The organism is Coriobacteriaceae bacterium (assembly GCA_025992855.1).
Taxonomy (GTDB): domain Bacteria; phylum Actinomycetota; class Coriobacteriia; order Coriobacteriales; family Coriobacteriaceae; genus Collinsella.
Genome location: DAJPGB010000001.1, coordinates 519,042 through 749,727 on the forward strand (window position 1 = coordinate 519,042; position 230,686 = coordinate 749,727).

The window sequence follows — 230,686 nt, forward strand, 5'->3', positions numbered from 1 at the left end:
TCGCAAGCCCACCGAGGACAAGCGCACAAAAAAGGACGGCACGCCGCGCAGCCCTAAAAAGCTCGGAAAGATTCACTTTCCGGTCTTTACTCCGGGCGGTACGCGCGTGGTGGGCTTTATGGTTCGCCAGTCCGACATTGCGGGCATGATCGAGCGCCCCGACCGATTTGTGGCGCTCGATGCCATCGGCGTCTATGAGGGCGCCATCGCGGTGGATGACGCCAAGGACACCTACGATGCCGCTGCGGCCAAGCGCCTCGACATTAACCTTGACGATTGCATCATCTGGGTTGGTATGGACGTGCGCACGGAATCGGGCGATGTCGTGGGCTATTGTTCGGACGTGGAGTTCAAGCCGCGCTCGGGCATCGTTCAGATGTTCTATGTGACCGCCGGTGCCGCTTCGAGCGTGCTTGTCGGTGACACGCAGGTGCCGCCGACGATGCTGCGCGGCTACGAGAACGGCGCGATGATCGTTTCGGACGAGGTCAAGACACTCGGGTATTCGGGCGGCGCGGCCGCCAAGGCTGCCGAGGCCAGTGTCGTGGTGGGCGATAAGGTCAAAAAGGGCGCCAAGGTGCTCGATGACAAGGGATCGGTCGCCGTGGACAAGGGCAGTCGCGCGCTGGGCAAGCAGCTCGGCAAGACGCGCGGCATGTTCAAGGCCTTTAAGGACGAATACCAAAAGGCGAGCGGTGGCTCGTCAAAAGCTAGCAAATAGCGACGTACCAAATGATGGGAGGCGAGCCGGAGACATGTTGCTCCGGCTCGCTGTGTTTATGGGGGAGGGCACATGCGCCAAAACGGATCCAACTTAAACGGGCGTTCGGGTGCGCGTCCGACGGCGCGCCGCGACTTGGGGCAGCTGCCCAGCGGTCAGCGCCGCCGTCGCCGTAAGCCCGGCGCGATGTACCTCAACCATAGCCGCGGGTTTAGCGATCGCAGTGCGCGCATCGGCAACAGCCGCGCACCACGCCGTCCGTCTCGCCTACCATACGCGCTCATTGCCGTGGGCTGTGCGCTCGTGCTGTTTATCGCTGCCGTCGTGGGCTACGTCAACCGCAGCGTGGACGTGGAGCTTAACGGCCAGAAGACCGCGGTGCGCGTCGGCTCTACGCTGCAGAATCTCATCGACGACCAGGAGTTAACTGACACCTACGACGCAGGCGACCTGCTGGCCGTCGATGACAGCGTGCTCAAGCGCCATGGCGGCGAAAAGCTGTCGGTTAAGGTGGACGGCAAGCGCATAAAACAGGGCAAATGGGATAGCCGCGAACTTGAGGGTGGCGAGAAGGTGACGGTCAAGGATGGCCGTAACACCTACGAGAAGCATGAGGTTCAGGCTACGGTTATCGAGCCCAAGCTCAAGGTCGAGGGCACGGGCGCTATCGAGTATGTGCAGACGTGGGGCGTTCAGGGCCGCTCCGAGGTGTGGGTTGGTGAGCAGTCGGGCAAGACGCAGGACCGCGGCGAGGTTGTGCCCGCCACCGATTGCGTCGTTGCGTGCGCCAGCGTGGCGCCCAAGGGCAACAAAAAGTACGTGGCGCTGACGTTTGACGAGGGTCCGAGCGGCGCCACCAAACAGATCTTGCAGGTGCTCAAGGAAAAGGGCGTTACCGCGACGTTCTTCCTTTCGGGCGATGCGGCCGAGGCCTCGCCTGCCACGGCCAAGGCGATTGTCGATGCCGGGTGCGAGATCGGATCCAACAGCTACAGCGACGATTCGCTCAAGGGTCAGGACCGTGAGACGGTACGCGAACAGATCACGAAAGGCACCGATGCGATTAAGTCGGCGACCGGCGTGAAGACGATGCTGCTGCGTGCTCCCTACGCTGCCTTTGACGAGCAAAACTGGATTGATGCGATGGACCTGGTCTCCGCCGTGGTCTCGTGGAATATTGACTCGGGCGACTGGCTGCTCAACGGTGCCGACGAGCAGGTCTCAACGGTGCTCGATTCGGTGACGCCGGGCAATATCGTGCTGCTCACCGATAGAGACGAATGCGCCGAGCAGACGCTCGAGGCGCTGCCGCAGATTATCGACGGGCTTATTGCCGACGGCTACAAAATCGTGACGTTGAGCGACCTGGTCAAGACGGACACATCGCTCAGCAAAAAGCTCACCTCGCTGACGAAGGTCACCATGCCCAAGGACGCCGTGTTCCCCCAACTTGCCGAGGACGATGACACCACAGAGTAGTCATTGGGTAGTCGTTTAAGAACGTCCCCAAGGGCTATGTCACGGATACGTCAGCGTTTGGTATGCCTGCAATGTGCAGCGCATAAATTCGATGCCGCAGGGCGATGCTGATGCTATAGTTACTGCGGTTAATGAGGGTCAAGAGAAAGGTTACAGGTGAAATCCAAACCTCGACCATACAGTCGATGACCCCATGCAGGTGCTTTTTGCGCATGCACGGGGTGTAAGCGTCGAGCGGCGTGCCGCCCGCGCATGCGTATACATATCCAGAAGCCCCCGGACGCCGCACGCGCGGCCGCGTCCGGAGGAATAATGATGGGGAGCACCATTGAATTATCTGAGTGAGATGCTCAAGTTGCCGGTCTTGGACGTCGATGGCGAAAAGCTCGGCGTAGTGAACGATTTTGGCATTGCCACCGGCGAAGTTTTTCCGCACGTGACGTCGCTCGCGTTCCGCGGTCCCGGCAAGACACCGTTTATGATCAGCTGGCGCAAATGGGTCGACCGCATCGACGAGACGGGCGTGTACCTCAATACATCTGCGACCAATATTCGCTTTTCGTATCTGCAGCCGACCGAGCTGCTGCTTGCGCGCGACGTGCTCAACAAGCAGATCGTCGACACGCAGGGCATGAAGGTCGTGCGCGTAAACGACATCAAGTTTTCCATGTCGGGCGAAAATCAGCTGCGCCTGCTGGGTGCCGAGGTGGGCGCTCGCGGCCTGCTGCGCGCGATTAGCCCCGCGCTCGAGCATGTCGTCGAGGGCTTTATGAAGCACCTGGGCAAGCCGCTCAGCGAGGACATCATCGCCTGGTCCTACATGGACCTGCTCGACCGCTCGACCAAGAACATCCAGCTCTCGGTGTCGCACAAGACGCTTGGCGAGCTGCACCCCGCCGACATCGCCGATATTATCGAGCAACTCGACCCGCGCCTGCGCGCGCAGGTTTTTGCACAGCTCGATACCGCCCAGGCAGCCGAGGCAATCTCGGAGTTCGATGACGACGAGCTCATGACCGAGATGCTTGAGGGCCTGTCCGATACCGATGCGTCGTCGATGCTGGCCATGATGGACCCGGACGATGCCGCCGACCTGATTGACGAGCTCAGCTACGAGAAGGCCGAGAAGCTTCTGCGCCTGATGGGCGTCAAAGAGGAGAAGGCGATCCGTAACCTGCTGGGCTACGAGGACAACACCGCCGGCCGCATCATGACCTCGGAGTTTGTCGCCCTGCCTGCTACGGCGACGGTCGGTGACGCCATCGAGGCAATCCGTAAACTCGACGAGGACTTCGAGAGCGTTTACTACGTCTATACCGAGGACCCGAGCGGCATGCTGACGGGCGTGCTTTCGCTGCGCACGCTGATCGTGGCCGACCGCGACGCCACGCTGGGCCAGCTTGCCTATCGCGACCTGGTCTATGTGTCGCCCGACGAGGACCAGGAGGACGTGACGGACGAGATGACCAAGTACGACCTGGTCGCCATTCCCGTCTGCGACGAGAACCGTCACATCCTGGGCATCGTGACCTTCGACGACGCTATGGACGTTATCGCCGAGGAGCACCAGGAGGACCTGCAGATCGCCGGCATCGGCTCGGGCGACAGCGCATCGGACGACTCGACGAACGTGCTCAGCTGGTTTGTGCATCGTCAGTACTGGGTTGTCGTGTGGGGCATTGCCTCGTGCATCATGGCAACGCTACTGGGGACGGCGCTTGGCTCCGCGCACCTGGTGGTGTTTCCCATGTGCGCCATGCCGCTCGTGCTGTTGGCAGCCTCGCGCATGGTGTCGTTCGTCAAGAACTACTTCCTCGAGTACGACGGCCACGACGACGAGCCCAAGCCGTACCTGGGATTCTTCTTCCAGAGCACGGGCATGGGCCTGATCCTTTCGCTCGTGACTTACCTGTGCGCGCAACTGGTACGCACCGCCGCGTTCCCCGATGCCTCCATGTTCGAGGAGCAGCTCTTTACCGGATGCTTTAACATTGCGGCTATCATCTGCCTGGTTAGCAACATGAGTGCCGTGATTTACCTGATGGTGCTGTTCTGGCGCGACGAGCACGACCTCAATACGTCGGGTACCGCCATGAACGTCATTGCCGTCATGATTTCGTGCGTGGCGTACTGCGCCGCTGCGGTGCTGCTCACCGTGTCGGTCATGGGATAGGTGGTCGCGTGCAAAACACGAAGCAAAAGCCGAGCACCAGGCAAAAGCTAACCATTGCGGCCATCTTTGGCGCCATGGGGCCCGGTCTGCTGGCGGCGCTTTCGGGCAATGACGCCGGCGGCATCGCCACGTATTCCAGCGCGGGCGCCAGCTATGGCTACAAGATGCTCTGGATGCTTCCCGTCATGACCGTGCTGCTTATCGTGACGCAGGAGACCGCGGCACGCTGCGGTTGCGTCACGGGTAAGGGCTTGGCGTCGCTCATCCGCGAACGCTTTGGCGTGCGTAAGAGCGTGCTGGCCATGGCGGCGCTGTTGATCGCCAACACCGCTGTGACCATCTCGGAGTTCGCGGGTATCGCGAGCGGCCTTGCCCTGTTTGGCGTTCCGGCGAGCATCTCGGTGCCGCTCGTGGCGCTGCTGGTGTGGATGCTCACCATGTCGGGCAGTTTCCAGCGCATCGAGAAGATTTTGCTGCTGGTAAGCTGTGTGTTCGTGACCTATATCGTCGCCGCGTTTATGGCTGGTCCCAACTGGGGCGAGGTCGCGGTCGACTTGGTCGTGCCCAACATTCAAAACGACCCCAACTACGTGTCGCTCGTGGTCGCAACAATCGGTACCACCATCGCACCGTGGATGATCTTCCTGGCGCAGAACAACGTGGTCGATAAGAACGCGGGCGAGGACGATATCGTGCTGCAGCGCATCGATACCGTAAGCGGCTCGATTGCCGCCGACATCATCGCCGGCTTCATCATTATCACGACCGGTACGGTGCTGTTCCCGGCGGGTATTCAGATCAGCGATGCCGCTGATGCTGCCCGTGCGCTGGAGCCCATCGCTGGTCAGTGGTCTACGGTGCTGTTTGCCTCTGGTTTGGTTGCGGCGAGCTTTTTGGCTGCGTGCGTGCTGCCGGGTGTTACGTCCAGCGCCATCTGCGAGGCATTTGGCTGGGAGCGCGGTGCCGACCGCAGCTGGGACGAGGCCCCGGTCTATCGCGGCATCATTACGGCCATCATCGGTATCTCTGCCGTGCTGGTGCTTATGCCCGGCGTCGATCTGTTCCAGATTATGATGACCTCGCAGGTCATCAATGGCGTGCTGCTGCCCGTGGTTCTGGTGTTCCAGGTGGTTATTGCCGCCGACCGTCACATTATGGGCACTAACCGCAACGGCCGCGTGTGGAATGTGCTCACTTGGGCGACTATCGGTGTGATTACGGTGCTGACGGTCGTCATGTTTGTTCTGCAGGCGATGGGTTACAGCGCTTAGCGCCTCTTTTGGACTCCAAACAGGCCGCAGCGATGGACTGCGGCCTGTTTTTTGCCCGCTATAGGGCGTTAGTTATATGGCAGTGGACAAAAAATGCCAAATATGAGTACTGTTGCCTTGCCGATAGCATTTACGACCAAGAAAATAATGAACATAGTTAAGAATCTGTTTATTAAAAGCGGGTCTCCAAGTCCTAAGCCGGCCATTCTGGTCAACTGGAAGGGTCGTGCGCTACCGCATGAGCGCCATTTTGGGTGGTTTTGCCTGCTACTAAAATGGTAACAGTACTCATATTTGCCACTTTTTGTCCACGACCTCTTGGAGTCGGCTCGAAAAGAGTGATTTTGGGTTGTTTGCTGCGGGTGTGGGCTTGGAAACAACGTTCGGGGTGGCGAGGCGCCCAGAATTCGGTCGCAAGGAGGGCGTTCCTCGGCTGTGTCAGGAGTGTCCCTGGGTGCCGGCATATAAGGAACGTCCCTAACTGCCGGAGGGGGTGCCTGCCGTGGCAGGCACCCCCTCCGGATGTGGGAAGTTTGCGCTGCAGGTTACTTGTCGGTGCCCAGCTTGTGCGGCTTGAGAGCGAGCGCATTGACGAGTGCGTCGGTGGCAGACTTGACGGCCGCCGGCTGCGGATCGTTGACGTGATCCTCGGGATGCACGGGCAGGTCCTTCTTGACTGCATCGTGGATCAAGCTGAGGTACTCAGTCACGCCAGTGGTCGACAGGTGCGTGCCATCGCCATCGAACAGGTCGTTGCGATTGGCACTGTATCCGTACCAGTCGATAACGCGCACGTTCTTGTAGCGCGTGGCGGCGTTGGCGATGGCCTGGTTGGTAGAGCCAACCCACGGCTGCGGGCTGCGCGTGTTCACAAACACCACAATACGCTTATCTCCTGCATCGGTCATGATGGCGTCGATCTGGTCGTCGGTTACCAAGCCGTTGGTGCCCAGTGCAAAGACCACGATCTTGCCGGCAAGGTTCTGTTGGAGATAGCCCTCAAATGTCGCGCGGCCCGCATCAAACTGGCGGCCCTTTTCGGCATCGATATGGCTGTGCGGGAACACGCCGTCAAAGGAATCAACGGCGCGCAGCGACACGGAGTCACCGATCATCAACAGGTCGTAGGAGCCATCGGGGAAGCCGTCGTTGTCCTTGTCGGTGTCGTCGGCTGCCTGTTGGTCCGTTGGCGCGGTGTTCTTGGCTTCCTTGTTGAGGACTTCGGCGCCCTCACCGCTCAGTGCAGACGTCTCGGGCACAAAGACCAGGCCGCCCAGTGCAACGACCAACACGACAGCGCAGGCTGCGCAGACAGGGACGTGCGCGCGTACCCAGTTGGCGGGCGTGGTGGCGCCGTCGCGAAACTCGGATACGGTGCGCCCAAAGGCGCCCTTTCTAAACGGCGTCTCGATAAAGCGATATGAACATTCGGCTACGGCGACCACCAACAACACCTGCAAAATGTACTGCCACCACGGCGTATCGTTGATGTTGGCGACCGGGTTCATGAGCAACAGTAGCGGATAGTGCCACAGGTAGATGCTGTACGAGCGCTTGCCAACCCACACGAGCGGCTCGGCGGACAGTGCGCGGGCAACCATTCCCTGGGGCTGCACGCAGGCCGCGATGACCATGAGCGTGAGGATGGAGCATAGCAGCGTGCCGCCGCGATACTGGAACGCGGTGTAGCCGTTGGTGAGCGCGACCATGGCGGCAAGGCCAACCAGACCCACGACGCCCAGCACATCGATGGATGCGGGCGAGGACCAAAAGCGCACGAGGGCGCTCGGCTGTGCCGGGACGGTCTCGGCTGCGTTGTCGGCCTTCTCGCCAGGCTTGCCCTCGGCGTTCTTGCCGTGCTTAGCGGCGCCAGCCAGGCGATTGAGCCCCAAACGATGAGCGAGACACACCGGCGCCAGATCGCGATCGGGGATAAAGGCCATCCAGGCGCCCAGCAGCAGCGAGAAGACGCGGGTGTCGGTGCCGTAGTACACGCGGCTGGGGTCGGCGGCAGGGTTGTAGAGCGCCATCATGGCAATGGCGGAAACCGCAGCCAAGCCCAGAACCACGCGGCGCGTGTTGGGCTTGCTCACGTGCATGGACACCATGGCAAACAGTAGCGGCGGCCAGATGAGGTAGAACTGCTCCTCGATGGCGAGCGACCAAAAGTGCGTGAGCGGCGAGGGGTCGCCCAGGGCGTTGAAGTACGAGACGTCCTGCGCAATTTGCCACCAGTTGTTAAAGAACAGCAGCGACGGCAGGATGTCGGGACGCATCTTGGTGAGCATCACGTGGTTAAAGATCGTGCACAGCGCGCATGTCACTACCACGACGGTCACTACGGCGGGGAACAGGCGGCGGATGCGGCGAATCCAGAAGCTCTTGAGGTCGATGCGCCCGGTCTTGGCGACTTCGTTGAGCAGCAGGCGCGTGATTAGATAGCCCGAAAGCACAAAGAAGATCGTGACGCCGAGCAGGCCGCCCTGAGCCCACGTAAGATTGAGGTGATAGAGCACCACCGCGACAACGGCGAGCGTGCGCAGGCCGTCGAGGGCGGGAATGTAACGAGATTTGGGACGAGTGGGCGTCTGGTCCGCGGCGGCGGCGCTGGCGTGGTCCGCTTTGTTGGCGGGTGCTCGATGGGGGCTCGGGGTGCGTCGCGGGTCGCCTGCGCGGCGTTCAGTGCGCGGGCGTTCGTGCGGCGCCTGGTTATCGGGCGCGCGGCGCGGGCCGCGTGAGCTCGATTGCGGGAATTGTTCCATAAAACATCATCCAATGACGAGAAAAATCAGCACGTATTCATTGTAGCTGCCCGCTCCTGTGAATGCTTGCTGCTGGCGCAACCTCAAGCGCGCGTTCACATCAAAGTGAACTAAAGTTATAGAGTGCGAAAGCATACGATTGACGGCCGACGGTGGGTATAAAGCCCGCGGATGAGGAGGTTTCCATGGCAGATCGCGGCATCGTTGCGGTGTTCGGCAGCATGAACATGGACCTTTCGGTGGCGTGTGAGCGCATGCCGCGTGCGGGCGAGACTGTCGGCGGTAGCGGTTTTATCACCAACGCCGGCGGCAAGGGTGCCAATCAGGCTGTGGCCGCCGCGCGCATGGGCGCGCGCACGTGCATGATCGGCGCCGTCGGGCGCGATGCATTTGGCGACGCACTGGTGGCGGGGCTCCAAGATGCCGGCGTGGACGTTGAGTTCGTGGCGCGTCGCGACGACGTGGAGACTGGCACCGCGACTATCATTCGCTGCGAGAACGACAACCGCATCGTGTTGTCGCCGGGCGCCAACCATGCGCTTACGGGCGAGGACGTTGCCTGCGCGCTGCGCTATCTGGTGGCCGATGAACTCGATGCCGAGATCTGCGACCTCGCCCCGGCAGCCGGCGGCGTCTTTATCGCCCAGGGCGAATGCGACCTGATGGCCACAGCCGCGGCGCTCTCTTGCGCCCACAGGCTGGGGTTCTATACGGTCTTTAATCCGGCGCCCGCCTGCGACTTACCGGCGGGAGCGTGGCCTGCGGTCGACTTGGTTTGTCCCAACGAGACCGAGTGCCAGGTGCTGACGGGCATCTTGCCCACGGATGACGCGAGCTGCGTGGCCGCGCTTAAGGCCTTGCTCGCTAAGGGTGCCGGTGCCGCGGTTATCACACTGGGCGGATCCGGATCGGTTACGCTCGGCGATGATGGAGGGCTGCTACGCATGCCGGCGCTCTCTAGCGAGGTGGTCGACACGACGGCCGCCGGCGATACGTTTATCGGCGCACTTGCAGCGGCTCGGCTGCAGGGCTTGCCCCTTTTTGAGTGCATGGTCGCAGGCGCTCGCGCCTCGGCAGTGACGGTATCGCGCCTGGGTGCTCAGCAATCGATTCCCACGCGCGCCGAAGTTGAACGTAAGTTTGGTTTAGACGGTTTAGACGGAGAAGCGGAGTAGAACAATGGCAACCAAGAAGCTGATCCTTGATCTGGATATGGGTGTGGATGATGCGATGGCGCTTGCCTATGCCATCGCGAGCCCCGAGGTGGAGCTCGTCGGCATCACCACGTGCTTTGGCAACGTGCGCGTCGAGCAGTCGGCGCACAACTGCTTGGCGGTGCTCGACCTGTTGGGTCGTCCCGAGGTGCCGGTGTACCTGGGCGCCGATCGTCCCGTGAAGGCGACCGAACCCTACACGCCGCCGGCGTCCACCACGCTTATCCACGGCAAGAACGGCATCGGCGGCGCAAGCGTGCCCGCCTCGCCGTACGAGCCGGTGGGCGCGATGTCGGCCGATGGCAATGCGGCGGTCGATTACCTGATTGATGCCGCGCGTACCTATGGTCCCGACTTGGTCTATGTGGCGACCGGTCCGCTCTCCAACCTGGCGCTCGCCCTTGAGCGCGACGCGGCGGCGATGATGTCTATCGGCCGCGTGGTGGTGATGGGTGGCGCCCTGACCGTGCCCGGCAACGTGAGCGCCGGTGCCGAGGCCAACATGGCGAGCGACCCCGAGGCCGCTGACGCCGTGCTGCGCTCGGGCCGCAAACTCACCATGGTTGGTCTTGACGTGACGCATCGCGTGGTGCTGACGCGCCGCGACATTGCCGGTTGGACGGGCTCGGGCACCATGGCGGGCTGCGCATTTGCGAGTATGGTCGAGCACTACATTGGCTCGTACGAGATGAACGCCCCTTACCTGGGCGGCTGCGCGCTGCACGATCCGCTTGCCGTTGCCGTGGCGATTGATCCCACGCTCGTGGGCGCACTTGGTTGCAACTTGCGCGTCGACCTGCTCGGCGAGTATCGCGGCCGCACTATCTGCGACGAGCATCGCCTGTCCGACCCCGACAAGAGCGCGCTTGTGGCACTCACCGTGGACGCCCCGCGCTTCCTGTCCGAGTTCAAGACACGTATGGCCCGCGTCCTGGGCTAAACGGTTTCTGTGCCCCGTTCCAGATTAGCTACCGAGTAAATACGCCCGTTGGGGGAATAGTCGCGTCGCTTCGCTTGACAACAGGCTAAACTAGCTATTAAACATTTACTATTCTGTTTAGATTTAATTTGCGGTCGTTTAGTTGTCGAGTCACGGGGCGGTCAGGCCACGATGCTCGACCGCGACCGCTACTAGGGGGAACAATGGCCAAAGCAAGTGTCCGCGAAATCAGCCGCATCACCGGTTTTTCGCCTGCGACCGTGTCCAACGCGCTCAACCGCAAGCGCAGCGTGAGCGAGGAGACCGCCAAGGTCATCCTGGAGTGCGCACAGTCGCTCGGCTACCAGCAGTCGACGCAGCTCGAGAGCATCCAGTTTGTGCTTGCGCGCAAGACGGGCGCCATCCTGGACGAGAGCACATTTCACCCCGCGGTTATTGAGGGCGTGGAGCGCCAGGCGCGTCGCCACGGCATGAGCACGAGCTTTGTCTCGCTCGACTTTAGCGACCTGGACGCCGTGCGTCCGCAGGTCGAGGGTCTGATCGCCGACCCGTCTGCCGCCATCGTGCTGATGGGCACCGAGCTGGGTGAGGAGGACTACGCCCTGTTCGCCAACGCTGCCGCCCACCTGATTGTGCTCGATGGCTGGAGCGATCGTCAGTACTTCGATGCCGTAGTTATTGCCAACACCGATTCGGTACTGCGCGCCGTGGACTACCTTATCGAGAAAGGTCACAAGCAAATCGGCTATCTGGCGGGCGACCTTCGCATCCGCAACTTTAAGGACCGCGAGCGCGGCTATCGCCAGGCGCTTGAGGATGCGGACCTCGAGGCCAATCCGGCATGGCGCGTCACGCTGGGCACCACGCTCGAGGGCGCATATCGCGACATGGGCGCGTGGCTCGACAATTCCTCGCGCGAGGATCTGCCAACGGCTTTCTTTGCCGAAAACGACGTGCTCGCCGTGGGTGCCATGCGCGCGCTCAACGAGCACGGTATTCGCGTGCCCGAGGATGTCTCGATCATCGGCTTTGACGATCTGTCTTTGGGCGCCTTTTCCAACCCGCCGCTCACCACGGTGCACGTTCCCAAGCACGAGGTGGGCGAGATCGCGGTGCGCCGCCTGGTGGGCAACATCCGCAATCCCAAGAGCTATACCTGCAAGACGGCCGTATCGACCTATTTTGTCGAGCGCCAAAGCGTGCGCGAGATCTAGGCAGAACGGCGTTTGATAAGCGATGCCCCCAGCTCGATTTTGAGCGGGTGGTGCTCGGCCTCGTCGATGATCTCGACGAGGCGTCGTGCGGCGATGGCGCCCATATACTGCGAAGGAACGTTGAGCGTGGTCAGCTGCGGCTGCACGTAGGTGCCGCCGATGTTGTTGTCGAAGCCGACAATGCGTACGTCATCGGGCACGCGATAGCCGCGCTCGATGAAGGCTTTCATGGCTCCAATAGCCACATCGTCAAAGACGGCGACGTAGCTTTGGGCAAGGGACTCGCCCGAATCAATAATGTCGAGCATGCCCGAGTAGGCCTCGTCTAGATCGACGGCGAGCTCGTGGATGATGCCGCATTTTTCCGACCCGGCTAGCTGACCGATGGCGTGCTCGTAGGCGAAGCGTCGTTCGGTGAAGTTGCCCAAGGTAATGGGCGTCGTTAACAGGCCGGGGACCGATCCATACTTCGAATACAGGTACTGTACGGCAAGTGTCATACTGGCAGCGTTGTCGATCTTGACCGTGTCGACCCCAACGCTCATGCATGAGTCCAGCAGCAGCAGAGGGCAGTCCAGCGATGCAAACGGCAAAAAATCCGACTCGTACATCTCGGTTGCGAGGATGATGACGCCGTCATATCGTGCCTCGGCGATGTCGGCGATCTGTTGGTGAATGTTTTCGAATGGCGAGTAGTTCACCAGCGAAAACGAGAATCCCGCATGCCTAAGGGCGCCCTCGACTCCGGCGAGCATGTCGGCGAAAAAGGGGCTCGCAAAGATGCGGCGCCGGTTAAAGGCAACCAAGGCAACGGTTCCGCTTCTTTGTCGCTCGAACTTAATCTTGCTAAAGTCGTAACCTAGGGCTTCAGCGGTGCTGAGCACCAACTGCCGTGTTTTTTCGCTTACGCCGCGTCGATTGTTAAGTGCAAGGGAGACGGCCGCTGCCGAGATTCCCAGCTGATCAGCAATTTGTTTTGCAGTAACGGCCATGGTGGTTCCTAACGGTTGTTAACTTAAAACGAGCTTAACATCCGCCTGTTCATTAAGCTAAACATTTAGTAATTCAACTTAAGAATCGATAGAAGTTAAGTTGCGCCCCCAGTAGAGTTGGTCTCACCAAACGCAACAACCAAGGGGGAAGCGATGATCGGCAGTATTTCCGAAATGCCTATTACGGATGAGAGCTATCCGTTTTCGAGTGCGGAGCGCTACTGTCATCTAAGCGCGGAGGGCTACGCCGAGCGCGAGTATCGCATCGACGGTACCGCCAACGTGTACCGCACGGTCGATGAAGATGGCGGCGTCGAAGTCATGACGGCCGATGCCCCGTACTCCAACCGCATCGTCGTGCGCGCTCCCAAGGACCTGTCCCAAGCGAGCGGCAATGTGGTCGTCGAGATCATCAACCCCACGTCGTTTATGGAAATCGAGCACATGTGGATTCTGGGTCACGGTGAGTTTGTGCGCTCCGGCGATATCTATGTGGGCATTACCAGCAAGCCCAACACCATCGCCAAGCTCAAGGAGTTCAACCCCGACCGCTATGCCTTTATGAGTTGGGCGAACCCGACTCCCGAGCGACCCTTCGACTATGATCCGGCCGAGCTCGAGCGCGGCGGCGCACTTCCCGACATGGACATCTCCTACGAGACGGGTCTGTTTTGGGATATGCTGACCGATCTTGCGTGGCTCCTGCGCGAGGACTCCGACCCCAACCCGATCCGCGATTATCCGCACCAGGCGATCTGCCTTACGGGATGGTCCCAGTCAGGCGCCTATCTGTTCCGCTACCTCAACAGCTTTGCCTATCGCGAGGAGGTGCGCCGCGACGGCCGCGTGTTTGACGGCTATCTGTCCGGCGGCGGCATCCATTCGCTGTGCACTCCCGTCAACCAGTATGAGTGCTGCCGGGACTATGCGCATCACCTGATGCGCGTGGAGCACGTCGAGGAGCCGTTCATCGCCCTTCAGACCGAAAGCGAGAACGGTCGCTTTGAGAGTTGGCGCACGCTTATGCCCGATAGCGATGCCCCCGATTTTAAGTACCGGCTGTACGAGGTGACGGGCGCCTCCCACGATACGCAGTGGAGCTATGTCGACTATTACCAGGACGACGAGGATCTTAAGCGTATCGACCACCTGCCGGTGTATGTCGGCAAGCATGCCGAGGCAAACGCCTATCCGTCGCAGTATCTCTTCCACGCTGCCTTCCGCAACCTGTTCCGTTGGGTCCGCACCGGCGCCGCGCCGGCAACGTGCCCGCACATTGAGCTGGATGCAAACGGCGAGAACGTAAAGGATGCCCTGGGCAACACCAAGGGCGGTCTTCGCACCTGCCTGCTCGAGCATCCGTTTGCCCGTTACTCCAACACGAGCCTGGTCGAGCCGGGTCAGGGCACGGTCGATAAGACGAGCGACAAGGATGGGCTGTTTGGCCACATGGAGTCGTTCTCGGCATCGATGCTCAAGGAGCTGTACGGATCGCTCGAAAACTACCGCGCCCTGTGCGAGCGCGATACGGCGATTGAGGTGTCGCAAGGCTTTGTCTGTGCCGAAGACGCCCGGGCGATCGTTGACTTTGCCGTGAGGTCCGCGAGCGAGCGGGGACTGAACTAGTAGGTATTAAGACCGGAGAGGGGTCTGTAATGGATACGACGTTGAACCAAGACGCTGTCGCCGAGATCTGGCGTCCGGTCGTTCTGACGTTTGAGAGCGCCTGTTCGTTCGACAACCCGTTTTTGGATGTTGAGATTTGGGCGGAGTTTGTCGGTCCGAGCGGCAGGGTGATCCGCCGCGAGGCCTACTGGGACGGCGACCGCACCTACCGCGTCTCGTTTGCCCCGACCGAGCTCGGCGCTTGGAACTATGGTATCGAGGCTCCCGAGCAGACCGGTCTTAATGGCTGTGCGGGCAGCGTCGAGGCTGTACCGTACACGGGCGACCTCGACCTGTATCGCCACGGCTTTATCCGCGTCGCGGACAACCCGCACCTATTTGCCTATTCGGATGGCACGCCGTTTTTTTGGCTCGGCGACACCCACTGGGAATTTGCCTACCGCGAGAGCTGGGACAAGTCGAACCACCCTGGCATGACGAGTCAGTTCCGCGGCATGGTCGACCTGCGTGCCAAGCAGGGATTTACCGTCTACCAGACCAACTTGCGCTCCGACATGGGCGCAGATGGTCGCTACTGGATTGACGGCGGTATGCCCAAGGGCGTAGAGGATCTGCCCAATGTCGCTTTCTACCGGCAGGAGCTTGATCGCCGCATGGCCTATGTCGCCGATGCCGGTTTGGTCAACGCGCTTGGCCAGGCATGGGCGTTTTCTATTCGCGGCGATCGTGGCGTGGAGCATCAAAAGCACCTTGCCCGCTATCTGGTGGCGCGCTATGGCGCATATCCGATGGTTTGGACGCTTGCCGGCGAGGTTGCCGGGTATGGCAAAGAAGATCGAGCCGCTTTGATCGACGGATGGCGTGAGGTCGCCTTGGAAATCGAGGCCCGCGACGGCTATGGCCACCTGGCTACGGCGCACTATACCAACGAGCGCCCCTTTGCCGATTACTACCAGGACGAGGCTTGGATGGACTTTACGCTCAACCAGGCCGGTCATGGCGATTACCTGATCAAGGCGAGCGACTACTTTGACTATCTGGCAGCTCATGACGACAAGCCCTTCGTCGAGGGCGAGGCGCTCTACGAGTTTTGCTCGACGCTCGAGGAAATGGGTACGCGCCTGTGCACCGCAGACATGTTGCGTCGCGTGGCGTATATCTGCATGCAGGCGGGCGGCGCCGGCTATACCTACGGAGCCCAGGGCATCTGGGACAACGTGTGGGAAAGTCCCGAGGAGCTCGATCCCTTTATGGCGATCTTCAACCGCTTTGGCATTACGTGGGCCCAGGCGGTAGACGGAGAGGGTGCAGTCCAGATGGGCTATATGCGCTCCTTCTACGAAGAAAATCACTTCTGGGAGCTCGCTCCCTACGAAACGACCGATGCGGGCAACCTGTTTGCCAACAAGGCTCCGCTGGCAACCGCCAACCGAGACCTTTCGCGCATCGTCGCGTACTTTGGCGATACCGTGCGCCGAAAGCTTGCTATCGAGGGCGTGCCGACGGGCGCTGCCTATGCAAGCCGATGGTTTAACCCCCGCACGGGCGCATACCGTGACGGCGAGAACGTCTCTGTCGTCACGGACAGCATCACACTGCCTGACAAACCCGAGGTTGGGGATTGGCTCCTCGTCCTCGAGCTCAAGGCATAACCATATTTCCCTTGGTCATAGGCGGGAAAGAGTCGGCCGCAATTTCCCGCTTGACAGCTAGATGAATCGTTTAGAGAGGATCAGTGAACACGAAATGAGCGTTCTCGATTCGATGCAGGGCTTCCTCGAGAAGCACGTGGGCCCCATTGCCCACAAAGTGAGCAGCTTTAAGGGCGTAAAGGGCCTTATGTCCGGCATGATGGCGACCATGCCCGTTACGCTGGGCGTGGCGCTGCTCTCCATCATCAACGGACTGCCGATCCCGCCGCTGCAGGCGTTCCTTACCGGCACTGGCATGTCGGCGACGATTGCCGATGTGTTGGTCGTCACCATGAACCTCGGTGCCATCTACATGTGCGCTTCGGTTTCGTACTCCTACGGCAAGGTGCTTGAGAACAAGGGCCTTACGACGACGGTTGCGTCCATTGGCGTTCTGCTCCTGCTGATCCCGCTGGGCCATGCCGAGGACGGCTCGACCTTCATCACCACCCGTTACCTGGGCAGCTCGGGTCTGTTCGTGGCCCTACTCGTGGCGCTGATCGTGCCGAAGGCGCTCAACTTCCTTATGAAGCATATCGCCATTCCCATGCCCGATTCCGTTCCGCAGTTCGTCAACGACTCGCTGTCCCCGATGTTCTGCGCCATCGTCATCTTTACCTCGGCCGCGCTGCTTAAGTGGGGCATGGGCCTGACGAGCTACGGCGATGTCTTTAACCTCATCAACTCCACCATTGCGGTGCCCGTTATGTTCCTGGGCTCCAGCCCGTGGGCCGTCGTCGTCTACTTTATCCTGTGCAACCTGCTGTTCTTCTTTGGTGTACATCCCAGCGTCCTGATGAGCGTGTACATGCCGGTCGTCTCGACGTGCGCTCTGGCCAACGTCGAGGCATACCTTGCCGGCCAGCCGCTTCCGTATTTGCCGTTCATCGTTATGTTCTCCGTGGGTTCTGTTGACGCCCTGGGCATGGAGCTTGCACTGCTCACGGCCAAGTCCGAGCGCTACAAGACGCTTTCCAAGGTCGCTCTGGTGCCTGCCATCTTCAACATCTCCGAGCCCATCATCTTTGGTACGCCCGTCGCCATGAACCCCTATATGTTCATCCCCTACATCCTGCTCAAGCCGGTTGCATGCGCCGTTGCCGCCATTGGCCTGCTGCTGGGTCTTGGCAACGCGTATAACCCGACGGTCAATATGCCGTTCGTCGTGCCGCTGCCCATCACCGACTTCTTCATCGGCGGTCCTGGTCTGGTTGTCATTGTCTGCGCTGCGATTCTCGCCGTTGCCCTGCTGTTCATCCCGTTTGTCAAGATGGCCGACAAGGAGGCCCTCGAGGAGGAGGCCGCCGCAAAGGCTTCTGCCGAGTAGGTCATTGTCCGTAAGTTCGTAGGTTCGGCCGATCGCGTTGATTGCCGAAACATATAAGTCCCTGTGAGGGGTTACAGGAAAGGAACTGCAATGAAAAACATCGTTCTTATGTGCGCCGGTGGCATGTCCACGAGCATCATCATGAAGAACATCAAGAAGGCTGCCGACGCCGAGGGCTTGGAGTGCGAGGTCTCCGCCCACGCCGTCAGCGAGGCTGCCACCATCGGACGCAATGCCGACTGCATCCTGCTTGGGCCGCAGGTTGGCTATGCCAAGGACGAGGTTTCTGCCGCATGCCCCGAGGTACCGGTCGGCGTGATCCCCATGGCCATCTACGGCATGATGGACGGCGCCAAGGCTCTGGCCCAGGCCAAGGAACTGATGGGACTGTAGGTATGACGGCAGAAGAGATTCAGCTTCAGAGCTTTCAGATCATTGCAGGCGTCGGTTGCGCGCGCAGCTGCTACATCGATGCGATTCACCTAGCTCGTGATGGCAAGTTCGAAGAGGCCGAGGCGAAGATCGCCGAGGGCCAGCAGCACTATGCCGAGGGTCACGCGGCTCACGGTGGCCTTGTCCAGCAGACTGCAGCTGGCGAGAACCTGAGCATCGATCTTTTGGTTGTCCATGCCGAGGATCAGCTTATGAGTGCCGAGGGCTTTGGCATCCTTGCCAAGGAGTTCGTGGACGTCTATCGCAAGATGGGCGCGTAACCACGGGCCTTGCAGCCAGATTACCCCCGCGGGCGGTGTGCTCGCGGGAATAGGGCGGTATTGATTTCGCGTACATACATATGCGGATAGAGAGGGTCCTTCGGGGCCCTCTTTTTGTTCCCCTTGTATGTTCAGTTTGTTTACATACCGTTTAGGCTGATTTATCTACCGTCTACGGGTATTTCGCGCTAAACTTCTAAACAGAAGAGTAAAACATTTAGTAAACAGAACAAAACGAAACACGCGTCTGTTTACTGAACACGTATTAGGGGAGGACGTACATGGATAAGATCAAGCTCGGCTTTGTGCCCACGCGCCGCAGCATCTTTAGCGCGCCGGACGCGATCAAGTATCGCGGCCTTACGGCTGATCGCCTGCGCGAGATCGGCGTCGACATCGTGGATATCGACGACATCAACGACGAGGGCCTGCTGTTCGACGACAGCCATATCGCGCCTATCGTCGAGAAGTTCCGCGCCGAGGGCGTCGATGGCATCATGCTCTGCCACGCCAACTTTGGTACCGAGTATGTTTGCGCCCGCCTTGCCCGCGAGCTCGGCCTGCCCGTGCTGCTGTGGGGTCCGCGCGACGAGCGCCCCGAGCCCGACGGCACCCGTCTGCGCGATAGCCAGTGCGGCCTGTTCGCCACCGGCAAGGTCCTGCGTCGCTTCCAGGTTCCCTTCACCTACATGACCAACTGCCGTCTGACCGATCCCGAGTTCGAGCGCGGTGTCTGGGACTTTTTGGCCGTGTGCAACGTGGTCAAGACTTTCAAGCACACCCGCATCCTGCAGATGGCCACCCGTCCGTTCGATTTCTGGTCCACCATGTGCAACGAGGGCGAGCTGCTCGAGAAGTTCAACATTCAGCTTTCGCCCATCCCCATGACCGAGCTTGTCCAGGCCGTGCGCGACGCCCAGGCCGACGAGCAAGCCATGGCAGCTATGCTCGCCCACATTGCCGACAGCTTTGAGATCTGCATCCCCGAGGATAAGGTCCCCGCTGTGGCCGGTCTTGCCATCGCCATGAAGCGCTTGGTCGAGAAGTACGGCTGCAACGCCGGTGCCATCCAGTGCTGGAACGCCCTGCAGGACGAGCTGGGCATTATGCCCTGCGCCGCCAACGCCATCCTCAACGAGATGGGTATCCCCGTCGTCTGCGAGACCGACATCCATGGCGCCATCACAGCGCTGATGGTCGAGGCCGCCGACCTGGGCCGTCACCGCGGCATGTTCGCCGACTGGACCGTGCGTCATCCCGACAACGAGAACGGCGAGCTGCTGCAGCACTGCGGCCCCTGGCCCTGCAGCTGCGCGGCCGTCAAGCCCAAGCTCACTTACCCGCTGGCTTTCGATCACCCCGGCGCGCTGACGGCCGAGGCCAAGCACGGCGGCCTCACCCTTGCCCGCTTTGACGGCGACAACGGCGAGTACTCGCTGCTGCTGGGCAACGCCCGCGGCATCGACGGCCCGGCCGGCATGGGCACCTACCTGTGGGTCGAGGTCGAAAACCTCAAGCGCCTCGAGGCCAAGATCGTCGAGGGTCCCTACATCCACCACTGTGTCGCCATCCACGCCAACGTGGTGCCGGTGCTCTACGAGGCGTGCAAGTACATCGGCATTGCCCCCGACTTATACGACCCGATTGAAGAAGACGTCAAAGCTTACCTGCGAGGAGAGTAGAAATGGCAACTATCGAAGAGCTTGAATCCCTGCGTTGGGACCTTCGCCGCGATTGCGTCGATATCATCATGGCTGGCGCCGGCGGGCACATCGGCGGCGACATGTCGGTCATCGATGCCCTCATGACCCTCTACGCCAACCACCTCAACATTTCTCCCGAGACCGTCGACGATCCCAACCGCGATCGCTTCGTGCTCTCCAAGGGCCACGCCATGGAGGCCTACTACGCGGTGCTCTGCCACGAGGGCTATCTTGACCTCGATGACGTCAAGGCCCGCTTCTCCAAGTTCGGCAGCCCCTACATCGGCCACCCCAACAACAAGCTCAAGGGCATCGAGATGAACTCGGGCTCGCTGGGTCACGGCCTGCCCGTGGCCGTCGGGATGGCGCTTGCCGGCAAGATGGATGGCCGCGACTACCGCGTCTACACCATCATGGGCGACGGCGAGCTTGCCGAGGGCTCGGTCTGGGAGGGCGCCATGAGCGGCGGCAACTACCAGCTCGATAACCTGTGCGCGCTCGTGGACCGCAACCGCCTGCAGATCAGCGGCAGCACCGAGGACGTCATGAAGCAGGATTCGCAGGAGGAGCGCTGGGCCGCCTTCGGTTGGAACGTGCTGTCCATTCCGGGCAACGACGTCCAGGCCATCGACGCCGCGCTGACGCTGGCCGCCGAGACCAAGGGTAAGCCCACGGTCATCATCCTCAACACGGTGAAGGGCTACGGCTCGCCGGTTATGGAGGACAAGGCCGCCTGGCATCATCACCTGCCCAACGATGAGGAATATGCCCAGATCATCGCCGATTTCGCTGCCCATAAGGAGGCTATCAATGGCTAACAAGATCGCCAACCGCAAGGTTATCTGCGACACGCTGCTCGAGGCCGCCGCAACCGATAAAGACATCGTCGTCCTGTGCTCCGACTCCCGCGGCTCCGCGTCGCTCACGCCGTTCTTCGATCAGTATCCCCAGCAGTCCATTGAGGTCGGCATTGCCGAGCAGGACCTGGTGAGCATCGCCGCCGGCATGGCCTCGTGCGGCAAGAAGACCTGGGCCGCCTCGCCGGCGTCCTTTGTGACCACGCGTTCGTATGAGCAGTGCAAGGTCGACGTTTCGTACTCCAACACCAACGTCAAGCTCATCGGCATCTCGGGCGGCGTGTCCTATGGCGCCCTGGGTATGAGCCACCATTCTGCGCAGGATATCGCCGCTATGAGCGCGATTCCCAACATGCGCGTGTATCTGCCGAGCGACCGCTTCCAGACCGGCGAGCTTGTGCGCGCCCTGGTAGCCGACAACAAGCCGGCCTACATCCGCGTGGGGCGCAACCCGGTCGAGGACGTGTACACCGAGGACGAGTGTCCGTTCCAGATGGATCGCGCCACCTGGGTGCGTCGCGGCACCGATGTGACGATCGTCGCCACCGGCGAGATGGTCCGCCACGCCGTGGACGCCGCCGATCTGCTGGCCGAGCAGGGAATCTCGGCAACGGTGCTCGACATGTACTGCGTCAAGCCGCTCGACGCCGAGGCCGTGATCGAGGCCGCCGGCGCCACGCGCGCCGTCGTGACCGTCGAGGAGCACAGCCCCTTCGGTGGCCTGGGTTCCATGGTTGCGCAGGTCGTGGGCGAGCATTGCCCGCGTCCGGTCAAGTGCCTGAGCCTGCCCGACGCGCCGGTCATCACCGGTACCTCGCCCGAGGTCTTCGCGCACTACGGCCTCACGGGCGCCGGAATTGCCAAGACGGTTGCCGAGTTCCTCGGCAACCAGTAGAAACAGGCGCTGCGCGGCCGCCAAGCACCGCACCTTGCCGTTCAAACCGTCGCTTGCGTACACAAAGTACGCGGCGCTCCTCTTTCACGGCAATCTGCGGCACTTGGTGGCCGCTCGCTCCTTGTCCGTCGGGTTTTAGTTTTTGAATCGGTGGGGGAGACAGGAGAGTACATGAGCAAATACATCATCGGAATCGATCAGTCTACGCAGGGCACCAAGGCGCTGCTGGTGGACGAGGGCGGCCATCTGATTCATCGTGCCGACCGTGCGCACCGCCAGATCGTCAACGAGGCTGGCTGGGTGAGCCATGATCCGGCCGAGATCGCCGCCAACGTGCTTGCCGTGGCGCGTGCCGTGGTGGAGGAGACCGGGGTCGACCCGGCCGACGTCGCCGGCATCGGCATTTCCAGCCAGCGCGAGACCACCGTTGCCTGGAACCGCACGACGGGCGAGCCGCTGTGCGACGCCGTGGTGTGGCAGTGCGCCCGCGCCCGCGAGCTGTGCGACGAGCTGGCCGCGCGCGAGGGCGTGGCCGAGCTGGTGCGCGACACGACGGGTCTAGTGCTCTCGCCCTACTACCCGGCGGGCAAGATGGCCTGGATCCTCGCGAACGTTCCCGCGGCTGCCGAGGCCGCTGCAGCGGGCGAGCTGTGCCTGGGCACCATCGATGCCTGGGTGGTCTGGACGCTCACGGGCGGCGCGGAGTTCCGCTGCGACTGGTCCAACGCCAGCCGCACGCAACTCTTTGACCTGCGCCGTGGCTGCTGGAGCGAGCCGGTGTGCGAGGCCTTTGGCGTTGACGTGGCCTGCCTGCCACAGGTGACCGATTCCGATGGCCTGTTTGGCATGACGGACCTGGGCGGCTTTTTGCCGGCACCCGTGCCCATTCACGGCGTGCTCGGCGACAGCCATGCCGCCTTGTTTGCGCAGGGCTGCCATAGCCGCGGCATGGCCAAGGCGACCTATGGCACCGGCAGCTCGGTCATGATGAACGTCGGCGACGAGTTCGTCGCCAGCTCGCACGGGCTTTCGAGCTCGCTCGCATGGCGCATGGACGGCGTGACCGAGTACGTGCTCGAGGGCAACGTGAGCTACGCCGGCGCCGTCAAGACGTGGCTGCGCGACGATCTGGAGCTCATCAATAACCCCGAGGAAGTTACCGACCTGTGCTACGCCGCCAATCCGGCGAGCCGCGTCTACTTTGTGCCGGCGTTTACCGGTCTGGGCGCGCCGCACTGGGCGAGTGACGCCGAGGGCTGCGTCTTTGGCATGACGCGCACCACGGGTCGCGCGGAGTTCGTGAAGGCCGCCGACGAGTCGATCGCCTATCAGATCTTTGACGTGATTGATGCGATGGTCGAGGATTCGGGCGTGGCGCTGGCCGAACTTCGTGTTGACGGCGGTCCCACGCGCGATGCGTACCTGATGCAGTTTGAGAGCGACCTGGTTGGCTCGCCCATCCGCATCGCGAGCAACGACGAGATGAGCGGCCTGGGTGCGGCCTGGGCCTGCGGCATTGCGCTGGACATGTACACGCGCGATGTCGTCGACGTCTACGGCGCCCGCGGCATCGTGGAGCCGTCGATGCCCGCCGACGAGCGAGCCAAAAAGATCGCCGGCTGGCGCCATGCTGTCGACGCGACTATCGCCTACACTGCCTAGGCGGCTGCGCGGCGCCCAAGGATTTTTCTGGGACGGGGATTAAAAACTCATTGATCCCCGTCCTTGGCAGCTCATTTGAGACGGGGCTTTTTTGACTGGTATGATTGGTGCGACCATTCCAACCAGCTAAAAGAGCCCCGTCCTAAATTGACTATCGAGAGGATCTGCCATGGAGCGTATCGCGAGTTTTTCCGTTGACCATCTGCTGCTTGAGCCCGGCGTGTATGTGAGTCGTATCGACCGCGATCCGGCGACCGGCGCCGCCGTCACCACGTTTGACCTGCGCCTGACCACGCCCAACAAGGAGCCGGTCATGAACACGGCCGAGTGCCACACCATCGAGCACCTGGGCGCGACGTTCCTGCGCAATCATGCCGAGTGGTCGAGCCGCATTGTCTACTTTGGCCCTATGGGCTGCCGCACGGGCTTTTATCTCGTCGTGTTTGGTGAGCTGACGAGCGAGGAGATTCTGCCGCTCGTGCGTGAGCTGTTCGAGTTTGTCGCCGACTTTGAGGGTGATGTCCCCGGAGCCGCTCCCGAGGAGTGCGGTAACTACCTGGACCAGAACCTCCCCATGGCAAACTGGCTCGCGCGCCGCTATCTCGACCGCGACCTGGCCGATATCGACGAGAAGCACCTGCACTATCAGCGGGCGTAAGGCTGCTGACAGGAATAGCGTTTGCGCCAGAAGTGCTCTCGCTCTTTGTGGGGCGCTTTTTCATGCTGGGCGCTCAAAACGGAACGAGATAGTTCTAGAATGTTCATACTGTCACATAAACGAACAGGAGCGAGCATGCATATCTACTCTGTATCAGATCCCGAGTTCAAGTCCTATGGCAACGTTTGGGATGACGTTCCGTCCGAGCTCACGTTGCCCGTGCTCGAGGCGCTCTCTGCCACGCCCATTCCCGCGGGCAGCAAGTACGTAGCAAGTGCGCCGGAGCTCGAGGGCGTCAAGGATGCCGACAAGCTTGGCTTTCTCATGTTTGGTGGCCGTCCCTTCCAGCTCGGCTGGTGCAACGGCCACAATACACGACTCAACTGCCTGGAATATCACCGCGCCAGCGAGTTTAACCTGGGCGCCCGCGACTTTATCCTGCTCGTGGCACATCGCTGGGAGATCGAGGACGGCAAGCTCGATACTGCGTGCGTCAAGGCGTTCCGCGTGCCGGCGGGTACGGTTGTCGAGGTCTTCAACACCACGCTTCACTACACGCCGTGCATGGTCGATGACGGTGGCTTCCAGGTGATGGTGGCGCTGCCCGCTGGCACCAATGGTCCGCGCCCCGAGGCTGCGGCCGATATGCCCGCGGCTGGCGACAGCTACTGCTACTGGAAGGCCGACAAGTGGGTTCTCTGCCACGCCGATAGCCCCAAGGCTGCCGAGGGCGGCTACGTAGGCCTCATCGGCAAGAACCTCGACATCGCCGTGGACTAGAATCTCCCGTCTCAATCTGTAACATCTGGCGGGCTAAATCGTCTCTACCTGTTACAGATTTAGACAAACTGCAGGGGAAAGACCGAACAATCTCAATCTGTAACACCACGCCCGATTTTGGCGGCCCAACTGTTACAGATCGAGACAAACCGGGCCCAATCCACCACAAAGGTGCCTGTTCCCATTGTGGTGGCTGCCTAGAGTTGGCTGCGCAGGTAGTCAGCCATATATGGTACGGCGAAACGCACGTAACCGCGGCGCGCCTGTTCGATTACGCCGGCGTCGATGAGGCGCCGGCGATACTTTTGTGCGTAGTCCGGTGTGACTGACATGCGCTTCGCAACATCAGAAATGCGAGACACGGCGGCTTCGTCATCAGTCATTGCAGCGAGAAACGCAACATCTTGGTCCGATAGCGCGGCGAGTGTCGTTTCGCACACATCGTTTTCGAAATCGGCCTTTGACGCTTCGATTGCTCCGTCGACTTGCTCTGGCGTTACGTGTTCTCCTGCCTGGCAACGATTGGCGATGTTGTAGCCGATGAGCTGCAGCATGTAGGGCGAGCCCTGAGTTGCGCGAGCAGCGTCCAGCCGAAGATTGCCTGGAATATCAAGGTCGAGCTCTTCGAAAGCTCGCTGATAGTAGGCATCCACATCTCCAACTGAAAGCGGTTCGAGCGTGACCTTGCGTGCGCGGTTGAGAAATGTTAGTACGCGGTCGTTGAGTGTCGCGGAGACTGCTCCCGGGAGGCCCGCCATGACGAGCGCGACGTTGAGCCCCTCGCCGACCAGCTCTTGATAGGCGGTGACGAGCTGTCTGATCTCGGGCGAATTGGCCTGGAGCTCATCGATGAGGATGAGGATGCCGTGTCCCTGCTCGGTCAGCTTGCGCGCCAGCTGCGTGAGCTTGAACTGGAAGCTTTTGGTTTCCTGCACATCGCGCGTGAACTCAAGGCCGGCTGAGAAGCCGAAGACGCTCAGGCTGCCGCCCGCAAGTTTGGGGAGACGATGCTTGTTGGCGTAGGGCTCGCCCGCTTCCTGGATTTTCTCAACAATGCGCTCGAGCATATCCTCGGAGGCTACGGTGGGCGTGGCGACAACAAAGCCGAGCTTGCGTGCGCGATCGGCAAGTTCCCACAGCAGAACCGTTTTGCCGCTGCCTCGCTGGCCGAGCATGAGCATAGCCCGGTCTCGATTGCCCGGCTCCTGCTCAAGGCCGGAGATGAATGTCGAAATCACGCTCCCGCGCCCCACCAGATAGGACGGGCGATTTCCAAATGAGGGGGAGAAGATGGTTTCAGTCATGAGTCTCCTTTCCTTTTTTTCCTATTTTTTCCTTTTTTCCCTATTCAGTCAAATATCCCGCCGGCGAAGGCGGCTACGTAGGCCTCATCGGCAAGAACCTCGACATCGCCTGCGACTAGAATCTTCTGTCTCGATCTGTAACATCTAGCGGGCCAAATCGTTTCTACCTGTTACAGATCGAGACAAACCGCCCCAAACCACCACAAAGGTGCCTGTCCCCTTTGTGGTGGTTGGGGCAGGCAGGTATCAAAAAGTGTCAGGTGGGGTGGCTGCCGGGCGCCTGCACGCGAAAAGAAGTGTCGACCCGCGCTGTTGTCGTTGAGTGGTACCCCGTTTGCAGAGATACTGAGCCTATGACAACAGCGTGCGAAAGGATTGATGCATGGCTTTCCGTAATGACTTCCTGTGGGGCGGCGCGACGGCTGCCAACCAGTGCGAGGGCGCCTACAACGTGGACGGCCGCGGCCTTGCCAACGTGGACGTGGCTCCGCACGGCCCCGAGCGCTATGCGGTGGTCTCCGGCCAGCGCAAGATGCTCGACTTCGAGGACGGCTATTACTATCCCGCGCAGACCGGCATCGATTTCTATCACCATTACAAGGAGGACATCGCCCTCTTTGCCGAGATGGGCTTTAAGACCTTCCGCATGAGCCTGGCGTGGACCCGCATTTTCTCCAACGGCGACGAGACCGAGCCCAACGAGGCTGGCCTGGCCTTCTATGAGGACGTATTCCGCGAGTGCCAGGTGCACGGCATCGAGCCGCTCGTGACCATCACGCACTTCGACTGCCCGATTCACCTCATCAAGGAGTACGGCGGCTGGCGCAACCGCAAGCTTATCGACTTCTACAAGAATCTCGCGACCACGATCTTCACCCGCTACAAGGGCTTGGTGAAGTACTGGCTTACCTTCAACGAGATCAATATGATTCTGCACCTGCCGTTCATGGGTGCCGGTCTGGTCTTTGAGGAGGGCGAGAACAAGGAGACCGTCGAGTACCTGGCCGCCCACAACGAGCTCGTCGCCAGCGCTTGGGCAACCAAGATCGCTCACGAGATCGATCCTGAGGTCAAGATCGGCTGTATGCTCGCCGCAGGTAGCTACTACCCCTACAGCTGCCGTCCGGGCGACGTGCGCCAGGCGCAGCTCGACAACCAGGACAATTACTTCTTCGTCGACGTCCAGAGCCGCGGCTACTACCCGGCCTATGCCGTCAAGAAGCTCGAGCGTCTGGGCATCGATGTGGGCATGACGGACGAGGACCGCGAGGTCCTGGCCGCCAACACCGTCGACTTCATCAGCTTTAGCTACTACAGCACCCGCTGCTCTGCCGGTGCCGATAACCCCGATGTCGAGCGCACCCAGGGCAACGCCTTCGCCGGCGCCAAGAACCCCTACCTGCAGGAGAGCCAGTGGGGCTGGGCCATCGATCCGCTGGGCTTCCGCATCACCCTTAACGACCTGTACGACCGTTATCAGAAGCCGCTGTTTGTGGTCGAGAACGGTCTGGGCGCCAAGGATGTTGTCGAGGAGGATGGCTCCATCAACGACGATTACCGTATCGACTTCCTGCGCCAGCATATTGCCGCGATACGCGATGCGGTGACCGAGGACGGCGTTGACCTGCTGGGCTACACCACCTGGGGCCCGATCGACCTGGTGTCTGCCGGCACGGGCGAGATGTCCAAGCGCTACGGCTTTATCTATGTGGACCGCGATGATGCGGGCAACGGCACCCTCAAGCGCTCCAAAAAGAAGAGCTTCGACTGGTACAAGCACGTCATCGAGACGAATGGTGAGGACCTGTCCTAAGGAAGCTGAGACACTCGACTTCAGAGTCTCCTAACCAAGGCGCCCGGCGAGCAGTTTGTGCTCGTCGGGCGTTCTGCCGTCTGTGGATTTTGGGACATGCGGCCCGTTTTTTGAGCCTGCCTGTCGGTACGCTAAAAGCACTATGGGTACCCGTGAGCGACATATCGGCCATGCGGTCGCCCGATCCGCGCCGGTGGCGGATCCCAGGGGCGGCAGGCTCTTCGCCATGCCGCGATTCCTCGTTGGCATAACGCACCTGGTGTACCGTCGCCGCGCCTTCGTCATTGCCGGCGTCATAACCGCACTGTTTCTTCTGCTATTGGCGGTCTTGCCGGCGTTATTCGCTTCCGATCCCAAGCTCTCCAACACCGTGCCCATCTATAACGAGGTGTCCAAAGAAGTCGTGGACGGGCTTATCCATTCGAGCTCGATTTCGCTGCTCCTCGCTGCCGTCGCGTTCTCAATCTGGGGTGTGCTGGTCTATCTGCGCTGTCTGGATTACGTCTTGCGCCGGCGCCTCGTTGCCGTTGCCACCATCAGCGCCTTGTGGATGATCGAGGTCATCCTCAAGTACAAGTCGTTCACGCCGTTCTATGCCACCGTGCTGTGGTACCTGTACTACGTGCCCATGACGCTCATTCCGCTCCTCTACCAGCTGTGCGGCCTGCGCCTTGCAGGGTTGGAGCAACATCGTGCGGGTCGCCGCTACCGCACAGCCCTGTGGATCGCGGCCATCCTGCTCATTGGGTTTGTGCTTACCAACGATTTTCACCAACAGGTCTTTCATTTCGATCGCTCGAGTGAAACCTGGAGTAACGATTACACGTACGGCTGGGGCTATTTTGCCGTTCTGATATGGACGGCCTTTAACTTTGTCGCCTTTTTCATTTTGGTGGGTCGGTCATCGTCCTTCCGTATCCAACGTTTTTCGGGCACGGCGGCACTCGTGCTGCTGGGCGGCGCGTTCTTTGCCATTTCGTACGCCCTGCGCGTGCCTTGGGCATGGAAGCTCAACTTTTCGCTCGTCTATTGCGTGCTGTGCGTGGTGACGCTCGAGATTTGCCTCGATTGCGGCGTCATTCCGTCGTACCACGGCATTGCCAACATTTTCGACACCCTGCCGCTCGATCTTAAAGTTATAACGCGCGACCTGCAGGAAGTCTATGCCACGCCGGTATCAAAGCCGATTCCGGCGGGTGTGCGCGAAGAGCTGCGCGCTCAGGAGCACGGGCATGCCCACGCCTTTACCGTGGCGTCCGATCCCGATGTGATGTACCGCGCCTTCCCACTGCTAGGCGGATCGGCATTGCTCGCCCAAGACGTATCGGAGCTCAACGAGCTCAATCGCGAGCTGGCGTACCGGCGCATGGAATTGCAGCGCCAAAACGAGCTACTTACGGCCGACTACGATCTTAAGACGCATCTTGCCGACCAGGAGGCCGAGGCCTTGCTGGTCAAAGATGTCGACCAGGCGCTTGCCCGCGCGCTCGATGAGATGTATGGGCTGCTGGGCTCGCTGCCGCCGTTAACCGATGAGGCATCCTCGCATGAGCGCTATCGCATGCTGCAATGTGCCAAGATGCTCGTCGCCTATTGCAAACGCAAGGGCTCGCTCACGTTGGCGCAGCATGGGGAAAGCGGATTTGACCGCGATCGCATCCAACTCATTGCCAACGAGCTGGCAAGTGACTTGCGCACCATCGATGTCGACTGCGCTTCGATCATCGCCATACAGCGTCCGATGCATGCCAGTGCGGTAGGCGCGCTGTACGACTGCGTGTATGACTTTGCGTTTTTCGCCTACACCACCGATCATCCGGCACTCATGCACCATCTGAGCGAACACGATTCGTGCAGCGTGGAGCTGCGTGCCACACTCTTTTCCAACGACGAGGAAGACTTGTCGCAGACGCCCGCCGCGCACGAGCTCGAGGTTGCACTGCAGGGGCGTAACGTGGCGTATCGTCTTGAGGGCGAGGCCGGTCAGCTGCGTATGATCGTGCTGATGCCGCGGGCGGGTGAGTGATGATGCAGATGCCGCTTATCCTTCCCCAGATCGTTGCACTCGATGTGCTCTTTGCCTTGGTGGCATGCCTGCAGACCATCCATGTTCCGCTCATCGCATCGCGTCGTTCGTCTTACAACCGCAAAGTGTTTTGCGTCTATGAGTCGAGCCTTGTGCTGCACTTGATTATCTCGGCCGTCATCTTGTTCGCGTCGAGCGGGTCGTATCTGGTGGCGCCGCTCTATGTCGTCGCCGAGGCGGCGGGCGCGCTGCTATGGTTCAACGCCGCGATTGCCGCCTATGGCGTAGTCCTTATGGTGCATTATCGTCGTCCCGTCATGATGGTTGAGCTGCTGCTTGTTGCCGCCGCGACGCCGCCGGTTGTTTACGTCATGGGTTCGGCGTGGCCCGCAGTCCTTATCGCGGAGGGCGCGTTCTTCCTGTTCCGCTCCGTCGCGGCGCTTTTGATGGACGTGCGCAACCGCCAGGAGGACATCACGGCGTTTTCGACGATCGAGACTATTAACGTGATCCCCGTCGGCATTCTGTATCTGGATTCGAAGGGCCGCCCGCTGCTCATGAACCGCTGCATGCGCAGGAACCTTGTGGAGCTTCACATGCCCACCGACCTGCACGACATGAGCGATACGTGGGGCGGTCTTCGAAAACTCAGTGCGCAGATGCCCGAGAGCAGCAAAAACCGCGTTCGAATCGACCTGGACCGCTTTGGGGAGGCACGTGCGGTGGTCGAGGTTTCCCCCTCCGAGATTCGTCTGTTCGCGTGCGATGAGGTTATGGTTTCGGGCCGCCCCTTTGAGCGCATTATCGGCTTGGACGTGACGGAGTACGCACATGCCCACGACCGTCTGGCGCAGGCCAACCACCTGCTCGAGCTTGCGGGCCAAGAGCTCCAGGCCCAGATCGAAGAAGTCAAAAAGGTTGCCGACAATGCGGCCTACCTGCGTATGCGCGCCCGCGTACACGACGTGATCGGGCAGCGCCTGTCCATTCTCCATCGATACTTGGAGGAGGGGCGTCTGGATGACGAGTCGCTCGAGCAGATTGACCCGCTGCTGCGCTCGATTGCCGCCGACCTGCGTAGCGGTGGCGACAGCGAGCCGGCGGAGCAGCTCGGCGATATCGTTCATGCCTTTGGCCTGGTGAGCGTGCAGATCGATGTGGATGGATCGCTTCCGGACGATGCACACGTCGCTGCCGCTTTTTTGCAGATTATCCGCGAGGCGTCGACCAATGCCACCAAGCATGCGCAGGCTCACCAAGTCCAAGTGCGCCTGTGGCAGGAGGGGTCGGATGGCGGTGCCATTGCCCACATGACGGTATCAAACGACGGCGCGCCTGCTCCCGTATCGTATCGCGAGGGAACGGGTATTCCTGGTATGAGGCATGTCGCGCAAAATCTGGGCGGCAGCCTGGAGGTCCATGCCGCCCCGCCCTTTACGCTTGCGGTGTCCATTCCGCTGAACTCCAACGCAACGGTCCAAAGGAGAAGCTCATGATTCGTATCCTTATCGTCGAAGACCAGGCCATCCTGCGCGAGAGCCTCGCGCGCTCCGTTGGGGACCAGCCCGACATGACCGTTGTTGCCGCCATCGCCGATGCCTCAGATGCCTTGGACGTCGCGCTCAAGGAGCATCCGGACATGATTTTGATGGACGTGTGCACCGAGCACGATTCCAACGGCATCGTGGCGGCGGCGCGCATCAAAGAGCAGCTGCCCGAGTGCCGCGTCATTATCATGACGGGCATGCCCGAGATTACGTTTGTGGATCAGGCGCGCGAGGCAGGCGTCGACAGCTTTGTGTACAAGAACGTCGGCATCGATGAGCTCTTTGCCGTGATGCGCTCCACGCTGGCGGGCTATTGCACGTTTCCCAAGCCGCCCGAAAGCATCTTTTCGGGCACGGCGGCGCTCGACGACGTTGAGTTGTCGATTTTGCGCCTTGCCTGCGAAGGCAAGAGCCGTCGCGAGATCGCGGCCGAGTTGTTTATGAGCGAGGGCACCATCAAGCGCCGCATCTCGGAGATTCTCAACAAGACCGGCTACGACAACATCATGCGCCTGGCCGTGCATGCGGTGACCGAGGGCAGCATCGTCCCCAATATGGAGCGCTAACGCTCGTTACCTATCGGCGCAAAGTGACGGGGTCGCAGGATCAACTCCTGCGACCCCGTCTGGCATGTGCGCGGATGTGTCCGCCAATCCGCGGCTGTCGTGGTCTGCCGTTACGCGATGGTTGCGCTGTAGGAGGCGACGTCCTCGTAGGAATCGGTCAGGTAGGCGTCGATGCCGATGGTCGTGTTGACCAGGTCGTCGAGGCTATCGAGCGCGCCGTTCGAGAACGTGAATTCCTCGGTGGCGTTGGTGCCGGGCATCAGGTGAGCCGAGAACCACGGTTCCTTCATGGTGCCGTTGACGTTGGTCTTACCGCTGGGAGCGTAGAAGGTCAGGTCCTTGTCGCTCTTGTTGGTGATGTTGACGACAAAGCCGATGTCGCCCCAGTCGTCCTTGAACTTCTCGGTGATGGTGATGGTGCACAGATCGTCATCGGCGACGGTGACGGCGGGGGAGATTTCGACGCTCTGGACGTCGTCGTCTTCGACGGCCTCATCGATCTCATCTTCCTTTTCGGCCGCCTCGCGATCCTTCTTCACCGTGCCGGACAGATCCTTGTCGGACTTGGTGAAGACAAGATTGCCATCATCCTCTTCGAGGATGAGTTTGCCGTCCTTGAGCTTCATGTCGTGCGACTCGTCTTCGGCGGTGATCGTTACGGTGGTGGCGTCCTTTGCCTCCCATTTAAGGTCGACAACCTCAAGGAACAGGTCGAGGGCGCCTGTGCCGTCCTCATCGAGAATCAGAACACAGTGGACACCCCAATCCTCGAGCATCTTCATGTACTCATCGGTCAGCTCTTCGCCATCCACGGTTCCACCCGAGAGTTCCCAGCTGCCAACGAAGTTGGCCTTGGGGTCTTTGCCGCCGCTGCTGCAGCCCGTCAGGGCAAAGGCGAGCGCCAGGACGCATGTCAGAAATGCGAGTACGGACTTTTTGAACGTTGTCTTCATGGTGTCCTCCTTTATCGAACGAAACCCACAGAAGCAAATGCGGGGGTGGCGGATCCCCCGCCAATTACCAGATAGAGGGGCTAGGGCCTGGGCGTTCCGCAGTTGCTGCAGAACTTGCCGCCGTTTTCGTTGCCGCAGTTGGGACAGAACCACTTGGTCGGTGCCGGGACGGGCGCGGGGCTGCCGCACTCGGAGCAGAACTTGCCGGTATTGGTGGCGCCGCAGCTGCAGGTCCATGTGCCGGCCGCAGGTGCGGCGGGAGCCGGTGCGGGAGCGGGTGCCGGAGCCGGCTGCGGGGCGGCCTGCTGCTGCGCCTGGCCGGCGGCGAACAGCTGGCTGGCGTTCATGCCGCCCATGCCACCTGCCATGCCCATGCCCATAAAGCCTGCCATCGCGCCGTTGGGGTTGGCGGCTGCCGCGCGCATTGCGTCGCTCTGGGCGCTGGCGATGTTGGCTGCCGCCATGGTGGGATCGCGCATGACCGCGGCTTTCTGCAGGTCCTTGATCATCTGCTCGTCCTCTTGCGAGGCGGCGATGGAGTTGACGCCAAAGCTCACGATCTCGACGCCGCGCAGGTCACGCCAGTCGGCAGAGAGGACCTCGTTGAGCGCGCGGGCGAGCTCGGTGGTGTGGCCGGGGATGGCGCTGTAGCGGATGCCCATCTCCGAGATCTTGGCAAAGGCGGGCTGCAGGGCGGTGAGCAGCTCGGACTTAAGCTGGCCGTCGATCTTGTCGCGCGTGTAGCTATCGGTCACGTTGCCGCATACGTTGGTGTAGAACAGCAGCGGGTTGGTGATGCGGTACGAATACTCGCCGTTGCAGCGCACGGAGATGTCGACGTCCAGGCCAATGTTGTTATCGACCACGCGGAAGGGCACGGGCGAGGCGGTGCCGTACTTGTTGCCGATGATCTCCTTGGTGTTGATGAAGTAGACGCGCTGGTCCTTGCCTGCATCGCCGCCAAAGGTAAAACGGCTGCCGATATTGGCGAAGGTCTCCTTGATGGAATCGCCCAGGTTGCCGCTAAAGACGCTCGGCTCGCTGCCGGTGTCGAAGACGAACTCACCGGGCTCCAGCGCGACTTCGATGATCTTGCCGTTTTGCACCACGAGCATGCCTTGTCCGTCGTTGACGGCGATGACCGAGCCGTTGGAGATGACGTTGTCCTCGCCGCGCGTGTTGGAGCTGCGGCCACCGGTACGTTTGCTGCCCTTGCAGGCCAAGACGTCAGCAGGCATCGATTCGCAGTAGATAAATTCCTTCCACTGGTCGGCCATGACGCCGCCGGCAGCTCCCAATCCAGCTTTCAAGAGTCCCATGGTGATCTTCCTTTCTCGTCAAAGGCCGGGTGGTATTGGTTGGATTGCTTAGTCGTCCTTGTCGTCTTTCATGACAACGGTGGTCTCGGTGTGGCTGAAGGTGTCGTGTTTCTCGGTCAGGTCGAGCTCACCACAATACTCATCGGCACAGGTTGCTTCGTTGGCCGTCTTGAGCTGGCCTACCAGTAGCACGTCTCCGATAATCACGATGATCAGCGGCGCGATGATATTGATGAGGATGCCCTCGATATCAAAGGTGAGGTAATCCGGATCGAAGGCGTATTCCCCCATAAAGAGAATCTGGGAGAGGATAAATCCGATCATAAAGAACAGCACCGAGGCGATGACGAGCTTGGGCTTGGAGCAGGGGAGCTCGCCGACCAAGCGGCCGGTCTGGCCGTTCATGGCAAACAGGTAGCTCTTGCCGTTCCACGAGGTCGAGAGCATCAAGACGGGGAACAAGGCGTAGTCGCTGTCTTCCCAGGTGTAGTCGAGCTGCTTGCTCTCGACCGAGGCATCGTCGTACTCATCGATAACGGTCTCGCGCAGGGCCGAGATCGTGCTTTCTTCCATACGGCGCTCGGCACGGGCCTTGCAAGTCTCGCAGTCCTCATCGTAACGGTTGGCGATGTAGCCGGGCATGTAGGCGACCGAGAACGGGCGCAGCGCGTCGTAGTCAAACGGTTCGATGGCGTCCATGTGGCCGTCGGGCATCTTGGACGATCCGTCGACGGGCACGCGCTCAAACGAGATATTGCCCTTACGGTAGGCATCGTAGTGGTCGGTGGTCGTGACGGTGCGGTCGGATTCCTCGGTCACGGTCTCGTTGGTTGCGTCAAAGTGCACTTCGCCGTCCACGCGGGCGCCGTAGAGCCAAAACGGCACGTAGACGCCTTGGACTTCGTCGATGTGGTTGCCGGTGACAAAGCTCTTGGGCAGCAGGATCTTGCCCTTGTAGTGCTCCTTGAGCGCGGCCAAGACATCGTCGCGCCCGAGCTTAAACGGAATCACCAGGTCGGGGGAGAAGTCGCCCGAGAGCTGGCCGGGCGCCACGGCGGGATTGCCGCAGTATGGGCAGGTGGAGACGGCGACGGTGCCGTCCGAGATCAGCTCGGCGCCACACGACGAGCAGATATAGCCGGCGTTTTGGGCCAGTTCCTGCACCGCATCGTCGGATGCGGGCTTGGATGTTGCGGCCGCCGCATCGGCTTTGGCATCTGCCTTGTCCTGGCGCTCGCGATAGAGAGCCTCGACCTCTTCGACTTCAAAGCGCGAGTCGCAGTAGTCACAGACGAGCTTTTGCTCGGCGCTGGCAAAATGCAACGGGCCACCACACGCGGGGCACTGATAGTTAACGCTTTCGAAGGCCATGATCGGTCCTTTCCGTGCCGAGGGCTATGCGCCGATGGCGCCGCCGCAGTATTCGCAGCGCCCACTGGCATCGGGAATGGTGGTGGCGCCGCAGAAGGGGCAGGTCACAGCGGTCTTGGGGGCCTTGGCGGCAACGACGCTATCGCGCGTCTCCTGACGCAGCTGCACCAGCGCGTCGCGGACTTCGGTTGCCTGACGCTTGGCCTCGCGGTACTCGATGGATCCGCGCTGCTCGATGGTGGAGTCGTTCACGCGCAGGTCGATCTCGGTAAAGTACGGCGTGTTGACGTGGATGGTCAGATTGAAGTCGTAATCCAGGTCGTAGCGCGGCGGGTCATAACTCTCACGCTCGCCGTCCTTGGTCTCGCGATAGATCTCGGTGCGGTGCTCGTCGATATCCATATCGCAACCGAGCACCTGCGAGAACTCGATGATGTCGGGGTTGGCGTCGCGCCAGCGCGTCTGCGAGGTAATGATCAGCAGGCCCGCGTCCTCGTCGAGCATAATATTGGTGCGCCCGGCCGAGAGCGTGCGCGTGGGGTTGAACGATGCCAGGCGCTCGGCGTTAGCCTCGCGACAGGCGAGCTGCTCGCGAATGTCGTCCGCGGTGCTAGAGCGATAACCGCCAAAGAAGGGAGAGAGCTTGCCGACGCATTCTTTGCACAGGTAGCCTTCGTTGATCTTGGTCTTACCTAGAAGTCCCAGCTCGGTACCGCAAATCGCGCACTCTTTCTTCTCGAACATCTTGTCAAAGAAGCCCATGGTTGCCTCCCATCAACAGGTAGCGTGTGTCACTTTTGATGATGGGGGAGTGCGCGATCCTTCGCGATACCCAGACGGCTCAAGGAGTCTCCACAACTGGGACACATGGCCCATTTTTGATTAGTCGTTGGGGACGTTCTTAAACGACTAGTCGCCGGGGACACCCTTCGGCCACTCATTGGGGACGTACTTAAATGAGTGGTAGTTGGAGACACTCCTGGCCAAGCTAGAGATCGCGCGTGTCCCTTCTGGTCCATGCGGCTCAAAATCGCGGCGTGATGTGGACGGCTGGGGTCGAATTGGCAGCATTTCGAGCCTGGCTTCGATATTGAGACTGGTTCTTTATTAAAATAGATTTCCAGACAATTGAGCGGCTGGGGGTTAACCATGAGGGGCATGGGAGATACAACCGCATATTTGCGTCGGGGCATTCGGGAGATTATATGCCTGGCGCTGTTCTTCTTCACGTTTTTGGCGTGCGAGTATCTTTTTGATGTGCGCATGGCCGAGTTCGTGTCTCCGAACGAGGTCGTTATTTATGAGAGCCTTGTCATCGGCGCGAGCGTGATTGGCTTTTTTGTGCGTCCCATTCTGTACTATCGCCGTCCCCATGCTATCGACGCAACGAGTGACGTCACGGGCGTTTTGCTGGTGGCGGCATTGCTGCTGTTGATTATGGCGGTTCAGGTTGAGGTGGTAATTGCCGGCGGTTTGGTGGCGTGCTGCGCGCTGGGCTACTGCGGATCGACTGCTCATGCAAATTTTGCGAGGCGCTTTGCGCGAACGCCCTGCTTGGCGCGCGCCGCCGCACTTTCTTACGCCATGGGCGTCCTGGTGCAGGTGCTCAACCACATGGTGATGCCTGTCGGCATTCCTCAGCAGGCTGTTCTGGTCGTCTGTGCGATCGCGCAGGTGGCGTTGCTCCACGGTGCCCGACGCGCCAAGCTGCGCGACGAGTCCGATCCCAACTTTGAACCCAGTGTTGCCGGGCTTTCGGTAGATGCTCTGGAATATGGTGCCAAGTGGCATGACGATCCCGAGGCAAAGGCGGCATTCCGTCGCGCCGTAGTTCGCCTGACCGTGGCGACGGCGTATCTTTCCAGCGTATTCGCCGCTCTCAACGCGGGCTTCACGACCCTGCATGCTGTCGGAGCCGTCGATTTGGGCGATTGGCCGCGCCTGCTGCTTGTCGTGAGCTCGTTGGTCGCTGGCGCACTATTTGACCTGCACGGCCGCTCGTATATGAATATCGGCATGACATGTGCCGCCATACTGTCCACGCTTTCGTTCTTTGTGCTCATCGTCGATGGCAATGGCGGCAACGAGCTTGCTGCCACGACCATCTTTTATCTGGGCTCGGGCTTTTTCGTGGTGTTGTTTACCACAAAATATGCCGCCGTCTCGCTCTATGCGCGCTGGTCATATTTTTGGCCGTGCATGGGTCGCGTCGTCAACAACGTGTGCTCGATGTTCGTGACGGCGCCGGCAGTGGCGATTATCTCGAGTCAAAATGTGCTGGCTGCGGTCGGTGCGGCGCTCGTGATGTTTGTGGGCATTGCGATTACGCTGCTGGGGCAGTTGGGGCAACGAGCCGATGATGCCGCGATGCGGGACGGACTGCCGCTTGCCACCGACGATCTTGGTGGGGATCTTGCGCCCACATGCTCCGACCCCGAGCCCGTGGAGGCAGCGGAGCTCACGTCCGATGAACGCCTCGATGCCTTCGTCGCCACCTTTGGGCTTACAGAGCGCGAGCGCGATATTCTTGAGGTCTTGGTCGTTTCGGACCAGAGCGTTCAGGACATCGCCACAACGCTCTTTCTTTCGCGCTCCACGCTCTATCGCCACATTTCCTCGATCAACAAAAAGGCCGGTACCGCCTCGCGCGTGGCCCTCATCAACTTTTTCTGGTCCTGGACACCCAAGGACTAGCTAATCTCCCAATAAGTTGCGGTGGAATAGTCCCTAAATTAAAGTCACGGGGCTTTAAACAGGAACTATTCCACCGCAACTGCTGGGGGGATAGACTGCGGCGGCAGAGGCAACGGCAGCGGCGTTGGCAGCTGTGGTAGTGGCAACGGCAGCTGGCAGGGTGTTTTCCGTCTGCTTGCTACAGCAGCTCGCCGTGGCGTGCAATGTAGCGGCGCTTTGCCAGCTGAGTGAGCGCGATGTAGGCGGTGACGATGCCGACGAGCAGCGCGAAAAAGCTCGCGGGCAGTGCCATGAGGCCGAGCGCATCGGCGATGGGGCTTGCCGGCAGCCATGTGACGAGCGCCAGGCCCAGCACGGTAAGAACGCACAGTGCGGGCGCGGCGTGGTCGCGCGGGCTCGGCAGGCGCGGGGAGCGCAGCATGTGGACCACGAGCGTCTGCGACCACATGGACTCGACAAACCAACCGCTCTGGAAGAGCGCCGTAAAGGCCGCCATGCCTGCGACGTCGCCTATAGCGGCAAGCTCTGCCCAGCTTGCGCCCACGGCGGCGGGGCACACCACAAAGAAGAGCGCGGCGAAAGTCACGATATCAAACAGTGAGCTCACGGGACCCAACTCGAGCATAAAGCCCTTAATGGACGCGGCATCCCAGGCGCGCGGACGGGCGGTCCAGGCGTCATTGACGGTGTCCCACGGCAGCGCGATGCACACGATCTCGTAGACCAGCGACAGCAGCACCAACTGCAGAGCGCTCATGGGCAAGAATGGCAAGAACAGGCTCGCGACGGTCACGGATAGCACGTTGCCAAAGTTGGAGCTCACCGTGGTCTTGAGGTACTTGAGCAGGTTGCCGTAGGTGCGGCGGCCTTCGATGATGCCGCGCTCGAGCACGCCCAGGTCTTTCTGGAGCAAGATGATGTCGGCGGATTCCTTGGCGATGTCGACGGCCGAATCGACCGAGATGCCGCAGTCGCTCGCACGCATGGCGGCGGCGTCGTTGATGCCGTCGCCCATAAAGCCCACAGTGTGGTCGAGCAGCTCGCGCATGACGCGCACCAGGCGCGCCTTCTGCAGTGGCGAGAGCTTGGCGAAGAGGTGGGTGTGCTCGGCGCGCTCGGCAAGCTCGGCATCGTCGAGCGCATCGATCTCGGAGCCCAGCAAGACGTTGCTCGCGTCGATACCGATCTGCTCGCAGATGGTGGCGGCGACACGGTCGTTATCGCCGGTCAGGACCTTAACGGCGACGCCCTTGGCCTCGAGGGTGGCGACGGCGCCCGTGGCACTTGCTTTGGGCGGATCGAGGAAGGCCAAAAAGCCCATCAGCACCATGTCGCACTCGTCGGCGATGCCAAATTCGCCCACGCAGCGCGGATTGGTCTTCTGCGCCACGGCAATCACGCGCAGGCCCTCGGCGTTGAGCCCGGCGACCTGCTTGCGAATCTGGGCGAGCTTATCTTCGGTGAACGGCTGGGCGGCGCCGTCGACCTCGACAAAGGAGCAGATCTCGAGGATTTCCTCGGCAGCCCCCTTGGTGACCATCTGGGTTTTGCCCTGGGCGTCGGCGACAACTACGCTCAGGCGACGGCGCGAGAAATCGAAGGGCACCTCGTCGACCTTGGTATAGCGGTCGCGCAGGCTCTGGCCCAGCATAGAATCGGGCACGACGGTCGAGGGCGTCACATCGGCACGGTCGATGACGGCCAGGTCGATAAGGTTTTTGAGGCCGGTCTGGAAGAAGCTGTTCAAAAACGCATGGCGCAGCACGCGCGCATCCTCGTTGCCGTCGGTGTTGAGGTAGCGCTCGAGCACGATGCGGTCTTCGGTGAGGGTGCCGGTCTTGTCGCAGCACAGGACGTCCATCGCGCCGAGGTTTTGGATCGCCGGCAGCTCCTTGACGATAACCTGGCGGCGGGCGAGGTCCTTGGCGCCCTGCGACAGGCTCGTGGTCACGATGACGGGAAGCATCTGCGGCGTGATGCCCACGGCCACGCTCGTGGCGAACAACAGCGCATCGATGACGTTGCCCTTGGTGGCGGCGTTGATGGCAAAGACCGCCGGCGCCATAACGAGCATGAGGCGCACGAGCAGCATGGAGACGCTCGAGACGCCGCGGTCAAACGCGCTCTTCTCGCCGCGCCCGTTGAGCATCTTGGCGATGCCGCCCAGGTAGGTGTCCGAGCCGGTGGCAACGACAAGCGCCATGGCGGTGCCGTTTTGCACGGAGGTGCCGGTAAAGACGATGTTCTTGCAGGCAGAGAGTGGTAGCGCGGAGCCGTCGGCACCCTCGACGACGGTGATGGCAGCGGTCTTCTCGACGGCCTCGCTCTCGCCGGTGAGTGCGGACTCGATCACAAACAGGTCGCGCGCGGTGATGATGCGGGCATCTGCCGGCACCATGTCGCCGGCAGAGAGGCGGATTACATCGCCGGGGACGAGCTCGTCGAAGGGGATCTCGACGCGCTCGCCGTCGCGCAGGGCACAGCAGGTGTTGGAGACCAGGTCCTTGAGGGCCTCTGCCGCATTGCCGCTGCGGGCTTCCTGGATAAACTTCATGCCGCCCGATACCAGCAGCATGATGCCGATGACGATGACCGTGGAGGGGTCACGCTGCAGCTCGGGCACGGCGAGCACGTCGATGTAGAGCGAGGCCAGTGCGAGGGCGGCGAGGATGCCAGCGAAGGGATCGACGAACGCGTCGGCGATGCGGCGGGCGAGCGTCTTGGTCGGCGCTTCGATGGTGTTGGGGCCGACGGCGCTCAGGCGCTCGGTTGCCTGCTCGGCGGTGAGGCCGTTTGTCGTGGCTTCGAGCAGTACGAGGGCGTCATCGGCGCTATGGGTGGCGGCGAATATGGTGTTCTTGGACAGGCCGGAGTGAGCGGCAGGGCGCGCCGTGCGGCGGCGCTTGGAGATAGCTTCGAGTACCGTGGCGGTTTTGAGCATCAGCATAGGGTCCTCCTTGTTGAAGGGAGTTAGCGTACGTGTCGTATTGAGTTGCAAAAAACCTAGATGTCGCTCACGTCAAGCTCACGAACCACCACAAAGGGGACAGGCACCTTTGTGGGGGGGGTGACGATCTGCCGGTGGCGTTTATGCGTGTGCGGAGTCCTCGCGGCGTGCCGAGGGCGACATGCAGGTTTTTCGACTAGGACTGCCTTCCATGGCACACCTCCTTAAGGCCGGGCGCAGCGCGCTTTGGGCATCTCGTACCCGTTTCAATCCGCCCGTATTCTTGATGAGGGAGTTTGATATGTCAACCCCCATTGTTCGGAAAACCATTCCCTTTGACAAAGCCTTTACAGAATGCCGCGGCCTCAAAGCGCGCCCGCAACGACGTCCTGCCTGCGCTAAACTGGAAGGCACGTACGCGATTACGAGAGGAGCCCGCATGGAGGCTTACAAGCAAGAGTTCATCAAGTTTATGGTCGAGTCCGACGTCCTTAAGTTCGGCAGCTTTACGCTCAAGAGTGGCCGTCAGTCCCCGTTCTTTATGAATGCCGGCGCTTACGTGACGGGCTATCAGCTCAAGAAGCTGGGCGAGTATTACGCCCAGGCCATCCACGATAACTTTGGCGACGACTTTGACGTGCTGTTTGGGCCGGCCTACAAGGGCATTCCCCTGGCCGTCGTGACCGCGATTGCCTACCACGAGCTGTACGGCAAGGAGGTCAAGTACTGCTGTGACCGCAAGGAGGCCAAGGACCACGGCGCCGACAAGGGCAACCTGCTGGGCTATGAGCCTCAGGACGGCGACCGCGTGGTCATGGTCGAGGACGTCACCACCAGCGGCAAGTCCATCGACGAGACCTATCCCAAGGTCAAGGCTGCTGCTGACGTTGAAATCAAGGGCTTGATCGTGTCCCTCAACCGCATGGAGGTCGGCAAGGGCGGCGTGACCACCGCGCAGAAGGAGATCGAGGCAAAGTACGGTTTCCCCGTCGCGAGCATCGTTTCCATGGCCGAGGTCGTCGAGACCCTCTACAACCACGAGATCGACGGCAAGGTTGTCATCGACGACGAGCTCAAGACCGCCATTGACGCCTACTACGAGCAGTACGGAGTCCGTTAGTTACGCGGTTTTACCAAACGCCGTAACTGCTCGACGCTGCAAGCCCGCCAGGGCGGCAATCTGCCTTTCAACTTCGGCGGCATGACCAGAAGGTCAATGCCGCCTCGTTTCAAGGCACCTTGCTCGCTCTGGCGGGTTTTCGCTCATATGACCCAATCCGCTGTCAAGAGCCACAATGGCCCCGCCGACCGCTTGCAATCGGTCGGCGGGGCCTGCCGTTAACCCGTCCCGGTCCGCCCCCGGCATGTCATCGACGCCTTCGGCTCAGTCTCATATCCGCGGATACCGTTCTGTCGGCCCGCACTCCATTCCTTCGGCGGGGTTCCCCAAGTCTGTCGAGGCGCATGCGGAGGGCTCCGCGCGCACAGCGAAATAGGGGGTATCCCCGAAGGCCGCCCGGCTCGCCGGGACGGGGGCCATGTCTATTCCGCGCCCTCCCGGCACATCATGCCGAGGGCCCAGAGCCACCTCACGAGCTCGGCCGCGGTGGCCGCGTTGGCCTTCGCCGCGGGCATGCCGCGGGCGAGCATCTCCTCGCGCCGCCGCAGGAGCCGCTCGGACCCCTTCCTCCCGTGCATCCTTATCTCGAGGGGCACGCCCGTGTCCCTCGGCATGAGCTTCGGCTGGTGCCGTGCCGCGGCGTAGCACCATGAGCCCCCAACGGCCAGCTTCCTCACGAGCGCGTTGCCCGCACCGCTGATGCCTCCGAGCCGCACGGAGTCGCCACTCGACCTCTGACTCGGCGCGAGGCCGAAATAGGCCGTGACCTGCCTTCCGGAACGGAACCTCGCGAAGTCGCCGACCTCGGCCGAGAAGGCCGCGGCCAGCGCGAAGGCGCAGCCCTTGATCGACTGGAGGGCGGCCACCTCCGCGGCGATCGGGCTGGCATCCACGGCGGCCCTGTACTCGGAGAGCAGGTCCGCCCGGGCCTCCGCCGCGGCCTCGACCTCGTTCCTCAGGGCGGCGAGCGTCCGAGCCCCGCCATCGTCCTCCGGCCTGACCTTGTCGAGCCACCTCAGGAAGTCGTAGGTCCAGTACTTCCTCGGGTTGCCGGCGGGCGTGGTGCCGCCGTAGACGAACCCCCGCTTTGCGAGGAAGGCGAGCAGCCGCTGCTTGGCGGTCGCCAGGCGCGCGGTCGCCCCGTCGTAGGCGCCGGCGAGGTCCCTGATGCCTTCGACCTCGGGGGAGGGGACCCATACGGGGGAGATGTCGTGGGCGAGTATCGCCTTTGCCATCCTGGCGGCGTCGTTCCTGTCGTTCTTGGAGGCCGAGTCGGCGGCCGACCTGGGGATCTTCGAGACCGCGGCGACGACGCACTCGACGCCGAGCCCGGCGAGCTCCCTTTGCGGGGCGAAGCCGAGGTAGCCGCTCTCGTAGGCCGCGAGCGACGGCCCGGGGAACCCATCCATCCACCCGGCGATCTCGCCCCAGGGGTTGCCGGGGAACCTCCTCGTCACGGCCTCGCCGGTGTCCGCGTCGAGGGCGCAGACGGTGGTCGACCTCAGGTGGACGTCCATCCCGAACGCGGTAGAATACTTTGGCATGGGAGCCTCCCAACCTCGTTGCGGCGCGGCTGCGCCTATGGCACTTCAACATCATTGTCGCAGCCCCGACCCGCGGTCACGAGCGGGGGCTCCTATCTTTTCAGTGCCCTCGGATTGGGTCATAGTGTCTGTCGCTACCAAAACATCGGCGTTGTCCTGGTCCAGATGCGGCACTTGGGGACGTTCCTTTTCTGCCGACACCTGGGGACACTCCTGATGTAGTCGTTGGGGACGTTCTTAAACGACTAATCATTCAAGAACGTCCCCAATGACTACCCGCAAAATGAGCGTGGACAATCTCCCACTTTGAGCCTGCATCCAGGTCAAAAACGGGAGATTATCCACGCTCGTTATTTGAGTGTCCAATAATCCTCGCTCGTTGTTACTTGAGGCCCGGCAGGCGGGTGTAGGGGAATGAGCGCTCTAGGAACTCGGCGCAGCGGGCGTAGTCTTTGGCAAAGTAGCTGCTGTAGAGCGAATCGAGCACGTATTGCACGGCGATGTGGCTGGCGAACTGCGTGATGCGGTGCGTCATGCTCTCGTGGTCGCTCACCGTGAGGTAGGCGGCAAAGCCGGGGTGCAGGCGCGCACAATAAGGTGTGCCGATGACAATGACGGGAACATGTCGGCTGCTGAGGATCGGCAAGATTTCCTTGAGGTTGGGTGCAAGGCCGCTGTAGGAGATGACGATCGCCACATTGCCGGAATCCGAGGCGAGCGCCGTGCGCACCTGGGCCTCGGTGCTGCTGTAGCATGTGGCGCTCTTGCCGGACGAAAGTAGGCGGTCGCGGAACATCCCCGCTGGATAGAGGTTGTGCGAGCCGGTGTAGATATCGACCTGCCGTGCCTTCGCGATCAGTTTGGCGGCGTGGTCGAGCTGCGCGGGGTCGAGCAGCTCCTGCGTCTCGGCCAGCGTGGTCTGGTAGAGCCCTTCCATGCGCTCCATAACCTGCGCGGGCGTGGACGTGGCATCGAAGGGAAAGTTGATGTCCACGTCGCGGCGGTTGCCTGCTTCGGTCGCCAGGCGGATAAGCTCGACCTTGAGGTCCTTAAAGCCCTCGAGGTCAAGCTTTTTGCAAAAACGGTGCACGCTCGCGACCGAAACATTGGCGTGGGCGGCAAACTCCTTAATGGAGAGTCCACGGATCTCCTCGCCCATGGCAAGGGCCGAGATGCCGAGCTGCTGCTCGGTAGGGGTTAGGCCCTGCGCCTCGGTAATCTTGCGTTTGATATCCATTCGAACTCCCGCGCTCGCTAAGCCGACCAAAAGGGGACAGGTTTATTTTGGCAGGTTTTGTCCGAGAAGGGTAACGGGGCCGAGGACACCGCTGGGCGCGACGGGCTCGGTGAGGGCGAAGATGTCGGAGGTCGCATGGTCGAGCGTGTTGATGACATCGATGGTGAGCTCGTGCGTGCCGGCGGCAAGCGCGCCTGTCGCAAAGCGATAGGGCGGGCAGATGCGCGTGCCGAGCGTTTGTCCGTCGAGCGTGAGTGTTGCGACTTCGTAGACATCCCCCAGGTCAATGGCGGTGTGGGCGAGGTCGTCGGTCAGCTCGAACGACGTGCGATAGCGGAACGTGCCGCAGGTGCCGGCGAACAGTTCAGCCGTGAGATCGCACAGGTGCTCGAGCTTTTGCGGCTCGCCAAAGGTTTCATCGCCGCCGGCAGGGGAGAGGGCGACGGTCCAGGGGTGGCTGATGTCGAGGGCGAGCGTTGCACGTGTGCTCGTGTCGGTGCAGTCCGCGGGCTCGATTGCGCCGCTTGCCTCCAGAACAACAACGCAGCTCTCGAAGGGCGCCAGCTCCAACGCGCCATCAAACGCAACGGGTTCGGTGCCGTTCAGCAGGTCGAGGCGCGTGCCGCAAAGGCGCTCGCCTCGAGCAAGTGCAACCGTACAGCAAATACTTTCACGCGGATGCTCGTTGACCAGCATCACATAGGTCTCGTCTGCACGCTCGTAGCGAAGGGCGCGCAGCCAGGGCTGAGGCGTATCGGTCACAACGGCCTGCAGCCCCGCGGCTGCCAGCACGTCCGCCACGCCGGCAAGCGGCGTCGCCGTAAGCCCGTCCAGATCGGCTGCGCCATCCGCGTTATAAAGAGCGCCGGGCACTTCGTTAGCAGCGAGCACCGTGACACCCGCGGCCATCATGCGTCTCACCGCTTCCGCCGCGGCGGTGCCGACAAACGAAGCCCCGGGCATAACAAACGCCTGGTAGCGACAGCCATTAACGGCAAACGTCCCATCGGCAATCGAAACCTCGTAACGCTCCTCATTCTCAAAAGCCTCTGCCGGCACAAAATCAAAGTCGATCTGCGCGCGCGTGAGTTCGGCCGCCACGCGCTCGACGGGCATGGCGTTGCCGGCCCATTCGGCGTCGGCATGGTACAGAATGGCGACGGGGCGAGCGGCAGCGCCTTCCGAAAGGAGCGTCGCCGTGCGATTCATATAGCGCATGAGCTGGCCAAAGTGCGGCCATTGCGGGTTGTTGCCGTGCGCGTAAAAGTGCGGCGGGCAGTCCCAATCGGGGAAGGGCGCCATGCTAAACGCGTGCGGCGTAAACCAGTTAATACCGCGGACGAGCATATGGTCGGCGATCCACTTCATCTCGCGCAGGCCCTCGTGCCAGCCAAAGGCGCCAAAGACCTCGGCCATGCAGCGCCCCTGCTTTTTGGGGTCGAGGCGCGCTGCCGAAGATCCCAACTTGGCGAGCGCGTACGTAAAGAACTCCATGTTCCATGCGCCGTGGAAGTAGCTGTAGCGCCCGCGGTCAATTCCGGGGGCAAGCTGGTTGATGACCACATCCACGCCAGCCATGTCCTGCCCCGCGACCGCGCGGAAGTAATGTCCGGCGCCCTGGCCCAGGCGCGTGTGGCAACTCTTGTCCTCGATCACGTGGCCAATGTGCATAATGCCGTGCGCGCGGCACCAATCGCCAATCTGCTCGTCAAAGCAGCTGCGGTAGAGCTGCGTAGCAAGGTCCATATAGGCGTGGCGAACCTGGGCGCCGTCTGCCTCGCGCGTCCAAAGGCCGTGCAACTTGGTAAGCCAATTCTCGCCAAGCGCATCGTGTAGGCGGCGGGCAAGCTCGTCCGACCACGGCAGCGCCAAGTCGCTTCGCCCGATAAAGCTGCTGGTAGAAGCATCGTCGGGCGCGGTGCCCTTCTCGTTCATAAAGCCGGGCTCGTCGGTAAAGAAGCCCAAGATCGTTTTGCCGAACTCATCGCCCAGGTGTTCAAACGTGGGCTCGTAGACGGCATCGATCAGCACGCGGCATGAGGCGGCGTCGACCATGTTGATGTACTCATCGCGAAAGCCGGTCTTTTGGCTGGTGACGTACAGCTCAATCGTGGTGATGCCGGTGGGGGCGTCAAAACGCAATCGGGCGGGTGTGCCATCGTCTCCTTGCTCAACAGTGAGCGCAAGGTCGAGCGGCGCACCAGCGGCATCAAAAGCCGCCGCGCCCACAAAGCGCTCGGTGGGGTCCATGAGATTACCGAGCTTGATGGTCGTGGACGGCTGGGGACCAACGACCGTAATCGTGCGATGCTTGAGTACGGTCTTCTTGAGCGCGGGGTCGACGTCATCGCCTTCGAGTGCGCCGTTGGCATAGCCTGTGGGGAAGTGGGCGTCGTCGAGCAGCCAGATCTTTAACCCCAGGCGCTTGCACTCGCCGATGATAAAGCGCAGGTCAGACCACCAGCCGTCGCGACAGAAATCGGGATGCGTGCGCGATTCCAGGCAGACCTCGCGGATGTCCGCCCCAGCGATCTGCTCCAGATACTCGGTGATCGTCTCGCGCGCCTCGCCCTTAAGCCACAAGAACGGAAGCACATGGTTGTCGTAGGTGCCGCCAAGCACCTGCTCAAAATACGCCGCCATATACGCTCCTCCAAAACCAGCCTTTCAAATCCATTGAAGTTAGGGTACGCCGAGTGCGCCGCCCTGCTAATATCAAAACCACGGCAGAATATGACCGAATCAACGATGGTGATGTAATGGATATCGCACGGCTGGACAACCTTCTGCTCGAGCTGACCAACAGTGAGCGAGCCTATCGCGCGGGCGCCCATTACGACTGGAGCGATGCGCTCGGTCAAGGTAATCAAGCAGATGTCGATGGTCGGCATATCCGTAAAATCGGCAACCCAGCGCTCGCCCTACGACAAGAAGGCATGCCCGATGGTCTATCGATTGTTCGCAACTCGCGCTTCAATCCCGTGCCGGAACATGTCCACGATTATGTCGAAATCAGCTATATCTATCGAGGACGAGCGCCGCAGATCGTCAACGGCGCGCCGCTCATGCTCGCTCAAAACGAGGTCCTCCTGCTCGATGTCGCCTGCCCGCATGCCGTAGGCGAGCTCGGCGAGCACGACATTATGCTGAGTGTCATCATCTCGCGGCCAATGCTCAGCCGCAGCCTGGAGCAAAGTCTTTCGCCCACAAGCGCTGTCTCGCGGTTCCTGCTCAACGCCCTCACGGACGAAACGGACCACCGCGGACACGTGCATTTCCATACGGGCGGCAGCCGTCGCGTGCGCCGCTACATGCAGGAGATGCTGTGCGAGCGTCTGGACCCCACGCCAGCGAGCCCCCAGATTGTCTCGAGGCTGTTTGAGCTGCTGTTGGTCGAGCTCATGCAAAGCTACGAGGCCGGTCTTCTGCGGTCGGACGCGCCCGCGCTGCCATCGGCGCAGGTCGCGGCTGCTATGGGCTATATCGAGCGTCACGCCTGCGATTGCGCGCTCGACGACCTCGCCCGCCATCTGCACCTGAGCCCCAACTACGCAAGCGCCCTACTCAAGCGTCAGACAGGCCGCACATTCATGCAGCTCGTGCAGGAGGGCCGCCTGGCGCGCGCAGCGGCACTGCTCGACGCCGGTGCCACGGCAGAGGCGGCTGCGCGCGAGGCGGGCTATGCCAACATGAGCTTCTTCTACAAAAAGTTTGCCGAGCGCTATGGCTGCACGCCGGCTGCCTATCGTCAGCGTTTTCCCAGATAAAACCGACCAAAATAAACCTGTCCCTTTTTGGCAGGTGTCAGGAAGTGTCAGGGGCGGGCAGGCGGCGGGGTGCCGCTGCGAAAAGAAGTATCGGGTTTGGCGCCCCCGCCTCCGCATGTTTCCCGCGTGGGCGATACTCGGATTATCGACCCACGATGCAAAGGAGATGCTCATGGCAAACATCAAGTTCCCCGAGGGTTTCTATTGGGGTGGCGCCACCGCCGCTAACCAGTTTGAGGGCGCTTGGAACGTGGACGGCCGCGGCGCTTCCGTCGACGACCACTTCCTGGGCGGCAGCTACAAGGAGCCGCGTCAGATCACGATCGATATCGACCCCAACCGCTTCTATCCCAACCATGACGGCATCGATTTCTACCATCACTACGAGGAGGACATCGCGCTGTTCGCCGAGATGGGCTTCAACATGTTCCGCATGTCCATCTCCTGGAGCCGCATCTTCCCCAACGGCGACGATGCCGAGCCCAACGAGGCCGGCCTCGCCTTCTACGACCGCGTCTTCGACTGCCTGCGCGCCCACAACATCGAGCCGCTCGTGACGCTTTCGCACTACGAGATGCCCTATCACCTGGTCGAGAAGTACAACGGCTGGGCAAGCCGCGAGCTCATCGGCTTCTTTGAGAAGTATTGCCAGACCGTCTTCGACCGCTACCAGGACAAGGTCAAGTTCTGGCTGACCTTTAACGAGATCAACTGCGGCACCATGGACATGGGCGCCATGATGGAGACCGGCCTGATCCAGGGCTTCGAGGGCCCGGCAAGCGCCATCAAGACCACCGCTCAGCAGCGCTTCCAGGCCCTGCATCACCAGTTTGTCGCCAGCGGCCGCGTCGTGCGCTACGCCCACGAGCACTACCCGCAGTTCAAGATGGGCAACATGGACTGCTTTATCCTCTCCTACGCCGCCACGTGCGATCCGGTCGACGTGTTCGCCACGCAGCAGCAGATGAACTCCATGAACTGGTACTGCTCCGACGTGCAGGTGCGCGGCAAGTATCCGTTCTATGCCAAGCGCTTCTGGGCCGAGAACGACGTCGAGCTCGCAATGGAGGACGGCGACCTGCAGGATATCGCCGACGGCAAGGTCGATTTCTACACCTTTAGCTACTACATGTCCGGCACCGTGGGCACCCACAAGGATCACGAGATGACCGAGGGCAACATGACCTTTGGCGGCAAGAACCCCTATCTGGAGTCCACCGATTGGGGCTGGCAGATCGATCCGCTGGGCCTGCGCATCGCCCTCAACGAGATTTACGCCCGCTACGAGATTCCGCTGATGGTGGTCGAGAACGGCATGGGCGCCTACGACGAGGTCGAGGAGGACGGCTCCATCCACGACCCGTATCGTATCGCCTACTTGCAGAGCCACGTCAAGGCCATGGGCGAGGCCATTGCCGACGGCGTCGACCTGATTGCCTACACCTGGTGGGGCCCCATCGACCTGGTTTCCGCCGGCACCGGCGAGATGCGCAAGCGCTACGGCTTCATTCACGTCGATAAGTACGACGACGGCACCGGCACCTACGAGCGCCGCCGCAAGGACAGCTTCTACGCCTACCAGAAGATCATCAAGTCCAACGGTGCCGAGGGCCTGGATTAATCGACAATATGAGTGCCACCGGGGAAAAGCGTTGGGATGGGCTCGCGATTCGAGTCCCCACCTTAGCATTTGAACCATTTGGCACTATAATCACCATAGGTATGCGCATAACGTTGCGCTTAATCAAGAGGAGAAAACGTATGGGTCTGTTTGACATGTTCAAGAAGAAGGCTGAGCCCGCGGCTGCTGCTGCTCCGGCCTCCATCTCTGCTTCTGCCGGCGCCGACGTGCTGTGCTCGCCTGTCAAGGGCAAGGTCATCAAGATGGCCGACGTGCCCGATCCCGTCTTTGGCGGCGAGGTCCTGGGCAAGGGCTGCGCCGTGTGGCCCGAGGACGACCTGGTCTACGCTCCCTGCGACGGCAAGGTGACCGTCACCATGGGTCACGCCGTGGGCCTGCAGTCCGATAGCGGCATCGAGGTTCTGGTGCACGTCGGTGTCGATACCGTCAACATGAACGGCGACGGCTTCGAGGGCTTCGTCAAGGCCGACGACGTCGTGAAGGCTGGCCAGCCCATACTCAAGATCGACCGCGCCAAGATCGCCGCTGCCGGTTACAAGGACTGCGTCGTCGTGGCTGTGTCCAACACCGCCGAGTTTGCCGATGTCGAGCTCGCCGTTGAGGCTGAGTCCGCCGTCGCCGCCGGCGATGCCATCGTCAAGGTCGTCCGCAAGTAAGCTGTAACGTCCAGAGGATGTTTTAGGGTGGTTGGATTGTCCGGCCACCCTTTTTATTAGACCGGGTGCACGCGTTTATTGTACGTTGGGCAAGTCTACAGACCGTTCGGATACTAAAACGAACCGACCGCGCCTTCGTACTGCCGAGGGTGTTCATAAGTGGATACTATGGGCTTACCTTATTACAACGTGCGCCGTGTCTGGGAAGCGCGGTGCCGCTCATTGGGAGGAACAACATGAAAAAGAAGCTGCTGCTTGCGCCCCTCATGGCCGTTTTGGTTGCATGCGTGGTCGTGCTTTCCGGTTGTGGAGGCCCTTCGATCGAGGAACTCATCACCGAGGATCTTACGACTCAGTTTGACGAGGTCAAGAACGGTGGCGACGAGTTCCTTTCTGGTCTGGAGGAGGCTTCGGGCGACGAGTTCGAGCAGCTGGGTATCGATCCCAAGGAGTATGCCAAGACCTATCTCGAAGGCTTTGACTACGAGATCGGCGACGTGACGGTCGACGAGGACAAGGGTGTCGCGACCGCCGAGGTCTCCATCACCTGCAAGTCCATGAACAAGATTGTCGAGGACTTCTCCACCCAGTATCAGGAGAAGGTTGCCGCGCTTGATACGGTTCCTTCCGATGACGAGCTGTACAAGATGGCAGGTCAGGTTATGGTCGATGTGACCAAGGCCACCGAGCCCAGGAAGACCACGGTTATCTTCAAGTACACCTGCAACGACGACGGCGAGTGGTCTGCCGACGACTCCGTCAACTCCGAGATGATGGATGCAATGCTGAGCTAGGGGAGTTACGCGGTAGTTTGTTACGGCGTTTTACCAAACGCCGTAACTGCTCGACGCTGCAAGCCCGCCAGGGCGGCAATCTGCCTTTCAACTTCGGCGGCATGACCAGAAGGTCAATGCCGCCTCGTTTCAAGGCACCTTGCTCGCTCTGGCGGGTTTTCGCTCATATGACCCAATCCGCTGTCAAGAGCCACAATGGCCCCGCCGACCGCTTGCAATCGGTCGGCGGGGCCTGCCGTTAACCCGTCCCGGTCCGCCCCCGGCATGTCATCGACGCCTTCGGCTCAGTCTCATATCCGCGGATACCGTTCTGTCGGCCCGCACTCCATTCCTTCGGCGGGGTTCCCCAAGTCTGTCGAGGCGCATGCGGAGGGCTCCGCGCGCACAGCGAAATAGGGGGTATCCCCGAAGGCCGCCCGGCTCGCCGGGACGGGGGCCATGTCTATTCCGCGCCCTCCCGGCACATCATGCCGAGGGCCCAGAGCCACCTCACGAGCTCGGCCGCGGTGGCCGCGTTGGCCTTCGCCGCGGGCATGCCGCGGGCGAGCATCTCCTCGCGCCGCCGCAGGAGCCGCTCGGACCCCTTCCTCCCGTGCATCCTTATCTCGAGGGGCACGCCCGTGTCCCTCGGCATGAGCTTCGGCTGGTGCCGTGCCGCGGCGTAGCACCATGAGCCCCCAACGGCCAGCTTCCTCACGAGCGCGTTGCCCGCACCGCTGATGCCTCCGAGCCGCACGGAGTCGCCACTCGACCTCTGACTCGGCGCGAGGCCGAAATAGGCCGTGACCTGCCTTCCGGAACGGAACCTCGCGAAGTCGCCGACCTCGGCCGAGAAGGCCGCGGCCAGCGCGAAGGCGCAGCCCTTGATCGACTGGAGGGCGGCCACCTCCGCGGCGATCGGGCTGGCATCCACGGCGGCCCTGTACTCGGAGAGCAGGTCCGCCCGGGCCTCCGCCGCGGCCTCGACCTCGTTCCTCAGGGCGGCGAGCGTCCGAGCCCCGCCATCGTCCTCCGGCCTGACCTTGTCGAGCCACCTCAGGAAGTCGTAGGTCCAGTACTTCCTCGGGTTGCCGGCGGGCGTGGTGCCGCCGTAGACGAACCCCCGCTTTGCGAGGAAGGCGAGCAGCCGCTGCTTGGCGGTCGCCAGGCGCGCGGTCGCCCCGTCGTAGGCGCCGGCGAGGTCCCTGATGCCTTCGACCTCGGGGGAGGGGACCCATACGGGGGAGATGTCGTGGGCGAGTATCGCCTTTGCCATCCTGGCGGCGTCGTTCCTGTCGTTCTTGGAGGCCGAGTCGGCGGCCGACCTGGGGATCTTCGAGACCGCGGCGACGACGCACTCGACGCCGAGCCCGGCGAGCTCCCTTTGCGGGGCGAAGCCGAGGTAGCCGCTCTCGTAGGCCGCGAGCGACGGCCCGGGGAACCCATCCGTCCACCCGGCGATCTCGCCCCAGGGGTTGCCGGGGAACCTCCTCGTCACGGCCTCGCCGGTGTCCGCGTCGAGGGCGCAGACGGTGGTCGACCTCAGGTGGACGTCCATCCCGAACGCGGTAGAATACTTTGGCATGGGAGCCTCCCAACCTCGTTGCGGCGCGGCTGCGCCTATGGCACTTCAACATCATTGTCGCAGCCCCGACCCGCGGTCACGAGCGGGGGCTCCTATCTTTTCAGTGCCCTCGGATTGGGTCATAGTGTCTGTCGGTGCCAAAACAACGGCGTTTCCTTGGCTGGCTTAGGTGGCACTTGTACCTGTGGCGTTGCCATCGCTGCCGAAGATGGCAGTTGGGGACGTTCCTTTTCTGCCGGCAGTCGGGGACATTCCTTTGGTGCAGGGGGGGGCAGCTAAAAGAGCCCCGTCCCACATTAGCTACCCGTGGGAGGGATGAGCGTTTACTCGCCCAGGATCAGCGCTGCGAGCTCGTCCTGGGTGTCCACCACGTAGTCGGCGCCAGCGGCTTCCAGCTCTGCGCGGCCGCGGAAGCCCCAGCTGACGCCCGCACTCTTAAGGCCAGCGTTGTGACCGGTCAAAACATCGACATTGGAATCGCCTACATAGAGTGTGGTTGCCGGGTCGGCGCCTAGCTCTTTCATCACATGCAGCGTAACAGGTGCCTCGGGCTTGGGAGGAAACGCATCGACGCGGCCCTGCACCAGCGCAAAGCGCTCGGAACCAAAGTACTTCTCGATAAGCGGAGCCGCCGAGACGTGGTCCTTGTTGGTGAGCACGGCAAGCTGCACGCCCGCGGCACGCAGGCGGTCGAGCATCTCGATCGTGCCGGCGTACGGTGCGGTGTGGTCTTCCTTGTGCTCGCCGTAATAAGCCCTAAACTCGGCAAGCGTCTGCTCAAACATACGGCCGTCGCCCGCATACTCGGCGGGCATAAAGCGCTCGACCAGCTTGAGCATGCCGTTTCCCACCTTATAGCGGTATTCGTCAACGGCAAACGTGGGCCAACCGTGCATCTCGCAGGTATGGTTACCGGTGGCTGCCAGGTCCTCGAGCGTGTTGAGGATGGTGCCGTCAAGGTCAAAAATCACATGGGAAAACGCTGCCGCCATGGGTGCTCCTGCCGTTTGGGTAATAAAACGCACTCCATGATACTGGGCCTGCGTATCGGGCGCGTTTGGAATCTGAATATCTTTGCCGGTCTTGAACCGCGCTGCGCCAGCTGCGAGCCTTTGCCGCTAGCAAATCCTTGGCAGCTGTTCTCCCACGAGCATGTCGAGGATACGGGTCGAGCCCCAGCCGGTGCGTACGCGCACGGCGGGTCGAGCGTCCGACCCAAGCGGCAGCACGCGGCCGATAATCGCGGCGTTCTCGCCGTAGCGGGCGGAACGCATGGCGGCTAGAGCCGCATCGGCCTGCTCGGCCGGCACCACGGCGACCATCTTGCCCTCGTTTGCCACCTGCAGCACGTCATAGCCGAGCATCTCGCAAGCCGCCTGCACATCGGGACGCACGGGCACGGCGTCCTCATCGACCTCCATCGCAACGCCGCTGGCCTGCGCAAACTCATTGAGTGTGGATGCAAGGCCGCCGCGCGTGGGGTCGCGGAAACAGCGCGTGCCGGGGGCTGCGGCCAGAACGTCGGCTATCAGGTGGTTGAGCGGCGCGGCATCGCTTTCGATGGTGCTCGAAAACGCCAGGCCCTCGCGTTGGCTCATGATGGCGATGCCGTGGTCGCCGAGTGTACCCGACACCAGGATGATATCGCCAGGCTGGCAGTTGGCGCCGCTGAGCGCCACGCCCTCGGGCACCTCGCCCACGCCGGCGGTATTGATGTAGACGCCGTCGGCCCCGCCGCGCTCGACCACCTTGGTGTCGCCGGTGATGATCGCCACGCCCGCCTCGCGCGCCGTCTCGGCCATGGTCTGCACGATCTGACGCAGCTTGTCCATGGGGTAGCCCTCTTCGAGGATAAAACCGCACGATAGATAGCGCACATTGGCGCCCGAGGTCGCGACGTCGTTGACGGTTCCGCACACGGCGAGGCGGCCGATGTTGCCACCGGGGAAGAACTGCGGCGAGACCACAAAGCTGTCGGTCGACATGGCGATGCGCCCGCTCGCGGGCAGCGCGGCGACGCCGGCGTCGTTGCCCTCGAGCAGCTCGGGCGAGCCAAAGGCATCCAAAAAGACTTCGTCGATGATGCGCTTCATCATCTGCCCGCCGGAGCCGTGGCCCAACAGGACGGTGCTATCGGTGGCAGTACGGGACATATCGAAAACTCCAATCGAGGACGGAATTATATGGGTGAGGTGTAGCGTCGACCGGCCCGCCGTTCGTTAGAGCGGCGGAACCCATTAGCCTCGGTAGCGGAAATATGCTGCACAGCTGCCCTCGGAACTCACCATGCAGGGGCCGACGGGATGCTCGGGTGTACAAGCGTGGCCGAACAGAGGGCAGTCGCTCGGCGTAATGGCCCCGCGCAGCACGTCGCCGCAGCGGCACCCACGCGGCTCGACCGTCGTCTCAACGGGCACGTCAAAGCGAGTGCGGGCATCAAAGCGCGAGAACTCGGGGCGGATGGAAAGGCCCGAGTTGGTAATCGGCCCCAGCCCGCGCCACGTGGTGTCGCATGGCTCAAACACCTGCTTGACCAGCTGGCGCGCCACGGGGTTGCCGTCTGCGTTGACGCCACGGCGGTAGGCGTTGTCGATCGCCGGCCTTTTCTCGACAACCATCTGGACCAGCATGCAGATACCTTGCAGGATATCGACCGGCTCAAACCCGGTGACCACACCCGGGGTATTGAACTCGTCGACCAAAAAGCTAAAGGGCGCCAGGCCCGTGATGGTGGCGACGTGGCCCGGCAGGATAAAGCCGTCGATAGTGGTCTCGGGATCGTTGGCGATGGCGCGCAGCACCGGCGGCGTGGTCTTATGGGCACAGTAGACCGAGAAGTTCTGCAGCCCGCGCGCGTCTGCCTCCAGGATGGCGGCGGCGATGGCAGGCGTCGTGGTCTCAAAGCCGACGCCCATAAAGATGACCGGGCGATCGGGGTTGTGTTCGGCGATATCGAGTGCATCGAGCGGGGAGTACACAATGCGAATATCGCGCCCCGCCGCCTTTTGCGCGGCGAGCGAGGTAGACGACCCGGGCACGCGCATCATGTCGCCAAAGGTGGTGATGATGGCGCCGTACATCTTGGCGAGCGCGATTGCATGGTCGATATCGCGGTTGGCGGTAACACAGACGGGGCAACCCGGACCGCTCAGCAGTTTGAGCCCGGCAGGCATAATGGAGCGAAAGCCATAGCGACCGATGCTCACGGTGTGCGTGCCGCAGACTTCCATAAGGTTGATGGCGCGATCGCCGACGAGTTCACGGATGCGCTCGATGAGCTCGCGAGCCAGCTTGGGATCGCGGAATGCCGAAAAGTCGATACCGGAGCGAGCCGGCTGTCCGGCCGCCACTAGTATGCCTCCGCCGGGTTGGTGGCGAGCTGGTCCTCTTCGGCCAGCTCGGTCATGGTATTGACGAGTTCGAGTGTCTCTTGGGCTTCCTGCTCGTCGACAATCTGAATGCCAAAGCCGGCGTGCACGAGAATATAGTCGCCTACCTGTGCCGTCGGCACGAGGCGCAGCGAAACGGGGCGCTCGATGCCCATCATGTCGACGGTCGCCTTAAGGTCGTCGTCGCGTTTGACCACTTTACCGGGAACGGCAAGGCACATAATGTTCCCCTTTTATACGTTTTGCGCTGGATAGGCGCCTAATTACCCATCAGTTGATGGTAGCGCTCGCGGGAGTCACGAGCAAACGCGTTACACCTGTGAGACGGCGGCGCGCAGGCTGGCAAAACAGCCTATCGCGATGCTGTCTGCGCGAGGCGAGCGCGAGCGATGGTGGCCTGACCGTAGGCGATGCAGCCGTCGTTGACGGGCACGGCGTGGGGGACCAAGACGGCAAGACCGGCGTCTTTGAGTTCGTGGGTAAGGAGCTGAAGCAAAAGCCGGTTCATGAACACACCGCCCGAGAGCGCGACGGTATCGAGGCCTTCGCGCGCGCAGATTTCGCGTGCGATTCGTGCCGAAGAGCGTGCGATGGCGATGTGAAACTCGAGGGCGAGCCTATCGGCCGGCGCGCCTGCCTCGATTCCATTCATAAGAGCTTCGATGAGTGGTTGGGGGTCCAAGATGGGGGAGTCATCGGCAGACGTGAATACGCCTGTATGATTGCCGCCGAGACGAACGGTCTTACCGCCGAGCGCGCGCCAGGCGGCGGCTTCAAGCTCGATGGCGGGTTCGCCCTCGTAGGTTGCCTGGCCGCAAATGCCCAGGATCGCGGCTGAGGCATCAAACAAGCGACCCATGCTGCTGGTACGCGGGCTGTTGATGCCGCGCTCGATCATGGTGGCCGTCACGCTGCGCGTTTGCTCGTCGAGGCTGTCCAAAAGCCGAGCGGCGCCTGGGTGCTCGAGCAGGCCGAGCTCACTGAGCAGGGCAAAGGCGTTGCGGCGGGCGTCGCGCACGGAGGCCGCCCCGCCGGGGAGCGCCCAGGTGCGCAAATGCGCGGCGCGCTCAAAGCCGCCAAGGCCGGCAACAAGAAACTCGCCGCCCCAAATGGTCCCATCGGTACCGGCGCCGGTGCCGTCAAAGGCGATGCCAAGGACGCGCTCGTCGGTTGTAAGCTGGCCCGCGGCGATAGCCTCGGCCATTACGCTCGCGATATGCGCATGATGGTGCTGCACCTCGACGAGCGGCAGATTGCATTTTCGCGCCTGCTCGCGCGCCCACTGGCTCGATAGATAGCTGGGATGTACATCGCAGGCTAAGGCGGCGGGCGCCAAGTCAAAGAGATCTTCCAAGCGCGTGCGCGCGGCGTTCCAGGCATCGAAGGTCCCGCCGTTTTCAACATCGCCGATATGCTGCGACACAAAACAGGTTGCCTCGCCGTTCGCCCCCTCACGTGTGAGCGCAATCGTGGCCTTTTGTTGTGGCCCACAGGCGAGCACGCAGGACGGAGTGCCGTCGAGCGCCGGCAACGGCAGCGGCTGGGGTGCATATCCGCGAGCGCGCCGCACGGGCATAACGGCGCCGTCGACCACGCGTACCACAGAGTCGTCGTAGCGCGACAGAATTGCGCGGTCGTTGCCGAGCAACGCGTCGGCGATGCCGGCGGCAACGAGGTGTTCCCAGGCAAGGTCGTCGTCGGTCTCGATGGGTTCTTCGCTCAGGTTTCCGCTGGTCATGACGAGCGCGTGCATACCGCAGGCTTCTGCCGCGGCAAGCAACAGATGCTGAAGCGGGGTGTAGGGGAGCATAACACCGAGCTCGGGAAGGTCGTGCGCGACGGACGGCGCGAGCGCGAGGGCGTCGGGGGAATCGCCGCTCTCGCAAACAGCACGTCGGCGCAGCAGCACAATGGGGCGAATGCTGCCGGCCAGCAAGCCGCGCTCAACGTCGCTGATATGGCACAGGCGTTCAACGTCGGCAAGGCTGCGCACCATAACGGCAAGTGGCTTGTTGCTGCGGCGTTTACGGCGGCGAAGCTCGGCTACCGCCTGCTCGTTGGAGGCGTCACAGGATAGATGGAATCCGCCCAGGCCCTTGATGGCGACGATGCCACCAACGGCCAGCAGCTCAACGCAGCGGTCGATAATGGCGTCGCTGGTCTCGCGCGTGGTGCCGACGGCCAGCGGCGCGGCGGCTTCGCCCGGCTCATCGCCCACGCTCGCTTCGCGCCACATGATATGCGGCCCGCAATCAAAGCAGGCATCGGGCTGCGCGTGAAAGCGACGGTCGAGCGGATTGGCATACTCCGCGGCACACTCAGGGCACATGGGAAAACGGTCCATCGAGGTAGCCGCTCGGTCATAAGGCAGCGATCGGATGATGGTAAAGCGTGGGCCGCAGTTAGTGCAGTTGATAAAGGGGTAGTGATAGCGTCGGTCGGCGGGATCGAACAGCTCGCGCAGGCAATCGTCGCAGGTGGCGATATCGGGCGAGACGAGCGTCGTGTGCGCGGTCTGGTCCTGCGATGCTACGATGCGAAAACCCTCTTCATTGGCGGCATCCCAACCGTTGGCTGCCAGGTCCACAACCTCGACATGCTCTACGCGGGCTGCCGCAGGCGCATGCTCAGAAAGCGCGGCAACAAAAGCATCGAGCGCACCGGCCAGAGCATGCGCTTCGATATGCACGCCGTCGCCCGCGTTGAGCACCCATCCGCAAATGCCATGCGCCATGGCCTCGCGATACACAAACGGCCGCATGCCAACGCCCTGCACAATGCCCGTTACATGAATATGCACATGCCGCATGCGACACCCCTCATCAAAACCGACCAAATAGGGACAGGTGCGCTACAGCCCCAGGCTCTGCTTGGTGGCGGCGCACGTGAGCTCGCCGTGCTTAACGCCGCGCAGGCCCAGCAGACGGTCGGCTAGTTCGTAGACGCGCTCGCCGCGACCCTTGAGCGCCAGAATCTCCAAGCAGTTGTGGTGATCCAGATGCACGTGCATGGTCGATACGATCTCGTCGGTGTAGTCGTGCTGCACTTCGTCCAGACGGCGCGTCAGGTCGCCGGTATGGTGGTCGTAGATCATGGTGAGCGACCCGATAACATGCTCGTCGGGCGTGCGCATCTGCTCCTTGGCGATCGAGGCGCGAATCAGGTCGCGCACGGCCTCGGAGCGGTTGGCCACGTCGCCGCGGCGCGCGATCTGTTCGTCAAAACGACGCAGCAGGTCGTCCGGTGCGGTAACCGAAAAACGGACCAGCTCGGAGCCGGAGCCACTACAGTGGCAGCCCGCGTCACCGTCCGCCCCGTGCGGATGCTCGTGCTCGTATCCGCAGCCGTGCTCGTGTTCGGCCACGTTACACCAGCTTCACGGAGCCGACGGAGTTGTGGTCGGCCTCGATGGCTTCCTCGTAGCCCTCGAGTGCGTCGTGGGCCTCGTGCAGCGCGGCCATGGCTGCCTCGAGCTTGGCGCCGATGCGCTCCATGTCAAAATTCTCGGTCGCATGCAGCAGCTGATGGCTCCACTCGTGAGCGAGCTCGATGGTGTCGTCGACCTGCTTGACGCTCATGGCAAGCTGGCTCATGTTCATTCCAACGTCATGCATGGGAAATCTCCTTTTGTATGGGGCAGTTCAGTGGTTCAGATTTTACTACGCCCACTCTGTGCGCAGCTGCATAAGAAAACGGGTGCGAGTCTGTGCGACTCGCACCCGTTCACTGGGGGCTGTTTGTAACTACCATACTATCCGTGGTCGCACGCGCCGCACCCGGCAGTCCGGCGAGCGGTGCAAAACCGCTCATGGACGGCGGGTAAGTAACAAGCGTATTACAGATGCTTCTCCAGCAGCGCCTGCAGCCTCGCCTTGGGCAGAGCGCCAACCGAGCGGTCAATCTCTTCGCCGTTCTTAAACACAATCAGCGTGGGGATGCTCATGACGCCATACTTCATGGCCAGGTCCTGGTTGTCATCGACGTTGCATTTGGCAACGGCAAGCTTGCCCGCCAGCTCATCGGCAACCTCGTCAACGATGGGCGAGAGCGATCGGCAGGGCCCGCACCACGGTGCCCAAAAATCGACCAGCACGGGCAGGCTGCCGTTAACGATGGAATCGAAGTTCTCGGGGGTAATCCGCTTAATGTCAGCCATGGTGACCTCCATAATGTGACGCGGCTCAGCCGCGTAAAACTCAGTACGACCGTGCTTATACCCAGCCGCCCGCAAAGCAACCACTCGCAGGCGGCTCTTTTATATAATGGTGGGCACGCAAACGATTGGAGAGCGCATGTCCACGTCACAAAGCCAGAAAAAAGAAGCCATCGCCCAGGCGGCCGAGCAGGAGCTCACATCGCTTGCGGTCCGTGGCGTGCGCATCGTGGGCAACGCGTGCTCGCCGATCGTGCTGGTCAAAGGCGATTTGGACGAGGCCGAGCGTTCGGGTGGCGAGCTTGCCGCCGGCCCGGATGGCGCGGCGTTGCGCAAGGCGCTTGGGGCCATCGGCTACGCGCCCGAGGATTTTTGCGTGCTGGCAAGCGTCGCCGGCGTGGGTGACGGAGCGGTCGCGGTGGGCGAGACTCTGCCGTGCGAGCTGTTCCGCGAGGCGCTCGAGGCCTTGGACCCCGAGGCGGTGCTACTGCTCGACAACAACGCGGCCGATGCCATGCGCGAGACCTACGCCGATATGCTCGTGGCGATCGATGACTTCGACACCGCCATGCTCAAGCCCGGCCTGGTCGCCCATGTGCAGGGCCGCCGCGTGCTCGCGCTCGACGGCTTTGAGGCGGCACTCACCGACAAGGCCGCTAAGCAGCGCATGTGGGCCTATATCAAGCAGCTGACTCCGGCGACCGCTCCGCTGTAGCGGATTGGCGCCGGCGAGCGATTGCCTGGCGGGCAAGGCACGCCTCGAGATCGGCGCCGCACTTCTACATCACAGCGCGCAGCTCAAACCGATCGCCGTTAATGCGGAACTGGCAGTTACCATTCATGCGTTCGACGGCAAGCTTAATGCTCTTGGTTCCAAAGCCGTGTCCGGTGTGCCCGGCTACGGGCATGCCGTCGACCATGCGCGGCGCGCGGTCAAACGTGTTGGAAACTAACAGCAGCAGCTGGCCGTCCTCTAATCGCAGGTCAAAGTCGACGAATCGCTTTCCTTGGGGTGCGGCGCTTGCAGCGGTGATAGCGTTTTCCAAGGCATTTGAGAGCACGCTAAACAGGTCGGCGTCACCTACGTGGATGGTTTCGGGTACGGCGGCGCGCAGGTTGGCGGTAATGCCGTTTCTATTGATATCCGAGTTAAATGACGAAAGCGCGATGTTTACGGTCTCGTTGGCGCAGAAGCGGCGTACGGCGGTGCGATCGCCGGCTTCGCAGAGTTCATCGATGCGTTTGAGCGCCTCGTCGGTGTGGTCCTCCTCAATTAAAGCGGCCAGGCCGCGTAGGAAGTGGCGCATATCGTGGCGAAGAATCGACAGCTCGCGCCCAGATTGACGCCAAGCCTCGAGCTCTTTGATGGCGGCGCTGTCGCGGGTTTCGAGCATCCAGCGCTCTCGCTCGGCGGTTTCCTTTTCTTCGTATTCGCGCAGGTAAACGGCAAGAAACATAAGATAGAAGGCACAGAGCGCAAATGCCAAAAACTCAACCGTTACCACCGAGCCCGAGTGGAACAGCGTGGTGTAGACGTTGGTGGCATAGTCAAAGACGTAATAGACGAGCGGCAGGATTAAAAGGATGCCCAGCTCGGTGGTGCTTTTAATCGCCAAGCGTGGACCGATGTCGCCGGCCCAATGCAACAGGACGGCAAAGACGGCGAGTGTGGTCGCGATGCGCGCCAGATAGTACGCGATCTGAGAATCGGTTGCGGCAAATGCGGCGATGCCCATCCAATTGCTGAACTGGCAGCTCAGATAGGCACTCGTAATGCCGAGCACGGCAAGCAGCGGGCTCAGGCGGTAGCGCGCGCACAAATAGATGACGAGCGGCAGATGCACGACGAGTGGATATACCTGGCGGGCAAAAAGCTCGCCGCCGACGGCATTGGCGATCGAGAAGGCGGCACCGGTCACGACGCCGACCCCCAGCAGCTCAAGCGCATGACGCCGGTTGATCTCGACACCGCACAGCGCCGCCGAGGCAAAGACGCCAAAGAGCAGCGTCGTGGCGTGGTGGATTGCCCAAAGGACCATTTCGACCGAGGAGACCATCAGTGTCTCCCGCCCCCAAAGCGCACCGCAAAGTAGGCGTCTTGGAATCCCTGCTTGCAGCTGCGCGAAAGCGGGATGCACGCGCCCGAGCGCATGACGATGTCCGTGCGGTCAAAGTGATCGATATTGCGCAGGTTGACCTGGTAGCTGCGGTGGCATTTAAAGAAGACCGCGTTTTGCTCCAAGCGGTCCTCGACGCTGCGGAACGACTCGAGTGCCTCGATATCGCGTCCGTCGCGCAGGTGGAAGACCACGTGCTTGTTGCGCGCCTCGGCATATTCGATGTCGGACAGGCGCAGGGCGTGGTAGCCAAAGGAAGTTTTGATCACGAGCTCGTCGGTTGCCGCCGGGCGCATGCTCGAAAGCTCGTCGAGTAATCGCGCCAGGCGTTCGTAAGTCACGGGCTTGAGCAGATAGTCGAAGGCGCGGACCTCGTAGGATTCCAGCGCGAACTCGGGCGACGAGGTGAGGAACACCAGGCGCACGGCGGTGTCGGCCTGGCGCAGTTCGCGTGCGGTGTCCATGCCGTTGACGAGCGGCATGATCATATCGAGCAAGATGATGTCGGCGCGCGATGCGGCATGGCGGGCCAGCAGGTCCTCGCCGCGCGTGACGAGCGCAACATCGACCGCCGTGCCCGTCTCGGTCGACCAACGGTCGATCATCCGGTGCAGTCTATCTAGAAAAGCGACATCATCGTCGCAGGCAATAATCTTGAGCATTCGGCCCCCTTAAGTAGTTCGATTTTGCCACATCGGGCACGCGCCGCTTGCGGGGGTGCGGACCGTTTGCGCCTCACGGCGTGCAGCTCGCGCCAAGCGGTGTTGCGGTGGCGAAAGATGCCTCCTGCGCTATCGAAAGCCCGGCTATCCTCAGCTTGCCAGTTCGAAAATGGACCTGCCACATGATTGAATCTTTATTTCAACTTTACACCTAGGTTTACAGCTGTCTTGTCAGCTGTAAACCTAGGTGTCATACTAAAGCCCCAAGATTCGCCAAAAGAGAGGGGCCTTGATGGCACAGAGCGCGAACATGGATGCATCGGAGCTCGCACGCGATATTGCGGCCGGCCTGGCATCGGCAACGACGGCAACGGAGCGCGCGGCACTGGTGCCCGCAGAGCTCGTCGAGGCCATTCAGCAACTAAAAACCCAACGTGACGCGGTGATCCTGGCGCACTATTACGTGGCGCCCGAGGTGCAGGCCGTGGCCGACTACGTCGGTGACAGCTTCTACCTGGCAAAGCTCGCCAAGAGCCTGCCGCAGCAGACCATCGTGCTATGCGGCGTGGAGTTTATGGGCGAGAGCGCCAAGCTGCTCAATCCCACCAAGACCGTGCTACTGCCCGAGCCGGGCGCGGATTGCCCCATGGCGCACATGGTCAAGCGCGAGACGGTCGACGCCGCGCGCGCCGAGTATGGCGATGACTTGGCCGTGGTGTGCTACGTCAACTCGACGGTCGAGATCAAGAGCTGGAGTGACGTATGCGTTACCAGCTCTAACGCCGTCAAGATCGTCTCCGAGCTGCCGCAGCAGCACATCTTGTTCATTCCCGACCAAAACCTGGGCCGCTTTGTGGCCGAGCAGGTGCCCCAAAAGCACGTCATCCTCAACAACGGCTACTGCCCGCGTCATCACATCATCACCGTCGAGCAGATCGTCGACGCGCAGGAGGCGCACCCCGACGCGCTCGTGCTGGCGCACCCCGAGTGCAAGGCCGACGTCCTGGCCGAGGCCGACTACATCGGCTCCACCGCCGGCATCATCAAGTACGCCGAGGAGTCGGACGCGAGCGAGTTCATCATCGTGACGGTCCGCGGCGTGCTCTACGAACTCGAGCGCCGCTGCCAGGGCACCGGCAAGAAGTTCTACTTCCCTGCGGTTCAGCCCACCTGCGTCAACATGGATCTCATCACGCTCGAAAAGCTCGTGCACTGCCTGGAGACGGGCGAGGGCGAGGTGCAGATTGGCGTGTCGGACGAGGCCGCCGATCAGGCCAAGCTCACGCTCGACCGCATGCTCGAGTACGCGGCACGCTAAGCCAATGTGACATGAGGGACCATCCCTTATGCCACAGTACAAGGGAGAGGATTCCTGTGGAAACCAAACAATACCCCGATATGGAGTGTGACGTCGTCATTGCCGGTTGCGGCGTGGCGGGCCTGTATGCGGCTCTTAATCTGCCGACGAGCACACGCGTAATCATGCTCTCCAAGGGCGCCGTCGATGAGTGCGATTCGATGCTCGCGCAGGGCGGCATCTGCGTGCTGCCCGAAGGTTCTGACTACGATGCCTTCTTTGAGGACACCATGCACGCCGGCCATTACGAGAACCGCCGCGAGAGTGTAGACATCATGATTCGCTCGAGCCGTTCGGTCATCAACGACCTGCTGGCCATGGGCGTGGACTTTGAGCGCAAGGCCGACGGCAGCCTCGACTTTACCCGCGAGGGCGCGCACAGCCGCCCGCGCATCGCCTTCCATGCCGATATTACGGGCAAGGAGATTACGACCAAGCTGCTCCAGGCTGTCCGCAAGCTGGACAACGTGCAGATTCTCGAACACGTTGCCATGACCGACATCCTGACTGCCGAGCGCGATGGCGCCACGGTGTGCACCGGCGTCGTCGCCGTCGCCGTGGACGAGGACGAATCAGCTCGCCCCGCCGACGAGCTGGCAAATGCCGCCGAGGGCGTGCGTGCCGGTAAGCCGTTTAAGATCCATGCCCGCCATACGCTGTGGGCAACGGGCGGTATCGGTGGCGTGTACGACCACTCGACCAACTACCCGCAGCTCACCGGTGACGCCTGCTACATCGCGCAGGAGCACGGCATCACGATGGAGCACCTGGACTACGTGCAGATCCACCCCACGGGTCTGTTCTCGCCGCAGCCGGGCCGCACGTTCCTAATCAGCGAAAGCTGCCGCGGCGAGGGCGCGATTCTGCTCAATGCCGCTGGCGAGCGTTTTACCGACGAGTTGCAGCCGCGCGACGTGGTCGCCGCCGCCATCCGCGAGCAGATGAAGCAGGACGGCACCGAGCACGAGTGGCTGAGCTTTGCCCCCGTCGAGCGCGACGTGGTGACCGGGCACTTTGCCAATATCCGCGCGCGCTGCCTGGAGGACGGCCGCGACATCCTGGACGAGCCCATTCCCGTCACGCCTACGCAGCACTACTTTATGGGCGGCGTATGGGTCGACAAGGACGGCCGCACCTCGATGCCCGAGCTCTACGCCGCGGGCGAGACGGCCTGCAACGGTGTTCACGGCAAGAACCGCCTGGCTTCTAACAGCCTGCTCGAGTCCCTGGTTTGGGGTCGCCGCGCCGCGTGGTACATGCGCACCGGCGAGTCGCTGGCCGTGGAGCAGGCCGGCGAGCCCGCACTTGACGGGCGCCACCGCGCCCTGAGCGCTGATACCCTTGCAATCGATGATTTGGCCCGTGCCGCCGGCACGCAGGCCGTGGAGGAGTAGACCATGAATCCCATTACCATGAAGCTCGTCGTCGATGATCTGATTCTGCAGGCCCTGCGCGAGGACATCACCTTTGAGGACGTGAGCACGGCGAGCGTGTGCCCCACGGCGCGCCCCGCTACCGTTGAGCTCATCGCCAAGGCCGACGGCATCATCGCCGGCCTGGACGTATTCGCCCGCACCTTTGAGCTGCTGGATCCGCAGAGCTCCGTGCTGTTCGATGTCGCGGATGGCGACGAAGTGCATGCCGGCGACCATGTGGGCCAAGTGCGCGGCGACGCGCGCGTGCTGCTTTCGGGCGAGCGCGTTGCGCTCAACTACCTGCAGCGCATGAGCGGCATCGCCACCTATACGCACCAGATGGCCGCGGCGCTCGAGGGCACCAAGACCGTGCTCGTCGACACGCGCAAGACCACGCCGGGCATGCGTGTCTTCGAGAAGGCCGCAGTCGAGATCGGCGGTGGCAGCAACCACCGTTACAACCTGTCGACGGCTGTCATGCTCAAGGACAACCACATCGACGCCGCCGGTGGCGTGGCGCGCGCGATCGAGATGGCGCGTGCCCATGCGTCCTTTACCACGACGGTCGAGATCGAGTGCGAGAACCTGGATATGGTGCGCGAGGCCGTTGAGGCCGGTGCCGACATCATCATGCTCGACAACATGACGCACGACGATATGGCTGCCGCGATTGAGCTTATCGCCGGTCGCGCCAAGACCGAGTGCTCGGGCAACGTGGACGCCAACAATATCCGCGCGCTCGCCGACCTGGGCGTTGACTTTATCAGCTCGGGGGCGTTGACGCACTCTGCGCCGATTCTCGACCTCTCGCTCAAGCACCTGCGTCTGCTGGACGGTAAATAATGGATGCCCGCGAGCGTCGCCGTTCCATCATGGCCGTGCTCGAGGGAGCCAAAGATCCCGTCTCGGGCAGTGCGCTTGCCCGCGAGGTGGGTGTGAGCCGTCAGGTCGTGGTGCAGGACATCGCCCTGCTGCGCGCCGACGGGCACGATATCGTCGCCACCAATCGCGGCTATGTACTACAGGAGGCCCCCAGCAGCCCCGCCGTGCCCACGCGTCTGGTCAAGGTTCGCCACGGCGTGGAGCAGGCGGGCGATGAGCTCACGAGCATCGTCGACGCGGGCGGCGCCGTGCTCAACGTAATCGTCAATCACCGCGTATACGGCAAGATCACGGCCGACCTGGACATCCGCAATCGTCGCGATGTTGAGCGCTACCTGCACGATATCGAGAGCGGCAAGAGCTTTCCGCTGCTAACGGTAACCAGCGGCTATCACTTCCACCGTATTGCGGCAGAAGACGAGCAGACTCTCGACGAGATCGAGACCATGCTCAAGGAGAAAGGCTACTTGGCGGACCTAATGCCCTACGAAGACGACCTGTCCTAGTAACGACGAATGCAAAAGGAGGCCTCCGCGGCGATGCGGAGGCCTCCTTTTTGTGCACGGTGTACTTGTGAGTGTGCAAGTGGGGGAGTTGTTACTCCTCGACGATCTCGGTGATCGCGCCGGCGGGGCAAGCGTCCTGGCAAGCGCCACAGGCGACGCAGGAATCCTCGTCAGCAACGGTAGCGACGTCCTGGAGCTCCAGAACGCCGGCGGGGCAGGAGTCGACGCAAACGCCACAAGCGATGCACTCGTCGGCATCAATTACGGGATGAGCCATGGTAGTTTCCTCTCTGTTGACCGACGCTACAGGCGATGCGCGTCGGTTTGATTCGGGCAAAAACATACCACGGGAGCGACCGTTTGCAATACCCTCTGACCGGCATCTTCATACCGTTCGCCGAGTATGCCGCGGCTTACTAAAAAACACGCAGGTGGGGCCGTTGAGCTGCGCAAATGTTAGCTAAAGGTGACTTGAAATATTGGGCGATTGAGCGCGCTTGCGGAAAACACGACCCGGAATCGGCGCTCAAAGCGGGTCGCGCTTTCCCCGGCGCAGCTTCAAGCCCAAACCTCAGTCAACTCTACATAGATCTCAATAGATTTGCTGAGAACTGCAACAGTCCATCTACCTGCGCTTTCGCGAACCTAAACTCTTGGAGATAAAAAATCTTATATGAATTGACTTAGATTTTGTATATTCCGGCCCATAAGGGGATACACTACATCCTGAAAGACAAGCCGAAGCGTCGCGCGGCAGTCCGCCGACGCGGCGCGAACGCAAAAGAGAGAGGGAATTTCTAATGAGTAAGATTCTTGGTATCGACCTTGGTACTACTAACTCCGCTATGGCCGTCCTCGAGGGCGGTTCTCCGACCATTATCGTGAACGCCGAGGGCGACCGCACCACCCCGTCCGTTGTTGGCTTCCGTGCTGACGGCGACCGCGTCGTGGGTAAGGCCGCTAAGAACCAGGCTGTCACCAACCCCAAGAACACCGTGTTCTCCATCAAGCGCTTCATGGGCCGCAAGTACTCCGAGTGCACCTCCGAGATCAAGACCGTGCCGTATGAGGTCAAGGAGGGCCAGGGTGGCCGTGCCGTCGTCGATATCGAGGGCAAGGATTACACCGCCGAGCAGGTGAGCGCCATGACGCTCGCAAAGATGAAGGCCGACGCCGAGAAGTATCTGGGCGAGACCGTCACCGACGCCGTCATCACCGTCCCGGCCTACTTCAACGACGCCCAGCGTCAGGCCACCAAGGATGCCGGTAAGATCGCCGGCCTCAACGTCAAGCGTATCGTCAACGAGCCGACCGCTGCCGCTCTTGCCTATGGTCTGGACAAGCAGGGCACCGACCAGCGCATCCTGGTCTTCGACCTGGGCGGCGGCACCTTCGATGTCTCCATCCTCGATCTCGCCGACGGCGTGTTTGAGGTTCTGTCCACCTCGGGCGACAACCACCTGGGCGGCGACGACTGGGATCAGCGCGTCATCGACTGGATGGCCGATAAGTTCCAGCAGGAGAACGGTGTCGACCTGCGTCAGGACCCCATGGCCCTGCAGCGTCTGAAGGAGGCCGCCGAGAACGCCAAGAAGGAGCTCTCTGCCGCCCAGCAGACCACCATCAACCTGCCGTTCATCACCATGAACCAGTCCGGCCCGCTGCACCTCAACTACACGCTGACCCGCGCCGAGTTCGAGAAGATCACCCGCGACCTGCTCGAGCGCTGCAAGCAGCCTGTCACCAACGCCCTGCGCGACGCCAAGCTTAAGCTCTCCGATCTGACCGAGGTCATCCTCGTCGGCGGCTCCACCCGTATGCCCGCCGTCCAGGAGCTCGTTAAGACCATGACCGGCAAGCAGCCCAACATGTCCGTGAACCCCGACGAGGTCGTTGCCGACGGCGCTGCCGTCCAGGGCGGCGTGCTCACCGGCGACGTCGAGGGCATCCTGCTGCTCGACGTTACCCCGCTGTCGCTGGGCGTCGAGACCATGGGCGGCATCATGACCAAGATGATCGACCGCAACACCACGATCCCGACCTCGAAGACCGAGGTCTACTCCACCGCTGCCGACAACCAGACCAGCGTCGAGATCAACGTGCTCCAGGGCGAGCGCGAGCTTGCCCGCGACAACAAGTCGCTCGGTAAGTTCCAGCTGACCGGTATCCCGGCTGCCCGCCGCGGCGTGCCGCAGATCGAGGTCACCTTCGACATCGACGCCAACGGCATCGTCAAGGTCTCCGCTAAGGACAAGGGTACCGGCAAGGAGCAGCAGATCACCATCTCCGGCTCCACCGCTCTGTCCGACGACGAAGTCGATCGTATGGTCAAGGACGCCGAGGCTCATGCCGAGGAGGACAAGAAGCAGAAGGAAGAGGTCGAGGTCCGCAACCAGACCGATAGCCTGTGCTACTCCACCGAGCAGACCCTCAACGAGCTGGGCGACAAGGTTTCCGCCGACGTGAAGTCCAAGGCCGAGGCCGCTATCGCCGACGCCAAGAAGGCGCTCGAGGGCTCTGACGTCGAGGCCATCAAGGCCGCTGGCGAGTCCCTGCAGTCCGTGGCCTACGAGCTTGCCCAGGTTGTCTACGCCGACGCTCAGCAGCAGACCGACGGTGCCGCCGGTGCCCAGCCTGCCGACGATGACGTTGTCGACGCCGACTACGAGGTTGTGGACGACGAGGACAAGTAATCATGTCCGCCCGTAAAGCTCGCACGGAGGCGGCCGCCGCTGGCACCGCCCCCGTTGACTCTGAGGAGAAGGACGTGAAGATTCCCGTAGAGGCCGTCGACGATACCGAGGCCAACGAGGCCGAGGCCGCCGAGGCTGCCGAGAACCAGGTAGAGGATTCCAACAAGGAGGCGACGATGACCGAGGACGAGATGGTGGAAGCTGCTATCCGCGCCGGTGAGGAAGCCGCCGATAACGACTTTAAGCTCAAGTTCGAGCAGGCCCAAAAGGAGCTCGCCGACGTGCGCAGCGAGCTCGATGCTGCGGCAGAGGCCCAGAAGGCCGCCGAGGACAAGGCAAAGGACGCCACCGAGCGTACCGCCCGTCTTCAGGCCGACTGGGAGAACTTCCGTCGCCGCACTGCCAACGAGCGCATCGCCGAGCGCGAGCGCGCGACCGAGAAGCTCGTCACTGCGCTGCTGCCGGTGGTTGACGATATCGAGCGTGCAATCGACCATGCCCGTAGCCAGGAGCTTTCCGACGATTTTAAGCAGTTCGTCGATGGCGTTGATGCGGTGCATGCCAAGCTGCTCGATGTGTTTGCGCACGAGGGCGTTGAGCCCATCGACCCCAAGGGCGAGGCGTTCGATCCGCTCGAGCACCAGGCCGTGGGGCGTGTCGAGGACGCATCGCAGTACGACGAGACCGTCAACGACGTGTACCAGAAGGGCTACCGCATGGCGGATCGCATCCTGCGTTCCGCGATGGTGACGGTGACCTACGGTGGCGAGAAACGCCCCGCACCGGAGCCCGAGGCGGCGCCCGAGGATGCCGCGGCCGATACGGCCGAGAGCACCGAGGAGTAATTGAGAAGGGCCCCGGGGCAACACCCGGGGCCCTTTCTGGCCTAGTGCCATATGACAGCATGAGCCGCCGTCCGCAGGGACGGCGGATATAACAGGAGAGGAGCTACGATGGCTGCAGGCAAAACCTTCTATGACATCCTGGGCGTATCCAAGAGCGCCTCCGACAAAGAGATCAAGAGCGCGTTTCGCAAGCTCGCGCAAAAATATCACCCCGATGCCGGCGGCGACGAGGCCAAGTTTAAGGAGATTAGCGAGGCCTACGAGACGCTTTCGGACGAGAAGAAGCGCAAAGAGTACGACCAGATGCTCATGTTCGGCGGCATGCCGGGCGCGGGCGGCGCGTATAGCGGTGGCTACGGCGCCGGTGCCGGCGCGAGCGGTTGGGGCGATATCTTCGACAGCATCTTTAGCGGCAACGGCGCTTGGGGCAGCGATTGGGGCTCGGGCTTTGCCGGGGCCGCGGGCGCTGCCGGTGCGGGCGCGGGCCGCAACCGTGCGCGCAAGGGCGGCGACCTGTCGCTGACCGTCGACGTAACGGCCGAGGACGCGTTCCGCGGTGTGACGCACAAGGTTACCTACCGCATTCCCTCGACGGGCGAGCAGCAGACCATTACGGTCTCGGTGCCTGCGGGCGCGGTCGACGGAGGCAAGCTGCGTTACAAGCGTCGCGGCGAGTACGGCGTTGCCGGAGGCGAGCGCGGCGACCTGGTCGTGACCACGCATGTGGAGGAGCATCCGCTGTTTAAGCGCAAGGGTGCCGACGTGACCATGGAGGTGCCGATCTCGGTCTACGAGGCGGCGCTCGGCTGCACGGTGGATGTGCCCACGCCCGGCGGCGCGACGGTTCGTCTGAAGGTGCCCGCTGGCACCCAGACGGGCAAGAAGTTCCGCTTTAAGGAGATGGGTGCGCCCGACGTTAAGCATCGCGGCCGCACGGGTGCGCTGCTCGTCGAGATCAAGGTGCAGGTTCCCTCGAACCTGTCCGACGATGAGCGCGATGCCATGACCAGGCTGCGCGAGGCCGACACGCGCGATTATCGCGAGAAGGTCAACCGTTACAAGGCGACGTTCTAGGGCGGTCGTGGCGCACGGCCGTGCCCGCGGGCTTATGATGGACGATAACGAGACGGAAAGGGGTCAGGTAGCATGGCCGAGGACAATAGGAACAAACCGCTGTACATGATCAGCGTGGCGGCCGAGCTGACCGGCATGCATCCGCAGACTCTGCGCGTCTACGAGTCCAAGGGCCTGGTGAACCCCCAGCGCTCGGGCGGCAATACGCGTCTGTATTCGCGTGCCGATATCGAGCGCCTGGAGCTCATCAACCAGCTGACCGACGAGGGCATCAACCTTGCCGGCGTGGTGCGCATCCTCGATATGAAGGAGCGTGCCGAGGAGCGCGAGCGCGAGAACGAGAAGCTCCGCGCCCGCGTACGCCAACTCGAGGAAGAGCTGCACGAGTACAAGATGCAGAAGAAGATCACCGCCCTGGCCCCGCGCGACGGCTCAGTCAACCCCGAGCAAGTCATGCGCAAGCTACTGGGCGCCGGCGGAGATCTCTAGGTTCCGCCGTTCTGACGAACGGCGGACCAGTTGACGCTGCGCGCCGTCCAGAGCGACAATTTGTCATTCAAAGGGCAAGGCATGACCAGAAGGTCTATGCCTTGCCTTTTTCATGCCAACTTGTTCGCTCTGGACGGCGTTCGCTGTCCGTCCTCTGCCTGCGGCGTTGCCTTGCTCCGGATGCGGTAGGGTAGTCATTGGGGACGTTCTTAAATGACTAGTCGAAAGGGACGCTCTTGCACAAAATCTTCCGGCCCTCGACCGGCACGTCCTTTACTTTACCTAGATAAAGTGAACGTGCAGATTCGTAACCCACTCGCAACCGTTCTATGGCACGATATTGAACGAATGTATGCTATGCGCCCGAGCCTTTCGGGCAGAGTGGGAGACAGTATGGTTAAGCTGTACGAGGACGGCATCTACCTGCGCGGCGGCAGCGAGGTCGTGCCTGCGGCCGAGGCTGCCGAGCGCGGCATTACGCAGACGCCCGAGGACGCCAAGCGTGGCACCATCGCGTATTCGATCTTTCAGGCACACAACACGTCCGGAGACCCCGAGGCGCTCAAGATTCGTTTCGATGCCATGGCGAGCCACGACATCACCTTTGTCGGCATCATCCAGACGGCGCGCGCCTCGGGCATGGAACAGTTCCCGCTGCCCTACGTGCTCACCAACTGCCATAACTCGCTGTGCGCCGTGGGCGGCACCATCAACGAGGACGACCACGTCTTTGGCCTCTCAGCTGCCAAGAAGTACGGCGGCATCTTCGTCCCGCCGCACATCGCCGTCATCCACTCCTTTATGCGTGAGAACTTCGCCGGTTGCGGCAAGATGATCTTGGGCTCCGACTCGCACACCCGCTATGGCGCCCTGGGCACCATGGCCGTGGGCGAGGGCGGCGGCGAGCTGGCAAAGCAGCTGCTGCGCGACACCTACGATGTCGCCTATCCCGGCGTCGTCGCCATCTACCTCACGGGCGCCCCGCGTCCTGGCGTCGGCCCGCACGACGTGGCGCTCGCCATCATCAAGGCGGTCTTTGCCAAGGGCTACGTTAAGAACAAGGTCATGGAGTTTGTGGGCCCCGGCATCGCGAGCATGACGACCGACTACCGCAACGGCGTCGATGTCATGACCACCGAGACCACCTGCCTGTCGAGCATCTGGGCCACCGACGAGGACACGCGCGCGTTTTTGACCATGCACGGCCGCGGCGACGACTACCGCGAGCTCAAGCCCGCCGATGTCGCCTACTACGACGGCTGCGTCGAGGTCGACCTGTCGAGCATCAAGCCCATGATCGCGCTGCCGTTCCATCCTTCCAACGGCTTTGAGATCGACGAGCTCAACGAGAACCTCGAGGACATCCTGCACGAGGTGGAACTCGAGGCTGCCAAGATCGGCGAGGGCAAGACGCACTTTAGCCTGCTCGATAAGATTGTCGACGGCAAGCTGCACGTGCAGCAGGGCGTTATCGCCGGTTGCTCGGGCGGCAACTACGATTCCGTGGTCCAGGCTGCCCGCGTACTCAAGGGCGCCAACACCGGCTGCGGCGAGTTCTCGCTGTCGGTCTATCCCACGAGCCAGCCCGTGGCACTCGAGCTTACGCGCCGTGGCTATATCTACGACCTTATGGAGGCCGGCGCAATCGTGCGCACAGCGTTCTGCGGCCCGTGCTTTGGCGCCGGCGACACGCCCGCCAACAACGGCCTTTCGATCCGCCACACTACGCGCAACTTCCCCAACCGCGAGGGTTCCAAGCCGGGCAATGGCCAGCTGAGCGCCGTGGCCTTGATGGACGCCCGCTCCATTGCGGCAACGGCTGCCAACGGTGGCGTTCTGACGCCGGCGACCGAGTTGCCCGAGGAGACTTGGGACGAGGCCTGCGAGTACACCTTTGACGACGCGCCGTATAAAAAGCGCGTGTACTGGGGCTTTGGCAAGGCGGAGCCTGCTGACGAGTTGGTCGAAGGCCCCAACATCAAGCCGTGGCCCGCGATGGAGCCCCTCGGCGACGACATCCTGCTCAAGGTGTGCTCCAAGATCATGGACCCGGTCACTACGACCGACGAGCTCATTCCCTCGGGCGAGACGAGCTCCTTCCGCTCCAACCCGCTGGGCCTGGCCGAGTTTACGCTGAGCCGCCGCGATCCGGCCTACGTCGGTCGTTCCAAGGAGGTCGACGCCGTGGAGAAGCGCCGCGTGGCCGGCGAGGCCGCGGGGGACCTGGCGGCGCTCGATGCCGAGCTTGCCGGCGTGTTTGAGGCACTGGCCAGCGCGGGTGTCGCGGCCGATGCCAAGGCGACCGAGTATGGCTCCATGCTCTATGCCAAGAAGCCCGGTGACGGTTCCGCCCGCGAGCAGGCTGCGAGCTGCCAGCGCGTAATTGGCGGCCTGGCCAACATCGTCCACGAGTACGCCACCAAGCGCTATCGCTCCAACGTGATGAACTGGGGCATGGTGCCCTTCCAGATGGAGGCTGAGCCCAACTTTGAGGTGGACGACTACGTCTTTGTGCCGGGTATCCGCGCCGCGCTCGACGGCGATCTGAGGGGCATCGCCGCCTACGTGGTGCGCGCCGATGGTGCGGTCGAGCAGATTGAGCTCTACATTGCCGATATGACGGCAGAGGAGCGCGCCATCGTCAAGGCCGGCTGCCTGATCAACTACAACAAGTTCAAGGCCGCTGCCGAGTAACGCGCTTAATTGTCCGCCCGGGGCTCACCCTTTCCCGCTCGCTCACGCGCTTCGCGAGGGTCGCGTTCGGGAAAGGATAAGCCCCGGGCTACATTTCTGCGTTCTCGTTGGGTCTTGAGGGACGCTAATAAATAGACTTGCTTGATGCCGCCTCTGTTGTCGGGGCGGCTTCTTTTTGTCGAAAACCGCCACAAAGGGGGCAGACATCTTTGTGGTGGTCCGCGGTTTGTCTTGTTCTGTAACAGGTAGACCCTTATTTGCCGAGTAGTTGTTACAGATTTAGATAAACGGAAACTGCTGAACATTTCGTCTCGATCTGTAACATCTGAGGTCCAAAACGGCAGCTAGGTGTTACAGATCGAGACAGTTGAGCGCCAGAGTCGAAAACCACCACAAAGGGGCCTGTCCCTTTCATGGTGGTGGGGGGCGAGCTCGATGCTGCCGTGCTCGCTGAACGACATTCTAATGAGCGTCTCTACAGGATTTCATCTGGGCTGGCGGGCTTGGTTGTTTTGGGGATGCCGAGTTTGGATGACGCGAAATCGTCAACATTGTCCTTAATTCCGTCTTTGGTGTAGACAGTGACCGTATAGGTGCTGTGCCCGAATTCGCTCTTGTCGCGTGTCGCCCAGGCCTGCCAGTAGGCAGCCCCGCTTCGCCCTTGGATTTTTCCGATACGGCGGAGTTCTGTTCGCTTTAATTTCCGGTCGCTATAGATGGTTCGACCGGCCTCCTCGGTGAGTCCGCACTGCCCAAGCAGCTTGTCGAGGACTTGGTTCATATGGCGCTCGTCGGTGTTTGGAGCATAGTCGTAAGCGAGGGTGATGGAGTCAAGAGGCCGGTCGTCGATCAGATAATTCATCGCCTGAGGGTCAAGGCAGAAATAAGGAGAGCATCCGTCGACCTGGCCGAGCAACGGTAACTTGGACTGCCAAAGTCCGGTGGGAATTCTATCTTCGTAGAAAACACCGCGGCAGATAAAGGAGAGCGAGGTGGCACGCGAGCCAGCGTCGACCATTCCGCATAAATCGAAGGGCGAGGCGATACCAAGGGAAAAGGGCGTGACGACGATAAAGAAGAACATCGCGATGGGTATGGCGAGAATGGCTATGACGTTGCGACCGGTGGAATGAGACGGCTTCATATGCGCTCCTCGAGACAAAGATCTGTTGAGGATAGGCAGAAATGGATATGTTCAGAGAACAATTCAAGTTTAATCTCATGGCGCGAGATGGTCGACCGTTAGCGTCGAAAACCGCCACAAAGGTGCCTGTCCTCTTTGTGGTGGTGAGGAGCGCGCGGCTTCTTTTGGTAATAGTGTTAGCTGGCGGTATCATTGGTGCAGGTGGCGAAGGTTTGCATTGTGGGGTGTTTTGCCGTGAGCCGTTTTGCCCGTATTGGATTGATTGTCTTGGCGCTTGCGATCGCTGTGGTTGGCGCGGGCGCTGTCGGTATGGCATTTCTACCTGCTGCGGTGACGGAGCCGGTGGTCAAGCCTGTGACTCAATCTGTCGAACTTCTGACCGGCGACGTCAAACCTGAGACCATTACTGTTGATTTTGATGAGCAGCCTGCCGCGCTGGGCATTAGCAATTATCCGCGCATTCAGCTTGGGGCCATGCGCTACACCATGGACGCGAGCCTAATCAGCAAAGCAACCGAGCTACTCAAGGGCAAAACATTTAAGCGTTGGTACGGATATGCGTCCTATCGGGCAAAAGCGAACGATATGGTTGGCGGATGTCACTCTTCCATCGAGCTGGACACCGCGAATGGCACTAAGTTATGTGATGTTTCGTACGATCCTGGCTACGAGGGCAATGAGGGGCCGGGTATCTACATCTTGGACGGCGATGTCGCCTATGTCATGGAGGGCAACCAGACCGAGCTCAACGATTTTATGGGTCAGTGCATTCAGGATGCCTATGAACAGACCTGCTTGCCCGACCCGCAGGCTGCACGCGATAGTGGGTCTGCCCGTACATGGTTGTTCGAGGATGAGATGTCCTGGAACGCCGAATCGGGAAGCACGGGTTCGGCGAAGGAGTAGAGACCGCGACCACCACAAAGGTACCCGTCCCCTTTGTAGTAGTTCTCGGTTTGTCTCGATCTGTAACATCTTGGCCGCTAAAAGTGGGCCTGGTGTTACAGATTTAGATTTTCGATTCAGGTGTCTTCGTTCGTCTCGATTTGTAACAGATAGAGCTCTATTTGCCGAGTAGATGTTACAGATTGAGACAAACGGGTGCCGCTGGTCATTTCATCTCGATCTGTAACATCTAGAGCCATAAACAGCCGCTAGATGTTACAGATTGAGATAGTAAGGGGACGAGGCCGCAGCGGGCGAGCGTGCCTGCTCCCTATCTCTCAATCACTCAGAAAATCTTATATATAGAGACTTAGATTTGTGTATAAGATCGAGCAAAGCTGGCAACAATACTTCTCGAACAACGTGAAGCCGCCCCGTAGGGCGGCCACCCCAAGAGAGGTGATTCCATGAGAATCGATAAGCTAGCAATGACGTCGCGCGAGGCGCTGCAGACCGCCATGAGCACGGCTGCCGACGCGCAGGCCGGCGCGGTGGAGCCGATTCACCTGCTGTCTGCCCTGCTCGGTGCCGGCGAGCGCAATATCTCCGTGATCATCGAGCGCATCGGTGCCGACCCGGCTCAGCTTGCACGCTCCACACAAGATGCCATCGACCACGCGCCCAAGGTTTCGGGCGAGGGCCAGCAGATGGGCCTGTCCAACGAGCTCGTCCGCGTCATCGAAAAGGCCGAGAAGAAGGCCACCAAGATGGGCGACAGCTTTGTGGTGACCGAGCATCTGCTGATGGCGCTTGCCGAGGACAAGGGCGAGGCCGGCCGCGTTCTGCGCGACGCAGGCGTTACCAAGGAGCGCATCGAGCAAGTCTACGAGGAGCTGCGCGGCGATGACCGCGTGACGTCTGCCGAGGACAAGACGCAGTTTGAGGCGCTGGAGCAGTACGGTCGCAACATCTGCGACCTCGCCCGCGCCGGCAAGCTCGACCCGGTCATCGGCCGTACTGACGAGATCCGCCGCACCATTCAGGTCCTGTCCCGCCGCACCAAGAACAACCCCGTGCTCATCGGTGAGCCGGGCGTCGGTAAGACGGCCATCGTCGAGGGCATCGCCCAGCGTATCGTGGCCGGCGACGTGCCGAGCACGCTGCGCGACCGTGATCTCATCGAGCTCGACATGAGCGCGCTGGTCGCCGGCGCCAAGTACCGCGGCGAGTTCGAGGACCGCTTGAAGGCCGTGCTCAAGGAGGTACAGAAGTCCGAGGGCAAGGTCATCCTGTTCATCGATGAGCTCCATACCATCGTGGGCGCGGGTGCCACCGAGGGCTCCATGGACGCCGGCAACATCCTGAAGCCGGCGCTTGCCCGTGGCGACTTGCATGCGATCGGCGCGACTACGCTTGACGAATACCGCAAGTACATCGAGAAGGACGCGGCGCTCGCCCGTCGTTTCCAGACCGTGATGGTCAGCGAGCCTACCGTCGAGGACACCATCTCGATTCTGCGTGGCATCAAGGAGAAGTACGAGATCTTCCACGGCGTGCACATCACCGATAGCGCGCTCGTGGCGGCTGCCGACCTCTCCGATCGCTACATCGCCGACCGCTTCCTGCCCGACAAGGCCATCGACCTGGTCGATGAGGCGGCAAGCCGCCTGCGCATGGAACTCGACAGCATGCCGGTCGAAATCGACGCCACCACGCGTCAGCTCACCCAGCTGCAGATCGAGGAGCAGGCGCTTATGAAGGAGACCGACGACGCCTCCAAGGAGCGTCTGGAGGCCCTACGTCAGGAGATCGCCGAGGTCCAGGAAAAGCTCAACGTGCAAAAGGCCGGCTGGCTCAACCAAAAGAACGCCATCGACCACGTGCAGGAGCTCAAGGGGCAGCTCGACGAGGCCAAGAGCGAAGAGGAGCGCGCGACGCGCAACGGCGATCTGGGCCGCGCGTCCGAGCTGCGCTATTCCGTGATCCCGGGTCTGCAGCAGCAGATTCAGGAGTCCGAGGCTGCACTCGAGGCGCAAAAGCAGCAGGATGGCGAGGGCCTCAACGAGCAGGTGACCTCCGATGAGATCGCCGAGGTCGTGAGCGCCTGGACCGGCGTGCCCGTGTCCAAGATGATGCAGGGCGAGCTCGACAAGCTGAAGGGCTTGGAGGGCGAGCTGCATAAGCGCGTCATCGGCCAGGACGAGGCCGTCTCCGCTGTCGCCGCAGCTGTGCGCCGCAGCCGTGCGGGCCTCTCCGATCCGGACAAGCCCATCGGCAGCTTCTTCTTCCTGGGCCCCACCGGCGTAGGCAAGACCGAGCTCGCCAAGGCGCTTGCCGAGTGCCTGTTCGATGACGAGCGCGCGCTCGTGCGTATTGACATGTCCGAGTACATGGAGAAGTTCAGCGTCCAGCGTCTGATTGGTGCGCCTCCGGGATACGTGGGCTATGACGAGGGCGGCCAGCTCACCGAGGCCGTGCGCCGTCGTCCGTACTCAGTGATTTTGCTCGACGAGATGGAGAAGGCCCATCCGGATGTCTTCAACGTGCTGTTGCAGGTGCTCGACGACGGCCGTCTGACCGATGGCCAGGGTCGCCAGGTGTCCTTCAAGAACACGATTATCATCATGACGTCCAACGTGGGCTCCAAGGCCATCGCCGATCTGTCCGGTAAGGACGAGGAGGAGATGCGCCATCAGGTCGACGCCGCCATGGCTCAGACCTTCCGCCCCGAGTTCCTCAACCGTATCGACGATATCGTGGTGTTCCATCCGCTCGGCATGGCGCAGATCGAGAAGATCGTCGATATCCAGCTTGCCGACGTCCGCGCGCGTCTGGCCAAGGAGCGCATGACGCTTGCCATCACCCCGGCGGCCAAGCAGATGCTCGCCGTGGGCGGCCTGGACCCGGTCTTTGGTGCCCGTCCGCTCAAGCGCCTGGTCCAGCGCGAGGTCGTGGACGCCATCGCCGCCGCCATCATCGATGGCACGGTTCGCGAGGGCGATCAGGTGACGGTCGATGTCGACAAGGACGGCGGCTTTACCGTCGTGTGCGACAACACGCCGGCGGCCACCTACGAGATTCCCGACGCCGAGTAGATTTTGGGCCATGCCTTAAAATCTGCCAGCCGTCTCTAAACGCCAAGGGCGGCGGATCCAATTGGGTCCGCCGCCCTTTTTCGTGCGACAATCGATGATGTTGAACACGATTGCATGGCAAGGAGATATGCAGATGATAGACAAGAACAAGACGAACACGCCGGCGACCGATGCCGCATCCGCCGCACCCAAGCCCACGTCCAAACCGGCACCCAAGCCGCGCGACCCCTACATCCGTGCCGAGAACGAGGACGACGACGGCTACGATCCCTACAGCGACCGCCGCCCCGAGCGCGAGCCGATGTTCGAAGCCGATCCGTGGCGCTGAGTGCCACCCAAAAGGCCACCAATAAGTTGCGGTGAAATAGGGACTGTTTTGCGGTTTGACCAGCAAAAACAATCCCTATTTCACCGCAACTGCATTAGGGATTTTTCTGCAGGGGGAGGGTAGTCAAAAAGCCCCGTCCCAAATTGACTGTCAAATTGGCTGCTCGGGGAGTCGCATTCGAGCTCGGTTGTCCTCTTAGCCACTCGATATCCTTCGGAGCAATAATAGTGAAAAACTTGCTTAAGTGTTAATCAAGCTACACGCAATCTTGCTCTCTAATTAATCAAGAATCAGTATAATTTTGATTAGCTAGAGAGCAAGATTGGAGAATCATGGCATTCAACGACTTGATCGCCCAGAAAATAAAGGACTTTGAACAGCAGGGGGTTCCGCAGGTCTTTGAGCGAGACCTTGATCTGGGAAACCCACAGGAGCCAAAGCGCGACAACATCGTAAATGTGGTTGTGGGGGCCCGCCGTTGTGGAAAGACGTATCGCCTGTATCAGGAGATGCAGCGGCTTCAGGGCCGGGGCGTCGAGCTTGACCGGATGCTTTACTTTAATTTTGAGGACGAGCGCTTGCGCCCGTATGAGCCATCGCTGCTGGCGGACGTGCTTGACACGTTCTATGCGCTGCATCCTGCTGCTCGAACCGAGGGCGCTTACATTTTCTTTGACGAGATCCAGGAAATTCCCGAATGGGGTGCGTTTCTGCGACGTGTAGTCGATACGGAGAAAGCGACCGTCTACGTGACGGGATCTTCTTCTAAGATGCTGTCCTCAGAACTTAAGAGCGAGTTTAGGGGTCGTTCTCTTATACGAGAGCTTTTTCCGTTGAGTTTTTCGGAATACGTCCGATATAAGACGGGGAGCGTTTTCGAGCCAGATGCGACCTTTTCCCCAAGCGATGCAGCGCTGCTTCGACATCATCTGATCGGATATCTTGAACGAGGGGGATTCATCGCGACACTTGAGCAGACGCCCGCAGACGCGATTCAGCTGCTACAGGAATATGCTTCGCGAACGGTCGCCATGGACGTCGTTGAACGTTACGACGTCAAGAACCCTCGCCTGGCATCTCTGTTCCTGACGCGGTGTATGGCATCTTCGGGACGAGAGCTGTCGGTGAACAAAGTGTACAACGAGTTCAAGAGCAGGCAGATACCCGTCAGTCGTAATTCGCTCAGCGACTTACTTGAGTATTATGAGGATGCCTACCTGCTGTTCTCCGTGCCGGAGTTCACGCGTTCACTGGCAAATAACATGCGGTCTGCGTCTAAGGTCTACGCTGTCGATCCTGCGATGTTTGGAGCATTCTCTCCCGCATCGGCATTGGACCAGGGCCAGAGGCTCGAGACCGCAGTGTTCAACGCGCTAAGAAGAAGGACTCCCGCGGTGAGGGTCGGATCGGTCTGCCGCTTGCTGATCAAAGAGAAGAGCAAAAACCATGAGGTGGACTTTGTGGCTGGGGACGCACTTCTCATGCGGGCTTATAGCCTGATTCAGGTGAGTGTGGATATGGCAAGTGAGAAAACGCGCGAGCGCGAAATTGCCGCGCTTGATGCCTCGATGGCCCAGTTCGATCTTGGCGAGTCGGCAATCGTTACCATGGATGAGCAGGCCGATATTCCATGCAAGCACGGTGTGGTACACGTTGTTCCCGCATGGAAGTGGCTCCTTGCCTAACCATCTACGGATCTGTGGGGCCAGGACCTCCTGGCCCCTTCATCACGGTTGGGGAGCACCATGATGCGCCCGGCTAGTCCTGGGCCTTGATGCTTGGCATCAGAATCTGGGCGAGGTAGTCGGTCTCGAGTTTGGTCGCGGCGTCGGCTTTGCCGTCTTTGCCGACCAGTACGTTCTTGATCTGGCTATAGGTGTAGCGGTTGCCGGTCGTAAGCTCGACAAGCTCAATGGCCGTGTCCATGGGGTAGGTTGACACGGGGTTCTGCGTGCGTCCGTTGATGGTCTGGGGCACCACGTACGGATAGACAGGACCGCTAGCATAGACGGTGTAACCGTTGCCTAGATTGGCCGCACCCAAAACCGTATCGCCTTCATCGGGCGTAAAGCTCTCGCCCTCGCGCACCGCGACGATCGTCACAATCGGCGTATCGCTGTCGCCGGCAAGATAGATGCATAGCGTGCTGCCATTTTGCCAAGTCTCGACCTTGCCGTACCACTCGACGGGGATATCGAGCTGGTAGAGGTCGGTTGCCTTGTGACGGGCGTCGGCATCATGGGCCGCCTGTGCCTTTTGCGCGCTCACGGCATTGACGGCGGCGTCGCGCCGCGCGGTTGCCGCCTGCTGGAGCACCTTGGCGGTGGCGGCGGAGCTCGCGCCGCCTTCCTCGGCATACTTGGCGGCGGCATCGATTTGGTCGTCAGTCACCGTGTCGGCCGAAGGCACCTTAAGCTTAAAGGTGGTCTGGGCACTCAAATCCTGCCCATCGCTCTTAATGGTGACCTGCGCCTTGGTGGTCGGCACGGTATAGACGGTGCCGTCGGACGCGATGGGGGAGGCGGCAATGGAGAGCGTGTAGTCACCGGGTAGCAGTTTGATGCCACGGCCGTGCTCGTCAACATAGAGTGTTTCGCTCACGGAAGAACCGTCGGAATCCTGCCCGCTCACCTGCACGGGAATCTTGGAGCCGGCGGAACACTCGAGCCCCGCGGCGTGTACGCCAATCTGCACCGACATCATCGTGTGGGCATTGGCGGCGGTGATGGCAGCCTGCTCTTGCCGGTATCCGTTCCAGGCTGCGTAGCCTGCGCCGCCGGCGACGAGCGCGACGGCCACAACGCCGGCAACCATCAGGTTGCGGCGCTTGGGCGACATCTTGCGATGACGAACCTCGGCTTCGCGTGCCGAAGGAACGGACGGTAGGGGAATATCGCCCATGGCGATGGTCTCGTCCACGGCAGGCGCGGAGCCCAGGCCGGGAAGCTCGCGGGTCAGCGAATCCTCGGCCGGTAAGCTGTCGAGCAGGACGGTTTCCTCGCCTGTGTCGGATTCGGGCTGGTTGCCGGCCTCGCTTTCGGTGTCTTCGTGATCTGCCTCATCCTCGGCAGGCTCAACGTCGTCTGCATCCTGATCATCGGATTGCGCCTCGGTTTCCGGCTCATCCTGCACATCAACACCCGAATCGTCAAACGCAATCTCATCGAGTGAAATCCGGTCTAAGCTCTCCAAGGCCTCAGCGCAAGCTTCTGCATCTTGGGCCGCATCCTCTTGGCCCATCGTCTCATCTTTCATATATCCCCCAAGCTCAATATCGGGACAACAATGTACCCAAAAACAGAGTCATATAGAGCTGTCAGGCAATCGGAAATCTGATTTTATCTGTGCGAGAGGTTTTGAATATGTGCGTGGATGCGCGCAACAACAAAAAGCCCCCGGAAAGCGGACAAATCGCTTTCCGGGGGCATGCAATACGTTGCATTGCGCGGAGTCGGCCAGGCGGCTTCACATTCAAGCGATGTTTGCGTCGGGCGCGTTACTCGGCGTGCGCGTAATCAACCTTGGCGCGGCGGGCGGTAGCCTTCTCCCAATCGCTGGTGCCCTCAAAGACATCCTGCTTGTAGGGGTTGCGGCCGAGCTTCTTGGCGCGGTAGGCGATGTAGATGATCGCGGCGACGTTGGCGATCAGCGCAGCGACCGAGACCGCGGTGGCGGCGCCGGGGTCGAGCGTGGAGTGGGTCACAAAGATGGACTCCTCCTGGAAGAACGGGAACACTTGGGCAAACATGCATCAAATGGCCAGCGTAAAGGCGCGGTTCTGGATCCAGCCGCCCTTGTTCCAGATAAAGGCGGCGACGGTGGGCGCCAGCAGCAGCGCAAAGCCGCAGAACCAGGAGTGGGTGGGCAGGCAGTTGTAGGTGTAGCAGAAGTTCCAGATATCGTAGGCGATGATGTAGACCCAGGTCATGTCGGGCCACAGCATGTCGGTCTTGTCCTCGGAGGCGTAGACGCTCCACCAACCGGTCATGCAGAAGATGTTGATGATACCGGCGATGCCGTTGAACACGTTGTTCCAGCCGGCCAGCTGCGTGGCACCCTCGGAGGTGACCCAGGTGGACTCGCCCAGGACAAAGAAGTGATAGGCGCTCTCGAAGTCGGACACGACGGCGATCATGATGTTGATGGCGACGATCACAAACGGCCACGCGCGGAACCAATGCGCCTTGCCGATCTTGCCCCACTGGTACTTAATGGCAATGAAGCCCCAGCAACCGGCCAGCGCCGCGTATACCTTGGCGTAGTGGAACCAGCTGTTCTGGTACACATGGGTGGGGTTGGTGAGCGCCCACTCGGCACCCTGTGAGACGCCGATGGCGATGGCGACGCAGTAGATGGTCATGGCCAGCGGAGCCACGCCAAAGATGATTGCCGCGCCGAGCTTGGTGCGGCGGCCGACCTCGTTGAGCACGATCAGGCCGATAAAGACCATGGCCCAGCCGACCCAGTGGATAAGGGTATTGCTACCCCAAACATCGAACAGCATGCTGCTCTCCTTTCACAAGCCCGCGGCCCCTCTTCCGATCGCGGGCAGTTTGGCCAAATGTCGTCAGTTCTGGGGCTTGCGCTCCGGATACTTGGCGGTATAGCCCTCGATGTGGAGTGTCGAGGCGATGATTTCCTTGACCGTCTCGTCGGGCACATCGGGATGCGTGCGGATATACATCAAAAGACCCATGATGAGGGTGTAGAACGTCTCGTAGACATGGTCGATGCGCAGCTCGTGATGGGCGACAAAATCAACCACGGTGGTGTCGCAGATGTACTGAGCCACGCGCTGAACCACGTTGTGCAGAAAGCCGCCGTAGAGTGCGCCGCTGTTGGAGGTCAGAGTGTGCGGCAGTTCATGGCCGCTGGCGACCAGCCGCTTAAAGAGCGGGGCGACGGTGTCGAGCGCGCCCTCGATATCGCCGACGGTGCGGCCGGCGTTCCACTGCTCGAGTTCGGAGATAAAGCCGTCGATCGCCTCGTCCATAACAGCGGTGACGGCGGCGTCCATATCGGCAAAGTAGTGGTAGAACAGCGAGCGCGTGCAGCCGGCTCGTTTGGTCACGGCCGATACCGATAGGTGGGACACGCCCAACTCGGAGCTTACGGTGCGCACGGCATCGAGGATCTCGCGACGGCGTTCGTCGCCCGTCAGGCGCTTTGCCGCGCTATCGGATGCAGGGACGGCATCGACCACAGAGGTATCTGCTGCGTTGTTGCCCATGTTTTGCCGCCTTTCATCCTCTTTTGCCTGACCGTTCGCCTATCAGTCTTGAATATTGTTGACGGTTCGTCAATACTATTTTTGACACAATGTCAACAATGGTGGGTGAACGGCATGGGGGCATGCCCGGCCTGCAAAAAAAGAGGGGCGCTGCGGCCTTGTCGTGCTGCGGCAAGAGAAGGGACAACCATGATTCTCAACGGACCGGGAATTAGCTACACCGAGCCCGATATCGGTTCGGAGTTCGTGCCGCCGCTGCCGGAGCATCCGCGCGAGGCAATCGTCAAGCTGTGCGAGCACTGCACCAACCGTCTGCTGCATCGCGACGAGCTGCTGGGCTACGAGTACTGGTCGTTTGCCGAGGCCGCAACCGACGAGCAGGCCGAAGTGCTCTGCAAGATGAAGATGCGCCGTCCCTATACGCTGCCCGAGATGGTCAAGCTCACCGGCATGCCCGAGGCCGATATCGAGAAGATGCTCGACGACATGAGCTACACGGGTCTGCTCGAGTACAACTGGGAAAACCCCGAGCGCGCCAAGCAGTGGGTGCTGCCCATGCTGGTGCCGGGTTCTGCCGAGTTCCTCAACATGCGCGTGGGCCAGCTCGAGGAGCATCCGGTCTACGCCAAGTTTTTTGAACAGGCGTCCAAGGGACCGCTGTCCAAGGCCACGCCTATGGTGCCGCCCGGAGGCGCCGGTATCGGCATGCACGTCATTCCGGTCGAGAAGGCCATTGACGCCGCGAGCACCTCGGTGCCTATTGAGCATATCGAGCATTGGCTCGACAAATACGAGGGTAAGTATGCCGCCAGCACCTGCAGCTGCCGCGCGAGCCGTCGCGTGATGGGCGAGGGCTGCGCCGACGACCCGGCCGATTGGTGCATCGCCGTAGGCGATATGGCCGACTACGTGGTCGAGACCGATCGTGGCCACTATGTGACGCGCGAGGAAGTCTACGACATTCTGCGCCAGGCCGAGGACAACGGCTTTGTGCACCAGATCACCAACATCGACGGCGAGAACAAGATCTTCGCTATCTGCAACTGCAACGTCAACGTGTGTTATGCCCTGCGCACCTCGCAGCTGTTCAACACGCCCAACCTGTCGCGCTCGGCCTATGTCGCCAAGGTCGAGAAGGACAAGTGCGTGGCCTGCGGTCGCTGCGTAGAGGTGTGCCCGGCCGGCGCCGCCAAGCTGGGCCAGAAGCTCTGCAGCAAAAAGGCCGGCGGACAGGTGCCCGAGTATCCGCGCCAGGAACTGCCCGACGCCACCAAGTGGGACCACACCAAGTGGTCGCCCAACTACCGCAACGACAACTGCATCGAGACGCATGAGTCCGGCACCGCCCCCTGCAAGACGGCCTGCCCTGCACACGTCGCCGTTCAGGGTTATTTGAAGCTCGCGGCCCAGGGGCGCTATGACGAGGCCCTTGCGCTCATCAAGCGCGAGAACCCGCTGCCCGCTATCTGCGGCCGCGTGTGCAACCGCCGCTGCGAGGACGCCTGCACTCGCGGTCGCGTGGACGCCGCCGTGGCTATCGACGAGGTCAAGAAGTTTATCGCCCAGCGCGATCTTGATGCCGCGACCCGCTATGTCCCGCCCGTGGTGACGCCGACGCGCGCTGGCGGCTTCGATCAGAAGATCGCCATCATCGGTGCCGGTCCGGCCGGCCTGTCCTGCGCTTTCTACCTGGCCGAGAAGGGCTACAAGCCTGTCGTGTTCGAGAAGAACGAGCGCCCGGGCGGTATGCTCACCTACGGTATTCCCAGCTTTAAGCTGCAGAAGGATGTTATCGAGGCCGAGGTCGAGATCATTCGCCTGATGGGTGCCGAGTTCCGCCATGGCGTGGAGGTCGGCCGCGATGTGACGCTCGACGAGCTGCGCGAGCAGGGCTTTAAGGCCTTCTACGTGGCTATTGGCTGCCAGGGCGGCCGCCTCGCCGGTATTCCGGGCGAGGATGCCGAGGACGTGACTGTGGCCGTCGACTTTTTGCGCGAGGTCAACAGCGGCAAGATCGACGCGCTGCCTGGCCGCACCATCGTGGTGGGCGGCGGCAACGTGGCCATCGACGTGGCCCGCAACGCCTGCCGTCTGGGATCGGCGCACGTTGAGATGTTCTGCTTGGAGAGCGAGGCTCAGATGCCCGCCAGCGAGGAGGAGCGTCGCGAGGCCATTGAGGACGGCGCGCACATCAGCTGCGGCTGGGGCCCCAAGGAGGTCCATCTGGACGATGCCGGCCGTGTATGCGGCATTACCTTCAAGCGCTGCACGCGTGTCTTTGACGACGAGGGCCGTTTTGCGCCCGAGTACGACGAGAACGACCTGCGTCGCGTGGACGCCGATCGCGTGGTCATGTCCATCGGTCAGTCCATCGTGTGGGGCGACCTGTTGGCCGGCTCCAAGGTCGAGCTCGGCCGTGGCCAGGGCGCCCTTGCCGATCCCCAGACCTATCAGACCGCCGAACCCGACATCTTTGTGGGCGGTGACGTCTACACCGGCCCCAGCTTTGCCATCGATGCCATCGCCGCCGGTCACGAGGCCGCGGTATCCATACATCGCTTTGTGCAGCCGGGCTCTACGCTCACCATCGGCCGCAACCAGCGCCGCTACACCGCGCTCGACCGCGACGATGTCGTGATCGAGAGCTACGACAACGCGAGCCGCGAGGTTGCCCATGTGGACCGCGAGCGCGAGAAAGCCGCGCCGTTTAGCGAGTACGTCGAGACCTTTACCGAAGAGCAGGTGCGCGCCGAGACCGCCCGTTGCCTGGGCTGCGGTGCCTCGATCGTCGACCCCAACAAGTGCATCGGCTGCGGCCTGTGCACCACCAAGTGCGCGTTCGACGCCATCCATCTGGATCGCGACCGCCCCGAGTGCTCAACGATGGTCAAATACGAGCAAAAGCTCCCAAGCCTCGGCAAGTACGCGCTCAAGCGCGCAATCAAGATTAAATTCGGTCGCAAGTAATGAGGTTCCGCCGTTCTAACGAACGGCGGCACTGCCGACGCTGCGCGGCGCCCAAGCACCCCATCTTGCCCCTCAACTTCGGCGCCGCGGGCAAAAGCCCAGCGGACGCCTTGTTTCGGGGCAACCTGGGGCACCTGGATCGCCGCTCGCTGACGTTTGGCTGACATCGCATCAACCGTTGTTGAAAGGTTTCTACCTTGCATGAATTGGGAATCGTTTACCACATCATTCGCGATGTCGAGAATGTGGCGCGCGCTCATGGCGTGCGTCGCGTTTCGAGCGTGACGTTGCTACTGGGCGAGGTCTCGGGCGTCGTTCCCGACTTGCTGCTCGACGCTTGGCGCTGGGCAGCAGATAAAAAGCCTATCACCGAGGGCGCGGAGCTTATCGTGGAGCCCGTCGAGGCCGTGACACATTGCGAGGCGTGCGGCTGCGACTACGCGACGGTCGAGCACGGCAAGACCTGTCCCCAGTGCGGTAGCGGCGAGACCTATTTGCTGCAGGGTCAAGAGGTAATGATCAAACAGATCGAGACCCCCGACGAGGACCCGGCAGACGCTGCTCCTGACGGCCTCTCCGACGCCCCCGATGCCGTCGACGCCGCCAACCCTCTCCATATCGCCTAACATCCAATGACTACATGGGCTAGAGTTCTAAACATATTTGCTTCGGTTAGTCAAGTCATGTCTGTTTAAACAAAATGGCGGCACGCAAACGCATTGGGATCCACCTAAAAGAGGTCTTAACGAACAGTGCACCTTTATATGTCTTTGAAAGCAATCAGCAAATCACGTTTTAGCAGGCAATAAGCTGTAAACCGGCAACGTAATCAATTTGTAACAAACTTAGACGTTTAAACAAATAATCCAACCTTTTGCGAATTTAGCTATAATTCCACAATCCAAACAGGTATACTTCCTTCATGTCATGTAGGAATTACGTAGACAAAAAGGAGGTTATGTGATGGTAAGTATTGTTCTTGCTAGCCACGGGGACTTGGCAGCTGGAATCAAGCAGACGGGCTCGATGGTCTTTGGCGATCAGCCGTCTGTAGCCGTGGTCTCGCTCGAGCCGAGCATGGGCCCCGACGACTTCCGTGCCAAGGTCGAGGAAGCAATCGCTTCCTTCGAGGACCAGGAGCAGGTGCTCTTCCTCGTTGATCTGTGGGGCGGCACGCCGTTCAACCAGATCAGCGGGCTCATCGAGGGCCACGATTCCTGGGCTATCGTCACCGGTGTCAACCTGCCTATGCTCATCGAGGCATATTCGCAGCGCTTTGACGCAAAGAACACTGCACATGCGATCGCAAAACATCTCGTGACTGAGGCTAAGGCTGGCGTACGCGTCAAGCCCGAGTCTCTGGAGCCCGAGGAGAAGAAGCCGGCTGCGGCCGCCGCTGCTCCTGCAGGCGCCATCCCTCCGGGAACGGTCATCGGCGACGGGCACATCAAGATTGCCCACGTCCGTATCGACACCCGTCTGCTTCATGGTCAGGTGGCCACCACGTGGACCAAGCAGATCAACCCCAACCGCATCATCGTGGTTTCCGACGGCGTTGCTCACGACGAGCTCCGCAAGACCATGATCGAGCAGGCGGCCCCTCCGGGAGTCCATGCCAACGTCGTGCCCATCAAGAAGATGGCCGAGGTCGTCAAGGACACGCGCTTTGGTGACACCAAGGCCATGCTGCTCTTTGAGAACCCGCAGGATCTGCTCAAGGCCATCGAGGCCGGCGTCGACATCAAGGAAGTCAACATCGGCTCCATGGCTCACTCCAAGGGCAAGGTCGTCGTCACCAACGCCGTCGCTATGGGCGATGATGACGTCAAGACTCTCGAGGCCCTCAAGGCCAAGGGCGTCAAGTTCGAGGTCCGCAAGGTTCCTTCGGATTCCTCCGAGGATCTCGACGCCATGTTGAAGAAAGCTAAGGCCGAACTGGCCGCTCAAGCATAGTAAAGGAGGGTCCGATACATGTCTGCAATCACTATTCTGCTTGTTGCGATTGTCGCGTTGCTTGCCGGTATGGAAGGCATTCTGGATGAGTTCCAGTTCCATCAGCCGCTCGTGGCATGCACGCTTATCGGTCTCGTAACCGGTCACCTTCAGGAGGGCATCCTCCTGGGCGGTTCGCTCCAGATGATGGCCCTTGGCTGGGCTAACGTTGGCGCCGCTGTCGCGCCTGACGCCGCTCTGGCCTCGGTCGCTTCTTCGATCATCATGGTGCTCGCCCTCAACGGTGGCGCCACCGATTCGGCAAAGGCCGTTACCGCCGCCATCGCCGTCGCCGTCCCGCTGTCGGTCGCTGGTCTGTTCCTGACCATGATCTGCCGTACCCTGGCTACCGCTATCGCTCACGCCATGGACGGTTGCGCCGAGAAGGGCGACTTCTCCGGCATCGAGCGCTGGCAGTACGCTGCTATCCTCATGCAGGGCCTTCGTATCGCCATCCCGGCAGTACTTCTGTGCATCATCCCGGCCGAGGCTGTTACCAACGCGCTTAACGCTATGCCCGACTGGCTGTCCGGCGGTATGGCTGTCGGCGGCGGCATGGTCGCTTCCGTCGGTTACGCCATGGTCATCAACATGATGGCCACCAAGGAGACCTGGCCGTTCTTCATCCTCGGCTTTGTCCTTGCTGCCATCCCTCAGCTCACGCTGATCGCCCTTGGCCTCATCGGCATCTCCCTTGCCCTCATCTACCTTGGCCTTAAGGATCTGGCCAAGCAGGGTGGCGGCATGGGCGGCGGCTCCGGTGACCCGCTCGGCGACATTCTGAACGATTACGAGTAGGAGGGGAGTGATACATATGGCAGAGAACAAGATTCAGCTCACCAAGGCTGACCGCAAGAAGGTTTGCTTCCGTCATCAGTTCCTTCAGGGCTCGTGGAACTACGAGCGTATGCAGAACGGCGGCTGGTGCTTCGCAATGATCCCTGCGATCAAGAAGCTCTACACCAGCAAGGATGACCAGATTGCCGCTCTTAAGCGCCACCTGGAGTTCTATAACACCCACCCTTATGTTTCCGCCCCCGTCATTGGCGTTACCCTCGCTCTCGAGGAGGAGCGCGCCAACGGTGCTCCGATTGACGACGTCGCCATTCAGGGCGTCAAGGTCGGTATGATGGGCCCGCTCGCCGGCGTCGGCGACCCCGCCTTCTGGTTCACCCTTCGCCCGATTCTGGGCGCTCTGGGCGCTTCCCTGGCCCTGTCCGGCAGCATCGCCGGTCCGCTGCTGTTCTTCTTCGCGTGGAACATCATCCGTTACGCCTTCCTGTGGTACACGCAGGAGTTTGGCTACAAGGTCGGCTCCTCCATCGCCAAGGACCTCTCCGGCGGTCTGATGGGCAAGGTCACCGAGGGTGCTTCCATCCTGGGTATGTTCATCATCGGCGCCCTGGTCGAGCGCTGGGTGTCCATCTCCTTCACCCCGGTCGTCTCCAAGGTCACGCAGTCTGCTGGCGCCTTTATCGACTGGGCTAACCTGCCCTCCGGTTCTGAGGGTGTCAAGGAAGCACTGACGATGTATAACTCCATCGGTGCTAACGCCCTTGATCAGGTGAAGGTCACCACGCTTCAGGCCAACCTCGATCAGCTCATCCCCGGCCTTGCCGCCGTGTGCCTGACCCTGCTGGTCTGCAAGCTCCTCAAGAAGAAGGTCAGCCCGATCGTCATCATCCTGGCTCTCTTCGCCATCGGCATCATCGGTCGCGTCTGCGGCTTCATGTAAGCACGTTTCGGCTTAAGACCGAGAATTGCTAGGCAAGGGCTTTTGAGCCATTGAAACGGACCGCACCCGGTGGGTACACTGGATGCGGTCCGATTGTTTTATTTGGAGGGCGAGGCGCGCATGGCGCAATCTCAGAACAGCACGGTCGATCTGGCAACGCCGGCAACCTGCCTGATGGGGCTTACCAGTCACGGTAATGTAATGGTGGGCAATAAGGCGTTTGAGTACTATAACGAGCGCAATCCCGAGGATTATATTCAAATCCCGTGGGATGAGGTCGACTATATTGCCGCTGAGGTTTTGCGCGGCACCAAGAAGATTACGCGTTTTGCTATCTTCACCAAGGACAATGGTCACTTTACGTTTTCGACGCGCGACGACAAAGAGACGCTTCGTGCGGTCCGCAAGTACGTTGACGAGGATAAGCTCGTGCGTTCGCCTGACTTTATCGATGTGACGGCCAAGGGCGCCAAGAGCATCCCCTCCGTCATCAAAAACCTTTTCCACAAAGGCAACTAGCTCCTCATAAGTTGCGGTGAAATAGTTCCTAAATACGGCTTTAGATGCTTCAGACAGGAACTATTCCACCGCAACTTCGAAGTCTAGTCATGCGACGTATTGCGATGCAGTAAATCTGCTACACTAGTACAACATGCCTCCGTAGCTCAGGGGATAGAGCACCGCTCTCCTAAAGCGGGTGTCGACGGTTCGAATCCGCCCGGGGGCACCAGAAGATTATGACGGCGTCGCGAGAGCGGCGCCGTTTCTGGTTTGTGGGAGCTGCCGGCGGATTCGAACCGTCGACACCCGCGTCACTCATTTCCCCGCGGGGGAGTTTTCGAATCCGCCCGGGGGCACCAGAGGAATATCGAGCCCGGTACCGTTACGGTGCCGGGCTCTTTTGGTTTAAGGCATGCCGTAGTATTCGCTGCTTCAGATAAAGAAAGCGCCCGCTTGCTGGGGGAGCAAGCGGGCGCCTGTGAGCGAATATGTTTGCGGCGAAAGCCGCGATGAGCGGTGGGGTGGCGACTAGTTGGTCGTACCGGAATCGTCGCCCGTGCTCGTGCCCGAGCCCGAGCCCGAACCAGAAAGTGCGACCGTCAGCGTGATCGTGCTGTCGGTGGACTGCTTGCCGGTGGGGGAGACGCCCGTAACGGTGGCATCCTCGTTACCGCTCACGGGATTGCCGTTCTGGTCGCAGAAGCCGATGTTATAGAAACCGGCGTTGTTGAGTGCGGTGACGGCGGCGGAAATGCTCTTACCGTACAGGTTGCCCGGGACGGCGGCCTTGCCGGACTTCTTGGCAATGACGACGGTAATCGTGGCGCCGGGCTTCTGCTTGCCGCTGGGGTTCCAGCTGATCACGGTGCCCTCGGTAACCGAGTCGTTCTCCTGGTAGCTAACGTCGACGCCAAAGCCTGCCATATCGAGGGCGTTGCGCGCCTGGGCCTCGGTCATGTCGGTCAGATCGGGGACGGACGTGGTATCCGGGCCGCCCGAGACCTTGTACGAGATGGTCGTGCCCTTCGCGACTTCCTTACCGGCTTCGGTGCCCTGCTCAAAGACCTGGCCCTCATCGGCCTCGTTGGCCTCCTCGGAGGCGTTGCCCTTCAGGCCAACGCTTGCCAGCGCGGCTTCTGCCTGGTCCTTGGTCAGGCCGAGAAGCTGGGGAACCTCAACCTTCTCGGAGGGCTTGGGGCCCTTGGAGATTACCAGGTTCACCTTGGTGCCCTTGGCCTTCTTGGTGTTGCCGTTGGGGGTCTGCTCGGCGACCTTGCCCTCATCGACATCGTCGTTGTAGCTCTGGTCGACGGTGCCAACCTCGAGGCCGGCCTCCTTGATCAGCTCCACGGCAGTCTGCTGGTCCTTGCCCAGTACGTCGGGCACCGTGACCTGCTCGCCGCCAAAGAGTCCCGTGGCAAAGGCCACCACGATGCCGATGACGGCAACGGCGGCAACCACGGCGGCGATGATCTTGTTCTTGTTGGACTTGGGCTTCTCGACCTCATAGGAACCCGTGGAGCCCGAAACGGCGCTACGGGCGTTGTTCTGGCCGCTCACGCCCGAGACGGGGCGAACCATGGCGCGCGTCTGGTCGGAAAGCTCGCGGGTCTTGGTGGCGCCCAGCTCACCGGGGGCGCCGATGACGCGTGTGGGCTCGGAGATGTTGACGGCGCGTCCGGACAGATAGCTGTTGAGCACCTGACGCAGCTCGTCGGCGGTCTGGAAGCGATTCGCCGGGTCCTTTTCCATGCACTTGAGGATGATGCGCTCAAGATCGGCGTCGACGCCGGAGTTAATCTGGCTCGGCGGGATGGGCAGCTCGTTGACCTGCTTGAGTGCGACCGAGATGGCGTCGTCGCCGTCAAAGGGCACGCGGCCGGTGGCGCACTCGTACATCACGACGCCCAGCGAGTAGATATCCGAGGTGGGGCCGAGGTCCTGACCACGGGTCTGCTCGGGGCTGACGTAGTGGGCGGTTCCCAGCACGTTGTTGTCTTGCGTGAGGTGGCTGTTCTTGGCGCGCGCGATGCCAAAGTCCATCACCTTGATGTTGCCGTCGGGCAGCACCATGATGTTCTGCGGCTTAATGTCGCGGTGGATGATCTCATGCTTGTGAGCGACCGAAAGCGCGGAGCTGATCTGCGAGCCGATCTGGGCGACTTTCTTGGGGTCGAGGGCGCCGTGGCTCTTGATGCCGCTCTTAAGGTCGGTACCGCGCAGGTACTCCATGACGATGTAATAGGTGTCGCCGTCCTTGCCCCAATCGTAGACGCCCACGATATAGGGGGAGGAGAGACCGGCTGCTGCCTGGGCCTCCTGCTTAAAGCGTGCGGCGAAGGTTGCGTCGCCAGCATACTGCGGCAGCATGATCTTGACGGCTACCGTGCGGTCGAGGACCTGGTCCTGCGCACGGAAGACGGTCGCCATGCCGCCTGTCCCCACCTTATCCTTGAGGAGGTATCTTCCCCCGAGGACCCTCTGTTCCATTCCTGCTCCTAACATAACTATTCGCTCAACGATGTGTGTAGTACCTACGATGTGGCCGCTGGGGCCGTGTGGCGCGTTGCCGCTAACTCTTCGGCCGCGGCGCGCCTCGGGTGTCCGATTCGATCATGGACATCACGCTCCCTGTGCGGCAAGCGCCGCGGTCAGGACGATACCGGCGATCTTGGCGGCCTTGACGTCATGCTTGTCGTAATCCTCCAAGGCCACCGAGATGGCGACCGTGGGTGAATCGTAAGGCGCAAAGCCAACGAACATCGAGTTGACGTTGGTGCCGCCGGTCTCGGCCGAGCCGGTCTTGCCGGCGACCTTGACGCCGGGGACCTGGGCATCGGTGCCGGTACCGGACTGGACGACGGCGAGCATGGCCTGCTTGACCTGGTCGGCCGTGGCGGAGCTGACGGCCTGACCCAGCGAGCGGGACTGCGTGGTCTTGACCACAGTTCCGTCCGGGGCGAGTACCTGGGCTACAAAGTACGGGTCCATGACCACGCCACTGTTAGCGATGGCGGCGGCAATCACGGCGTTTTGCATGACGGTGGTCTGCGGCCCGGGCGTGTGGTCCATGCCGACAGGCTGGCCGGCGCCGGCCCAGGCGGTCTCCCACTCGGTCATGAGCGACGGGTCGGCCATGATGGAGGCAGCGGAGGTCAGGTCCTGGCCTAGCTTTTGGCCGTAGCCAAAGGCGTTGGCAAACTGCACGAGCGTGTTTGCGCCAACTTCGTTTGCCACCTGGCCAAAGACGACGTTGGAAGACACGGCAAAGGCCTGCTGCAGGCTGATGGTGCCGTAGCTCTCGTTGGCATAGTTGGTGACCGGCGCGTTGCCGATGTCCATGGAGCCGGGCGCCTGGTAGGTGCTGGTAAGGCTGGCGGTGCCGGTCTCGAGTGCCGCGGAAAGCGTAACGACCTTAAACGTGGAGCCCGGCGTGTACAGCGCGTCCATGGCGCGATTGTACATAGAGCCGTCCTCGCCGCCGCCCGCCTGCAGCAGGGCGTCGATGTTGGTGTTGTCGTAGGTGGGCGAGCTGGCACATGCGAGCACCGCGCCGGTACGCGGGTCGATGACCACTACAGCGCCCTTAAAGCCCTTGAGCGCCTGCTCGGCCGCCGTCTGGATACGCGAGTCAATGGTGAGCTTGGCGGTGTTGCCCGGCTGGGTCTGGCCCGCGAGCGACGCGATGGCGTTGTTCCAGCTGGAGTAATCCTTGGAGCCGGTGAGCGTGTCGTTCATGACGCTCTCGATGGCGGTGGTGCCATACTGCTGGCTCACGTAGCCAACCACGTGCGCTGCCAGGTTGCCGTTGGGGTAGGAGCGTACGTAGGTGCCGTCCTCCTGCTGCAGCGACTCGGCCAGCGTCACGCCGTCGGACGTGATGATGGAACCGCGCTGGATGTACCTGGAGCGGGCGATGGTGTGGTTGTTGGTCGGCATGTCCTGATAGTCCTTGGCCTTAATGACCTGGACATAGGTGAGGTTGCCGATAAGGATGGCGAACAGCGCCGTAAAGGCGAGCACCGCACGGGTTAGACGGTTGGCGAGCGCAACGCGGCCGAGCACGCCGGATTCAGGCGTGTCGAGCAGGCGACGGCGCATGCGCGAGCCGACGGAATGGCTGCCGCTGCCGTAGGAAGACGAGGTGGCAAAGCGCGTGCCCGTCGGGGCGGCGGCAGATGCGACCTGATCATCGGTGATGGCGGCCATAGTGCCGGTGCCGGTAAGCTCTGCCTCGCGTCCGGTCGCCTCGTCACCGGCGCGCAGCAGGAGCGCGACGATGATGAAGCTTGCCAGCAGCGAGGAGCCGCCCTGGCTCATAAAGGGCAGGGTGACGCCGGTCAGCGGGATCAGGCGGGTTACGCCGCCCACGATCAAGAAGGCCTGGAAGCTGATGGCGGCCGTAAGGCCCGTGGCGCTAAAGGCGGCGAGGTCGGATTTAGCGCGGGCAGCTGTGGTCAGGCCGCGAACGGCAAAGAGCATAAACAGGATGAGCACGGCGCCGCCGCCCAAGAGGCCCATCTCCTCGCCGATAGCCGAGAAGATAAAGTCGGACTCGACGACAGGGATGTTGTTGGCCATGCCGTTGCCGATGCCAACGCCGACCAGACCGCCATCGGCAAGCGAGAAGAGCGACTGGACGATCTGGTAGCCCTGGCCCTGGGCGTCCTTAAACGGATCGACCCAAACTTGGAAACGCACCTGAACGTGAGACAGGAACTTGTAGGCGCCCACGGCTCCAACGGCTAAGAGCGCAAGGCCGATAACGACATACGAGAATCGTCCCGTGGCAACGTAGAGCATCAGCAAGAAGATGGTGTAGAACAGCACGGCCGAACCCAGGTCGCGTTCGAAGACGACGACGAGCAGGCACACACCCCACACGGCAAACAGCGGCAGCAGCAGTCGCAGGCGGGGGATCTTAAAGCCCAGGATCTTGCGGTTGGAGATGGAGAGCAGCTCGCGGTTCTCGGCCAGGTACCCGGCCAGGAACAGCACGATAAAGACTTTGGCGAACTCGCCGGGCTGGATGGTAAAGCCCGCGATGCGAATCCACAGCTTGGAGCCCGAGATCGTGGTGCCGATAAAGATAGGCAGCATCAGCAGAATGATGCCGATAATGCCAAAGGTGTACTTGTAGCGCATGACTACGTCGAGGTTCTTAACCAACGCGAGCGTTCCCACCATGAGCGCCACCGAGACAAACAGGATGATGAGCTGTGAGATGGCGAGAGCGGGGGCGAGGCGTGTCACGAACGTGATGCCGATGCCCGAAAGTATAAATACGATGGGTAGGATGGCGGGGTCGGCGCCGGGCGCCAAGATGCGCACGGCGATATGTGCCGCGGCGAAGGCGGCAAAGAGGCCGATCGGCACCGCGAGCGTCTCAAAGGAGATGGCGGCGCCCGCGGTGAGCACGTACATCGCATACAGCAGGATGACGGGGAACGCCGAGGCGATGAGCAAGAGCAGCTCGGTGTTGCGGCGACTCATAAGCGGCACTCCCTTTCTAGTTCTTTTCGGAGGCTTCGGCCTCGGCGGACTGTTCGGCGGTTTTCTCGGAATCTGATTCGGAGGTCGATCCCTGATTGGTGTTGTCGCGAATCGTTTGCGCGTCGATCACCTGGCGGGTCTGCTCTTCATCGATCTGGTGGCGGTACTTGGATATCGTGTCCTGCGCATCGTCGACACTTGTTTGCGGAATGCCCGCCTTGAGGCGGTTTTGCGTGTCTTCGGGCAGGTCGGACAGCTTGATGCTGGTTTCGCTTTCGAGCCAGTGGAGCTTGAGTCCGAGCGGCTTGCCGGGAAGGCCGCGCCAGACGGCGACATTGCCCTGGTAGGTACCCAGGTAGTACGAGCCGGTGACACCCGTGTAGGCCCAGATGCCAGCTGCCAGCACAAAGACGAGGGCCAGGATGGCGGCGATAGTAATGTTGCGGCGACGCACGCGTTGCGCCTCGCGCATAACGCCATCGTCAACCAGGTCAACGACTACTACGGTCACGTTGTCGTGGCCGCCGGCGGCAAGCGCCGCGTCCACTAGGTTGTCGACGCAGATTTGCGCGGTTGAGGACTGCGTGGCGATGTTCTCGATATCGCTATCGGGAATCATGCTCGAAAGGCCATCGGAGCACAGAATCAGGCGGTCGCCTTCCTCGATGTGCAGGGTAAAGTGGTCGGCATACATGGCGGGATCCGAGCCCAGCGCGCGGGTGATGACCGAGCGGTTGGGGTGGACGCGGGCCTCGTCGGCCGTAATCTCGCCGGCATCCACGAGCTCCTCCACGTAGGAGTGGTCGCGGGTCACGCGGATGAGCGTGCCCTCGTGGAGCAGGTAGGCGCGCGAGTCGCCCACATGGGCGATGGCGAGCGTGTCGTTTTCGATGTAGGCGCAGGTGGCCGTGCATCCCATGCCGGGTTTGCCCAGGCCGTTGAGGGCGGCTTCGATCACGGCGGCGTTGGCGGCCTCGACGGCTGCGGCCAGGCGCGCGGCGTCGGCGGACTGCGGTGCCGTCTTGGCGATGGTCTCGACGGCGATGGAGGATGCCACCTCGCCGGCGGCGTGTCCTCCCATGCCGTCGCACACGCAAAAGAGCGGCGACTGCACCAGATAGGAGTCCTCATTGTGCGGGCGTACGCATCCGACGTCGGAGCGGGCGCCCCACATAAGTTGCGTGGTGGTACCGGCGTCGTAGGTCGAGTCGGTCTCGATGCGCTCGTCGGTCAGCGGCTCAAAGCTCATGGTCGAGCCGGGATCTTTGAGCTTTGCCTCCACGGCGGCGACATCGATCTCGGCGGTGTCGCCGGGGGAGACGGTGTCGGCATCGTTGCCCGACTCGGCGTCGGAGACGTCCGGAAGGCCGAGATCTTCGGTTACACGGTCGGCGGGATCGCCGTCCTGCTGCGGCGCGACAGCCGTCGGCTCGGGGGTCGCAAAGTGCGACGGCGCGGGCGTGCTCTGGGGTTGAGCGGAGGGCTCGGGAGCTGTGGCGGGCGCGGCAACGGGCCGCTCGACTTCGGCAGGCGTTGCGGGTGCGGGTGCCGCCTCGCTTGCCGGGGCGACGGGGAATACCGGCGCGGCAGGCTCGGGGGCTGCAAACACGGCAACGCTCTCGTTCATCGCCTCGGCGACGGGCTCGGCAAAGTGAGCCGGTGCGGGCGTTGCCTTCGGTTCCGCGGGCTGCTCGGCGGTGTGCGCGCCGATGGGGGCGTCGAGCAGCCCGGTGTCGGCGTCCTCGTCATCGTCATCGACGAGTGCCGGATATTCTTGAGTTACATGCGAAAGAGGCAGGGAGAACACGGTGTCCTCGGGCTCTACGGTCGCAGGGCGCGCCGGAGCGGCATGAGCCGGCGCAGCTGCGGGGGCAGTCGGCGTCTCGGGCATGGTTGCGGACTTGTTCTCCTCGTCGATCATCGACGGTTCACCTTCATGACCACGTCGCCAATCTGGACCTCGTCACCCTCGCGCAGCGTTGCGGGCTCCACCAGCTGACGGCCGTTAACGAGCGTGCCGTTCAACGAGTTGAGGTCCTCGATGATGAGTGCCGGGCCCTGCAGCGAAAAGCGTGCGTGCGAGGCCGAGACAAACGGTTCGTTGATGCAGATGTCCGAGGACGGCGAGCGGCCCACGATGACGGGGCCGAGCATGTCTACATGGATGCCACGGATGCCGCGCGGACCCTTGTCCACATCGATCGTCCAGATAGCGGAGTCGCGGCGCTGGCCGCGTACGAGTCCCACGCCGGTTTTCATGACGGCGAACAGGAAGATGTAGAGCAGGGCGACCAGGACGATGCGGCCTGCAAAAAGGACGATATCGATGTTCATAAGCGACTATCCCCTAAATTCAAAGGTGCTTAGGCCAAACGTCAGCAGGTCGCCGTTGCGCAGCGGGCAGCGCGTGATGCGGCGGTTGTTGACGAGCGTGCCGTTGGTGGAGTTGAGGTCCTCGATCGACCAGTCCGAGCCGGTAAAGGTGAGCTGGGCGTGACGGCGCGAAACGTTGGGGTCGCGCAGGGCGATGTCCGAAACCGAACGCTCGCGACCGATGGTCACCTGCGCGGAAGTGATGCTATGGCTCTCGCCGCTCACGACGTCGACGAGCTGGGCAAGCGGGCGCTGCGGGGCGCGAGAGCTTGCCATGTTGGAGGCGATGCTGGCTGCGGCGCCCAGGCCCACGGCGGCGCCGGTCGCGGCGGCTCCGCCCATGCCGGCAAGCGCGTCGCGCGAGACGGTTTGTGGCACGGGAATGGGTGCGGCGGCGGGGTCGGGGACGTTGGGCGCAAAGGGATCGGCCGCGGCGAGCGGGTCGGGAGCGGCGGCACGGGGCGCCGGCTGCTGGGGCATGGCGGCGGGGTGCTGTTGCTGTGGAGCGGCGAATTGCTGCTTGCCGGCGCGGGGAGCGCTGACGGCGCGGCTTGCGGCCGAGTTGTTCTGGCCCAGGCCATTCTGGTAGGCGCGCTCTTCCTCGTACAGGCGACCGAGCGTGGGGGCGTCGACGTTCTCGGCAAAGACCGAGAACTTACCGGCACGCAGCTGCGGGTCGATCATAAAGCGAACGAGGGGCTCGCCGACAAACACATAGTGGCGCTTTTCGGCCTGTGCCTTCACAAACTCGCGGACTTCGCGCGAAAGCTCAGGGTAGAACGGGGCGAGCATGGGATCGTCGTCGACGGCGATCAGGATGGTATAGAGTGCCGGCGCGGTGTTGACGCCGTTGATCACCAGAGTCTGATCCTCCATGTCGCGAGCGGCCTGCTTGGCAAGCTTCTTAAAGGAGAACGGGGCACGGGTGGCACCGAAGATGCCGGCCACGTGGTCCTCGAAGATGTTCAGGAAGTTCACGAAAGATCACTCTCCGTATAGGTTCTTTGGTATCCGAGCAAATATAGGCATATCCCAACGATTATAGAGGATAGGGTTCCCGCAACCGCCGCCTTGACGACGACCGCGGCCGCAAGGCTGGCAATTTCCATATGGTGTGCAAGACAGAGCGACGCCGCGGAGCCTATTCCGCAGCCGGCGATGGCAGCGATTGCAGTCAGGTTCGAGCCCTGCTCGGCATGCTTGGCATGGGCGTTGAGCAGCAGAGATGTCAGTGCAGCTGTCGCCGCGACGAGCACAATGGCGGCCCAGGAGAGCATGTCTCCCAGCGCCGCGGCAACATTGCCGAGCCCCAGCACGCCTCCGGCGGAAAGCGCAACCGTAGCCAGGCGGCCAAAAAGCGCGCCCATCCCCGTGGCGGCCGCGGCGCTTGCCGGGCCGAGCCAAAAGGCCGCGATGCCGGCGGCGACCCCGGCGGCAAGGAGGGCGTCGCCCGTTAGACAGCCAAGTGCCACCGCGCAGGTGAGCGCGGCGCTCGCGGCGGCCTCGGTGCGGCCCCAGGCGATCCACCAACCGGACATGGTGGCGGCAAAGAGCACCGCGACGGGCAGCATCGACAGGATGCCCTGCGCCTGCATAGTGGCGTTGGCTATAAGTACCAAAAAGCCCACGGCCGAGATAGCCGAGCCAATCTGCGGGGCCAGGCCGGCGGCCGCCCCAATCGCGATGGCCGCGGCAATGAGCCCGGGAAGCGCCGCGACGCCAGCCGTTTGCATGATCAAAAAGCTAAAGGCACCACACGTTAGCGCCGAGATGGCGCGCATGGTGTAGCTGCGCGCGTGGCTCCAGCGCGTGCCGGCCCAGCCGAGTGCGGGGTCGACCTCGATGGTGTCATCCTCATAGGGCAATGATTCGATATCGTCTGCCGCGCGCTCGTCATCCGAAAGCTCGCCCACCATTTGCTCCAGGCTGCGACGGCCCTCGCGCACGCTGCCCAGACCGGCAAGGAGCTGGTCGCAAAATGCCTCGATGCTGTTGGGGCGGTCTTGCGGCATGGGGGAGAGCGCGCTCATGAGCGCAGCCTCGGCTCCCGGGGGAAAGTGCGGGATGAGCTCGCTGGGGTAGGTGGCACCGCCGATGATGCGGCCGAGCGAGTCGCCGGGCGTGGCGGCCATAAAGGGAGCGCTGCCGCACAGGCCCTCGTAGATCACACAGGCGAGGGCAAAGACGTCAGCGCGCTCGTCAACCGTGCCAGTCTCGATGTCGAGCTGCTCAGGCGGCATGTAGCCGATGGTGCCGCCGCGCGAGCCGCCAAAGCCACCGGCAGACGATAGCCGCGCCATGCCAAAGTCGGTGAGCTTTACATTGCCCGAGTGGTCGATGAGCACGTTGGCGGGCTTAATATCCAGGTGGAGCACACCGTTGCTATGGGCGAAGGTGAGCGCCTGGCCCAGCGCGTCGGCAATGGCCGCGGTCTCGTCAAAGGTGAGCGAATGGCCGTCCACGCGATGCAAAAACTCGGCTAGGGACATGCCGTCGACATATTCCATGACTAGGTAGGCATAGGCGGTGTCGTGCGTAAAGTCGATAACCTGCACGATATTGGGATGTTGAAGCATGGCGGCGGTGTGTGCCTCGCGCAGGACATCCATGATGTCGCTGGCGGGCATGCCGGCGCCGTTGATAAGGGGGATGCGCTTAATGGCGACGCGGCGGCGCAGGTGCGTGTCGCGGCAGATCTCGATGGAGCCAAAACCGCCGGTCGCAAGTGTCTCGAGCGGTTGGTACCGCTTGAGCAGCTCGCGAGAGCTGGTGCCCTCCAAGGGAACGTCCGGCGAGAACCGGGCGGTATGTTGCGAGAAAAGCGGCATGGCCAACCCTCGTGCGTTTAAAGTTCGTTTGCGAGCGGCGGGCGCGGGGCCGAGCCATTCGCGGCGGCATAGATGCTGCTAGTGTAGCACGCTCGGGTGCATGGTGAAGGTAGCGGGGCGAGGTGGCCTATCTGGCTTGGCCTTCGTCTCGACCCATCCGGAAAGTGCGCCCCAGTTTTCAGCAAAATAATGGGATGCGCTTTCCCAACGGGGCAGGCTGCGGAAACTGCATCCCAGAATATTGGCCCAGAATGGGATGCAGTTTCCGAATCGATACTCAAAAGGAAAGCGCATCCCGCTTTGATGCGGGGACTGCGGACAAAAGCTGGACCGTGATCTGGGCCGGATTGGAGTTCGCCTGAATCGTTGATGCTGGCTGGTGTGGGCGCGGAGATAAACGAGCGGATCGAGCGATATAATGACACGCTATGGAGGCCATATGCTCTTTTCCCGCCGTTCTGCTACATCTGCCTGTGCCATTGCGCTTATCGTAATGGCGGTTACTCCTTATCACCGGTTTTCATCTTCAATCGGCCTGGCATCAGGTGCGATGACTTGGCTCGTTATCCTTGGTGCATGCCTTGCGGCGTTTGTTCATGGTGCTGCGCTCCGCAAGGGGAGAGAAATAAGGCGGCCGGGGTGCCTTGGCGTCATCGGTGTTTTCCTCGGTGTTATTGCAACGGTTCCCGAATGGGCCGACCTGGTTTTCTATGCTCGCGGAGATTCTATTCCATTCGTGTTTGCACCGATCTGGCTGCTGCATGGCGTTTCGTGCGCCTCGTGCTTTGTTGGGTCGCTGCTCCTCTCATATGTTATGTGGGATACGGTGGGCTCTCCTTTGACGCAGGGGGCGACGTGGGCTGACGAAAGAGAAGCTCGTCACCCGCAGGACGCGATTTTTACAGAAACAATAGCCGCCCTGTCTTGCCTGCTGTTTTGTTGTCGAGTTTCATGGAGAGTCGTTCCCGAGCCATGGGGGATGTCCCCTGTAACGGCCGTATCAATTGGCTTAGTGCTTTTAATTCCTCTGGTCTATCTCGTGTTGGCTGTGGCCCCGCCGCTTTGCTGTCTCCGCGCCTTTGGTCGGGGACAGAGCGACGTGTTTGCCCGTTCTGTGCTCGTGGCAGTCCCTATTGGTCTTGTTCCGGCTGTCGAGGCGGCATACTTCGCAAGCGATGCCGCGATCATTGTATTGCTTGCGATGGGGTCCGCTATTGCTGTTGCCTTCGTGTGCACGTTGCTAAGGGGGGAACGGGACAACAATCCGGATATTGCCTGCGCGTCCGACCCATTCGATGCGGGAGTGTTTTCCCCTGCCCTGTCGCCTCGAGAAGAGCAGTTTGTTCGACTGCTGCTCAAAGGGAAAACGCCGGCGGAAATTGCCAGGGAGACGGGTACGAAGCCATCGACGGTGCGAACAACGCTTCACCGAGCATACGGGAAGGCGTCGGTTGCGGGCTCACGCGAGCTCGTGGCGTTGTTTGCAGGTGAGGGTGATGCTGTAGGGCCTGAGCCGCTGCAGCGGCATGCTGACGATATGCTGGTATCAGCTCGGACGCGCCGGCTGTTTCGATACCTGCTCACATCATTTTTCATCCTCCTTGCGGCGGGTCCCTTGGTAATGGCGGATAGCGATTGGGGGTCCGGTGTTTCGTGGGCTGTCGCCTTTTCTCTTGCAAGCTATGCATTGGGTCTCGGACTGTTTCTGTCGCTACGCTACACGGGTGGAAAACCGAATCGTGAAGCTGATCTGGATAGAGCGGATGGGGCGATTGGGCTTGGAAGCCCGTGCGTGTGGGCGATACTGTCTGCCGTGGAATGGGCTTTTGTTTATATCGCGGCATGGAGGTGCATACGCGATCCGTTGATGGCTGCACCGGTCCTGTTTTGCGGCATAGCGTCTATGGCTTCGCTCGCTGTTAAGCTGCGCCCGTTTAAGGTTCATGCCCATACTCGGGCTATCGTGCCGTTGGTCTCAATGGGCATGGTTGCCTTAATCTATGCGGTCGCTAGGGGGCGAATCCACGGGTTTGCGGTGCTGACGGGGATGCTGCTCACGTATATAGTGCTGCGAAGCTGTCCGCAGCGCAAAATGCTTGGGGTATGGATGCTCTGCTTTGGGGTGACGGCTCCTGTTTGGGTTGTCTTGCTCAACATGGTGCAGGATCTGACGGTTTTCGAGCCGTTGTTCCTCGCGTCGTTGTTGGGGCATAGTTCGGCTGTCAATGTCGTCGTGGCAACGGTGATCGTCTGCTGGTCTGTGCCCATATTCGTCACGCACATCGCGCTCGCCCGCTCGGTTGAGGACGAGAAAGCCGTCTTGGAGTACCGCGCGAACGGGTCCACCGAAACAGCCCGCGTGCGCCAGCTGGCCCTGCTTATGTCTCGCTCCCTTTCTAATGTTCAGTCGCAAATCTTGCTGATGACGGCAGAGGGCGCAACGACAAAGGCTATTGCGGAGGATGTCGGTTACGCTGCATCTACGGTGCAAGCACTGCGGTCTGCATCTTACCGCCAGTTGAGGATCAAGAATAAAGCGGAACTTGTTTCATTGTTATCGCAGGTAGATAACGTGTAAACGCCTGAGCAATCAACTCAATAGCGGGTGTTTACAGACATCTTTCTCTATTCATGCAAAGGTTGCCGTGCGTCGACGCATTGTTAACCGCTTTTGATTGGAGAAGGCCATGATTAAGCCAAGGAGCGCTATTGCTCGAATCGGAGTCGGGTTGGCGATTGTTGCGGGTTTGTCGATGGGCGCACCTGCCGCATCATTTGCTCAAGAGGAGTTTGACACTTCCCAGGTTTCTAGCATTTCGCAGAGCGCGGATGCCGGAATTGCCACATGCAAGAACAACATAGATACAGATTTCGCTTTTCAATGTTCTGGCACGAGCGCAACCGGCTATCGCCAGAAAGAAGATCCATCTTCAGTCTACATTCTTGGCGCGATCGGGATGGGGCCGGGCACTGTCGCTCGGCTCCATCCCATCGATGGGAGGATGATGACATTTGAATAGAAATCTAATGCGGCACGAGTTGTCCAAGATATTTGGCAATCCTATATTTGCGTTGGCTCTTATTTTGGCGACTGCCATTTCGATGGCAGCTGCCATCGAGGCGTGGTGGACGCTCGAAATTGAGCGCAAGCAGCTGTTATCTTTTGGCTACGGCATTGGTCTGCAGTCTCAGACATACCTCGGCCAAACGCGTGAAAGTAGCTTTGGCAACTGGATTGTTGTGAGCGCGAACGCGCCGTTGTTGGCGTCGGTGTTTTTCTATTCGCTGCCGTTGCTTGCCATGTTGGCCGGGTCGTGGTCATGCCTGTCCGAGCGTTTGAGCGGTTACGAGGCACAGATCTGCACGCGTGTTTCTAGAAATGCATACGTGAACGTGAAGATGCTGTCTGCTTTCCTCTCTGCGTTTGCGGTCACGGCTATTCCGCTACTCGTGAACTTTCTGATTGTCTCCATACTGTTTCCCGCGTATCTCCCCCGAGTCGACGAATCGACTTACGTCGGGCTCTATCTGCATAGCTATTTTTCCGGCCTGTTTTATTCCCGGCCTCTGTTATACGTGCTGGTTTATACGCTGTTCGATGCGGTGGCGCTGGGGGTTCTATCCATGGCCGTGACCGGTCTGTCGGTTGTGTTCCGCAGCAGAATCAAGGCGATGGTCGTTCCATATCTGATTATGGTTGCATGGCACTTTGTTAACGACTGGATTTTTAGCGTCCTTTCATGCGTCGGCTTTAACTGCAACATTCTTAACAGCATCAGGTCGGAATCACTAAATAACTGGCCCGACATCCGAGCGGGGGTTGCGGAAATCATCTTGCTGTTCGTCTTTTCTTTGGTTTCCGCGAGATTCTTAAAAAGACGCGAGGTGGTCTGATGCTGTTTAGGCTGGTCGCCGCGGACCTGAGGACCGTTTTGAAGAAGAACATCATCACTTTTATTGCGGTTGCGGCAGTGACCGTTGCAAACTTGGTGTACGCCTACGGATTGTCTTCTGTGTATGGGGTCAGGACGGATACCTTGGGGTTTGCGGATAATCTTGCGCTCGTGTTTGCCGGATCTGCTCCGTTTGAGCCTAGGCCCGGGGTCATGTTTGTGCCTCCGTTAGGGTGGCTATTCCTCATTCTGCTTATTCTCTATACAACACTCGATTATCCGACCGAATCGTTGCACGGGCTTGGTTTACAAGCACTTGTTCGATGCCGGGCAAGAACCCTTTGGTGGGCCTCGCGTTTTATCTTGGTGGCGGCGGTAACGGCATTTTCACTGCTCGTGGTGGTTTGCTCTGTTGTGATTTGGAGCTTGGTGGTGAGCTCCTCGTTCAGCGAGGTCATTCATGGCGAGTCGCTTCAGCTGGCTAATTTGGCGCCGTGGTTTCTCAAAGCTGCCGAGGCAGATGCGCTGCCGTTTTTCATAGGTCTCTTTCTTGCTTTCGAGGCGCTTGCGTTTGCGCAGGCAGCGGTCGGGTTTGTGCTTGGGCCGTCAGTCTCGTTTGTGGTTTTAATGAGCTACCTGATCTGCTCGGCATATGCACGACATTGGGCGCTATTGGGTAACGCCTTGATGCTGTTGCGCTGGGGCGGAATTGTCAAAGAGGGAATCGCGGCGGGCTCGAGCGTCTTGTCATCAATTGCGATTATGTCGTTATGCCTATCGCTGGGCGGACTGTGGTTTCGAAGGGCAGACCTTATAGAAAAGGGGGACAAGATATGAGCGTAATCGTTAGGGACATATCGAAGCGTATGGGTAAAAACGTTGTCCTGCGCAATGTGTCTATCGAGGTTGCCCCTGGGACTGTGGTTGGGCTTCAGGGGATAAACGGTTCGGGCAAGACCATGCTCATGCGAGCGGTCTGCGGATTGATTAAACCCACCGAAGGCGAGATCTCAATCGATGGTCAAAGGCTCGGAGTTGATATCTCGTTCCCGCCGAGTCTGGGGATGTTGATCGAGGCGCCTTCCTTTTTGGGATATCTGTCTGGCTACGACAATCTGGAGCTCATCGCTCAGATCAAGGGCGTTGCTACCCCCGAGGACATTCGCTCTGCCCTGCGGCTCGTGGGGCTCGATGCAGACGAAAAAAAGAAGTTCCGAGCATACTCGCTTGGGATGAAGCAACGTCTGGGGATAGCTGCGGCAATTATGGAGAAGCCGAAACTGCTTGTTCTCGATGAGCCAACAAATGCCCTCGACGAAGCGGGCGTGGAAATGCTCAAGCGCGTTGTGGCGATGGCGGCATCAGCGGGTCGCGAGGTTATTCTGTCCAGCCATGACGGAGAGGTGCTCGAGGAGCTGGCCGATCGGGTTTACTGCATGCGCGACGGTGCCGTTGTGAACGTTCGGGAAAGGTCGTGAGCGCGATGAAGAAGACCCTGTGGACAAGAAGGGCGGTGCTTGCTCTTTTCGGCTGTGCTGTTACTGGCCTTGCGGGCATGAGGATGAGCGTCGTTAACGGAAATCGGGCAGTCATTCCTGAGAAATACTATGCAGAGGGCGAATGGCTCTCGATGGATGGGGCGTTTCTGGGGTCGAAGGATGTGGCGACTGATGGGTATTCGTTTTGTATAGACGGGGCGGAGCTGCTCACGCCGCGCGAGTATCTCAAGCGTGCGCATGATGATTATTCAAAATATGGCGTCGTGGATACGAAAACAAAATTGAAGGACGCCGACACCACATGTGTTATCGCCGTAAAGATGCGTGTCAGGAATAAGGACAATGTCGAAGGCGGCATCAAGACGTATGTTTGGCATTTGGTACCGGAGCACGCGCCAAACTATGACTTTATGGTCAATACCGATCTGATGGCGCAGGCAATGCCGGCTTTAGACGGATTTGCAGCATTTGCCGTGCAGGTTGGAGCGGAAAACGAGTTGCTTGTCCCATTTATGATGCAAAACACCAACGATTACTTTGAAGATTACGAGACCGTCCGTTTTGAGAAGGCGTTTCCCGGAACCTATACGATGAAGATGACCGATCTGCCGGAGCGGAGGCTCTTAAGGTTTGAAGTGAAATAGCTCGAGAGTTAGGCAAAATGGGCCCATCGGCGGTACTCGCGCTCGATCCCAGGTGCCCCGGCCCGGAATGACGCGGAGCGAGGTGCCTTCGGCGTCGGCCGGTTTATCGCTTCTTCTTGTTCTTCTTCTGCTTGCGCTACTTGCCCTTGTTGTCCTGGGGCTTGTTGTCCTTGTCGCCCTGCTCGGCCTCGGCGGCAGCCTTCTCGGCCTTCATTTTCTTCTTCTTGGTCTCGATGCGGAGTTTTTTGTTGATGCGCGCCTTGAGGAAGGAACCAAACTGCTCGGCATCGCCACGGACGAAGGTGTCCTTGGGGATCGTCACGCCCTGGTCGGCGAACATGGCCACAAAGATGCGCTCGCCGTCGAGCACGTGGTCGAGCTTCTCAAACGGGAAGAACTGCGACTTGCCGCTCTTGCCCCAAACCATCAGACCGTTCTCGTTGGCGGCGACGCGGCGGTAGCGGCCGCCCATGGACTCGTCGGCCTCGACGGCATCGATAAAGTCGCGCGCGAGCGTGTGGTGCAGATTTTTGCTCCACCAGGCCAAAAAGGCGCCGAATACGATCAGGACGACGCCGAACTTGATCCAGTTGCCGCCGGCCGCCAGCATGCCAACCCCCAGCAGCGCGGCAATTGCCGCGGCGACATACAGCGAGCCACGGCGCCTGGGCGAGGCGACCAGGCGCGCAAAGTCGGTGACGAGGTCGTTTTCGTACTGATACTCGTTGAGGTACAGGATGCCGTCATCGGCCGCGGCCTGCGTCTCGAGCGCGACCTCGACCTGGTCGGCTGCTTCGGAGGGGACGAGGCTGGGCTCTGCGTGTGCCATGCTCTTTGGACTCCTATCGCGGCGGGCTCGCCGTACGGGTTATTATAAATGCAGTATGCCGTGCGACCGCATGGCCGCCGCGGCAACAAGACTCAGTATACCCGGGGGAGCACCCATGGAATCGTTGTACCGAAAGTATCGCCCGCTCACCTTCGACTCCGTGGTGGGCCAGCAGCATATCGTCTCGACGCTCGAGCACGCCATCACCGAGGGGCGCCTGTCCCACGCCTACCTGTTCTGCGGACCGCGCGGCACGGGCAAGACCACCATGGCGCGCATTCTGGCCAAGGCGCTGCTGTGCCGTAATGCCGAGGCGGCGCGCGCCGAGGGTGCAAGCGGCTGCATGCCCGACGGCACCTGTGAGGAATGCGAGCTCATCGCCGAGGGCAACCACCCGGATGTCTACGAGCTCGATGCCGCAAGCCGTACCGGCGTGGACAACGTGCGCGAGGAGATCATCAACTCCGTTAACTTTGCCCCGGTGCGTGGCAAGTACAAGATCTATATAATCGACGAGGTCCACATGCTCACGACGGCAGCGTTTAACGCGCTGCTCAAGACGCTCGAGGAGCCGCCGGCGCACGTGATCTTTGTGCTGTGCACCACCGACCCGCAAAAGATTCTGGAGACCATTCTCTCGCGCTGCCAGCGCTTCGATTTCCACCGCATCGGTAACGAGGATATCGAGCATCGCCTGGCATACGTGTGCGAGCAGGAGGGCTTCGATTACGATGACGAGGCGCTTGCCATCGTGGCACGCCATGCCAAGGGCGGCATGCGCGACGCGCTCTCCACACTGGAGCAGCTGAGCGTCTTCGGCAACGGCACCGTGCATGCGGACGACGCCCGCTCGCTTTTGGGTGAGGTTTCGGACCAGATCCTGGGCGAGTTTTCCCGCGCCATTGCCGATCGCGATGTTGCCGAGCTCTATGGACTGATCCGTGCGCAGGTCGAGGAAGGAAACGACCTGCTGGAGCTGACGCGCGACCTGGTGGCGCATGTGCGTGACGTGTACGTTGCCTGCGTTGCCGGTGCCCGTGCCGAGCTGTTTGAGGGCGGCTCCGAGCAGGCCGAGACGCTTGCTGCCGAGGCCGCTGCCTTTGGCGAGCATCCTGCCGATCGTTTGGCTCGCGTTCTGACGGTGCTCGACGATGCCGCCTTGGAGATGAGGGGTGCGAGCGGCGTGCGCCTGGTGCTCGAGATCGCCTGCACCCGCCTGACGCGTCCCGAGGCCGATTTAACGATTGAAGCTTTGGCTGAGCGCGTGGCACGCCTGGAGGCCATGGTTGCCAACGGCGCCGTGCCGGCGAGCGTGGCTGCTGCTCAGGCTGCCGCGCCTGCAGCATCCGTACCAGTTGCTGCCCAGCAGCCGACGCTCATTTCGGGCGCCCGCGCTGCCGCTCCGGCGGCATCCACTGCCCCCGCTGCTACGTCCGCGCATCAGGGCGGCATGCCTTGGGACCGTGGTGCTGCCGCTCCGGCGGCTCAGCCGGCGTCTCGTGCTGCGTCCGCACCGGCGTCCAAGCCTGCGGCGTCCGCGCCCCAGCCCGCCGCTGCCCCGGCTCCCGCACCTGCCGCCGTGCCGGCACCTAAGCCCCAGCCCAACACTGCCGCTCAGGTTGCTGCCGCCGGTGCTGCCGAGACGCCCGCGGTCGAGGATGCCGGCGAGCTCCAGCGCAAATGGGCCGAGGTTGTCGAGCGCGTCAAGGCGCGTCAGGCTTCCTACGCAGGGCTTTTGCTCAACGCTCGCGCCACGGCCGACGACGGCTCCAAGCTCACGGTCTCGTTCCCCGCGGGTTCGACTTTTGCCATTAAGATGCTCGGTCGCGCCGATACGCAGTCGGTGGTCCTGCCGACGGTTTGCGCGGTCTTCGGTCGTCGTACCGTCGACTATGTCCTGGATGGGGGTGGCACGCCGGCTCCTCAACATGAGGAGCATTCTCTATCTGCACGGGCTGCGGTATCTGCGGACCCGCAACCCGTGTCCTCGGCGGCCCCTGTATCCTCGAGCGCCAGCGCGCCGCAGCAGCAAGCGGCGCCGGTAGCGGCATCGACCCCGTCGGCGCCTAAGCCCGCGGCGCCCAAACCGGCTGCTCCGACACCCGCGCCCAAGCCCGTCTCGCCTGCACCCAAGTCATCCGACCTGGGCAAGGCCCCCTGGCTGCGCTCGGATAACCCTGCCGGCGCTCCCGCCACGGGCAAGCTCCCGACTGAGCCTGCGCTCCGTGCGCCCGAGCGTGCGTCCGCTCCCAAGGCTCAGCCGTCCGCGCAGTCTGCACCGTGGGAATCCGAGCGGGTGCCCTACGACGATGCCATGGTCGCCGGTTTTGCCGCCGATGCGGGCGGGGACGATCTGCCTCCGTTCGACGTGCCGGGTGCGACGCCCGCGCCCAAGCCCGCTGCAGCTGCCCCCAAAGAGGAGAGCGCTCCTGCAGCTCCCTGGGAGTCCAACCCCGGTGCGGGCAGCCCCTTCGGCCATCAGGGCGCAGCCCCGAGCATCCCGCAGACCGAGGACGAGGCCAAAGACCTCATCCGCAGCGTCTTCGGTCAGGCCACCATCTTCAAACCGGTGGAGTAGCTGCGCAGGCGGGTATACTGCTCAAGAAGAGAACCCTTTGAACGGAGCGAGCTTATGATGTGGGAATATGTCCGCCTTGAGGACGATACGCAGGTTTCGTATTCCGAAGTCCGGGAGGACAACACGGTGAAGGTTGTTGTGGAGCGCCCGCGCGATTGGGGTTTTGACACGGCGGAGTGTATCTTGCCGGCATTCAATTGGGTGTCACACGAGGGCTTTAGCGAAGCGGACCTCAAAGAACTCGATGATTTCGTGCGTAACAATGCCCCGCTCATCCTGCGTTTTGCCTACGAAGGCGGACGAGTCTATGCCTAGCCTGTTTCGACTCGGGCCGTACATCATCTTCTTCTGGACGGGGGAGAACGGCGAACCTGTCCATGTTCACGTTGCGGTCAAGCGCCCCACTGCCGAGGCAACCAAGATATGGCTTACCCGCTCCGGCGGATGCAAGCTGGCCCATAACAAGGGCGATATTCCTGCTCGGGATTTACGCGATATCATGCAGTTTGTTTCATCTAACCATGCGCTGATTTGCAAACGTTGGAAAGAAACAACTGGCGGGCTATCGTTCTACTGTTGAGAGTCGCTCGCCGGGCTTAGGATCCCCAGCTCTTCAGGGGTTTTGTCCGGGCGCATCTGTATTTCGGACATATGCAACGTGGTGCCGCGTATATCGCATTCGAGCAGACAGGTGCGTGACGGTCGGCCTAGGATGCTGAGGTCGATACGATACGCCGCATGGCTGTCCGTGTATTCGACTTGCTCGGCGTTGACGGTTGCTCCGATTGTCAATAAAGAGCCCGGTTCGGCATCGACAATCTTGAAGTCCTTTATCTTGACCTTGAACTCTTGGTAGAGGGACGGGCTGTTGTAGTAAACGGTTCGGGTTCCGTCGGTGCACTTATCGGTCGTCTCCCATTTGACGATGGGCTGGTCCGAGCTGGCTATCAGCAGTTCTGCTCCAAAGGCTATAGCATGGGTGATGACAACCAGCAATGCCCAGCCGACAAAGAGATAGAGAACCAAATATGCAACGGGGTGTTTTGAGCGGATGTTTTGGAGCGCGTCGGGGGCGTTCATGGGGCACCTCCAAATTGCTATCTATGGCAATCAAATTATACCCCGCCGTCATGCGTGCCGCCTCGAGTAGTGGCTCGGCATTTAGCCATTTAGTGGTACGCATTAAATGTCGGATTCCGGCTCTACGAGATTTAGCTTTCAATATTATGCAGATGCGAATTATTCAACTTTGCATAATCTTGGGGGCACATCACGCTCCAGGACATGTATATCGACTGAGGTAACACGTCCGCCCCGTTCTCTCGCCGCGCGCCGTGGTACGATTTTTGAGTTTGAAAGTCCCGCCGTGCTCCGGCTGCCCTTGCAGCTCGGCGCGCGGCCGCACGTAAAGGAGCCATCATGGCCGGTATGAACATGCAGCAGATGATGAAGCAGGCCCGCAAGATGCAGGAGCAGCTTGCCGCCGCGCAGGAGAACCTCAAGTCCCAGACCGTCGACGCCTCTGCCGGCGGCGGCATGGTCAAGGTGACCGTCAACGGCGAGATGGAGCTCGTCAACCTCACCATCGATCCCGATGCGCTCGATCCCGAGGACGTCGATATGCTGCAGGACATGATTATGGCTGCCGTCAACGAGGCCGTTCGCGGCGTCAACGAGCTCGCCAACAAGCAGATGGGCGCCATCACCGGCGGTCTCAACATCCCGGGCATGCCGTTCTAAGACGCGCATATATATGAGTGCGAACCATAGCCTGCAAAAATTGCTCGATGAGCTGGGCCGTCTGCCGGGCATTGGTCCCAAGTCGGCTCAGCGCATCGCCTATTACCTGTTGGAGGCTGACGCCGAGGAGGCGCGCCGCCTGGCCGAGGCCATCCTGGAGGTTAAGCAGGAGGTCCACTTTTGCAGCCGTTGCTTTAACTACGCCACGGCCGACGAGTGCTCCATCTGCCAGGATTCGATGCGCGATACCACTCGCATTTGCGTGGTGGGCGAGCCGCGCGATGTCCAGGCGATTGAGCGCACGGGCAGCTATCACGGTCTCTACCACGTATTGGGCGGCGTGATCAGTCCCATGGACAAGATTGGCCCCGAGCAGCTGCACATTCGCGAGCTGCTGGCACGCTTGGGCCACGAGGATATCCATGAGGTCATCATCGCCACCAACCCCAATATTGAGGGCGAGACCACGGCGAGCTACCTGGCCCGCACTATCAAGCCGCTGGGCGTTGAGGTATCGCGTCTGGCGAGCGGCCTGCCCGTGGGCGGCGACCTGGAGTATGCCGACGAGCTTACGCTTGGGCGCGCTATCGAGGCCCGTCGCACGATTTAGGTGGCGAGCCTGCTCCTGCCGTATGTTTTCCTCGCGACGCACGGGGTAGTCATAATTTCCCCGTGCGACTGTAGGTTTGTTGTGCAACAAAGATGCTTTGTATCCGCTTATCGCATGGATGCTTCCGCTCACATCCTTAATTTGCCCATTCGTTGCGCAACCTTTTGGGTTCGCTGATACACTCAAATATGGATTCGAATGAATGCGCCGCTCCCGAGCGGCGTGTTTTTGTTGGAGGAGAACGCATGCGGCCCGGTGGCACTCAGACAAAGCGCGGCACCGCGGTGCGCATGCGACGCCGACTGGGCTTGGCGCCGCGGGCGTACGCACTGCTGTCTTGCTCGCTGGTGCTGGTCATAGCTGGCGTTTCTGCCTATGGCATGACCGTGCCGTCCATGATGCAGGCACATGCCGCACGCGAACCGCGCGTGGGGCATGAGGTCAAAAGTGATCTGGGCACCACGACTGGATATGCTTGGGCAAGTGTGGTCGCGCATATTGTGTTTGGCGCCGACGACGCGGACGGCGCCGAGGCCCCGGACAACGAAGTCACGCTTGCCAATGGCAAAACCATCGTGCTCACCAACACCAAGATCATCGATCGATTGTCCAACAATAGCGTGGCGGCAACGGTGAATAAGGTCGAGCAGCAGAAGGAGCAGGACGCCCAGCAGTCCGGAAAGCCCGGCAGCTCGGATACTTCTGGCTCCGGCTCGGATTCGTCGAGTTCGGGCGGCGGCTCTGGGTCGGGTTCCTCTGCCGGAGGGTCTGGAAACGGCGGCTCGACGGGCGGCAACACTGACAACGATACAAACTCCGGCGGCCTTTCCGCTGCTGAGGAAGAGAGCATTCACAGTTGGCTTGTGACCAAGTACAACATGCTCGACGGCTATGTTTCTCGTGCCAATGACGTGGTTTCGACCTATAACTCTACGGGAGATCCCAGGCCGTGCGACAGCTTGGTCGGGGAGATGTTTGTCATTCGAGCCGAGTTCGGTCGTCAGACATTCTCGCCCCGGTCAAAGTGGTATCAGCAGTATGCCAATCTGTGGGGCTGTTACACCAACCTATGTCAATGGGTCGGCCATTACGGCGATGATGACGTCGCGCTCGGTAACTTCAACAATAACGTGGCGGCGCTTGCCCTATGATGACCGATCTTGCATCCACCACACCACAATCGCTCGGTCGCGATCCCATGGTCGGCCTGCGCCTGGCGCGTGTCGACGGGTTTGAGCCGGCCATTGCGCTCGGTCAGGACGAACTGCCTGCCTATCTGCGTCGTTTTACGATACTGTTTGCCGACGATGCCACCATGCGCCGTGGCGGTATCGGCCGCGTGACGCGTGCCGTCAACGCCCAAGGCGAGGCCGTAGCACTCAAACAGCTCATCTTGCCGACGCGCGATGAGTTTGACGACGATGCCGCCCATGAGGCGCTGGTCGCCAAGTTCAAAGCGGCATTTCGCGAGGAATATGAATGCCATCGCGCCCTTTCGGGCCTTAAGGGCTTTCCCCGCCTCTATGGCTGGGGCGAGGTTGACGGTGTGCCTGCAATTGTCATGGAATGGGTCGAGGGCGAGACGCTCGCCCGCTTGCGCTCGCGCTTTGCCGTGGACGATGCCGGCCGCCTATCGCCGCTTGTGGCGGCGCGCTTGGGGCGCGACCTGTTCGACCTGCTCTGCCGCATGAGCCTGGTGGGGGAGGGCTTTGTCCATCGCGATATCTCGCCCGCTAATATTATGGTGCGCACGGCGCGTTTACCGCTTGACCGGCAGCTTGCCGAGGGCACCTTTGACCTGTGCCTGATCGACTTTGGCTCGTCGCTGGCGCTCGATCCTGCGTCGGCCGTGGCCGGTACCGGCGGCAAGGCGTCGTTTACGGAGCGCTATGCCACGCTGCGTCGCGCGACGGTGGCCTACGCTCCGCCCGAGATGCTCACCGACGATATTCCCGACCTGCGCGCTTTGCGTATGTCGCCGGCGATCGACGTCTATGCCGCAGCAAGCACGGTTTACGAGCTCATTGCCGGCGCCGCGCCATACGAAGCCGCGCCGGGCACTTCGGGCACCTCGGGTTCGCGCAAAAAGACGCGCGACATCGCGAGCCCCTACCGTCTCAAGATGGACACGCGGCCCGACTATCCCATTGGTGCCCATGCGCCCGGTTGCGATTTGACTCAGCTGCTTCGTCGTGAGCCCGATGTGGCGCTCGCTGCGGCCGAGCAGGCCCAGCAGCTGGGGCTTGAGCCGGATTCCGAGGAGCTACGCGATGCGCTGGCGTTTGTCGATGCCCAGCTGTTCGACGTGGTGATGGCCTGTCTGTCCAGCCATCAAAAAGATCGTCCCGAGCCGGCGGCGGTCGAGGCGGCGCTCTCGGCGTTTTGTGACCACTATGCGCAAAATGTCGGTCGTTCGCTCCGCGGCGAGCCGCTCACGCCGTGCCCCATGGATGCGTCTGGCCGCGCGGTTCGTCGCGCGCTGATGGTCGGCGCGACGGTCGTCTGTGGCGTGGTTTGGGCTGTGGTCGTGGTTTCGGCCGCGCTGCTGGCGTCGGGCGCTCGCGTGACGGCGACTTTGGGATCGCTCGTGTGGTCTGGGTCGCTACCGGGTATTATTGCCGCACTGGCGTTGGCGCTGCCAGGCATGGCCGGCGTTGCCGCGGGGACACTTGCGCGCAATCGGCGTTCGGGCTTCCTGCAGGGTGTGCTTGCGCTTTCTGCCTGCGAGGTTCCGGTGCTGGTTGTGGCTGCATGTAGCGTATTTTCCCAACGCGCCGTGATGGGCGGCCTTGTTGCCGCTCTGGTTGCAACCTATACGCTTACGTGGTTTTTGCTTGCGATGGGCTTTGCCTTTGAACTTCCCGTTTCGGCACCGCGACGCACAAAAGCCCAGATGGCGACTCCGCTTGCCGGTGGAGCCGCAGCTGCCCGTACTTTTGGCGGACCTGTCGAAGTATCGTCCGATTCTATTTCTACGACCAAGGAGGCCTAGGTCATGGCATCTCAAGTTGAGCTCACCCCATGCGGGGCCATGTTTGACATCTTTAAGCGCGCGGCGCATCTGAGCCATATCGAGCTGTGCGGCTTGGTGCTTTCGTCCCGTCCGCTCGCCGACGGCCGCAGCCCGCAGAGCCGGGCCGCCGATCGCTCTTGGGTTTCCCGCTTTATCGTTCGCGCGCCGGTCGGCACGCTTCAGCAGCGCTACTTTGCCGAATACGGTACCTCGGCTGCGCGTATTATGTCGCAACTGGCCCTGCGCCAGCGAAATCCCATGGACTCCACGGCTGTGATCAATATGGTGTGCGGTCCCGCAGGTGAACCGATGGTACGCGCGCTCGAAGAGTGTCACCAGGACACGAATCTCTATCGCAACGCGCTCGATCGCCTGTCCCAGGCGGCAGAACTCATGCCCGCCGAGCGCGCCGAGGCCGTGCTGGTGCTGTTTGTCGCCGTCGGTTGTTCGGCGGATGTGCGGTCCTCGGTGAACTATGCCATCGACTACGCGCACGCGACCTGTGGCGGAGGCACATCCACGCCTCGTTCGCTTGGCATGTCGATGACCGCGGGCGAACGCGAACCCGCCCCGGCGCACCCCTTGGGCTTGCTGCGCGTACAAAACAGTTTTGTCGTGAGCGCCCCGCGCTGGATTCAGCCGAGCGAGCAGGGTGTTGAGATTGGCGCGCTGGCCACTGGTGAGGGCGATATTACCGACGTCGGCGACGATGTCTCGGCCCGCCATGCTCATATCTGGTGCGATGCTCAAAATATCTGGCACGTCGAGGACTTGTCGTCCACCAACGGAACCGTGGTGGTAAACGGGGCCACGCGCGTCTGCATTCAGGTCGAGCCCGGCCGTTCCGCCCAACTCAATCCCGGCGACGAGCTCAAGCTCGGCGAATCCACTACCTACGCCATCCTCTTCGGTGCTCTCTAGCCGGCAGATAGGGACGTTTCTTTTCTGCCGGCACTTGGGGACACTCCTCGGCGCGCCAGAGCCAGTCGCCCGGGGATGGAGGGGCCATTTTGGCCCTTGGCGGTCAGTCGGGGCGAAACTAGAAGATCTTTCCGATTCGCGGCTGTTCATGCTTGTAGAGCATCTAAAACAATAGGATGTTATTCTGGAATATGCCGGGTGCGTGAACTTGCCTGTCTTAGCCTTAATAAGGTATAGGGGAGTTTGGCTCAGGGGTTCCGTCTTGTTCTTCAGCGCAGTATTGTGGGACAGATTTGCTGAGATTGGCGCCTTACACCGCAGAGCGCACGGAAGGCTCTCGATTTGTGTTCTGGCCCCAGAATACAGGGCCTGATACTTACCAACTGTGGCATGGATGTAACATCTGTAGAAATCAACCCTTTTGTTGTCGACCTTTGTAAGAAAAACACTGCCATCAACTCTTTGGATGACGAAACTAGGGTGCTTGAGGGGAGCCTTTACTCCCCTCTGAGAGATGACTCATGTTTTTCGCTTGTCGTTGTGAATCCTCCGTTACTGCCGATTCCGGATGAGATTCCTTATCCCTTCGTTTGAGATGGAGGACAATCGGGTCTGGATAAAACACTTCGTATTCTTAAGGGTGGCGATACGCATTTAGAGAAAAACGGTAAATACTGCTAATAGGGGTGACGACGATGGTGCAGGGGCGACCCGCGATGCTCTCATCAATACGTCGGATACTTGGGAAATCAGGTCTAGATGCATGTATGATGATGCTGTGTGGCTATTCAATTAATCCGCGTTCCGAATGGGTGCAGGGTATAGCTGCGACATCGTATGCTTTTGACCCGGCGCGATACTCAGATATTTCTGAGGCGGTTGACGAAGTTTATACGCACTATGCCGCGCAAGGCGTTTCGGAAGTTTGCACATCTACGTTACGGGCTTAGGTTTCTTCAAGCGAGCAGGCCGGTTGCGTTATTTCGAGCGATTTTTCTAGTCTAGACGACAAAAGGCAAAGGATTTGATGGGTATAAAACGCGGACGTTTGTGGGCGGATGCTCAAATCTATTGTGGCAATCGGGCGGTTGAAAAAGATATTTCAACCGCCCGATTGCCAGGTTCGTCGGAGGAGATGTCCGATTCCGACTCTCTTGTAGGAAGAGCTTGAGATCGTATTGGCCCAAGGCAATCTTAAAGCAGTCTCATTGGCAAATCTTCGCTCCTGTTGTGTTGAGGTGTAAGGTATCAGTGATTGATGTTTTGTGGCGGGTAGATTGGGGCCTTCCTTGATTCGATGCGTTCTCTCGAGGTTCATCAGAGCAAAAGGGGCTTTCGTCTTCATTGCTATCACGGTGATTGGAACCGCTCTCTCCTATGCCATGCCATACGTGAACGGGAAATTCTTAGATTTTCTTCTCGGTAACCGCAGCGAAAGAGACGCCGTACTCTTCGCGCTCCTGGTTGCGTCAATAGGAGTTTTCTCCACCCTCTTTACTTATTTTGCAGGAACACTTTCCATTCGCATAACCACGAGACTTTCCTTTGATCTTCTCAGGGAGGCCGTCTTGCGTTTTGAAAGAGACGATTACTTGGTGAGTCGGACCATCGATCCAGCCTATACAACGCAACGGATTATTTCCGACTCCAGCGTGGTCTCATCCTTCGTTTTGGCGAATTTTATCAGTGCGCCGCTGTCCATTGTAGCCATTCCCATCGTATTGCTTATCATATGGTCAATTGATTCAACTCTCGCGGTGTTTTCCATCATTCTCCTCATCGTGTATTTCTGTGTAATTACTGGGTTGAGGAAACTTTTGTATAGGGTCACGTATGAGAAGAAAGAGGCGGACAGCGCCTTTTACGCCGCAATTGCATCGCAGCTTAATCAGATTCTCAACATTCAACTGACATCTTCGTACGGCAAGAGCGAACAAGCGCTCGACGCTGGGTTTAAGAGCTATTTTCCCAAAGTTTTGCGCTCCGGAAAGCTATCATATTCTCTGACATCGCTCGATGGTCTTTTCGCAGCGTTGTTTCAAGCGGTGATACTTGTTGTTTCCGGAGTACGAATCATTAACGGAACTATGTCAATAGGCGAGTACACTATCATCGCTACATACTTCGCGGTTCTCTTTAAGACTTTGAAAAGTATGATGTCATTGTTCAAATCCTATCAAGATGCCAAAGCATCATGGGATAGGACGGCTATCGCGACGAGAGAAAAGGAGAGATCGGGGTGGAATCGGACCGATTTAGCTAAACTCGATGAAATAAATGACATTTCGGTATCTGATTTGGAATTCTCGGTTGCCCTTCCAGACGGATCTGTCCGAGAGGTCCTCGGCGGGTTTTCTTTCAAGTTTTCCGGTCCTGGTACATATTGCATAGTTGGGGAAAACGGAAGAGGCAAGACGTCACTTCTTTACTTGATGCTCGGGCTATACTCATCGAAAGGCAAAGTAAAATACAACGGCGTGCCAATCGAAGAATGCGACTTGGATTACATACGTGCGAGAGAGATATCGTGCTGCCCACAGTCGTGCTTCGCGCCGGACGAAACGGTGAAAGAGCTGTTAGAGTATTTCGACACGCCCTTTTCTTCCTATCACCGGGGTGTAGATGGCCTACTTTCGCTGGAAAACAGCGTGAAGGAGTTGCTCGGGAAACGTTGCTCCGCGCTTTCGGGCGGTGAGCTGCGCCGAGTGTACTTATGGTCGGCGATTTCACGCAAGTCGTCAGTTTTGGTACTCGACGAGCCCACGACTGGGTTAGACGCTGTAAGCCGCGCCGAGCTTGCGGCCTATGTTAAGCGCAACAAGCAAAGCCAGCTGATCATCGTTGTCTCTCACGATGACGAGATGGTCGGCGCGGTAGAAGGGGTAGTGGATTTAGGCAGCATGTACCAGGGTAAATGATGACAAGTGTAGTGCTACCCAACTGGCAGAGATAACAAAAAGGCGATGCAGATGCACGTAGCATTCAGGCGGTTCGGACTCGGTGCCTTCACGCCATCGCAACGCTTTCAGATATAGTTCTCGTTCTCTTACTAAAGGAAACTTTAGTCTACGTCATCTTGTCGAGACAGAGGTGAAGCGAAGTGTTGTCGCGACGTATCTTATTCCAGGTGGCTCAGTATCAGCGTGAGAATCGCACCAAAGTGTACTTACGATTCTCGTGTCCCACGGACAACATGAGCTGAGCATTGAGGTTCCACCCTTTGCTGCAACTACACGGGGTTGGACGGCAATGAATATGCCGGGCCGCATACCACGCGCAGCGGGGGTCCATGTCCCAGTATGTTGCCTACAGCAGCCTCGATGTCCACGCACACATCATCTCTGCCTTCGCGTTCAATCCATTTGCCGGAGAGTGCGAGGGTTGCCAGGCCGTAGAATTCGAGCCGAACAAATGAAATGCGGTATCAGCGCATAGGATTAAACTGACGATTGCTTTGCACTGAGAATACGCTTGGAAAGCCGCTATGGGTGGCGGCCCGGGTTAAATAGAGAAGCCCGTCCGATCACTTTCATGTGGCGAACGGTCGGGCTTCTTATTCCACTTGCCAATGCTCGGCTCATATTGGAAGAAAGCTACGCTAATGTTTGCGTGACACTCCTATTTTCTCCGAAGAAAGAGTCGGATAATGAAGAATAGAATTAAAAAAGGTGCCAGATATAACGCAAGTATAAAGGCTAATCCAACGAGACCTTGCAATAATGGCATAACTCCTCCCAGACACGAGATTTTGGTATTTGTTCCCATCTTATTCTGAATTGGACCAAATAGTTCCTAGCCACAAAACTACTCGTCAACTGGATCGCACCAATCTGCTGGCAAAACACAGCTTGATTCTTTATCGACATAGCACCAATTCGCAACAGGGCACTCGGCGATGTCGTAAAAATTGCATATATCAACTCCAAGACAACAAGGCTCAACGGGAGGATGTTCATTTGAACCAACAGGATGGATATGCTTCATAACAGCTCCTCACCTTAATCCAATTAGAGACTACGTTTGATCAATGCCACAGTGATCTACAACGCAGATGCTGCCGCCATCCATGTCATAGTCGCAGTAATCGTATGCACCACAGCCATCTGCTTTATCATAAACAGTACAGATGTCAGTAATGCCCAAGAGGCAGTCAAAAGACATCGGCTTCACGCCTGCCTCGTCGCCACTTCCTGGATTAATCGGATGAATATGCTTCACGACTACCTCCCTTTGAGTGCAGAAAAACCTCAATATTGTGTATAACAAACCAAGATGTCTAGTTCACCATATTTCTAGAATGGTTTCGGCGAACGTAGCAATAAGCTTCGCAGACGGTAATCAGAAGAACGAACACCTCCACAATGGTGACAGCAATGCGCTGAACCGCTTATTCCGATACAGTAGCTTCTCGTTGATTTTTCTCCTGCGAAGATGAGTGGCGGGAAATAAGGTCAAAAGCCATCTCGTAGCACATTTTTCTATATTCACATGATGCAGGGTGTAGACTCTTGGGCAAGTAGCCGTGCTCGTCTGCAGCCTCCCAGCTACAGCCCCCACCACAGAAAGACCGAGCCCAACAGTCCGTACAGTCAATTCTTTTTTCGACACCCTGACTCCAGTTTTCAATATACCTAGTTTCGTCAATTCCGGTGACGATGTTGCCCATTTTGAATCGCATCATCCCGACAAACCTGTGACAGGGGTATACGTCCCCTTCGGGAGTCACGGAAATAAAACGCCTGCCAGCCCCGCATCCGACAAAGGCGATCCTGTTGCTCATAATCAAATCAACTGCAGTTTTCAATGTTCTAAACAAGGGCTTTTCCCCTTGATCAATCTGTTTGAGATATTGATCCGCCAAATCTATTAGGCCCGCCCTGATTTTGTTTAATGAGTGTTCGTCGAGTTTGATATTCTCATCGAATGAGCTCACGGGCGAGAAGTAAATCCTTCTGAAGCCCATCTCTTTAAACTGAAGATAGTCTTCAACAAGGTTACAGTTATTATTTGTTAAGGTCGCTCTTGCGCCGAAGGGGAACGACTCGGAAAAACGACGAACGTTTTTGTCGATATCGGAGAAAGAGCCGCCTCCCGTCTTGTACGGGCGCGATGCATCGTGCTTGCATCCTGTACCATCGAGACTAATCAGAACAGAAAACCCGTGCTCCTTGAAAGAATTCACAGCAGTGTCATTCAAAAGCGTTCCGTTGGTCGTAATAGAATAGGTAAAGTTTCTATTGGGGTATATTCTTTTTGAATAGTCGACCGTTTTCCATATCAGCGGCTCGTTAATCATGGGTTCCCCACCAAAAAAGACGATCGCAAGCGTTTCGTTTTCCGATGAACTTGCGACGAGGTAGTCGACCGCCTTGAAGGCTATCTCGTCTGTCATCAGCAGAGGAGACGTTCCATAATCTCCTTTACCGGCAAAACAGTAACTACAACCAAGGTTGCATGCATGTGAAACGTGGAGTTCGATGGATCTAAGTTTTCGAGGCGTGTCTTTTGTTAAGAAAGTCCGCTCAGACAATCGTTGATACTCATCAATGTCGTCTTCAAGTTCTGCTATGGTCGTTTGGTCGTAGCCTTTCGCAGCAAGTGACTTTGTTAGCAACTTCGAGTTGACCGTTCTTCCCGATGCTTCAAATATGCGAAGCGCATCTTCTGATGCTTGGTCAACCTGAAAGCAATTGCGAGTGACCTCATCGAAGCAGTAACGACGATCACTTACTGAGAAAAAATGCATACGTTCCTCAATTTCATGCTGGACTGGCACTAACCTTGTTTATTGTTGCGCAGCTATAAAAAACCACCAGCGGGGATTCGGTGTGCGGCCCAATCGGACTCCCAAAAGGTTCTATTTGAGACTGGCAAGCTTTGTGTTGTTGGCACTTCGACAGCGCTCTTTATTCCAACATGGAGCCTCGCAGTTTGAGTCGACTTGCCTCTGGAAGGTCCGATCTTAACTTGATTTAGGATGAAAACAGATTACAGGCGCGCTCCTCTAGAAAGAAAGGAAACCAATCGCCGCCTTTCACCAGGAAAGTTTTTATAGCCCACCTCGAGCAAAATGAAAGATGCGAGAGCGATTGGGGAACAACGCGAATCTCCCCTTTTGGGTGGGAGCGAGCCTTCAGCCACCGGCGAACGACTCGCCCTGGTCAGAATCTGGAAGTGGTGCCGGGCCGCTTGGGCCTCCCCGGTGACTTCGTTGGGCTTACCTGCCTGACGTCGAGGAGTACATCCGCAAGATTCGTTCCCTATGCCGTTTGCTCTCACGCCCGCCTTAGTTCCAAGTCGGGCGAGCCGCCGCGCTCATGCGACCCGTGGCGGCGACACGTCGACGCCGCGCTCGCTGAGCACATCTTCGGTCGCGGGCGAGCACGAGGTCGCGCCGGCGCATCCGCTGGGACTGCTGTGCGTGCAAAACGGCTACGTGGTGAGCGTCCCGCGCTGGATTCAGCCGAGTGAGGAAGGCGTTGAGATCGGCGCGCTGGCAACGGGGGAGGGCGGCATCACCGACGACGTCTCGGCCCGCCATGCCCATATCTGGTGCGACGAGTCTGGCGCATGGTTTGTCGAGGACCTGTCGTCCACTAACGGCACCGTGGTGGTAAACGGGGCCACGAGTGTGTGTATTCAAGTAGAGCCCGGCCGCTCCGCCCAGCTCAACCCCGGCGACGAGCTCAAACTCGGCGAATCCACCACCTACGCCATCCTGCTCGGCGCCCTCTAGCCGGCAGTTAGGGACGTTCCTTTCCTGCCGGTACTTGGGGACACTCCTTGGCGCGTCAGAGCCAGTCGTCCGGGGATGGAGGGACCATTCTGGCCTTTGGCGGTCACCCGAGGTAAACCTTTACCGCCCGCCTATATTTGTCGAAATTACACTTAACGGCGGGGTACAATAAACCCGCATGCGGATTTCCGTTGCGGGCGCTTCCCATCGCCGGGGCGTGCCCGGGAGCATCCGGCATGCGGCCTTTGCGGCGCTCGGTCATGTGCAAGACGGGCGGTCGGGTCTGTGGGGCGCATCAGCTGCCCCTCGCCTCGGCATGTCTTCTCTCCACGCCATGTACCTGCTGCTCAGTCTGCCTGCCAGATGATTGGAAGCAACAGCGAAAATCCCATCACGCCAACATCCCGGCGATCGCCGGGGCCTGTATACCTATATGAGAGGAGAGGGGTATATGGCGCGTAAGTTTAAGTCTATGGACGGCAACGAGGCGGCCGCATATGTTTCGTATGCGTACACCGAGGTAGCGGGAATCTATCCCATTACGCCGTCCAGCCCGATGGCCGACCATGTCGACCAGTGGGCGGCCCAGGGTCGCAAGAACATCTTCGGCACCCCGGTCAAGGTCGTCGAGATGGAGTCCGAGGCAGGTGCAGCCGGTACCGTTCACGGTTCGCTGGGCGCCGGTGCTCTGACCACCACCTACACGGCTTCTCAGGGCCTGCTCCTGATGATCCCGAACATGTACAAGATCGCGGGCGAGCAGCTCCCGGGCGTCTTCCACGTCTCCGCGCGTTGCGTCGCTTCCCACGCCCTGAACATTTTTGGCGATCACTCCGACGTCATGGCCTGCCGTCAGACCGGCTTCGCCATGCTCGCCGAGGGCAACGTCCAGGAGGTCATGGACCTCTCGCCGGTGGCCCACCTTGCCGCCATCGAGGGCAAGACTCCGTTCCTTAACTTCTTCGACGGCTTCCGCACCAGCCACGAGATCCAGAAGGTCGCCATGTGGGACTACAAGGATCTGGCCGAGATGTGCGACATGGACGCTGTCCAGGCTTTCCGCGACCACGCGCTCAACCCTGAGCACCCGCACACCCGCGGTAGCCACGAGAACGGCGACATCTTCTTCCAGAACCGCGAGGCCTGCAACAAGGTCTACGACGAGCTTCCCGCCGTCGTCGAGGGCTACATGAAGAAGATCAACGAGAAGCTCGGCACCGATTACGGCCTGTTCAACTACTACGGCGCTCCCGATGCTGATCGCGTCGTCGTGTGCATGGGCTCCTTCTGCGACGTGCTCGAGGAAGTCATCGACTACCTCAACGCTCACGGCGAGAAGGTCGGCCTGGTCAAGGTTCGTCTGTTCCGTCCGTTCTCTATCAAGCACTTCGTCGACGTTCTCCCCGAGACCGTCCAGAAGATCGCCGTCATGGACCGTACCAAGGAGCCGGGTTCCATCGGCGAGCCGCTCTACCAGGACGTCGTCTCCGCTCTCTACGAGGCCGGCAAGACGGGCATCAAGGTCGTCGGCGGCCGTTATGGCCTGGGCAGCAAGGACACGCCTCCCGCGTCCGCGTTCGCTGTCTTCGAGGAGCTCAAGAAGGACGAGCCCAAGCGCGAGTTCACCATTGGCATTGTCGATGACGTGACCAACCTGAGCCTGCCCGAGGCCGAGGATGCGCCCAATACCGCAGCCCCCGGCACCATCGAGTGCAAGTTCTGGGGTCTGGGTGGCGACGGTACCGTCGGCGCCAACAAGAACTCGATCAAGATCATCGGCGACCACACCGACAAGTACGTCCAGGCCTACTTCCAGTACGACTCCAAGAAGACCGGCGGCGTCACCGTCTCGCACCTGCGCTTTGGTGATTCCCCGATCCGTTCGCCGTACTACGTGACCAAGGCCGACTTTGTCGCTTGCCACAACCCCAGCTACATCGTTAAGGGCTTCAAGATGGTCCGCGACGTCAAGCCGGGCGGCACCTTCCTGGTCAACTGCCAGTGGAGCGACGAGGAGTTCGCCGAGCACATGCCCGCCGTGGCCAAGCGCTACATCGCGAACAACAACGTCAACGTCTACCTGATCGACGCTATCGACCTGGCCGCTAAGGTCGGCATGGGCAAGCGCACCAACACGGTGCTCCAGTCCGCCTTCTTTGCGCTGGCCAAGGTCCTGCCCGCCGAGGACGCCCTGCAGTACATGAAGGACGCGGCTACCAAGTCCTACATGAAGAAGGGCCAGGCTATCGTCGACGCCAACCACAAGGCCATCGATGCCGGCGCTACCGCTTTCCGTAAGTTCGAGGTTCCGGCCGACTGGGCTACCGCCGAGGACGCCGCTCCCGTCGAGCTCTCCGAGGAGACCAAGTCCGCTATCGCCCAGCAGGTCAAGAACCTGCTCGAGCCCATCGATCGCATGGACGGCGACAGCCTGCCTGTTTCCGCCTTCGTCGATTGCGCCGACGGCCAGTTTGAGCTGGGTGCCTCCGCATACGAGAAGCGCGGCGTCGCCGTCGTCGTTCCCCACTGGGACGAGACCAAGTGCATCCAGTGCAACCAGTGCGCCTATGTGTGCCCGCATGCCACCATCCGTCCGTTCGCGATGACCGAGGACGAAGCTGCCGCCGCGCCCGAGGCTACCCGCACGCTCGACGCCATGGGCCCCAAGGCCAAGGGCATGAAGTTCACCATGGCTGTGTCCCCGCTCGACTGCATGGGTTGCACCAACTGCGTCAAGGTCTGCCCCAAGGGCGCCCTCGAGATGGTTCCCACCGAGCAGGAGATGGACCAGCAGCCCGTTTGGGACTACATGGTCGAGAATGTCTCCGAGAAGAAGGAGCTCATCGCGGCCAACGTCAAGGGCAGCCAGTTTAAGCAGCCCTACCTGGAGTTCTCCGGCTCCTGCGCCGGCTGCGCCGAGACCGCCTATGCACGTCTGGTGACCCAGGTCGCCGGCGACCGCATGTTCATCTCCAACGCCACCGGCTGCTCCTCCATTTGGGGCAACCCCGCTGCCACCGCTCCTTACTGCAAGGACAAGGACGGTCACGGCCCGGCGTGGAACAACTCCCTGTTCGAGGACAATGCCGAGCACGGTCTGGGCATGGCCGTTGGCTATGAGGCCGTTCAGCACAAGCTGATCGCCGCTACCCAGGACATCATCGCTGCCGATGGTCCGTCCGATGAGCTCAAGGCTGCCGGCCAGGCTTGGATCGACTCCGTCAACGACGCCGAGGCCTCCAAGACCGCTGCCGCTGCCTACGTTGCCGAGCTCGAGAAGTGCGGCTGCGACGCTTCCAAGGCGATCCTCGCCGACAAGGCTTACCTCACCAAGAAGTCCTTCTGGATCTTCGGCGGCGACGGTTGGGCCTACGACATCGGCTTCGGTGGCCTGGACCACGTCCTGGCTTCCGGCCACAACGTCAACGTCTTCGTCTTCGACACCGAGGTTTACTCCAACACCGGTGGTCAGGCCTCCAAGGCCTCGAACCTGGGCCAGGTCGCTCAGTTCGCCGCTGCCGGTAAGGTGACCAAGAAGAAGTCTCTGGCCGAGATCGCCATGAGCTACGGCTACGTCTACGTGGCGCAGGTCGCCATGGGCGCCAACCCGGCTCAGACCCTCAAGGCCATCCACGAGGCCGAGGCCTACGACGGTCCGTCCCTCATCATCGGCTACAGCCCCTGCGAGATGCACTCCATCAAGAAGGGCGGCATGCAGAACTGCCAGGCCGAGATGAAGAAGGCTGTCGAGTGCGGTTACTGGAACCTCTTCCGCTTCAACCCCGAGGCTGCTGCCGGCAAGAAGTTCTCGCTCGATTCCAAGGAGCCCGCGGGCGGTTATCAGGAGTTCCTGATGAACGAGGCCCGTTACGCTTCGCTGACGCGTTCCTTCCCCGAGCGCGCCGAGGAGCTCTTCAAGGAGAACGAGCAGGCCGCCATGGACCGCTACGCTCACCTGCTGAAGCTCAAGACGGTGTACAACGAGGCCTAGGTCTCCCACCGCAGGATCTGAGGGCTGACCTTCGCGGACGTCCTCGGACATGAAAGAACCCCCGCTGCGCACTACGTGCGGCGGGGGTTCTTTCGTCCTGCGGAGTGTCCGCGAAGGTCAGCCCTCAGATCCTGCTACGACTACGTCCTCGGATTGTGTGGGCTGATGAAGGACGTGGCTGGTCGGGTATTCCGTCCCCTTCGCTGTTTCGCGGCTTTGCCGCGAAAGGCGCGTCACTTTGGGGATGGATGGGGGGCGTGGCTGTTGCAACGCCTTATCCCTTTGCTTTTTCGCGCCTTTGGCGCGAAACGCGCAGCACCTTGGGAAATGCATTGATGCGTGGACGAGGCTGGATTGTGGATTCTAATGGCTAGAGAGATATGGGTGCGAACGAGAAATCGTTATTGGGGTCATCCTTTTCCATAAACTCATCGAGACAAAACGTCATGTAGATTGGAACGTACAGAACCTTGCCCTCTTTGCTGAGATTCTCGTGGCTTAGTACAACGGCCTCGGGAATTTTGTACTCGCCCACACTCATCAGACGATCGAGAGCCGCATGCGCTCGAACCTTCTTGCCCGATTTGACCTCGATTGGGACAACATGCCCGTGGGCGCCTTCGATCACAAAGTCAACTTCACCGACCTCGCGCGCTTGGTAGTACCATGCATCCGCCCCGAGGGCAACAAGTTCCTGCGCGACCACGTTCTCATAGAGACCACCAAGGTTGGGAGTTTTCATGTCAAGATAGACAGCGCGTGCAGTGCTGCCGGGGTACCGCGATGCTAACATGCCTGTATCAGACTCGTATAGTTTGAAGGCTGTCGTTTTCTCCGTCCTCTTGAGAGGACTCCGTGGCTCCGTCACCCTGGCGACCATCAATCCAACACCTGCGTTAACAAGCCACAGGAAATCCTGCTCATATTTTTTAAGGCGAGCTCCCTCACCCAGAGACGAAACAACAAAGCGATGAGACTCCGCCTCAAGCTGAACGGGAATTTGCTCAAAAATCGACCGAACGTTAAACGCTCGAGTCGATGCATATTTTGAGATATCGCTTTTGTACTGATCGACCAGCTGAGTTTGAAGCTCACGTGTGCTCACGAGCGAATAACCCGAATCAATATAATTCTGAACGACCTCCGGCATGCCGCCGCAAACGATATAAGCTCTATAGTTCTTGAGCATCGCCTCATGAATATAGTTTTCGACAGGATGTTTCTCGACAAGGCAGCTGCGAATGCCTGCAAGCACATTCTCGCTAACGCTGTTTGCCCAACAAAACTCTTCAAAATCCATCGGGCGCATAACAATGTGCTCTACATACCCCACCGGAAAAGAAGAGATCCCCTTAAACTCAGTCCCAAGCATAGACCCCGAGAAGACATAGCTAAAGCGCCCATCCTCGACTAACGCCTTCATGAGTGTAACGATCTGCGGATACTCCTGAATCTCATCGACAAAGACAAGCGTATTGCCCTCAACAAGCGGCGCATCCGCAAGAAGGGCTACGCGGTTGATAAAGTCAACGGAGTTCTTTGCGCCAACAAGTGCATTCTTTGCTTCGACATCGAGTAGTAAATTGACCTCAAAATACGAAGCGTAGTTGCTTTTTCCAAACGCGCGAATCGCATAGCTCTTGCCAATCTGACGCGCACCAGTAACGAGTAATGCCTTATTGGAGTTATTCTTCCAGCTCAAAAGCCTATCAGTGACCTTACGGCGTAGCATTAAACCCCCAAATGACAAAAATTGACAGATAGAATCGCCTAAAATCATACAAAAATTGGCAGATAATAATGTCGTAAATATACAAAAATTGGGAGATAGCAAAGGTTCGAATAGGCCTCAAAGCCACTGAAACAGTGCTCTACTTTGCGAAGGGGCTGGGGACGCTGTTGGGTGCGTCTCCAGCCCTCTGATTCTTACTTTGGATCCCGATGGTGGGATGTTGTCGGTGCTGCTTGCTTGGTTACCTTGTCTCGCCGCTCTCTGTGCGTAGGCGGTAGCCGTGGACGAGGTCGCTAATAGCCGGCCAGGGAATCTGGCGGTCGACCCAAAATTGGAGCTGGACCAGATAACGCTCGGTGGCGCGGGTGAGGGCGGCGAACTGGTCGTGGGTCGTGACCTGCGCGTAGAGGTCGCGGCTGTGGGCGAGGATGGCGGTTGTGTCGTCCATCTTGCCGGTGACGTCGAAGGCGCCCGAGAACCAGTCGCATAGGCGGGCGGCGCTGTTGTTGAGGGTGGCGAGGTCGGCGGTGCCGTCGTTGGCGTTTTCGTTGGCCTGGGCTCGCAGGAGGGAGAGGGCGTCGGCGGCGTTCATACAGTAGCCGACGGTGAAGTTCCAGACGGCGAATTCGCGGCCGGTGTCGAGCTTGCGGCGGCGCATGTAGTCGATATCGCGCGGTTCCTCGAGCATCATTTGATCGGCGAGGGCCTCAAGTGCAGCGGTGTACTCGGCAAGGTCGAGTGTGAGCAGGGTGTTGAAATCCATCATCTTTAGGCCTCCGCTTCGATCTCGACGATTTCGTTTTTGATGTACATGCCCTGGTTGTCCCAGACATTGCGGCAGGCGGCGGCAAAGCGCTCGCGGTCGGCTTCGCAGATGCGGGCGAACATGTTGCAGGTGCCAAAGGGCTCGCACACGTCAAAGAAGATGCAAATTGACGACCAGCCGCCATACCAGCTCACGGCGCCCGCCGGCTCGTGAAAGACGGGGTTCTCGATGTGCTCGTAATTGGCGATGGGGCCCGATACGGGATAGGTTACCTCGGCATCGCAGATCTTGGCCGAAAAGATACGTGACTCGACTGGACAGGATGATTCGAACAGCTTGCATGCCTCGGGAGCCTTGTCCCAGAGCATGTCGGCGAGAAACGTCTCGCCATTCAGCGTAATCTTGAGCATTTTTGTCATAGTAAGGACCTCCTCAATCCGTCGCTCAAGGGGTTCGCTGGCGGATAAGGAGAAGACAGCAGCGGGGTCGCCGAACCCAAACTTCACGACAGGTCTCTGTCGCCCCAGCCCGCGCTGTTCTTCGCTAAAGTACCATGCCGCAATTGCGCGTGCAATAACAGTTTTTGATTTTCTGGAAGCGGCAATCGACGAGACGGCTCGCCGGCTGCCGGCCGACGCGCGGCATAGGCACTCGTCTATTCCTTATGCTGGATGAAAAACGCCATGTTATTGCAGGGCTGCATACTCGTCCAATAAGTGCATAGAATCTCGTATAGTGCGAGTAAGATATTACGCTTCCTGTTTTGTGTTTAGCAAAGATACAGTTTGCATAATCTGGTCTAATCCCTGCTCTATTAAAATAAAGTCGCACGTAAATGGCGTAAACATATCTGAGCTGGGGTTCTGTACGCTGAGCGGATAAAAACGACCGTTCACCGTTCAACTATTTTCAAAATGAATAAAATGAGCGATAAAGAGAATATAAACCTTAATAAACTCGCGTATCGCACGGGCGCGGGTTATTAATGGGTTGTAGGCCTTTTACAGAAAGGATTCCAGCAATGTCTAAGCCTCTTGGCAAGCCCGATCGTATCGTCGTCGCCCTTGGCGGCAACGCCCTCGGCAACAACCCCGTTGAGCAGATCGAGGCCGTGAGCAACACCGCCCACGCTCTCCTCGGCCTGATCGAGCAGGGCAACGAGATCATCATCACCCACGGCAACGGCCCGCAGGTCGGCATGATCCAGAACGCCTTCGCCGCCGCCCACGACGCCATCGGCACCCCCGAGATGCCGCTGCCCGAGTGCGGCGCCATGTCCCAGGGCTACATCGGTTATCACCTGCAGCAGGGCATCGGCCGCGAGATGCACAAGCGCTACAAGCGCTGGCACGCCGCCACCGTCGTCACCCAGATCGAGTGCGACCCGGACGACCCCGCGTTCAAGAACCCGACCAAGCCGATCGGCCCCTTCTACACCGAGGAGCAGGCCAAGGAGTTCATGGCCGAGGATCCCTCCAAGGTCTTCGTCGAGGATTCCGGCCGCGGCTGGCGTCGCGTCGTCGCTTCCCCCGATCCCAAGAAGATCGTCGAGGCCGACTCCATCCTCAACCTGCTCGACAACGAGTTCATCGTCATCGCCTGCGGTGGCGGCGGCATCCCCGTCGTCCGCGACTACGAGAACAAGGGCTGCTACAAGGGCGTTCCCGCCGTCATCGACAAGGACCTGGGCGGCGAGCTGCTGGCCGAGGACTGCGACGCCGACGTCCTGTTCCTGCTGACCGCCGTTGAGCACGTCGCCATCAACTTTGGCAAGCCCAACCAGGAGGAGCTCGAGGACATCACCGCCGACGAGGCCGAGCGCCTGGCCGACGAGGGCCAGTTCGGCAAGGGTTCCATGGAGCCCAAGGTCCGCGCCGCCATCAAGTTCGCCCGCTCCCGCAAGGGCCGCACCTGCATCATCGGCGCCCTGGACAAGGCCGCCGAGACCATGGCCGGCCTCTCCGGTACCCGCATCCACGAGTAGCCTCTACTCCATTGCCTCTCTCGTGGGCGCCAGGCAAGGCGCCCACAAACTAGCCTCTCTTCATGAGCCCCGCAGTCCGCTCCGACTGCGGGGCTTTTGCTTCAACCCGGCACTTGGGGACGTTCCTTTCCTGTCGGCAGCTTGGGACAGTTCTTTTCGACAGCGCGAGCGGTCGTCTACAAAGGCTGCCCCTAACGACCACTCATTTAAGTCTGTCCCCAATGACTAGTAGTAGGCCCACATGGCTTCGACTTCGTTAAGGACCTCTACGACGCCCCAGCGGCGGACGCTGCGGCTGGCCGAGTTGGGGTCGTAGACGCCAATCTGGTCGGCGTCGTCAATACCGTAAAGCACAATGTAGTGGCCCACGTTGGTAAAGGTGCCCGGCCGAACGGCGGCGATGACGGGCGCTCCCGAACGCAGCGCCTGAGTCATCGAGTCGCGATCGTTATGGAGTTCCGTTCCGTTAAGTCCCAACTGCCACGCGCCGCTCGTCATAAACGACCATTCGGTTGCGCCGGTGGGGGCGTAATTGCCCGCCTCGGAAAGCGCGCACATATCGACGGGGGTCATATTGGTGCGTCCCGTCTTAAAGATGTAGACCATGGTGAGGCACGTAGGCCCGCAGGCATTTTGGCGGATGGTGCCGCCGGCGTAAGGCAGCTCCGACCACGCAGGGTCGATCTGATAGATATGGGGCATCGTGCCGGCTTGCCATTGCGAGCGTGGGGTCGAAAAGGCGAAAGAATAACCGGGTGCGACGGGGGCCTTGAGCAGCTTGTCCTCGGCGGTGGGCTCGAGACCGGCCGACCCGTGGGACATACAGGAGCTCATAAGCACAAAGACCAGACAGGTAAGGATAGAGCACAGTGCGAGGCGAAGTCGACGAGCCGGCAGGGCGGTGGCATTCGCGTGCGATGTCGAGCGGTAGGGCTTGCCGTCGCGTCCGCCTTGGGGATGCGAAAAGAAGCGGTTGATATGGATGTTGGGCTGACGTGCGCCGTTGCGGCGCAGTTGCGGAACCTCGGCCTGACGCTGTCGAGTGCGCGCGCCCAAGCGGCTATCTTGCTGCGCGCTTGTGCCCGTGCTCAGACGGCCACTCTGCCGTGTTCTGCTTGACTGCTGCCGAGACGAAGCTCTGGGTTGCTCTTGGAGGCGTTGCGGATTGCTGCTCGTGGCACTTCTGGGTGTAGGCGCGGTACGGCCAGCAAGGCGAACGCTTTGTCGCCGTTGATCACCGTCGTTGTATCCGTATGCCATTCGTACCGCCTTGTCTCATGTATAACCTGTCTATCCTACAAAAAAGATGTGCAACAAATGGGCCTGCGCGTCAAAAGCTCGGTAAACGGTATGAAAGGCGCAAAACGCACGGCCTCAAAAACATCTCTATATGCGTTCGATGAGCGTGCGCCCGTCGGTCAGGCGGCAACAATGAGCGGCAAACCGTGCCGTTCGTCCTAAAAACGGCGCCACTCGTTTTGCAGTTCTGCCTTCGGTCGAGCTACAAGCGGAGCTGCTGCGCCAAGGCCGTATCTTAAAGCCACGAAATAAAAGAGCGCGGCAAAACAGACCGCGCAAGGGGTGACGTCAAGGGGCGTCAAAAAGGAAAGGAGGGGAACAATGGCGGACAAGAACGCAGAAGTTGCAGTCGAGGATAACGGCGGCATGAAGAAAACGCTTTCGCTCTGGAACTTCTTCACCATCGGTTTCGGTGCCATCATCGGTACCGGTTGGGTTCTGCAGGTCGGCGACTGGATGGTCGTAGGCGGCGGCCCCGTTCCCGCTATGATCGCATTCCTCTTGGGTGCAATCTTCCTCGTGCCCGTCGGAGCTGTTTTCGGTGAGCTCACGGCTGCCATCCCCATCTCGGGCGGCATCGTCGAGTACGTCGACCGTAGCTTTGGCCGTACGCTGAGCTACATCACCGGATGGCTCCTTGCCCTGGGCAACGGCATTCTGTGCCCGTGGGAGGCCATCGCCATCTCGACCCTCGTGTCCGAGATGTTCGGTAGCCTGCCCGGTCTTGAGTGGCTGCGCGCCGTCAAGCTCTACACCATCCTGGGGGCCGACGTCTACCTGTTCCCGACGCTGATCGCGCTCGGCTTTGCAGTCTACGTCATCTTCCTCAACTTCCGCGGCGCCAGCTCGGCCGCCAAGCTCCAGGCCTTCCTGACCAAGGCCCTGCTCTGCGGCATGCTGCTCGCCATGGGCGTCTCGCTGTTCACCGGCTCGCCGGACAACGCCATGCCCGTGTTCTCCCAGGTCACCGGCGCTGGCGGCGGCAAGGCCGCTACCGAGAGCACCAGCCTGTTTGCCGGCATCGTGTCGGTCCTGGTTCTGACCCCGTTCTTCTACGCCGGTTTCGACACCATTCCTCAGCAGGCTGAGGAAGCAGCCGAGGGCCTCAACTGGAACAAGTTCGGCAAGATCATCTCCCTGGCCCTGCTGGCCGCCGGCGGCTTCTACATGGTCTGCATCTACTCGTTCGGCACCATTCTCGACTGGCATGAGTTTGTTAAGAGCCCGGTTCCCGCGCTTGCCTGCCTCAAGGGCATCAACATGCTTCTGTACCTGGCCATGCTCGTCATCGCCACGCTTGGACCCATGGGCCCGATGAACTCCTTCTACGGCGCCACGAGCCGCATCATGCTCGCCATGGGCCGCAAGGGCCAACTGCCCGAGAAGTTCGCCGAGGTCGACCCCAAGTCCGGCGCTCCCAAGCTCGCCTGTGTCGTTCTGGGCGTCATCACCGTCATCGGTCCGTTCCTGGGCAAGAACATGCTCATCCCTCTGACCAACGTGTCGGCTCTCGCCTTCATCTTCTCCTGCGGTATGGTCGCCCTCGCCTGCCTGCGCATGCGCTTTACCGAGCCCGACCTGCCTCGTCCCTACGAGGTGCCCGGCGGCAAGTTTGGCATCGGCCTCGCTATCGCTGCCTGCGCCATCATCATCGGCCTGCTCGTGATTCCGTTCTCTCCCGCCTCCCTCAACATGGTGGAGTGGAGCATCGTGATCGGCTGGTTGGCTATTGGCCTGGCTCTCATGGCTTTCACTAATTCCCGCAAAAAGTAACGCCTAGCCGGGGCGGATCGGGTGCGCGGGCCCCTCTCTTCCGCGCACCGAACCCGGCGCCACTTGGGTAGCTTTGTGAGGCCTTAACCCAACACGGCCTCGCCCACTATATGGATCCATAAGGAGGAACCATGTCCACTAAGTATGCAATCGTTGGCGGCAAGCTCATCGACGGTACCGGTGCCGAGCCGGTCGAGAACTCCCTCGTTCTCGTCGACGACAACGGCAAGATCGAGTACGCCGGCGCTATGCAGGACCTTCCCGAGGGCGTTGAGGTCATCGACGCCGCCGGCAAGACCGTCCTTCCCGGCCTGATCGACACCCACCTGCACTTCTCGGGCAACCTGACCGACGATGACACCGATTGGGTCATGCAGCCGCTCCTCGAGAAGCAGGCCGTCGCCGTCAAGCAGGCCTACGACTGCCTCACCCACGGCCTCACCACCGTCTGCGAGATCGGCCGCTTTGGTATCCAGATCCGTGACTGCATCGACAAGGGCGTCTTTAAGGGCCCGCGCGTTCTGGCCACCGGCCTCGGCTTCTGCCGCGTTGCCGGCCACGGTGACTCCCACCACTGCACCCAGGAGCTCAACAAGGAATCCCATCCCTGGGGCGACCAGGTCGACGGTCCTTGGGATCTGCGCAAGGCCGTCCGTCGTCGCCTGCGCGAGAACCCCGATGCCATCAAGATCTGGGCTACCGGTGGCGGCATCTGGCGCTGGGACTCCGGTCGCGACCAGCACTACTGCTCCGAGGAGATCCAGGCTGTGGTCGAAGAGGCAAAGATGGTCGGCATCCCCGTGTGGAGCCACTGCTACAACAACCACGCCGCTGCCTACGATTCCGTTCGCTTTGGCTGCGAGCAGCTGATTCACGGCTTCGATATCGATGAGCGCACCATGGACCTCATGGCCGAGCAGGGCACCTTCTTCACCCCGACGATCGCCTTCCTGCCCACCTGGTACGCCACCTATCCGCCCGTCTACGTCCCCGAGCTGCACGACAAGTACGAGGGCACCCTGGTCGAGAAGGAGCTGCAGCGCAACTACGACTGCCTGCGCGAGGCCAAGAAGCGCGGCGTCGTCATGACGATCGGCTCCGACTCCTTCTCCTTCGTCACCCCGTACGGCACCTGCTCCATCGAGGAGATGTACGAGTTCGTCGACAAGATCGGCTTCACCCCGGTCGAGACCATCACCTGCGCCACCCTCAACGGTGCCAAGATGTGCCACATCGAGGACGAGACCGGTTCTATCGAGGCCGGAAAGTGCGCCGACCTGCTGGTCGTCAACGGTGACGTCGCCGCCGACATCCACGTGCTCAACACCGACAACATGGACGTCATCATGAAGGACGGCTGGATCGTCGAGGCCGGCACCTTCGGCGAGGCAAACAAGTACAGCGCCTAAGCTACCGTTCATCGATGGCTGGATGTAAAACACAGTATTTGATTGCATAATGCAATGGAGAGGGTCGCTTGCGGCCCTCTTTATTGCTATGGGTGCGATAGATAAAAGGGGATGACGGTGGATTTAAACAGGCTGATTCTGGGCAAGAGCTACAACTCTACCAAGGTCTTTCGTACGGCCCAGCATGTGGTCCAGGCCATCCTGCTCGGTGTTGTCGTTCCGGCGCTTATCCTGCTGCTTATCTGGGATTTAACCGATAATCCCAATCCCGTTCCGGGCGTTGTCGTTATTGCCGGCCTGGTCATGCTGTGCTTCTTCTTCTCGTATGTCTTTGTGGTCCCCGACGACCTCACATCGAGCGCAACCGACCGTACGCTCGCCATCGCATCAAAAATATTCGCCTACACGTCGCGCGGCCTTACGCCCGAAGCGGCCCTGGGCGCCTCTAAAATCATCCTGTCCGAGACCATCGCCTCTGCCATCTGCTTTACCGATGGCAAACAGGTGTTGGCAAGCTGGGGCGAGGACTCGGCAAAGTGCCCTGCCGGCACCCCGGTCGTGCTCAAGACCACGCTCAGTGTGATTGAGACGGGCGAGCAGAGCGTGTTTTCTCGTGACACCTCCAATGAGACGGGCGGTTATTTTCCCCGCCTGCGCGCCGGTATTGTCGCACCGCTTACCGTGCGCGGGCATTGCGTGGGTACGCTCGAGCTGTACTATCCCCGCCTGAGCAGCATTGATATGCGCCAGACGGCCCTTGCCTCGGGTTTTGCCGACCTCATTTCCACGCAGCTCGCCAGCTTTGAGCTCGAGCGCCAGGACGAGCTCACAGCCCGCGTTGAGCTTCGCGCCCTGCAGTCGCAGGTCGACCCGCATTTTCTATTCAATACCATTAGCACGATCGTGTCGCTCGTTCGAACCGAGCCCGACAAGGCGCGATCGCTGCTGATCGACTTTTCCAACTACTATCGTCAGACGCTTTCTGACTCCGATACGCTCACCACGCTCGAGCACGAGGTGGAACAGGGCACTCGTTATATCAATCTTATGCAGGCCCGGTATGGCGACGGCCGTCTGCGCGTCTCGGTCGACATCGACTTTGAGGTGCGCGACAGCCTGGTGCCGCCGTTTATCTTGCAGCCGCTGCTCGAAAACTGCATCAAGCATGCGCAGCGCGAGATCGAGCCGCTTTCTATTCATGTTAGGGCTTTCGAGACCGATGACGGCTTGGAGATCATCGTCGAAGACGACGGCATCGGAATGAGCGAAGAAGTCTGCGCGCATCTGTTTGAGCAGCATCGCCGAGAGGAGCCCGAGAGCATTACCGCCGACGGCTCCGTCAAGCGAGGTTGCGGCCTGGCGCTCTTCAACGTGCTTCAGCGCATCCATTTCTTTTACGGAGAAGATTCTGGCATGCGCGTGAAGTCCCAGGAGGGCGTGGGAACGCAGGTCATCGTTGAGTTGAACGGCGAGCCGCATGAGCCGGCGCCGCTAACGGTGTAGCACGCAGTTGGATTGAGAGAAAAAGAGGGGAAGCGCATATGTCCGAAGGCTGGAACATCTTGGTGGTTGATGACGAGCCACCTATTAGGGCTGAGCTACGCTATCTGTTGGAAAAGGATGCGCGTGTGGGCCAGATTGCCGAGGCGGGCAATGTCACCGAGGCCGCGGAGTCGATCCTGTCGAACAAGCCCGACGTGCTGTTTTTGGATATCACGATGCCCGGCCGCTCGGGAATTGAGCTTGCCGAAACGCTGCAGAACCTAAAAACGCCGCCGGTTGTGGTGTTTGTGACGGCATTTGCCGAGTATGCGGCCGATGCCTATAACCTCGATGCTGTCGATTATGTCGTCAAACCGGTCGAGGATGCCCGTCTGTCAAAGGCGCTCGACAAGATCGAGGCTGCCCTGGGCGCTCGCCGTGTCGTCCATGCTCCGCGCCAGCCTTTGCGCCTGACGGTGGATCGCGGGGGCAAAAAGGTGTTCATTCCCGTGGCGGATGTCTGCTACTTTGAGGCGCGCGCCGATTTTTGCAACGCTGTCTGCGCCGAGGGGACATACCTGATCAATGAGTCGATTTCCTCGCTCGAGCGCCGCTTGGCCTCCGAGGGCTTTATCCGCGTCCACCGCAGCTATCTGGTTAATTTGGAAGACGTGCATAATGTCGAGATTGGCTCCACGGGCCTGATGGAGCTCAGGCTCGACCGTGTGAGCTCGACGGTGCCCGTTTCGCGTCGTCGCGCTGCCGAGGTCAAATCGCACTTGGGGCTTGCGTAAGGGTCGGTGCGCCATCGTTTGCCGTTGCAGGTTTGGCATGACTGTGCGGTGGGCATAATGGATTGCATCGAATGAAGTCGAAAGGATTATTATGCCCGCGCTCATTACGCATCATCTGTTTGGCGAGGAAAGCATCGACCGTCTTCCGCAGGGCGTTATCACGTCCGATGAGGAGCGCATCGCCTTTATCCTGGGAAACCAAGGTCCCGACCCGTTTTTCTTCCACATGCTCACGCCGCGCATCTCCGACTGCATGTCGCTTGCTCAGGTCATGCACCGCTCGCGCATGTCGCGCCAGTTCTCGTGCCTGCGCGACGGCGTGTCACACCTGCAGCCGCGCGATGCCAATCTGGGTCGCGCCTTTGCGCTGGGCCTGCTGTCGCACTATGTGCTCGACCGCAATGCCCACCCCTTTGTCTACGAGCAGCAGTTTGGCATTGTCGAGTCCGATCCCGAGCTCGAGGCTTCGGGCAGTCAAGTTCATGCCGTGCTCGAAAGCGACTTGGACGTGCTGATGCTGCAGCTCAAGCGCGATGGGGCAACGGTCGAGGATTATCCGCCGGCGGGCGAGATCGTCACCACCGACCGCATCAATCGCGTTGCCGGCGTGCTGATGAGCTACGTCGCCGGACGCGTGTACGGTATCGACATCCCGGCGGGGGAGTACGCCGGCGCCGTCTCGGACATGCAGCTGCTCTACCGCACTATCGAGCCGGCCGGTTCGGCCAAGACGCGCGCGATTGCCCTGCTCGAGGGCTTGGTGCACGATTATTCGCTGCTCGACGGCCTTGCGCACCGCGTGACGACCGAGCTGCCCGAGCGTACCGGCAACCTGGGCCACTTGGCATGGAAGAACCCCTTTACCGATGAAGTCTCGACCGAGAGCTTCCCCGAGGTCTTTGACCGCGCGCTGCTCGATTACGAGCTCACCGTCGCCCGCTTTATCGAGACCGGCGATATGGAAGCCGTGACCAACCACGTCAATTACAGCGGTCGTGTGCTCGGCACCGACGAAGAGTTCGACCGCGAGGAGTAGGGCTCGTGCGTGCCCCTTTGCCGAATCCTTACCGGCACCTCTGGACAATTGGGGTACGATGAGCTAACTGCATATCGGGCGAATACGAAGGGGCCCTGTCCATGAAATACACCAAGCTCGAGCGTAACTGGGTTATGTACGATGTGGGCAACTCGGCCCTCGTGTTGCTCAATACCTCGGTGGTGCCCATCTACTTTAACGCCATCAATACCGGTGCTTCCTCGGCAGACCTGGTGGTCGCCTGGGGCAACGCGCAGACGATCGCCTCGCTGGTCATTGCCATGCTCATGCCCATTCTGGGCGCGCTTGCCGATTACGCCGGCAACAAGATCAAGTTCTTCTTGGGCTTCTTCCTCACGGGTCTGGTTCTTTGCCTGGCGCAGGCTATCCCAATGTCCGCCATGGCGTTTTTGACCGTGTACGTGCTGTGCACCATCGGCCTTAACTCTTCTATGACGTTCTACGACGCTATGCTGCCCGACATTACCACCGACGAGCGCATGGACGCCGTGTCCAGCTCGGGCTATGCCTGGGGCTACATCGGTTCCACCGTGCCGTTCATCGTCTGCCTGGCGCTTATCATGGGTGGCCCCGCTCTTGGCGTCCCCACCATGCTGGCAACGCGTCTGTCGTTTGTCATCACCGGTGCCTGGTGGCTCATCTTCACCCTGCCGCTCATTCGCACCTATAAGCAAAAGTACGGTCGCGAGCGCGGTCCCGAGGACACCATCGGCCACATCGTGGGCGGCGTGTTCTCCGAGGTCGGACACACCATGCGCGAGATCGCCCACAACAAGACCGTGCTGGTCTACATGATCGCGTTCTTCTTCTACATCGACGGTGTGCACACGGTCATTTCCATGGCAACCAGCTACGGATCGGCTCTGGGCATCGACTCGACCCAACTGGTGCTGGCTCTGCTCGTTACGCAGTTTGTGGCCTTCCCGTCCGCCATCATCTACGGCAAGCTCGCCGGTCGCGTGGGTACGCTCAACATGATCATGGTGGCCGTCGCCGCCTACATGGGCATTGTGCTCTTTGCCGCGTTTTTCTTAAAGACCGCCTTTGAGTTTTGGGTGCTCGCCATTTTGGTCGGCTTGTTCCAGGGTGGCGTGCAGGCGCTCAGCCGCAGCTATTTTGGCCGCATCATCCCCAAGGAAAAGTCCAACGAGTACTACGGCTTCTTCGATATCTTTGGCCGTTATGCAAGCGTTATGGGCACCTTCCTGGTGTCGGTTGTCACCTCGCTGACCGGCAACCCGTCGCTGGGCGTCCTTTCTATTGGCGTTCTGCTGGTTGTTGGCTTTGTGCTGCTGGTCCGTCTGTCCCGCATGGCTCAGGCGGCGGCGTAGGGCAATCGGGCTCAGTGCAGCAATTGTGCCTATCTGCAGTACTCTTTTGGAAGTAGCCGCATAAATCATTCTGACTTCCGAGCAATGTTTGGCCCAAGTGGGTATGATGGAATCAGCTAGGTCGCGGGGCGTCGCCTGTGTTTGGCGGCGCCCCGTTTTTGTGTTGCAAGGAGGGTAAAGGTATGAACGCCACGGTTGTGATCCCAACATATTGGGCGGGCGATGATACCCAAGCAAACGCTCCCGGCACCTACGATCACTCGACGTCGCTCAATGCCGCCAACCCGGAACTCGATCGCTGCCTGACTTCGCTCGAACAGGTGCGCGACATTCCGCGCATCATTCTCTTGGTGGTCTGTCCGGTTTCTGCCACGGCCGACGTATCCCATCGCGTGCACGAAATCGTTAATGCTCATCCCACGCTTAAGGTCACCATCGTTACCAATACTCAGGCTTCGCGTGTTGCCGACCGCGTGGCGCAGATCGCGCCCAAGGGTTCGGGCGAGTGCGTGAGCCTGCGCGGCTACGGTGCTATCCGCAACATGGGTCTTGCCTGTGCGGCGGTGCTGGGGCACGACGCGGTTGTCTTTTTGGATGATGACGAGACCGTCATCGATGCCGACTTTATGAAGCGCGCGACCTATGCGCTGGGTCAGCAGACGCGTCAGGGCCTGCCGATTCTGGTCAAGAGCGGCTACTTTTACGATCGCGACGGGTCGCCGCTGGCTCCCACGGACAAGGTGGGCATTTGCCATCGCTGGTGGACCAAGCGTATCGAGTTTAATCGCTGGATGAAAAAGGCGCTTTCGGGTACCCGTATTTCGCGCTCCAACTACGTGTGCGGCGGCCTGATGGCCCTGCACGCCCGCGCCTTTACCCGCGTGGCCTTCGACCCGTTTATCACCCGCGGCGAGGACCTGGACTACCTGTTTAACATGCGCATGTTTGGCTACGACGTGTGGTTCGATAACGAGTGGACCGTGCGCCACCTGCCGCCAGAGTCCGAGAAGCGCTCGCCGCGCTTTATGCAGGACGTGTACCGCTGGTACTACGAGCGGGCCAAGCTGACGTTCGCCGCGCACCAAAAGGAGCTCATTCCCGTTACGGCGGCATCGCTCATGCCCTATCCGGGTCCGTGGATCTCGCGCGAGCTCGACGATCGCGTGCGCAAGACCGCCATGGTCCGCAGCATGTTTACCCGCGAGCACGAGGGGTATCTGCGCATCTGGCGCCATGGCATTGACGAGGCCAAGACCTATGCCCGTCAAAATGCCGCAAGCTACCTGCGTTTTCAGAGTTTCTGGCCCAAGATCATGGACGAACTTTGGCGCGACGCACAACTGATTAGCATCCTGGAGGGGGCTGAATGATCGACCGCCGCGCCCAGCGCGATAATTCAATTTCAATCTTTCGTATCATCGCCGTTGTCTGCGCCGTTTGCGTGTTGGCGTACTTTATCTTTGCCCTGGCGACCGGCATCGAGCCGATCGCTACGGTGGTCGCCTGTGCGCTGCTGTGTATCTTCCTGTGCATCTTTATCTTCTTGACGCTCAACCCCGATTCGGTGCGCTCCCAGTACACCGAGGAGACGCTCTCGGTTGCCTCGGCCATGCTCGAGGACATTAAGGGCGGCCTGACGCAGGAGTCGGCGCGCCTGGTATGCCAGCGTATTCTGCCCGAGACGCGTGCCATGACCGTTGCCATCACCGACGAGAGCAACGTGCTGGCCTGCGCGGGCGAGTTCGAGGAAAAGCTGCTGCCCGATTCGCCCATCCACACGCTTGCCACGCGCTACGTCATTGAGCACGGCATCGTGCAGTCGTTCAACCGCGTGGTGGACGTCGTCGGCTCGGACGGCTCGCATAACCAGGTTCCTGCCGGCATCATCGCCCCCATCAAGGTGGGCGACCGCACCGTCGGCACGCTCAAGTTCTACTACAAGACCCCGCGCGCCGTCGACCGCACCCAGTATGCGCTTGCCTCGGGCTTTGCCGAGATCCTGTCCACGCAACTCGCCATCCACGAGCTCGAGGTGCAAAAGGAGCTCACGGCCCGCGCCGAGGTCCGCGCCCTGCAGGCGCAGATCAATCCTCATTTTCTGTTCAATACGCTCAACACCATCGCGTCGTTTACGCGCACCGATCCGCTGCGTGCCCGCGAGCTGCTGCGCGAGTTCTCGTCGTTCTATCGCGCCACGCTCGACAACTCGGGGTCGCTCATCCCAGTCTCGCGCGAGGTGGCCCAGACCAAGCGCTACCTGACGTTTGAGAAGGCGCGCTTTGGCGAGGACCGCGTACTGGCGACCTTCGATGTCTCGGAGGATGTCGAGGATACGCTGGTCCCGGCCTTTGTAATCCAGCCGATCGTCGAGAACGCCGTGCGGCACGGCATGGGCGATGACGACGCCCTGAGGATCGACGTGACCGTTCACCAAGACGGCGAGGATGCAATCTTGATTGCCGTGGCCGATAATGGCGTGGGCATGGATGAAGGTACCGCCGCCAGACTGTTTGACGAGCGCTCTGCCCGTCCCGACGCCAGCTCTCCCCAGGGTGGCGGCGCCGGTGTGGCCATGCACAATATTTCGGAGCGCATCCATCGCTTTTTTGGGCCGCACTCCTATACGCGTGTCGAATCGGCGCCGGGCAAGGGCACCAAAGTGCTTCTTCATCTTGATTTGTCAGAGAGCATCTTTGACATTCAAGAGTAAAATAAAAGGCTACGGGCTCAACGTCATGCGACGGATGCCCGGCGTAGTTAGTTGACGAAAGGTTTTATCCCTATGCTGCGTGCGATGATTGTGGATGATGAGGCGCCGGCTCGCTCGGAGCTTCGCTTCTTGCTCGAGCAAACGGGCAAGATCGGCACGATCACGGAGGCGTCGAGCGTTCGCTCCGCCATCGAGATGCTTATGGAAAGTCGCGTGGATGTCGTGTTTCTCGATATCTCGATGCCCGGTGCCTCGGGCCTGCAACTTGCCGAGGCGCTGCATAAGCTCAAAAATCCGCCGGCGATCGTATTTGTGACTGCGTATAGCGACCATGCGGTCGAGGCATTCGACGTGGATGCCGTCGATTATCTGATGAAGCCTGTCGAGGAAGCTCGCTTGGACCGCGCGATCGAGAAGGTCATGCAGCGCGCCAAGCCGGTCACGGACAGCAAGGTGACCATCGAGCGCATTCCGGTGGAAAAGGGCGGCCGCAAGGTGCTCATTCCCGTGGACGACATTCGCTTTATCATGGCCAAGGACGATTACTCCTGCATCTATACCGTCGATGATCGCTTTTTGTCGACAACCTCGCTGGCGCAGTTTGAGGCCAAGCTCTGCGACTTTGGCTTCTTCCGTGTTCACCGCCGCTATATCGTCAACCTGGCGTGCGTCACGGACGTTGAGACGGTGCCCTCGGGTGCCATCCAGCTGGGCATTACGGGCGTCGACGAACGCGTGCCGGTTTCGCGCCGCCGTGTCGTGCCGCTCAAGAAGGCTCTGAGTCTCTAGCACACTGGCCCCGCAGCCCTGTAGACCCATCGTCTGCGGAGCCGTGGGGCCTTTTTTGTATGTATCTGCCGAATCGTTTTTTGCGGAAGGGATCCCATGAACAGCGCAAGCGCCAAGCGCATCGACATCATCTCGGACACCCACGGCTATTTATCGCCTGCGCTCTTGGATGAGCTTGAGGGCGCAGACCTGATCATCCACGCCGGCGACCTTACGTCAGAGATGGACTACGAGCACCTATGCACCATCGCCCCCGTGCGGGCCGTATTGGGCAACAACGATTACTACCGCGACTACGGCCCCGACGTAGACCGTCTTGCGCTCTTTACCTACGAAGGCCTCAAATTCGCCGTAGCCCACTACCGCGAAGACCTTCCGGTGGGATCCGTAGACGTAGCCATCAACGGTCACACCCACGTAACCAAAGAAGCCCAAGTGGGCCGCTGCTTAGTCCTCAACCCGGGCAGCGCCAGCTACCCCAGAGGCACCCGAGGCCCCACCATGGCCAGAATGCTAGTAAAAGACGGCAAGATCATAAGCACCAAATTTATTGATCTAGAGTAACCACAACAAAAACGGGGGATGCAAATGCGTCCCCCGTTTCCATTTGAGCCAAAGGCAGAGCTTCAACAAAAACAATCAGACCAACCCCGCCGAGGAGCACGCGGGCTAGCCGCGCAGCGGCGCACGCCCGCAAAACTGGTTGAATAATGTGACGGCAGGGAGGGCTTCCGGGGCTGAGGGCGGGGGTTAAGTTTGTCGCGAGTTCCGCACGCAAAGGAAAGCACTTAATGTGCTTTCCGTCTTGCGCAGGACTGTAGAGCAGCAAACTTAACCCCCGCCCTCAGCCCCGGAAGCCCTCCCGGATGGCCCCAAAAAATTTTTCAAAAAAGTTGTTGCGCGCCGGACAGACTTCTGTGTATACTAATCCCCGCAGCGCACGCGAGCGGAAACAAACGCGAACGCCTGCCTGGGGAGTTAGCTCAGTTTGGTTAGAGCGCCGGCCTGTCACGTCGGAGGTCGCGGGTTCGAGCCCCGTACTTCCCGCCAACGCAATTAAAGCCACGTCTTCGGACGTGGCTTTTTGCGTATGATGTACTTTGTTTCGATAGAACGATCGCCCTGGTGCATCTTCGCCCAGAATCCCCGCGCCTTCGGGAACGCAAGTAAAATCTAATAAGCATATCTGTCTAAACAACAGCTTTGTTGCGCAACACCTGTTCAACGAGACAGGGGGTTAGGTTATACTAAATTGCACTGTAGGCCGCATCTGATGCATTTCGCTCCAAGCGCGGCACTCAGTGGATATCCGATTTACCATTTGGATGTCCTGCGGTCATTTAGCGCCTCGACACAAGCTCGGCCCCGGAGCTCGTTCGAGCTGTTCGTATTCCTTGAAAGGGGAAAAATGGACATATCGAGGAAGACTGATTACGCCCTTCGTATGTTGGCGATGCTTGCCGAGGATCCGGAGCGTTTGCTTTCTGTTCGCACCGCTGCCGAAGAGGTCAATGTCCCGTATTCGTTTGCCCGCTCGATTCAGCACGGTTTGGTCCAGGCCGGTATTGTGGAGAGCCTGCGTGGCGTCCACGGTGGCATGCGTCTCAAGGTCAGTCCGGACGACGTCACTATCCGCCAGGTCGTCGAGGCCGTTCAGGGTCCCATGGTCATGAACGACTGTACCGCCCCCGATGGCGACTGTGCGCGCATGGGCACGTGCTGCTATCATCCCCTGTGGGCCGGAGCCCAGGCGTTGATGCGCGACTACCTCGATTCCGTTTCGCTCGGCGACATCGTCGCTCACCGCCAGTTCCCGGCCGTCGATCCCAAGTTCGCCGACCGCGACGCGTTTCCCGAGTACGCCACCTGCGCGTGCGCTTGCCAGGAGGAATAGCGCCGCATAAGGAGCATAGCCATGATTCAGGACCCCTTTCGTTCGATGATTCGTTCGGAAGGGGTCCTGCGTTATCGCGACCTTCCGTGGCGCCGCACGCGCGATCCGTACATCATTTGGCTTTCCGAGGTCATGCTGCAGCAAACACAGGTGCCGCGCGTGGAGACGCGCATGCCGGCGTGGCTCGATCGCTTTCCGACCGTGCAGGCGCTTGCCCAGGCCGCGCCTTCCGATGTTTTGGACGCTTGGCAGGGGATGGGCTACAACCGACGTGCTCTGGCGCTCCACAAGGCCGCTCAACGGGTCGTAGAGGATTGGGCCGGGGAGTTTCCGCACGAGACGCGTGACTTGGTCGCTCTGCCTGGTATTGGCCCGGCAACGGCGCAGGGTATCCGGTCGTTTGCGTTTGACCTTCCGGGCGTGTATCTGGAGACCAACGTGCGCACGGTCTTTCTGCATCACTTCTTTCCCGATGTACCGGCTGTTCCCGATCGCGAGCTGGTGCCGCTGATTCAGGCGGCCTGTCCGGCGGCCCCCGGTGCGGCGACCGACGAGATCGCTCCCTTTGCCGTGCCGCTCGATGATGCCGATACGCCGCGCGCGTGGTATTACGCGTTGCTGGATTACGGCGCATATCTAAAAAAGACGTTGCCCAATCCGTCCAGGCGCTCGGCGGGCTATAGCCGTCAATCAAAGTTTGAGGGCTCGCGTCGCCAAAAGCGCGCGCATATCGTGCGTATGTTGCTGGCAGCGCGCGATGGCCAGCCGGCGGGGATTACGCTTGCTGATGCCGTGGTGGGCGTTAACGAGATGGAAGCGGCGGCTGGGCGTGGACCGGTCGAGCGCGAGCTTGTCGCGGGCATTCTGGCCGACCTGGAGCGCGAGGGCTTTTGCCGAGCCGAGGGCGATCGCTGGTTGAGTGTGTAGCCCGCTCAAATCTGAAGAACGGGATTGTAAGGTTTAAATTCGCGGCTTGAGGGCATCCTAAAGACAAGGTCGCTCAAAGCCTATGGGCGGCACGTGTTGAAGGGAAGTACACCTATGGATTTTGAGAATTCCCAAACCAAGAAGAACCTCGAGGCCGCTTTTGCCGGTGAGTCCCAGGCACACACCAAGTATCGCTACTACGCATCTAAGGCCAAGAAGGATGGCTACGTTCAGATTTCGAATATCTTTGCCGAGACGGCGGGCAACGAGTCCGAGCACGCCAAGCTGTGGTTTAAGTATCTGCACGACGGCGCCGTTCCGGGCACTCTGGACAACCTGCGCGACGCCGCCGCGGGCGAGAACTACGAGTGGACCACGATGTACGACGAGTTTGCCAAGACCGCCGAGGAGGAGGGCTTTGCCGAGATCGCCGAGAAGTTCCGTGGTGTCGCCGCCGTCGAGAAGGCCCACGAGGAGCGCTACAACAAACTCGTCGAGCGCATCGAGTCGGGCGAGGTGTTTGAGCGTGAGGGCGTGAAGGTATGGAAGTGCCTGAACTGCGGGCACCTGCACGTTGGTGCCGAGGCGCCTGAGGTGTGCCCGGTGTGTAACCACCCGAAGGCGTACTTTGAGGAGCAGGTGGTGAACTACTAGCGCTTGGCGCTGGCTGCTGCGGAGCGCAGGGCGGGAGGCCGGATCGCCTTCCCTCCTCGCTCACGGCTCCGCAGGGTCGCGTTGAGGGAAGACGATCCGGCCTCCCGCCCTGCGCTCCGGCGTTGGGTCGTCGCGTGCTCGTTACAGAAAAGCTGATAAGAAGTTTGTGTGCCGCCCCTTATGGGCGGCACGTTTTTGTGGGGGCCGGTTGGGGCGGTGACGTTGCTTAGAGGGTACACTGGGTAGCGTTGGCTATTCGTTTCCTCTTGTGAGGTGTTGGTTATGGGCAAGAAGTCTCGAGCTCGGGTTGCTGCGGCGGGAACTCGCAAGGATCCTGGTCATCGGGTTGCCGAGGGTAAAAAGGCCGATCGTGCCGAGAAGGACAAGAAAGTCGGCGCGCATGCTCATCCTGAGTGGGCGCCTCATTTGAATTCGGCTAGTGAGGATTTGACTGCCAAGTTGTTTACTCTGGTCGAGGTAATTTTGGGCGTGGTGCCCCTTGTGGTTATCGGTTTATTCTTGGCTTCGAAGGACGCCACGAGTGTCGATAAACTCACCGAGGTCTTTTCGCAGGACCCCTCGATGGTGGTCTCGTTTATTTCTGCGTGCTTGCAGCCGTTTGTGGCGTACATGCTGTATATGGTCTACCGCAAATACTGCGAGGGTGATGCGGGCTTTGCCGCCGGTGACCTGATCGGTCTTTTGTGCTCCGAGATCCTACTGCTCAATATCCCGGGCGTCATCGGTATGGGCATCTTGCTGTGGCGTGTTTGGCGCAACGTCGCCCCGCACTTTGAGAGCTGGTTGTTTGAACGCCGTGCAATGGGCGTGCTGGCAGACATCGCGGGCTCGCTCGTGATTCTAGCCTTGGCGTTTATGTGCGCCACCGCCGCCCGAGGTCTCGCAGGCATGTAGTCTGTCCTCACCGACCACGGAGCGCAGGGCGGGGAAACCTTTCCCTCTCGCTCACGGCTTCGCAGGGTCGCGCGAGGCAAAGGTTTCCCCGCCCTGCGCTCCGACGTTGAGTCGTCGCGTGCTCGTTACAGAAAAGCTGATAATAAGTTTGTGTGCCGCCCTTTGGGGCGGCACTTTTTGTGTGGGGTCCCTGTTTCCACAATTTTCGTCAAGCTTTTGGTTAGATTTTGGTCAGTTGGCGTAAGGGTGGAAGGCCAAAAGATTGCTGACGAAAAAAGCTCAGAGAAAGTGCTGGTAGGGGAGTTGTTGAGCTTTTCGACAGCTTTTGAGCAAAAGAAACTTTGTGGCTATTGCCGGCGATTGCGTTGTCGCGGTCATGGCGGTGCGGGATGCTGGTCGTAAGCGTCGAATGCTCCGATTTTGGAGGCCAGCATGGATCTGTTTCTTGAGACTCCGCAGCAACAAGCTGAGCGCATGCTGCGTCAGCAGCAACGACTCATGGAGATGCAAATGCAGGGGGCGGCAGCCCAGCCCCCTGCGCAAAATGCCACGCCTGTGGTTTCGCCTGCGGGCGAATCGGCACCAGAGGCCTATTCCGTACAGCAAGATTCATATGCGCAGGAGCTCGCGTTCGACAAGCGTCGTGCGCGTCGTCGCCGCGTGGGCCAGCGCCTGCGCACATTGGCGATGATCGTGCTCATCCCGCTGGGGCTTGCGGTCATCTTTCTGGCGTCGTATGCCCTCACGTGCATCCTCAACGGCGCATCGCCCAACGAGGTGCTCCAACATCTAGCGGCCCTGGGCCAGCGCCTAGGCGACGTCATAACAACCATCCGCACCGGCTGGGAGAGCTAGCGTTTGTAACATTAGGACTTCTAGGATGTAGGGATTATCGCCACGAGCGGAATTCTTGCATCCTGTTGGTCCTGTCGTGCGACTGAATAGTATTATTGAAGTTGAATAATAATAGGATTTGTTATGTATAAGCAGGATTTAGAGCAGACTCTGTTGGGCATTGACGAAGAGGCAGAGCTGGAAATAGGTCCAAGAGACGACAGACCGAGCGTTGTATTGGTGGGAGGAAGCGCCTTCATGCTAAACGATGTGACGAATCGTTCGGTTACACATGACATCGATGTGTTTGAGGCGGACAGGTGCCTCCGCGAGATCATAGCTCGATACCCCGAGGTGAATGGTATGGCGGTGGCATATTGTAATCAGATGCCATTCAATTACGAAGATCGTTTGATCCCCTTGGATATTGGGGCGCGTTTTATCAGGTACTTTACGCCATCCTTGGAGGATCTGGCGGTAATGAAGCTCTATGCCTTCCGTCCGAACGACATCATCGATCTTCATAGTCAGGCATTCGTCGACCGACTTGATTGGGGGCTGCTCGAACGGCTTATATTCGACGAGGGAGAAGCACTGGCGTCGTCGCCTTCGGAGCGGAGTTATCAAGAGATGGTCTGTGCATACAGGCAATACAAAAAGGAGGTGCTCGGTTGAATCTGACCTTTGAGGGATTCTTAAAAGGCTATTGCCGAGAGCTATCCGGACAGCAGTCGCTCAGTTTTAGAAAACTGGTTAAGCAAGCGACGACGGTTGCGCCGCGCGTGGCGGAGCCCCTGTTTTTGCTCGCTTTGGCACAGGGTAAAGCCGAATACGTTCTGGGCTTATCCGAGGGTTCGTGGATGGAAGAGGGCTACCGAGGCGTTTTGTCCTTGTACGCCCAAACGGGTAGCCTGGCATCTCTATGCGCCGAGGATAAACTTCCTAATCGTTATGCCAACGTTTGGCGTGCGTATAGAGCGGTGAAGGAAAAGCCAGTGGCGGACAGAAGGATCAACGCCCTGATGCGAAAAAGAACGTTGGGAGCGCTAGAGGAATCGGGCGTAACGCGCTACGGTCTCTGCCGCGATTTGAATCTGAATAAGGGAAACGTGTACGCATATTTAGCCGGTGATGACTCAAAGGTGAGCAGGGAGACGGCGCGCCGCATTATGGAATATGCGGAGGAGAGGGGCGCCCAAGAAGGGACCGGGCGCCCGGTGCGTATGGCGGGGTAAGATTGATCGCGGTTTTGATCGGTGCTCGATTGGGTTTGTTGGGCGGAGTTTATGTCTGCTATTGATATTGTGCTTGTTGTGATCGCCTTGGTGGCGGTGGGGGTTGCTGTGGCTTGCGCCCTCCAGCTCAAGAGCCTGCGTGCCGAGCTGCGGGAGCGTGGCGACAGTAGCGCGGAAACGCTGGTAGCGCTCGAGCAGGCCAACAGCACGCTCGACACCCTGAACGTCGCGTTGGCCGAAACCCGCCGCACGGCAAATGCCATCGCGCAGCAGCAGACGACCGACGCCGCCGTAGAGCAGCAGCGCTACCTGACCATTGCGCGCGAGTTCTCGCAGGCCGGCGACCGTATGGATGACCTGCGCCGCGAGACGGCCCAACAGCTTGGCGCCAACCGCGAAGGCATCGAGCATCGCCTGGACAAGGTGCGCGAGACGGTCGATGCTCAGTTGGGCGCCATCCGCAAAGACAACAACGTGCAGCTCGACCAAATGCGTGCGACGGTGGACGAGAAGCTCTCTCGCACACTCAACGACCGACTGTCGGCATCGTTTAAGCAGGTGAGCGACCAGCTCGAGGCCGTGCACAAGGGCCTGGGCGACATGCAGTCTATCGCCACCGGCGTGGGCGACCTTAAGCGCGTGCTGGGCAATGTCAAGGCGCGTGGCATTTTGGGCGAGGTGCAGCTGGGCGCGATCCTGGCGGACATCCTTACGCCCGACCAGTATCTGGAAAACGTCGCCACCAAGCCCGGCGCCTCGGAACGCGTTGAGTTTGCCGTCAAGCTGCCGGTAGACGAGGGCGACCCCGTGCTGCTGCCGATCGACTCCAAGTTTCCGGGCGACGCGTACGAGCATCTGCTCGACGCCCAGGAGTCTGGTGACGCTGAGGCCGTCGCCGCAGCGCGCAAGACGCTCGATACGATGGTGAAACGCGAGGCCAAGGACATCTGCGAAAAGTACCTGAGTGTGCCGGCAACGACCAACTTTGGCATCATGTTCGTGCCGTTTGAGGGGCTGTACGCCGAGATCGTCAGCCGCCCCGGGCTTATCGAGATCCTGGGCCGCGACTATCACGTCAACGTAGCCGGTCCCAGCACCATGGCGGCCATCCTCAATAGTCTGCAGATGAGCTACCAGACGTTTAGGCTGCAAAAACGTACCGACGACGTACTGCGCGTGCTCTCCGCCGTCAAGGCCGAGCTGCCGCGCTATCAGGCGGCGCTGCGCCGCGCCCAACAGCAGATCGAGACCGCGGGCAAAACGGTCGAGGGCATCATTACCACGCGCACCAACGTCATGGAGCGCAAGCTCAAGGACATCGACGCGCTGGAGGATGCCGACCAAGCCGATGAGATTTTGGGGCTCACATCCGCGGAGCTGCTCGCAGGCCAAAAAGACGAGGACTAGCTGCATCTGACGGCGGGGCGCCGGTGTAAACGCGGGTGCCCCGCTGCTTTTCGCATCGTGCTTGCCTGAAGTGCGCTTCAATGTGCAACAATGGCGTTTCGCCCTATCAGACGCGAAAGGAAGCCCATGTCTCAGAGAAGCACCAGTCCGCTCAAACGCTCCACCGTGCGCCGCACGCTGCAGCGTTTTTGGGACGTCACGCGCACGCAGCCGCTGATCGTCTTTCTCTCGGTGTTCTCGTCGGCGGGCTACATCTTTTTGCTCACGTTTGCCAACACCTACGTGATGGCCCTCATCGTCGACCGCGTCCAGGCCGGCCCCGTGGCGGGTGAACAGGTGTTTGAGGTCTTCGGCCCCTATATCCTGGCGCTCGTGCTCGTCAACTTGGCAGGCCAGATCCTCTCCAAGCTGCAGGACTACACCGTCTACAAGCTCGAGATTGCGGGCAACTATCACCTGGCGCGCCTGTGCTTTGACACGCTCTCCAATCAATCCATGACATTCCACACCAGCCGCTTTGGCGGATCGCTCGTGAGCCAGACGAGCCGTTTTATGAGCGGCTACACGGGTCTGGTGGACGTGACGGTGTATTCGCTCATCCCCACTATCACCTCGGTCATTTGCACGGTGGCGGCGCTCGCTCCGGTGGTGCCCACATTTACCGTGATCCTGGTGTGCATCATGGTCGTCTACATTGCGTTTGTCTGGCTTATGTACAAGCGCATCATGCCGCTTTCGGCCGCGACGTCCGCCGCGCAGAACAAGCTCTCGGGCGTGCTCTCCGACGCGGTCACGAACATCTTGGCCGTCAAGACCTGCGGGCGCGAGGACTTCGAACGCGATCTGTTCGACGCCGCCGATCGTGCCGCGCGCGACGCCGAGACGGTCTCGATGCACGCCATGATGCAGCGCAACTTTACGACATCGGGCCTTATCGTCATCACCATGGCCGTGGTGAGTGTGTTCGTGGCGGGCGGCAACGCGTGGTTTGGCATCTCGGCGGGCTCGCTCGTCATGATCTTTACCTACACCTATAACCTCACCATGCGCCTGAACTACGTGAGTTCCATGATGCAGCGTATCAACCGCGCTTTGGGCGATGCGGCAGAGATGACGCGCGTGCTGGACGAGCCGCGTCTGGTGGCAGACGACGAGAACGCCCCCGAGCTCAAGGTGCGCGAGGGCGCAATTGATTTTGAGCACCTGAGCTTTGCGTACCGTGACGCTGCGGCGGGCGAGAACGTGTTCGATGACCTGACACTTCATGTGGCGGCGGGCCAGCGCGTGGGCCTGGTGGGCAAATCGGGCTCGGGTAAGACGACGCTTACCAAGCTGCTGCTGCGCCTGGACGACGTGCAAGGCGGCCGCGTGCTCGTGGACGGCCAGGACGTCTCGCGCTGCACGCAGCAGAGCCTGCGCCGCCAGGTTGCCTACGTGCCGCAGGAGGCGCTGCTGTTCCACCGCTCCATTCGCGAGAATATCGCCTACGGCCGCCCCGACGCCACCGACGAGCAGATTCGCGAGGCCGCGCGCCTGGCCAATGCGACCGAGTTTATCGACCGCCTACCCAACGGCTTTGACACCATGGTGGGCGAGCGCGGCGTCAAGCTTTCGGGCGGCCAACGCCAGCGCGTGGCCATCGCCCGCGCCATCCTCACCGACGCGCCGATTCTGGTGCTCGACGAGGCGACCTCTGCCCTTGACAGCGAGTCCGAGGCGCTGGTGCAGGAGGCGCTCGAGAACCTGATGCGCGGGCGCACCTCCATTGTGGTGGCGCACCGCCTGTCCACCGTGGCGGCGCTCGACCGCATTGTGGTGCTGGCCGATGGTGAGATTGTCGAGGACGGCACGCATGCGCAGCTCGTCGAGGCGGGTGGCGAGTACGCGAGCCTGTGGAGCCGTCAGACCGGCGCATTCTTGGAGGCGTAAGCGTCTCGGACGTGGGACAATTGTGCCTATAAGTTTATTGTGCCGTTGAGCCGAGGAGTCGTTATGCCACGCGAGACCAATGCCGCCAAGCGCGAGCGCGCCATCGAGGTGTGCGAGCGCCTCAACCGTCGCTATGGCCCGGTCGAGTGCTTTTTGGACCACGAGAATCCCTTCCGCCTGCTGATCGCGGTGCTACTCTCGGCGCAAACGACCGACGCGCAGGTCAACAAGGTGACGCCGCGGCTGTTTGCCCAGTGGCCCACGCCCGAGGCCATGGCCGGGGCGAGCGTGGCTGACGTGGCAGACACCATCAAGTCACTCGGCTTCTACAAGAGCAAAGCCAAGCATGCCGTCGAGGCCGCGCAGATGATCGTCGCCGACTATGGCGGCGAGGTGCCGGCCGACATGAAGGAGCTTGTAAAGCTGCCGGGCGTGGGACGCAAGACGGCGAACATCGTGCTCAACGTGGGGTATGGCATCGTGGAGGGCATTGCGGTGGACACGCACGTCAACCGCATTGCGCACCGCCTGATGTTGAGTCCCAAGACGCATGCCAAGGAGCCGCTCAAGACCGAGCAGGATCTGCTCAAGATTTTGCCGCACGAGTATTGGGAGTCGGTCAACCATCAGTGGATTACCTTCGGTCGCGAGATCTGCGACGCCCGCAAACCCAAGTGCGGCGAGTGTCCGCTGGCAGATTTGTGCCCCAGCGTGCGCGTGACGGGGTAGGGCGGAACGCATCTTCGTCTGGCGTTTTTTGCGGGGCCGGGTTTGCCCTTGAGTCGGAGTCCTCTCCATGCGCTACCATGACAGACAATATATTTGACGTACGACCCGCCGAGCTTGCCCCGGCGGGCTTTTGGCGTTGCGATGCCGGAGGAACAGCATGCTCATTCACCGTATAGCCGCGCAGCTCTACACTGCCGAGGCGCTGCAGACCGTCGAGGCCGGGCTCGATGCCGGCGAGGACGTGACGCTGGCCGTGTCGCAGTCGGGCCGCACGCTCATGGCGGCCGCCCAGTTTGCGCGCCGTCCGCGCCCGACGGTCTACATCGTGAGCGGCGAGGATGCGGCCGATCGCGCTGCGCGCAGCCTTGCCGCCTATGTGGGGCTGGCGCGCGTGTGCCGCTTTCCCGAGCGCAAGGACTATCCGTGGCGCGAGCAGGCGCCCGACGATGCCGTGGTGGCGCAGCGCTGCGAGGCGCTCGGGCGCATCGTGCGCGGCGACAACTGCATTATGGTCGCCTCGGCCCGCGCACTGCTGCGCTGCGTGCCGCCGGTCGAGAGCCGCTACTGGGAGTCCACGACCTTTGCGGTGGGCGAGGAGATCCCTTTTGACGAGGTGCCGCGGCGCCTGGTGGGCATGGGCTATACCAATGCCGGTGCCGCCGACGCGCCCGGCCTGTTCCGCGTGCACGGTGATACCGTCGAGGTGTTCCCCGCGCAGGAGAAGGCACCCGTGCGCATTGAGTTCTTTGGCGACGAGATTGATCGCATCCGCCGCATGGTGAGTTCCACGGGGCAGACCATCGGCAACGAGGACAGCATCGAAATCTTCCCCTGCCGCGAGCTGGCGCTCACCGACGAGGCCGTTCACAACATGCACGTGGCGCTCTACCGCGCCAGCCAGGACGACAGTAAGCTGGCGGCGCTGCTCGAGATGGTGGATGCACGCATCGTCACGCCCGAGCTCGACCGCTTTTTGCCGGTGATGTACGGCCAGACCGTGAGCCCGCTGTCGCATGTGAGCGGCAAGGCGCTCGTGGTGCTGTCCGAGCCGCGCTCGCTGTTCGACGACTGCCTGCGCGCCTACGAGGATATCGAGGCGCGTGCCGGCGAGGCGGGGGTCGACCGTCTGGACGGCCTGTACGTGCGTGCCCAGCAACTCGACTTTGGTGCCCAGCAGCGCCTTAACTACGTGAGCTTGATTCGTGCCGGCGGTGCGGTGACGGCAGAGCTCAAGATTGAGCAGCCGGCCATCGCGGGCTCGGACAAACGCTTTATGACGCGCATCCAGGAGGTCGTGGGCAAGCGCTATGCCTGCGTGTTTGCCATCCCCGACCGCGGTGCGCGCGAGTCGATGGAGCTCACCTTTGGCGATGAGGGTATTACCTTTGAGGAGTCGCTGACGGCCGCGCCCGAAAACGCCGGCGCTATTGGCGACCGTGTGCGCGTGGCGGCGGCGGATTCTGCCGATCGTGCTGTCCGCCAGGATGCTCATGCTGCAATTCGCGAACGCAAGGCCGACGCGCTCAACGCCCGCTCGCTCGAGGCAGGTGCCGCCCAGGCTGCCGCCGGCGCCGCCGTGCCCACCATCTCGCGCGGACGCGTGACCTTTGTCGATGCCGCCTTGCCGCAGGGCGTGGTGGTGCCCGATGCCAACCTGGCCGTGTTCTCAATCGCCGACCTCAACGCCCGCATGGACGCCAACCGCGCGCGCAGCCGCCGCAAGGTGGACATTACGCAGATCACGTTCCCGTTTAAGCCGGGCGACTACGTGGTGCACGCCACTCACGGCATCGCGCTCTTTAGCGAGATCGCGCGCCAGGAAGTGGGCGGCAAGGAGCGCGACTACTTTTTGCTGGAATATGCCGACGGCGACAAGCTCTACGTGCCGCTGGAGCAGGTTGACCGCATTACGCGCTACGTTGGTCCCGACGGTGACAAGCCGCGCCTGACCAGGCTCAACACCGCCGACTGGACGCGTGCCACCAACAAGGCGCGCAAGAACGCCAAAAAGCTGGCGTTTGACCTGGTCGATCTGTATACGCGCCGCTCTTCGATTACCGGTATCGCTTGCCCGCCCGACACGCCCGAGCAGATCGAGATGGAGCAGAGCTTCCCCTACGACGAGACGCGCGATCAGCTGGAGGCCATCGCCGATATTAAGGCCGATATGGAGGCGCCCAAGCCCATGGACCGCCTGCTGTGCGGAGACGTGGGCTTTGGCAAGACCGAGGTCGCCCTGCGCGCGGCGTTTAAGTGCGTGGACTCCGGTCGCCAGGTCATGGTGCTCTGCCCCACGACCATTCTTGCCCAGCAGCACTACGAGACGTTCTTTGAGCGTTTTGCCCCGTTTGGCCTCGAGGTCGAGGTGCTCAGCCGCTTCCGCACGCCGGCGCAGCAAAAGCGCGCGCTCAAGGCGTTTGCCGAGGGCACGATCGATGTGCTTATCGGCACGCACCGCCTGCTCTCGGCCGATGTGAACCCCAAGAACCTGGGCCTGGTGATCATTGACGAAGAGCAGCGCTTTGGCGTGCAGCACAAGGAGCAGCTCAAGAACCTGCGCGAGCAGATTGACGTGCTCACGCTTTCGGCCACGCCCATCCCGCGTACCATGCAGATGGCCACGAGCGGCGTGCGCGACATGAGCCTGATCACCACGCCGCCCACCGGACGTCGCCCCGTGATCGTGCACGTGGGGGAGTACGACCCCGACGTGGTGAGTGCGGCGATTCGTCTGGAGGTGGGTCGCGGCGGACAGGTGTACTACGTGTCCAACCGCGTCAAGACCATCGACGACGCCGTGGCACGCGTGCACGAGGCCGCGCCCGAGGCGCGCGTGGGCGTGGCGCACGGCAAGATGAGCCCGCGCGAGGTCGAGGACGTGATGATCGAGTTCGCGACCAAAAAGATCGATGTGCTCATCGCCACGACCATCGTGGAGAGCGGCATCGACAACGCGACCGCCAACACGCTCATCATCGAGGACTCGCAGCGTTTGGGCCTGGCACAGCTCTACCAGCTCAAGGGCCGTGTGGGCCGCTCGGCCACGCAGGCCTACGCGTACTTTATGTTCCCGGGCGAGTTGCCGCTTACCGAGGAGGCCACGGCGCGCCTGACCGCACTGTCCGAGTTTCAGGACCTGGGCAGCGGCATGCGCATCGCCATGCGCGACCTGGAGATTCGCGGCGCCGGCTCGCTGATGGGCGCCGAACAGCACGGCAACCTATCGAGCGTGGGCTTTGACCTGTTTACGCAGATGCTGGGGCAGGCCGTGGCAGAGGCGCGCGGCGACGACGATGCCGGCGTGGAGGCGGCGAGCGTGGGCATTAACCTGCCGGCCGATTACTTCTTGTCCGAGGAGTACCTGCCGGCGGTGGACCAGCGCGTGCTCGTGTACCGTAGGCTTGCGGCGGCCGAGGACCTGGAGAGTATCGACGAGGTCCAGGAAGAGACCGAGGCCGCGCATGGCGAGCTGCCGTTGGCGGGACTCAACCTGTTCAACCGCGCGCGCATCCGCATTCGCGGCGAGCGCCTGGGGCTCGAGAGCGTTACGCTCAGCGGCGGGCGCATCACGTTTTTGGGCGTCGACGTACCCAAGAAGGTGGCCTTTGAGCTTAAGACCCGCTACGGTGCGGTGAACTTCCCCAAGAGCCGCAAGCTGTCGGTGCCCTACAAGGCCGGCGCCGGCGCGGGCAGCGGCCTGGGCCGCGGTCTCGACGCCAACGACGGCACCGGCCCCGTGGCGGCTGCCCTCATGCTGCTGCAACAGCTGGGTGCAAGCGACGACGACTAATTGGGTCGACGCTGCAAACGCCCCATTTGGGCAATCTGACCTCATCGAAAGGAAAGCATGTTCGGATACATCTATAAGAAAGATGTCGCCATGATCGCGGTTGTCCTGTGCCTTTGTCTGGGCGTGGGCAGCTTCTTCGATTACCAGATCTCGAGCGCGCTGTTCAACATCGGCAGCATGTACGGCCGCTTTATCGAGGCCGCCGGCGAGCTGCCGTTCGAGCTGACGGCGAGCATCGCGGGCGTCATGCTTGTGCGCGCGGCGCGTCCCGACTCCAGGGGGAGCAAATGGCTCGCCGTGCTCGGCATCCTTGTCAATGTCGGTCTGGCCGGCTACGAGATTATTTCGTCCCTGCGGGTTGGCGGCAAACTCATCGCGGCTCAGCTGGTGCTGACGTTTGTGCTGGTCATCGCCGCCAACCTCATCGTCTATCGCCTTACGCGTGACACCGACCCCGACGAGCTCACGCGCTGGGCGCTGATGGTGCTTGCCGTGTGGGTTGCCCAAGCCATCATCCTCAACGTGATCGTCAAACCGCTGTGGTCACGCCCGCGCATGCGCGTGATTGAGGTCACGCCGGGGCTCAATTTTCAGCCGTGGTGGGTAATCGGCAACCCCGACAAGTGGAGCTATATTGCGGCCGGCGTAATCAAGGACGGCTTTAAGTCGTTTGCGAGCGGACACACGGCGCACGCGGCGATCGGCCTTATGCTCGCCGGGCTTCCCGCGGCGGCCTTTACGGAAAAGCCTTCGCGTCGCCGCGTGGTCTTTTGGGCGGCGGCTGCGGTTGCGGCGCTCGTCGCCTTTGGCCGTATCGTGATCGGTGCACACTTTTTGACTGACGTGAGCTGCGGCTTTGCCCTGGTGTTGGCGCTTGAGTGCCTTGCCGCGCGCATTGCCTATCCTCACGGCGTACAATAGCCCCACCTGAATCATCTGGACGATACCTGGTAAGAGAGGATTGCCATGCTCGCGTTCAACAACGACTATTCCCACGGCGCACATCCGGCGGTGCTGCAGGCGCTCGTCGACACCAACATGGAGCCGCAGCCCGGCTATGGTACCGATGCGCACACCGAGCGTGCCAAGCAACTGATCCGCGAGGCCTGTCAGGCCCCCGATGCCGACGTGTTTTTGCTGGTGGGCGGCACGCAGACCAACGCGACGGTGATTGACATGCTGCTCGCGCCGTACGAGGGCGTGGTTGCCGCCGAGACCGGCCACGTTGCCTGCCACGAGGCGGGCGCTATCGAGTTTGGCGGCCACAAGGTGCTCACCATCCCCGGCTACGAGGGCAAGATGCACGCTGAGGATCTCGAAAGCTATATCCAGGTGTTCTACGAAAACGAGAGCTGCGAGCACATGGTGTTCCCGGGCGCCGTGTACGTGAGCCTGTCGACCGAGTACGGCACGCTGTACTCCAAGGCCGAGCTGGCCGAGATTTATGCGGTGTGCCAGAAGCGCGAGATTCCGCTGTTTGTGGATGGCGCCCGCCTGGCCTATGCGCTGGCGGCCGATGAGTGCGACATTACCCTGCCCGAGTTGGCACAGCTGTGCGACGTGTTCTACATCGGCGGCACCAAGTGCGGCGCCCTGTGCGGCGAGGCCGTGGTGTTTTGCGGCACGCACGCTCCGGCGCATCCCATTCCGCGCATTAAGCAGCACGGCGCGCTGCTGGCCAAGGGTCGCCTGACGGGCGTGCAGTTTGAGGCGCTCTTTACCGACGGCCTGTATTTTGAGATTGGCCGCCAGGCGATTGAGACCGCTCGGGCGCTGCGTCGCGTGCTGCACGAGCGCGGTTACCAGTTCTTCTTGGAGACGCCGACCAACCAGCAGTTTGTGATTCTGCCCAACGAGGACATGGCGCGCATTCGCGAGCATGCCTCGATTGAGTACTGGGAAAAGTACGACGAGACCCACACGGTGGTGCGCTTTTGCACCAGCTGGGCCACGACGCAGGAGGACATCGACGCGTTGGCGGCTGTCCTGTAGCTTGATGCAATGACGAGGGCCGTCCTACGCCTGGGTTTGGCGCAGGGCGGCCTTTGCTTTTGAGGGAGAAGGGTTGTATGACCGAGATGTCCGAGCCGACGATTCGCCTGGCGACGCCCGATGATGCGCCGGCGTTGCTTGCCATCTATGAGCCATATGTGCGCCAGACGGCGATTACCTGCGAATACGAGGTGCCGAGCGTTGAGGAGTTCGCTGGGCGCATCGAGCGTACGCTCAAGCGCTATCCGTATCTGGTGATGGAGCTGAACGGGCGTCCGGTAGGCTATGCCTATGTGAGCCCGCTTAACAGCCGCGAGGCATACGACTGGTCGGTCGAGACGTCGATCTATCTGGCGCGCGACGTGCGCCACGGCGGGCTGGGCCGCAAGCTACACGACGCGCTCAAGCAGTGCCTGATCGCGATGGGCATCACCAACATGTGCGCGCTCATCGCCGTGCCGCACGATAAGGACGACGAGTACCTGACGCACAACAGCCAGGATTTCCATGCCCATATGGGGTATCGCCTGGTGGGCGCCTTCGACTGCTGCGCCCAAAAGTTCGGCCGCTGGTACGACATGTGCTGGATGGAGCTGGTTCTAGCCGAGCGCATTCCCAACCAACCCAAACCAACCTGGTTCCCCGACCTCCTCGCCTAAAACCACCACAAAGGTGCCTATCCCTATTGTGGTGGTTAGCCGATGGGCTCGGTGTATTTGGCGCGGTCGGTGCGTTGGATGCGCTTGGAGACATGGAGCGGGCGACCGTCGGTGTCGTAGACGTAGTCGGTGATCAGGATCAGCGCCTGCCCGCGCTCAACGTTGAGCAAAAACGCCTCGTTTTGCGAGGCATAGCACACCTCAAAGGTCTTGTGCCCCTGTGCCGGCGCGCGATGGAATTCCTGGCGCAGCGTGGCGTAGAGCGAACCGTTGATATCGCGATCGATGAGCGACCCAAAGCTTGGCGGCAAATAGGTGGTCTCCAGGCACAGTGGCGCGTCGTCCAGGTAGCGCAGGCGGACAAGTTTGACGAGCTTGCTGCCCATGGCGGCGTCAAAGAACTTAGCTATGCTGCCGGCCGCCTTGGCAAAGCCCGAGTCCACGGTGCGCGTGGTGGGCTTCATGCCCTGACCCTGGACCTGTGCCGTATAGCTCGAAAACACCAGGTTGTTCTCGTGGAGCGCTGGCGTGTCGGCCACAAAGGCGCCACGTCCGCGCTCGGTGCGCACCAGGCCCTCGTCAACTAACACCTTAAGCGCGTGGCGCACGGTGCTGCGCGACAGCCCCGATTCGTCCATGAGTTCCATCTCGGACGGCAGCTTGTCTTCGCGCGCGTAGACGCCGGCGGCGATGCGGTCGCGCAGCGTACCCGCCAGACGCTCGTATTGGGCCAAGTTCTTTTTTGACGAAGTGCTCATGCGAACAACCTGTATCTAACTTGTATGCTTACTGAACCAAGCATGTATCCAACATGACAACAAAACCGCTGGTAATGGCTTGCCGAAAACTTTACCAGCAAAATTTCTAAGACAAATATAGCATACAACTAGTCGACATAACCAAAACATGTATGTAACTTGTATGCCATCGAGAGCATCAAACGAGAAGAAAGGCTGATGCACGATGACTACTCAGGAACAGGTTAAGGACGTCGTCTCTCAGGTTTTGGCTGACAAGGCAGACAAGGGCGGCATCAAGCGCGTCGTGTGGATTGGCGCCGGCGGATCCAACGGCGGCAACTATCCTGCCCAGTACTTTATGGAGCACGAGGCCACGCAGGTCGTGAGCTCCAGCTACACCAGCAACGAGTTCGTGCACGCCACCCCGGCCTACGTCAACGAGAACACCCTGGCCGTCGTCGTGTCCATGCGCGGCACCAAGGAGACCATCGTCGCCGCCCAGGTCGCCAAGGACCACGGCGCCAGCACCATCGCCATCTATGTTGACGAGTCCGGCCTCACCGAGGTCTGCGACTACAAGATCCAGTATGACAGCCTGGCCGTCGACGAGTCCTGCATGGGCCGTACCAACTCCGCCGTCGTGACCATGATCGCCATGGAGCTCACGCAGCAGACCGAGGGCTATGCCGAGTACGAGACCGCTATGGCCGCTTTCGACTTGGTCGACCCCATCTATCGCAAGGCCGTCGAGTACACCCGTCCGCTTGCTGCCAAGTGGGCCGAGCAGAACGCCGACAAGCCCTGCATCAACGTCATGGCTCAGGGTCCGCTCTTTGGTGCCGCCTACGTCTTTAGCATCTGCAACGTGCAGGAGATGCTGCAGATCGACTCCTGCACCATCAACACCTGCGACTTCTTCCATGGTCCTTTCGAGATCCTGGACAAGCGCACCTCGCTGTTCCAGCTCATCAGCGTCGGCCGCAGCCGCTGCAACGACGAGCGCGGCATCCGCTTCGTCAACCAGTACGGTGGCGAGCGCGTCTATCAGCTCGACGCCAAGGAGCTCGGCCTCAACGACATCAAGGACAGCGTGAGCGAATACTTCAACCACCTGATCTTTGCGCCGATTCTCAACAACGTGTACATGCGCGCGCTCTCTGCCGTCACCCACAAGGACTACATGACGCGCCGTTACATGTGGAAGCTGGATTACTAAGGGATAGAGCGGCCTAACAGCCCAATACCCCTCATAAGTTGCGGTGGAATAGTTCCTGTTTGGGGGCGTGAAGCCTCTGTTTGAGAACTATTTCACCGCAACTGTCAGAGCGGCACTTGGGGACGTTCCCTTTCTGCCGGCAGTTGGGGGCACTCCTTGTTTCAAGAGATTTCCCGTTCGCCGATTTGTGCCTTGAAAAATGTATATAACGACTATAACGTAGCATGAAACATATTGGAAACAGAACCAAGGAGGCTGCGTTGAAGAGAAGCAATATGGGCTATGCGTTGGTGCTGATCGCCGCCCTCATGTGGGGAACCATCGGCATCTTTGTTAACGGAATATCCGCCCTGGGCGTTTCGTCTCAGAGCATGGCGGCCTTTCGCCTGTTGTCGGGTGCCGTCTTGATGGCTCCGGTTTTGGTATTCATGGGTTGCCAGGGAGGTGCTCGTGAGGGAAAAGCCTCGGGTCCCATGGCGCTGTTCAAGGCAAGTCCTAAAGAGCTCGTCCCCTGCGCACTTGTCGGTATCGTCGGTTTGGCCGTCGCCAACACCTGCTATTACGAGTGCATGGGCGAGGTGGGCATGTCCACGGCCTCGGTGCTGCTCTATACCTCGCCGGTGTTTGGCGTCATGCTCGGCCGCGTGCTTTATCGCGAGGGCGTGACCCCCAACAAGCTCGTCGCCATCATCTTTAACATTGTGGGTTGCGTGCTCGCGGTGACGAGCGGGGACCTGTCCGGTTTCCATTTCTCGACTTGGGGCGTCGCGTCGGGTGTGATCGCCGGACTTTGCGGTGCGTTGCTGGCTGTGTTTAGCCGCATGGCCACCAAGACGCTGCATCCGCTGGCGGTGACGTTTTGGGGCTTTGTCTTTGGCGGATGCTTTATGGCTGTGCTTTCTGCTCCGTGGTCCGATGTAGCCGCGGCAATGTCCCCGCAGCTCATTCTGCTGTTCGCGGGCTTTGGCTTTATTCCGACGGCTCTTGCGTACATCTTCTATATGCAGGGCCTTTCGATGGATCTTGAGACGTCGAAGGTGCCGGTCGTGGCTTCGTTTGAAACCGTGGCGACCGTTTTGGTCGGTATTGGCATCTACGCCGAGCCCGCCGGCGCGATCAAAGTCCTGGGCATCGTGCTGGTGCTCGCGTCCATCCTGATTATGAACACCGACTTCTCCAAGCTGCGCAACAGTGTGTTTGTCGGTCATGTCATTGAGAGCATGACCTTTAAGCCCAACGCGTGGTGGACCGAAAAATCTCAGGACATGGATCTGTTTAAGGAGCGCACCGGCATCGCGCTGGAGCCCACCGTGCAGGAAAGCCCCTGGTACTTCGTACGATAGAGGATTGCGCGCAGGGTCTGAACTGGGGTTATCCAGCCAGCACCGGCCTATCCAACCCCAACGTTTCAAGTACGTTAAACCCGTCAACGGTCGATTTTCACCCGCGAACGGTCTTTATACTAATTAGCAATATAAGCAACGTATAAGACGTTATAATGACCATAACGAAAAGGAGGAGGCAAGATGAATCAGATCATTCTCGCATCTCATGGCGGCCTGGCCGCAGGCGCCAAAGACACGCTCGAGATGGTTCTCGGCGACGTGTCGAACGTCCACGTCGTGTCGCTTGCTCGTGACGACAAGGAGCCCATCACCAATAAGGTTGAGGCTATGATCGCCACGTTCAACGCGGACGACACCGTCTATGTGCTGACCGATATGCTCGGCAGCTCGGTCAACAACAGCATGGTCGAGCTTTCCAAGAACGGCACGAAGTTCACGGTGATCAGCGGTTTCAACATCCCGCTGGCGCTCACGCTCGCTATGAGCCCCGTCCCCGTCAAGGGCGCCGAGCTCGCGGCCCTCATCAACGAGGCCCGCACCGGTCTGACCAACCCCAACGCACCGGTCGAGGCCGCCGCGGCTCCTGCCAAGAAGGCCAAGGCGTCCCGTCACAGCTCCGGTCCCGCCAAGATCGTCCTCGCACGTCTTGACTACCGTCTGCTGCACGGCCAGGTCGTCTTTACCTGGACCACCAAGGTTCAGGCCGAGCGCATCATCGTCGTCGACAACGCTGCCGCCAACGATGACATCAAGAAGGGCGCTCTTAAGCTGGCCAAGCCCCAGGGCGTGCGCCTGAACGTCTTCACCGTCGAGCGTGCCCTCGCCAAGATGGACAAGCTCAACACCCTCGGCGAGCGCGTCATGTTCGTCTTTGGCAACACCGCCGAGATGCTGCAGTTCTGCCAGGGCTACAAGCTCGACGCCATCAACCTGGGCGCCACCGCCAACCACGACGGTGCCGATCAGGTCGGCGGCAAGGACAGCTCCGTCTTCCTCGACGCCACCCAGAAGGCCGACGTCAACCAGCTGCTCGACATGGGCATCAAGCTCTACGTCCAGCAGACCCCTACGTATCAGAGCGTCGACATCGACGCCAAGCTGTAATCAACCAGGCTTTTGCCTGACTGAAAGGAGAAGGGTATGAATACGTTCATCAGTGCGGTGCTCGTCGGCCTCGTCGGCGTGTTCTGCATGTGGGACTCCCGCCTGCTCGGTCGTCTTAACTTCGAGCAGCCCCTCGTTGGCGCTACGCTCGTCGGTCTGCTGTTGGGCGATGTGCCCACCGGCCTTGCCGTCGGTGCCGCCGTCGAGCTCGTGTCCATGGGCCTGGTGCAGGTCGGCGCCGCCGTTCCGCCCGATATGGTCCTGGGCGGCATCGTGGCCGCTGCCTTTGCGTGCCTGACCGATGCTTCCGCCGAGACCGCCATGACGATCGCCATCCCGGTCGCCGTCCTGGGTCAGCTCCTCGGCATCGTGTTCCGTTCCATCATCGCCGCCCTCACCCATGTGGCCGATAGCGCGATCGATAACGGAAAGTTCAAGACCGCCTACCGTATGCACATCTGCGCCGGCTCCGGTCTGTACGCCGTCATGTACTTCCTGCCGATCTTCCTCGCCGTCTTTGTTGGCACCGACCTGGTTCAGGCCATCGTCAACATGGTTCCCGAGTGGCTGTCCACTGGTCTGAACGTTTCGACCAAGATCATGACCGCCTACGGCTTGGCCCTGCTGCTCACCATGATGATCAAGAAGGGTATGACTCCGTTCCTGTTCATCGGTTTCCTGCTCGCCGCTTACCTCAACCTGTCCGTCATCGCGGTCGCTCTGATCGGTGTGTGCCTGGCTGTCGTCTTCATGGGCTTCAAGTTCAACGGTTCCCATGCAGCCGCCGGTGTCGATTCCGACTACGATCCGCTCGAAGACGACGAAGACTAAGGAGGAACACACTATGGCAACCGCAACCAAGGACGTGTCCCTGAACAAGAAGGTCAGCCAGTTCTTCTGGCGCTCCTGGGCCATCCAGGCCTCTTGGAACTACGAGCGTCAGATGAACATGGGCTTCCTCTACGGCATGGTTCCCACGCTCGATCGCCTCTATCCGGATGAGTCCGACCCCAAGCAGCTCGCTGCTAAGAAAGAGGCCTACCACCGTCACATGGCGTTCTACAACTGCACCCCGCAGACGAGCGCCTTCATCCTGGGCCTCTCCGCTTCCATGGAGGAGGAGTACGCCAAGGATCCCGAGAACTTCGACCCCGATTCGATCAACGCGGTCAAGACCTCCCTCATGGGCCCGCTTTCCGGTATCGGTGACTCCTTCTTCCAGGGCACCATCCGCGTCATCGCCTTTGGTCTGGGCGTTCAGCTGGCTCAGCAGGGCTCCATCATGGGCCCGATCCTGGCCATGCTCATCTCCATCGTCCCCTCCGTGCTGATCACTTGGTTCGCAGCCAAGATGGGCTATCAGGGCGGCCACGAGTACCTGAGCAAGCTTCAGGGCGGCGACCTCATGGAGAAGCTCATGTATGTCTGCGGCATTGTGGGTCTTATGTCCGTGGGCGGCATGATCGCTACGCTGATCGGCGCCACCACCCCGCTGCAATTCGCTGAGGGCACCGTCGTGATCCAGGACATCCTGGACGGCATGATGCCCCAGATGATCTCCCTTGGCCTCACCGGCCTTATGTACTGGCTCATCAAGAAGAACGTCAACACCGGTTGGCTTCTCGTGATCGCCATCGTGGGCGGCATCGCCCTCTCCGCGGCCGGCATCCTGGCCTAGTCGCGACCAAGCGTCTAACCGCTTTCCCCCGGGGGCCTGCCTGGCATCCCATACCCCAGGCAGGCTTCCATTCCCAAAATGCGACAATGGGATAGTCCCCTTGTCGCATCCTCAACGGGCCGGCGACTCGGTCCAAACCACGGTAACCCTGCGAGCGCCCGGCAATGTGGCGCCGCAAAAATCGAAAGGAATGTGTCAGATGTACGAGATCGACCTTAACCTCCCTAAGCAGATCGTCGCTGACGTCCTGTCCAACCACGAGATCCACAGCGTTGCCTTCGTCGGCTGCGGTGCCTCCATGTCCGACCTGTACCCCGCCAAGTACTTCCTGGCCAACAACACGGACAAGCTGAACGTTCAGATCTTCACCGCTAACGAGTTCAACTACGACACGCCTTCCTGGGTCAACGAGCACACCTTCGTGATCACCTGCTCCCTCGGTGGCTCCACGCCCGAGACCGTCGAGGCCAACAAGACCGCCAAGAAGCACAACTGCCCGGTCGTCTCCCTCACCAACAAGGCTGGCTCCGCTCTGACCGTCGACGCCGACCACGTCATCGTCCACGGCTTCCACGCCAACTATGCCGCCAAGGCCGAGAAGCCTGGCTACGCCATCGCTCTCGCTCTCGAGATCCTTCAGCAGACCGAGGGCTATGATCACTACGAGGATATGATCACCGGCCTCACCAACATCTTCGACCTGTGCGAGAACGCCGCTCAGCACTGCAAGAAGCTCGCCAAGAAGTTCGCCGAGGACTTTAAGGACGACAAGATGATCTACTTCATGGCTTCCGGTGCCTCCGAGAAGATGGCCTACTCTCACGCCGCCTTCCTGTTCACCGAGATGCAGTGGATCGACGCCGCCGCCTACAACACCGGCGAGTACTTCCACGGCCCGTTCGAGGTTTCCACCGAGGGTAAGCCCTACGTCTTCTTCATGTCCGATGGTGCTACCCGTCCGATGGACGCCCGCGCCCTCACCTTCCTTGAGCGCATGGGCGCCAAGGTCGCTCTGATCGACTCCAAGGACTACGGTCTGGCCGACGCCGTGCCGGCGAGCGTCATCACCTACTTCAACCCGCTGCTGCACCTCGCCGTTATGCGCGAGTACGGCAACCAGATCGCCGAGGCCCGTCAGCACCCGCTGACCATGCGTCGCTACATGTGGAAGCTTTCCTACTAATCACAAGTAAGTAGACCTTACGGGTTGATTGAGAGGGGATGGGGTTTTGCGCCCCGTCCCCTTTTTTGCTCTGGGGAGGGCGTGTCTGTCGCGTCGCAAATCCCAGATAAAACCTACCAAAATAAACCTGTCCCTTTTTGGCAGGTGGGAGGAGATGCGTATGATCAAGGCAGTGCTGTTTGACATGGACGGCGTGCTGGTCGATACCGAGTGGTTCTACAACCGTCGTCGCGTGGCGTTTATGGAAGAGAAGGGGTTCCATTTTGACGAGATCCCCGATCTTTCGGGATCTAACGAGCCTGCCATTTGGGAGGCGCTGGTGCCCGACGATGTTGAGCTGCGCGAGCGTCTGCGCGTGGAGTACAAGCAGGTCTACAGCCCGGATCACCCCGTTCCGTATGCCGAGCTGCTCAACGAGCAGACGGAGCCGGTGATGCGCGAGCTGCACGAGCGTGGCGTGAAGTGTGCCATCGCGAGTTCGTCCTATCGCGAGCTGATCGACGAGCTGGTGGAGATTGCTGGCATTGCCGATGTGCTGGATTACACCATCAGCGGTCACGAGTGCAGCGCGTTTAAGCCCGACCCCGAGATCTACCTGCGCGCCATGGAAGCGCTGGGTGTGGAGCCCGCCGAGTGCCTGGTTATCGAGGATTCGCCTTTGGGTATCGAGGCTGGCAAACGTTCCGGCGCCCGCGTCCTGGCGCTGCGTCCGCACGAGGGCGTTAACCTCGATCAATCGCGAGCCGATGCCGTTATCGATAATTTGACCGACATTTTGGCCGCTTTGTAGTGTCAATCCGCCGCGAGAAGCACGGGTTCAAACGTTTTTTTCGGTGGATTGGCTCAATTTGGTTTCTATTTTGATCCGTTTGGCTTCGATTCGGGCTAAGTGAGTAGACTTTTTGGCGCAGGCCGAGCACAATGCATATCTTCCTTTGTAAAACCGCAGGTCACAGGGGTGGCGGTTTTGGGTGTGCTCGACAGATCGTAAAAAGTCTACTCACTTGTAATTTGGGCCTTTGGTCGTGGGGGTTGCTGGTCCCGCTTTGGTTGTCGAGGGAGGGTGAATTGAAGCGCCCCCGTACGCTCCATGCTACAATCGCGGGCATGCCCCACAACCACATCTGCCTTCGAAAGGAGCCTACGTGGCGAACGCCATCGATCAGCTCACGGACCGCGTGCTCATGCTCGGCCGTCTCACCATCGTCCGCCGCGCTATTACCGCCGTGGCGGTCACAATTTCCGCCGTTCTCCAGACATTCCTGATCCAGGCGTTCATTCAACCCGCCGACCTGCTTCCGAGCGGTCTTACCGGCGTCGCGGTCCTGCTCGATCGCGTTACCTCGCTCGGCGGCGTTCACATCGACATCTCGCTCGGTATGCTCGCGCTCAACATCCCCGTGGCGCTCCTATGCTGGAGCGGCATTAGCAAGCGCTTCGTCATCTTCTCGATGATGCAGGTCGTGCTCTCATCGCTGTTCCTCAACGTCTTTCACTTCGCACCGTTTTTGGGCGACAAGATTATGCTCATCATTTTTGGCGGCGTGGTCTCGGGTCTGGGCGCTGCCATCGCGCTTAAGTCCGGCGCATCCACTGGCGGCACCGACTTTATCGCGCTGTGGGTTTCCAACCACACGGGCAAGACCATCTGGGGCGTCATCTTTGGTTTCAACTGCTTTATCCTGGCGATCTTTGGCTTTATGTTTGGCTGGGACAAGGCGGCGTACTCCATCGTGTTCCAGTTTATTTCGACCAAGACCATCGACAGTTTCTATCGTCGTTACGACCGCGTGACGCTGCAGATCACGACGCGTAAGGCAGACGAGGTCATGACCGCCTATGTTGACCATTTTCAGCATGGCATTAGCTGTGCCGAGGTCATCGGCGGATACAGCCGCGAAAAGATGTATCTGCTGCACGCCGTTGTCTCGACCTACGAGAGTCAGGACATTATCAAGCTGGTGTGTGACATTGATCCCGGCGCCGTGATCAATGTGTTCCACACGCTCAACTTTGTGGGCGGCTGGTGGGGCGGTCATGTCGACGAGCCCATGCCCACGGCCGTACCCGATCCCGACAAGCCCGCGCGCATGGCCAGCAGGCAGGCGCGCCTCAGCGAGCAGGACAGCCTGCAGCAGGACGACGGCAAGTAGGGTACCGGCATTTTGCCGGCCTGGCGCAATCCTGTCCGCTTGAGCCTCCCGAAAGCCTCGCTGCTTTCGGGAGGCCTTCGTTTGCCCAGATAAAACCTACCAAAATGAAGCTGTCGCTTTTTGGTAGGGAGGGTGTATCGTTTTATCAATATGAGGTAACATGAAACTAGACGTTATATACGTATTAGTTATTTCGATATTCCAATAAGAGTGATTAGATATGCCTACGCCCAAAAATGCACCGCTTTACCAGCAGATTTATGACGAAATCAAGGACGCGATCGAGAAAGGTGTTTATGCACCCAAGGAGCGTATTCCGTCCGAGCTTGAGCTAGCCGAGCAGTACGACGTGAGCCGCATTACGGTGCGCCGCGCCGTCGAGGAGCTGTGCTCCGATGGCTACCTGGTTAAGCAGCAGGGCCGTGGCACCTTTGTCTCCACGCCGCACATCAACCGCCAGTTCCACGCTTCGACGCTGCAGACGTTTACCGCGCTGTGTGCCGATAATGACATGAAGGCGGGCGCGCATGTGGTCGATCGCCAGATTGTGCCGGCACGTCAAAACGAGATGGAGTTCTTTGGCCTGCAGAAGGACGCGCTGCTGCTGCATATCAAGCGCGTGCGTACGGCCGACGGCGAGCCCATTTTTGAGGAGAACATCTTTGTGCCGTTTGACGCCTACCGTGAGCTGTTGACGGCCGATCTTGAGGACAAGTCGATTTTTGCCGAGGTCGAGCGTGTTGGCGGAACGCCGATTGTCTCGGTTGGTTACCGCACGGTCGAGGCCGTTCGTGCCAATACCGAGCAGGCGGCCGAGTTGGGCATTGCTCCGCACGATCCACTGCTCAACCTGCGTGCCGGCTTTATCGGCCCCAATGGCGAGCCGGTCCTGATGGGTAAGCAGTACTACGTGGGATCGCGCTACGTTATGGTGATGTAAGTTACGCGGTTTTACCAAACTGCGTAACGGCTCGACGCTGCAAACGCCCCTAAGCGGCAATCTGACGTTCAATCGTCGGTCGCGTACGAAGTATGCTTCCCTCCTCTTTCACGTCACCTTGCTCGCTTAGGGGCGTTTTCGCTGGCTTATGCTCAACCAGCGGCGTTTCCGCGTTTGTCAAGAGATTAGTCATTGGGGACGTTCTTAAATGACTAGTCGTTGGGGACGTTCTTGTTTGACTAGTCGTTTAAGAACGTCCCCAACGACTAGTCTGGGCGGCGGCCGTGCGGCAGCGGTCCGCGTGGCGGCGTATAATCGGCGGCAGATGATTCTGACGTTAGGAAACCATGACCGATAGCATGCAGCAGATGGCGCTCGACACGCTCGGCGCCTATTTTGGCTACACCTCGTTTCGCCCGGGGCAGGATCGCATGGTGGATGCGATCCTTGCCGGCCGCGATGCGCTCGGCGTTATGCCCACAGGCGCCGGCAAGTCCATTTGCTACCAGGTCCCCGCGCTCATGCTGCCCGGTATCACCTTTGTGGTGAGCCCGTTGCTGTCGCTTATGGAGGACCAGACCCGTGCGCTGCTCGCGGCGGGTGCGCGACCCAGCTATCTCAACTCCAGCCTTACTCCGGCCCAGCAAAACACCGTGCTCAAGCGGGCGCGCGAGGGCCGCTACCAGCTTATGTACGTGGCGCCCGAGCGCCTGCTCGAGCCACGCTTTTTAGCCTTTGCGCAGGAAGCTGCGGCCGAAGGTGGCATCGGCGTTCCGCTCGTGGCCATTGACGAGGCCCACTGCGTGAGCCAGTGGGGCCAGGATTTCCGTCCCGCTTACCTGCAGATTCGCGAGTTCATTGATTCCCTGCCGCGGCGCCCGATCGTGGCGGCCTTTACCGCTACGGCGACCGAGCGTGTGCGCGCGGACATTCAGCAAATGCTCGGCCTGCAAAACCCGGCGACCGTGGTGACGGGCTTCGATCGCAAGAACCTCTACTTTGGTTGCGAGGAGATGGGCGACAAGGCCAAGACCGCGTGGGTGCGCGACTACGTGATCGCGCATTCGAGCGAGAGCGGCATCGTGTATTGCTCCACCCGCAAGGCGGTTGACGCGCTGGCAGGTGAGCTTGCCGAGGCGCTGGGCTCCAGCGGCATTCGCGTGGGCCGCTACCATGCCGGCATGGGCAACGACGCCCGCCGCCAGAGCCAGCGTGCCTTTATCGACGACGACATTCAGGTGATGGTTGCCACCAACGCCTTTGGAATGGGCATCGATAAGCCCAACGTGCGCTACGTCATCCACAACAACGTGCCCGAGAGCATCGAGGCCTACTACCAAGAGGCGGGCCGCGCCGGCCGTGATGGCGACCCAGCCAGCTGCCATCTGCTGTGGAACGGCAACGATTTTCGCATGCGTCGCTTTTTGATCGACCGCGGCGATGCTGCCGATGAGGCACTCGACGACGAACAGCGCGCGTGGGCGCTCCAGAATCGATATCGTCTGCTCAGCCAGATGGAGGGCTACTGCAATACCACGGGCTGCCTGCGCGAATACATGCTGCGCTACTTTGGCGACGAGGCCGCGGCCGAGCATGCTGCTGCGGCTGGTGCGGGCGCCACCGCCACGGACGACGCCGAGGGCTGCGGCAACTGCAGCAACTGCCTGACGCAGTTCGAGGTCGAAGACGTCACCGATATGGCCCGCGCCGCTGTGCGCTATGTGGCCACGCGTCCCATGCGCTTTGGCAAGTCGCTGATCGCCGATGTGCTCCACGGCGGCAACACCGAGCGCATTCGCCAGATGCATCTGGACGAGGACCGCGGCTACGGTGAGCTGTCGAGCGAATCGGTCGGGCGCATCAAGGACATCATCGGCCAACTGTGCGGCCGCGGCTACCTGGCCACCTCGCAGGGGCAATACCCGGTCGTGGGGCTGGGCCCGCGTGCCACCGAGGTCGAGGATGAGGCGTTTGCCTTTACCGTTAAGCGTCGCGCGTCCAAGCGCAAGGCCTCGGCCCGCGCCCGCCGTGCGGTGGATCTGCTGCGCGAGGAGGCCGAGCTGGATCAACGCCCGCGCGTGGGCGACGATGCCGAGCTGTTCGAGCGCCTGCGTGCCCTCCGCAAGGAGATCTCGACGGAGCTGGAGATGGCGCCGTACATGGTCTTCTCCGACAAGGCCCTGCGCGGCCTGTGCCGCCTGCGCCCGCAGACGCGCGACGAGCTGATCCAGGTCAACGGCATTGGCGAGAAAAAGGCCGACGCCTTTGGCGAGCAGTTTATGGCGGCGATTGAAGAGTTTGAGTCCGAGCATGCGCGGGATGGAGCGTAACGATGGCTTTCGATAGCAAGACCGACCGTACTGACGTGTCCGCCGTGCCGCTGTACCAGCAGGTCATGGACGACCTAAAGGGCGAGATCGCGCGCGGCGTGTACGCTGCCGGCTCGCGCATTCCTTCCGAGATGGAGCTCGCGAAGTCCTACGGCGTGGGGCGCGTCACCGTGCGTCGCGCCATCGAGGAGCTGTCGCGTGCGGGGTATCTCAACCGCCAGCAGGGGAGGGGCACCTTTGTGTGCGCTCCCAAGCTCAAGCGCAAGATTCGCCAGAAGGGTGACGTCCAGAGCTTTACTGAGGGTTGTGCTGCCAACGACATGGTGCCGGGTGCGCGTCTGGTGTCGCGCACGGTGGTCGCGGCGACGCACGAGGATGCGGCGTTCTTTGGCGTGGAGCCCGGCTGCGAGCTTATCGTGGTCGAGCGCGTGCGCACGGCCGACGGCATCCCCGTCATGCTCGAGAACAACGCCTTTGTGCTCGCCGACCATCCCTATCTGCAGACGCTTGCCGACAAGGACCTCACGGACAATTCCATCTTTGCGCTCGTTGCCGAGCATTCGGGTCGCGCGCCGCTCAAGTCCGACCCCTGCACCGTGGAGATTGCGCTTGCCGATGCTCAGACGGCCCCGCTGCTGGAGGTGCCGGTCGGTGAGCCGCTCTTCTATATGGAGGCGTACTTTGCCGACGCTGGTGGGCGCCCTCTACTGCTCGGCCGCCAAAAGATCGTGGGCTCGCGCTACGTCTTCGACATCTAACGTCCACAGATAGAACAACATAGAACAACTTTGGTGAAATGACTTCACGGGCGTTATTACACGTGTTATAAATAGGACAACATAGAACGACCGCAGGTACGAGCTGTCGTCGTTCAAAACCGCCGCACAAGGAGGGGCATCACCATGAATGCACACGATCTGATTCAGGAAATTATCGAGCGCAAGGGCAAGATTGAGAATGTCTTTTGGATCGCCTGCGGCGGTTCGATGATTGACCTGATGCCGGCCAACGAGCTGCTCAAGCGCGAGGCCACCACGTTTGCCTCGACGGTCTACACGGCACGCGAGTTCTGCCTGATGACACCCAAGAGCCTGGGGCCGAAGTCGCTCGTCGTCGCCTGCAGCCACAGCGGCAATACGCAGGAGGTCGTCGACGGCTGCGAGATGGCGCTGGCCGCCGGCGCCGAGGTCGTCGCCCTCACCGACTGCGAGGGCTCCAAGATCGACAATGGCAAGTGGACCACCTGGGTCTATCCGTGGGGCGAGGGCGTGTCACAGGCCGAGGTGCCGCAGGGCATCGGCGCTCTGATGGCTGCCGAGCTGCTCGACCAGCAGGAGGGTTACGAGGCACTCGCCGACATGTATGAGGGCCTCAAGCAGATGGATGCGCTGCTGCCCGCCGCCCGCGAGAAGGTAAACGCCGAGCTGGGCGCCCGCTTTGCCGAGCTCTGCCAGCGGCACAAGTTCTTCTATATCCTGGGGTCCGGCCCCAACTTTAGCCAGACCTACGCCATGGCCATCTGCTCGCTCATGGAGATGCAGTGGCAGCACTGCTGCTACATCCACTCCGGCGAGTATTTCCACGGTCCCTTCGAGGCCACCGAGCCCGGCGTGTTCTACTTTGTGCAGCTCGGATCGGGCGAGTGTCGCCCCATGGAGGAGCGCGCACTTGCATTCCTCAACACGCACACCGATGCGATTATGGTGCTCGACGCACTTGAGTACGGCGTGGGCGAGGTGCCCGCCAGCGTGCGTTCGTACCTGGAGCCGATCTTCTTCTACAACATGAGCTGCGAGCTGCGCGCCGCGCGCGGCAAGGTGTTTGACCACAGCCCCGAGGTTCGTCGCTACATGGGCATCGAGCAGTACTAAGTAACGGGAAAACCATTCACCTTCGATTCGCAAGGGCACTGCGTGAGTCAAAAAAAGCGGGCCGCGCCGGGGATTTCCGGCGCGGCCCGCTTGGTATCGCGCATAGATTCGCGAGGTGTTGTGGCAACCGACGCTTACTTGGCGTCGTAGGCCTCGGCATCCCACCAGTCGAGCTGGGCGATGTTGTCGCGGATGTGCTGGCAGCTCTTGTGGAAGCCCTCGAGCTCGTGCTCGGACAGGTCGAGCGTGTAGACTTCCTCGACGCCCTCGGCACCGATCACGCACGGCAGGGAGGTAAAGATGCCCTCCTCGCCATACTGGCCGGTCATAAGCGTAGAGGCGGAAAGCACGGCGTGCTCGTTGTGCAGCACGGCGGCGCAGACGCGCGCGGCGGAGTTGGCGACGGCGTACTCGGTGCACTGCTTGCCCTGGTAGGTCACATAGCCGCCCTTGCGCGCGAGCTCCTCGACCTCCATGTGGTCAAAGGCGTACTTGTCGGGGTTCTCGGCCTGAAGCTCGTTGAGGCTCTTGCCGGCGATGGTCGCGGCCTTAAAGGCAGCCAGCTGGCTAAAGCCGTGCTCGCCAATCATGTAGGCGTCGATGGACTTGGGGCTCACGCCGACCTTCTTGGAGATCTCGGTGCGCAGACGGGCGGAATCCAGGCCGCAGCCCGAGCCGATGATCTTCTTGGGATCGTAGCCGGTCAGATGCCACAGCTCGGTGCATACGACGTCGCAGGGGTTGGAGATGCTCACGAAGATGCCGTCGAAGTCGGCGTCGACGATGCGTTTGGCAAAGGTGCGGGCGGCGTCGGTGGTAAAGAACAGCTCACCGTCACGGTTGCCGGCGGCCAGCGCGACCTTGCCGGCAGCGTTGACGATGACGTCGCAGCAGGCAAGCTCCTCGTAGTGGTCGTAGCAGTTGACGATCTTGGTGTTATACGGGACAAACGAAAGGGAGTCGCGCAGGTCCTGGACCTCGGACGTCACCTTGGCCTCGTTGATATCGCACAGGTACAGCTCATCGGCAATGCCCTGCATGAGCAGGCTGTTGGCGACATGTGCTCCTACGTGGCCCTGGCCGACCACACCGATTTTACGCGTCTGGTACATATATGTATCCTTTCGGCCGAGTTTTTCGCGTCGAACCATTGTAGCGTCCAGCTGCCACTTTGCTAGACTAAAGCGCCGTAGATTTTTGGCACATGCCGTAATCTCTACTTTTGGAGTGATTTGGGCCGCTGGCGGCATCGCTGGGCGATGTGCTCGCGCGGATGGGGCCGCTCGTTGTACCATAGCTGCAACTGACTCGTAAGGAGCATCCATGCCCATTCGTATTCCCGACGCCCTTCCTGCCGCTGCGCAGCTCGAGAGCGAGAACATTTTTGTCATGACCGAGTACCGCGCGCTGCACCAGGACATCCGTCCGCTGCGCGTGCTCATTCTCAACCTCATGCCCACCAAGATCGCCACCGAGACGCAAATCATGCGCAAGCTCTCCAACACGCCGCTGCAGGTGGAGGTGGACCTGCTGCGCACCAAGACGCACGAGGCCACGCACGTAAGCGCCGGCCACCTGGAGACGTTCTACCGCACGTTCGACGACATCCGCGATATCCACTACGACGGCCTGATCATCACGGGCGCGCCGGTGGAGCAGATGCCGTTCGAGGAGGTTGACTACTGGCCCGAGCTCTGCCAGATCATGGATTGGTCCACCACGCACGTGCACTCTACGCTGCACATTTGTTGGGGCGCGCAGGCGGGCCTGTATCACCACTACGGTATTCAGAAGTACGACCTGCCGGCAAAGGCGAGCGGCGTGTTCGAGCATCATCTGGTGAAGCCGCAAAGCCCGCTGGTTCGCGGCTTCGACGACCGTTTCTATGCCGTGCATTCGCGCAACACCGATGTGCGCCGCGAGGACGTGGAGGCCGAGCCTCAGCTTGAGGTCGTGGCCGTGTCCGACGAGGTGGGCCTGTACATCGTCAAGTCGACCGACAGCCGCCGCTTCTTTGTCTTTGGCCATCCCGAGTACGATACCGACACGCTGCGTCTGGAGTACGAGCGCGACGTGAAGCGCGGGCTCAGCCCTCAGGTGCCGGCGCATTACTTCCCGAACGATGACCCCACCGTCGAGCCGCGCAACGTCTGGCGCAGCCAGGCTCAGTTGCTCTACACCAACTGGCTCAACTACTACGTCTACCAGACCACGCCCTACGACCTGGCCCGCGCCGGCGAGGAGCACTAGGCTGTCGGGAGGTACGCTGGCATTTAGGCGCTGACGATGTTGGGCAGCGACAGATCGTGGGCGTCGGTGGGAACGTGGTCGACACGCTGTTCGTCAAAGGCGATGCCGACGATTTGGCATGCGGGCGAGAGCATGGGCAGGTAGCGGTCGTAGCAGCCTCCGCCGTAGCCCAGGCGCGCGCCGGTGCGGTCGAAAGCTACGAGCGGCACGACGATCATGTCGAGTGCTTCGGCAGACACGATAGGAAAGCGGCTGCTGTCGATGTCCGTAGCCGCGAAGGCCCGCGTGGGATGAGCGATAAACGGGGCCTCGGACGCATCGCCGGCAGAGACTGCCCGCATGCACATGCGCTGGCCACAAGCCATGGCGTCTGTTGCCGAGAGCATGCACGGATAGGCTACGCGCCAGCCGCGTTTGGCGGCCGCAGCGGCAAACGCGGCTGGGTCGACCTCGGAACCCATCGCGGCATAGATGGCAACGGTGCGTTGGCCCGCAGTGCCGCTGGACTCCAACAGCTCAACAAGCCGCGCGCAGATAGTGGCGGACTTTGCCGCCCGAACATCCAAATCAAGAGCATCGCGCCGAGCAATCACCGCCCGCCGCAACTCAGTCCTATCCATCCCAGCCTCATCTCCCAAACCTACCAAAAAGGGACAGGTTTATTTTGGCAGGTTTTTTCTGGGTAAACGCGATATGGGCGGTAAAGCCACCGCAAATATGCCTGTGAACTGCGCCCTTTATGGTTGTTTGGGCCTATCCGTTGATGCTATAACGCCGCAGCGATTGCTTCAGTCACAAACTTATTGAGTGACTCACCCTTCTTTGCCGCCGCCAGCGCTGCTTGCTTGTGGAGCTCAGAGCCCGTTCTTACGTTGAACGAGCCCTTAAAAGCCCGCTCGGGTTCCTTGCCCTTCTCGGCGCAAAACTCAAGGTAATCGTCGACGGCGTCGTGGAAACATTGCTCCACTTCTTCAGCCGTGGAGCCTTCAAATACGATTGCGTCCCTAATGCCAGTGACCATACCTGTTAGCACATGCTGTTCGGCATCGAACTCGACTGGGGCGAAATAGCCCTTGTATGCCAAAACGTTACTCATGACTACCTCCGACATCTTGCAGAAATCGAACGATGTTTCGAATGGTCCCCGCTGTCAATTCGTCAGATGGATGTGGCGCGTGCATTACGAACATCCTGCCATCTGATGGCCTGTAGAAGCGAACGCGCGATCCGGATGTCTTGCCTTTGTTGTCCATTTCAAAGCCATATGAAGCCATAACTTTTAAAAAATCGGTATACCGATACGTCGAAGGGCAGCTAAGCAGTTGGGCGATGAGTTTATCGGTCCGCGTCATTCCGCCTCACATTCTACAACTATATCCTAGTTGCAATTTAAATCCGATGCAAGCACCCCTACTATAGAACATGTGTACGGATAGAACAAGTGTTCGAACCAATACAAGGCACCTGCCCCTTCGTGGTGGTTTTTGCTGAAAGGCGGGTGTCTGCGGCGGTTTGTCTCAATCTGTAACAGTAACTCGGCAAAAATGGGCCTAGCTGTTACAGATCGAGACAAAGAGTCGGCGCCATTTGGAAACGTCTCGATCTGTAACATCTGGAGCCGATATTGCCGCCTAGATGTTACAGATGGAGACAAAACTGGTGAGACGGGCTGAGCTGGCCCGTCCAAGCGGCGGAAAAAGAAAAGGTAGATTTTCAGGCATGTCCCAAAAATCTACCTTTGTACGTTAGGCCAGCAGGTCGACGACGTTAAAGCCGGCGTTGCTCTTGGCGATGACGTCGCGGCCGCCAAAGACGCAGGTGGGCGAGACGGCTGCGATGCGCGTCACGTCGGCGCCGAGCGAGCGCAGCTCACCGGGCGTGGCAGCGAGCATCTGGGCGCGACGCTCCTCGCGCGCGTGCGGATCGAGCCCAGCCAGGTAGGTCGTGTTGCGGCGCTTGGTGAGCGCATAGGGCTTCACCGGCGCATCCATGCCGCTCACGCAGCTCACGATAAAGCCCTCGAAGGCGGCCTCGTCGGGCTCAAAGCTGCCGAGCCATTCGCCCGCGCGCGCCACACGCTCAATCGAGGGGTCGATTGCTGGGTCGCGGTAGGTGTAGAACGCCGTCTGACGCTCACCGGCCGCGCGAAATCCGCAGCCGTACGCACCGCCCTTCACGCGGATCTCGTTCCACAGGTAGTCGTAGGAGAGCGCGTTGGCAGCCACGGCCCAGGCGCCCGTCACGTCGATGCCCAGGCGACGCGGATCGCACGCGCTTGCCGCAAAGCAGATGTCGCTGGGGATGACAAAAGCCTCGTGACGGTCGCGCGGCTCCGGCACCACGAGCGTGTCGCTGGCAGCGCCGTCGCCCGCGCCAAGCCTCAGGTTGCCCGCGGCATCCCAGTACGCGTCAAAGTCTTCATCGCTGCCGGTGAAGCTCGCCATGCAGCCATCGGCCACAAAGATGCGGTCTGCCAGCGCGGCAAGCTTGGCGCGCAGACCGTCCAGGCGCTCGTCAAAGTGCTCGAGCAGATCGCGCAGGAACAGGTAGAAGTCCACGCCCGAAAGCTGCTCGCGCACCACGGCCGAAGGTGAGCTGTAGCTCATCGCGCGACCGAGCGCCGCCGAGTGTCCGTTGTTGATAAAGCCCTGCTCAAGCCCAATGCGAATCTGCGTGAGCACGTCGCGAACGCGGTCGGCGTCGGCATCGAGCAACAGCGTGCTCGACCACACCTCGCGCGGCAGGCTCGCCAGTGCGTCGATCTTTTCGGACAGGGCGCCGGCGCTCACCAGCAGGTAGGGGCGCACGCCGTCCACGTCGGGCTGCGTCATGACCTCGGTTGTAAAGCTCAAAAAGCCCAGCTTGCCGGCGAGTAGGTTGTCGAGTTCCTCGGCCGAATGCTCGCGCGTGGGCAGCTGCTTAAGCAGGCGGCAGAGCAGCGTCACATAGGGCAGGTCCTCAAACGCGACGCAGCTCAGGTCGAAATACTGCATGGCGTAGGCCAAACGGTTGGTGGGGATGCCGTGGCGCAGACAGGGGATGGGCGCGGTCGTGTCCACGACCAGCGGCGGCTCGGGGCACACCTCGCCAATGTCGGACACGCGTAGGCGCGGCAGCGTGGCCTTGGCCTCGGGTGTGTCCTCTGCCTCCTGCGCGGCACGCAGCGCGGCCGTGCGCTTGACCACATCGGCCAGCTCGGCATCGGTCATGGCGTCGCGCTTGGCTGCTAGCTCGGCGGCCTCGGCACCCTCCGAGCCCTCGGCGGCGTCCACCGGCACCAGCTCGACCAGCGCCATGTGATCGTTTTCCAGTACCAGCTCGCGCAGCAGGTCCTCAAAATAGCTGCCGTCCAGCTCGCCTCGCAGCTCCTCGTACACCGGGCCGTACTTGAGTGCTAGCGTCGCGGCGTCGTCATCGTAGAGCCAGGTGCTCAGCGCGTCGCACGCGATGGCCACGCCGTCAGCGATACCGTAGTCGCGCTGGCGCAGGTCGTATTCGTTGCTGCTGATGATAGCTTCCAGGCGCTCACGCGGAACGCCGTGCTCGCACAAGTCGCGGCAGGCGTCCTGGAACACGCGGCGCAGCTCGCGCGCCACGCCGGGCTGTGCGTTTTGCAGCATGATGAGCTCGTAGGGCTGCAGGCTCTCGGCCGCGGTGTAGCTCACCACGTTGCCGCCCAGGCCGGCGGCCAGAATGGCCTTCTTAACCGGTGCTTCGTTGGAGCCCAGCAGCGCCTCGAACAGGATGTCCGCGGCGATCGTGCGCTTGCGGTCGAGCGCGCTGCCCAGCACCAGGCCCAGGCCCACCAGGGCGTTTTCGGGCGTGGTGGCCATCTCGACGCGCTTATACTCGCAGGTCACGGGCGCCTGCACGCCCAGCGGATTGGGTGCCAGCGTGGACGGGTCCTCGCCGGCGGCAACGGTTGCATCCCTGCGGCGGCTCGCGGCACTCGGCTGCGACAGATAGCGCTCGTCCAAAAAGGCCAGTGCGCGGTCCACGTCCAGGTCGCCGTAGAGCGTGATATAGGAGTTGGAAGGATTGTAGTGGCGCGCATGCGTGTCCAGGAACTGCTCGTAGGTGAGCGCGGGAATCGCGCGCGGGTCGCCGCCGCTCTCGTGCGCATAGGCGGTGTCGGGATAGAGCGCGGCGTTGACGGCGTCGTCCAGCACGCTCATGGGGTCGGACAGCGCGCCCTTCATCTCGTTGAACACCACGCCGTTATAGCGTAGCGTGCCCTCGCGCAGGCTCGCGGGGCTGTCGCCGCCCTCGCCCTCGACGCCCTCTGGCAGGTCCAGCTCGTAGTGCCAGCCCTCCTGCTCAAAAATGGTGGGCTTGGTATAGATGGCCGGGTTGAACACCGCGTCCAGGTACACGTCCATCAGGTTGTACAGGTCCTGCTCGTTGGTGGTGGCGACGGGGTAGATGGTCTTGTCGGGGTAGGTCATAGCGTTGAGGAACGTCTGCATGGAGCTCTTGATCAGGTCGACGAACGGCTCCTTGACGGGGAACTTGGCCGATCCGCACAGCACCGAGTGCTCAAGAATATGGAACACGCCGGTGGAATCGGCCGGCGGCGTCTTAAAGCCAATGGCAAAGGCCTTGTTCTCGTCGTCGCACGCCAGGTACAGCAGGCGAGCGCCCGAGGCGGCGTGGCGCAGCACGTAGGCGTCCGAGTCGAGCTCGGGCACGGCCTCGCAGCGCTCGACGACAAAGCCGTGGCAGGTGGTGCCGGGTACCAGCAGCGCGGCAGCGGCAGCGCGTGGATCGGTTGAGGTAATGGGCATATGCAGTCTCCTTTGACGCCCCAACGGGGGCGAATCGAGTCGAATCCCCGAGAGTATACCCATATGGAGCGCCCGGCCTGCGACGAACTGAAGACGATGTGGGCGGACTAGCCTAGCTAGGTTGATAACGAATGCCGCGGGTAGCCGCTGCACCCCGCTAAAGTGAAATAACACCCCGTTTACCGAATTATTTAGGAAATATATGGACTCCTAAAAAGTTCTAAGACAATATAAGTCATCTATCTATAAACTGCTGATTCCTTGCAAAGGTATGGTTGATATGGTTGAAGCAAATAGCGTTGTCCCCCTGTACAAACAGATTGTCCGTGCGCTTTCTGATTCGATCGCCAACGGCACGTACCGCCCGGGAGATAAGCTCCCGACCGAGGCGGAGCTCATCGAGCAATTTGGCGTGAGCCGAATAACGGTTCGCTCCGCAATTAAAGAAATGGAAGATGCTGGGCTTGTTGAGAGGGCCCGCGGCAAGGGCACGTTCGTTTCGTCGGACACACAGATGTATGCCGCGGACGACCGTGAGAGCTTTACCCATTCGTGCCAGCTTGCGGGCAAACAGGCGTCTACCAGGGTTCTCGAAATGGGCTGGGACTTCCCAAGCCTGCGAGACGCGAAGTTCCTGGGCGTAGACGATACCCAAAAGGTATTGCGTAGTCGTCGTCTGCGTCTTGTGGATGGCAAGCCCACGATGCTGGAAACCAATAGCTATTCCGCTGCGCTTTCTTTTTTGGAGCATGAATCCCTCGATGATTCGCTGATGGCGGTACTCGATCGCCAGGGGATCAAGATGGGTCCCAACACGCGTACGCTCGAGGTCTGCTATGCGAGCGAGCTCGAGGCGGCATATCTTAACGTGGAGCTGGACTCTTCGCTGCTTCTGTTTGTCGATAGGCGTTATGCTCCAAGCGGCGAGCCGCTCTTCATCTCCCGTCAGGTGTACTGCACCGAGCGACTGAAGTTCTATTTGTAAATTAGAGATAGATTAGTCTATTTACCGACCAATTGTTACCGTTCGCGGATTTGGAAAATAGACACACCACGTAGGGCAGATTGCTAATATACTTTGTTATGACAATATAGTACGTTCTATTGGTATTGGAGAACTATGAATAAGATATTGCTAGCGAGTCATGGTTATCTCGCCCAAGGCATGAAAAGCTCTCTGGAGATTCTGATGGGCACTAACGACCGAATCGAGTGCCTGTGCGCCTATATCGATGACGATTCAAGGGACGTCGCGGCGTTGATTGATGCATGGATGGAGACGAGGGACCCTGCCGACTCTTGGTTTGTCGTGACTGACATCTTTGGCGGCTCTGTAAACAACGAATTCATTCAGAGGCAGACTGCCGGATCGTTTACGTTGATCACCGGAATGAACTTGCCGCTGCTGGTGGAAATGGTTACACAGCTGGACTCCCTGGATGCGGACAAGGCCAAAGCCGCGGTCGAGGGGTCGCGTTCGTTTATCCAGCTTTGCGAGGCGGTGGATATGCTCGCCGATGTCGAAGAAGAAGAGTTCTAGCTCAAGCTTCAACGAATAATTCAACCTTGTCATTACCTTTATTACGTGCGGAGATGATTACGATGATTAAGCTTACGAGAGTTGATTACCGATTGATTCACGGCCAGGTCGCCATGTCTTGGACACATGCGCTGGATGTCGATTGCATCCTGTGTGCCAGCGATGCCGTGGCAAAAGACGACATGAGAAAAGCCGCTTTGAGGCTAGCTCGTCCCAACGGCGTGAAGCTCGTCATAAAAGACGTAAACGCTGCTATCGAGGCGCTCAACAGCGGCGTTACCGACAAGTACTCGCTGTTTATCATTGTCGAGACGATCGAGGATGCCTATCGCCTTGCTAAGGGCTGCAAAGACATCAAGGAGATCAATCTGGGCGGAACCCGAAAGTCTCCCGAGACCACGCTTCATCCGACCCCCGCGATCTTTGCGACCGAAACCGATGCCGAGCATATCCAAGAGCTTGTCAACGATGGCGTGGTTATCGAAATCCGTCAGGCACCCAATGACTCAAAGGTATTTGCCAAGGACGTTTTCTAACTGGAAACATGCCATTGTCTAGCATTTATTAACTAGGTCCTCCTTTCTTAAGCCCGTCGATCATCTGATCGGCGGGCTTTTTATTTCTTCAAGACTTTAGTCTGCTGGCCGCGCAGCGGCCAGCTTTAAACCACCCGCTACGCGGGTGGAGACAAACGGCTTTACAAAGCCACCCCTCCGACCGATATTGACGATTGTTCAGGCCGTCAAGAACTCGAGTCGAAGGGGTGGTCGCCATGGCCCAGAAGGCCTACAGCCTTTCCCACACGAGGTGGATGTGCAAGTACCACATCGTGTTCACGCCGAAGTATAGGCGCAAAGTGATCTACAACCAAATCAGGAGCGACATAGGGGAGATCCTCAGGAAGCTGTGCGAGTACAAGGGGATCGAGATAATCGAGGGGCACCTGATGCCCGACCACGTGCACGTGCTGCTGGCGATCCCGCCGAAGTACAGCGTCGCGAGCGTCATGGGCTACCTGAAGGGGAAGAGCTCGCTGATGATATTCGACAGGCACGCCAACCTCAAGTACAAGTTCGGCAACAGGAAGTTCTGGGCGGAGGGCCACTGCGTGTCCACCGTCGGCCTGAACGAGGCGACGATCGCCAAGTACATCAGGGAGCAGGAGTCCCACGACATCGCGCTGGACAAGCTGAGCGTGAAGGAGTACGAGGACCCCTTCAAGAGGGGGTGACCCCGCCGGTTCGACCGGCGCGCCACGGGTCAAGATGCACTAGGCCTGGACGAAGTCCGGGCCCGCGCCTTTAGACGCGAGCCCGGGGCCCGTGGGTTATACCCTAAGAGCAAACCACCCTTTTTAAGGGTGGTTCTGATTAAAGAAAAATCAAAAAAATCTGAAATAGTTCTTGCATAGTTAGTTATATAAAGTATTATAACGTCATGGGATGAATGAAGGGTTCATCCAAGTGAGTTAGGAGTAAGGGATGTTCAATTTCGATGAGCCTCGTTACGAGAAGGTTGTGAGCGATGCCCTCGCTCTCCGTCCTCAGATTGAGGCTGCCGTGGACAAGGTCTGCGAGCAGGGTTATTCCAACATCTTCTTCATCGGCTGCGGCGGCACCTGGGCCCACACGCTCCCGATGAAGTATTGGGTCGAGACCACCACGGCCGACGTCGACGTCCACTGCGAGATCGCCGCTGAGTTCCTCGCATGCCCGCCCAAGACCTTCAACAAGGACTCGGTCTGCGTCTTCTCCACCCGTACCGGCACCACCCCCGAGATCATCGAGGCCGCCAAGTTCTGCCAGGAGCAGGGCGCCCGCACGCTGATGTATGTCTCCAACGACAACACCCCGGCCACCGAGTACGCCGATTACAAGTTCTTCAGCTTCGCCGAGGACGACGTCCTGTGCGAGGCCATCTACACCTACCAGATCACGCTGGTCGCCCGCTTCCTCAAGAACGCCGGCGCCTTCCCCAAGTACGACACCTTCATGGAGGAGTTCGGCAACATCGCTCCGTACCTCATCAAGGCCAAGGACGCTCAGGACGAGCGCTGCGCCGCCATGGCCGAGGACTTCAAGGACACCGACTACCACATGGTGATCGGCTCCGGCATGCTCTGGGGCGAGGCCTACGACTACGCCATGTGCATCCTCGAGGAGATGCAGTGGATCAAGACCAAGTCCATCCACGCCGCCGAGTTCTTCCACGGCACCATCGAGCTGTGCGAGGAGGGCACGAGCCTCATCATGCTCTACGGCGAGGACGACACCCGTAAGCTCATGGACCGCGTGGACAACTTCACTCACATGCTCGCCGACGAGAAGGGCGTCCATGTCCGCGTGAACAAGTTCGACACCGCCGAGGTCGAGCTGCCGTTCAGCGACCCCGAGTTCCGCAAGATCGTCTCCCCGATGGTCACCTACACCATCACCGAGCGTCTGAGCTGCCATCTCGAGCACGTCCGTAACCACCCGCTCACCACGCGTCGTTACTATCACCAGATGAACTACTAATCCTCTCAAATTGCTGCGGTTGTCTGCAGGCGAGCTGCGCAGAACGCCTCGCCTGCAGACCTGTTTCTGGGGTTGATCGAAATGGTTGTCCAGTATCTTTTAGTTGCACTGGTCGCATTTATTGCGTCCATGGACGAGCAATTATTTGGCATTACGATGCTTGGTCGTCCGCTGTTTACGAGCCTGTTTGTCGGCTTGATCCTTGGCGATGTCCAGCAGGGCGTTATCGTCGGCGCTGCTTTGGAGTCCATGTTCATGGGCGCCATCATGGTCGGCGCGGCGGTTCCTCCCGAGGTCTATGCCTCCGGCGTGCTTGGCTGCGCGTTTGCCGTCATTACGGGTACGGGCACGGCAACTGCCGTCGCGCTCGCCCTTCCCGTCTCCGTCTTCCTTCAGGTGTGGCGCAACTTCTGCTACGCCGTTCCGGGTGCCTTTGCCTGCAAGAAGATTGAGACCGCTCTGGCAAATCGCGATCTTGCAAAGGCGAACCTGTACCATCTGACCGTCGTGCCGCTGTCGATTGGCATTCCGTCTGCACTGCTGGTGTTTTGCTCGCTGTTCTTTGGTGCCGACCTCATCAACAATGCGCTCAACGCGATTCCGCAGTTTGTGATGGACGGCCTCAACGTTGCATCCGGCGTCATGGTCTGCATCGGCTTCGCACTTCTTATTAGGACCATGGGCGATAACAAGCTGCTTCCTTGGCTGTTCTTGGGATTCATTATGGTCATCTACCTCAAGATGGACGTTATCGGCGTCGCCGCAGCTGCCATTTGCGTCGCACTGCTCCTGGCCTTCCGCGAGGGCTCGTCCGGTCCGCAGGCGGTTGCTGCAGATGAAGAGGAGGACTTCTAATGGCTACCCAGAACATCGACCTCAAGGAGGCCAAGAAGGACGCGATTATGACTCCCGATATGTATCGGAGCATGTTCCTTCGCCAGTTTACGAGCCAGTGCTCGCAGTCGTACGACAAGATGATGGCAATGGGCTTCATGTACACCATTCAGAAGCCCCTGCGAAAGATCTATCCCAACGACGACGATTACTATGCGGCGCTCGATCGCCATACTGAGTTCTTTAACATCACGCCTCATGTGCTTCCGTTTGTAGCCGGCCTAACGGTTTCGATGGAGGAGCAGGCGGCTGCCGATAAGAACTTCGACACGTCCTCGATTAACGCCATGAAGGTCGGCCTCATGGGACCGCTTTCCGGCATTGGCGATTCGTTCTACTGGGGTACGTTCCGCGTGGTCGCCGCCGGCATTGGTATTGGTATCGCTTCGACGGGCAACCCGCTCGGCCCCATCGTGTACGCGCTCATCTACTCCGTTATTAACTTTGCAACGCGTATCGTCGCCGCCCATCTGGGATACGACCTGGGAACCAAGTTCCTGCAGCAGTCCGAAGAGAACAACCTTATGTCTCGCATGACGCATGCTGCCGGTGTCCTCGGAATGACCGTCATTGGCGCGATGATTGCGGCGCAGGTCTCACTGTCCACTGCTTTGACCTTTGATGTGGGTGGTTCGGAGATTGTCCTGCAGGATCTGTTCGATTCGATCTTCCCCGGCCTGCTGCCCTTGCTGGCAACGTTCGCTTGCGTTGCCCTGTACAAAAAGGGTGTCAAGACCATTTGGATTATTATTGGTATCTTCGCGATCTGCATCATCGGAACAGGTTTGGGAGTGTTCGCGGCGGCGTAATGTTGACTGCTATGCTCGTGCGTTGGATAACTAACTGACCGTTTGAAAACGGGGTTCGGCGTAAGGCCGGCCCCGTTTTTTTGTTTGAGGGATTTTCCGACCGTCCAAAAATCCACGCTCGCCCATCACCCACGTATCTCTCATCTCTCATTCGTCACTGATACGAGAGATAGCAGAAAGACGAGAGATAAATATGAAAGATAACTGATTAGCAAAGAGACAAGCAATCATGGTATTGTCTCAATACTGATTGTTCTACCAGCAAAAACATGTTTAAATGAAACAGACGGCAGACATCTTATCTTTCATCTCTCACTTATCTCTAATATGAGAGATAGCAGTAAGATGAGAGATAATTACGAGAGATAACTGAGAGACGAAGGAAATCTATTCGCGGCATTCTCCGCCGGGCCGAGCGAAAGGGCATGCAGATGAACGAAAACGAGCTGACCGGTCTGCTCGAGTCTTTAAGGCGCATGGGCTCGGACGATCTTAACGTCGAGGTCAAGGAGAGCGCCACGACGCTTTCCCGCGACGTATGGGAAACAGTTAGCGCATTCGCGAATACCGCTGGCGGAATTATCGTGCTCGGCGTGAGCGAGCGCGCGGGCTTTGTCCCGGTTGAGAACTTTGAGACCGAGAAGGTGCTCAACCAATTCGTAGCGGGCATGGGTGATGCCGGCGGTCGCGGAAAACTGGCCAATCCGCCCAAATACACCATTGAACGCGTGGAGCTCCAGGGCGCCGTGGTTCTGGTCATCACGATTGAGGAGCTCGACCCGTCGAGCAAGCCTTGTTATGTCATAGAGCGGGGCGCTCAAGGCGGCAGCTACAAACGCATCGATGATAAAGATGTTCCGCTCTCGTCGACCGAGGTCCTGTCCTTGTCATCGTATGAACGGGCGAGCCCCAGTGATCGCGATGCAGTGCCCGGCGCGGTCGCAGGCGATCTTGACGAGGCCCTGGTCGACCGCACGATAGAGCGTGCTTTCTCACTGACACCTCGTGCGATGCGCGGCGCGCCGGACAAGAAAACGAAGCTGGAGCGCCTGAATTTCCTCGACTCCCAGGGCAATGTCACTAAGGCCGGGCTCCTAGCTGCGGGTGCCTATCCCCAGCAGTTCTATCCCAAGCTCTTTATCGATGTGGCGGTCTATGCCGGAACGCAGAAGGGCGCGGCGGGGCCGTTGAGGTTCATGGACCGTACGATCTGCGAGGGAACATTGGGCGAAATGATCTCGGATGCCGTCGCGGCACTCGCCAAGAATTTGCGGCGAACCTCGACGATCCAAGGCGTCTCGCGTGTCGACTCGCTGGAGATTCCCGAGGAGGTCCTGCGCGAGGCAATCGCCAACGCCGTAATCCACCGAGAATACGGAGATCGGTTCTGTGGGCAGTCGATCGCCGTCGACGTTTTTGACGACCGTATCGAGGTGACGAATCCCGGCGGCCTTTATGGAGGGAAGACTCGCGAGAACTTGTTTGACGGCAGCTCCCGATGCCGTAACGCGACGCTCGTGAAACTCATGTCGATTGTCCCGCTGCCGGATGGCGCAGGTTCGCCGGCTGAGGGCAATGGCTCGGGCATCCCGATGATGATCGATGCCATGCGCGCGCATGGTCTGGCCGAGCCCCTGTTCTGCCCGGGGTTCGATCGGTTCAAGGTCGTACTTTACCGTTCAAAGATCGAGCCAGTCGATCATGGCGGGGACTTGATTATGACGGCACTCAATCGCTACGGCGAATTGGGGACGCGCGAACTGGTGGAGCGCACGGGACTCACGGTTTCCCAGGTTAGGGCACGCGTCAATGCGCTCATTGAGCAGGGTGAGCTTGAGCCGACGGCGCCGTCGACAAGCCGCAACCGCAAATATCGACTGTCAGAGCGCGTGGAATAAATGCGTTAGTGGACGAGGCGACCCAATAATCGACCCTCGATTGGCGCCCACTAAGGTAAAGCGATTGTTGCCCAGTCGACGGTGATGCTAAAGACTCGGCTTACGCCGGCATGGCCCCGAACCCGTCCATCAAGAACAGCCTAAGAACCAGCTTGATGACATATCCCGGTTTGACTTCTGCCGCGTCAAAGACGTGGTGCTCGGCGAGCTCGCTACAGTATGCATAGATGTCGCGGATAAGGTCCGCGCCCGAGAGCGTAAACATGTAGCCTGCGTCCGAAAGCGCATTGGGCGCGGCGGGCAACTTGGCCATGTGGCAGAACGTTTGCAGGTCGGGCGCCATAACATTCTGGTAGTCGAGGTGGCCGCTGGCATCCTGTGCGGCAAGCTCCAATTGGCGCACAAAATCCAGCGCCGCCGCTAACACAAAGCTCGGCGTAGGCGCATTGACGTCCTGAGTGGTCGCCACAAGTCTGCCCGCCGCCTGCGTGACAAGCCAAGCGACCTCGCGCTGGCAACGCACGGCCTTGCGCGTAACCGGTTTGATGGACGAAGAAGAAACGCTCCCCTTAGGCGGATTCGAAGCAGTCATAAGACCCTCCCATGAACAATCCGGTCCAACGAGCCCGGATGAAACACGTGCTACATCAGTATACAGGGGAGTGGGGTGGAAAAAACGGAGTCGACAGCGTGAACTGCCGGCTCCGGATTGCTTGCTTTAGAGGCCGTACACTTCGACCATAGCTTCGCCAATGCGATGGGGCACGCCAGTGACGAGTGCGTTGCCCATGCAGAAGGCTCGATGGCCGTCAGTCATGCCCGTATCGGTCCAGCCTTTCGGGAATCCCTGAAGCTGGTCGAGCTCGTCGGGAACAAGACGGCGGAAACGGCCATCGGGACATTCGATGACGTGCTTGAAGCGGCTCGCTCCCGTGCCGCCTTCTCCTGTGAGGATGGTGCGGCTCGGCTTGTCGGTGGCATCCGGGAAGCTCATGGCTCCCTCGGAATACGTGTACGTAAAGCCTGTCTTTTTGTTAGTGCGCTCTTCGCGCTTGCTGCCCTTAAGGTAGCGCCAGTCGGGAAGCTTTTCGTTGGAGATGTAGAACTGCTCCGGGACATCAGCCTCGTCGACAAGCACGTCGCCAAGCACGTGGCGCTCACCGTGATAGTCCTCGGCAAAGTCGCAGGTCAGAACATGACAGCCCTGCATGACGCCAGCATTCTTGAATTGAGAGGTCTTTTGGCCGATGCCAAAACGAGTTGAGTTCTCGTAGGGGTCGGGTAAAACGTCGAGCTCGGACATCTCGTCGGGATAGATGGCGGGGAAGGCTTTAGCCATGACGCCGTTGTACATGCGATCAACGAGATCAACCTTGCCAGCGTCCTTTTCGCAGAAGATATAAACACGCTTGCGACGCTGGGGGAAACCGTATTCGGCAGAGTTGACCACGCGCCATTCGACCGTGTAGTCGAGGTCGGCAAGACAGCTTAGGATGATGGCGAAGTCGCGACCGCGTTGAGACGCGGGCGACTTGAGCAGGCGGTCGACGTTCTCAAAGAGGCCGAACTTGGGCTTCTTCATTTCGAGGAAGTGATAGATGTCCCACCAGAGGACACCCTTCTTGCCCTCGATGCCGTGTGCCTGATTGAGAGGACGCGCGACAGAGTAGTCTTGGCAGGGAAAGCCACCGACGACCATTTGCACGTCGGGGATTTTAATTTCGCCGGCTTCAGCCTGCTCCAAGACCTTATTGATATCTTCGTTGACAACGGAATCTTCGCCAAAGCGGTCCATGTAACAACGTGCCGCAAACTGACGCGCCTTGGTTCCGGGCGGTTCCCACTGGTTGGCCCAAATGGTGCGAAAGGGCCCGGCGGGGTTCATGTAGAAATCTGGATAACGAGGGTCAGCGTAGCCTTCGAGGCCCAAACGGAATCCGCCGACGCCAGCAAAAAGCTCGGCGATTTTGACCTCTGACATACACGCTCCCCCAAATCGCTGCAAATGCAAAGATCAAGGGTACAGAAATCGGGTTGCAAATGGAAGATCCCTTAGGGGATCTTCACGGTATAACCCGAATTTACAGTAGCATACGTATTAAGTCATGTCTTATTTCGAGAGGATTTGCCATGTCCAAGAAGCGCCTCGACTTCAAGCGCATGCTTGACGATACTGATTTTTCTGACCCCTCAAGCATCGAGCGCTATGCTGCCAATCTCGATGGCATGACGTTCCGCGATATTCTCGAGCTCGGTATTGCGCCGGAGGGGGAGAGTGCGCCCAAGGACTTTGGCTCCAAAAAGTACAAAGGCGGTATGGGTACTCTTATCGAGGAGCGCTACTTTGGCTACAAGGCCAATAGCGACGATCGCCCCGACTTTCCTGAGGCGGGCGTTGAACTCAAGGCCACATGCTTCGATGTTCTCAAGAACGGCCGTAAGTCTGCGGGTGAGCGTCTTGTCCTGACCATGATTCCTTACGACCGTCCCGTTTCGCTCGACTATGACAATTCGCACCTCAAGACCAAGCTCAGCAATATCCTGCTGATTTATTACGGCCGTGATCGCTCCATCGACAAATACGACCAGCGCATTGAGCGTGCAGTCATGGTTCGTCTGCCCGAAGAGGATATGAAGATCATTCGCGCCGACTACGAGAAAATCATTTCGTACATTCAGGATGGTCGCGCAGACGAGCTGTCGGAGGGCATGACCACCTACTTGGGCGCCTGCACAAAGGGCGCAACCGAAGCGACAATGTGGGTCGACCAGTACTACGAGTACTTCAATACCGATACGGGCGAGATCGAACGCCGTCGCGCGAAGCGTCGCGCCTTTTCTCTCAAACGCTCGTACATGGACTATGTGCTTCATACCTACGTGCTCGGTGCCCCGCGCGTTGGCGAGAGTATCGTTCAAGCTGGCGATGAGTCCATTGATTTCGAAAGTTACGTAACTGGACTTATCGAGCGTCATTACGGTGAGACCGATCGCCAAATTGCCGAACAGTATGGACTAGCGTACACGGGCAATAAGGCGCAATGGACAACGCTCGTCTATCGTATGCTCGGAATCAAAAACAATGCTGCCGAGGAATTCGTCAAGGCAGGCATTTCCGTCCGAACCGTTCGAGTTAACAACAGGGGGCACATCGAGCAGGCTATGTCGTTCCCGCCGTTTGAGTTCAAGCGTTTGATTGAGGAAGACTGGGAAACGTCGCCTTTTCATGCGTGCCTTGAGACCAATCGCTTCTTCTTCGTTGTGTTTCGCGAGGACCACGATGGCGTGCTGCGTCTCGACCGTTGTTTGTTCTGGGCGATGGGAGAAAACGAAATCGAAGGTCCTGCGAAAGCTTGTTGGGATGAGACGCGAAAGGTAATACGTGAGGGCGTTGAGCTCAATCCGTATCGGGATGCGAGCGGAAAGCTCAAAGTGACTAACAATCTGCCCGGTATGGCGGACAACCCAATTGTTCACGTTCGCCCGCATACGTCAAAAGCGGCTTACAAGTTTGCCGATGGAACAGAGATCGGTGACATCGCAAGGAATGCTTGCGAACTGCCCGACGGGCGCTGGATGACGAAGCAATCGTTCTGGTTCAACAAGGGCTATCTGGAGCACATTCTGGGGCTGTAGCGTTTTGGGATTGTTTAACGATCGAGCTCCTGCTCCTCAATGCCTCGATGTCATCTCTACAAATAAATCCCCTCACCGAGCTGCTTGTGGAACTCGGCGTGATGGTCGCGTGCCCAAGTAAAGAGTGCCTGGTCAAAGTCGGTGCGCGTGGCCGGGACGCCAAAGACGCCGGCAACTTCGACACGCACAAACTCCAGTGCCGGCAGCTTGTTGATGGCGGTGAGGGCAAACGGGGACGTGGGTTCTTCGAACAGATAGTGGCTGCCTTGCAGCGCGTCGCAACTGGTGCACGTGTTGCCGAGCGACGGGGCTTTGGAGGCTCGTGCGCCTACGGGTTTGTAGCCACAGCGCTTAGAAAGATAGTCGCGGATCTCGCCCGGGACGCAGCCAAGAGCGGGAACAATGGCGAGCGCGTTGGCATTGGCCGTGTCGATGGTAATGTGCCCGGCTTCGTTGGGCGCGTGCGCAATGGCGATGCCCTTGCCGTCATCGGTTCGATAGGGAATGCCGAAGGCCGCGACCGAGGTCCCTTTGTGACACTTCCAGCACTCGCGCTTGCCCAGTACTAGATATATATACGGCGCTGAGGGGTCGGATCGGTCAACACCGGGCAGCCACTCGGCAAAGGGCTCGGGGTTGACGCCGCTGGGTACATACCAGATCTTCTTGGTCCGGTCCCATTTGGCGCCCAGCGCCTTGGCTTCTTCTTTGTGCGAAAAGGGGACATCGAGCTCGGTGCGCATGGCGGCTCCTTGGTGCTGCAGGTGCAAGTGGCTCAAGGATACCGCAGGGCGCAGACATCGCGGCGTTTTGCTGAGAAGTTGCGGTGCGGACTGATTGGTTATGCCGATGGATAGATCGGCAAGTAGATGGTTGGCTTTTGGCCAGTTGGGCGGTTGGAGCAGCTTGCGGCGCAGTTTTGTGCCTGGCTATTGTTGATGTTGGGGTATTGAATTTGTTTGGCTGCCATTCGTCAGGTAAATTGATGCTACGTTGCGATGACGGTTGGAACTGCCAGCGGATTTGGCGACATAAAACAAAACAGCTCAGAGGACATAGCCTCTGAGCTGCGAACATTTGGTGGGCGTTAGAAGATTTGAACTTCTGACCTCTTCCGTGTCAGGGAAGCGCTCTCCCCCTGAGCTAAACGCCCGATCAAGGGTGCGCAAGCGCGCAAGGGATAATATAACGGAGCCTGAACTCGGTGGCAAGAACATTTTTAAAAATCGCTTACATTGTGGAATTCGGGGGCTTTGTCATATCCATTTCAAAAGAGCCCGCTGCCGCGATTTGGCTGTCGCATAATGCAAGGCCATTGCGGTATCGAGCTATGGAAAGACGCCTGCGGAATTGTCCTACCGATAAACGGACAAGCCTCCAGCTGGTGCCTTCGCCGTGGTAAGGTAAGCCGAATTGTTTCCAGGCTGCTTCGAGGGAGTGGAATGAGCAAAGAGCGTGTCGAGCAGGTCGAAGGCGCAGGGGCTTCGGTGCCGATGACCGATATATCGAACATTGATGTGCCCGAGGGCACCGATGAGCTCAGCCGTAGCACCCGCCGCGCTTGGCGCGAGCGCCTGAACAGCGCTTCGACGCGCAAGATGATCACGGGCGTCTTGGCTACGCTGGTGGGCGGTTCGTTTTGGGGCTTCTCGGGCACCAGCGCGAGCTTTCTGTTCGATACCTACCACGTCGACACCTTGTGGCTTATGAGCGTGCGTCAGATTCTCGCCGGTCTACTCTTTATGGCCGTGGTTGTTACGCGCGACCGCGAGCGCCTGATTAAGCTCTGGACCACACCCGCCGATCGCAAGCAGCTGCTGCTCTTTACCGCCTTTGGTCTGCTGTTCAACCAGTTTTGCTATCTTTCGGCCGTGCGCCTGACGAACGCCGGAACCGCGACGGTGCTCCAGTGCCTGCAGCTCGTTATCATCATGGGCTACACCTGCGTGACCGATCGCCGCAGGCCGCGTACTCGCGAAGTTATCGGCATTGGCCTGGCTCTGGGTGGAACCTTTTTAATCGCCACCGGCGGCGACCCCACCAGCCTGAATATCTCGCCGCTTGGCCTGGCAGCAGGTCTTATGTGTGCGGTCAGCGCCACGTGTATGGCGGTGATTCCCGCCAAGATCCTGCCCGAATACGGCAGCCCCATCGTCACGGGCTCGGCAATGCTCACGGCGGGCGTGGTCTCGTGCGTCTTCGTGCAGCCTTGGGCGCATATGCCGGCACTCGACGCTGCCGGCGTCGAGGCGCTCGCGGTATTCGTGGTTATCGGCTCGTTTTTTGCTTACATGCTCTATATGCAGGGCGTTAAGGACATCGGCTCGGTGCGTGCGAGCCTCATCGGAACTGTGGAGCCGGTTTCGGCGACCATCACCAGCGCCGTTATGCTGGGCACGGTGTTTTTGCCGACCGACCTTATCGGCTTTGCCATGATCATCGTGATGATGTTCCTCACGGTGTAGCTGGCGCCGCCGCCAAGACAGAAAAGGTGTTGTGCCACATTTTCGCCAATTGATGTCCGTGTCTGGAGTTTAGCTGTCGATGCTCAAAATGCCATAAACTAGTAACGTTATGGACTTTTTCATTGCGACTCAATTGCGAGGATTTCTTTATGGCTGGTAATCACTTTAAGGGCAGCGATAGCGGCCGTCCTGCAGTTCCGCCGCGTCCGAACGGGGCTGGTAAGGCCGGCACGCCGGGCGGCGCTGGACAGGGCGGTTCCGGTAAGCGCGTGTCCCCGGGCGAGACGGCGATGTTTACCGCTCTGTACGAGCAGTCTCAAAAGGCAAAAAAGACCGGCCGTGCAAGAGGGAATGTCTTTGCGGGCGGTGCAACCTCCACGTCGCAGCCGAGCGGGGCTCCTTCGGTACCCGCGAACAACGCAGGTGCTGCCAACACCGCGAATGCCGCCGGCAACATTAATGCCGGCAATGCCGCCAACAATACTCCCTCTGCCGGTGGCGCGGGGCTTACGGGTAACCTTGGTACGATCTATACGGGTGCCTCTGAGACCGGCACGTTCGCCCGTTTGGAAGATAACGGTGCCGAGTTTAAGGGCTCCGGTTCCAAGGAAGATTATTACGATTTTGGCCTGAACTATGGCAACGACGCTTCGTCGAGCTCAACCTCGGACGGCCTGGTCCGTCATCGCCATCGCAAGGGCGAGCGCAAGAAGCGCCACACTGGCGCCATTGTCGCCGCCGTAGTCGCGGTGCTGCTCGTTGCGCTTGGCGCAAGTGGCTTTATGCTGCTCAACTCGGCAAAGACCGTAAAGAGCGAAGCGAAGGAAGCCGTCGAGATTGTCGGCGGCCTTAAGGACAAGGTCACGTCGGGCGATTTTTCGACGCTGCCCGACGACGCGAAGAAGATCGACGAGCTCTGCGATAGCATGAAGGCGGAGACCTCGAGCCCGCTGTGGACGGCGGCTTCGTTTATTCCGGTGTACGGTAGTGACATCAATGCGGCCCGTACCATGATCGACGCTCTGTCCGATGTCTCGAGCAATGCGCTGGTTCCCATGGCCGACAACCTTTCGCAGGCCACGCCCGGCAAGCTGTTCCAGGACGGCATGATCAACGTCTCTGCGCTGCAGGCGGTCGCCGATTCGCTTTCTGATAGCTCGAAGGTGTTCAAGAGCGCCAACGAGAAGATCCAGGGCATTGGCGATACGCATATTTCCCAGGTGACCGAGCTGGTCGATAAGGCCAAGGATGGCTTTGCCACCCTCAGCGGCGCGGTCGATGCAGCGGAGAAGGTCGCCCCCGTCCTTCCCCAGATGCTCGGCGCCAACGGCCAGACGCGTCATTATCTTGTGCTCGCGATGAGCAATGTCGAGATCCGCGCCTGCGGCGGTTTCCCCGGTTCTCGCGGCGTGATGTCGGTGACTGACGGTAAGCTCGAACTGGGCGATTTTGTCAAAGTCGACATGATGAAAGAGCCTTTGAGCCCGCTTCCCATCACCGATGAAGAGGCAAACTTATTCACGACCGGATGGGGCCTGACCGGATTCAACACGCTCGGATACACGATGGGCGACGTTACGATGACGCCTGATTATCCGCGTGCGGCTCAGCTTGCCAGCGATATGCAGAAGGCCATTGTCGGAGATGACATCGACGGCGTATTTGCAGTCGATCCGGTATTTTTGCAGTATATGCTCGGCGTTGTAGGCGGCACACAGCTTCCTGACGGCACCGTCGTTGATGGAAGCAACGCTGCGAAGGTGCTGCTGCACGATATTTATTGGAATTACCCGGTAGAGGAACAGGACGCCATTTTTGCGGCGGTTGCCGGATCAGCTTTTAACAAGATCGTGGACGAACTGGGCTCCAGCGATATTACTAAGATTGCTGCCGCCATCGAAAAGGGTGCTTCCGAGGGTCGCATCCTCATGTATTCGAGAAACGATAACGAGGAAAAGGCCGCGAAGGCTCTTGGAATATCGGGCGCCCTCCAAACCGATACGTCGGAGGCTCCGATCTTGGGCGTCTATGTGAACAACTACAGCTATTCAAAGATGGATTGGTTCCTCGATAAGCGAGTCACCATCGATTCTTCGGTTGAAAATGCCGATGGCTCGACGACGTATCGAGTGACCACCTCGCTCAAGAACACGATGACCCCCCAGGAGAAGGCCGAGATGCCTGGTTATTTCCAGGGCCATAACGGCATTAGCCAGGATATTGATGATGAGGTGCTGAGGCTTTATCTCTATGCTCCTGCGGGAGGCAGCATTTCGGACATTAAGACTTCGGGCTCCGGTTCTATCGAGATGAACGAAGCGACGCACGATGGCTTGAAGGTTGCATGGGGCGGTGTCCACATGCTTCTTGGACAAGACATAAAGGTCGAGTACACGGTCACGACTTCGAAGGACTCTGGGCACAAAGAGCTTAAGGTTCGTACCACGCCAACCGCTCAAACGTTCGAATAGGATAAGTAAGATATGAAGTACTTTGGCACCGACGGCTTTCGCGGTGAGGCCAACGTTGGGCTGACGGTAGAGCACGCTTATAAGATTGGCCGTTTTGTGGGCTGGTATTACGGCGCCAACCGCGGGACCAAGGCGCGCGTGATCGTGGGCAAGGATACGCGTCGCTCGAGCTATATGTTCGAGGCGGCGCTGGTGAGCGGCTTGGTCGCGAGCGGCGCGGACGCCTACATGCTGCACGTGATCCCGACGCCGGGCGTGGCGCATCAGACCGTGGAGGGCTGCTTCGATTGCGGCATCATGATCAGTGCGAGCCACAACCCGTTTTGCGATAACGGCATTAAGCTCGTCAACAGCGACGGCTATAAGATGGACGAGGACGTGCTGGAGCTCATCGAGGATTACATCGATGGCAAGAGCGAAGTGCCGCTGGCCACGGGCAACCACATCGGTGCCACGGTGGACTACATGCAGGGTCGCAACCGCTATATTGCCTCGCTCATTGCAAGTGCGAACTTTTCGCTGCAGGGCGTCAAGATCGGTCTCGACTGTGCCAACGGCTCGGCATCCTCGGTGGCCAAGCCGGTGTTCGACGCGCTGGGTGCCGACGTACGCGTGATTAACGCCGCGCCCGATGGCTTTAACATCAACGTCGACTGCGGCTCCACGCATATGGAGCGCCTGCAGCGCCACGTGGTGGAGCAGGGCCTGGACGTGGGCTTTGCCTACGACGGCGATGCCGACCGCTGTTTGGCCGTGGACGAGCGCGGTCGCGTGGTCGACGGCGACCAGGTCCTGTACGTGTGCGGCGTGTACCTGAACAAGCACGGTCGCCTTTCGGGCGGTACCGTGGTGCCGACGATCGCCAGTAACTTTGGCCTGATCAAGTCGTTGGAGCTTGCCGGTCTGAGTGCCGTGACCAGCGGCGTGGGCGACCGTCATGTGTATGCCAAGATGCGCGAGGGCGGCTACAGCCTGGGCGGCGAGCAGACGGGCCACACGATCTTTGGCGATATCGAGCGCACGGGCGACGGCATTATGACCTCGCTGCGCGTGATGGAAGTGATTCGTGCCGAGCGCGAGACGCTCTCGCAGCTCACGGCTCCGTGCAAGCTGTTGCCGCAAGCGCAGGTTGCCGTGCGCGTGGCGGACAAGGACGCCGCGCTGGGTAACATGGGCGTGCAGGCCGCCATTGCCGAGGCCGAGGCGTCGCTGGCGGGTGAGGGCCGCGTGCTGGTGCGCAAGAGTGGAACCGAGTCGGTGATCCGCGTGCTGGCTGAGGCTCCGGACCAATCGGCCGCCGACGCCGCCATGAAGCGCATCGCCAACGCGCTGGAAGCTTTATAGTTACGCGGTTTTACCAAACCGCGTAACTGCTCGACGCTGTAAACGGCCCCAAGCGGCAATCTGACGTTCAATTTCAAGGGCGCGACCAGAAGGTCAGCGCCCTTTCATTTCACGTCACCTTGCTCGCTTGGGGTCGTTTTCGCTGACGTTGCCAAGACATCGACGTCAACATGGTTGGCGTTGGCGATGGCGTGCTGGTCAATCCTTACAGCTCGTAGAGCGTGGTGAACTTGTCCTGCAGGTAGCTGCAGTAGTAGCGGGCGTCGAACGCCATGCCGCAGGCGCCCTTGATGAGCTCCGGCGCGTCCTTGGCGCGGCCCCATTGCCAAATGTGCTCGCCCAGCCACGCGCGGACGGGCGCCAGGTCGCCGCTCGCACAGGCGCCGGTAAGGTCGACACCGTCGCGGCACATGGCCGGCACAAACATGGCATCGTAGGCGCTGCCCAGAGCATAGGTGGGGAAGTAACCAAACGAGCCGCCGCTCCAGTGCGTATCCTGCAGGCAGCCATGCGTGTCGTCGGGAACCGGAATGCCAAGGTACTCGTCCATAAAGCGGTTCCAAAGCGCGGGGATATCCTTGGCCGTGGCCTCGCTGGCAAACAGCATGCGCTCAATCTCGTAGCGCACCATAACGTGTAGCGGGTAGGTGAGCTCGTCGGCCTCGGTGCGGATCAGCGACGGCTGCGCGATGTTCACCGCGTGGTAGAGCGCGTCCTCGTCCACGTTGCCGTAGACCTCGGGCGCGTGACGGCGCAGCACCTCGAGCAGCGGGCCCATAAAGGCGAGGCTGCGGCCCACGGTGTTCTCAAAGAATCGGCTCTGGCTCTCGTGGATGCCCATGGAGGTACCGCCCTCAAGACACGTGCGCGCGTAAGCGGGGTTCACGCCCAGCTCATACATGGCGTGGCCGGCCTCGTGGATGATGCTGTAGACGTTGGAGATGCAATCGTCCTCGTGGATATGCGTGGCGATACGCGCGTCGCCCACCGAGAAGCCTTCGCTAAACGGATGCTCGGTAAAGGCGAGCGTGGTGTCGTCCAGGTCCAGGCCCACAAGCTTCATCAGGTCAAAGCTCATGGCACGCTGGGCAGCCTCGGGCACATGCGCGTGCAAAAAGTCGGCTGCGGGTTGCTGGCCGCGCTCACCGATGGCATGCACGAGCGGCACGACGGTGGCCTTGACCTCATCGCAAAACGCGTCGAAGCTCTCGGTGGAAAGGCCACGCTCGTACTGGTCGAGCCATACATCGTACGGGTCACGCTTGGGGTCCATGAGCTCAGCTTGATGCTTAAGCTGACCGACGATCTTGTCGACATAGGGCTCAAAGCTCGCCCAGTCGTTGGCCGCCTTGGCTTTGTGCCATACGGCATCGGCCTCGCAGGTGAGCCTGGTCCAGGCCTCGGCCTCCTCGGTGGGGATGGCGCCGGCCTCGCGCTGGTCGCGGCCGAGCACGCGGATCTCGTCGAGCAGCTGCGGGTCGTCGATCTTTCCGCCCACAACCGTCTCGTGCGCCAGCGAACGCACGAGCTCAACGGACTTCTCGCTGGTCAGGAGCTTATGATGCTCGCCGGCGAGCGTACCCATGGCATCGGCGCGGGCCACGGCACCGTTGGCGGGGGCGATGGTTGCGCCGTCAAACTCAGCGATCTTGAGCAGGTACTCGCGGGTCCACAGCTTTCCCTCGAGCTTACGGAACTTCTTGACGGCCTTTTCGGCCTTGATGCCCTTGGCGGCTTTTGCCACGGCGGCCTTGGCCTTCTTATCGAGCTTCTTTCCCATACCATATCCTTGATCTCGCAGGCCGCCCGTCGCACGCGGCGGCACGGCCAGTTTGCACAGCTACCTGCCTTGTACCCAGCGCGAACAAAACGGAACGCGGCGATGCGCGCGCAGAATGTGTTATCCTATAGCCCAATGCGTTGACGGAGAGGGTTTTGCCCGCCGCGTCGCCGGCAAGAGAGGGAAGGTCATGGGCTGCAAGCCTTCCTGCGGTGGCAAGGGCCAAGCGTTCACTCCCGAGCAGCGACCTCAACGGGCGCGCGGCCAGTGGCGGCGAAGCCCCAGTAGGGAAGCCGTGAGCCTCGCGACAAGGGGCGCAGAGTGGGCACGGCGGGCCAGACATCCGCCGGGTCAAACAAGGTGGTACCGCGGAATTCAACCGTCCTTGGGCAATGCACATGCCCGAGGACGGTTTTTTGTTACCGAACCGGGCCGCACATCCACAGCGTCGCGTGGCTCCGGCCGCCGCGGCAAGTGGATGTGCGAGAGACGAAAGGGAAGACATGAGTCTGATTGATGATCTGGTCAAACTCGAGGAAGAGGCCAAGGAGCTCGTCGCCGGCGCCGACGACGCCGCCAAGCTCGAGGCCGCACGCATTGAGCTGCTCGGCCGCAAGGGTCGTATTACCGGCCTGATGCGCATGATGGGCAAGCTCGCCCCCGAGGATCGCCCTGTCATGGGCAAGCGCGCCAACGAGATGCGCCAGCTGATCGAGGGCATGCTCGACGAGCGCACGACCGAGATGAAGGCCGCCGCACTTAAGCACGCGCTCGAGCACGAGGCCGTCGATATCACGCTGCCGGGCATTCGCCCGCAGATCGGTCACCAGCACCTGATTAAGCAGATCATCGAGGAGGCCGAGGACATCTTCTGCGGTATCGGCTACACCGTCGAGTCCGGCCCCATGGTCGACACCTCCTACTACAACTTCACCGCGCTCAACGCGCCCATGGATCACCCGAGCCGCTCGGCTCGCGACACGTTCTATGTGGTCGACAGCAACCCCGGTAGCGTCGCACACCCCGAGGCTCACGCCCACGGCGAGTCCGACGTACTGCTGCGCACCCAGACCTCGGGTGTGCAGATCCACACCATGGAGTCGCAAAAGCCGCCCATCTACATGATCTGCCCGGGCACCGTCTATCGTCCCGACACGGCCGACGCCTGCCACCTGCCGCAGTTCAACCAGATCGAGGGCCTGGTCGTCGACGAGGGCATCACCTTTGGCGACCTGAAGGGCACGCTCGACTACTTTGTTAAGTGCATGTTTGGCGAGGATCGCAAGACGCGCTATCGCCCGCACTTCTTCCCCTTCACCGAGCCTTCCTGCGAGGTGGACGTGAGCTGCCACGTGTGCGGCGGCAAGGGCTGCAACTTCTGCAAGCATAGCGGCTGGATCGAGATCCTGGGCTGCGGCATGGTCGACCCCAACGTCCTTATCAACTGCGGCATCGACCCCGAGAAGTACACCGGCTTTGCCTTTGGTATTGGCGCCGAGCGCGTCGCGGCCCTGCGCTACGACCTGCCCGACCTGCGCACGTTGATGACTGGTGATATGCGCTTCTTGAACCAGTTTTAGGTTGACCCATCCCGGCGGCTTCCCGAGCCACCGCACCTTGCCCCTCAAACCGTCGCTTGCGTACCCAAGTACGCGGCGCTCCTCTTTCGGGGCAATCTGCGGCACCTCGGAAACCCGTCTCCGTGGTTGGAATTTCCCGTCTGTTTATTGCGGACGTTTTAAATGAAAGGAGAGCTAGATGCGCGTTTCTTACGACTGGCTCAAGACCATGATCGATATTCCGGAGGATCCCAAGACCCTTTCGGACGAATATATCCGTACCGGCACCGAGGTTGAGGCGATCGACACCGTGGGCGAGTCCTTCGACCACGTGGTGACTGCCAAGGTGCTCACCAAGACCCCGCATCCCGATAGCGACCACATGTATGTGTGCTCGGTCGACGTGGGCGACAAGAACCTCGACGCCGACGGCAACCCCGCTCCGCTGCAGATCGTCTGCGGCGCGCAGAACTTCGAGGCCGGCGACCACATCGTCACGGCCATGATTGGCGCTGTCCTGCCCGGCGACGTCAAGATCAAGAAGAGCAAGCTTCGCGGCGTCGTGTCCATGGGCATGAACTGCTCCGCACGCGAGCTCGGCCTGGGCGGCGACCACTCCGGCATCATGATCCTGCCCGAGGATACGCCCTGCGGCATGCCGTTTGCCGAGTATGTGGGCTCGAGCGACACCGTGCTCGACTGCGAGATCACGCCCAACCGCCCCGACTGCCTGTCCATGATTGGCATGGCCCGCGAGACCGGCGCCATTTTCGACCGCGATTTCCACGTTGAGCTGCCCGCCATCAAGATCGAGACCGGCCGCGCGACCGACGACGAGCTTTCGGTCGAGATTGCCGACGAGGGCCTGTGTGACCGCTACGTTGCCCGTATCGTGCGCAACGTGAAGGTCGGCCCGTCGCCTGACTGGATGGTCAAACGCCTCAACGCCCTGGGCGTGCGCCCGCACAACAACATCGTCGACATCACCAACTACGTGATGATGCTCACCGGCCAGCCACTGCACGCCTTTGACCTCGACACCTTTGCCGAGCGCGATGGCCACCGTCGCGTGGTGGTTCGCGCCGCCCAGCAGGATGAGAAGTTCACGACGCTCGATGGCGAGGAGCGCGTGCTCGACGCCGGCATGGGCCTCATCACCGACGGCGAGCGTCCTGTGGCGCTGGCCGGCGTTATGGGTGGCATGGATTCCGAGATTGAGGACGATACCGTCGACGTGATGGTCGAGAGCGCCTGCTTCAACGCCGGCCGCACCTCGCACACCAGCCGTGACCTGTCGCTGATCTCCGACGCATCCATTCGCTTTGAGCGCCAGGTTGACGAGACCGGCTGCGTGGATGTCGCCAACGTTACCTGCGCGCTCATCGAGGAGATCGCCGGCGGCGAGGTTGCTCCCGGCTATGTCGACGTTTTCCCCGCGCCCAAGACCATCGACAGCATTAAGCTGCGCCTGGCCCGTGTGCACGCCATCTGCGGTGCCGACATCGAGCCCGACTTTATCGAGCGCTCGCTCACCCGCCTGGGCTGCACCGTCGAGCGCGACGGCGAGGACTTTATGGTCACCCCGCCGAGCTTCCGTCCCGACCTGCCGCGCGAGATCGACCTGATCGAGGAGGTCCTGCGCCTGTGGGGCATGGGCCGCGTGACGGCGACCATCCCGGCTGCCAAGAACCACATCGGCGGCCTGACCCGCGAGCAGAAGCTCACCCGTAAGGTCGGCGAGATCCTGCGCGCCTGCGGCCTCAACGAGACCACGACTTTTGGCTTTGCCGCCCCGGGCGACCTGGAGAAGATCGGTATGTCCACCGAGGGCCGCGGTTGCCCCGTGGTGCTCATGAACCCGCTGGTTGCCGAGCAGACCGAGATGCGCCGCTCGCTGCTTCCGGGCCTGCTGCAGTCCGTGGCCTACAACGAGGCCCACGGCACGCCCAACGTGCACCTGTACGAGGTCGGCAGCCTGTTCCACGGTCGCGAGAACGCCAGCCTGCCCAAGGAGACCAAGTCCGTGGCGGGTGTGCTCTCGGGCCAGTGGAGCGAGCAGTCCTGGAACATGAAGTACCGCAAGCTGCGCTTCTTCTTTGGCAAGGGCATTGTCGAGGAGCTGCTCGCCCAGCTGCGCATCGAGAAGGTTCGCTTCCGTCCCGTCGAGGGCGAGGGCTATGCCTTCCTGCAGCCGGGTCGTGCTGCCGAGGTGCTCTCGGGCGGTACCGTGCTGGGCTGGGTTGGCGAGATCCACCCCGAGGCGCGCGAGGCGATGGGCATCGATGAGGTTGTCGTTGCCTTTGAGCTCGATCTGGACAAGCTGATCAAGGGCGCCCGCAACCAGGAGAACTACCGCGAGTTCTCGCAGTACCCGGCTGTTGAGCACGATCTTGCCATTGTGGTCGACAACGCCGTGACTTGCGAGGACCTTGAGCGTCGCATTACCAGCGCCGGCGGCAAGCTGCTCGAGGGCGTGCGCCTGTTCGATGTCTACCGCGATCCGGTCCGCGTGGGCGTGGGCAAAAAGTCCATGGCCTTTGCGCTCACGTATCGCTCAGACGACCACACGCTCACCAGCGAAGAGGTCGAGAAGGCGCACCAGAAGATTGTCACCAAGGTGTGCAAGGGCGTAAACGGCGAGGTCCGCTCGTAATCTTTGCCGTTTGGAACCCGCCCCCTGCGGGGTTTTCACGGCAACGTCCTCGCCGCTTCGCGGCTGCGGGATGTTGCCTTAGAAAACCCCTCTCGAGGGCGGGTTCCTGCGTTAACCTTGTTGCGAGCGGACTGCACCTTCTTCCGGGTGACCGGAAAGTTGGGAGTGCATGGGCCCTTTATTGGGCGGTGTGTGGACCTGGGTTAATAACGTACGTATTGCAAGGGCGTGCTGCGTTGTCGGCGGTGCGCCTTTTTGTTAGTATGCAGAGTCGGTGTTACGGATTGTTGGAAACGTAACACGCAACGTTCTGATTGAGAGAGCTCATGCATATTCCAGATAATTATCTGTCCCCGCAGACCGATGCCGTTATGGCGGTGGCGATGGTGCCCGTATGGGTTCACTGCATCAAAAAGGTGCGCGCCACGCTCGATCGCGAGCATATGGCGTTCCTGGGCATCTGCGCCGCATTCTCCTTCTTGCTCATGATGTTCAACGTTCCGCTGCCCGGCGGTACCACTGGTCACGCCGTCGGCGGCGCACTCATCGCGCTGCTGCTGGGCCCCGAGGCCGCGGCTATCGCTGTCTCGGTCGCTCTGGCGCTGCAGGCGCTGCTGTTTGGCGACGGCGGCGTTCTGTCGTTTGGCGCCAACTGCTTTAACATGGCCTTTGTGCTGCCGTTTGTCGCTGCTATCGTGTTCCGTGCGCTCAACAGCCGTCTGCACGACAAGAGCTGGGGCACCTCGGTTTCTGCCATCGTGAGCGGTTGGGTCGGCCTGTGCCTGGCGGCCCTGTGCGCGGCAATCGAGTTTGGTATTCAGCCGATGCTCTTCACCAACGCTTCGGGCGCCCCTCTGTACTGCCCCTTCCCGCTGTCCGTGGCTATTCCGGCCATGTTGATCCCGCATATGCTGGTTGCCGGCGTGATCGAGGGCGTGGCGACGGCCGCCATCTACGGCTTCATTAAGAAGACGGCGCCGAGCATTATCGCCGGCCCCGAGGCCGCCGATGGCCAGCTTGCCGCCGAGGGCGCTGCCGCCAAGAAGACCTCGCTGGTCCCCACGCTCATTCTGGTCGCCGTGCTTGTCGTGGCTACGCCGCTCGGCTTGCTTGCCACCGGTGACGCCTGGGGTGAGTGGGACGCCGAGGGCGCCGCGACCGCCGTTCAGGAGGCTGGCGACGACAGCCTGCAGGCTTCGGTCGGTCTCGACACTCCGACCTTTGCCGATGCCCTGCCCACGGGCGATTATCTGCAGGCCTATTCCGAGGAGCAGGGCCTTGGCTTTGCCGGCCAGGCCACGATGTATATTCTTTCGGGCGTGATTGGCGTGGCGGTGCTCACCATCGCATTCCGCCTGGTCTCGCTGACGGTCAAGGAAAGCGGTGCTCATGGCAATAGCCGAGCTGCCTAGCTGGCTTGCGGTCGAGCAGCGTTACGAGCCCGCGGGGGCTCGGCATCGTGTAATGCAAAAGAATGTCCTGCACCTGGCGAGCCTGCTTGAGCGGGTTCGCCTGGGTGGAGGCGCGAACGAGGGCGGGTCGATGGTCGACCGCGCCCTTTCTTGCGTTTCGGCTCCGGTGCGCCTGGTGGGGATGTTCGTCTGCGTTCTGTGCGCGTGCCTGACGCAGAGCCCGCTATACCTGATGCTAATGGCGGCGACCGCGTTGGTGCTGGTCGCGGTGCGCCCCGTACGCGGGCTGCGCGCTACCTTTGTGCCGGCGTTGGCTGCCGCGGGGTTTGCCGTGGTTCTGGCGCTGCCTGCCCTGCTGCTGGGTGCTTCTGCCACGGGCGCCATGCTCAAGATTGCACTCAAGACGTTCATTAACGTGTCGCTGGTGCTGGGTGTTTCGTGGACGCTCACCTGGAGCCGCATGTCGGCGGCGCTTAAGATGCTGCACCTGCCCGACGAGGTCATCTTTACTTTCGATATGGCGCTCAAGCATATCGAGGTGCTGGGACGCACGGCGCACGATCTGTGCGAATCGGTCATGCTGCGCAGCGTCGGTTCCGCGCCTGCGGGTTTTTCGCGCACCGACTCGCTGGCGGGTATCATGGGCATGACGTTTATCAAGGCGATGGAGTGCAGCCGCGCGATGGACGAGGCTATGCTTTGCCGCGGCTTTGCCGGTGCGTACCCGGCGCCCGGGCGGAGCGGCTTTGGCTGGCGCGATGCGGTTTATGCGGCCGTCGTGGTGCTGCTCGCCGCGTTGTGCGCGGTGCTGTAGCGCGGGCGGCCGAGCCGTCGATGTGGATAGGGAAGGGCGACGTTTTGGCAAACGATACGAATGGCGTGATGGGCGCGAGCGGTGCTACTGGCGCCAAGAGCGTGCCGCTCATCGAGTTTCGCGACGTGGTGTTCTCCTATGCGGGGCATACGGTTGTCGATGGTGTGTCGCTGCAGGTCGATCGTGGTGAACTCGTTGCCCTACTCGGTCCCAACGGCTGCGGTAAGACGACGATTATGCGCCTTATCAACGGTCTTGAACTAGCGGACGCGGGTGCGTACCTGTTTGACGGGCACGTGATCGATGCGGCGTTTCTAAAGGATTCCGCGGCCGCTCAGCGTTTTCATCAGCGCGTAGGTTTTGTGTTTCAAAATGCCGACGCCCAGCTGTTCTGCGCTACGGTGGGCGAGGAAGTTGCTTTTGGTCCCGCGCAGATGGGGCTGCCGGCAGACGAGCTCGAGCGCCGCGTGCGCGATGCCATGGAGCTGTTCCAGGTTGCCGATCTGGTCGATGCCTCGCCCTATCAGCTTTCGGGCGGGCAAAAGAAGCGCGTTGCGCTGGCTGCGGTCGTGTCGATGAACCCCGATATCCTAGTGCTCGATGAGCCCACCAACGGGCTCGATGAGGACTCGTGCGACATCGTAGTCAACTTTTTGCTGGCCTACGTTGCTGCCGGTAAGACGGTTTTGATGAGTACGCACCATCAAGATTTGGTGCGACGCCTGGGTGCCCGCGCCATCTATATCGATCGATATCACCATGTGGTCGAGGTGCCGGTGTCGTCGTATGGAACCGAAAGCGGTGCTGCGGAATAGTTGCTGCGTAGGGTATGTATGGCCGCCTGTGCGACTCTGCCGTGATGGTATAGTTAACCAGGTTTTATGGGGGTGGCTATGCCAAGTTGGAACATTCATATCGCTCAAACGGAGCGCTTGCTGGCACGTGCTAGCGTGCTTGCCGATAGCGTGCGCGACCGCAATGCCTTTTTGTTTGGCTGCGTGGTTCCGGATATCTTCGTGGGCTATATGGTCCCTGGCATCGCCGATCCCATTCCGTATCGCATTACGCACTTTGCAAAGCCCGAGCCTATCCCTAAGCCGCGCGAGCACGAGTTCTGGGATACCTATGTGGCGCCGCTGCTTAAAGGCGCACCCGCGGGCGAACCTGCTGAGGCTACCTCGATTGTCGAGGAGCGCGAGCGACTGAACCGCGTGCACTATCCTCAGCGCTACAGGGATGCCGAGCCGGTTGTCGGTCCCGGCGCCTGTGAGTTCTCGCTTGCGTCCGAAGATGTGGCGCAGTCGCTGCTCGATTTAACGCTGGGCGTCTGGTCGCATCTGGTGGCCGACACGGTATGGAACACGCGTGTGAACCAGTATCTGGAAGCACACGGCGGCAAGCCGTGCGAGGAATTCCGCATTAAAAAGCAGGGCGATTTTGACTGGTTTGGCAAGACGCTGGGCATCGTTTCCATTCCGCGTGCGACCGATCGCCTCTATACCGCTGCGACGCGTTTTGGGCAGTATCCCATCCATAAAGAATATGTGCTCAAGACTATCGGCGTCATGCACGAGATTGTACGCGAAAACCCCGGCGAGCCCGATCATCCGCCGTATCGCCTGCTAACCGAGGAGTTTTTCGATGCAACGTTTACCGAGGTCATCGAGCTGACCGAGGCGGGATTTGCGGCTCGCGTTGCTGCTTCTGACGTTCCCGCAGTCCCCCTGATCGCTAGCTGCTAGCCGGCCGGCTTAACGGTGAACAGTTCATTCCAATTGACCAACGGCTCCCGTCGCAGGGCGTCTTCGGTGGTGCGCTCGGCATCGGAGAGGCTTGCGACTGAACACAAATCGATGATGCGGCATACGAAGAAGGTCTAAAAAGGGCCCGGAAGGCAAAGCCTTCCGGGCCCTTTTGCAATGCAAGCGTGCTTGCAAGTGCGATTTAGCGCACCTGAGCGACGTAAGCGACGTTGGTCGAGGAGACCTTGTCCTCGAGCTGAACACTCATGCGGGGATCGCCGGCGGTGGCGACGGTCAGATCGCCGGCCTCGACGTAGCCGAGCTCCTTAGCGGTCTCGATTGCCTTGACGATCGTGCCGTTGACGGTGCCCTGGGTAATTTCGGCCTGGTGCGGGATAACGCCCCAGTACATAATCATCTGCTGGACGGCCCACTCGTGGCGGGAGAACGCGCAGATCGGCATGTTGGGACGGAAGTGCGAGATCAGGCGAGCAGTACGACCGGTGGTCGTCGGCACGGTGATGCACTTGGCGCCAACGGTGGTGGCCATGTTCACAGCGGACATACCCACAACGTTGTTGACGACGCGGGTGCCGTGAGCATCGGCCGGAACCTCGAGCGGAGCGTGAGCCGGGAGGTACTTCTCGGTCTCGAGAGCAATGCTGGCCTGCATCTTAACGGCCTCGACCGGGTACTTACCGGCAGCGGACTCGCCAGAGAGCATAACGGCGTCGGTGCCGTCGTAGATGGCGTTAGCAACGTCGGCAACCTCGGCGCGCGTCGGGCGCGGGTTCTGCTGCATGGAGTCGAGCATCTGCGTAGCGGTGATAACGGGCTTGTAGGCCGCGTTGCACTTGGCGATGATCTCCTTCTGGATGTGCGGAACAAGCTCGGGCTTGATCTCGATGCCCAGGTCGCCACGGGCGACCATGATGCCGTCGGAAGCCTCGAGGATCTCGTCGAAGTTCTCGACGCCCAGGGCACACTCGATCTTCGGGAAGATCGTCACGTGCTCGCCACCGTTCTCGCGGCAAAGCTTGCGGATGCCGCGGACGGACTCGCCGTCACGGATGAAGGAAGCGGCGATGTAGTCGATGTTCTCGGTCAGGCCAAAGAGGATATCCTGACGATCGCGCTCGGTGATAGCGGGCAGCGAGATGTTGACGTTGGGCATGTTGACGCCCTTGCGCTCGCCGATCAGACCGTCGTTCTTAACGACGCAGGTCATGTCCTGGCCACTGACGGACTCGACCTCGAGGGCAACCAGGCCGTCATCGATCAGGATGAGGGAGCCCTTCTCGACCTCGGAGGGCAGAGCCAGGTAGTCGAGGGAGATGTGCTCAGCGGTGCCGTGGAAATCCTCGGACGTGGGCTGAGCGGTGACGACGATCTTATCGCCGGTCTTGACGGCAACCTTCTTGCCGTCGACCAGAAGGCCGGTGCGGACCTCGGGGCCCTTGGTGTCGAGCAGGATGCCGACAGGCAGACCGAGCTCCTTGGAAATACGGCGGACGCGCTCGATGCGACCGTGGTGCTCGTCGTAGGAGCCGTGCGAGAAGTTAAAACGGGCGACGTTCATGCCCGCCTTGATCATCTCGCGGATGGTCTCGTCGCTATCGCAGGCGGGACCCATGGTGCATACAATCTTAGTGCGCTTGTACATTCAGACCTCCATCTGACATCGTCTTGCGCTGATAGATAAACCATAAGAAATAAAACCGAGATGATTATAACGAAATGCCGACCGAATACCCCAAAAAATCGACCGTATGCCGAAATGGAAGTTCATTTTTTGCGGGAAAAACGGTATATGAAAAATCTTTACCAACCACTCCAACCGCTGCTATCTGGGCGATATGTCAGTTTGGCGATGTGCCGAAGAAAAAACGTTTTACCAATGTTGAGCATCACACGGTCTGCACCGTTGCGTGCGGACCATATTTCCAAACCGATTGTTTTGGCTAGACGCGTCGCTTTGGGGTACCATAGCTCCACTATCAACTGCCGCTCAGCACGGCAGCCTTGATGAGCCCTTGCCCTTCTCCTGGGAATTATGATCGGGCATCAATCTGCTGAGTGGCCCGAATCCCAGGAGGGGACTCTATATGCAAAAGGAATACCTGTCCGCCGCGGCGGAGGTGCTCAGCGACCAAGGTGTCGATGAGAACCTCGGCCTGAGCAACGACGAGGCGTCGTCGCGCCTCGCCAAGACAGGCCCTAACAAGCTCGAGGAAGCTGAGAAGACGCCGCTGTGGAAGCGTTTCTTTGAACAGATGGCTGACCCTATGGTCATCATGCTGATCGTTGCCGCCGTCATCAGTGCGCTCACGGGCATGGTCAAGGGCGAGCCCGACTTTGCCGATGTTGCCATCATCATGTTCGTCGTTATCGTCAACTCGGTGCTGGGCGTGGTCCAGGAAGCCAAGAGCGAGGAGGCCCTCGAGGCCCTGCAGGAGATGAGTGCGGCGCAGTCCAAGGTGCTACGCGACGGCAAGCTCGTGCACCTGCCGAGCGCCGAGCTCGTGCCCGGCGACGTGATCATGCTCGAGGCGGGCGACTCCGTCCCGGCCGACTGCCGCGTGCTCGAGAGCGCCACGATGAAGATCGAAGAGGCCGCGCTCACCGGCGAGTCCGTGCCCGTCGAGAAGCATGCCAACGTGATCGAGCTCGCCGCCGGCACCGACGACGTGCCGCTCGGCGACCGTAAGAACATGTGCTATATGGGCTCCACCGTCGTGTACGGCCGTGGTCGCGCCGTCGTGGTCGGCACCGGCATGAACACCGAGATGGGCAAGATCGCCGGCGCCCTGGCCGAGGCCAAGGAAGAGCTCACGCCGCTGCAGGTGAAGCTCGCCGAGCTCAGCCGCATCCTCACCATCATGGTGATCGTCATCTGCGTCGTCATCTTTGGCGTTGACATCCTCCGCCACGGCGTGGGCAACGTCCTTACCGATCCGACTGCCCTGCTCGACACCTTTATGGTTGCCGTCTCGCTCGCCGTCGCCGCCATCCCCGAGGGCCTTGTTGCCGTCGTGACCATCGTCCTTTCGCTTGGCGTGACCAAGATGGCCAAGCGCCAGGCGATTATCCGCAAGCTCTCTGCTGTCGAGACCCTTGGCTGCACGCAGACCATCTGCTCCGACAAGACCGGTACCCTTACCCAAAACAAGATGACCGTCGTCAAGCACGAGCTCGCTGCGCCTAAGGAGAAGTTCCTGGCCGGTATGGCCCTTTGCTCCGATGCCCAGTGGGACGAGGAGCTGGGCGAGGCCGTGGGCGAGCCGACCGAGTGCGCGCTCGTCAACGACGCCGGCAAGGCTGGCCTCACCGGCCTGACTGCCGAGCATCCGCGCGTGGGCGAGGCCCCGTTCGACTCGGGCCGCAAGATGATGTCCGTGATCGTCGAGACGCTGGATGGCGAGTACGAGCAGTACACCAAGGGCGCGCCCGACGTGGTGATCGGCCTGTGCACCCATATTTACGAGGGCGAAAAGGTCGTCCCGCTGACCGAGGAGCGTCGCGCCGAGCTCGTGGCCGCCAACAAGGCCATGGCCGACGAGGCTCTGCGCGTGCTGGCGCTGGCAAGCCGCACCTACACCGAGGTCCCGAGCGACTGCAGCCCCGCTGCGCTCGAGCACGACCTGGTCTTCTGCGGCCTGTCCGGCATGATTGACCCTGTCCGCCCCGAGGTCGCCGAAGCCATCCGCGAGGCCCACGACGCTGGCATTCGCACCGTCATGATCACGGGCGACCACATCGACACCGCCGTGGCCATCGCCAAGCAGCTGGGTATCGTCGCCGATCGCAGCCAGGCAATCACGGGCGCCGACCTCGACCGCATGAGCGACGAGGAACTCGACGCGCACATCGAGGACTACGGCGTGTACGCCCGCGTCCAGCCCGAGCACAAGACACGCATCGTCGAGGCTTGGAAGTCGCGCGACCAGATCGTGGCCATGACGGGCGACGGCGTCAACGACGCCCCGTCCATCAAGCGCGCCGACATCGGCGTTGGCATGGGCATCACCGGTACCGATGTCACCAAGAACGTCGCCGACATGGTGCTTGCCGACGACAATTTCGCCACCATCATCGGTGCCTGCGAAGAGGGCCGTCGCATCTACGACAACATCCGCAAGGTCATCCAGTTCCTGCTTTCGGCCAACCTTGCCGAGGTCTTCTCGGTGTTTATCGCCACGCTCATCGGCTTTACCATCTTCCAGCCGGTGCAGCTGCTGTGGGTGAACCTGGTTACCGACTGCTTCCCTGCGCTCGCGCTGGGCATGGAGGACGCCGAGGGCGACATCATGAAGCGCAAGCCGCGCAACGCCAAGGATGGTGTCTTTGCCGGACATATGGGTCTGGACTGCGTGGTCCAGGGCCTTATCATCACCGTGCTGGTGCTGGCGAGCTTCTTTGTGGGCGTGTACTTTGACATGGGCTACATCCACATCGCCGATATGATCGCCGGCAATGCCGACGAGGAAGGCGTGATGATGGCGTTCATCACGCTCAACATGGTCGAGATTTTCCACTGCTTCAATATGCGCAGCCGTCGTGCGTCGCTGTTCACCATGAAGAAGCAGAACAAGTGGCTGTGGGCTTCCGCCGCGCTGGCGCTGGTGCTGACGGTGATCGTAACCGTGCAGCCGACGCTTGCCGAGATGTTCTTTGGCCCCGTGACGCTTGAGCTCAAGGGCGTTGTCGCTGCCCTGGGCCTGGCCTTCCTGATCATCCCGCTGATGGAGATCTACAAGGCGATCATGCGCGCGGTCGAGAAGGAGTAACGTACCTGTCCGGGCCCGCCCCTGCGTGTTTTCTTCTTCGCTGGTCCTCGCGCTTCGCGCTGCGGAATCGCTCAGAAGAAAACACTCCCGGGGCGGGCCCTACGGCTACTTTGCTGGTTTCTCTCGCGCGGATGAAAAAGGCTGAGAGAAAGAAGGTGAGCGGCCGAGCAATTGCTCGGCCGCTCGTTTTGAATAAAGGATGTGCCCTTAGGAAACCCCTCCCGGCGGGCGGGCCCTGCGGTATCCTTGCTGGTTTTTCTCCCGTGCGGATGAAAAGGGCTGAGGGAAAGTTTGTGAGCTGGTCGGGCTTTGCCCGGCTAGCTCTTTTTGATTTAAAATACCTGCTCAGTTGTGATTTATGGTGCTGGGAGGCGCTTGTGGGCAAGGCTAAGGCTAAAGCGAAGAAAAAGACGACGGGGGCGCGGGCTAAGCGTGATCGTCGTCGGAAGCTCGCGACCGAGGCTCCCGCATCTGCTGAGGAGTTGCTGGCAAGTGTACCGGGGCTTGACGCGCTGCGGGACGTTCCGGCGTTTGATGACCTGCCGGTCGATGAAGCCCAGCAGGCTGCCTTTGATGATTTCTGCGCGCATGTCGAGGAGCCCGAGCAGATGCAGCTTGGCGCCGTGGTGCGCTTGGATCGCGGGTTTCCACTGGTGGCGACTGCCGATGACACGTTTCGTGCCGAGCATGCTGTGGGGTTTGCCAAGTCACGCGGCGAAGACGAGGTCCTGCTGCCTGCCGTGGGCGATCGTGTGGCGGTGCGCCGCGCTCCCGGGCACGATATGGGCGTGATTGAGTGCGTGCTGCCGCGCCGTACGAGCTTTGAGCGTTGGCGCGGCCGTGCCCGCGGGGAGCGTCAGGTGCTCTGCTCCAACGTGGATAGCGTGCTAATCGTGCAGGCGCTCGGTGCCGGCGAGGTGCTGCTCGACCGCGTGGCGCGCTCGCTGGTGTTGGCGCTCGACTGCGATGCCGAACCGGTGGTGGTACTCACCAAAGCTGACCGCTGCGATGCCGAGGAACTCGAGCGCGATCTGGACCGCGTGCGCCGCCTGGTGGGTCCGGACGTGCGCGTGATCGTGACGTCCTCTGCCGAGGGCCGCGGCCTGGACGAGGTCCGTGCCTGCGTGCCCGCCGGGAGCTGCACCATGATTCTGGGCGAGTCGGGTGCCGGCAAGTCGACGCTGCTCAATGCGCTGCTGGGCCACGATACGTTGGCGACCGGCGGTGTGCGCGAACGCGACGATCAGGGCCGTCACACTACCGTCGCGCGCGTGATGGTGGCACTGCCGGGCGACGCCGGCGTGATCGCCGATGCCCCGGGCCTGCGCAGCCTGCCGCTCGTGGGTCACGAGCGGGGTCTGGCGCGCGCTTTCCCCGAGATTGTCGAGGCATCGCGCGCGTGCCGGTTTGGCGATTGCACGCATACCCATGAGCCGGGCTGCGCCGTTCGCGAGGCCGAGGACGCCGGGCAGATCGATAGCCTGCGTCTGGAAACGTTCCAAAACCTGGCGTCATCCATGCGCGTGAGCGCTCAAATGCTCGATCCCGATGTCCATCTGTAATTGATTTTTCCTATGACAGCCGTCTCCCAACTGTTCGGGAGACGGCTTTTTTGCTGCGGAAAAGCTTCGAAACATACAGTTTGCTGACGTGCTGACCAAAACCTTGCCACGAGCTTGACGGGCTGGTCAGCTTTTTGTCAGCGATTGGTTTGACATCGAAAACCAAGATTGCGATTGCGCTGCTTTGCACTCTGACCGCTCAGACAATGGTGGTACGGGCATTCGCCCGGCACTGCCATGAGAGGAGCGGCCGTGAACAAGAGCAAGCGCATCGCCATCAGTCTGGTCGCGAGCGTGCTCGCTGCTCTGCTCTGCATGGTTTACGGCTCGTCGATCCGCTCGCAAGCCGAACAGGTCCAGGCTGAGACCTTGGCCAAGTACGGTGGCGATCGCGTCGAGGTTTGCGTCGCGGCGCGCGATATCGATGTGGGCGAGACCCTCGATGAGACCAATGTCATAACCCAGGAATGGCTGACGAGCCTGCTGCCGCGTGACGCAGCGACCGAGCTGCGCCAGGTGCGCGGCGACGTGACGACTTCGCGTATTCCCAAAAACGCCGTGATCTGCAATGTCTACACCAAGGCCGAGAGCCGCAAGCTCGAGGTGCCTAAGGGCAAGGTTGCCGTTTCGGTGGCGGTCGATGCCGAGCACTCGGTCGGCGGTGCCACGGGCGTGGGCAGCTACGTGGACGTGTACGTGCAAAAGGACGGCGTGACCGATCGGCTGTGCGGCGCGCACGTGATCGATACCAGTGAGGATTCCGGTGCCACGCGCGAGGGCAAGATCGAATGGGTGACGCTGGCGGCTGACCCCGAAGACGTCAAGGAACTGCTGGGAGCCTCGGGCAAGGGAACGGTCAGCTTGACGATTCCCGCCACGGCGCGCGGCAAAAAGAGCGGAGGCGACGAGTGATGAAGGCGATCTGGCTTGCGTGCTGCGCGTGCGGCGATTACGGGCTGTTGCAGCGGGAAGTCGAGGGCCGTGATGTGGGTGCACAGGTGCTTCGCGTGGGTGACCTGGACGGGCTGGTTTCCATGGCGCGGGCGTTTCCGTCGCGCCGCGGGGCTGCCATCATCGCGGCGTCTCTGTTTGATACCGAAGATGTGCGCAAGACTGTTGCGCGCCTGACGGCCGAAGGCCGCGTGAGTCGCGTGGTCGTGTTGATAGAAGCGCTCGATCCGTCGGATATCGAGGGGCTGTTTCGCGCGGGGGCGACCGAGGTCATCGCTGCACACAGTATATGCGGCAACGGGCGCGCGGGCGAGGGAGCGGTTGATTCCGATCGGCGCATGACGATTGAGCCCGATGCTTTTGTTGATAGGGAACCCGGGGCGCCTCGCGCTACAAGAGGCCCGCGTGTTGATGATTATGGAAAAGCGGAAGCCGAGCATGGTCGGCGCCCCCGGAACCCCCTTGTATGCGATGACGCTGGAGGGCCGGCGCAGCATGCTGGCGACTCCCCGGCTGTAGATTTGGGATACGTGCACGGCGTGAATCTGGCGGATGAACTCGACGAAGTTGAGGGCTTTGCCAGGTGCGGCGAGTTGTCGCTGATGCAGCATGAGCAGATTGCTCAGAACGAGCCTGCCTCGCAGACCGAACAAGCTGTCATGCCGGCTTGGACGCAGCGTGTGGTTGCGGCGGGGGAGACGGGGACGCTGTCACCGACGCCCGCTCCGCCGCCTCCGATGCCGCCGGCAGACGCTGCCGCTCCGCAGCATCGAGCTCCGGTCATCTGCGCCATTTCGGGTTCGGGCGGTTGCGGCAAGTCGACGATCGTTGCCACCATGGCACACACATCGTCGCTGTTGGGCTTGCGTGCCGCCGTGCTCGACCTGGACCTGATGTTTGGAAACCTTTACGACTTGTTAGGCGTCGATGCTCCGCGCGATATGGCGGCACTTATCGAGCCGTCGGCGGCGGGCACGCTCGCCGAGCCGGATATCGTGGCCGCATCGATGCGCGTGGCGCCGGGCGTTACGCTCTGGGGTCCCGTCGCGGCGCCCGAGCAAGCCGAGCTCATGGCGCGTCCGGTGGAGCTACTGCTTGATGTCCTGCGTCGCGAATCCGACGTGGTCTTTATCGATACCTCGGTCTTTTGGGGCGACGCCGTGGCGGCTGCGGTGGCGGCGAGCGACCGTTGCCTGGTCGTTGGCGATGCGGCGGTGTCGTCCGCGACATCGGCGTCGCGCGTCATTGAACTGGCAAGTCGAGTAGGTGTGCCGCGCACGCGCATGAGCGCCGTGTTCAACCGGTTCGGTGCGCGCGGGGCAGACGAGGACGTCGCCATGCGCTTTGAGATTGCCTGCGCGTTGAGCTCCAAGATTCGTATCGCCGATGGCGGGCAGGATCTCGCCGCGCTCATGGCGTTTGGGCGCGCTGACGAGGCAGTGGGGCAGACCAGTGCTTTTGCGACCAGCGTACGCGAGGCCACGCGCGAGATGCTCGTGGAACTGGGGTGTGCCGTCGGCCCTTGGAGCGATATGGTCGCCGACCGTGCAACGCGCACCGAACGCCCGCGTATCCGCCTTCCCTGGTCGCGCGAGGGTGATCAGCGATGAGCCTGCAAACAAGGATTAAGGCTGCCGGCGCTGCAGCGGCGGCAGCGCCTATAGATGCGGGGCGTCGCCGCGCGGTGAAACGACGTACCAAGCGCGCAGTGATGGACCGCATGGGTTACGACGAAGTGGCGCGTATCAGCGCCTATATCGACCCGGCACTTGCCCGCTCGGAATTGCGTCCCGCGGTGGAGGCGGCGCTCAATGTTGAGGAGCCGACCGATCTCGCGACGACCGAGCGCGAGACCATCATCGACGAGATTTTGGATGACGTAGTGGGCTTGGGGCCGTTGCAGCCGCTCATCGAGGACGACACCGTTACCGAGATCATGATCAACGGCTGCCGCTCGGCTTTCTTTGAACGCGGTGGCGTCTTGTACCCCATCGAGCATGCGTTTGAGGATGATGAGCAGATCCGTGTGCTTATCGACCGCATCATCTCGCCACTTGGCCGCCGTATCGACGAGCGCAGCCCCATCGTCAACGCCCGCCTCAAAACGGGCTATCGCGTCAACGCGGTGATTCCGCCTGTGGCGATTGACGGACCGATTCTCACCATCCGAAAGTTCTCGGACCGCATCTGCTCGCTGGACGAGCTTGTGGGGCTGGGGTCGCTGCCGCTTTGGTATGCGCAGCTGCTGTCGTGCGCGGTGTCGCTGCGACAGGACCTGGCGGTTGCGGGAGGCACGGGATCTGGTAAGACCACCCTGCTCAATGCGTTGTCATGCGAGATTTCCACCGGCGAGCGCATCGTGACGATCGAGGACTCTGCCGAGCTCAAGTTTGCGCATCATCCGCACGTGGTGCGCCTAGAGGCGCGCGAGGCTTCAATTGAGGGTGAGGGTGCGGTGACGATCCGCGACCTAGTGACTAATGCCCTGCGCATGCGCCCCGACCGCATCGTGGTGGGCGAGGTGCGCGGTGCCGAGTGCTGCGACATGTTGCAGGCCATGAACACGGGCCACGACGGGTCGCTCACCACGCTTCATGCGGGTTCAGAACAGGAGACCGTGGTGCGTCTGACGTTGCTTGCACGTTATGGCATCGATCTGCCGAGCGAGCTCATCGAGGAGCAGATTGCCATGGCACTCGACGGTATCGTGATGTCCGAGCGCCACGCCGATGGCAGGCGCTTCGTCTCCTCGTATTCGGGGGTGCGACGCGCCGCATCGGGCGGTGTAGAGCTCGAGCGCTATGTGACGTTCGATGCCGCCGAGCGCACCTGGACGCTTGACCGCGAGCCGCCGTTTATCGCAGAAGGCCTGCGGTCGGGGACGCTCACACAAGAGGAGGTGGACGAATGGAGATCACTGTGCCCCTCGTCGTAGGGGGCTTGGCAGGGCTTTCTGTCGCGACGGCGTGCGGGGCGGAACCTCGTGTGCCGCAGGTACCGCCGGCGGAGCTGGCACGTCAGGCGCTCGAGACGGTGGCAGAGAAGCTGCCGCGTGAGCTGGTGGAAAACGATCTGCTGAAAAAGATCGCCCGTTCGTGGGCATCGCTGGCTCCGGCGCATCGCCTTGGCCTCGTGATCGAAGATGCTTCGGGACGTTTGGCGTTTCTGCTGCTATCGAGCGGTGTCTGCTGCGTTTTACTAACGATGGTGTCGTTATCGCCCCTCGGATTTGCCTTGGGACTTGTTGCTCCGTTTGCCGTTGGTGCCGCTCGGGATGGCTTTGAGAGCCGGCGCGAGCAACACGATGCAGAAGAGGCAATGCCCGAGGCGTTTACCGCACTTTCCATGTCGCTTGCCTCGGGACATTCGCTGGCTCAGGGCATGCGCTTTGTGGGCGCTCATGCGCAAGAGCCAGTGCATACCGAGTTTTTGCGGGTGGCGGCGGCGATCGATTGCGGCATCTCGGCGACCGACGCGCTCGATGACTTGCTCGTGCGTATCGACGCCCCCGGTCTTTCGCTTGTGACCTTGGCGCTTAAGGTGTCTCAGCGCACCGGCGCTCCGCTTGCCGACTTACTGTCCGAGGCGTCGAGCATGGTGGGGGAGCGCATTGAGCTCAAGCGCCGCCTGGATGTTAAGACGTCGCAGGCTCGCATGTCTGCGCATATGGTCGCGGCGATGCCGGCGGGCATGTGCGCGGTGTTGGCGCTGCTTTCGGCAGATTTTCGTCGCGGTCTTGCGACGCCTGCCGGCGCGGGCGCTGTGGTGCTGGGTCTTGCCCTCAACGCCGTTGCCCTGGTGGTTATCCGGCGCATTATGCGGGTGGAGCTATGAGCGCCCCGGTTGCAGTTGCGGCTTGCCTGTGCGCCCTGAGTGTATTTGTCGCGACGGGTTTGAATCGGGCGGATGCACGCAAGATCGCAGGGGCCTGCAAGCGCGAGGCGGTGCTGGTCGCTGCCGCGGGTCGCTCGGTGGTCGATGCTCTGACCGCGCGAGTGAAGGGCGCGGTTGGAGCGGGCGGCCCGGCGCGAGTGTCGCTCGGCGAAGTGTCCGAGATGATCGATGTTGTGCGCTTGGGTCTTTCGGCCGGTCTTTCGTTTGATGCGGCGCTTGAGATTTTCTGCGCCAACCGCCGGTCAGTGCTGGCTCTTCGCCTTGAGCGCGCCTGCATGGCGTGGCAGGTGGGCGTGGGCACGCGTGAGGACGAGTTGTTGGCCGCCGCGCGCGACCTGGACGTGCGAGCGCTCGAGACCTTTGCCATCACGGTGGGGCAGGCGCTCGCCCTGGGTGCCCCACTTGCCGAGACGCTGGCCGCTCAAAGTCGCGAGATCCGTGCGGCTCATCGCGCCGCGGTCGAGCGCGAGATCGAGCGTGCACCCGTCAAGCTGCTGATTCCCACCGGCACGCTCATCTTGCCGGCGTTGCTTCTGTCCATATTGGGCCCGCTGCTGGGAGCAGGCGGGATGATGTAGGGAGGAATACATGAACACGATGACTGACGCTGCTGGCAAGGTCCAGGGCTGGGCGTTTTGCCGGGCGGCACATGTTCGTCAGCGCGCCAAGGAACTATTGCAGGAGGAGAGTGCACAGGGTACCACCGAGTATGCCATCTTGGTCGGCGTGCTCGTGGTGATCGCGATTATCGCCATCGTCGCATTTAAGGGCAAGGTCCAAGATCTATGGAACGCTATCAGCGAGGGCATCAACAGCCTGTAGAGGGCGAGCGCCCCATCGGGGTGCTGCTGGTGTTTGCTTGCCTGACCGTGGCGATAGCGGCGGTGCTTTGGGGGCTTAACGCCGCGCGGCAGCAGCGTCCTGGGACCGCCTCCGATTTGGGCTCAGATTCGGCGGTGGCGTCTCAAAAAGATGAGATGCGAGATGCGGACGATTCGGATGTCGCTGTCACGGCGCAAACCTTTCTGCGGACGCTCGACAAGCGGTCTGGCACTGCGACGGATTCGCCTGAGGGCAACGCGATTGCGGTCCGGCTTGCATGGTCCGAGGACCGACCGATGACCGAAGCGGCGGCGGATATGCTGCGTGCCTATCGCGAGGTACCCACGGCGCAACTTGCTCTGAGCGGCTATCTCGACATCAAGGGAAACGTGTGGGGCGCCATCGTGCGCGACGAACGCGGCTGGGTCGATATGGTGACAATTGCCGCGGATGCTGGCGATGCTTCGTGTCGTCTGCGCGCCGTGCGCCTGAGCCCGCAGGCAACGGACTCAAAGGAGGGATCGTGAAATGCATGATGTCCTGCGTGAGGAATCTGCCCAGGCGACGGTCGAATACGCCATCGTCACGGTGGCGCTGTTATCGATCGTGCTGGCGATCGCGGGACTTTGGCGTGCCGGCACCGATGGGCGCTTGGCGGCGCTGGTTGAGCGGGCGGCATCCCATGGCGTTGCCTCGACGTCGGTTATCGACGCCGCTGCGGCCGCTAAGGACATCGCGTTGTATTGATGCCGCGCGCGAGGACCGGGCGCAGTCTACGGTCGAGGCCGCTTTTTTGCTGCCGACGTTTCTGACACTCATCCTCCTCGCGCTGCAACCGGTGTGCCTGCTCTATACGCGCGCGGTCATGGAGTCTGCCGCCGCCGAGACCGCGCGGCTCATGACCACGACGACGGCGGAGGACGACGATCTTAAGGAGTTCACCCGCCGCCGACTTGCCGCAGTGCCCAACGTTTCGATCTTTCATGCCGGCGGGCCGTTGTCGTGGGATATCGAGCTTGGCCGGGCCGGTGCGGGTGGCGTCTCGTCCGTGTCCGTTTCCGGCGAGGTCAAGCCGTTGCCTGTGATCGGTGCGTTTGCGCAGGCTATGGGTGGTACCGCCGAGGGCGGCTACGTTGAGCTCAAGGTCGATGTCTCGTATCAATCGCGTCCCGAATGGCTGGAGGGAGATTATGATTCGTGGATTGCTGCATGGGATTAGGCGCTGCCTGTTGCGGGTGGCGCAAGGGTTTGCGGCCCGCCGTCGACCAGGCGCTCTCCGCAAACGAGGCGGCTTTATGGGTCGAGCCGGTATCGACCTGTTTATCGAAGACGGTGCCTACACCACGCTCTCCTCTGCGGTGGTCATCCTAGTGGTGCTCACATTGTTGTTTTCGTCGACCGCGGCGATATGGAGCATGTCGCGTGCCGGGGATACCCAGGTGGCGGCTGATAGCGGCGCGCTGGCGGGTGCCAACGTAGTGTCGTCCTATCACACGGCTGCCACGGTGGTTGATGCGAGCATCTTGAGTCTGGGGCTGGCGGGGTTTGCCACGATCGGGACGGGCCTGGTCGCCATCCTCATCCCGGGTGCCGAGCCGGTTGCCGGCAATATGGTCGACACCGGGATTGAGATCATTAAAACGCGCAACAAGTTTGCCAAAAGCGCATCGGAAGGCTTACAGAAAATCGAGACGGCCCTGCCGTATCTGATCGCCGCGCGTGCCACGCAGGCGGTGTCGGCGCAGGATACCGATAGTGTGACCTATACCGGTACGGCGCTTGCCGTGCCCAGGACATCCGAGTCTGACTTCGCTGCGCTCAAAGGATCAGAGATCTCGACCGATACCATTAAAGACACATCAGATGATTTAGAGGGTGCGGCCGAGGAGCTGCGGAAGGCTTCTGAGGACACGGCGAAGGCTAAAGAGCGTGCTTGGCTGGCGGATTGTGGCGGGTCGGACGAGAGTTCGATTGGCAAGTACTCGTGTATGTGGGAGCGTGCGAAAAGCCTAACGGATCTCTCCGGTGTTCAAAATCCGCATTACTCATCGAGCGTTACGTGGGAGCCCCAAGTTGCCCTTGATCGCGCGAAGGACTACTACCATTGGCGTCTGACAAATGAGAAGCCCCACGGCTCGAGTGTCGAGATGAAGGCAGAGTCTGCGGCGCGTAAGGCGTTTTATACCTATGCGAGCGCGGAGGTCGATCGGGCACATATAACCGAGAACGGAGACAGGGTCTCCTCCTATATTCCGCTGCTGCCGCGCAACTCTGATGAGGTTCGGGCGACGGAACTCTATACCGATGCGGTGTGGCCGACTAGCGTGAACGATGACAAGGCGTATCTGCATTACGGGACGACCTGCCCTAACTATAAGAAAGGGACGCCGAGCGGATTTGCTTCGGTTGCCGATTACGATGGACAGGATAAATGCAGCAAATGCCATTTTGGCGTTTTGTCGCTTGGTGCCGTTGCGGCGCCTTCAACCTCTATCGAAAACGGCTTCGAGTATCACTTTGACAAGTTTAAAGACGCCCTGGAGGACTACGTCGACTGTCGCAACAAGGAGCTCGAGCTCGAGCGTCAGACCGAGGACGAAGCCGACCGTGCGGGCAATGCGTTTGACCAGGCCATTAAAGCGCTTTCGGGCGAGCGTCCGCGTATCGCTCCGCCCGGTCGCAACGGCGTGGTTGCCTTTGCGGTTTCGGGTGCCATCTCGAGCCCCGATGAACTCAACTCTTCGTTTAACACGGCAGTCAGGCTTGGCGATCGCGGTGCCATCTCTGCCGCGGTGCTGGCGCCCGATGAGGCGACGGCGCAAAACAACGTGCTTTCGCGATTTTTCTCGACATTGAAGGAACGCTCGGGCGGCGTTGCCGGTGTGCTCGACGGCGTCATGGATGTTTGGGGACGGCTGCTTGTGGGATACGGTGATATCCAAGGTTCGGCCGACGAACTTATGGGCGAGATGATTAAAGGCCTAGGAGGGGGCAGCGGCGCGTTGGGCTCCATCGCATCGTGGCTCGGCGATACCGTTTCGGCGTCCGTGGCGGCGCTGGGTCTGGAACCGTGCGACTTGCGCCTGCGAAAGCCAGTGCTGACCGATTCCGCCAACGTCATTAAGAGCCCGGGGTCTGACATTGCTGGTTTCTCTCAAGCGCAAGACAAGCTGCGAAGTATTCCGTTGGGCGTGACCGATCCCAAGGCGCTTTGCGAGGCGTTGGAATATCAAGTCGAACGCACCATCAGCGGCACGACGTTCACGCTTGCGGAGATTCCTCTGCCCGGCGGCGGCTCCATCCCGCTCACCGTCGATGTCGCCACGCTGGTTGGCGCTCTGGGCGGTGGGTCGTAATGAGTATCCGCATGCGTCTGCGCGAGGAGCGCGCCCAAGCGACGGTGGAGATGGCAGTGGTTACGCCCGTTTTGCTGGTGCTGGCACTCATCGTGTACAACGTCATGATCTATGCCAGCGCTGTCGCGCGCTTCGACCGCGTGGTGCCCGACATCGTGTTGGCGCACGCCGTGGCGTCGGAGGGGGAGGGCGACGAAAGCTCTGTCGATGCCTCGGCGACGGTCCAGACTCAAATTCTGAATGCCATGGAAGGCTATGACTTGCAGATCGAAGTGTCGAGCGAGCAAGGCGCGGAGGCATCGGATGGTGGCCTGCTCTCCCTATCCGGTACGTTTAGGACCTACACCTGCACCATGCACTATGAGCCGTGGCCGACTTCTCTCAGCATCGCTGGCGTTCCGCTGGGGGCGCCGACAACGTTGTCGCACGAGCGCGCGGTGACGGTCGATCCATGGCGCCCGGGGGTGGTCATGTGACCGCGGTCTCGTCCTACATCGCCTACGCGCGGGCACTCAATAGGCTGGGTTGGACGCCGGCCGAGTTTGCGGTGGCGGAGTCGTTTGTCGTGCGCCTGCGCGGCATGCTGGGACGGCGTCCGGTTGCCGCCAACGGCCTGCCGCTCGTCATGGCGTTTCCACGCTGCTCTTCGGTCCACACGTGTTTTATGGCCTATCCCATCGACATCGCCTTTATCGATGCACGTGGCTATGTCCTCGTATGCTACGAAAACGTACGTCCCTGGCGTATGTGCTCCTGCCCCGGCGCCTGGGCCGTACTAGAGCGTCCTTCAATCATTGTTTCGACCCCTGCTCTCCAACGCGTGCCGGCTTAAGAATTGGCGACAGCGGACTTTCGTCATACGAAATTGGGTAAGATGGAGGAGAAGATGCATGGATGTTGAGATCCATCCCAACGCTAAAAAGCACCTGACAGAACAGCAGGTGCTTAGCGCTTGGCTTGCGGTTACTGAGTGCATTCGTCGCGAGTCGAAGGACGAGCCGCCGAGATGGCTTGCGATTGGATGGCTCCCAGACGGACGAAGCGTGGAGCTTGTCGCGGTCGAGCTTCTCCGTGGGTGGCTTATCATTCATGCCTTGTCTCCAGTCCAGAAGAAATTTTGGCAGGAGATTGAACAGGCTCGGCAAAGGGGTCGATGATGGGCAAGACGTATACGGCCGCTAATGGTCAGGTTGTAACGGATGAAATGATTGACGCGTGGTGCGAGTCGTACGAGCGCGGAGAGTTTCCGGAT

General features: G+C 60.6%; 187 protein-coding genes, 3 tRNA genes and 1 pseudogene (2 of these 191 only partly in view). 138 read left to right on the forward strand and 53 right to left on the reverse strand.

The window, feature by feature from the left end; all coding sequences use genetic code 11:
* From OIL88_02155 to OIL88_02170, 4 genes are all read left to right on the forward strand, one after another.
* A protein-coding gene (locus OIL88_02155) for a PRC-barrel domain containing protein (GenBank protein ID HJI71177.1) crosses the window boundary here: on the forward strand, positions 1-721 show its 3' portion. 35 nt of this gene lie to the left of the window's left edge; 721 of the gene's 756 nt are visible here — the last part of the coding sequence; its start codon lies beyond the left edge, outside the window; its stop codon occupies positions 719-721.
* A gap of 72 nt (positions 722-793) precedes the next feature.
* Positions 794-2,200 carry a polysaccharide deacetylase family protein gene (locus OIL88_02160; GenBank protein HJI71178.1) on the forward strand — a complete coding sequence of 469 codons (1,407 nt, stop codon included), beginning with the start codon at positions 794-796 and terminating at the stop codon, positions 2,198-2,200.
* A 328-nt stretch (positions 2,201-2,528) separates the two neighbouring features.
* Entirely contained in the window at positions 2,529-4,373 is a 1,845-nt protein-coding gene (locus tag OIL88_02165) for a CBS domain-containing protein (protein HJI71179.1), read from the forward strand.
* Between the two features lie 74 nt (positions 4,374-4,447).
* Complete coding sequence (locus OIL88_02170) at positions 4,448-5,644, forward strand: Nramp family divalent metal transporter (protein HJI71180.1); 1,197 nt, start codon at positions 4,448-4,450, stop codon at positions 5,642-5,644.
* 545 nt (positions 5,645-6,189) lie between these two features.
* Here the strand turns inward: OIL88_02170 and OIL88_02175 are convergent.
* Positions 6,190-8,406, reverse strand: coding sequence for an acetyltransferase (locus OIL88_02175; GenBank protein ID HJI71181.1), 2,217 nt, complete (start codon positions 8,404-8,406; stop codon positions 6,190-6,192).
* Positions 8,407-8,591: 185 nt separating this feature from the next.
* Between OIL88_02175 and OIL88_02180 the strand changes: the two genes are divergently transcribed.
* From OIL88_02180 to OIL88_02190, 3 genes are all read left to right on the forward strand, one after another.
* Complete coding sequence (locus OIL88_02180) at positions 8,592-9,581, forward strand: ribokinase (GenBank protein ID HJI71182.1); 990 nt, start codon at positions 8,592-8,594, stop codon at positions 9,579-9,581.
* 4 nt (positions 9,582-9,585) lie between these two features.
* Positions 9,586-10,560 (forward strand): nucleoside hydrolase, encoded by a 975-nt coding sequence (locus tag OIL88_02185; GenBank protein ID HJI71183.1) that lies wholly within the window; start codon positions 9,586-9,588, stop codon positions 10,558-10,560.
* Positions 10,561-10,763: 203 nt separating this feature from the next.
* Positions 10,764-11,774 (forward strand): LacI family DNA-binding transcriptional regulator, encoded by a 1,011-nt coding sequence (locus OIL88_02190; GenBank protein ID HJI71184.1) that lies wholly within the window; start codon positions 10,764-10,766, stop codon positions 11,772-11,774.
* Here the strand turns inward: OIL88_02190 and OIL88_02195 are convergent.
* A complete protein-coding gene (locus OIL88_02195; GenBank protein HJI71185.1) occupies positions 11,771-12,766 on the reverse strand; it encodes a LacI family transcriptional regulator in 996 nt (331 codons plus the stop codon). The two genes, OIL88_02190 and OIL88_02195, sit on opposite strands and share 4 nt — an antisense overlap.
* Before the next feature lie 153 nt (positions 12,767-12,919).
* On the opposite strand from OIL88_02195, the gene OIL88_02200 reads away from it, so the two are divergent.
* From OIL88_02200 to OIL88_02250, 11 genes are all read left to right on the forward strand, one after another.
* Complete coding sequence (locus tag OIL88_02200) at positions 12,920-14,392, forward strand: alpha/beta hydrolase domain-containing protein (GenBank protein HJI71186.1); 1,473 nt, start codon at positions 12,920-12,922, stop codon at positions 14,390-14,392.
* A 29-nt stretch (positions 14,393-14,421) separates the two neighbouring features.
* Complete coding sequence (locus OIL88_02205) at positions 14,422-16,044, forward strand: DUF4038 domain-containing protein (GenBank protein ID HJI71187.1); 1,623 nt, start codon at positions 14,422-14,424, stop codon at positions 16,042-16,044.
* A 94-nt stretch (positions 16,045-16,138) separates the two neighbouring features.
* The gene (locus tag OIL88_02210; protein ID HJI71188.1) at positions 16,139-17,410 is read left to right on the forward strand and encodes a PTS transporter subunit EIIC; all 1,272 of its coding nucleotides are present in this window, start codon (positions 16,139-16,141) and stop codon (positions 17,408-17,410) included.
* Positions 17,411-17,500: 90 nt separating this feature from the next.
* Positions 17,501-17,803 carry a PTS sugar transporter subunit IIB gene (locus tag OIL88_02215; protein HJI71189.1) on the forward strand — a complete coding sequence of 101 codons (303 nt, stop codon included), beginning with the start codon at positions 17,501-17,503 and terminating at the stop codon, positions 17,801-17,803.
* A gap of 2 nt (positions 17,804-17,805) precedes the next feature.
* Positions 17,806-18,123 (forward strand): PTS lactose/cellobiose transporter subunit IIA, encoded by a 318-nt coding sequence (locus tag OIL88_02220; protein ID HJI71190.1) that lies wholly within the window; start codon positions 17,806-17,808, stop codon positions 18,121-18,123.
* 281 nt (positions 18,124-18,404) lie between these two features.
* Complete coding sequence (locus tag OIL88_02225) at positions 18,405-19,805, forward strand: L-fucose/L-arabinose isomerase family protein (protein HJI71191.1); 1,401 nt, start codon at positions 18,405-18,407, stop codon at positions 19,803-19,805.
* Between the two features lie 2 nt (positions 19,806-19,807).
* A complete protein-coding gene (locus tag OIL88_02230) occupies positions 19,808-20,644 on the forward strand; it encodes a transketolase (GenBank protein HJI71192.1) in 837 nt (278 codons plus the stop codon).
* Positions 20,637-21,578, forward strand: coding sequence for a transketolase family protein (locus OIL88_02235; protein ID HJI71193.1), 942 nt, complete (start codon positions 20,637-20,639; stop codon positions 21,576-21,578). Before OIL88_02230 ends, OIL88_02235 begins: the two co-directional genes overlap by 8 nt.
* A gap of 171 nt (positions 21,579-21,749) precedes the next feature.
* On the forward strand, positions 21,750-23,240 hold the full coding sequence (glpK, locus tag OIL88_02240) for a glycerol kinase GlpK (GenBank protein HJI71194.1): 1,491 nt from the start codon (positions 21,750-21,752) through the stop codon (positions 23,238-23,240).
* 169 nt (positions 23,241-23,409) lie between these two features.
* Positions 23,410-23,898 carry an S-ribosylhomocysteine lyase gene (locus OIL88_02245; protein HJI71195.1) on the forward strand — a complete coding sequence of 163 codons (489 nt, stop codon included), beginning with the start codon at positions 23,410-23,412 and terminating at the stop codon, positions 23,896-23,898.
* 135 nt (positions 23,899-24,033) lie between these two features.
* Positions 24,034-24,678, forward strand: a complete 645-nt coding sequence (locus OIL88_02250; protein HJI71196.1) for a DUF4867 family protein — start codon at positions 24,034-24,036, stop codon at positions 24,676-24,678.
* 197 nt (positions 24,679-24,875) lie between these two features.
* On the opposite strand, the gene OIL88_02255 is transcribed toward OIL88_02250, so the two are convergent.
* On the reverse strand, positions 24,876-25,982 hold the full coding sequence (locus OIL88_02255) for an ATP-binding protein (protein ID HJI71197.1): 1,107 nt from the start codon (positions 25,980-25,982) through the stop codon (positions 24,876-24,878).
* A gap of 382 nt (positions 25,983-26,364) precedes the next feature.
* Here OIL88_02255 and OIL88_02260 point away from each other — a divergent pair, with 382 nt between their 5' ends.
* The 4 genes from OIL88_02260 (at position 26,365) to OIL88_02275 (ending at position 31,934) form a co-directional block, all read left to right on the forward strand.
* Positions 26,365-27,795 carry a 6-phospho-beta-glucosidase gene (locus tag OIL88_02260; protein HJI71198.1) on the forward strand — a complete coding sequence of 477 codons (1,431 nt, stop codon included), beginning with the start codon at positions 26,365-26,367 and terminating at the stop codon, positions 27,793-27,795.
* A gap of 142 nt (positions 27,796-27,937) precedes the next feature.
* Entirely contained in the window at positions 27,938-29,821 is a 1,884-nt protein-coding gene (locus tag OIL88_02265) for a hypothetical protein (protein ID HJI71199.1), read from the forward strand.
* A 2-nt stretch (positions 29,822-29,823) separates the two neighbouring features.
* A complete protein-coding gene (locus OIL88_02270) occupies positions 29,824-31,317 on the forward strand; it encodes a hypothetical protein (protein ID HJI71200.1) in 1,494 nt (497 codons plus the stop codon).
* Positions 31,314-31,934, forward strand: a complete 621-nt coding sequence (locus OIL88_02275) for a response regulator transcription factor (protein HJI71201.1) — start codon at positions 31,314-31,316, stop codon at positions 31,932-31,934. Before OIL88_02270 ends, OIL88_02275 begins: the two co-directional genes overlap by 4 nt.
* Positions 31,935-32,044: 110 nt before the next feature.
* On the opposite strand, the gene OIL88_02280 is transcribed toward OIL88_02275, so the two are convergent.
* From OIL88_02280 to OIL88_02295, 4 genes are all read right to left on the reverse strand, one after another.
* On the reverse strand, positions 32,045-32,887 hold the full coding sequence (locus tag OIL88_02280) for a hypothetical protein (protein ID HJI71202.1): 843 nt from the start codon (positions 32,885-32,887) through the stop codon (positions 32,045-32,047).
* A gap of 80 nt (positions 32,888-32,967) precedes the next feature.
* Positions 32,968-34,206, reverse strand: a complete 1,239-nt coding sequence (locus OIL88_02285) for an SPFH domain-containing protein (protein HJI71203.1) — start codon at positions 34,204-34,206, stop codon at positions 32,968-32,970.
* A 48-nt stretch (positions 34,207-34,254) separates the two neighbouring features.
* Positions 34,255-35,577: a hypothetical protein gene (locus OIL88_02290; protein HJI71204.1), complete on the reverse strand. Its 1,323-nt coding sequence runs from the start codon at positions 35,575-35,577 to the stop codon at positions 34,255-34,257.
* Positions 35,578-35,601: 24 nt separating this feature from the next.
* Positions 35,602-36,339: a DUF4428 domain-containing protein gene (locus OIL88_02295; GenBank protein HJI71205.1), complete on the reverse strand. Its 738-nt coding sequence runs from the start codon at positions 36,337-36,339 to the stop codon at positions 35,602-35,604.
* 387 nt (positions 36,340-36,726) lie between these two features.
* Between OIL88_02295 and OIL88_02300 the strand changes: the two genes are divergently transcribed.
* A complete protein-coding gene (locus OIL88_02300; protein ID HJI71206.1) occupies positions 36,727-38,271 on the forward strand; it encodes a helix-turn-helix domain-containing protein in 1,545 nt (514 codons plus the stop codon).
* Positions 38,272-38,449: 178 nt separating this feature from the next.
* Here OIL88_02300 and mgtA read toward each other — a convergent pair whose 3' ends face one another.
* Positions 38,450-41,218 carry a magnesium-translocating P-type ATPase gene (mgtA, locus tag OIL88_02305; GenBank protein ID HJI71207.1) on the reverse strand — a complete coding sequence of 923 codons (2,769 nt, stop codon included), beginning with the start codon at positions 41,216-41,218 and terminating at the stop codon, positions 38,450-38,452.
* 439 nt (positions 41,219-41,657) lie between these two features.
* On the opposite strand from mgtA, the gene pyrE reads away from it, so the two are divergent.
* A complete protein-coding gene (pyrE, locus tag OIL88_02310; protein HJI71208.1) occupies positions 41,658-42,338 on the forward strand; it encodes an orotate phosphoribosyltransferase in 681 nt (226 codons plus the stop codon).
* Between the two features lie 422 nt (positions 42,339-42,760).
* Here the strand turns inward: pyrE and OIL88_02315 are convergent, their stop codons facing one another.
* From OIL88_02315 to OIL88_02325, 3 genes are all read right to left on the reverse strand, one after another.
* A complete protein-coding gene (locus OIL88_02315) occupies positions 42,761-43,882 on the reverse strand; it encodes an IS110 family transposase (protein ID HJI71209.1) in 1,122 nt (373 codons plus the stop codon).
* Between the two features lie 382 nt (positions 43,883-44,264).
* Positions 44,265-45,119, reverse strand: a complete 855-nt coding sequence (locus OIL88_02320) for a MurR/RpiR family transcriptional regulator (GenBank protein HJI71210.1) — start codon at positions 45,117-45,119, stop codon at positions 44,265-44,267.
* Between the two features lie 42 nt (positions 45,120-45,161).
* On the reverse strand, positions 45,162-47,762 hold the full coding sequence (locus OIL88_02325; protein ID HJI71211.1) for a glycosyl hydrolase: 2,601 nt from the start codon (positions 47,760-47,762) through the stop codon (positions 45,162-45,164).
* 116 nt (positions 47,763-47,878) lie between these two features.
* On the opposite strand from OIL88_02325, the gene OIL88_02330 reads away from it, so the two are divergent.
* From OIL88_02330 to OIL88_02345, 4 genes are all read left to right on the forward strand, one after another.
* Entirely contained in the window at positions 47,879-48,886 is a 1,008-nt protein-coding gene (locus OIL88_02330; GenBank protein HJI71212.1) for a helix-turn-helix domain-containing protein, read from the forward strand.
* Between the two features lie 172 nt (positions 48,887-49,058).
* Positions 49,059-50,507, forward strand: coding sequence for a glycoside hydrolase family 1 protein (locus OIL88_02335; GenBank protein HJI71213.1), 1,449 nt, complete (start codon positions 49,059-49,061; stop codon positions 50,505-50,507).
* A gap of 140 nt (positions 50,508-50,647) precedes the next feature.
* Positions 50,648-51,184 (forward strand): PTS glucose transporter subunit IIA, encoded by a 537-nt coding sequence (locus OIL88_02340; GenBank protein HJI71214.1) that lies wholly within the window; start codon positions 50,648-50,650, stop codon positions 51,182-51,184.
* Positions 51,185-51,420: 236 nt separating this feature from the next.
* On the forward strand, positions 51,421-51,978 hold the full coding sequence (locus OIL88_02345) for a hypothetical protein (GenBank protein ID HJI71215.1): 558 nt from the start codon (positions 51,421-51,423) through the stop codon (positions 51,976-51,978).
* A 442-nt stretch (positions 51,979-52,420) separates the two neighbouring features.
* On the opposite strand, the gene OIL88_02350 is transcribed toward OIL88_02345, so the two are convergent.
* From OIL88_02350 to trxA, 9 genes are all read right to left on the reverse strand, one after another.
* Positions 52,421-53,542 carry an IS110 family transposase gene (locus OIL88_02350; GenBank protein ID HJI71216.1) on the reverse strand — a complete coding sequence of 374 codons (1,122 nt, stop codon included), beginning with the start codon at positions 53,540-53,542 and terminating at the stop codon, positions 52,421-52,423.
* A gap of 323 nt (positions 53,543-53,865) precedes the next feature.
* Entirely contained in the window at positions 53,866-54,534 is a 669-nt protein-coding gene (locus OIL88_02355) for an HAD-IA family hydrolase (GenBank protein HJI71217.1), read from the reverse strand.
* Between the two features lie 126 nt (positions 54,535-54,660).
* Positions 54,661-55,695 (reverse strand): hydrogenase expression/formation protein HypE, encoded by a 1,035-nt coding sequence (gene hypE, locus OIL88_02360; GenBank protein ID HJI71218.1) that lies wholly within the window; start codon positions 55,693-55,695, stop codon positions 54,661-54,663.
* A gap of 84 nt (positions 55,696-55,779) precedes the next feature.
* Positions 55,780-56,892, reverse strand: coding sequence for a hydrogenase formation protein HypD (hypD, locus tag OIL88_02365; GenBank protein ID HJI71219.1), 1,113 nt, complete (start codon positions 56,890-56,892; stop codon positions 55,780-55,782).
* Positions 56,892-57,152 (reverse strand): HypC/HybG/HupF family hydrogenase formation chaperone, encoded by a 261-nt coding sequence (locus OIL88_02370; protein HJI71220.1) that lies wholly within the window; start codon positions 57,150-57,152, stop codon positions 56,892-56,894. Before OIL88_02370 ends, hypD begins: the two co-directional genes overlap by 1 nt.
* A gap of 131 nt (positions 57,153-57,283) precedes the next feature.
* On the reverse strand, positions 57,284-59,740 hold the full coding sequence (gene hypF, locus OIL88_02375; GenBank protein ID HJI71221.1) for a carbamoyltransferase HypF: 2,457 nt from the start codon (positions 59,738-59,740) through the stop codon (positions 57,284-57,286).
* Between the two features lie 42 nt (positions 59,741-59,782).
* Positions 59,783-60,295 carry a nickel-responsive transcriptional regulator NikR gene (nikR, locus tag OIL88_02380; GenBank protein HJI71222.1) on the reverse strand — a complete coding sequence of 171 codons (513 nt, stop codon included), beginning with the start codon at positions 60,293-60,295 and terminating at the stop codon, positions 59,783-59,785.
* 1 nt (position 60,296) lies between these two features.
* Entirely contained in the window at positions 60,297-60,545 is a 249-nt protein-coding gene (locus tag OIL88_02385) for a hypothetical protein (GenBank protein HJI71223.1), read from the reverse strand.
* Positions 60,546-60,766: 221 nt separating this feature from the next.
* A complete protein-coding gene (trxA, locus tag OIL88_02390; GenBank protein HJI71224.1) occupies positions 60,767-61,087 on the reverse strand; it encodes a thioredoxin in 321 nt (106 codons plus the stop codon).
* Positions 61,088-61,223: 136 nt separating this feature from the next.
* Between trxA and OIL88_02395 the strand changes: the two genes are divergently transcribed.
* Positions 61,224-61,799 carry a hypothetical protein gene (locus OIL88_02395; protein ID HJI71225.1) on the forward strand — a complete coding sequence of 192 codons (576 nt, stop codon included), beginning with the start codon at positions 61,224-61,226 and terminating at the stop codon, positions 61,797-61,799.
* A 64-nt stretch (positions 61,800-61,863) separates the two neighbouring features.
* Here the strand turns inward: OIL88_02395 and OIL88_02400 are convergent, their stop codons facing one another.
* Both OIL88_02400 and OIL88_02405 read right to left on the reverse strand, forming a co-directional pair.
* Entirely contained in the window at positions 61,864-63,141 is a 1,278-nt protein-coding gene (locus OIL88_02400; GenBank protein ID HJI71226.1) for a GHKL domain-containing protein, read from the reverse strand.
* Positions 63,141-63,863, reverse strand: coding sequence for a LytTR family DNA-binding domain-containing protein (locus OIL88_02405; GenBank protein ID HJI71227.1), 723 nt, complete (start codon positions 63,861-63,863; stop codon positions 63,141-63,143). The genes OIL88_02400 and OIL88_02405 overlap by 1 nt, the downstream gene beginning before the upstream one ends.
* A 292-nt stretch (positions 63,864-64,155) precedes the next feature.
* Here OIL88_02405 and nadA point away from each other — a divergent pair, with 292 nt between their 5' ends.
* The 4 genes from nadA to OIL88_02425 are packed head-to-tail and all read left to right on the forward strand — an operon-like array spanning position 64,156 to position 68,023.
* A complete protein-coding gene (nadA, locus tag OIL88_02410; protein ID HJI71228.1) occupies positions 64,156-65,181 on the forward strand; it encodes a quinolinate synthase NadA in 1,026 nt (341 codons plus the stop codon).
* Between the two features lie 56 nt (positions 65,182-65,237).
* On the forward strand, positions 65,238-66,614 hold the full coding sequence (locus tag OIL88_02415; GenBank protein HJI71229.1) for an FAD-binding protein: 1,377 nt from the start codon (positions 65,238-65,240) through the stop codon (positions 66,612-66,614).
* Between the two features lie 3 nt (positions 66,615-66,617).
* A complete protein-coding gene (gene nadC, locus OIL88_02420; protein ID HJI71230.1) occupies positions 66,618-67,478 on the forward strand; it encodes a carboxylating nicotinate-nucleotide diphosphorylase in 861 nt (286 codons plus the stop codon).
* Positions 67,478-68,023 (forward strand): transcription repressor NadR, encoded by a 546-nt coding sequence (locus tag OIL88_02425; protein HJI71231.1) that lies wholly within the window; start codon positions 67,478-67,480, stop codon positions 68,021-68,023. Before nadC ends, OIL88_02425 begins: the two co-directional genes overlap by 1 nt.
* 91 nt (positions 68,024-68,114) lie before the next feature.
* Here OIL88_02425 and OIL88_02430 read toward each other — a convergent pair whose 3' ends face one another.
* On the reverse strand, positions 68,115-68,366 hold the full coding sequence (locus tag OIL88_02430; protein ID HJI71232.1) for a 4Fe-4S binding protein: 252 nt from the start codon (positions 68,364-68,366) through the stop codon (positions 68,115-68,117).
* Positions 68,367-68,823: 457 nt separating this feature from the next.
* Here OIL88_02430 and dnaK point away from each other — a divergent pair, with 457 nt between their 5' ends.
* The 5 genes from dnaK to OIL88_02455 all read left to right on the forward strand — a co-directional run bounded on the left by dnaK (position 68,824) and on the right by OIL88_02455 (position 75,818).
* Positions 68,824-70,716 carry a molecular chaperone DnaK gene (gene dnaK, locus OIL88_02435; GenBank protein ID HJI71233.1) on the forward strand — a complete coding sequence of 631 codons (1,893 nt, stop codon included), beginning with the start codon at positions 68,824-68,826 and terminating at the stop codon, positions 70,714-70,716.
* Positions 70,717-70,718: 2 nt separating this feature from the next.
* A complete protein-coding gene (locus OIL88_02440; protein ID HJI71234.1) occupies positions 70,719-71,561 on the forward strand; it encodes a nucleotide exchange factor GrpE in 843 nt (280 codons plus the stop codon).
* 108 nt (positions 71,562-71,669) lie between these two features.
* Entirely contained in the window at positions 71,670-72,635 is a 966-nt protein-coding gene (locus tag OIL88_02445; GenBank protein HJI71235.1) for a DnaJ domain-containing protein, read from the forward strand.
* Between the two features lie 72 nt (positions 72,636-72,707).
* Entirely contained in the window at positions 72,708-73,124 is a 417-nt protein-coding gene (locus OIL88_02450; GenBank protein HJI71236.1) for a helix-turn-helix transcriptional regulator, read from the forward strand.
* Positions 73,125-73,517: 393 nt separating this feature from the next.
* Positions 73,518-75,818: a hydratase gene (locus OIL88_02455; GenBank protein ID HJI71237.1), complete on the forward strand. Its 2,301-nt coding sequence runs from the start codon at positions 73,518-73,520 to the stop codon at positions 75,816-75,818.
* A 475-nt stretch (positions 75,819-76,293) separates the two neighbouring features.
* Here the strand turns inward: OIL88_02455 and OIL88_02460 are convergent, their stop codons facing one another.
* Positions 76,294-76,962 (reverse strand): hypothetical protein, encoded by a 669-nt coding sequence (locus OIL88_02460; protein ID HJI71238.1) that lies wholly within the window; start codon positions 76,960-76,962, stop codon positions 76,294-76,296.
* Positions 76,963-77,196: 234 nt separating this feature from the next.
* On the opposite strand from OIL88_02460, the gene OIL88_02465 reads away from it, so the two are divergent.
* The 4 genes from OIL88_02465 (at position 77,197) to OIL88_02480 (ending at position 82,955) form a co-directional block, all read left to right on the forward strand.
* Entirely contained in the window at positions 77,197-77,868 is a 672-nt protein-coding gene (locus OIL88_02465) for a hypothetical protein (GenBank protein HJI71239.1), read from the forward strand.
* Between the two features lie 446 nt (positions 77,869-78,314).
* Positions 78,315-80,942: an ATP-dependent chaperone ClpB gene (clpB, locus tag OIL88_02470; protein ID HJI71240.1), complete on the forward strand. Its 2,628-nt coding sequence runs from the start codon at positions 78,315-78,317 to the stop codon at positions 80,940-80,942.
* 133 nt (positions 80,943-81,075) lie between these two features.
* Positions 81,076-81,270: a hypothetical protein gene (locus OIL88_02475; protein HJI71241.1), complete on the forward strand. Its 195-nt coding sequence runs from the start codon at positions 81,076-81,078 to the stop codon at positions 81,268-81,270.
* Between the two features lie 332 nt (positions 81,271-81,602).
* A complete protein-coding gene (locus tag OIL88_02480) occupies positions 81,603-82,955 on the forward strand; it encodes an ATP-binding protein (protein ID HJI71242.1) in 1,353 nt (450 codons plus the stop codon).
* Positions 82,956-83,028: 73 nt separating this feature from the next.
* Here OIL88_02480 and OIL88_02485 read toward each other — a convergent pair whose 3' ends face one another.
* The 3 genes and pseudogenes from OIL88_02485 to OIL88_02495 form a co-directional block, all read right to left on the reverse strand.
* Positions 83,029-84,525 (reverse strand): hypothetical protein, encoded by a 1,497-nt coding sequence (locus OIL88_02485; GenBank protein HJI71243.1) that lies wholly within the window; start codon positions 84,523-84,525, stop codon positions 83,029-83,031.
* Positions 84,526-84,766: 241 nt separating this feature from the next.
* Positions 84,767-85,774 (reverse strand): annotated as a pseudogene (locus tag OIL88_02490) (DUF5692 family protein).
* Positions 85,775-85,837: 63 nt separating this feature from the next.
* Positions 85,838-86,500, reverse strand: coding sequence for a TetR/AcrR family transcriptional regulator (locus OIL88_02495; GenBank protein ID HJI71244.1), 663 nt, complete (start codon positions 86,498-86,500; stop codon positions 85,838-85,840).
* Between the two features lie 189 nt (positions 86,501-86,689).
* On the opposite strand from OIL88_02495, the gene OIL88_02500 reads away from it, so the two are divergent.
* The 7 genes from OIL88_02500 (at position 86,690) to OIL88_02530 (ending at position 93,924) form a co-directional block, all read left to right on the forward strand.
* Entirely contained in the window at positions 86,690-89,467 is a 2,778-nt protein-coding gene (locus OIL88_02500) for an FAD-dependent oxidoreductase (GenBank protein HJI71245.1), read from the forward strand.
* 197 nt (positions 89,468-89,664) lie between these two features.
* A complete protein-coding gene (locus OIL88_02505; GenBank protein HJI71246.1) occupies positions 89,665-90,093 on the forward strand; it encodes a hydrogenase maturation nickel metallochaperone HypA in 429 nt (142 codons plus the stop codon).
* Between the two features lie 337 nt (positions 90,094-90,430).
* Positions 90,431-91,420: a PTS sugar transporter subunit IIB gene (locus tag OIL88_02510; GenBank protein ID HJI71247.1), complete on the forward strand. Its 990-nt coding sequence runs from the start codon at positions 90,431-90,433 to the stop codon at positions 91,418-91,420.
* Between the two features lie 18 nt (positions 91,421-91,438).
* Complete coding sequence (locus OIL88_02515; protein HJI71248.1) at positions 91,439-92,257, forward strand: PTS mannose/fructose/sorbose transporter subunit IIC; 819 nt, start codon at positions 91,439-91,441, stop codon at positions 92,255-92,257.
* Positions 92,258-92,273: 16 nt separating this feature from the next.
* Complete coding sequence (locus OIL88_02520; protein HJI71249.1) at positions 92,274-93,194, forward strand: PTS system mannose/fructose/sorbose family transporter subunit IID; 921 nt, start codon at positions 92,274-92,276, stop codon at positions 93,192-93,194.
* A gap of 120 nt (positions 93,195-93,314) precedes the next feature.
* Positions 93,315-93,713 carry a DUF956 family protein gene (locus tag OIL88_02525; protein HJI71250.1) on the forward strand — a complete coding sequence of 133 codons (399 nt, stop codon included), beginning with the start codon at positions 93,315-93,317 and terminating at the stop codon, positions 93,711-93,713.
* 135 nt (positions 93,714-93,848) lie between these two features.
* Positions 93,849-93,924: transfer RNA gene (locus OIL88_02530), tRNA-Arg, on the forward strand.
* Between the two features lie 299 nt (positions 93,925-94,223).
* Here OIL88_02530 and pknB read toward each other — a convergent pair.
* The 6 genes from pknB to OIL88_02560 form a co-directional block, all read right to left on the reverse strand.
* Positions 94,224-96,185 (reverse strand): Stk1 family PASTA domain-containing Ser/Thr kinase, encoded by a 1,962-nt coding sequence (pknB, locus tag OIL88_02535; protein ID HJI71251.1) that lies wholly within the window; start codon positions 96,183-96,185, stop codon positions 94,224-94,226.
* A gap of 132 nt (positions 96,186-96,317) precedes the next feature.
* Positions 96,318-99,188, reverse strand: coding sequence for an FtsW/RodA/SpoVE family cell cycle protein (locus OIL88_02540; GenBank protein HJI71252.1), 2,871 nt, complete (start codon positions 99,186-99,188; stop codon positions 96,318-96,320).
* Positions 99,189-99,204: 16 nt separating this feature from the next.
* The gene (locus OIL88_02545) at positions 99,205-101,109 is read right to left on the reverse strand and encodes a Stp1/IreP family PP2C-type Ser/Thr phosphatase (GenBank protein HJI71253.1); all 1,905 of its coding nucleotides are present in this window, start codon (positions 101,107-101,109) and stop codon (positions 99,205-99,207) included.
* A complete protein-coding gene (locus tag OIL88_02550) occupies positions 101,106-101,522 on the reverse strand; it encodes an FHA domain-containing protein (protein ID HJI71254.1) in 417 nt (138 codons plus the stop codon). Before OIL88_02550 ends, OIL88_02545 begins: the two co-directional genes overlap by 4 nt.
* Before the next feature lie 6 nt (positions 101,523-101,528).
* Complete coding sequence (locus OIL88_02555; protein HJI71255.1) at positions 101,529-102,539, reverse strand: DUF3662 and FHA domain-containing protein; 1,011 nt, start codon at positions 102,537-102,539, stop codon at positions 101,529-101,531.
* A complete protein-coding gene (locus OIL88_02560) occupies positions 102,536-104,389 on the reverse strand; it encodes a serine/threonine protein kinase (GenBank protein ID HJI71256.1) in 1,854 nt (617 codons plus the stop codon). Before OIL88_02560 ends, OIL88_02555 begins: the two co-directional genes overlap by 4 nt.
* 439 nt (positions 104,390-104,828) lie before the next feature.
* Here OIL88_02560 and OIL88_02565 point away from each other — a divergent pair, with 439 nt between their 5' ends.
* From OIL88_02565 to OIL88_02590, 6 genes are all read left to right on the forward strand, one after another.
* Entirely contained in the window at positions 104,829-106,967 is a 2,139-nt protein-coding gene (locus tag OIL88_02565) for a LuxR C-terminal-related transcriptional regulator (GenBank protein ID HJI71257.1), read from the forward strand.
* A 109-nt stretch (positions 106,968-107,076) separates the two neighbouring features.
* Complete coding sequence (locus tag OIL88_02570) at positions 107,077-107,409, forward strand: hypothetical protein (GenBank protein HJI71258.1); 333 nt, start codon at positions 107,077-107,079, stop codon at positions 107,407-107,409.
* A gap of 82 nt (positions 107,410-107,491) precedes the next feature.
* The gene (locus tag OIL88_02575; GenBank protein ID HJI71259.1) at positions 107,492-108,283 is read left to right on the forward strand and encodes a hypothetical protein; all 792 of its coding nucleotides are present in this window, start codon (positions 107,492-107,494) and stop codon (positions 108,281-108,283) included.
* Positions 108,284-108,321: 38 nt separating this feature from the next.
* Positions 108,322-109,119, forward strand: coding sequence for a hypothetical protein (locus tag OIL88_02580; GenBank protein HJI71260.1), 798 nt, complete (start codon positions 108,322-108,324; stop codon positions 109,117-109,119).
* Between the two features lie 29 nt (positions 109,120-109,148).
* Positions 109,149-109,760 carry an ATP-binding cassette domain-containing protein gene (locus OIL88_02585; protein HJI71261.1) on the forward strand — a complete coding sequence of 204 codons (612 nt, stop codon included), beginning with the start codon at positions 109,149-109,151 and terminating at the stop codon, positions 109,758-109,760.
* Positions 109,761-109,765: 5 nt separating this feature from the next.
* Positions 109,766-110,425, forward strand: a complete 660-nt coding sequence (locus tag OIL88_02590) for a DUF5028 domain-containing protein (protein ID HJI71262.1) — start codon at positions 109,766-109,768, stop codon at positions 110,423-110,425.
* A gap of 136 nt (positions 110,426-110,561) precedes the next feature.
* Here the strand turns inward: OIL88_02590 and OIL88_02595 are convergent, their stop codons facing one another.
* Positions 110,562-111,254 (reverse strand): hypothetical protein, encoded by a 693-nt coding sequence (locus OIL88_02595; GenBank protein HJI71263.1) that lies wholly within the window; start codon positions 111,252-111,254, stop codon positions 110,562-110,564.
* A 115-nt stretch (positions 111,255-111,369) separates the two neighbouring features.
* Here OIL88_02595 and dnaX point away from each other — a divergent pair, with 115 nt between their 5' ends.
* Genes dnaX through OIL88_02610 form a run of 3 tightly spaced genes read left to right on the forward strand, consistent with a single transcriptional unit; the run spans position 111,370 to position 114,412 of the window.
* The gene (gene dnaX, locus OIL88_02600; protein ID HJI71264.1) at positions 111,370-113,832 is read left to right on the forward strand and encodes a DNA polymerase III subunit gamma/tau; all 2,463 of its coding nucleotides are present in this window, start codon (positions 111,370-111,372) and stop codon (positions 113,830-113,832) included.
* Positions 113,833-113,886: 54 nt separating this feature from the next.
* Positions 113,887-114,147 (forward strand): hypothetical protein, encoded by a 261-nt coding sequence (locus tag OIL88_02605; protein HJI71265.1) that lies wholly within the window; start codon positions 113,887-113,889, stop codon positions 114,145-114,147.
* Positions 114,140-114,412: a DUF4160 domain-containing protein gene (locus tag OIL88_02610; GenBank protein HJI71266.1), complete on the forward strand. Its 273-nt coding sequence runs from the start codon at positions 114,140-114,142 to the stop codon at positions 114,410-114,412. The genes OIL88_02605 and OIL88_02610 overlap by 8 nt, the downstream gene beginning before the upstream one ends.
* On the opposite strand, the gene OIL88_02615 is transcribed toward OIL88_02610, so the two are convergent.
* Complete coding sequence (locus tag OIL88_02615) at positions 114,403-114,912, reverse strand: hypothetical protein (protein ID HJI71267.1); 510 nt, start codon at positions 114,910-114,912, stop codon at positions 114,403-114,405. The two genes, OIL88_02610 and OIL88_02615, sit on opposite strands and share 10 nt — an antisense overlap.
* Positions 114,913-115,251: 339 nt before the next feature.
* Between OIL88_02615 and OIL88_02620 the strand changes: the two genes are divergently transcribed.
* From OIL88_02620 to OIL88_02645, 6 genes are all read left to right on the forward strand, one after another.
* A complete protein-coding gene (locus tag OIL88_02620) occupies positions 115,252-115,572 on the forward strand; it encodes a YbaB/EbfC family nucleoid-associated protein (protein ID HJI71268.1) in 321 nt (106 codons plus the stop codon).
* Between the two features lie 13 nt (positions 115,573-115,585).
* Positions 115,586-116,182 (forward strand): recombination mediator RecR, encoded by a 597-nt coding sequence (gene recR, locus OIL88_02625; GenBank protein ID HJI71269.1) that lies wholly within the window; start codon positions 115,586-115,588, stop codon positions 116,180-116,182.
* A gap of 245 nt (positions 116,183-116,427) precedes the next feature.
* Positions 116,428-117,333, forward strand: coding sequence for a hypothetical protein (locus tag OIL88_02630; GenBank protein ID HJI71270.1), 906 nt, complete (start codon positions 116,428-116,430; stop codon positions 117,331-117,333).
* Entirely contained in the window at positions 117,330-119,174 is a 1,845-nt protein-coding gene (locus OIL88_02635) for a hypothetical protein (protein ID HJI71271.1), read from the forward strand. The genes OIL88_02630 and OIL88_02635 overlap by 4 nt, the downstream gene beginning before the upstream one ends.
* A 3-nt stretch (positions 119,175-119,177) precedes the next feature.
* Positions 119,178-120,116: an FHA domain-containing protein gene (locus OIL88_02640; GenBank protein HJI71272.1), complete on the forward strand. Its 939-nt coding sequence runs from the start codon at positions 119,178-119,180 to the stop codon at positions 120,114-120,116.
* A gap of 1,289 nt (positions 120,117-121,405) precedes the next feature.
* Positions 121,406-123,034, forward strand: a complete 1,629-nt coding sequence (locus OIL88_02645) for an ABC transporter ATP-binding protein/permease (GenBank protein ID HJI71273.1) — start codon at positions 121,406-121,408, stop codon at positions 123,032-123,034.
* Between the two features lie 886 nt (positions 123,035-123,920).
* On the opposite strand, the gene OIL88_02650 is transcribed toward OIL88_02645, so the two are convergent.
* From OIL88_02650 to OIL88_02660, 3 genes are all read right to left on the reverse strand, one after another.
* Positions 123,921-124,100 (reverse strand): hypothetical protein, encoded by a 180-nt coding sequence (locus tag OIL88_02650; protein ID HJI71274.1) that lies wholly within the window; start codon positions 124,098-124,100, stop codon positions 123,921-123,923.
* Between the two features lie 30 nt (positions 124,101-124,130).
* Complete coding sequence (locus tag OIL88_02655) at positions 124,131-124,334, reverse strand: hypothetical protein (protein HJI71275.1); 204 nt, start codon at positions 124,332-124,334, stop codon at positions 124,131-124,133.
* Positions 124,335-124,503: 169 nt separating this feature from the next.
* Complete coding sequence (locus OIL88_02660) at positions 124,504-125,862, reverse strand: SPASM domain-containing protein (protein ID HJI71276.1); 1,359 nt, start codon at positions 125,860-125,862, stop codon at positions 124,504-124,506.
* A 516-nt stretch (positions 125,863-126,378) separates the two neighbouring features.
* Here OIL88_02660 and OIL88_02665 point away from each other — a divergent pair.
* Positions 126,379-126,852, forward strand: coding sequence for an FHA domain-containing protein (locus OIL88_02665; GenBank protein ID HJI71277.1), 474 nt, complete (start codon positions 126,379-126,381; stop codon positions 126,850-126,852).
* Between the two features lie 451 nt (positions 126,853-127,303).
* Positions 127,304-130,843, forward strand: a complete 3,540-nt coding sequence (gene nifJ, locus OIL88_02670; protein ID HJI71278.1) for a pyruvate:ferredoxin (flavodoxin) oxidoreductase — start codon at positions 127,304-127,306, stop codon at positions 130,841-130,843.
* 370 nt (positions 130,844-131,213) lie between these two features.
* Here nifJ and OIL88_02675 read toward each other — a convergent pair whose 3' ends face one another.
* The 3 genes from OIL88_02675 to OIL88_02685 form a co-directional block, all read right to left on the reverse strand.
* Positions 131,214-132,575 (reverse strand): ATP-binding protein, encoded by a 1,362-nt coding sequence (locus tag OIL88_02675; protein HJI71279.1) that lies wholly within the window; start codon positions 132,573-132,575, stop codon positions 131,214-131,216.
* Positions 132,576-132,816: 241 nt separating this feature from the next.
* The gene (locus OIL88_02680) at positions 132,817-133,338 is read right to left on the reverse strand and encodes a hypothetical protein (GenBank protein ID HJI71280.1); all 522 of its coding nucleotides are present in this window, start codon (positions 133,336-133,338) and stop codon (positions 132,817-132,819) included.
* A gap of 5 nt (positions 133,339-133,343) precedes the next feature.
* Complete coding sequence (locus tag OIL88_02685; protein HJI71281.1) at positions 133,344-133,760, reverse strand: DUF3830 family protein; 417 nt, start codon at positions 133,758-133,760, stop codon at positions 133,344-133,346.
* A 602-nt stretch (positions 133,761-134,362) separates the two neighbouring features.
* Between OIL88_02685 and arcC the strand changes: the two genes are divergently transcribed.
* Positions 134,363-135,325, forward strand: coding sequence for a carbamate kinase (gene arcC, locus OIL88_02690; protein ID HJI71282.1), 963 nt, complete (start codon positions 134,363-134,365; stop codon positions 135,323-135,325).
* Between the two features lie 225 nt (positions 135,326-135,550).
* On the opposite strand, the gene OIL88_02695 is transcribed toward arcC, so the two are convergent.
* Positions 135,551-136,381: a C39 family peptidase gene (locus OIL88_02695; protein ID HJI71283.1), complete on the reverse strand. Its 831-nt coding sequence runs from the start codon at positions 136,379-136,381 to the stop codon at positions 135,551-135,553.
* 564 nt (positions 136,382-136,945) lie between these two features.
* On the opposite strand from OIL88_02695, the gene OIL88_02700 reads away from it, so the two are divergent.
* The 25 genes from OIL88_02700 to OIL88_02820 all read left to right on the forward strand — a co-directional run bounded on the left by OIL88_02700 (position 136,946) and on the right by OIL88_02820 (position 164,934).
* Positions 136,946-138,397: an APC family permease gene (locus tag OIL88_02700; protein HJI71284.1), complete on the forward strand. Its 1,452-nt coding sequence runs from the start codon at positions 136,946-136,948 to the stop codon at positions 138,395-138,397.
* Positions 138,398-138,528: 131 nt separating this feature from the next.
* Complete coding sequence (locus tag OIL88_02705) at positions 138,529-139,806, forward strand: amidohydrolase family protein (protein ID HJI71285.1); 1,278 nt, start codon at positions 138,529-138,531, stop codon at positions 139,804-139,806.
* 117 nt (positions 139,807-139,923) lie between these two features.
* Positions 139,924-141,309, forward strand: a complete 1,386-nt coding sequence (locus tag OIL88_02710) for a histidine kinase (GenBank protein HJI71286.1) — start codon at positions 139,924-139,926, stop codon at positions 141,307-141,309.
* A 38-nt stretch (positions 141,310-141,347) separates the two neighbouring features.
* On the forward strand, positions 141,348-142,082 hold the full coding sequence (locus tag OIL88_02715; GenBank protein ID HJI71287.1) for a response regulator: 735 nt from the start codon (positions 141,348-141,350) through the stop codon (positions 142,080-142,082).
* 91 nt (positions 142,083-142,173) lie between these two features.
* Positions 142,174-143,118 carry a zinc dependent phospholipase C family protein gene (locus OIL88_02720; protein HJI71288.1) on the forward strand — a complete coding sequence of 315 codons (945 nt, stop codon included), beginning with the start codon at positions 142,174-142,176 and terminating at the stop codon, positions 143,116-143,118.
* 101 nt (positions 143,119-143,219) lie between these two features.
* Positions 143,220-144,470 carry an MFS transporter gene (locus tag OIL88_02725; GenBank protein HJI71289.1) on the forward strand — a complete coding sequence of 417 codons (1,251 nt, stop codon included), beginning with the start codon at positions 143,220-143,222 and terminating at the stop codon, positions 144,468-144,470.
* A 182-nt stretch (positions 144,471-144,652) separates the two neighbouring features.
* Positions 144,653-145,840, forward strand: coding sequence for a glycosyltransferase family 2 protein (locus OIL88_02730; GenBank protein HJI71290.1), 1,188 nt, complete (start codon positions 144,653-144,655; stop codon positions 145,838-145,840).
* The gene (locus OIL88_02735) at positions 145,837-147,180 is read left to right on the forward strand and encodes a histidine kinase (protein HJI71291.1); all 1,344 of its coding nucleotides are present in this window, start codon (positions 145,837-145,839) and stop codon (positions 147,178-147,180) included. Before OIL88_02730 ends, OIL88_02735 begins: the two co-directional genes overlap by 4 nt.
* A gap of 72 nt (positions 147,181-147,252) precedes the next feature.
* Positions 147,253-147,969, forward strand: a complete 717-nt coding sequence (locus OIL88_02740) for a response regulator (protein ID HJI71292.1) — start codon at positions 147,253-147,255, stop codon at positions 147,967-147,969.
* Positions 147,970-148,065: 96 nt separating this feature from the next.
* Positions 148,066-148,533, forward strand: a complete 468-nt coding sequence (locus OIL88_02745; GenBank protein HJI71293.1) for a YfcE family phosphodiesterase — start codon at positions 148,066-148,068, stop codon at positions 148,531-148,533.
* A 408-nt stretch (positions 148,534-148,941) separates the two neighbouring features.
* Positions 148,942-149,019 (forward strand) — tRNA-Asp (locus tag OIL88_02750).
* Between the two features lie 358 nt (positions 149,020-149,377).
* On the forward strand, positions 149,378-149,863 hold the full coding sequence (locus OIL88_02755) for an Rrf2 family transcriptional regulator (GenBank protein ID HJI71294.1): 486 nt from the start codon (positions 149,378-149,380) through the stop codon (positions 149,861-149,863).
* A 21-nt stretch (positions 149,864-149,884) separates the two neighbouring features.
* On the forward strand, positions 149,885-150,790 hold the full coding sequence (locus OIL88_02760; protein ID HJI71295.1) for an adenine glycosylase: 906 nt from the start codon (positions 149,885-149,887) through the stop codon (positions 150,788-150,790).
* Between the two features lie 114 nt (positions 150,791-150,904).
* The gene (locus OIL88_02765; protein HJI71296.1) at positions 150,905-151,444 is read left to right on the forward strand and encodes a rubrerythrin family protein; all 540 of its coding nucleotides are present in this window, start codon (positions 150,905-150,907) and stop codon (positions 151,442-151,444) included.
* 282 nt (positions 151,445-151,726) lie between these two features.
* Positions 151,727-152,359 carry a hypothetical protein gene (locus OIL88_02770; GenBank protein ID HJI71297.1) on the forward strand — a complete coding sequence of 211 codons (633 nt, stop codon included), beginning with the start codon at positions 151,727-151,729 and terminating at the stop codon, positions 152,357-152,359.
* A gap of 432 nt (positions 152,360-152,791) precedes the next feature.
* Positions 152,792-153,214 (forward strand): hypothetical protein, encoded by a 423-nt coding sequence (locus OIL88_02775; GenBank protein ID HJI71298.1) that lies wholly within the window; start codon positions 152,792-152,794, stop codon positions 153,212-153,214.
* A 123-nt stretch (positions 153,215-153,337) separates the two neighbouring features.
* A complete protein-coding gene (locus OIL88_02780; GenBank protein HJI71299.1) occupies positions 153,338-153,868 on the forward strand; it encodes a DUF6036 family nucleotidyltransferase in 531 nt (176 codons plus the stop codon).
* Entirely contained in the window at positions 153,865-154,428 is a 564-nt protein-coding gene (locus OIL88_02785; protein ID HJI71300.1) for a hypothetical protein, read from the forward strand. The genes OIL88_02780 and OIL88_02785 overlap by 4 nt, the downstream gene beginning before the upstream one ends.
* 51 nt (positions 154,429-154,479) lie before the next feature.
* Positions 154,480-155,835 carry a DNA recombination protein RmuC gene (rmuC, locus tag OIL88_02790; protein ID HJI71301.1) on the forward strand — a complete coding sequence of 452 codons (1,356 nt, stop codon included), beginning with the start codon at positions 154,480-154,482 and terminating at the stop codon, positions 155,833-155,835.
* A gap of 126 nt (positions 155,836-155,961) precedes the next feature.
* A complete protein-coding gene (locus OIL88_02795) occupies positions 155,962-157,764 on the forward strand; it encodes an ABC transporter ATP-binding protein/permease (GenBank protein HJI71302.1) in 1,803 nt (600 codons plus the stop codon).
* A gap of 63 nt (positions 157,765-157,827) precedes the next feature.
* On the forward strand, positions 157,828-158,493 hold the full coding sequence (gene nth, locus OIL88_02800) for an endonuclease III (protein ID HJI71303.1): 666 nt from the start codon (positions 157,828-157,830) through the stop codon (positions 158,491-158,493).
* 157 nt (positions 158,494-158,650) lie between these two features.
* Positions 158,651-162,283, forward strand: coding sequence for a transcription-repair coupling factor (mfd, locus tag OIL88_02805; protein HJI71304.1), 3,633 nt, complete (start codon positions 158,651-158,653; stop codon positions 162,281-162,283).
* A 57-nt stretch (positions 162,284-162,340) separates the two neighbouring features.
* Positions 162,341-163,204 (forward strand): phosphatase PAP2 family protein, encoded by an 864-nt coding sequence (locus OIL88_02810; protein HJI71305.1) that lies wholly within the window; start codon positions 162,341-162,343, stop codon positions 163,202-163,204.
* Between the two features lie 45 nt (positions 163,205-163,249).
* A complete protein-coding gene (locus OIL88_02815; GenBank protein ID HJI71306.1) occupies positions 163,250-164,275 on the forward strand; it encodes a beta-eliminating lyase-related protein in 1,026 nt (341 codons plus the stop codon).
* Between the two features lie 77 nt (positions 164,276-164,352).
* Positions 164,353-164,934 (forward strand): GNAT family N-acetyltransferase, encoded by a 582-nt coding sequence (locus OIL88_02820; protein ID HJI71307.1) that lies wholly within the window; start codon positions 164,353-164,355, stop codon positions 164,932-164,934.
* A gap of 35 nt (positions 164,935-164,969) precedes the next feature.
* Here OIL88_02820 and OIL88_02825 read toward each other — a convergent pair whose 3' ends face one another.
* Positions 164,970-165,692, reverse strand: coding sequence for a GntR family transcriptional regulator (locus OIL88_02825; GenBank protein HJI71308.1), 723 nt, complete (start codon positions 165,690-165,692; stop codon positions 164,970-164,972).
* A 205-nt stretch (positions 165,693-165,897) separates the two neighbouring features.
* Between OIL88_02825 and OIL88_02830 the strand changes: the two genes are divergently transcribed.
* From OIL88_02830 to OIL88_02885, 12 genes are all read left to right on the forward strand, one after another.
* Positions 165,898-166,890, forward strand: coding sequence for an SIS domain-containing protein (locus OIL88_02830; protein ID HJI71309.1), 993 nt, complete (start codon positions 165,898-165,900; stop codon positions 166,888-166,890).
* A gap of 260 nt (positions 166,891-167,150) precedes the next feature.
* Positions 167,151-168,233 carry a DMT family transporter gene (locus OIL88_02835; GenBank protein HJI71310.1) on the forward strand — a complete coding sequence of 361 codons (1,083 nt, stop codon included), beginning with the start codon at positions 167,151-167,153 and terminating at the stop codon, positions 168,231-168,233.
* 183 nt (positions 168,234-168,416) lie between these two features.
* Positions 168,417-169,340 (forward strand): PTS mannose/fructose/sorbose transporter subunit IIAB, encoded by a 924-nt coding sequence (locus OIL88_02840; GenBank protein ID HJI71311.1) that lies wholly within the window; start codon positions 168,417-168,419, stop codon positions 169,338-169,340.
* Positions 169,341-169,376: 36 nt separating this feature from the next.
* Positions 169,377-170,171 (forward strand): PTS sugar transporter subunit IIC, encoded by a 795-nt coding sequence (locus OIL88_02845; GenBank protein HJI71312.1) that lies wholly within the window; start codon positions 169,377-169,379, stop codon positions 170,169-170,171.
* A gap of 13 nt (positions 170,172-170,184) precedes the next feature.
* Positions 170,185-171,018 carry a PTS system mannose/fructose/sorbose family transporter subunit IID gene (locus tag OIL88_02850; protein ID HJI71313.1) on the forward strand — a complete coding sequence of 278 codons (834 nt, stop codon included), beginning with the start codon at positions 170,185-170,187 and terminating at the stop codon, positions 171,016-171,018.
* A 199-nt stretch (positions 171,019-171,217) separates the two neighbouring features.
* Positions 171,218-172,201 carry an SIS domain-containing protein gene (locus OIL88_02855; protein HJI71314.1) on the forward strand — a complete coding sequence of 328 codons (984 nt, stop codon included), beginning with the start codon at positions 171,218-171,220 and terminating at the stop codon, positions 172,199-172,201.
* A 160-nt stretch (positions 172,202-172,361) separates the two neighbouring features.
* Positions 172,362-172,991 carry an HAD family phosphatase gene (locus OIL88_02860; protein ID HJI71315.1) on the forward strand — a complete coding sequence of 210 codons (630 nt, stop codon included), beginning with the start codon at positions 172,362-172,364 and terminating at the stop codon, positions 172,989-172,991.
* Positions 172,992-173,346: 355 nt separating this feature from the next.
* The gene (locus OIL88_02865) at positions 173,347-174,354 is read left to right on the forward strand and encodes a YitT family protein (GenBank protein ID HJI71316.1); all 1,008 of its coding nucleotides are present in this window, start codon (positions 173,347-173,349) and stop codon (positions 174,352-174,354) included.
* Positions 174,355-174,574: 220 nt separating this feature from the next.
* Positions 174,575-175,294, forward strand: a complete 720-nt coding sequence (locus OIL88_02870) for a GntR family transcriptional regulator (protein ID HJI71317.1) — start codon at positions 174,575-174,577, stop codon at positions 175,292-175,294.
* A gap of 347 nt (positions 175,295-175,641) precedes the next feature.
* The gene (locus OIL88_02875; GenBank protein HJI71318.1) at positions 175,642-177,624 is read left to right on the forward strand and encodes an ATP-dependent DNA helicase; all 1,983 of its coding nucleotides are present in this window, start codon (positions 175,642-175,644) and stop codon (positions 177,622-177,624) included.
* A 2-nt stretch (positions 177,625-177,626) separates the two neighbouring features.
* Positions 177,627-178,382, forward strand: a complete 756-nt coding sequence (locus OIL88_02880; GenBank protein HJI71319.1) for a GntR family transcriptional regulator — start codon at positions 177,627-177,629, stop codon at positions 178,380-178,382.
* Between the two features lie 144 nt (positions 178,383-178,526).
* Positions 178,527-179,495 carry an SIS domain-containing protein gene (locus OIL88_02885; protein ID HJI71320.1) on the forward strand — a complete coding sequence of 323 codons (969 nt, stop codon included), beginning with the start codon at positions 178,527-178,529 and terminating at the stop codon, positions 179,493-179,495.
* Positions 179,496-179,629: 134 nt separating this feature from the next.
* Here OIL88_02885 and OIL88_02890 read toward each other — a convergent pair whose 3' ends face one another.
* A complete protein-coding gene (locus OIL88_02890) occupies positions 179,630-180,607 on the reverse strand; it encodes an L-lactate dehydrogenase (protein HJI71321.1) in 978 nt (325 codons plus the stop codon).
* A 211-nt stretch (positions 180,608-180,818) separates the two neighbouring features.
* On the opposite strand from OIL88_02890, the gene metA reads away from it, so the two are divergent.
* Positions 180,819-181,745, forward strand: a complete 927-nt coding sequence (metA, locus tag OIL88_02895; GenBank protein HJI71322.1) for a homoserine O-succinyltransferase — start codon at positions 180,819-180,821, stop codon at positions 181,743-181,745.
* Positions 181,746-181,768: 23 nt separating this feature from the next.
* On the opposite strand, the gene OIL88_02900 is transcribed toward metA, so the two are convergent.
* From OIL88_02900 to OIL88_02910, 3 genes are all read right to left on the reverse strand, one after another.
* A complete protein-coding gene (locus tag OIL88_02900; protein ID HJI71323.1) occupies positions 181,769-182,365 on the reverse strand; it encodes a 5-formyltetrahydrofolate cyclo-ligase in 597 nt (198 codons plus the stop codon).
* A gap of 146 nt (positions 182,366-182,511) precedes the next feature.
* Complete coding sequence (locus OIL88_02905) at positions 182,512-182,841, reverse strand: type II toxin-antitoxin system HicB family antitoxin (protein ID HJI71324.1); 330 nt, start codon at positions 182,839-182,841, stop codon at positions 182,512-182,514.
* A gap of 649 nt (positions 182,842-183,490) precedes the next feature.
* A complete protein-coding gene (locus OIL88_02910; protein HJI71325.1) occupies positions 183,491-186,529 on the reverse strand; it encodes an insulinase family protein in 3,039 nt (1,012 codons plus the stop codon).
* Between the two features lie 280 nt (positions 186,530-186,809).
* Here OIL88_02910 and OIL88_02915 point away from each other — a divergent pair, with 280 nt between their 5' ends.
* The 8 genes from OIL88_02915 (at position 186,810) to OIL88_02950 (ending at position 194,186) form a co-directional block, all read left to right on the forward strand.
* Complete coding sequence (locus tag OIL88_02915) at positions 186,810-187,514, forward strand: GntR family transcriptional regulator (protein HJI71326.1); 705 nt, start codon at positions 186,810-186,812, stop codon at positions 187,512-187,514.
* Between the two features lie 135 nt (positions 187,515-187,649).
* Entirely contained in the window at positions 187,650-188,069 is a 420-nt protein-coding gene (locus OIL88_02920) for a hypothetical protein (GenBank protein HJI71327.1), read from the forward strand.
* Positions 188,070-188,131: 62 nt separating this feature from the next.
* On the forward strand, positions 188,132-188,605 hold the full coding sequence (locus tag OIL88_02925) for a PTS sugar transporter subunit IIB (GenBank protein ID HJI71328.1): 474 nt from the start codon (positions 188,132-188,134) through the stop codon (positions 188,603-188,605).
* A 236-nt stretch (positions 188,606-188,841) separates the two neighbouring features.
* Complete coding sequence (gene tnpA, locus OIL88_02930) at positions 188,842-189,300, forward strand: IS200/IS605 family transposase (GenBank protein ID HJI71329.1); 459 nt, start codon at positions 188,842-188,844, stop codon at positions 189,298-189,300.
* Between the two features lie 250 nt (positions 189,301-189,550).
* The gene (locus OIL88_02935) at positions 189,551-190,585 is read left to right on the forward strand and encodes an SIS domain-containing protein (GenBank protein HJI71330.1); all 1,035 of its coding nucleotides are present in this window, start codon (positions 189,551-189,553) and stop codon (positions 190,583-190,585) included.
* A gap of 81 nt (positions 190,586-190,666) precedes the next feature.
* A complete protein-coding gene (locus OIL88_02940; GenBank protein HJI71331.1) occupies positions 190,667-191,440 on the forward strand; it encodes a PTS sugar transporter subunit IIC in 774 nt (257 codons plus the stop codon).
* Positions 191,440-192,288, forward strand: a complete 849-nt coding sequence (locus OIL88_02945; protein ID HJI71332.1) for a PTS system mannose/fructose/sorbose family transporter subunit IID — start codon at positions 191,440-191,442, stop codon at positions 192,286-192,288. The genes OIL88_02940 and OIL88_02945 overlap by 1 nt, the downstream gene beginning before the upstream one ends.
* Positions 192,289-192,719: 431 nt before the next feature.
* Positions 192,720-194,186: a putative DNA binding domain-containing protein gene (locus tag OIL88_02950; GenBank protein ID HJI71333.1), complete on the forward strand. Its 1,467-nt coding sequence runs from the start codon at positions 192,720-192,722 to the stop codon at positions 194,184-194,186.
* A gap of 100 nt (positions 194,187-194,286) precedes the next feature.
* Here the strand turns inward: OIL88_02950 and OIL88_02955 are convergent, their stop codons facing one another.
* A complete protein-coding gene (locus OIL88_02955; GenBank protein HJI71334.1) occupies positions 194,287-194,778 on the reverse strand; it encodes a hypothetical protein in 492 nt (163 codons plus the stop codon).
* A gap of 126 nt (positions 194,779-194,904) precedes the next feature.
* On the reverse strand, positions 194,905-196,167 hold the full coding sequence (gene dcm, locus OIL88_02960; GenBank protein HJI71335.1) for a DNA (cytosine-5-)-methyltransferase: 1,263 nt from the start codon (positions 196,165-196,167) through the stop codon (positions 194,905-194,907).
* A gap of 149 nt (positions 196,168-196,316) precedes the next feature.
* Here dcm and OIL88_02965 point away from each other — a divergent pair, with 149 nt between their 5' ends.
* The gene (locus OIL88_02965; protein HJI71336.1) at positions 196,317-197,822 is read left to right on the forward strand and encodes a Sau3AI family type II restriction endonuclease; all 1,506 of its coding nucleotides are present in this window, start codon (positions 196,317-196,319) and stop codon (positions 197,820-197,822) included.
* 56 nt (positions 197,823-197,878) lie between these two features.
* Here OIL88_02965 and OIL88_02970 read toward each other — a convergent pair whose 3' ends face one another.
* On the reverse strand, positions 197,879-198,565 hold the full coding sequence (locus tag OIL88_02970; protein ID HJI71337.1) for a DUF5710 domain-containing protein: 687 nt from the start codon (positions 198,563-198,565) through the stop codon (positions 197,879-197,881).
* 335 nt (positions 198,566-198,900) lie between these two features.
* Positions 198,901-198,975, reverse strand: a tRNA-Val gene (locus tag OIL88_02975).
* Between the two features lie 289 nt (positions 198,976-199,264).
* On the opposite strand from OIL88_02975, the gene OIL88_02980 reads away from it, so the two are divergent.
* The 3 genes from OIL88_02980 (at position 199,265) to glmM (ending at position 204,102) form a co-directional block, all read left to right on the forward strand.
* Complete coding sequence (locus OIL88_02980; GenBank protein HJI71338.1) at positions 199,265-200,287, forward strand: EamA family transporter; 1,023 nt, start codon at positions 199,265-199,267, stop codon at positions 200,285-200,287.
* 149 nt (positions 200,288-200,436) lie between these two features.
* Complete coding sequence (locus OIL88_02985; GenBank protein HJI71339.1) at positions 200,437-202,758, forward strand: DUF4012 domain-containing protein; 2,322 nt, start codon at positions 200,437-200,439, stop codon at positions 202,756-202,758.
* Positions 202,759-202,770: 12 nt separating this feature from the next.
* The gene (gene glmM / locus OIL88_02990) at positions 202,771-204,102 is read left to right on the forward strand and encodes a phosphoglucosamine mutase (GenBank protein HJI71340.1); all 1,332 of its coding nucleotides are present in this window, start codon (positions 202,771-202,773) and stop codon (positions 204,100-204,102) included.
* Positions 204,103-204,307: 205 nt separating this feature from the next.
* Here glmM and OIL88_02995 read toward each other — a convergent pair whose 3' ends face one another.
* Positions 204,308-205,882, reverse strand: a complete 1,575-nt coding sequence (locus tag OIL88_02995; protein HJI71341.1) for a carboxypeptidase M32 — start codon at positions 205,880-205,882, stop codon at positions 204,308-204,310.
* Positions 205,883-206,385: 503 nt separating this feature from the next.
* Between OIL88_02995 and pheS the strand changes: the two genes are divergently transcribed.
* From pheS to OIL88_03025, 6 genes are all read left to right on the forward strand, one after another.
* On the forward strand, positions 206,386-207,462 hold the full coding sequence (gene pheS / locus OIL88_03000) for a phenylalanine--tRNA ligase subunit alpha (protein ID HJI71342.1): 1,077 nt from the start codon (positions 206,386-206,388) through the stop codon (positions 207,460-207,462).
* A gap of 178 nt (positions 207,463-207,640) precedes the next feature.
* Entirely contained in the window at positions 207,641-210,094 is a 2,454-nt protein-coding gene (gene pheT, locus OIL88_03005) for a phenylalanine--tRNA ligase subunit beta (protein ID HJI71343.1), read from the forward strand.
* 326 nt (positions 210,095-210,420) lie between these two features.
* Entirely contained in the window at positions 210,421-211,506 is a 1,086-nt protein-coding gene (gene cbiM, locus OIL88_03010; GenBank protein HJI71344.1) for a cobalt transporter CbiM, read from the forward strand.
* A complete protein-coding gene (locus OIL88_03015; protein HJI71345.1) occupies positions 211,484-212,320 on the forward strand; it encodes an energy-coupling factor transporter transmembrane protein EcfT in 837 nt (278 codons plus the stop codon). The genes cbiM and OIL88_03015 overlap by 23 nt, the downstream gene beginning before the upstream one ends.
* 44 nt (positions 212,321-212,364) lie before the next feature.
* On the forward strand, positions 212,365-213,135 hold the full coding sequence (locus tag OIL88_03020) for an energy-coupling factor ABC transporter ATP-binding protein (protein ID HJI71346.1): 771 nt from the start codon (positions 212,365-212,367) through the stop codon (positions 213,133-213,135).
* 78 nt (positions 213,136-213,213) lie between these two features.
* Positions 213,214-214,062: a hypothetical protein gene (locus tag OIL88_03025; GenBank protein HJI71347.1), complete on the forward strand. Its 849-nt coding sequence runs from the start codon at positions 213,214-213,216 to the stop codon at positions 214,060-214,062.
* 202 nt (positions 214,063-214,264) lie between these two features.
* On the opposite strand, the gene pyk is transcribed toward OIL88_03025, so the two are convergent.
* Entirely contained in the window at positions 214,265-215,725 is a 1,461-nt protein-coding gene (pyk, locus tag OIL88_03030) for a pyruvate kinase (GenBank protein ID HJI71348.1), read from the reverse strand.
* Positions 215,726-216,167: 442 nt separating this feature from the next.
* Between pyk and OIL88_03035 the strand changes: the two genes are divergently transcribed.
* From OIL88_03035 to OIL88_03105, 15 genes are all read left to right on the forward strand, one after another.
* Positions 216,168-218,849: a cation-translocating P-type ATPase gene (locus OIL88_03035; protein HJI71349.1), complete on the forward strand. Its 2,682-nt coding sequence runs from the start codon at positions 216,168-216,170 to the stop codon at positions 218,847-218,849.
* Between the two features lie 482 nt (positions 218,850-219,331).
* Entirely contained in the window at positions 219,332-220,411 is a 1,080-nt protein-coding gene (rsgA, locus tag OIL88_03040) for a ribosome small subunit-dependent GTPase A (GenBank protein ID HJI71350.1), read from the forward strand.
* Between the two features lie 252 nt (positions 220,412-220,663).
* Entirely contained in the window at positions 220,664-221,323 is a 660-nt protein-coding gene (gene cpaB / locus OIL88_03045; protein ID HJI71351.1) for a Flp pilus assembly protein CpaB, read from the forward strand.
* Positions 221,323-222,972, forward strand: a complete 1,650-nt coding sequence (locus OIL88_03050; protein HJI71352.1) for a P-loop NTPase — start codon at positions 221,323-221,325, stop codon at positions 222,970-222,972. Before cpaB ends, OIL88_03050 begins: the two co-directional genes overlap by 1 nt.
* Positions 222,969-224,297: a CpaF family protein gene (locus OIL88_03055; protein ID HJI71353.1), complete on the forward strand. Its 1,329-nt coding sequence runs from the start codon at positions 222,969-222,971 to the stop codon at positions 224,295-224,297. Before OIL88_03050 ends, OIL88_03055 begins: the two co-directional genes overlap by 4 nt.
* Complete coding sequence (locus OIL88_03060) at positions 224,270-225,196, forward strand: type II secretion system F family protein (GenBank protein HJI71354.1); 927 nt, start codon at positions 224,270-224,272, stop codon at positions 225,194-225,196. Before OIL88_03055 ends, OIL88_03060 begins: the two co-directional genes overlap by 28 nt.
* Complete coding sequence (locus OIL88_03065) at positions 225,193-225,834, forward strand: type II secretion system F family protein (protein ID HJI71355.1); 642 nt, start codon at positions 225,193-225,195, stop codon at positions 225,832-225,834. The genes OIL88_03060 and OIL88_03065 overlap by 4 nt, the downstream gene beginning before the upstream one ends.
* Before the next feature lie 10 nt (positions 225,835-225,844).
* On the forward strand, positions 225,845-226,078 hold the full coding sequence (locus OIL88_03070; GenBank protein ID HJI71356.1) for a hypothetical protein: 234 nt from the start codon (positions 225,845-225,847) through the stop codon (positions 226,076-226,078).
* Positions 226,042-226,605: a hypothetical protein gene (locus OIL88_03075; GenBank protein HJI71357.1), complete on the forward strand. Its 564-nt coding sequence runs from the start codon at positions 226,042-226,044 to the stop codon at positions 226,603-226,605. Before OIL88_03070 ends, OIL88_03075 begins: the two co-directional genes overlap by 37 nt.
* Position 226,606: 1 nt before the next feature.
* A complete protein-coding gene (locus tag OIL88_03080) occupies positions 226,607-226,825 on the forward strand; it encodes a hypothetical protein (GenBank protein ID HJI71358.1) in 219 nt (72 codons plus the stop codon).
* Positions 226,761-227,297 carry a pilus assembly protein gene (locus tag OIL88_03085; GenBank protein HJI71359.1) on the forward strand — a complete coding sequence of 179 codons (537 nt, stop codon included), beginning with the start codon at positions 226,761-226,763 and terminating at the stop codon, positions 227,295-227,297. Before OIL88_03080 ends, OIL88_03085 begins: the two co-directional genes overlap by 65 nt.
* A 76-nt stretch (positions 227,298-227,373) precedes the next feature.
* Positions 227,374-229,434, forward strand: a complete 2,061-nt coding sequence (locus tag OIL88_03090) for a hypothetical protein (protein HJI71360.1) — start codon at positions 227,374-227,376, stop codon at positions 229,432-229,434.
* On the forward strand, positions 229,434-229,910 hold the full coding sequence (locus OIL88_03095; protein HJI71361.1) for a hypothetical protein: 477 nt from the start codon (positions 229,434-229,436) through the stop codon (positions 229,908-229,910). Before OIL88_03090 ends, OIL88_03095 begins: the two co-directional genes overlap by 1 nt.
* On the forward strand, positions 229,907-230,266 hold the full coding sequence (locus tag OIL88_03100) for a DUF192 domain-containing protein (protein ID HJI71362.1): 360 nt from the start codon (positions 229,907-229,909) through the stop codon (positions 230,264-230,266). The genes OIL88_03095 and OIL88_03100 overlap by 4 nt, the downstream gene beginning before the upstream one ends.
* A gap of 324 nt (positions 230,267-230,590) precedes the next feature.
* Positions 230,591-230,686, forward strand: partial view of a ribbon-helix-helix domain-containing protein gene (locus tag OIL88_03105; GenBank protein HJI71363.1) — the 5' end (the start) only. The gene runs 189 nt beyond the window's last position; 96 of the gene's 285 nt are visible here — the first part of the coding sequence; it begins with the start codon at positions 230,591-230,593; the stop codon falls past the right edge of the window.

Excerpts from the sequence above, each read along its gene's own strand:
- OIL88_02855 (HJI71314.1), top strand. The coding sequence starts at position 171,218 with ATGTACGAGATCGACCTTAACCTCCCTAAGCAGATCGTCGCTGACGTC.
- OIL88_03065 (HJI71355.1), top strand. The coding sequence starts at position 225,193 with ATGAGCGCCCCGGTTGCAGTTGCGGCTTGCCTGTGCGCCCTGAGTGTA.
- OIL88_02400 (HJI71226.1), bottom strand. The coding sequence starts at position 63,141 with ATGGTCTCCTCGGTCGAAATGGTCCTTTGGGCAATCCACCACGCCACG.
- OIL88_02700 (HJI71284.1), top strand. The coding sequence starts at position 136,946 with ATGGCGGACAAGAACGCAGAAGTTGCAGTCGAGGATAACGGCGGCATG.
- OIL88_02170 (HJI71180.1), top strand. The coding sequence starts at position 4,448 with ATGGGGCCCGGTCTGCTGGCGGCGCTTTCGGGCAATGACGCCGGCGGC.
- OIL88_02550 (HJI71254.1), bottom strand. The coding sequence starts at position 101,522 with ATGAACATCGATATCGTCCTTTTTGCAGGCCGCATCGTCCTGGTCGCC.
- OIL88_02585 (HJI71261.1), top strand. The coding sequence starts at position 109,149 with ATGGGTAAAAACGTTGTCCTGCGCAATGTGTCTATCGAGGTTGCCCCT.
- nadC (HJI71230.1), top strand. The coding sequence starts at position 66,618 with ATGAATCCCATTACCATGAAGCTCGTCGTCGATGATCTGATTCTGCAG.
- OIL88_02825 (HJI71308.1), bottom strand. The coding sequence starts at position 165,692 with ATGAGCACTTCGTCAAAAAAGAACTTGGCCCAATACGAGCGTCTGGCG.
- OIL88_02485 (HJI71243.1), bottom strand. The coding sequence starts at position 84,525 with ATGAAAGATGAGACGATGGGCCAAGAGGATGCGGCCCAAGATGCAGAA.
- OIL88_02160 (HJI71178.1), top strand. The coding sequence starts at position 794 with ATGCGCCAAAACGGATCCAACTTAAACGGGCGTTCGGGTGCGCGTCCG.
- OIL88_02610 (HJI71266.1), top strand. The coding sequence starts at position 114,140 with ATGCCTAGCCTGTTTCGACTCGGGCCGTACATCATCTTCTTCTGGACG.
- OIL88_02560 (HJI71256.1), bottom strand. The coding sequence starts at position 104,389 with ATGCCGCTTTTCTCGCAACATACCGCCCGGTTCTCGCCGGACGTTCCC.
- OIL88_02200 (HJI71186.1), top strand. The coding sequence starts at position 12,920 with ATGATCGGCAGTATTTCCGAAATGCCTATTACGGATGAGAGCTATCCG.
- OIL88_03070 (HJI71356.1), top strand. The coding sequence starts at position 225,845 with ATGAACACGATGACTGACGCTGCTGGCAAGGTCCAGGGCTGGGCGTTT.
- dcm (HJI71335.1), bottom strand. The coding sequence starts at position 196,167 with ATGTCAGAGGTCAAAATCGCCGAGCTTTTTGCTGGCGTCGGCGGATTC.
- OIL88_02595 (HJI71263.1), bottom strand. The coding sequence starts at position 111,254 with ATGGCACACGCAGAGCCCAGCCTCGTCCCCTCCGAAGCAGCCGACCAG.
- OIL88_02480 (HJI71242.1), top strand. The coding sequence starts at position 81,603 with ATGGCATTCAACGACTTGATCGCCCAGAAAATAAAGGACTTTGAACAG.
- OIL88_02770 (HJI71297.1), top strand. The coding sequence starts at position 151,727 with ATGGGCAAGAAGTCTCGAGCTCGGGTTGCTGCGGCGGGAACTCGCAAG.
- OIL88_02955 (HJI71334.1), bottom strand. The coding sequence starts at position 194,778 with ATGACTGCTTCGAATCCGCCTAAGGGGAGCGTTTCTTCTTCGTCCATC.
- trxA (HJI71224.1), bottom strand. The coding sequence starts at position 61,087 with ATGGCTGACATTAAGCGGATTACCCCCGAGAACTTCGATTCCATCGTT.
- OIL88_02575 (HJI71259.1), top strand. The coding sequence starts at position 107,492 with ATGGCAGCTGCCATCGAGGCGTGGTGGACGCTCGAAATTGAGCGCAAG.
- OIL88_02345 (HJI71215.1), top strand. The coding sequence starts at position 51,421 with ATGAAAAAGAAGCTGCTGCTTGCGCCCCTCATGGCCGTTTTGGTTGCA.
- OIL88_02925 (HJI71328.1), top strand. The coding sequence starts at position 188,132 with ATGATTAAGCTTACGAGAGTTGATTACCGATTGATTCACGGCCAGGTC.
- OIL88_02295 (HJI71205.1), bottom strand. The coding sequence starts at position 36,339 with ATGGGCTTCTTTGACAAGATGTTCGAGAAGAAAGAGTGCGCGATTTGC.
- pheS (HJI71342.1), top strand. The coding sequence starts at position 206,386 with ATGAGTCTGATTGATGATCTGGTCAAACTCGAGGAAGAGGCCAAGGAG.
- OIL88_02195 (HJI71185.1), bottom strand. The coding sequence starts at position 12,766 with ATGGCCGTTACTGCAAAACAAATTGCTGATCAGCTGGGAATCTCGGCA.
- dnaK (HJI71233.1), top strand. The coding sequence starts at position 68,824 with ATGAGTAAGATTCTTGGTATCGACCTTGGTACTACTAACTCCGCTATG.
- OIL88_02340 (HJI71214.1), top strand. The coding sequence starts at position 50,648 with ATGGGTCTGTTTGACATGTTCAAGAAGAAGGCTGAGCCCGCGGCTGCT.
- OIL88_02265 (HJI71199.1), top strand. The coding sequence starts at position 27,938 with ATGGGTACCCGTGAGCGACATATCGGCCATGCGGTCGCCCGATCCGCG.
- dnaX (HJI71264.1), top strand. The coding sequence starts at position 111,370 with ATGGAATCGTTGTACCGAAAGTATCGCCCGCTCACCTTCGACTCCGTG.
- OIL88_02850 (HJI71313.1), top strand. The coding sequence starts at position 170,185 with ATGGCAACCGCAACCAAGGACGTGTCCCTGAACAAGAAGGTCAGCCAG.
- OIL88_02940 (HJI71331.1), top strand. The coding sequence starts at position 190,667 with ATGGTTGTCCAGTATCTTTTAGTTGCACTGGTCGCATTTATTGCGTCC.
- OIL88_02900 (HJI71323.1), bottom strand. The coding sequence starts at position 182,365 with ATGGATAGGACTGAGTTGCGGCGGGCGGTGATTGCTCGGCGCGATGCT.
- OIL88_02405 (HJI71227.1), bottom strand. The coding sequence starts at position 63,863 with ATGCTCAAGATTATTGCCTGCGACGATGATGTCGCTTTTCTAGATAGA.
- OIL88_02250 (HJI71196.1), top strand. The coding sequence starts at position 24,034 with ATGCATATCTACTCTGTATCAGATCCCGAGTTCAAGTCCTATGGCAAC.
- arcC (HJI71282.1), top strand. The coding sequence starts at position 134,363 with ATGTCTAAGCCTCTTGGCAAGCCCGATCGTATCGTCGTCGCCCTTGGC.
- OIL88_02945 (HJI71332.1), top strand. The coding sequence starts at position 191,440 with ATGGCTACCCAGAACATCGACCTCAAGGAGGCCAAGAAGGACGCGATT.
- OIL88_02500 (HJI71245.1), top strand. The coding sequence starts at position 86,690 with ATGATTCTCAACGGACCGGGAATTAGCTACACCGAGCCCGATATCGGT.
- OIL88_02450 (HJI71236.1), top strand. The coding sequence starts at position 72,708 with ATGGCCGAGGACAATAGGAACAAACCGCTGTACATGATCAGCGTGGCG.
- glpK (HJI71194.1), top strand. The coding sequence starts at position 21,750 with ATGAGCAAATACATCATCGGAATCGATCAGTCTACGCAGGGCACCAAG.
- rmuC (HJI71301.1), top strand. The coding sequence starts at position 154,480 with ATGTCTGCTATTGATATTGTGCTTGTTGTGATCGCCTTGGTGGCGGTG.
- OIL88_02255 (HJI71197.1), bottom strand. The coding sequence starts at position 25,982 with ATGACTGAAACCATCTTCTCCCCCTCATTTGGAAATCGCCCGTCCTAT.
- OIL88_03080 (HJI71358.1), top strand. The coding sequence starts at position 226,607 with ATGCATGATGTCCTGCGTGAGGAATCTGCCCAGGCGACGGTCGAATAC.
- OIL88_02260 (HJI71198.1), top strand. The coding sequence starts at position 26,365 with ATGGCTTTCCGTAATGACTTCCTGTGGGGCGGCGCGACGGCTGCCAAC.
- OIL88_02455 (HJI71237.1), top strand. The coding sequence starts at position 73,518 with ATGGTTAAGCTGTACGAGGACGGCATCTACCTGCGCGGCGGCAGCGAG.
- OIL88_02605 (HJI71265.1), top strand. The coding sequence starts at position 113,887 with ATGATGTGGGAATATGTCCGCCTTGAGGACGATACGCAGGTTTCGTAT.
- OIL88_02765 (HJI71296.1), top strand. The coding sequence starts at position 150,905 with ATGGATTTTGAGAATTCCCAAACCAAGAAGAACCTCGAGGCCGCTTTT.
- nth (HJI71303.1), top strand. The coding sequence starts at position 157,828 with ATGCCACGCGAGACCAATGCCGCCAAGCGCGAGCGCGCCATCGAGGTG.
- OIL88_02615 (HJI71267.1), bottom strand. The coding sequence starts at position 114,912 with ATGAACGCCCCCGACGCGCTCCAAAACATCCGCTCAAAACACCCCGTT.
- OIL88_02815 (HJI71306.1), top strand. The coding sequence starts at position 163,250 with ATGCTCGCGTTCAACAACGACTATTCCCACGGCGCACATCCGGCGGTG.
- OIL88_02980 (HJI71338.1), top strand. The coding sequence starts at position 199,265 with ATGAGCAAAGAGCGTGTCGAGCAGGTCGAAGGCGCAGGGGCTTCGGTG.
- OIL88_02675 (HJI71279.1), bottom strand. The coding sequence starts at position 132,575 with ATGCTACGCCGTAAGGTCACTGATAGGCTTTTGAGCTGGAAGAATAAC.
- OIL88_02385 (HJI71223.1), bottom strand. The coding sequence starts at position 60,545 with ATGCATGACGTTGGAATGAACATGAGCCAGCTTGCCATGAGCGTCAAG.
- tnpA (HJI71329.1), top strand. The coding sequence starts at position 188,842 with ATGGCCCAGAAGGCCTACAGCCTTTCCCACACGAGGTGGATGTGCAAG.
- OIL88_03015 (HJI71345.1), top strand. The coding sequence starts at position 211,484 with ATGGCAATAGCCGAGCTGCCTAGCTGGCTTGCGGTCGAGCAGCGTTAC.
- OIL88_02330 (HJI71212.1), top strand. The coding sequence starts at position 47,879 with ATGGATATCGCACGGCTGGACAACCTTCTGCTCGAGCTGACCAACAGT.
- OIL88_02725 (HJI71289.1), top strand. The coding sequence starts at position 143,220 with ATGAAATACACCAAGCTCGAGCGTAACTGGGTTATGTACGATGTGGGC.
- OIL88_02230 (HJI71192.1), top strand. The coding sequence starts at position 19,808 with ATGGCAACTATCGAAGAGCTTGAATCCCTGCGTTGGGACCTTCGCCGC.
- OIL88_03035 (HJI71349.1), top strand. The coding sequence starts at position 216,168 with ATGCAAAAGGAATACCTGTCCGCCGCGGCGGAGGTGCTCAGCGACCAA.
- OIL88_02970 (HJI71337.1), bottom strand. The coding sequence starts at position 198,565 with ATGCGCACCGAGCTCGATGTCCCCTTTTCGCACAAAGAAGAAGCCAAG.
- OIL88_02285 (HJI71203.1), bottom strand. The coding sequence starts at position 34,206 with ATGGGACTCTTGAAAGCTGGATTGGGAGCTGCCGGCGGCGTCATGGCC.
- OIL88_02840 (HJI71311.1), top strand. The coding sequence starts at position 168,417 with ATGAATCAGATCATTCTCGCATCTCATGGCGGCCTGGCCGCAGGCGCC.
- OIL88_02175 (HJI71181.1), bottom strand. The coding sequence starts at position 8,406 with ATGGAACAATTCCCGCAATCGAGCTCACGCGGCCCGCGCCGCGCGCCC.
- OIL88_02810 (HJI71305.1), top strand. The coding sequence starts at position 162,341 with ATGTTCGGATACATCTATAAGAAAGATGTCGCCATGATCGCGGTTGTC.
- OIL88_02920 (HJI71327.1), top strand. The coding sequence starts at position 187,650 with ATGAATAAGATATTGCTAGCGAGTCATGGTTATCTCGCCCAAGGCATG.
- OIL88_02315 (HJI71209.1), bottom strand. The coding sequence starts at position 43,882 with ATGCCAAAGTATTCTACCGCGTTCGGGATGGACGTCCACCTGAGGTCG.
- nifJ (HJI71278.1), top strand. The coding sequence starts at position 127,304 with ATGGCGCGTAAGTTTAAGTCTATGGACGGCAACGAGGCGGCCGCATAT.
- OIL88_02510 (HJI71247.1), top strand. The coding sequence starts at position 90,431 with ATGGTAAGTATTGTTCTTGCTAGCCACGGGGACTTGGCAGCTGGAATC.
- OIL88_02890 (HJI71321.1), bottom strand. The coding sequence starts at position 180,607 with ATGTACCAGACGCGTAAAATCGGTGTGGTCGGCCAGGGCCACGTAGGA.
- OIL88_03050 (HJI71352.1), top strand. The coding sequence starts at position 221,323 with ATGAAGGCGATCTGGCTTGCGTGCTGCGCGTGCGGCGATTACGGGCTG.
- metA (HJI71322.1), top strand. The coding sequence starts at position 180,819 with ATGCCCATTCGTATTCCCGACGCCCTTCCTGCCGCTGCGCAGCTCGAG.
- OIL88_02475 (HJI71241.1), top strand. The coding sequence starts at position 81,076 with ATGATAGACAAGAACAAGACGAACACGCCGGCGACCGATGCCGCATCC.
- OIL88_02630 (HJI71270.1), top strand. The coding sequence starts at position 116,428 with ATGCGGCCCGGTGGCACTCAGACAAAGCGCGGCACCGCGGTGCGCATG.
- OIL88_02795 (HJI71302.1), top strand. The coding sequence starts at position 155,962 with ATGTCTCAGAGAAGCACCAGTCCGCTCAAACGCTCCACCGTGCGCCGC.
- OIL88_02620 (HJI71268.1), top strand. The coding sequence starts at position 115,252 with ATGGCCGGTATGAACATGCAGCAGATGATGAAGCAGGCCCGCAAGATG.
- mfd (HJI71304.1), top strand. The coding sequence starts at position 158,651 with ATGCTCATTCACCGTATAGCCGCGCAGCTCTACACTGCCGAGGCGCTG.
- recR (HJI71269.1), top strand. The coding sequence starts at position 115,586 with ATGAGTGCGAACCATAGCCTGCAAAAATTGCTCGATGAGCTGGGCCGT.
- OIL88_03055 (HJI71353.1), top strand. The coding sequence starts at position 222,969 with ATGAGCCTGCAAACAAGGATTAAGGCTGCCGGCGCTGCAGCGGCGGCA.
- OIL88_02910 (HJI71325.1), bottom strand. The coding sequence starts at position 186,529 with ATGCCCATTACCTCAACCGATCCACGCGCTGCCGCTGCCGCGCTGCTG.
- OIL88_02275 (HJI71201.1), top strand. The coding sequence starts at position 31,314 with ATGATTCGTATCCTTATCGTCGAAGACCAGGCCATCCTGCGCGAGAGC.
- OIL88_02705 (HJI71285.1), top strand. The coding sequence starts at position 138,529 with ATGTCCACTAAGTATGCAATCGTTGGCGGCAAGCTCATCGACGGTACC.
- OIL88_02950 (HJI71333.1), top strand. The coding sequence starts at position 192,720 with ATGAACGAAAACGAGCTGACCGGTCTGCTCGAGTCTTTAAGGCGCATG.
- pyk (HJI71348.1), bottom strand. The coding sequence starts at position 215,725 with ATGTACAAGCGCACTAAGATTGTATGCACCATGGGTCCCGCCTGCGAT.
- OIL88_02720 (HJI71288.1), top strand. The coding sequence starts at position 142,174 with ATGCCCGCGCTCATTACGCATCATCTGTTTGGCGAGGAAAGCATCGAC.
- OIL88_02290 (HJI71204.1), bottom strand. The coding sequence starts at position 35,577 with ATGGCCTTCGAAAGCGTTAACTATCAGTGCCCCGCGTGTGGTGGCCCG.
- OIL88_02590 (HJI71262.1), top strand. The coding sequence starts at position 109,766 with ATGAAGAAGACCCTGTGGACAAGAAGGGCGGTGCTTGCTCTTTTCGGC.
- clpB (HJI71240.1), top strand. The coding sequence starts at position 78,315 with ATGAGAATCGATAAGCTAGCAATGACGTCGCGCGAGGCGCTGCAGACC.
- OIL88_02965 (HJI71336.1), top strand. The coding sequence starts at position 196,317 with ATGTCCAAGAAGCGCCTCGACTTCAAGCGCATGCTTGACGATACTGAT.
- OIL88_02280 (HJI71202.1), bottom strand. The coding sequence starts at position 32,887 with ATGAAGACAACGTTCAAAAAGTCCGTACTCGCATTTCTGACATGCGTC.
- OIL88_02875 (HJI71318.1), top strand. The coding sequence starts at position 175,642 with ATGACCGATAGCATGCAGCAGATGGCGCTCGACACGCTCGGCGCCTAT.
- OIL88_02355 (HJI71217.1), bottom strand. The coding sequence starts at position 54,534 with ATGGCGGCAGCGTTTTCCCATGTGATTTTTGACCTTGACGGCACCATC.
- hypE (HJI71218.1), bottom strand. The coding sequence starts at position 55,695 with ATGTCCCGTACTGCCACCGATAGCACCGTCCTGTTGGGCCACGGCTCC.
- OIL88_02870 (HJI71317.1), top strand. The coding sequence starts at position 174,575 with ATGCCTACGCCCAAAAATGCACCGCTTTACCAGCAGATTTATGACGAA.
- OIL88_02820 (HJI71307.1), top strand. The coding sequence starts at position 164,353 with ATGACCGAGATGTCCGAGCCGACGATTCGCCTGGCGACGCCCGATGAT.
- OIL88_02740 (HJI71292.1), top strand. The coding sequence starts at position 147,253 with ATGCTGCGTGCGATGATTGTGGATGATGAGGCGCCGGCTCGCTCGGAG.
- OIL88_02985 (HJI71339.1), top strand. The coding sequence starts at position 200,437 with ATGGCTGGTAATCACTTTAAGGGCAGCGATAGCGGCCGTCCTGCAGTT.
- OIL88_02525 (HJI71250.1), top strand. The coding sequence starts at position 93,315 with ATGGCGCAATCTCAGAACAGCACGGTCGATCTGGCAACGCCGGCAACC.
- OIL88_03060 (HJI71354.1), top strand. The coding sequence starts at position 224,270 with ATGGAGATCACTGTGCCCCTCGTCGTAGGGGGCTTGGCAGGGCTTTCT.
- OIL88_02495 (HJI71244.1), bottom strand. The coding sequence starts at position 86,500 with ATGGGCAACAACGCAGCAGATACCTCTGTGGTCGATGCCGTCCCTGCA.
- OIL88_02995 (HJI71341.1), bottom strand. The coding sequence starts at position 205,882 with ATGGGAAAGAAGCTCGATAAGAAGGCCAAGGCCGCCGTGGCAAAAGCC.
- OIL88_03095 (HJI71361.1), top strand. The coding sequence starts at position 229,434 with ATGAGTATCCGCATGCGTCTGCGCGAGGAGCGCGCCCAAGCGACGGTG.
- OIL88_02565 (HJI71257.1), top strand. The coding sequence starts at position 104,829 with ATGCTCTTTTCCCGCCGTTCTGCTACATCTGCCTGTGCCATTGCGCTT.
- OIL88_03025 (HJI71347.1), top strand. The coding sequence starts at position 213,214 with ATGCCAAGTTGGAACATTCATATCGCTCAAACGGAGCGCTTGCTGGCA.
- glmM (HJI71340.1), top strand. The coding sequence starts at position 202,771 with ATGAAGTACTTTGGCACCGACGGCTTTCGCGGTGAGGCCAACGTTGGG.
- OIL88_02225 (HJI71191.1), top strand. The coding sequence starts at position 18,405 with ATGGATAAGATCAAGCTCGGCTTTGTGCCCACGCGCCGCAGCATCTTT.
- OIL88_02515 (HJI71248.1), top strand. The coding sequence starts at position 91,439 with ATGTCTGCAATCACTATTCTGCTTGTTGCGATTGTCGCGTTGCTTGCC.
- OIL88_02735 (HJI71291.1), top strand. The coding sequence starts at position 145,837 with ATGATCGACCGCCGCGCCCAGCGCGATAATTCAATTTCAATCTTTCGT.
- OIL88_02665 (HJI71277.1), top strand. The coding sequence starts at position 126,379 with ATGCCGTTTGCTCTCACGCCCGCCTTAGTTCCAAGTCGGGCGAGCCGC.
- OIL88_02545 (HJI71253.1), bottom strand. The coding sequence starts at position 101,109 with ATGATCGACGAGGAGAACAAGTCCGCAACCATGCCCGAGACGCCGACT.
- OIL88_02350 (HJI71216.1), bottom strand. The coding sequence starts at position 53,542 with ATGCCAAAGTATTCTACCGCGTTCGGGATGGACGTCCACCTGAGGTCG.
- OIL88_02885 (HJI71320.1), top strand. The coding sequence starts at position 178,527 with ATGAATGCACACGATCTGATTCAGGAAATTATCGAGCGCAAGGGCAAG.
- OIL88_02180 (HJI71182.1), top strand. The coding sequence starts at position 8,592 with ATGGCAGATCGCGGCATCGTTGCGGTGTTCGGCAGCATGAACATGGAC.
- OIL88_02430 (HJI71232.1), bottom strand. The coding sequence starts at position 68,366 with ATGTTTTTGCCCGAATCAAACCGACGCGCATCGCCTGTAGCGTCGGTC.
- OIL88_02760 (HJI71295.1), top strand. The coding sequence starts at position 149,885 with ATGATTCAGGACCCCTTTCGTTCGATGATTCGTTCGGAAGGGGTCCTG.
- OIL88_02190 (HJI71184.1), top strand. The coding sequence starts at position 10,764 with ATGGCCAAAGCAAGTGTCCGCGAAATCAGCCGCATCACCGGTTTTTCG.
- OIL88_02780 (HJI71299.1), top strand. The coding sequence starts at position 153,338 with ATGTATAAGCAGGATTTAGAGCAGACTCTGTTGGGCATTGACGAAGAG.
- OIL88_02540 (HJI71252.1), bottom strand. The coding sequence starts at position 99,188 with ATGAGTCGCCGCAACACCGAGCTGCTCTTGCTCATCGCCTCGGCGTTC.
- OIL88_02460 (HJI71238.1), bottom strand. The coding sequence starts at position 76,962 with ATGAAGCCGTCTCATTCCACCGGTCGCAACGTCATAGCCATTCTCGCC.
- OIL88_02210 (HJI71188.1), top strand. The coding sequence starts at position 16,139 with ATGAGCGTTCTCGATTCGATGCAGGGCTTCCTCGAGAAGCACGTGGGC.
- OIL88_02300 (HJI71206.1), top strand. The coding sequence starts at position 36,727 with ATGAGGGGCATGGGAGATACAACCGCATATTTGCGTCGGGGCATTCGG.
- OIL88_02640 (HJI71272.1), top strand. The coding sequence starts at position 119,178 with ATGGCATCTCAAGTTGAGCTCACCCCATGCGGGGCCATGTTTGACATC.
- pknB (HJI71251.1), bottom strand. The coding sequence starts at position 96,185 with ATGGAACAGAGGGTCCTCGGGGGAAGATACCTCCTCAAGGATAAGGTG.
- OIL88_02395 (HJI71225.1), top strand. The coding sequence starts at position 61,224 with ATGTCCACGTCACAAAGCCAGAAAAAAGAAGCCATCGCCCAGGCGGCC.
- OIL88_02370 (HJI71220.1), bottom strand. The coding sequence starts at position 57,152 with ATGTGCCTTGCCGTTCCCGGTAAAGTGGTCAAACGCGACGACGACCTT.
- OIL88_02445 (HJI71235.1), top strand. The coding sequence starts at position 71,670 with ATGGCTGCAGGCAAAACCTTCTATGACATCCTGGGCGTATCCAAGAGC.
- OIL88_02425 (HJI71231.1), top strand. The coding sequence starts at position 67,478 with ATGGATGCCCGCGAGCGTCGCCGTTCCATCATGGCCGTGCTCGAGGGA.
- OIL88_02680 (HJI71280.1), bottom strand. The coding sequence starts at position 133,338 with ATGGATTTCAACACCCTGCTCACACTCGACCTTGCCGAGTACACCGCT.
- OIL88_02730 (HJI71290.1), top strand. The coding sequence starts at position 144,653 with ATGAACGCCACGGTTGTGATCCCAACATATTGGGCGGGCGATGATACC.
- OIL88_02935 (HJI71330.1), top strand. The coding sequence starts at position 189,551 with ATGTTCAATTTCGATGAGCCTCGTTACGAGAAGGTTGTGAGCGATGCC.
- OIL88_02650 (HJI71274.1), bottom strand. The coding sequence starts at position 124,100 with ATGAAGCATATCCATCCTGTTGGTTCAAATGAACATCCTCCCGTTGAG.
- OIL88_02570 (HJI71258.1), top strand. The coding sequence starts at position 107,077 with ATGATTAAGCCAAGGAGCGCTATTGCTCGAATCGGAGTCGGGTTGGCG.
- OIL88_03090 (HJI71360.1), top strand. The coding sequence starts at position 227,374 with ATGGGTCGAGCCGGTATCGACCTGTTTATCGAAGACGGTGCCTACACC.
- OIL88_02245 (HJI71195.1), top strand. The coding sequence starts at position 23,410 with ATGGAGCGTATCGCGAGTTTTTCCGTTGACCATCTGCTGCTTGAGCCC.
- OIL88_02775 (HJI71298.1), top strand. The coding sequence starts at position 152,792 with ATGGATCTGTTTCTTGAGACTCCGCAGCAACAAGCTGAGCGCATGCTG.
- OIL88_02860 (HJI71315.1), top strand. The coding sequence starts at position 172,362 with ATGATCAAGGCAGTGCTGTTTGACATGGACGGCGTGCTGGTCGATACC.
- OIL88_02905 (HJI71324.1), bottom strand. The coding sequence starts at position 182,841 with ATGAGTAACGTTTTGGCATACAAGGGCTATTTCGCCCCAGTCGAGTTC.
- nadA (HJI71228.1), top strand. The coding sequence starts at position 64,156 with ATGGCACAGAGCGCGAACATGGATGCATCGGAGCTCGCACGCGATATT.
- OIL88_02755 (HJI71294.1), top strand. The coding sequence starts at position 149,378 with ATGGACATATCGAGGAAGACTGATTACGCCCTTCGTATGTTGGCGATG.
- pyrE (HJI71208.1), top strand. The coding sequence starts at position 41,658 with ATGGAGGCTTACAAGCAAGAGTTCATCAAGTTTATGGTCGAGTCCGAC.
- OIL88_02915 (HJI71326.1), top strand. The coding sequence starts at position 186,810 with ATGGTTGAAGCAAATAGCGTTGTCCCCCTGTACAAACAGATTGTCCGT.
- OIL88_02880 (HJI71319.1), top strand. The coding sequence starts at position 177,627 with ATGGCTTTCGATAGCAAGACCGACCGTACTGACGTGTCCGCCGTGCCG.
- OIL88_03085 (HJI71359.1), top strand. The coding sequence starts at position 226,761 with ATGGCGTTGCCTCGACGTCGGTTATCGACGCCGCTGCGGCCGCTAAGG.
- hypF (HJI71221.1), bottom strand. The coding sequence starts at position 59,740 with ATGCGGCATGTGCATATTCATGTAACGGGCATTGTGCAGGGCGTTGGC.
- OIL88_02520 (HJI71249.1), top strand. The coding sequence starts at position 92,274 with ATGGCAGAGAACAAGATTCAGCTCACCAAGGCTGACCGCAAGAAGGTT.
- OIL88_02320 (HJI71210.1), bottom strand. The coding sequence starts at position 45,119 with ATGGATATCAAACGCAAGATTACCGAGGCGCAGGGCCTAACCCCTACC.
- OIL88_02205 (HJI71187.1), top strand. The coding sequence starts at position 14,422 with ATGGATACGACGTTGAACCAAGACGCTGTCGCCGAGATCTGGCGTCCG.
- OIL88_02845 (HJI71312.1), top strand. The coding sequence starts at position 169,377 with ATGAATACGTTCATCAGTGCGGTGCTCGTCGGCCTCGTCGGCGTGTTC.
- OIL88_02325 (HJI71211.1), bottom strand. The coding sequence starts at position 47,762 with ATGGCGGCGTATTTTGAGCAGGTGCTTGGCGGCACCTACGACAACCAT.
- OIL88_02335 (HJI71213.1), top strand. The coding sequence starts at position 49,059 with ATGGCAAACATCAAGTTCCCCGAGGGTTTCTATTGGGGTGGCGCCACC.
- OIL88_02745 (HJI71293.1), top strand. The coding sequence starts at position 148,066 with ATGAACAGCGCAAGCGCCAAGCGCATCGACATCATCTCGGACACCCAC.
- OIL88_03075 (HJI71357.1), top strand. The coding sequence starts at position 226,042 with ATGGAACGCTATCAGCGAGGGCATCAACAGCCTGTAGAGGGCGAGCGC.
- OIL88_02440 (HJI71234.1), top strand. The coding sequence starts at position 70,719 with ATGTCCGCCCGTAAAGCTCGCACGGAGGCGGCCGCCGCTGGCACCGCC.
- mgtA (HJI71207.1), bottom strand. The coding sequence starts at position 41,218 with ATGCTGATGCTCAAAACCGCCACGGTACTCGAAGCTATCTCCAAGCGC.
- OIL88_02660 (HJI71276.1), bottom strand. The coding sequence starts at position 125,862 with ATGCATTTTTTCTCAGTAAGTGATCGTCGTTACTGCTTCGATGAGGTC.
- OIL88_02235 (HJI71193.1), top strand. The coding sequence starts at position 20,637 with ATGGCTAACAAGATCGCCAACCGCAAGGTTATCTGCGACACGCTGCTC.
- OIL88_02215 (HJI71189.1), top strand. The coding sequence starts at position 17,501 with ATGAAAAACATCGTTCTTATGTGCGCCGGTGGCATGTCCACGAGCATC.
- OIL88_02830 (HJI71309.1), top strand. The coding sequence starts at position 165,898 with ATGACTACTCAGGAACAGGTTAAGGACGTCGTCTCTCAGGTTTTGGCT.
- OIL88_02635 (HJI71271.1), top strand. The coding sequence starts at position 117,330 with ATGATGACCGATCTTGCATCCACCACACCACAATCGCTCGGTCGCGAT.
- OIL88_02220 (HJI71190.1), top strand. The coding sequence starts at position 17,806 with ATGACGGCAGAAGAGATTCAGCTTCAGAGCTTTCAGATCATTGCAGGC.
- OIL88_02685 (HJI71281.1), bottom strand. The coding sequence starts at position 133,760 with ATGACAAAAATGCTCAAGATTACGCTGAATGGCGAGACGTTTCTCGCC.
- cbiM (HJI71344.1), top strand. The coding sequence starts at position 210,421 with ATGCATATTCCAGATAATTATCTGTCCCCGCAGACCGATGCCGTTATG.
- OIL88_02270 (HJI71200.1), top strand. The coding sequence starts at position 29,824 with ATGCAGATGCCGCTTATCCTTCCCCAGATCGTTGCACTCGATGTGCTC.
- OIL88_02715 (HJI71287.1), top strand. The coding sequence starts at position 141,348 with ATGTCCGAAGGCTGGAACATCTTGGTGGTTGATGACGAGCCACCTATT.
- OIL88_02185 (HJI71183.1), top strand. The coding sequence starts at position 9,586 with ATGGCAACCAAGAAGCTGATCCTTGATCTGGATATGGGTGTGGATGAT.
- pheT (HJI71343.1), top strand. The coding sequence starts at position 207,641 with ATGCGCGTTTCTTACGACTGGCTCAAGACCATGATCGATATTCCGGAG.